217 protein-coding genes and 2 tRNA genes (2 of these 219 only partly in view) are annotated in these 222,805 nt (G+C 62.3%); 114 read left to right on the forward strand and 105 right to left on the reverse strand.

Annotated features, from left to right (window positions below; translation table 11 throughout):
• Nucleotides 1-20 carry the start of a hypothetical protein gene (locus ACN9MU_RS25050; protein WP_426163659.1) on the reverse strand. It extends 355 nt beyond the left edge of the window, so 20 of the gene's 375 nt are visible here — the first part of the coding sequence; its start codon is at nt 18-20; its stop codon lies beyond the left edge, outside the window.
• Between the two features lie 117 nt (nt 21-137).
• On the opposite strand from ACN9MU_RS25050, the gene tal reads away from it, so the two are divergent.
• From tal to ACN9MU_RS25080, 6 genes are all read left to right on the forward strand, one after another.
• On the forward strand, nt 138-1,067 hold the full coding sequence (gene tal / locus ACN9MU_RS25055; RefSeq protein ID WP_426163661.1) for a transaldolase: 930 nt from the start codon (nt 138-140) through the stop codon (nt 1,065-1,067).
• A gap of 130 nt (nt 1,068-1,197) precedes the next feature.
• A complete protein-coding gene (locus ACN9MU_RS25060; RefSeq protein ID WP_426343599.1) occupies nt 1,198-2,391 on the forward strand; it encodes an efflux RND transporter periplasmic adaptor subunit in 1,194 nt (397 codons plus the stop codon).
• Nucleotides 2,392-2,403: 12 nt separating this feature from the next.
• Nucleotides 2,404-5,550 carry an efflux RND transporter permease subunit gene (locus ACN9MU_RS25065; RefSeq protein WP_426163665.1) on the forward strand — a complete coding sequence of 1,049 codons (3,147 nt, stop codon included), beginning with the start codon at nt 2,404-2,406 and terminating at the stop codon, nt 5,548-5,550.
• A complete protein-coding gene (locus ACN9MU_RS25070; protein ID WP_426343600.1) occupies nt 5,547-7,046 on the forward strand; it encodes an efflux transporter outer membrane subunit in 1,500 nt (499 codons plus the stop codon). The genes ACN9MU_RS25065 and ACN9MU_RS25070 overlap by 4 nt, the downstream gene beginning before the upstream one ends.
• Nucleotides 7,046-8,119, forward strand: a complete 1,074-nt coding sequence (locus ACN9MU_RS25075) for a patatin-like phospholipase family protein (RefSeq protein ID WP_426163669.1) — start codon at nt 7,046-7,048, stop codon at nt 8,117-8,119. Before ACN9MU_RS25070 ends, ACN9MU_RS25075 begins: the two co-directional genes overlap by 1 nt.
• Before the next feature lie 89 nt (nt 8,120-8,208).
• The gene (locus ACN9MU_RS25080; RefSeq protein WP_426343601.1) at nt 8,209-9,996 is read left to right on the forward strand and encodes a methyl-accepting chemotaxis protein; all 1,788 of its coding nucleotides are present in this window, start codon (nt 8,209-8,211) and stop codon (nt 9,994-9,996) included.
• 12 nt (nt 9,997-10,008) lie between these two features.
• On the opposite strand, the gene ACN9MU_RS25085 is transcribed toward ACN9MU_RS25080, so the two are convergent.
• The 4 genes from ACN9MU_RS25085 to ACN9MU_RS25100 are packed head-to-tail and all read right to left on the reverse strand — an operon-like array spanning nt 10,009 to nt 13,717.
• On the reverse strand, nt 10,009-10,860 hold the full coding sequence (locus tag ACN9MU_RS25085) for a hypothetical protein (protein ID WP_426343602.1): 852 nt from the start codon (nt 10,858-10,860) through the stop codon (nt 10,009-10,011).
• 1 nt (nt 10,861) lies between these two features.
• On the reverse strand, nt 10,862-12,097 hold the full coding sequence (gene hemW / locus ACN9MU_RS25090; RefSeq protein WP_426343603.1) for a radical SAM family heme chaperone HemW: 1,236 nt from the start codon (nt 12,095-12,097) through the stop codon (nt 10,862-10,864).
• Complete coding sequence (gene rdgB / locus ACN9MU_RS25095) at nt 12,094-12,681, reverse strand: RdgB/HAM1 family non-canonical purine NTP pyrophosphatase (protein WP_426318951.1); 588 nt, start codon at nt 12,679-12,681, stop codon at nt 12,094-12,096. Before rdgB ends, hemW begins: the two co-directional genes overlap by 4 nt.
• Nucleotides 12,682-12,712: 31 nt before the next feature.
• The gene (locus ACN9MU_RS25100; RefSeq protein WP_426343604.1) at nt 12,713-13,717 is read right to left on the reverse strand and encodes an NADP-dependent oxidoreductase; all 1,005 of its coding nucleotides are present in this window, start codon (nt 13,715-13,717) and stop codon (nt 12,713-12,715) included.
• Between the two features lie 99 nt (nt 13,718-13,816).
• On the opposite strand from ACN9MU_RS25100, the gene ACN9MU_RS25105 reads away from it, so the two are divergent.
• Entirely contained in the window at nt 13,817-14,698 is an 882-nt protein-coding gene (locus tag ACN9MU_RS25105) for a LysR family transcriptional regulator (protein WP_426343605.1), read from the forward strand.
• Nucleotides 14,699-14,757: 59 nt separating this feature from the next.
• Here the strand turns inward: ACN9MU_RS25105 and rph are convergent, their stop codons facing one another.
• The 3 genes from rph to ACN9MU_RS25120 are packed head-to-tail and all read right to left on the reverse strand — an operon-like array spanning nt 14,758 to nt 17,425.
• Complete coding sequence (rph, locus tag ACN9MU_RS25110) at nt 14,758-15,486, reverse strand: ribonuclease PH (RefSeq protein ID WP_426163683.1); 729 nt, start codon at nt 15,484-15,486, stop codon at nt 14,758-14,760.
• 7 nt (nt 15,487-15,493) lie between these two features.
• Nucleotides 15,494-16,426: a PP2C family protein-serine/threonine phosphatase gene (locus ACN9MU_RS25115; RefSeq protein ID WP_426163685.1), complete on the reverse strand. Its 933-nt coding sequence runs from the start codon at nt 16,424-16,426 to the stop codon at nt 15,494-15,496.
• A 12-nt stretch (nt 16,427-16,438) separates the two neighbouring features.
• The gene (locus ACN9MU_RS25120) at nt 16,439-17,425 is read right to left on the reverse strand and encodes a serine/threonine protein kinase (protein WP_426172292.1); all 987 of its coding nucleotides are present in this window, start codon (nt 17,423-17,425) and stop codon (nt 16,439-16,441) included.
• Nucleotides 17,426-17,522: 97 nt separating this feature from the next.
• Here ACN9MU_RS25120 and ACN9MU_RS25125 point away from each other — a divergent pair, with 97 nt between their 5' ends.
• On the forward strand, nt 17,523-18,413 hold the full coding sequence (locus ACN9MU_RS25125) for a YicC/YloC family endoribonuclease (RefSeq protein WP_426163688.1): 891 nt from the start codon (nt 17,523-17,525) through the stop codon (nt 18,411-18,413).
• A gap of 84 nt (nt 18,414-18,497) precedes the next feature.
• On the opposite strand, the gene ACN9MU_RS25130 is transcribed toward ACN9MU_RS25125, so the two are convergent.
• Complete coding sequence (locus tag ACN9MU_RS25130; RefSeq protein WP_426343606.1) at nt 18,498-19,799, reverse strand: M20/M25/M40 family metallo-hydrolase; 1,302 nt, start codon at nt 19,797-19,799, stop codon at nt 18,498-18,500.
• A gap of 51 nt (nt 19,800-19,850) precedes the next feature.
• Between ACN9MU_RS25130 and ACN9MU_RS25135 the strand changes: the two genes are divergently transcribed.
• The gene (locus tag ACN9MU_RS25135; protein WP_426343607.1) at nt 19,851-20,600 is read left to right on the forward strand and encodes a DUF72 domain-containing protein; all 750 of its coding nucleotides are present in this window, start codon (nt 19,851-19,853) and stop codon (nt 20,598-20,600) included.
• Here the strand turns inward: ACN9MU_RS25135 and ACN9MU_RS25140 are convergent.
• Nucleotides 20,597-21,481: an alpha/beta fold hydrolase gene (locus tag ACN9MU_RS25140; RefSeq protein WP_426163695.1), complete on the reverse strand. Its 885-nt coding sequence runs from the start codon at nt 21,479-21,481 to the stop codon at nt 20,597-20,599. The two genes, ACN9MU_RS25135 and ACN9MU_RS25140, sit on opposite strands and share 4 nt — an antisense overlap.
• Nucleotides 21,478-22,059, reverse strand: coding sequence for a TetR/AcrR family transcriptional regulator (locus ACN9MU_RS25145; protein ID WP_426163697.1), 582 nt, complete (start codon nt 22,057-22,059; stop codon nt 21,478-21,480). The genes ACN9MU_RS25140 and ACN9MU_RS25145 overlap by 4 nt, the downstream gene beginning before the upstream one ends.
• A gap of 122 nt (nt 22,060-22,181) precedes the next feature.
• Between ACN9MU_RS25145 and gmk the strand changes: the two genes are divergently transcribed.
• The 3 genes from gmk to ACN9MU_RS25160 are packed head-to-tail and all read left to right on the forward strand — an operon-like array spanning nt 22,182 to nt 25,371.
• Nucleotides 22,182-22,823: a guanylate kinase gene (gene gmk, locus ACN9MU_RS25150; RefSeq protein WP_426163700.1), complete on the forward strand. Its 642-nt coding sequence runs from the start codon at nt 22,182-22,184 to the stop codon at nt 22,821-22,823.
• A 40-nt stretch (nt 22,824-22,863) separates the two neighbouring features.
• Nucleotides 22,864-23,067 (forward strand): DNA-directed RNA polymerase subunit omega, encoded by a 204-nt coding sequence (gene rpoZ, locus ACN9MU_RS25155; RefSeq protein WP_005665923.1) that lies wholly within the window; start codon nt 22,864-22,866, stop codon nt 23,065-23,067.
• A gap of 24 nt (nt 23,068-23,091) precedes the next feature.
• Entirely contained in the window at nt 23,092-25,371 is a 2,280-nt protein-coding gene (locus ACN9MU_RS25160) for a RelA/SpoT family protein (protein ID WP_426163704.1), read from the forward strand.
• 6 nt (nt 25,372-25,377) lie between these two features.
• On the opposite strand, the gene ACN9MU_RS25165 is transcribed toward ACN9MU_RS25160, so the two are convergent.
• The 6 genes from ACN9MU_RS25165 to greB form a co-directional block, all read right to left on the reverse strand.
• Nucleotides 25,378-26,013, reverse strand: coding sequence for a transposase (locus ACN9MU_RS25165; RefSeq protein ID WP_426163706.1), 636 nt, complete (start codon nt 26,011-26,013; stop codon nt 25,378-25,380).
• A 110-nt stretch (nt 26,014-26,123) separates the two neighbouring features.
• Nucleotides 26,124-27,347, reverse strand: coding sequence for an ABC transporter permease (locus tag ACN9MU_RS25170; RefSeq protein ID WP_426163708.1), 1,224 nt, complete (start codon nt 27,345-27,347; stop codon nt 26,124-26,126).
• A 3-nt stretch (nt 27,348-27,350) separates the two neighbouring features.
• Nucleotides 27,351-28,034, reverse strand: coding sequence for an ABC transporter ATP-binding protein (locus ACN9MU_RS25175; protein WP_426343608.1), 684 nt, complete (start codon nt 28,032-28,034; stop codon nt 27,351-27,353).
• Complete coding sequence (locus tag ACN9MU_RS25180) at nt 28,031-29,248, reverse strand: efflux RND transporter periplasmic adaptor subunit (RefSeq protein WP_426343609.1); 1,218 nt, start codon at nt 29,246-29,248, stop codon at nt 28,031-28,033. Before ACN9MU_RS25180 ends, ACN9MU_RS25175 begins: the two co-directional genes overlap by 4 nt.
• A 7-nt stretch (nt 29,249-29,255) precedes the next feature.
• The gene (locus ACN9MU_RS25185) at nt 29,256-29,936 is read right to left on the reverse strand and encodes a YIP1 family protein (RefSeq protein WP_426163714.1); all 681 of its coding nucleotides are present in this window, start codon (nt 29,934-29,936) and stop codon (nt 29,256-29,258) included.
• Between the two features lie 120 nt (nt 29,937-30,056).
• Nucleotides 30,057-30,620 (reverse strand): transcription elongation factor GreB, encoded by a 564-nt coding sequence (gene greB, locus ACN9MU_RS25190; protein ID WP_426163716.1) that lies wholly within the window; start codon nt 30,618-30,620, stop codon nt 30,057-30,059.
• A gap of 39 nt (nt 30,621-30,659) precedes the next feature.
• On the opposite strand from greB, the gene ACN9MU_RS25195 reads away from it, so the two are divergent.
• The 4 genes from ACN9MU_RS25195 (at nt 30,660) to ACN9MU_RS25210 (ending at nt 34,678) form a co-directional block, all read left to right on the forward strand.
• Nucleotides 30,660-31,241, forward strand: a complete 582-nt coding sequence (locus ACN9MU_RS25195; protein WP_426318960.1) for a hypothetical protein — start codon at nt 30,660-30,662, stop codon at nt 31,239-31,241.
• A gap of 14 nt (nt 31,242-31,255) precedes the next feature.
• Nucleotides 31,256-32,347, forward strand: coding sequence for a histidine kinase (locus tag ACN9MU_RS25200; RefSeq protein ID WP_426172293.1), 1,092 nt, complete (start codon nt 31,256-31,258; stop codon nt 32,345-32,347).
• Nucleotides 32,340-32,987, forward strand: coding sequence for a response regulator (locus ACN9MU_RS25205; protein ID WP_426163720.1), 648 nt, complete (start codon nt 32,340-32,342; stop codon nt 32,985-32,987). The genes ACN9MU_RS25200 and ACN9MU_RS25205 overlap by 8 nt, the downstream gene beginning before the upstream one ends.
• A 113-nt stretch (nt 32,988-33,100) precedes the next feature.
• Nucleotides 33,101-34,678 (forward strand): GGDEF domain-containing protein, encoded by a 1,578-nt coding sequence (locus tag ACN9MU_RS25210; RefSeq protein ID WP_426318961.1) that lies wholly within the window; start codon nt 33,101-33,103, stop codon nt 34,676-34,678.
• A gap of 51 nt (nt 34,679-34,729) precedes the next feature.
• On the opposite strand, the gene ACN9MU_RS25215 is transcribed toward ACN9MU_RS25210, so the two are convergent.
• Nucleotides 34,730-35,350 (reverse strand): hypothetical protein, encoded by a 621-nt coding sequence (locus ACN9MU_RS25215; RefSeq protein WP_426163724.1) that lies wholly within the window; start codon nt 35,348-35,350, stop codon nt 34,730-34,732.
• 348 nt (nt 35,351-35,698) lie between these two features.
• Here ACN9MU_RS25215 and ACN9MU_RS25220 point away from each other — a divergent pair, with 348 nt between their 5' ends.
• The 8 genes from ACN9MU_RS25220 to ACN9MU_RS25255 all read left to right on the forward strand — a co-directional run bounded on the left by ACN9MU_RS25220 (nt 35,699) and on the right by ACN9MU_RS25255 (nt 43,638).
• Nucleotides 35,699-37,159, forward strand: a complete 1,461-nt coding sequence (locus tag ACN9MU_RS25220) for a flagellin (RefSeq protein ID WP_426163726.1) — start codon at nt 35,699-35,701, stop codon at nt 37,157-37,159.
• Between the two features lie 76 nt (nt 37,160-37,235).
• On the forward strand, nt 37,236-37,607 hold the full coding sequence (locus tag ACN9MU_RS25225) for a flagellar protein FlaG (protein WP_426163728.1): 372 nt from the start codon (nt 37,236-37,238) through the stop codon (nt 37,605-37,607).
• Between the two features lie 182 nt (nt 37,608-37,789).
• Complete coding sequence (fliD, locus tag ACN9MU_RS25230; RefSeq protein ID WP_426318963.1) at nt 37,790-40,444, forward strand: flagellar filament capping protein FliD; 2,655 nt, start codon at nt 37,790-37,792, stop codon at nt 40,442-40,444.
• Nucleotides 40,445-40,465: 21 nt separating this feature from the next.
• Nucleotides 40,466-40,903: a flagellar export chaperone FliS gene (gene fliS / locus ACN9MU_RS25235; RefSeq protein WP_426163733.1), complete on the forward strand. Its 438-nt coding sequence runs from the start codon at nt 40,466-40,468 to the stop codon at nt 40,901-40,903.
• Nucleotides 40,904-40,915: 12 nt separating this feature from the next.
• The gene (locus ACN9MU_RS25240; RefSeq protein ID WP_426318964.1) at nt 40,916-41,242 is read left to right on the forward strand and encodes a flagellar protein FliT; all 327 of its coding nucleotides are present in this window, start codon (nt 40,916-40,918) and stop codon (nt 41,240-41,242) included.
• A gap of 14 nt (nt 41,243-41,256) precedes the next feature.
• The gene (locus ACN9MU_RS25245; RefSeq protein WP_426163738.1) at nt 41,257-42,534 is read left to right on the forward strand and encodes a flagellar hook-length control protein FliK; all 1,278 of its coding nucleotides are present in this window, start codon (nt 41,257-41,259) and stop codon (nt 42,532-42,534) included.
• A complete protein-coding gene (locus ACN9MU_RS25250; protein ID WP_426163740.1) occupies nt 42,521-42,877 on the forward strand; it encodes an EscU/YscU/HrcU family type III secretion system export apparatus switch protein in 357 nt (118 codons plus the stop codon). The genes ACN9MU_RS25245 and ACN9MU_RS25250 overlap by 14 nt, the downstream gene beginning before the upstream one ends.
• A gap of 26 nt (nt 42,878-42,903) precedes the next feature.
• Entirely contained in the window at nt 42,904-43,638 is a 735-nt protein-coding gene (locus ACN9MU_RS25255; RefSeq protein ID WP_426318965.1) for a flagellar brake protein, read from the forward strand.
• A 76-nt stretch (nt 43,639-43,714) separates the two neighbouring features.
• On the opposite strand, the gene fliE is transcribed toward ACN9MU_RS25255, so the two are convergent.
• A complete protein-coding gene (gene fliE / locus ACN9MU_RS25260) occupies nt 43,715-44,056 on the reverse strand; it encodes a flagellar hook-basal body complex protein FliE (protein ID WP_426163745.1) in 342 nt (113 codons plus the stop codon).
• A gap of 169 nt (nt 44,057-44,225) precedes the next feature.
• On the opposite strand from fliE, the gene fliF reads away from it, so the two are divergent.
• From fliF to fliR, 13 genes are all read left to right on the forward strand, one after another.
• On the forward strand, nt 44,226-45,962 hold the full coding sequence (fliF, locus tag ACN9MU_RS25265; RefSeq protein WP_426318966.1) for a flagellar basal-body MS-ring/collar protein FliF: 1,737 nt from the start codon (nt 44,226-44,228) through the stop codon (nt 45,960-45,962).
• Complete coding sequence (gene fliG, locus ACN9MU_RS25270) at nt 45,955-46,953, forward strand: flagellar motor switch protein FliG (protein WP_426163749.1); 999 nt, start codon at nt 45,955-45,957, stop codon at nt 46,951-46,953. The genes fliF and fliG overlap by 8 nt, the downstream gene beginning before the upstream one ends.
• Nucleotides 46,953-47,699 (forward strand): flagellar assembly protein FliH, encoded by a 747-nt coding sequence (locus tag ACN9MU_RS25275; protein ID WP_426336281.1) that lies wholly within the window; start codon nt 46,953-46,955, stop codon nt 47,697-47,699. The genes fliG and ACN9MU_RS25275 overlap by 1 nt, the downstream gene beginning before the upstream one ends.
• 1 nt (nt 47,700) lies before the next feature.
• A complete protein-coding gene (fliI, locus tag ACN9MU_RS25280) occupies nt 47,701-49,104 on the forward strand; it encodes a flagellar protein export ATPase FliI (protein WP_426172295.1) in 1,404 nt (467 codons plus the stop codon).
• Nucleotides 49,105-49,138: 34 nt separating this feature from the next.
• Entirely contained in the window at nt 49,139-49,579 is a 441-nt protein-coding gene (gene fliJ / locus ACN9MU_RS25285) for a flagellar export protein FliJ (RefSeq protein WP_426163753.1), read from the forward strand.
• 12 nt (nt 49,580-49,591) lie between these two features.
• Complete coding sequence (locus tag ACN9MU_RS25290) at nt 49,592-51,055, forward strand: flagellar hook-length control protein FliK (RefSeq protein ID WP_426343610.1); 1,464 nt, start codon at nt 49,592-49,594, stop codon at nt 51,053-51,055.
• Between the two features lie 129 nt (nt 51,056-51,184).
• On the forward strand, nt 51,185-51,703 hold the full coding sequence (gene fliL / locus ACN9MU_RS25295) for a flagellar basal body-associated protein FliL (protein WP_426343611.1): 519 nt from the start codon (nt 51,185-51,187) through the stop codon (nt 51,701-51,703).
• A 14-nt stretch (nt 51,704-51,717) separates the two neighbouring features.
• Entirely contained in the window at nt 51,718-52,698 is a 981-nt protein-coding gene (fliM, locus tag ACN9MU_RS25300; RefSeq protein ID WP_426163759.1) for a flagellar motor switch protein FliM, read from the forward strand.
• Between the two features lie 15 nt (nt 52,699-52,713).
• Nucleotides 52,714-53,133, forward strand: coding sequence for a flagellar motor switch protein FliN (gene fliN / locus ACN9MU_RS25305; protein ID WP_055930721.1), 420 nt, complete (start codon nt 52,714-52,716; stop codon nt 53,131-53,133).
• Nucleotides 53,130-53,768 carry a flagellar biosynthetic protein FliO gene (fliO, locus tag ACN9MU_RS25310; RefSeq protein WP_426343612.1) on the forward strand — a complete coding sequence of 213 codons (639 nt, stop codon included), beginning with the start codon at nt 53,130-53,132 and terminating at the stop codon, nt 53,766-53,768. The genes fliN and fliO overlap by 4 nt, the downstream gene beginning before the upstream one ends.
• Nucleotides 53,758-54,516 carry a flagellar type III secretion system pore protein FliP gene (gene fliP / locus ACN9MU_RS25315; protein WP_426163764.1) on the forward strand — a complete coding sequence of 253 codons (759 nt, stop codon included), beginning with the start codon at nt 53,758-53,760 and terminating at the stop codon, nt 54,514-54,516. Before fliO ends, fliP begins: the two co-directional genes overlap by 11 nt.
• An 11-nt stretch (nt 54,517-54,527) precedes the next feature.
• On the forward strand, nt 54,528-54,797 hold the full coding sequence (fliQ, locus tag ACN9MU_RS25320; protein WP_055930712.1) for a flagellar biosynthesis protein FliQ: 270 nt from the start codon (nt 54,528-54,530) through the stop codon (nt 54,795-54,797).
• Between the two features lie 3 nt (nt 54,798-54,800).
• Nucleotides 54,801-55,643 (forward strand): flagellar biosynthetic protein FliR, encoded by an 843-nt coding sequence (gene fliR, locus ACN9MU_RS25325; protein ID WP_426343613.1) that lies wholly within the window; start codon nt 54,801-54,803, stop codon nt 55,641-55,643.
• Here the strand turns inward: fliR and flgL are convergent.
• The 6 genes from flgL to flgG all read right to left on the reverse strand — a co-directional run bounded on the left by flgL (nt 55,601) and on the right by flgG (nt 62,364).
• A complete protein-coding gene (gene flgL / locus ACN9MU_RS25330; RefSeq protein ID WP_426163770.1) occupies nt 55,601-56,830 on the reverse strand; it encodes a flagellar hook-associated protein FlgL in 1,230 nt (409 codons plus the stop codon). The genes fliR and flgL overlap by 43 nt on opposite strands.
• A 21-nt stretch (nt 56,831-56,851) precedes the next feature.
• Nucleotides 56,852-58,801 carry a flagellar hook-associated protein FlgK gene (gene flgK / locus ACN9MU_RS25335; protein ID WP_426163772.1) on the reverse strand — a complete coding sequence of 650 codons (1,950 nt, stop codon included), beginning with the start codon at nt 58,799-58,801 and terminating at the stop codon, nt 56,852-56,854.
• Nucleotides 58,802-58,863: 62 nt separating this feature from the next.
• Nucleotides 58,864-59,790: a flagellar assembly peptidoglycan hydrolase FlgJ gene (flgJ, locus tag ACN9MU_RS25340; protein WP_426163775.1), complete on the reverse strand. Its 927-nt coding sequence runs from the start codon at nt 59,788-59,790 to the stop codon at nt 58,864-58,866.
• Between the two features lie 10 nt (nt 59,791-59,800).
• Nucleotides 59,801-60,907 (reverse strand): flagellar basal body P-ring protein FlgI, encoded by a 1,107-nt coding sequence (locus ACN9MU_RS25345; RefSeq protein WP_426163777.1) that lies wholly within the window; start codon nt 60,905-60,907, stop codon nt 59,801-59,803.
• A gap of 2 nt (nt 60,908-60,909) precedes the next feature.
• Nucleotides 60,910-61,566 (reverse strand): flagellar basal body L-ring protein FlgH, encoded by a 657-nt coding sequence (locus ACN9MU_RS25350; RefSeq protein ID WP_426318973.1) that lies wholly within the window; start codon nt 61,564-61,566, stop codon nt 60,910-60,912.
• Between the two features lie 15 nt (nt 61,567-61,581).
• The gene (gene flgG / locus ACN9MU_RS25355) at nt 61,582-62,364 is read right to left on the reverse strand and encodes a flagellar basal-body rod protein FlgG (protein ID WP_426163781.1); all 783 of its coding nucleotides are present in this window, start codon (nt 62,362-62,364) and stop codon (nt 61,582-61,584) included.
• Nucleotides 62,365-62,699: 335 nt separating this feature from the next.
• Here flgG and ACN9MU_RS25360 point away from each other — a divergent pair, with 335 nt between their 5' ends.
• Together ACN9MU_RS25360 and ACN9MU_RS25365 are read left to right on the forward strand one after the other, a co-directional pair.
• Nucleotides 62,700-64,004 carry a hypothetical protein gene (locus ACN9MU_RS25360; protein WP_426343614.1) on the forward strand — a complete coding sequence of 435 codons (1,305 nt, stop codon included), beginning with the start codon at nt 62,700-62,702 and terminating at the stop codon, nt 64,002-64,004.
• A gap of 45 nt (nt 64,005-64,049) precedes the next feature.
• Nucleotides 64,050-65,423: a tetratricopeptide repeat protein gene (locus ACN9MU_RS25365; RefSeq protein WP_426163785.1), complete on the forward strand. Its 1,374-nt coding sequence runs from the start codon at nt 64,050-64,052 to the stop codon at nt 65,421-65,423.
• 9 nt (nt 65,424-65,432) lie between these two features.
• On the opposite strand, the gene ACN9MU_RS25370 is transcribed toward ACN9MU_RS25365, so the two are convergent.
• The 6 genes from ACN9MU_RS25370 to flgB form a co-directional block, all read right to left on the reverse strand.
• Complete coding sequence (locus tag ACN9MU_RS25370) at nt 65,433-67,766, reverse strand: EAL domain-containing protein (protein ID WP_426163787.1); 2,334 nt, start codon at nt 67,764-67,766, stop codon at nt 65,433-65,435.
• Nucleotides 67,767-67,872: 106 nt separating this feature from the next.
• Nucleotides 67,873-68,616, reverse strand: coding sequence for a flagellar basal-body rod protein FlgF (gene flgF / locus ACN9MU_RS25375; RefSeq protein ID WP_426163790.1), 744 nt, complete (start codon nt 68,614-68,616; stop codon nt 67,873-67,875).
• 20 nt (nt 68,617-68,636) lie between these two features.
• The gene (locus ACN9MU_RS25380) at nt 68,637-70,178 is read right to left on the reverse strand and encodes a flagellar hook protein FlgE (protein WP_426163792.1); all 1,542 of its coding nucleotides are present in this window, start codon (nt 70,176-70,178) and stop codon (nt 68,637-68,639) included.
• Between the two features lie 24 nt (nt 70,179-70,202).
• Entirely contained in the window at nt 70,203-70,895 is a 693-nt protein-coding gene (locus ACN9MU_RS25385) for a flagellar hook assembly protein FlgD (RefSeq protein ID WP_426163794.1), read from the reverse strand.
• A gap of 2 nt (nt 70,896-70,897) precedes the next feature.
• Nucleotides 70,898-71,302, reverse strand: coding sequence for a flagellar basal body rod protein FlgC (flgC, locus tag ACN9MU_RS25390; protein ID WP_426163796.1), 405 nt, complete (start codon nt 71,300-71,302; stop codon nt 70,898-70,900).
• Nucleotides 71,302-71,721: a flagellar basal body rod protein FlgB gene (gene flgB / locus ACN9MU_RS25395; RefSeq protein WP_426163798.1), complete on the reverse strand. Its 420-nt coding sequence runs from the start codon at nt 71,719-71,721 to the stop codon at nt 71,302-71,304. Before flgB ends, flgC begins: the two co-directional genes overlap by 1 nt.
• A 128-nt stretch (nt 71,722-71,849) precedes the next feature.
• Here flgB and flgA point away from each other — a divergent pair, with 128 nt between their 5' ends.
• The 4 genes from flgA (at nt 71,850) to ACN9MU_RS25415 (ending at nt 75,068) form a co-directional block, all read left to right on the forward strand.
• The gene (flgA, locus tag ACN9MU_RS25400; RefSeq protein WP_426163800.1) at nt 71,850-72,536 is read left to right on the forward strand and encodes a flagellar basal body P-ring formation chaperone FlgA; all 687 of its coding nucleotides are present in this window, start codon (nt 71,850-71,852) and stop codon (nt 72,534-72,536) included.
• Between the two features lie 95 nt (nt 72,537-72,631).
• Complete coding sequence (gene flgM, locus ACN9MU_RS25405; RefSeq protein WP_426163802.1) at nt 72,632-72,955, forward strand: flagellar biosynthesis anti-sigma factor FlgM; 324 nt, start codon at nt 72,632-72,634, stop codon at nt 72,953-72,955.
• 6 nt (nt 72,956-72,961) lie between these two features.
• On the forward strand, nt 72,962-73,426 hold the full coding sequence (locus ACN9MU_RS25410) for a flagella synthesis protein FlgN (protein ID WP_426163804.1): 465 nt from the start codon (nt 72,962-72,964) through the stop codon (nt 73,424-73,426).
• Between the two features lie 76 nt (nt 73,427-73,502).
• Nucleotides 73,503-75,068, forward strand: coding sequence for a hypothetical protein (locus ACN9MU_RS25415; RefSeq protein WP_426343615.1), 1,566 nt, complete (start codon nt 73,503-73,505; stop codon nt 75,066-75,068).
• Nucleotides 75,069-75,174: 106 nt separating this feature from the next.
• Here the strand turns inward: ACN9MU_RS25415 and motD are convergent, their stop codons facing one another.
• The 8 genes from motD to ACN9MU_RS25455 all read right to left on the reverse strand — a co-directional run bounded on the left by motD (nt 75,175) and on the right by ACN9MU_RS25455 (nt 84,212).
• Nucleotides 75,175-75,936 carry a flagellar motor protein MotD gene (gene motD, locus ACN9MU_RS25420; protein WP_426163808.1) on the reverse strand — a complete coding sequence of 254 codons (762 nt, stop codon included), beginning with the start codon at nt 75,934-75,936 and terminating at the stop codon, nt 75,175-75,177.
• 1 nt (nt 75,937) lies between these two features.
• Nucleotides 75,938-76,684, reverse strand: coding sequence for a flagellar motor protein (locus tag ACN9MU_RS25425; protein WP_426163811.1), 747 nt, complete (start codon nt 76,682-76,684; stop codon nt 75,938-75,940).
• A complete protein-coding gene (locus ACN9MU_RS25430) occupies nt 76,666-77,397 on the reverse strand; it encodes an RNA polymerase sigma factor FliA (protein ID WP_057260429.1) in 732 nt (243 codons plus the stop codon). The genes ACN9MU_RS25425 and ACN9MU_RS25430 overlap by 19 nt, the downstream gene beginning before the upstream one ends.
• A 17-nt stretch (nt 77,398-77,414) precedes the next feature.
• Nucleotides 77,415-78,215: a MinD/ParA family ATP-binding protein gene (locus ACN9MU_RS25435; protein ID WP_426163814.1), complete on the reverse strand. Its 801-nt coding sequence runs from the start codon at nt 78,213-78,215 to the stop codon at nt 77,415-77,417.
• On the reverse strand, nt 78,208-79,551 hold the full coding sequence (flhF, locus tag ACN9MU_RS25440) for a flagellar biosynthesis protein FlhF (protein WP_426343616.1): 1,344 nt from the start codon (nt 79,549-79,551) through the stop codon (nt 78,208-78,210). The genes ACN9MU_RS25435 and flhF overlap by 8 nt, the downstream gene beginning before the upstream one ends.
• 269 nt (nt 79,552-79,820) lie before the next feature.
• The gene (flhA, locus tag ACN9MU_RS25445; protein ID WP_426318978.1) at nt 79,821-81,950 is read right to left on the reverse strand and encodes a flagellar biosynthesis protein FlhA; all 2,130 of its coding nucleotides are present in this window, start codon (nt 81,948-81,950) and stop codon (nt 79,821-79,823) included.
• 12 nt (nt 81,951-81,962) lie between these two features.
• On the reverse strand, nt 81,963-83,099 hold the full coding sequence (gene flhB / locus ACN9MU_RS25450) for a flagellar biosynthesis protein FlhB (RefSeq protein WP_426163820.1): 1,137 nt from the start codon (nt 83,097-83,099) through the stop codon (nt 81,963-81,965).
• An 81-nt stretch (nt 83,100-83,180) separates the two neighbouring features.
• Nucleotides 83,181-84,212 carry a fumarylacetoacetate hydrolase family protein gene (locus ACN9MU_RS25455; protein WP_426318979.1) on the reverse strand — a complete coding sequence of 344 codons (1,032 nt, stop codon included), beginning with the start codon at nt 84,210-84,212 and terminating at the stop codon, nt 83,181-83,183.
• Between the two features lie 92 nt (nt 84,213-84,304).
• Between ACN9MU_RS25455 and ACN9MU_RS25460 the strand changes: the two genes are divergently transcribed.
• The gene (locus ACN9MU_RS25460; RefSeq protein WP_426318980.1) at nt 84,305-84,709 is read left to right on the forward strand and encodes a DUF2061 domain-containing protein; all 405 of its coding nucleotides are present in this window, start codon (nt 84,305-84,307) and stop codon (nt 84,707-84,709) included.
• 39 nt (nt 84,710-84,748) lie between these two features.
• On the opposite strand, the gene ACN9MU_RS25465 is transcribed toward ACN9MU_RS25460, so the two are convergent.
• On the reverse strand, nt 84,749-85,771 hold the full coding sequence (locus ACN9MU_RS25465; RefSeq protein ID WP_426318981.1) for an Rpn family recombination-promoting nuclease/putative transposase: 1,023 nt from the start codon (nt 85,769-85,771) through the stop codon (nt 84,749-84,751).
• A 149-nt stretch (nt 85,772-85,920) separates the two neighbouring features.
• Here ACN9MU_RS25465 and ACN9MU_RS25470 point away from each other — a divergent pair, with 149 nt between their 5' ends.
• Both ACN9MU_RS25470 and ACN9MU_RS25475 read left to right on the forward strand, forming a co-directional pair.
• On the forward strand, nt 85,921-86,298 hold the full coding sequence (locus ACN9MU_RS25470; RefSeq protein WP_426163829.1) for a VOC family protein: 378 nt from the start codon (nt 85,921-85,923) through the stop codon (nt 86,296-86,298).
• 9 nt (nt 86,299-86,307) lie between these two features.
• Nucleotides 86,308-86,730, forward strand: a complete 423-nt coding sequence (locus ACN9MU_RS25475) for an EF-hand domain-containing protein (RefSeq protein WP_426318982.1) — start codon at nt 86,308-86,310, stop codon at nt 86,728-86,730.
• Here ACN9MU_RS25475 and ACN9MU_RS25480 read toward each other — a convergent pair whose 3' ends face one another.
• A complete protein-coding gene (locus tag ACN9MU_RS25480) occupies nt 86,731-87,447 on the reverse strand; it encodes a pseudouridine synthase (RefSeq protein ID WP_426336285.1) in 717 nt (238 codons plus the stop codon).
• A gap of 143 nt (nt 87,448-87,590) precedes the next feature.
• Between ACN9MU_RS25480 and ACN9MU_RS25485 the strand changes: the two genes are divergently transcribed.
• On the forward strand, nt 87,591-87,884 hold the full coding sequence (locus ACN9MU_RS25485) for a hypothetical protein (protein ID WP_426318984.1): 294 nt from the start codon (nt 87,591-87,593) through the stop codon (nt 87,882-87,884).
• 117 nt (nt 87,885-88,001) lie between these two features.
• Here the strand turns inward: ACN9MU_RS25485 and ACN9MU_RS25490 are convergent, their stop codons facing one another.
• Genes ACN9MU_RS25490 through ACN9MU_RS25505 form a run of 4 tightly spaced genes read right to left on the reverse strand, consistent with a single transcriptional unit; the run spans nt 88,002 to nt 91,051 of the window.
• Nucleotides 88,002-89,000: a S49 family peptidase gene (locus ACN9MU_RS25490; RefSeq protein WP_426163837.1), complete on the reverse strand. Its 999-nt coding sequence runs from the start codon at nt 88,998-89,000 to the stop codon at nt 88,002-88,004.
• Complete coding sequence (locus ACN9MU_RS25495; protein ID WP_426163839.1) at nt 88,997-89,362, reverse strand: Rieske (2Fe-2S) protein; 366 nt, start codon at nt 89,360-89,362, stop codon at nt 88,997-88,999. Before ACN9MU_RS25495 ends, ACN9MU_RS25490 begins: the two co-directional genes overlap by 4 nt.
• Entirely contained in the window at nt 89,362-90,021 is a 660-nt protein-coding gene (locus tag ACN9MU_RS25500) for an HAD-IIIA family hydrolase (RefSeq protein WP_426163841.1), read from the reverse strand. The genes ACN9MU_RS25495 and ACN9MU_RS25500 overlap by 1 nt, the downstream gene beginning before the upstream one ends.
• Before the next feature lie 10 nt (nt 90,022-90,031).
• Nucleotides 90,032-91,051: an RluA family pseudouridine synthase gene (locus tag ACN9MU_RS25505; protein WP_426163843.1), complete on the reverse strand. Its 1,020-nt coding sequence runs from the start codon at nt 91,049-91,051 to the stop codon at nt 90,032-90,034.
• Nucleotides 91,052-91,614: 563 nt separating this feature from the next.
• Between ACN9MU_RS25505 and ACN9MU_RS25510 the strand changes: the two genes are divergently transcribed.
• The 4 genes from ACN9MU_RS25510 to glp are packed head-to-tail and all read left to right on the forward strand — an operon-like array spanning nt 91,615 to nt 99,141.
• Nucleotides 91,615-94,764, forward strand: a complete 3,150-nt coding sequence (locus ACN9MU_RS25510; protein ID WP_426343617.1) for an Rne/Rng family ribonuclease — start codon at nt 91,615-91,617, stop codon at nt 94,762-94,764.
• The gene (gene chrA / locus ACN9MU_RS25515) at nt 94,757-96,118 is read left to right on the forward strand and encodes a chromate efflux transporter (RefSeq protein ID WP_426318986.1); all 1,362 of its coding nucleotides are present in this window, start codon (nt 94,757-94,759) and stop codon (nt 96,116-96,118) included. The genes ACN9MU_RS25510 and chrA overlap by 8 nt, the downstream gene beginning before the upstream one ends.
• 13 nt (nt 96,119-96,131) lie before the next feature.
• Complete coding sequence (moaA, locus tag ACN9MU_RS25520; protein ID WP_426163849.1) at nt 96,132-97,244, forward strand: GTP 3',8-cyclase MoaA; 1,113 nt, start codon at nt 96,132-96,134, stop codon at nt 97,242-97,244.
• A 7-nt stretch (nt 97,245-97,251) separates the two neighbouring features.
• Complete coding sequence (gene glp / locus ACN9MU_RS25525; protein ID WP_426318987.1) at nt 97,252-99,141, forward strand: gephyrin-like molybdotransferase Glp; 1,890 nt, start codon at nt 97,252-97,254, stop codon at nt 99,139-99,141.
• Nucleotides 99,142-99,177: 36 nt separating this feature from the next.
• On the opposite strand, the gene ACN9MU_RS25530 is transcribed toward glp, so the two are convergent.
• The 3 genes from ACN9MU_RS25530 to ACN9MU_RS25540 are packed head-to-tail and all read right to left on the reverse strand — an operon-like array spanning nt 99,178 to nt 101,159.
• A complete protein-coding gene (locus tag ACN9MU_RS25530; protein ID WP_426163855.1) occupies nt 99,178-99,513 on the reverse strand; it encodes a hypothetical protein in 336 nt (111 codons plus the stop codon).
• 3 nt (nt 99,514-99,516) lie between these two features.
• Nucleotides 99,517-100,767: a DNA recombination protein RmuC gene (locus ACN9MU_RS25535; RefSeq protein ID WP_426163858.1), complete on the reverse strand. Its 1,251-nt coding sequence runs from the start codon at nt 100,765-100,767 to the stop codon at nt 99,517-99,519.
• A complete protein-coding gene (locus ACN9MU_RS25540; RefSeq protein ID WP_426163861.1) occupies nt 100,767-101,159 on the reverse strand; it encodes a group II truncated hemoglobin in 393 nt (130 codons plus the stop codon). The genes ACN9MU_RS25535 and ACN9MU_RS25540 overlap by 1 nt, the downstream gene beginning before the upstream one ends.
• A 91-nt stretch (nt 101,160-101,250) precedes the next feature.
• Here ACN9MU_RS25540 and ACN9MU_RS25545 point away from each other — a divergent pair, with 91 nt between their 5' ends.
• Nucleotides 101,251-102,480, forward strand: a complete 1,230-nt coding sequence (locus ACN9MU_RS25545; protein WP_426163864.1) for a sensor histidine kinase — start codon at nt 101,251-101,253, stop codon at nt 102,478-102,480.
• A 3-nt stretch (nt 102,481-102,483) separates the two neighbouring features.
• Entirely contained in the window at nt 102,484-103,479 is a 996-nt protein-coding gene (locus ACN9MU_RS25550; RefSeq protein ID WP_426163867.1) for a response regulator, read from the forward strand.
• A gap of 57 nt (nt 103,480-103,536) precedes the next feature.
• Here the strand turns inward: ACN9MU_RS25550 and ACN9MU_RS25555 are convergent, their stop codons facing one another.
• Nucleotides 103,537-106,062 carry an ABC transporter permease gene (locus tag ACN9MU_RS25555; RefSeq protein ID WP_426318989.1) on the reverse strand — a complete coding sequence of 842 codons (2,526 nt, stop codon included), beginning with the start codon at nt 106,060-106,062 and terminating at the stop codon, nt 103,537-103,539.
• Nucleotides 106,063-106,068: 6 nt separating this feature from the next.
• Nucleotides 106,069-107,082 (reverse strand): adenosine deaminase, encoded by a 1,014-nt coding sequence (locus ACN9MU_RS25560; RefSeq protein ID WP_426163873.1) that lies wholly within the window; start codon nt 107,080-107,082, stop codon nt 106,069-106,071.
• A gap of 346 nt (nt 107,083-107,428) precedes the next feature.
• On the opposite strand from ACN9MU_RS25560, the gene ACN9MU_RS25565 reads away from it, so the two are divergent.
• The 18 genes from ACN9MU_RS25565 to ACN9MU_RS25650 all read left to right on the forward strand — a co-directional run bounded on the left by ACN9MU_RS25565 (nt 107,429) and on the right by ACN9MU_RS25650 (nt 127,207).
• On the forward strand, nt 107,429-109,351 hold the full coding sequence (locus ACN9MU_RS25565) for a PrkA family serine protein kinase (RefSeq protein WP_057260456.1): 1,923 nt from the start codon (nt 107,429-107,431) through the stop codon (nt 109,349-109,351).
• A 49-nt stretch (nt 109,352-109,400) separates the two neighbouring features.
• A complete protein-coding gene (locus tag ACN9MU_RS25570; protein WP_130310792.1) occupies nt 109,401-110,669 on the forward strand; it encodes a YeaH/YhbH family protein in 1,269 nt (422 codons plus the stop codon).
• A gap of 5 nt (nt 110,670-110,674) precedes the next feature.
• Nucleotides 110,675-112,204 carry a SpoVR family protein gene (locus ACN9MU_RS25575; protein ID WP_426172297.1) on the forward strand — a complete coding sequence of 510 codons (1,530 nt, stop codon included), beginning with the start codon at nt 110,675-110,677 and terminating at the stop codon, nt 112,202-112,204.
• A 364-nt stretch (nt 112,205-112,568) separates the two neighbouring features.
• A complete protein-coding gene (locus ACN9MU_RS25580) occupies nt 112,569-113,231 on the forward strand; it encodes an energy transducer TonB (protein ID WP_426163877.1) in 663 nt (220 codons plus the stop codon).
• 87 nt (nt 113,232-113,318) lie between these two features.
• Entirely contained in the window at nt 113,319-114,242 is a 924-nt protein-coding gene (locus ACN9MU_RS25585; protein ID WP_426163880.1) for a MotA/TolQ/ExbB proton channel family protein, read from the forward strand.
• A gap of 4 nt (nt 114,243-114,246) precedes the next feature.
• The gene (locus ACN9MU_RS25590; protein WP_028101866.1) at nt 114,247-114,675 is read left to right on the forward strand and encodes an ExbD/TolR family protein; all 429 of its coding nucleotides are present in this window, start codon (nt 114,247-114,249) and stop codon (nt 114,673-114,675) included.
• A 55-nt stretch (nt 114,676-114,730) separates the two neighbouring features.
• Complete coding sequence (locus ACN9MU_RS25595) at nt 114,731-115,153, forward strand: ExbD/TolR family protein (protein WP_200953793.1); 423 nt, start codon at nt 114,731-114,733, stop codon at nt 115,151-115,153.
• A gap of 84 nt (nt 115,154-115,237) precedes the next feature.
• Complete coding sequence (locus ACN9MU_RS25600; protein ID WP_426163883.1) at nt 115,238-116,449, forward strand: tetratricopeptide repeat protein; 1,212 nt, start codon at nt 115,238-115,240, stop codon at nt 116,447-116,449.
• Nucleotides 116,450-116,552: 103 nt separating this feature from the next.
• Complete coding sequence (locus ACN9MU_RS25605) at nt 116,553-117,512, forward strand: bifunctional riboflavin kinase/FAD synthetase (RefSeq protein ID WP_426318990.1); 960 nt, start codon at nt 116,553-116,555, stop codon at nt 117,510-117,512.
• Nucleotides 117,513-117,565: 53 nt separating this feature from the next.
• Complete coding sequence (ileS, locus tag ACN9MU_RS25610) at nt 117,566-120,430, forward strand: isoleucine--tRNA ligase (protein ID WP_426318991.1); 2,865 nt, start codon at nt 117,566-117,568, stop codon at nt 120,428-120,430.
• A 91-nt stretch (nt 120,431-120,521) separates the two neighbouring features.
• Nucleotides 120,522-121,034 (forward strand): signal peptidase II, encoded by a 513-nt coding sequence (lspA, locus tag ACN9MU_RS25615; RefSeq protein WP_426163890.1) that lies wholly within the window; start codon nt 120,522-120,524, stop codon nt 121,032-121,034.
• 10 nt (nt 121,035-121,044) lie between these two features.
• Nucleotides 121,045-122,265 carry a bifunctional phosphopantothenoylcysteine decarboxylase/phosphopantothenate--cysteine ligase CoaBC gene (gene coaBC, locus ACN9MU_RS25620; RefSeq protein WP_426318992.1) on the forward strand — a complete coding sequence of 407 codons (1,221 nt, stop codon included), beginning with the start codon at nt 121,045-121,047 and terminating at the stop codon, nt 122,263-122,265.
• Nucleotides 122,262-122,711: a dUTP diphosphatase gene (gene dut / locus ACN9MU_RS25625; protein ID WP_130310784.1), complete on the forward strand. Its 450-nt coding sequence runs from the start codon at nt 122,262-122,264 to the stop codon at nt 122,709-122,711. The genes coaBC and dut overlap by 4 nt, the downstream gene beginning before the upstream one ends.
• Nucleotides 122,712-122,721: 10 nt before the next feature.
• Nucleotides 122,722-123,822, forward strand: coding sequence for a M48 family metalloprotease (locus ACN9MU_RS25630; protein WP_426318993.1), 1,101 nt, complete (start codon nt 122,722-122,724; stop codon nt 123,820-123,822).
• Entirely contained in the window at nt 123,819-124,208 is a 390-nt protein-coding gene (locus tag ACN9MU_RS25635; RefSeq protein ID WP_426318994.1) for a surface-adhesin E family protein, read from the forward strand. Before ACN9MU_RS25630 ends, ACN9MU_RS25635 begins: the two co-directional genes overlap by 4 nt.
• 20 nt (nt 124,209-124,228) lie before the next feature.
• Complete coding sequence (locus ACN9MU_RS25640) at nt 124,229-125,236, forward strand: XdhC family protein (protein ID WP_426318995.1); 1,008 nt, start codon at nt 124,229-124,231, stop codon at nt 125,234-125,236.
• Nucleotides 125,237-125,399: 163 nt separating this feature from the next.
• Entirely contained in the window at nt 125,400-126,299 is a 900-nt protein-coding gene (locus ACN9MU_RS25645; protein WP_426343618.1) for a DMT family transporter, read from the forward strand.
• Nucleotides 126,296-127,207 (forward strand): DNA-3-methyladenine glycosylase 2, encoded by a 912-nt coding sequence (locus ACN9MU_RS25650; RefSeq protein ID WP_426163903.1) that lies wholly within the window; start codon nt 126,296-126,298, stop codon nt 127,205-127,207. Before ACN9MU_RS25645 ends, ACN9MU_RS25650 begins: the two co-directional genes overlap by 4 nt.
• A gap of 2 nt (nt 127,208-127,209) precedes the next feature.
• Here the strand turns inward: ACN9MU_RS25650 and ACN9MU_RS25655 are convergent, their stop codons facing one another.
• Both ACN9MU_RS25655 and ACN9MU_RS25660 read right to left on the reverse strand, forming a co-directional pair.
• Complete coding sequence (locus tag ACN9MU_RS25655) at nt 127,210-129,450, reverse strand: hypothetical protein (protein ID WP_426343619.1); 2,241 nt, start codon at nt 129,448-129,450, stop codon at nt 127,210-127,212.
• A complete protein-coding gene (locus ACN9MU_RS25660) occupies nt 129,447-130,214 on the reverse strand; it encodes a hypothetical protein (protein WP_426163907.1) in 768 nt (255 codons plus the stop codon). The genes ACN9MU_RS25655 and ACN9MU_RS25660 overlap by 4 nt, the downstream gene beginning before the upstream one ends.
• Before the next feature lie 116 nt (nt 130,215-130,330).
• On the opposite strand from ACN9MU_RS25660, the gene ACN9MU_RS25665 reads away from it, so the two are divergent.
• Nucleotides 130,331-131,344 carry a MerR family transcriptional regulator gene (locus tag ACN9MU_RS25665; protein ID WP_426343620.1) on the forward strand — a complete coding sequence of 338 codons (1,014 nt, stop codon included), beginning with the start codon at nt 130,331-130,333 and terminating at the stop codon, nt 131,342-131,344.
• A 55-nt stretch (nt 131,345-131,399) separates the two neighbouring features.
• On the opposite strand, the gene ACN9MU_RS25670 is transcribed toward ACN9MU_RS25665, so the two are convergent.
• A tRNA-Met gene (locus ACN9MU_RS25670) sits at nt 131,400-131,476 on the reverse strand.
• A 124-nt stretch (nt 131,477-131,600) separates the two neighbouring features.
• Between ACN9MU_RS25670 and ACN9MU_RS25675 the strand changes: the two genes are divergently transcribed.
• The 3 genes from ACN9MU_RS25675 to ACN9MU_RS25685 are packed head-to-tail and all read left to right on the forward strand — an operon-like array spanning nt 131,601 to nt 133,662.
• Nucleotides 131,601-132,179, forward strand: a complete 579-nt coding sequence (locus tag ACN9MU_RS25675; RefSeq protein WP_426343621.1) for an NUDIX hydrolase — start codon at nt 131,601-131,603, stop codon at nt 132,177-132,179.
• Nucleotides 132,176-132,883: a leucyl/phenylalanyl-tRNA--protein transferase gene (aat, locus tag ACN9MU_RS25680; protein ID WP_426163913.1), complete on the forward strand. Its 708-nt coding sequence runs from the start codon at nt 132,176-132,178 to the stop codon at nt 132,881-132,883. The genes ACN9MU_RS25675 and aat overlap by 4 nt, the downstream gene beginning before the upstream one ends.
• 26 nt (nt 132,884-132,909) lie before the next feature.
• On the forward strand, nt 132,910-133,662 hold the full coding sequence (locus tag ACN9MU_RS25685; protein ID WP_426163915.1) for an arginyltransferase: 753 nt from the start codon (nt 132,910-132,912) through the stop codon (nt 133,660-133,662).
• Here the strand turns inward: ACN9MU_RS25685 and ACN9MU_RS25690 are convergent.
• A complete protein-coding gene (locus ACN9MU_RS25690) occupies nt 133,628-134,941 on the reverse strand; it encodes an amidohydrolase (protein WP_426163917.1) in 1,314 nt (437 codons plus the stop codon). The two genes, ACN9MU_RS25685 and ACN9MU_RS25690, sit on opposite strands and share 35 nt — an antisense overlap.
• Before the next feature lie 60 nt (nt 134,942-135,001).
• Between ACN9MU_RS25690 and ACN9MU_RS25695 the strand changes: the two genes are divergently transcribed.
• From ACN9MU_RS25695 to ACN9MU_RS25710, 4 genes are all read left to right on the forward strand, one after another.
• Nucleotides 135,002-136,042: a quinone-dependent dihydroorotate dehydrogenase gene (locus tag ACN9MU_RS25695; RefSeq protein WP_426336293.1), complete on the forward strand. Its 1,041-nt coding sequence runs from the start codon at nt 135,002-135,004 to the stop codon at nt 136,040-136,042.
• A 2-nt stretch (nt 136,043-136,044) separates the two neighbouring features.
• Nucleotides 136,045-137,091, forward strand: coding sequence for an aldo/keto reductase (locus ACN9MU_RS25700; protein ID WP_426343622.1), 1,047 nt, complete (start codon nt 136,045-136,047; stop codon nt 137,089-137,091).
• A 163-nt stretch (nt 137,092-137,254) separates the two neighbouring features.
• Nucleotides 137,255-138,736: a Tar ligand binding domain-containing protein gene (locus ACN9MU_RS25705; RefSeq protein ID WP_426319000.1), complete on the forward strand. Its 1,482-nt coding sequence runs from the start codon at nt 137,255-137,257 to the stop codon at nt 138,734-138,736.
• A 140-nt stretch (nt 138,737-138,876) separates the two neighbouring features.
• A complete protein-coding gene (locus ACN9MU_RS25710; protein ID WP_426319001.1) occupies nt 138,877-140,565 on the forward strand; it encodes a methyl-accepting chemotaxis protein in 1,689 nt (562 codons plus the stop codon).
• Here the strand turns inward: ACN9MU_RS25710 and ACN9MU_RS25715 are convergent.
• The 6 genes from ACN9MU_RS25715 to ACN9MU_RS25740 all read right to left on the reverse strand — a co-directional run bounded on the left by ACN9MU_RS25715 (nt 140,562) and on the right by ACN9MU_RS25740 (nt 147,799).
• On the reverse strand, nt 140,562-141,491 hold the full coding sequence (locus tag ACN9MU_RS25715; RefSeq protein WP_426319002.1) for a CysB family HTH-type transcriptional regulator: 930 nt from the start codon (nt 141,489-141,491) through the stop codon (nt 140,562-140,564). The genes ACN9MU_RS25710 and ACN9MU_RS25715 overlap by 4 nt on opposite strands.
• Nucleotides 141,488-142,552, reverse strand: a complete 1,065-nt coding sequence (locus ACN9MU_RS25720) for a sulfate/molybdate ABC transporter ATP-binding protein (protein ID WP_426163930.1) — start codon at nt 142,550-142,552, stop codon at nt 141,488-141,490. Before ACN9MU_RS25720 ends, ACN9MU_RS25715 begins: the two co-directional genes overlap by 4 nt.
• A gap of 1 nt (nt 142,553) precedes the next feature.
• The gene (gene cysW / locus ACN9MU_RS25725) at nt 142,554-143,438 is read right to left on the reverse strand and encodes a sulfate ABC transporter permease subunit CysW (RefSeq protein ID WP_426163933.1); all 885 of its coding nucleotides are present in this window, start codon (nt 143,436-143,438) and stop codon (nt 142,554-142,556) included.
• Nucleotides 143,435-144,313 (reverse strand): sulfate ABC transporter permease subunit CysT, encoded by an 879-nt coding sequence (gene cysT, locus ACN9MU_RS25730; protein ID WP_426336296.1) that lies wholly within the window; start codon nt 144,311-144,313, stop codon nt 143,435-143,437. The genes cysW and cysT overlap by 4 nt, the downstream gene beginning before the upstream one ends.
• 105 nt (nt 144,314-144,418) lie before the next feature.
• Entirely contained in the window at nt 144,419-145,192 is a 774-nt protein-coding gene (locus ACN9MU_RS25735; protein WP_426319004.1) for a sulfite exporter TauE/SafE family protein, read from the reverse strand.
• Between the two features lie 195 nt (nt 145,193-145,387).
• On the reverse strand, nt 145,388-147,799 hold the full coding sequence (locus ACN9MU_RS25740) for a TonB-dependent receptor plug domain-containing protein (RefSeq protein ID WP_426336297.1): 2,412 nt from the start codon (nt 147,797-147,799) through the stop codon (nt 145,388-145,390).
• Nucleotides 147,800-148,001: 202 nt separating this feature from the next.
• Between ACN9MU_RS25740 and ACN9MU_RS25745 the strand changes: the two genes are divergently transcribed.
• On the forward strand, nt 148,002-148,328 hold the full coding sequence (locus tag ACN9MU_RS25745; protein WP_426163942.1) for a hypothetical protein: 327 nt from the start codon (nt 148,002-148,004) through the stop codon (nt 148,326-148,328).
• A gap of 12 nt (nt 148,329-148,340) precedes the next feature.
• Here the strand turns inward: ACN9MU_RS25745 and ACN9MU_RS25750 are convergent, their stop codons facing one another.
• From ACN9MU_RS25750 to ACN9MU_RS25765, 4 genes are all read right to left on the reverse strand, one after another.
• The gene (locus ACN9MU_RS25750; protein ID WP_426336298.1) at nt 148,341-148,979 is read right to left on the reverse strand and encodes a peroxiredoxin; all 639 of its coding nucleotides are present in this window, start codon (nt 148,977-148,979) and stop codon (nt 148,341-148,343) included.
• Nucleotides 148,906-149,541: an RBBP9/YdeN family alpha/beta hydrolase gene (locus ACN9MU_RS25755; RefSeq protein WP_426319006.1), complete on the reverse strand. Its 636-nt coding sequence runs from the start codon at nt 149,539-149,541 to the stop codon at nt 148,906-148,908. Before ACN9MU_RS25755 ends, ACN9MU_RS25750 begins: the two co-directional genes overlap by 74 nt.
• An 18-nt stretch (nt 149,542-149,559) precedes the next feature.
• Nucleotides 149,560-150,573 (reverse strand): sulfate ABC transporter substrate-binding protein, encoded by a 1,014-nt coding sequence (locus ACN9MU_RS25760; protein WP_426319007.1) that lies wholly within the window; start codon nt 150,571-150,573, stop codon nt 149,560-149,562.
• A 94-nt stretch (nt 150,574-150,667) separates the two neighbouring features.
• Nucleotides 150,668-151,051 carry a diacylglycerol kinase gene (locus tag ACN9MU_RS25765; RefSeq protein ID WP_426343623.1) on the reverse strand — a complete coding sequence of 128 codons (384 nt, stop codon included), beginning with the start codon at nt 151,049-151,051 and terminating at the stop codon, nt 150,668-150,670.
• 87 nt (nt 151,052-151,138) lie between these two features.
• Between ACN9MU_RS25765 and ACN9MU_RS25770 the strand changes: the two genes are divergently transcribed.
• Nucleotides 151,139-151,921 (forward strand): IclR family transcriptional regulator, encoded by a 783-nt coding sequence (locus ACN9MU_RS25770; RefSeq protein WP_090441755.1) that lies wholly within the window; start codon nt 151,139-151,141, stop codon nt 151,919-151,921.
• Here ACN9MU_RS25770 and ACN9MU_RS25775 read toward each other — a convergent pair.
• The 3 genes from ACN9MU_RS25775 to ACN9MU_RS25785 form a co-directional block, all read right to left on the reverse strand.
• Nucleotides 151,906-152,952 carry a serine hydrolase gene (locus ACN9MU_RS25775; protein ID WP_426163953.1) on the reverse strand — a complete coding sequence of 349 codons (1,047 nt, stop codon included), beginning with the start codon at nt 152,950-152,952 and terminating at the stop codon, nt 151,906-151,908. The genes ACN9MU_RS25770 and ACN9MU_RS25775 overlap by 16 nt on opposite strands.
• A gap of 153 nt (nt 152,953-153,105) precedes the next feature.
• A complete protein-coding gene (locus ACN9MU_RS25780) occupies nt 153,106-153,801 on the reverse strand; it encodes a nitroreductase (RefSeq protein ID WP_426319010.1) in 696 nt (231 codons plus the stop codon).
• Between the two features lie 9 nt (nt 153,802-153,810).
• On the reverse strand, nt 153,811-154,671 hold the full coding sequence (locus tag ACN9MU_RS25785) for a DMT family transporter (RefSeq protein WP_426336299.1): 861 nt from the start codon (nt 154,669-154,671) through the stop codon (nt 153,811-153,813).
• A gap of 231 nt (nt 154,672-154,902) precedes the next feature.
• Here ACN9MU_RS25785 and phaP point away from each other — a divergent pair, with 231 nt between their 5' ends.
• From phaP to ACN9MU_RS25805, 4 genes are all read left to right on the forward strand, one after another.
• Complete coding sequence (gene phaP, locus ACN9MU_RS25790; RefSeq protein ID WP_426343624.1) at nt 154,903-155,460, forward strand: TIGR01841 family phasin; 558 nt, start codon at nt 154,903-154,905, stop codon at nt 155,458-155,460.
• A gap of 198 nt (nt 155,461-155,658) precedes the next feature.
• Nucleotides 155,659-156,291 carry a helix-turn-helix transcriptional regulator gene (locus ACN9MU_RS25795; RefSeq protein WP_426163961.1) on the forward strand — a complete coding sequence of 211 codons (633 nt, stop codon included), beginning with the start codon at nt 155,659-155,661 and terminating at the stop codon, nt 156,289-156,291.
• Nucleotides 156,281-157,273: an ornithine cyclodeaminase family protein gene (locus ACN9MU_RS25800; protein ID WP_426336301.1), complete on the forward strand. Its 993-nt coding sequence runs from the start codon at nt 156,281-156,283 to the stop codon at nt 157,271-157,273. The genes ACN9MU_RS25795 and ACN9MU_RS25800 overlap by 11 nt, the downstream gene beginning before the upstream one ends.
• Before the next feature lie 12 nt (nt 157,274-157,285).
• A complete protein-coding gene (locus tag ACN9MU_RS25805) occupies nt 157,286-158,239 on the forward strand; it encodes a threo-3-hydroxy-L-aspartate ammonia-lyase (RefSeq protein ID WP_426163965.1) in 954 nt (317 codons plus the stop codon).
• A gap of 62 nt (nt 158,240-158,301) precedes the next feature.
• Here the strand turns inward: ACN9MU_RS25805 and ACN9MU_RS25810 are convergent, their stop codons facing one another.
• The 6 genes from ACN9MU_RS25810 to ACN9MU_RS25835 form a co-directional block, all read right to left on the reverse strand.
• Nucleotides 158,302-159,024, reverse strand: coding sequence for an ABC transporter ATP-binding protein (locus tag ACN9MU_RS25810; RefSeq protein WP_426343625.1), 723 nt, complete (start codon nt 159,022-159,024; stop codon nt 158,302-158,304).
• The gene (locus ACN9MU_RS25815) at nt 159,024-159,794 is read right to left on the reverse strand and encodes an ABC transporter ATP-binding protein (protein WP_426163969.1); all 771 of its coding nucleotides are present in this window, start codon (nt 159,792-159,794) and stop codon (nt 159,024-159,026) included. Before ACN9MU_RS25815 ends, ACN9MU_RS25810 begins: the two co-directional genes overlap by 1 nt.
• An 11-nt stretch (nt 159,795-159,805) precedes the next feature.
• The gene (locus ACN9MU_RS25820) at nt 159,806-161,017 is read right to left on the reverse strand and encodes an ABC transporter permease subunit (RefSeq protein ID WP_426336303.1); all 1,212 of its coding nucleotides are present in this window, start codon (nt 161,015-161,017) and stop codon (nt 159,806-159,808) included.
• Between the two features lie 13 nt (nt 161,018-161,030).
• Nucleotides 161,031-161,960 (reverse strand): branched-chain amino acid ABC transporter permease, encoded by a 930-nt coding sequence (locus tag ACN9MU_RS25825; protein WP_426163973.1) that lies wholly within the window; start codon nt 161,958-161,960, stop codon nt 161,031-161,033.
• 136 nt (nt 161,961-162,096) lie between these two features.
• A complete protein-coding gene (gene ispH, locus ACN9MU_RS25830) occupies nt 162,097-163,035 on the reverse strand; it encodes a 4-hydroxy-3-methylbut-2-enyl diphosphate reductase (RefSeq protein ID WP_426163976.1) in 939 nt (312 codons plus the stop codon).
• Nucleotides 163,036-163,041: 6 nt separating this feature from the next.
• The gene (locus ACN9MU_RS25835) at nt 163,042-163,485 is read right to left on the reverse strand and encodes an FKBP-type peptidyl-prolyl cis-trans isomerase (protein WP_426163978.1); all 444 of its coding nucleotides are present in this window, start codon (nt 163,483-163,485) and stop codon (nt 163,042-163,044) included.
• A gap of 147 nt (nt 163,486-163,632) precedes the next feature.
• On the opposite strand from ACN9MU_RS25835, the gene radC reads away from it, so the two are divergent.
• The 3 genes from radC to rpmG all read left to right on the forward strand — a co-directional run bounded on the left by radC (nt 163,633) and on the right by rpmG (nt 164,843).
• Entirely contained in the window at nt 163,633-164,307 is a 675-nt protein-coding gene (gene radC, locus ACN9MU_RS25840; protein ID WP_426163980.1) for a RadC family protein, read from the forward strand.
• A 117-nt stretch (nt 164,308-164,424) separates the two neighbouring features.
• Nucleotides 164,425-164,661, forward strand: coding sequence for a 50S ribosomal protein L28 (gene rpmB, locus ACN9MU_RS25845; RefSeq protein ID WP_008451488.1), 237 nt, complete (start codon nt 164,425-164,427; stop codon nt 164,659-164,661).
• 11 nt (nt 164,662-164,672) lie between these two features.
• Nucleotides 164,673-164,843, forward strand: coding sequence for a 50S ribosomal protein L33 (gene rpmG, locus ACN9MU_RS25850; protein WP_028101815.1), 171 nt, complete (start codon nt 164,673-164,675; stop codon nt 164,841-164,843).
• A gap of 61 nt (nt 164,844-164,904) precedes the next feature.
• Here the strand turns inward: rpmG and ACN9MU_RS25855 are convergent, their stop codons facing one another.
• From ACN9MU_RS25855 to ACN9MU_RS25890, 8 genes are all read right to left on the reverse strand, one after another.
• A complete protein-coding gene (locus ACN9MU_RS25855; RefSeq protein ID WP_426319015.1) occupies nt 164,905-165,501 on the reverse strand; it encodes a hypothetical protein in 597 nt (198 codons plus the stop codon).
• A 12-nt stretch (nt 165,502-165,513) separates the two neighbouring features.
• Nucleotides 165,514-166,077, reverse strand: a complete 564-nt coding sequence (locus ACN9MU_RS25860; protein WP_426163987.1) for a hypothetical protein — start codon at nt 166,075-166,077, stop codon at nt 165,514-165,516.
• A 65-nt stretch (nt 166,078-166,142) separates the two neighbouring features.
• A complete protein-coding gene (locus ACN9MU_RS25865) occupies nt 166,143-166,628 on the reverse strand; it encodes a hypothetical protein (RefSeq protein WP_426163989.1) in 486 nt (161 codons plus the stop codon).
• A 154-nt stretch (nt 166,629-166,782) separates the two neighbouring features.
• Entirely contained in the window at nt 166,783-167,979 is a 1,197-nt protein-coding gene (locus ACN9MU_RS25870) for a DesA family fatty acid desaturase (RefSeq protein WP_426319016.1), read from the reverse strand.
• Between the two features lie 94 nt (nt 167,980-168,073).
• The gene (locus ACN9MU_RS25875; RefSeq protein ID WP_426163994.1) at nt 168,074-169,369 is read right to left on the reverse strand and encodes a mechanosensitive ion channel family protein; all 1,296 of its coding nucleotides are present in this window, start codon (nt 169,367-169,369) and stop codon (nt 168,074-168,076) included.
• 32 nt (nt 169,370-169,401) lie between these two features.
• A complete protein-coding gene (locus ACN9MU_RS25880) occupies nt 169,402-170,694 on the reverse strand; it encodes an RsmB/NOP family class I SAM-dependent RNA methyltransferase (RefSeq protein ID WP_426319017.1) in 1,293 nt (430 codons plus the stop codon).
• Between the two features lie 16 nt (nt 170,695-170,710).
• Nucleotides 170,711-171,319, reverse strand: coding sequence for a phosphoribosylglycinamide formyltransferase (gene purN / locus ACN9MU_RS25885; RefSeq protein ID WP_426323854.1), 609 nt, complete (start codon nt 171,317-171,319; stop codon nt 170,711-170,713).
• Between the two features lie 80 nt (nt 171,320-171,399).
• Entirely contained in the window at nt 171,400-171,798 is a 399-nt protein-coding gene (locus tag ACN9MU_RS25890) for a barstar family protein (RefSeq protein WP_426163998.1), read from the reverse strand.
• Nucleotides 171,799-172,106: 308 nt separating this feature from the next.
• Between ACN9MU_RS25890 and ACN9MU_RS25895 the strand changes: the two genes are divergently transcribed.
• The 6 genes from ACN9MU_RS25895 (at nt 172,107) to ACN9MU_RS25920 (ending at nt 177,633) form a co-directional block, all read left to right on the forward strand.
• Nucleotides 172,107-172,622 (forward strand): glycine zipper 2TM domain-containing protein, encoded by a 516-nt coding sequence (locus ACN9MU_RS25895; protein WP_426164000.1) that lies wholly within the window; start codon nt 172,107-172,109, stop codon nt 172,620-172,622.
• A gap of 103 nt (nt 172,623-172,725) precedes the next feature.
• A complete protein-coding gene (locus ACN9MU_RS25900; RefSeq protein WP_426319018.1) occupies nt 172,726-173,511 on the forward strand; it encodes a spermidine synthase in 786 nt (261 codons plus the stop codon).
• A gap of 8 nt (nt 173,512-173,519) precedes the next feature.
• Nucleotides 173,520-175,283, forward strand: coding sequence for a GspE/PulE family protein (locus ACN9MU_RS25905; protein WP_426164004.1), 1,764 nt, complete (start codon nt 173,520-173,522; stop codon nt 175,281-175,283).
• Nucleotides 175,284-175,341: 58 nt separating this feature from the next.
• Nucleotides 175,342-175,417 (forward strand) — tRNA-Lys (locus tag ACN9MU_RS25910).
• Between the two features lie 167 nt (nt 175,418-175,584).
• Entirely contained in the window at nt 175,585-176,169 is a 585-nt protein-coding gene (locus ACN9MU_RS25915; protein ID WP_426319019.1) for a LysE family translocator, read from the forward strand.
• A gap of 9 nt (nt 176,170-176,178) precedes the next feature.
• Nucleotides 176,179-177,633 (forward strand): PLP-dependent aminotransferase family protein, encoded by a 1,455-nt coding sequence (locus ACN9MU_RS25920; RefSeq protein WP_426319020.1) that lies wholly within the window; start codon nt 176,179-176,181, stop codon nt 177,631-177,633.
• Here ACN9MU_RS25920 and ACN9MU_RS25925 read toward each other — a convergent pair.
• A complete protein-coding gene (locus ACN9MU_RS25925; protein ID WP_426319021.1) occupies nt 177,630-179,561 on the reverse strand; it encodes a helicase-related protein in 1,932 nt (643 codons plus the stop codon). The two genes, ACN9MU_RS25920 and ACN9MU_RS25925, sit on opposite strands and share 4 nt — an antisense overlap.
• A 33-nt stretch (nt 179,562-179,594) precedes the next feature.
• Complete coding sequence (locus tag ACN9MU_RS25930; RefSeq protein ID WP_426319022.1) at nt 179,595-180,431, reverse strand: helix-turn-helix domain-containing protein; 837 nt, start codon at nt 180,429-180,431, stop codon at nt 179,595-179,597.
• Nucleotides 180,432-180,499: 68 nt separating this feature from the next.
• Here ACN9MU_RS25930 and ACN9MU_RS25935 point away from each other — a divergent pair, with 68 nt between their 5' ends.
• Nucleotides 180,500-181,912: a cytochrome P450 gene (locus tag ACN9MU_RS25935; RefSeq protein ID WP_426319023.1), complete on the forward strand. Its 1,413-nt coding sequence runs from the start codon at nt 180,500-180,502 to the stop codon at nt 181,910-181,912.
• On the opposite strand, the gene ACN9MU_RS25940 is transcribed toward ACN9MU_RS25935, so the two are convergent.
• On the reverse strand, nt 181,863-182,651 hold the full coding sequence (locus ACN9MU_RS25940) for a hypothetical protein (RefSeq protein ID WP_426319024.1): 789 nt from the start codon (nt 182,649-182,651) through the stop codon (nt 181,863-181,865). The two genes, ACN9MU_RS25935 and ACN9MU_RS25940, sit on opposite strands and share 50 nt — an antisense overlap.
• A gap of 112 nt (nt 182,652-182,763) precedes the next feature.
• Here ACN9MU_RS25940 and ACN9MU_RS25945 point away from each other — a divergent pair, with 112 nt between their 5' ends.
• The gene (locus ACN9MU_RS25945; RefSeq protein ID WP_426319025.1) at nt 182,764-184,875 is read left to right on the forward strand and encodes a prolyl oligopeptidase family serine peptidase; all 2,112 of its coding nucleotides are present in this window, start codon (nt 182,764-182,766) and stop codon (nt 184,873-184,875) included.
• Between the two features lie 18 nt (nt 184,876-184,893).
• The gene (locus ACN9MU_RS25950) at nt 184,894-185,277 is read left to right on the forward strand and encodes an MAPEG family protein (RefSeq protein ID WP_426319026.1); all 384 of its coding nucleotides are present in this window, start codon (nt 184,894-184,896) and stop codon (nt 185,275-185,277) included.
• Between the two features lie 3 nt (nt 185,278-185,280).
• On the opposite strand, the gene ACN9MU_RS25955 is transcribed toward ACN9MU_RS25950, so the two are convergent.
• The 6 genes from ACN9MU_RS25955 to ACN9MU_RS25980 form a co-directional block, all read right to left on the reverse strand.
• On the reverse strand, nt 185,281-186,579 hold the full coding sequence (locus ACN9MU_RS25955; protein ID WP_426319027.1) for an MFS transporter: 1,299 nt from the start codon (nt 186,577-186,579) through the stop codon (nt 185,281-185,283).
• Between the two features lie 88 nt (nt 186,580-186,667).
• Nucleotides 186,668-187,399: a BON domain-containing protein gene (locus tag ACN9MU_RS25960; protein ID WP_426164026.1), complete on the reverse strand. Its 732-nt coding sequence runs from the start codon at nt 187,397-187,399 to the stop codon at nt 186,668-186,670.
• Nucleotides 187,400-187,482: 83 nt separating this feature from the next.
• On the reverse strand, nt 187,483-188,169 hold the full coding sequence (locus tag ACN9MU_RS25965; RefSeq protein ID WP_426164028.1) for a hypothetical protein: 687 nt from the start codon (nt 188,167-188,169) through the stop codon (nt 187,483-187,485).
• A 102-nt stretch (nt 188,170-188,271) separates the two neighbouring features.
• Nucleotides 188,272-189,972 carry a dipeptidyl-peptidase 3 family protein gene (locus ACN9MU_RS25970; RefSeq protein WP_426319028.1) on the reverse strand — a complete coding sequence of 567 codons (1,701 nt, stop codon included), beginning with the start codon at nt 189,970-189,972 and terminating at the stop codon, nt 188,272-188,274.
• A gap of 49 nt (nt 189,973-190,021) precedes the next feature.
• A complete protein-coding gene (locus ACN9MU_RS25975; RefSeq protein WP_426319029.1) occupies nt 190,022-190,624 on the reverse strand; it encodes a short chain dehydrogenase in 603 nt (200 codons plus the stop codon).
• Complete coding sequence (locus tag ACN9MU_RS25980; RefSeq protein WP_426319030.1) at nt 190,624-191,226, reverse strand: short chain dehydrogenase; 603 nt, start codon at nt 191,224-191,226, stop codon at nt 190,624-190,626. The genes ACN9MU_RS25975 and ACN9MU_RS25980 overlap by 1 nt, the downstream gene beginning before the upstream one ends.
• 101 nt (nt 191,227-191,327) lie before the next feature.
• Here ACN9MU_RS25980 and ACN9MU_RS25985 point away from each other — a divergent pair, with 101 nt between their 5' ends.
• Nucleotides 191,328-192,215: a LysR family transcriptional regulator gene (locus ACN9MU_RS25985; RefSeq protein ID WP_426164036.1), complete on the forward strand. Its 888-nt coding sequence runs from the start codon at nt 191,328-191,330 to the stop codon at nt 192,213-192,215.
• Between the two features lie 87 nt (nt 192,216-192,302).
• On the opposite strand, the gene ACN9MU_RS25990 is transcribed toward ACN9MU_RS25985, so the two are convergent.
• From ACN9MU_RS25990 to ACN9MU_RS26000, 3 genes are read right to left on the reverse strand one after another with little or no spacing between them, the layout of a single operon-like run.
• The gene (locus ACN9MU_RS25990) at nt 192,303-193,721 is read right to left on the reverse strand and encodes an efflux transporter outer membrane subunit (protein WP_426319031.1); all 1,419 of its coding nucleotides are present in this window, start codon (nt 193,719-193,721) and stop codon (nt 192,303-192,305) included.
• 15 nt (nt 193,722-193,736) lie between these two features.
• Complete coding sequence (locus ACN9MU_RS25995; protein WP_426319032.1) at nt 193,737-195,299, reverse strand: DHA2 family efflux MFS transporter permease subunit; 1,563 nt, start codon at nt 195,297-195,299, stop codon at nt 193,737-193,739.
• Between the two features lie 8 nt (nt 195,300-195,307).
• Nucleotides 195,308-196,417 carry an HlyD family efflux transporter periplasmic adaptor subunit gene (locus ACN9MU_RS26000; RefSeq protein ID WP_426319033.1) on the reverse strand — a complete coding sequence of 370 codons (1,110 nt, stop codon included), beginning with the start codon at nt 196,415-196,417 and terminating at the stop codon, nt 195,308-195,310.
• A gap of 150 nt (nt 196,418-196,567) precedes the next feature.
• Here ACN9MU_RS26000 and ACN9MU_RS26005 point away from each other — a divergent pair, with 150 nt between their 5' ends.
• From ACN9MU_RS26005 to ACN9MU_RS26020, 4 genes are all read left to right on the forward strand, one after another.
• Nucleotides 196,568-197,212 (forward strand): TetR/AcrR family transcriptional regulator, encoded by a 645-nt coding sequence (locus ACN9MU_RS26005; protein WP_426319034.1) that lies wholly within the window; start codon nt 196,568-196,570, stop codon nt 197,210-197,212.
• A gap of 109 nt (nt 197,213-197,321) precedes the next feature.
• On the forward strand, nt 197,322-197,504 hold the full coding sequence (locus ACN9MU_RS26010; RefSeq protein ID WP_130310722.1) for a hypothetical protein: 183 nt from the start codon (nt 197,322-197,324) through the stop codon (nt 197,502-197,504).
• A 94-nt stretch (nt 197,505-197,598) separates the two neighbouring features.
• Complete coding sequence (locus tag ACN9MU_RS26015) at nt 197,599-197,913, forward strand: DUF3144 domain-containing protein (protein WP_426164048.1); 315 nt, start codon at nt 197,599-197,601, stop codon at nt 197,911-197,913.
• 104 nt (nt 197,914-198,017) lie between these two features.
• Nucleotides 198,018-198,572: a hypothetical protein gene (locus ACN9MU_RS26020; protein ID WP_426319035.1), complete on the forward strand. Its 555-nt coding sequence runs from the start codon at nt 198,018-198,020 to the stop codon at nt 198,570-198,572.
• Between the two features lie 4 nt (nt 198,573-198,576).
• On the opposite strand, the gene lpdA is transcribed toward ACN9MU_RS26020, so the two are convergent.
• The 4 genes from lpdA to ACN9MU_RS26040 form a co-directional block, all read right to left on the reverse strand.
• A complete protein-coding gene (lpdA, locus tag ACN9MU_RS26025) occupies nt 198,577-200,370 on the reverse strand; it encodes a dihydrolipoyl dehydrogenase (RefSeq protein ID WP_426343626.1) in 1,794 nt (597 codons plus the stop codon).
• Between the two features lie 10 nt (nt 200,371-200,380).
• A complete protein-coding gene (gene aceF / locus ACN9MU_RS26030) occupies nt 200,381-202,036 on the reverse strand; it encodes a dihydrolipoyllysine-residue acetyltransferase (RefSeq protein ID WP_426319037.1) in 1,656 nt (551 codons plus the stop codon).
• 22 nt (nt 202,037-202,058) lie between these two features.
• Complete coding sequence (aceE, locus tag ACN9MU_RS26035; RefSeq protein ID WP_426164058.1) at nt 202,059-204,755, reverse strand: pyruvate dehydrogenase (acetyl-transferring), homodimeric type; 2,697 nt, start codon at nt 204,753-204,755, stop codon at nt 202,059-202,061.
• A gap of 228 nt (nt 204,756-204,983) precedes the next feature.
• On the reverse strand, nt 204,984-205,883 hold the full coding sequence (locus ACN9MU_RS26040) for a hypothetical protein (protein ID WP_426164060.1): 900 nt from the start codon (nt 205,881-205,883) through the stop codon (nt 204,984-204,986).
• A 19-nt stretch (nt 205,884-205,902) separates the two neighbouring features.
• Here ACN9MU_RS26040 and ACN9MU_RS26045 point away from each other — a divergent pair, with 19 nt between their 5' ends.
• Entirely contained in the window at nt 205,903-206,727 is an 825-nt protein-coding gene (locus ACN9MU_RS26045; RefSeq protein WP_426164062.1) for a DUF2071 domain-containing protein, read from the forward strand.
• On the opposite strand, the gene ACN9MU_RS26050 is transcribed toward ACN9MU_RS26045, so the two are convergent.
• Nucleotides 206,693-207,454 (reverse strand): AAA family ATPase, encoded by a 762-nt coding sequence (locus ACN9MU_RS26050; RefSeq protein WP_426164065.1) that lies wholly within the window; start codon nt 207,452-207,454, stop codon nt 206,693-206,695. The two genes, ACN9MU_RS26045 and ACN9MU_RS26050, sit on opposite strands and share 35 nt — an antisense overlap.
• An 89-nt stretch (nt 207,455-207,543) precedes the next feature.
• Here ACN9MU_RS26050 and folD point away from each other — a divergent pair, with 89 nt between their 5' ends.
• From folD to ACN9MU_RS26085, 7 genes are all read left to right on the forward strand, one after another.
• Entirely contained in the window at nt 207,544-208,389 is an 846-nt protein-coding gene (gene folD, locus ACN9MU_RS26055) for a bifunctional methylenetetrahydrofolate dehydrogenase/methenyltetrahydrofolate cyclohydrolase FolD (RefSeq protein WP_426319038.1), read from the forward strand.
• Between the two features lie 117 nt (nt 208,390-208,506).
• Nucleotides 208,507-210,579, forward strand: coding sequence for a M3 family metallopeptidase (locus ACN9MU_RS26060; RefSeq protein WP_426164069.1), 2,073 nt, complete (start codon nt 208,507-208,509; stop codon nt 210,577-210,579).
• A 16-nt stretch (nt 210,580-210,595) separates the two neighbouring features.
• Complete coding sequence (locus ACN9MU_RS26065; RefSeq protein WP_426319039.1) at nt 210,596-211,228, forward strand: DUF4124 domain-containing protein; 633 nt, start codon at nt 210,596-210,598, stop codon at nt 211,226-211,228.
• Nucleotides 211,229-211,244: 16 nt separating this feature from the next.
• On the forward strand, nt 211,245-211,667 hold the full coding sequence (locus ACN9MU_RS26070; RefSeq protein WP_426164074.1) for a DNA polymerase III subunit chi: 423 nt from the start codon (nt 211,245-211,247) through the stop codon (nt 211,665-211,667).
• A gap of 3 nt (nt 211,668-211,670) precedes the next feature.
• Entirely contained in the window at nt 211,671-212,036 is a 366-nt protein-coding gene (locus ACN9MU_RS26075; RefSeq protein ID WP_426164076.1) for a hypothetical protein, read from the forward strand.
• Nucleotides 212,037-212,107: 71 nt separating this feature from the next.
• Entirely contained in the window at nt 212,108-213,250 is a 1,143-nt protein-coding gene (locus ACN9MU_RS26080) for a branched-chain amino acid ABC transporter substrate-binding protein (protein WP_426164078.1), read from the forward strand.
• A gap of 87 nt (nt 213,251-213,337) precedes the next feature.
• Nucleotides 213,338-214,465: a branched-chain amino acid ABC transporter substrate-binding protein gene (locus ACN9MU_RS26085; protein ID WP_426343627.1), complete on the forward strand. Its 1,128-nt coding sequence runs from the start codon at nt 213,338-213,340 to the stop codon at nt 214,463-214,465.
• A 58-nt stretch (nt 214,466-214,523) separates the two neighbouring features.
• On the opposite strand, the gene ACN9MU_RS26090 is transcribed toward ACN9MU_RS26085, so the two are convergent.
• Nucleotides 214,524-214,835: a c-type cytochrome gene (locus ACN9MU_RS26090; RefSeq protein WP_426164083.1), complete on the reverse strand. Its 312-nt coding sequence runs from the start codon at nt 214,833-214,835 to the stop codon at nt 214,524-214,526.
• Nucleotides 214,836-214,945: 110 nt separating this feature from the next.
• Here ACN9MU_RS26090 and ACN9MU_RS26095 point away from each other — a divergent pair, with 110 nt between their 5' ends.
• Entirely contained in the window at nt 214,946-215,179 is a 234-nt protein-coding gene (locus ACN9MU_RS26095) for a TIGR04438 family Trp-rich protein (RefSeq protein ID WP_426164085.1), read from the forward strand.
• On the opposite strand, the gene ACN9MU_RS26100 is transcribed toward ACN9MU_RS26095, so the two are convergent.
• A complete protein-coding gene (locus ACN9MU_RS26100; protein ID WP_426343628.1) occupies nt 215,142-215,942 on the reverse strand; it encodes an MBL fold metallo-hydrolase in 801 nt (266 codons plus the stop codon). The two genes, ACN9MU_RS26095 and ACN9MU_RS26100, sit on opposite strands and share 38 nt — an antisense overlap.
• Before the next feature lie 70 nt (nt 215,943-216,012).
• Here ACN9MU_RS26100 and ACN9MU_RS26105 point away from each other — a divergent pair, with 70 nt between their 5' ends.
• A complete protein-coding gene (locus ACN9MU_RS26105) occupies nt 216,013-216,993 on the forward strand; it encodes a GlxA family transcriptional regulator (RefSeq protein ID WP_426164090.1) in 981 nt (326 codons plus the stop codon).
• Here the strand turns inward: ACN9MU_RS26105 and ilvD are convergent.
• Nucleotides 216,971-218,836, reverse strand: coding sequence for a dihydroxy-acid dehydratase (gene ilvD / locus ACN9MU_RS26110; protein WP_426164092.1), 1,866 nt, complete (start codon nt 218,834-218,836; stop codon nt 216,971-216,973). The genes ACN9MU_RS26105 and ilvD overlap by 23 nt on opposite strands.
• Before the next feature lie 90 nt (nt 218,837-218,926).
• Between ilvD and ACN9MU_RS26115 the strand changes: the two genes are divergently transcribed.
• Together ACN9MU_RS26115 and lgt are read left to right on the forward strand one after the other, a co-directional pair.
• On the forward strand, nt 218,927-219,823 hold the full coding sequence (locus tag ACN9MU_RS26115; RefSeq protein WP_426343629.1) for a LysR family transcriptional regulator: 897 nt from the start codon (nt 218,927-218,929) through the stop codon (nt 219,821-219,823).
• Entirely contained in the window at nt 219,824-220,645 is an 822-nt protein-coding gene (gene lgt / locus ACN9MU_RS26120) for a prolipoprotein diacylglyceryl transferase (protein ID WP_426336327.1), read from the forward strand. It begins immediately after the preceding gene.
• Here the strand turns inward: lgt and ACN9MU_RS26125 are convergent.
• The 4 genes in view from ACN9MU_RS26125 to ACN9MU_RS26140 are tightly spaced (at most 57 nt apart) and all read right to left on the reverse strand, a layout consistent with a single transcriptional unit that may run on beyond the window.
• The gene (locus ACN9MU_RS26125; protein ID WP_426164100.1) at nt 220,610-221,149 is read right to left on the reverse strand and encodes a chromate transporter; all 540 of its coding nucleotides are present in this window, start codon (nt 221,147-221,149) and stop codon (nt 220,610-220,612) included. The two genes, lgt and ACN9MU_RS26125, sit on opposite strands and share 36 nt — an antisense overlap.
• A complete protein-coding gene (locus ACN9MU_RS26130) occupies nt 221,146-221,712 on the reverse strand; it encodes a chromate transporter (RefSeq protein WP_426164102.1) in 567 nt (188 codons plus the stop codon). Before ACN9MU_RS26130 ends, ACN9MU_RS26125 begins: the two co-directional genes overlap by 4 nt.
• Before the next feature lie 57 nt (nt 221,713-221,769).
• Nucleotides 221,770-222,573, reverse strand: a complete 804-nt coding sequence (locus ACN9MU_RS26135; protein WP_426164104.1) for a sulfite exporter TauE/SafE family protein — start codon at nt 222,571-222,573, stop codon at nt 221,770-221,772.
• Nucleotides 222,573-222,805 carry the 3' portion of an EVE domain-containing protein gene (locus ACN9MU_RS26140; RefSeq protein ID WP_426343630.1) on the reverse strand. The gene runs 232 nt beyond the window's last position, so 233 of the gene's 465 nt are visible here — the last part of the coding sequence; its start codon lies beyond the right edge, outside the window; it ends in the stop codon at nt 222,573-222,575. Before ACN9MU_RS26140 ends, ACN9MU_RS26135 begins: the two co-directional genes overlap by 1 nt.

The raw sequence follows: 222,805 nt of genomic DNA on the forward strand, positions 1-222,805 counted from the left end.
CCAACAATTGCCAAAATCATGGCTAACTCCTCAGACCAAAATATGAGAATACTAATAATCCCCATTGTAAACGCAACATGGCGGGCCGCGCCGATTTAGTACAATAGGTTTTTTCGTCCCCCACATCCAGGACTGCAATGAATCAGCTCGAACAGCTCAAGCAATACACTACCGTTGTTGCCGACACCGGCGATTTCCAGTCGATCAAGGCGTATGCGCCGCAAGACGCAACCACCAATCCATCGCTGATCCTGAAAGCGGTGCAGAAGGATGAATACAAGCCGCTGCTGGAAAAGGCAGTACGCGACAACCCGAATGCGTCTACCGGCGAGATCATCGACAAGCTGCTGATCGCCTTCGGCACCGAAATCCTGAAATTCGTTCCAGGCCGCGTTTCGACCGAAATCGACGCCGCGCTGTCCTTCGACGTGGCCGGCAACCTGGCCAAGGGCCGCGAGCTGATCGCCCTGTACGAGCAAGCCGGCATTCCACGCGAACGCGTGCTGATCAAGATCGCCTCCACCTGGGAAGGCATCCGCGCTTCCGAGCAACTGGAGAAGGAAGGCATCCGCACCAATATGACCCTGCTGTTCTCGCTGTGCCAGGCCATCGCCTGCGCCGAAGCAGGTTCCCAGCTGATTTCCCCGTTCGTCGGCCGCATCTACGACTGGTACAAGAAGTCCACCGGCATCGACTACCAGGGCGCGGAAGATCCGGGCGTGCAGTCCGTCAAGCGCATCTACAACTACTACCGCAAGTTCGGCTACAAGACCGAAGTGATGGGCGCGTCGTTCCGCAACACCAGCCAGATCCTGGAACTGGCAGGCTGCGACCTGCTGACCATTTCGCCGGACCTGCTGCAAAAGCTGGCCGACACCCAGGCCGCGGTCGAGCGCAAGCTGTCCCCGGCCGATACCGGCACCGCCGTCAAGATCTCGATGGACGAAAAGACTTTCCGCTTCATGCTGAACGAAGACGCGATGGCGACCGAAAAGCTGGCCGAAGGCATCCGCGCCTTCGTGGCCGACTCGAACAAGTTGAAGCAGATGATCTCGGCCATGCGCTGAACACGACCCGTTTCACTGCGGAAAAGGACGCTTCGGCGTCCTTTTTTGTTATTTGGGCCTATACAAAACGTTACAATTGACAGTGTTATACAATTTTCGGCGCAGTCCCCCTTCACAGAACGAGACGCCAATGAAACCTGTATTGCGCACCCTGCCGCTGGCAATTGCCCTGTCGCTGCCGCTCACGGCATGCGGCGATAAAAAAGACGCCAGCAAGGCGGCCCCGCCCCCTCCCACCGTTTCCGTCATCACCGCCGCCAGCGGCGAAGTCACCATCACCAACGAGCTGCCGGGCCGCGTCGAAGCTTCGCGCATTGCCCAGGTGCGGGCGCGCACCCCAGGCATCGTGCTGCAGCGGGTGTTCAAGGAGGGCGGCGACGTCAAGGCGGGGGAAGTCCTGTTCCGCATCGATCCCGCGCAATTCCAGGCCAATGTGGAAAGCGCCGATGCCGCCATTGCGCGCGCCGAGGCCAACCTGGCGCAAGCCGACCTGAAAGCCAAGCGCTACAAGCCGCTGCTGGCGGCGCAGGCGGTCAGCCAGCAGGAATACGACGACGCGGTTACCGCGCAAAAGCAGGCCGGCGCAGAACTGCAGTCGGCCCGCGCCGCGCGCAAGAACGCCGGGCTGACCCTGGGCTATGCCACCGTTACCGCGCCCATCTCCGGCCGCGTGGGCCGCGCCCTGGTCACCGAAGGCGCGCTGGTCGGACAGAATGAAGCGACGCCAATGGCGACCGTGCAGCAGCTGGACCCGATCTACGTCACCATTACCCAGTCTTCCGCCGAGCTGCTGCGCCTGAAGCAGGCGCTGGCCGCAGGCACGCTGAAAAGCGCCGGCAAGGACCTGGCGCGCGTTACCCTGCTGACCGAGGACGGTCAGGAATATGCGCGTCCCGGCAAGCTGCTGTTCTCCGATGTCGCAGTCGACGAATCGAGCGGCTCGGTATCGATGCGCGCCGAATTCCCGAACCCCGAACGCAACCTGCTGCCGGGCATGTACGTGCGCGCCCGCCTTGAACAAGGCGTCAACGAATCGGCCATCACGGTGCCGCAGCAGGCCGTGGTGCGCGGCGCGGAAGGCGCCTCGGTGCTGGTGGTCGGCGCCGACAACAAGGTCAGTTCGGTGCCGGTCAAGGCCGATGCCGCAGCCGGCGGCAAATGGGTGGTCAGCTCGGGCCTGAAAGGCGGCGAGCGCATCATCGTGGAAGGCTTCCAGAAGACCAAGCCAGGCGGCACCGTCAATCCGGTGCCGTGGAAAGGCCCGGCATCCGGCCCTGCACCGGCGGGCGCCGCGCCTGCCGCATCCGCCCCGGCGGCCAGGTAAAGGGGCCGCCACATGGCAAAGTTCTTCATCGACCGCCCCGTATTTGCGTGGGTGATCGCCCTCTTCATCCTGCTGGGTGGAGCGCTGGCCATCACCACGTTGCCGGTGGCGCAATATCCCACCATCGCACCGCCATCGATCGTCGTCAGCGCCACCTATCCTGGCGCAACCGCACAGGTACTGGACGACTCCGTCACCTCCGTCATCGAACAGGAGATGAATGGCGCCGACGGCCTGCAATACGTCGAGTCGCAAAGCGATTCGAGCGGTTCGGTCAGCATTACCGTCACGTTCCAGCCGGGCACCAATCCGGACCTGGCAGCGGTGGACGTACAGAACCGCATCAAGCGGGTGGAATCGCGCCTGCCGCAAGCGGTGATCCAGCAAGGCGTGCAGGTCAACAAGGCGCGCTCCAACATCCTGATGTTCGTCGGCGCCTACTCGACCGACGGCAGCATGGACCCGACTGCGATCGGCGACTACCTGGCGCGCAACGTGCTCAACGAGATCAAGCGACTGCCGGGCGTGGGCCAGGCCCAGTTGTTCGGTACCGAGCGCTCGATGCGCATCTGGGTCGATCCCGACAAGCTGACCGGCTACAAGCTCAATATGAGCGACGTCACCACCGCGATCCGCCAGCAGAATGCCAACGTGGCCGGCGGCACGGTGGGCGATCTGCCCAACACCCGTGCCCAGGCCTGGTTCGCGCCGGTGGTGGTAACGGGCCAGCTGACGTCCATCGAGGAATTCGGCAAGATCGTGCTGCGCGCCAACCGCGACGGCTCCCTGGTGCGCCTGCGCGACGTGGCCCGCATGGAGCTGGGCGGCTCCAGCTACAGCATCAGCGCGCGCCTGAACGGCCAGCCTTTCGTTGCCATCGCCGTGCAGCAGTCGCTGACCGGCAATGCACTGGCCACCGCCACCATCGTGCGCGAGAAGATGGACGAGCTGCAGAAGTACTTCCCACCGGGCCTGAAGTACACCGTGCCTTACGACACCTCGCTGTTCGTCAAGATCTCAATCGAGGAAGTGGTCAAGACCCTGCTGGAAGCGGTCGCCCTGGTGTTCCTGGTGATGTACGTGTTCCTGCAGAACTTCCGCTACACCCTGATCCCGACCATCGTGGTGCCGGTGGCGCTGATGGGCACTTTCGCCGCCATGCAGGTGTTCGGCTTCTCGATCAACGTGCTGACCATGTTCGGCATGGTGCTGGCCATCGGCATCCTGGTGGACGATGCGATCGTGGTGGTGGAAAACGTCGAGCGCATCATGAGCGAGGAAGGCCTGTCGCCGCGCGAGGCGACGCGCAAGGCCATGTCGCAAATTACCGGCGCGATCATCGGCATCACGCTGGTGCTGATCGCCGTGTTCATCCCGATGGCCTTCTTCGGCGGCGCCGTGGGGGCGATCTACCGCCAGTTCTCGCTGTCGATGGTGTCGGCCATGGTGTTCTCCGCGCTGATGGCGCTGTCGCTGACGCCGGCCCTGTGCGCGACCATGCTGAAGCCGGTCGAGGCGGGCCACCATCATGCCAAGACCGGCATCTTCGGCTGGTTCAACCGCGGCTTTGCCGTCACCGCGACCCGTTACCAGGGCTGGGTGGCGAAGATCCTGACGCGCACCGGGCGCTTCCTCCTGGTCTTCGTGGCGCTGCTGGGCATCGTGGCCTGGCTGTACGTGCGCCTGCCCTCCTCCTTCCTGCCGAACGAGGACCAGGGCTATATCATCGCCAACGTCCAGTTGCCGCCGGGCGCCTCGCGCAACCGCGCCGAGGCCGTGCTGGCCGAAGTGGATGCCTACTTCCGCGCCCAGCCGGGCGTGGCGCGCACCATTGCAGTGGCGGGCTTCAGCTTCTCCGGCAACGGGCAGAACGCCGGCCTGGTGTTCGTGCCGCTGAAAGACTGGAAAGAACGCGGTCCCGACCAGTCGGCGGAAGCGATTGCCGGCCGCTCCTTCGGCGGCCTGGCGCATATCCAGGATGCGCAGGTGTTCGCACTGAGTCCGCCGCCGATCCGTGAGCTGGGGAACGCCACCGGCATCACGGCCCGCCTGCAAGACCGCGGCGGGCTTGGCCACGAAGCCTTGCTGGCGGCGCGCAACCAGCTGCTGGAGCTGGCGGGCAAGAGCAAGATCCTGACCGGCATGCGCCCGGAAGGACTGGAAGATGCGCCGCAACTGCAGGTCGACATCGATCGCGAGAAGGCCAACGCGCTGGGCGTGTCGTTCGCCGATATCACCGCCACGCTGGGCACCGCGTTCGGCTCGTCGTATGTGAACGACTTTGCCAGCAGCGGGCGCCAGCAGCGCGTGATCGTGCAGGCCGACCAGCAACGGCGCATGCAGCCGGAGGACATCCTGCGCCTCAACGTGCGCAGCAGCACCGGCACGATGGTGCCATTTGCCTCGTTCTCCAGCACCCGCTGGGTGACCGGCCCGATCCAGCTGGTACGCTACAACGGCTATCCTGCCTACCGCCTCAGCGCCGGCGCCGCACCGGGACACTCCACCGGCGAAGCCATGGAGGAGCTGTTGCGCCTGGCCGAGCAACTGCCGCCGGGCTTCGGCATCGAATGGACCGGCCAGTCAGCCGAGGAACGCCTGTCCGGCTCGCAGGCGCCGGCGCTGTTTGCGCTGTCGATGCTGGCCGCCTTCCTGGTGCTGGCTGCGCTGTACGAATCGGAATCGATCCCGGTCGCCGTGCTGCTGGTGGTGCCGCTGGGCGTGCTCGGCGCCCTGCTCGGCGCGCATATCCGCAGCCTGCCGAACGACGTGTACTTCAAGGTGGGCCTGATTGCGATCATCGGCCTGTCCGCCAAGAACGCGATCCTGATCATCGAGTTTGCCAAGGACCTGCAGGCGCAGGGCAAGGGCCTGATCGAGGCGACACTGGAGGCAGTGCACCTGCGCTTCCGCCCGATCATCATGACCTCCCTGGCCTTCATCCTCGGCGTGCTGCCGCTGGTGATTGCCTCCGGCGCCGGTTCGGCTTCACAGCGCGCCATCGGTACCGGCGTGATGGGCGGCATGATCACTGCCACCGTGCTGGCGGTGTTCCTGGTGCCTGTGTTCTTTGTGGTCGTGCGCCGCATCTTCAAGGGCAGCGAACGCCAGCGCCGCCTTGCCGCGCATGAACTGGATCTTCCGGAGTCGAAGCAATGATGAAGCCCATCCCTTCCGCCCAACCGGCCTTCCGCGCGCTTGCCGCTGCCCTGCTACTGGCTGGCGCCGTGTCCGGCTGCTCGATGGCCCCAACCTACCAGCGTCCAGCGGCACCGGTCGCTGACGCTTTCCCCGCCGTGCCGCCTGCCGCGGGCGCTGCCGGCAGCGAAGCATCCACCGGCGCAACGCAATCCGCCGTCGAAACCGGCTGGCGCAGCTTCTTCCCTGATGGCCGCCTTCAGCAATTGATCGCGGCAGCCCTGGAGAACAACCGCGACCTGCGCATCGCCGCCCTGCGCATCGAAGAAGCGCGCGGCGCTTACCGAATCCAGCGCGCCGACCGCCTTCCGACGCTGAACGCCACGCTCAGCGAATCGCGTGGCCGTACGCCCGGCTTCGCCAACGCCAGCGGCCAGCCCCAGATCGGCGAACGCTATGACGCCGGTCTCGGCATCTCCGCCTTCGAACTGGACTTCTTCGGGCGCGTCAAAAGCCTGAGCGATTCCGCTCTCGCCACCTACCTGGCCACCGAAGAAGCCAAACAGGCCGCCCAAATCAGCCTGGTCGCCGAAGTGGCCAAAGCCTACTACACCGAGCGCGCCTTCGCCCAACAGCAAGCGCTGGCCGAAAGCACCTACGACGCCCGCAAGCGCACCTTCGACCTGACGAAGCAGCGTGTGGAAGGCGGCGCTTCGTCGCGTCTCGACCTGCGCTCCAACGAGCAGCAGATGGAAACCGCGCGCGCCTCGGCCCTGGCCCTGGCCCGCCAGCGCGCGCAAGCGGCCAACGCGCTGGCACTGCTGGTCGGTCGGGCACTGCCAGGCGGCAGTGGGCAAGGCAGTGCACAAGGCAGCGCGGCGCCGATGCCGGCCACGCTGGAGGCGATGAGCGACGCAGAGGCCGACGCCATGTCTAGCCTCACTGCGGGCTTGCCTTCCGACCTGCTCGCCAACCGCCCCGACATCCGCGCCGCCGAGCAGCGCCTGAAGGCCGCCAACGCCAACATTGGCGCCGCCCGCGCCGCCTTCTTTCCACGCATCTCGCTGACCACTTCGATCGGCAGCGCCAGCCGCGATTTCAGCGGCCTGTTCGACAGCGGCAGCAATACGTGGAGCTTCGCCCCGCAGCTGGTGCTGCCGATCTTCGACACCGGCCGCAACCTGGCCAACCTCGACGTCAGCCACGCCCGCAAGAATATCGCCGTCGCCGATTACGAGAAGACCATCCAGCAAGCCTTCCGCGAAGTCGCCGACGCCCTGGCCGCCCGCACCTACCTCGGCGAGCAGGTCGCTGCCCAGCGCGCGGTGCAGGACGCCCAGGCCGAACGCCTGCGTCTATTACAATTACGCTTTGAAAACGGGGTCGCCAGCTCGCTCGACGTGCTGGACGCCCAACGCGAATTGTTCACCGCGGAGCAGGCCCTGGTCCAGGCACGCCTGCTGCGCACAAGCAGCGCCATCGACTTGTACCGGGCGCTTGGAGGAGGCTTGAAGTAGTGGATTCACCGATCAGTATCCGTCTTGGCCAGCGCGCCCGCCAGCGCATCGAGCGCGAAGGCTTGCAGGCCGCCGACATCGCCATCATCCCCGCCGCCGCGGGCGGCCCAAAAGGCCTGATCCTGAACGGCATCGACCAGTGGATGTTCGGCGAATGGCTGAAACAGGCGCCGCGCCAGCGCCGCCTGATCGGCGCCTCGATCGGCGCCTGGCGCATGGCAGCCGGCGCCTTCCACGACCCGGTGGCCGCGCACAAGCGACTGGCCCACCACTACACCCACCAGACCTACCCGGACAAGGTAGATGCCGCCTATGTCAGCCGCGTCATCCGCAGCCTGCTCGATAGCGTGCTTGATGGCCGCGGCGGGGAAATGCTCACCAATCCCGACTACCTGCTGTCGGTGATCACGGTACGCGGCATCGGCCCGCTGGCCCGCACGCGCGGGGTCCGCTGGCGCGAAATGGCAGGCTTCCTGCGTGCTGCTGCCGGCAATGCGCTCTCACGCAGCCGCCTGGCCGGCGCGATGGAACGGGTGGTCTTCCACGATACCCGCGACGATGCAACCTGGCTGCGCGCCAGCTTCGACGCTTTCGCCTCGCATTACGTCGGCCTGTCGGAACAGAACCTGCGTTCCGCCCTGCTGGCCTCCGGCTCGATCCCGCTGGTTCTGCAGGCGGTCAGCGACATTCAAGGCGCACCGCCGGGCGACTATTGGGACGGCGGCCTGATCGACTACCACCTGCACCTGCCCTACCAGCGCGACCAGGGCCTGGTGCTGTACCCGCACTTCACCGACCACATCGTGCCGGGCTGGCTCGATAAATCGATGCCCTGGCGCCGCGCCCGCGATAGCGCGCTTGAGAATGTGATCCTGGTCTCGCCGTCGCCATCCTTCGTGGCGCGCCTGCCCAACCGCAAACTGCCCGACCGCACGGACTTCAAGCACTACGGCCAGGACCATGCCGCCCGTATCCGCGACTGGACCTACGCCATCGGCGAAAGCCAGCGCATGGCCGACGCGCTGGCGCAGTGGGCTGAGAAGCCCGACCTGCGTTTAGCCCAGCAGTTCTAATCCTCTGCTTCCTGTTGCAGCCTTGCAACGGGATATCTACCACGCAACTATTAGGTGCATACTAGTGCCCTAACCTACTGGAGGTTTGTATGCAATTCCTGTCCCAGCTCCGCATCGGGCCCCGCCTCGCGGCGGGCTTCGGCATCGTCCTGCTGCTGTCGGCCATCGGCACCAGCTATGCCCTGTACCACTCCAACGATACCGCCAACGCCACGCGTGCCATGATGGAGCGCCCGCTGGCCAAGGAGCGCATCGTATCGGACTGGTATGTGCTGATCTATTCGGCCATCGCGCGCACGCAATTGATCGCGCGCAGCAGCGATGCCGAACTGTCGACCACCTTCGCTACCGTGATTGCCGACAGCGCCAAGCGCGGCGCCGAGCTGCTGAAGTCCGTCGAAGGCCTGCTGGAGACGGACGATGAACGCAAGATCTACCAGGACGCGGTCGCCATCCGCAACAAATACCAGGACGCGAAGAACCAGGTGATGAACGCCAAGAAGGCCGGCGATGCGGCAGAGGGCGAACGCCTGTACCGCGAAGTCTTCGAGCCTGCCGCCAAGGCCTACCAGGAAAAGGTCAATGAACTGCTGGCGCAGCAACGCAAGTCCATCGACGCCACGGCCGCCAGGATCAACGAAGCCAACGCCCGCAGCACTCGCCTGATGCTAACCCTCGGCATCTTGCTGCTGGCCTTTGGCGCCTGGGCCGCCTGGGTCATCTCGCGCAGCATCACCGTGCCGCTGAACTCCGCCCTCGGCATCGCCAACACCGTGGCCGAAGGTGACTTGACCACGCACTTCGAAGAGCAGACTGCACGCGATGAAATCGGCGACCTGATGAAAGCCCTGCGCGGCATGAACGACGCGCTGCGCCGCGTGGTGAGCCAGGTGCAGACCGGCACCACTGCCATCGCCACCGCCTCCAGCGAAATCGCCGAAGGCAACCTTGACCTCTCCTCGCGCACCGAACAGCAAGCCAGCTCGCTGGAAGAAACGGCGTCCTCGATGGAAGAATTGACCTCCACCGTGCGCCAGAATGCCGACAACGCCAACCAGGCCAACCAGCTGGCGCAGGCCGCTTCCGACGTCGCAGCACGCGGCGGCGAGATCGTCGGCCAGGTGGTGGAAACCATGGGCTCCATCGACGCCTCCTCGCGCAAGATTGTCGACATCATCGGCACTATCGACGGCATCGCCTTCCAGACCAATATCCTGGCGCTGAATGCCGCCGTGGAAGCGGCACGCGCCGGGGAGCAAGGCCGCGGCTTCGCGGTCGTCGCGTCCGAAGTCCGCAACCTGGCACAACGCTCAGCCGCTGCAGCCAAAGAAATCAAGGAGCTGATCGACAACTCCGTGGTGCAAGTGAATGCCGGCACCTCGCTGGTGCAGCAGGCCGGTACCACCATGGGCGAAGTGGTGACCAGCGTCCGCCGTGTGACCGACATCATGGGCGAGATCACCTCGGCCAGCCGCGAGCAAAGCGTCGGCATCGATGAAGTGAACCAGGCCATCGGCCAGATGGACCAGGTGACGCAGCAGAACGCCGCCCTGGTGGAAGAAGCCGCCGCCGCTGCCGCCAGCATGCAGGAACAGGCCGCCCAGCTCGCGCAAGTCGCCGCCTCCTTCCGCCTCGGAACGGAAGCAGTGGCGCGCTGGAGCGCCCAGCCCCGCCGTGTCGCAGGCGACAGCAGCGTTGTCGCGGTAGAAGCTGCGCCTGCAAAACGATTGGTGGCGCCGGATGCCCGCACCAAGCCGCGTGCCGCGGCGCGTGCGACGACTGACGACTCGGCGCCCGCGGATCGCAGCAGCGAGCGCCGCACGAAAACCGAACGGCGTGCCCCCGTCGCGAGCAATGACGAATGGGAAGAATTCTGAGCGGCGCCCCGTTCAGCCAGCCCTGCTAAATAGTCGCGAAAACAGACTGTTCTTGCGCGTAATACCGACTTCGCCTGATGCCGGGCTTGCCCTTTGCACCAGGCGGTCATCATAAGGCCAAAGGTCGTCGTGTGGCTTTCCGCACCTGACAAAGCAGCGATGCGTCACGAGTTCAACCCGCTCACCATGGGTCAGGCCGGACTCGTCATCATCATCATCATCATCGCTCGCCAGGTCTTTCTTGCCATCGACATTGAAATAGAAAGTATCGCCTACGACAAAATCACGGCGAAATTCCGTCCGCCATTGCGAGTTGCGCCCCCAACCATGTGATAAGTCCTGGTGGGGCCGATTGCTCCGCAAGTACGTCCAGTACAGTGTCGACGCATCCGCGATTCCCGCGACAAGCAACTGGGCTCCGGCAGAGACGCGGACACCAGCCCTGGAAACCATCATGTTCCCGAGCATGACACACGGCCATTCGAATTCCACGATGGCGACGGGACTGAATGGCGAGGCGGCGCGCTCGACCCGTACCACCTCATGGTAGAAGGGCGAAAATTGCTGCGGCTTGAGCACAGTCATGCCGAGTGCTTCAGCGAATGCAGCATACTCTTCGAGGGAAATCGGAACCTCCTCCCGCAGCAAGAGATCAAGCCCCCTGGCGAGCGCATACAAGGTCCACGATTCCTCAACCTCGATTGGTGGAACGGGATTGCCCTCGCGCTGCCCAAGCAATAGCAGCCACTCCCGCGCGTCGTTATGCTCGCTTAACCACGGTTCCAGTACCTCCGCAAAAACGGCATGCCCCTGGTAATTCGACAAGGCATGAAACAGCCGGTGGAAGGCATTCCAGGCATCCATCTCAAAGGAACATCTGCTGCAGGTCGTTGAGGAAGCGCTGGCCCAATTCGGTCGGCTTGATCAGCATGTGGTCGCGGTACAGCAGGCCTTTGGCTTCGGCCGCATTCAATTGCTTCTCGATGGTGTTCAACGCCACGCCGGTGCGTTCGGCGAACAGGTTCGGCTCGAAGCCGCCTTGCAGGCGCAGGGCGTTCAGCATGAACTCGAAGCCCATTTCGTCGCGCGACAGCTCGCGTTCTTCCTGCACCGGATTGCCGGCGGCTACGGCATCGATATACGACTTGGGCTGCTTGTAGCGCGCCTGGCGCAGCACACGATGCGGGAAGGACAGCTTGGAGTGGGCGCCGGCGCCGATGCCGAGGTAGTCGCCGAACTGCCAGTAATTCAGGTTGTGGCGTGCCTGGTGGCCCGGCTGGGCGTAGGCCGACACTTCGTAGTGGCCATAGCCGTTCGCGGTGGTCAGATCGGCGATCATGTCCTGCATGTCGGCGCTCAGGTCGTCGTCCGGCAGTTGCGGAGGATATTTGGCGAACAGCGTGTTCGGTTCCATCGTCAGGTGGTACAGCGAGAGGTGCGGCGGCTTGAAGCCGATTGCGGTCTCGATATCCTGCCGTGCCTGCTCCAGCGTCTGGTTCGGCAGCGCGTACATCAGGTCCAGGTTGAAGTTGTCGAAGTTCGCCAGTGCGATTTCCACTGCGCGCTTTGCTTCGCCGTCATCGTGGATGCGGCCCAGCGCCTTCAGGTGTTCGCTGTTGAAGCTCTGGATGCCGATCGACAGCCGATTGACGCCGCTGTCGCGGTAGGAGCGGAATTTCTCCGCCTCGAAGGTGCCGGGATTGGCCTCCATCGTGATCTCGCAGGCGCCATCCAGCGGCAACAGGCTGCGCAGGTCCGACATCAGGCGGTCCATGCCGGCTGCGGACATCAGGCTCGGCGTGCCGCCGCCGATGAAGATGGTGTAAATCTTGCGCCCCCAGATCAGGGGCAGCGACATTTCCAGGTCGCGCCGCAGCGCATCCAGGTATTCCTTCTCGGGTACCTCGCCCTTCGCCTCGTGCGAATTGAAGTCGCAATAAGGGCACTTGCGCACGCACCACGGCCAGTGGATGTAGAGCGACAATGGCGGCAAGGCTTGCAGGTTCAGGGCGCCCGGGCGCAAATAGGTTGCAGCGACGCCGGCGGCGCTGTCGATGGTGCGGCTTGGTACGGCATTGCCGACCGGCTTAATCGGAATCATTTCTTCAGCTTCTCTACCAACGCACGCAGGGCCTGGCCGCGGTGGGACAGGCGGTTCTTCTCTTCCGGGGCCAGCTCGGCGACATGCTTGCCCAGCGACGGGATCAGGAAGTAAGGATCGTAGCCAAAGCCGCCTTCGCCGCGCGCTTCGGCCGAAATCACGCCCTCCCAACGGCCATCGGCGATCACGGGCTGCGGGTCGTCGGCATGGCGAACGAACACCAGCACACAGTAATAGTAGGCCGATTTGTCGGCATGTGCAGCCAGGTCGGCGATCAGCTTGTCGCTGTTGCGCGCATCGGACTTCGGTTCGCCGGCGTAGCGCGCCGAATATACGCCGGGCGCACCGCCCAGCGCATTGACGCACACGCCAGAATCGTCGGCCAGGGCCGGTAAGCCGGTCAGGCGAGACGCATGACGTGCCTTGGCCAGTGCATTTTCGACAAAAGTGTGGAAAGGCTCTTCCGCCTCCGGGACGTTGAATTCGCCTTGCGGATGAGCGGAAAGCCCGATGGTCGAGAGCAGCTCGTTGAATTCCTTGAGCTTGCCCTTATTGTTCGATGCGAGAACGATGCGCTGTGTCATGAATGTCGGCTCTTTTAAGGGAGCCGACATTTTAAACCACTTGCAGCACCAGCTTGCCCTGGTTGGCGCCCGTGAACAGCTTGGCAAAAGTCTCGGGGAAGGTGTCCAGGCCCTGCACCACGTGCTCGCGGGTCTTCAGCGTGCCGGCCTGGATCCAGCCGCCCATGGTGGTGATGGCTTCCATGGCACGGGGATAGTAGTCGGCCACCATCACGCCGCGCATGGTGGCGCGCTTGACCAGCAACTGCAGGTAGTTCGACGGGCCGGACACCGCTTCGGTACTGTTGTACTGCGAGATCGCGCCGCAGATCACCACGTGGGCGCCGTGCGCCAAGTTGGCCAGTGCGGCGTCCAGGATGGCGCCGCCGACGTTGTCGAAGAAGACGTCGATGCCCTTCGGCGCATGCTGGCGCAATGCGGCCGCCACATCTTCCGACTTGTAATCGATAGCGGCGTCGAAGCCCAGTTCTTCGACCAGGTAGCGCACCTTGTCCGCGCCGCCGGCAATGCCGACCACGCGCGCACCTTTGATTCTGGCGATCTGGCCTACCAGGGCACCCACTGCACCAGCGGCGCCGGATACTACTACGGTATCGCCTTCCTTCGGCTGGCCCACGTCCAGCAGGCCAAAATAGGCGGTCAGCCCCGGCATGCCCAGCGCGCCGAGGAACAGCGGCAGCGGCGCCAGCGCTGGATTGACCTTGCTCAGGCCAACACCATTGTGAATAGCGTATTCCTGCACGCCCAGCAGGCCGCTCACATGCTCGCCCGCCGCAAAACCGGGATTGCGCGATTCGACCACGCGGCCGACAGCGATGGCCCGCATGACCTCACCCAGGGCCACTGGCGGCATATACGACTCGGTGGAGGCGTTCATCCAGCCGCGCATGGCCGGGTCGAGCGAAATGTGCGACACGTAGATCAGGACTTCTCCCTCTTCCAGCGCCCGCAGCGGCACTGTGACGAAGTCGAAATCGGAACGCTGGACGGCGCCGTTTGGGCGGCGGGCCAGCAGGAATTGACGGTTACTGGTCATGTTGCTTCCAAAAGAGTATTGAATGCTGCCAGTGTACGGAGCCGAGGCTTGCTTGATAAGTCAACGATCAGGCATTACATTGTTGACCATGGAGGAACAATGAACCCGCAACGCCTTGCCATTTTCACCACCATCATCCAGGCCGGCAGCATCAGTGCCGCCGCGCTCAAGCTGGGCTGCGGCAAGTCCGTCGTCTCGCGCCAGCTCGCGCAACTCGAAAATGACCTCGGCGCGCGCCTGATCCAGCGCTCAACGCGCCAGCTCGCGCTGACGGAAGTGGGCCAGCTGGTGCTGGAGGAAGCCCGCCAGATCGAGCGCTCGCTGGACAAGATCGCTCACCTCGCCGACAGCTACCAGCAGCAGGTGCGGGGCCTGCTGCGCGTGTCCTGCTCCCTGGCCGGACGCCGCGTGCTGGTGCCCTTGCTGGCCGAATTTACCGCGCTGTACCCACAGGTGAAGGTGGCGCTGCAACTTGACGATGCGATGGTGGACCTGATTGCGCAGCAGGTCGACGTGGCGATCCGTACCTCGGCGCTGGTCGATTCGACGCTGGTGGCGCGCAAGCTGGCCGAGAGCGCCAACGTGGTGTGCGCCGCCCCGTCCTATCTGGCCAGGTGTGGTACGCCGCGTACGCCGCAGGAACTGCAGCAGCATGCCTGCCTGCTGTACGCGGTGGGCGCCCGTGTGTATGACGAATGGAATTTCGGCGAGGCGGGCATCTTCCGCGTCGACGGGCCGCTGCAGATGAATGACGGCGGCGCGCTGGTCACGGCTGCGGCTGGCGGCGCGGGCATTATCAAAGTGCCTTTGGCCATCGTCGCTGACGAACTGGCCGGCGGGCAGTTGGTGCGCATCCTGGAAGATGTGGTGCTGCCGCCGGGGCCTGCTACCTATGCGGTTTATCCGGCGCGGGAGTTTCTTCCGCTGAAGACTGCGGCGTTTGTGGAATTCTTGCGGGAGCGTATGGGCCAAAACCGGTAAACCTGGGTCAGGCCCAAGGGTCTGCCCCTGTTACGCGGCGGCCGCATGGCGGGTCTGCATTACAGGCCGAGCGCCTGCTTCTGCAGCTTGACCAGGTCGCGGATGCCGCCTTCTGCCAGGTCCAGCAGACGGTTCATCGCCGCACGGTCGAAGGCCGCGCCTTCTGCCGTGCCCTGCACTTCGACGAAGGCGCCGGCATCGGTCATGATCACGTTCATGTCGGTGTCGCAGTCCGAATCTTCCAGATAGTCCAGGTCCAGCACAGGAACGCCCTGGTACACGCCAACCGAAATCGCTGCGACGAAATGCTTGACCGGGATGGTTTCGATCATGCCCCGTGCCTTCAGTTTGGAGAAGGCGTCATAGGCCGCCACCATCGCGCCGGTGATCGAAGCGGTACGGGTGCCGCCGTCAGCCTGGATCACGTCGCAGTCCAGTTGCAAGGTGCGCTCGCCAAACGCTTCCAGGTCAAAGGCAGCGCGCAGCGAACGGCCGATCAGGCGCTGGATCTCCTGGGTGCGGCCGCTTTGCTTGCCTTTTGCCGCCTCGCGGTCCATGCGTGAATGGGTGGAGCGCGGCAGCATGCCGTATTCCGCCGTCATCCAGCCCTGGCCCTTGCCCTTCAGGAAACCGGGCACGCGCTCTTCGATGCTGGCCGTGCAAATCACCTTGGTGTCGCCGCACTCGATCAGTACCGAACCTTCGGCGTGCTTGGTGTAGTCGCGGGTGATGCGGATATTGCGCAGCGCATCGACAGCGCGGCCGCTCGGGCGGTTCACAGTGGTCATGGAATTCCTATTTCAGTAACTGGGTAGATTTCTCGATGGCGCCGCGGATTTCCGCGATCGCCTTTTCAATTTCGTCATCGTCGAACACGTCGACTTCGGTCTTGGCGCCGTGGATGGTGGTGCTGACCACATCGTCCGGCAACTGCTCGGTCGAAATCACGGTCGAACCGCCGTGGGTGGTCGGCGTGCCATCGGCCACCAGCGCTCCCTGCCACATGATCGCCAGCGCCGTCACATTGTCGCTGGTATCGCCGGCACGGCGCAGCGCGGTGGCCAGCATGTCAGGCACCGCCCGCACCACGGTCTGGGTGGTCAGCATCTGCACCAGTTCTTCATCGGTGCACATCGACCACAGGCCATCGGAGCACAGCATCAGCGTATCGCCCGGCAGCAGGTTGGCGCGGCCGGAGATCTCGATGCGTGGCGCGCTGCCCGCGCCAAGGCAGGCATACAGCTTGTTGCGGTCCGGGTGGGTATTGCGTGCCGACGCCGGGATCAGGCCCTTCTCGATCATGTTCTCGACATGCGAGTGGTCGCGCGTGCGGCCGTGCACCTGGCCATTGCGCACCCAGTACAGGCGCGAATCGCCGCAATGCGCCCACACGGCGGTATTGTGCTGCACCAGGCAAGCCACAATGGTCGTGCGCGGCGACTCCGGCATGTTGTGGGTCATCGTGTAGGTGTGGATGTCGTTGTGCGCAGCCGCCAGCGCCTCTTCGAGGAAGCGCTCCGCCCCTTTCACGTAAGGCGTGGCCTGCTGCTGGAACATCTGGGAAATGGTGCGGGTGGCGATGGAGGCGGCGATTTCACCGCGGGCATGGCCTCCCATGCCGTCGGCCAGCACCAGCAACAGCGCGTCGCGCGTGAAGCTGTAGCCCATCCGGTCCTGATTGACCTTGCGCCCCCCGATATGCGTTTCCTGGTAAACGGCGAATTGCATGGCATGGGCTCCTTATTTCGGTGTGCGCGGGGCCGCGTGGCGGCCGAATCCGAGCTTGCCTGCCAGCTTGCCCAGCTTTTCCAATGCCCCCGGCGGAGGCGGCGGTTCTTTCGGTGCCGGCGCCTGCGCCAGCAGTTTTTGCAGTTCGAACAGGCTTTGCGGACGGGCCAGCGGATCGATGTCCAAAGTCCATCGTACCAGCTTCACCAGCTCCGGCGAATAGAGGATTTCCAGCTTCTGGAAATGCGGCTCCATCTTGTCTTCCTTGCGGCGCTGGTCTGCCGGCTGCGGCGGTTGGCCGAGCATGCAGGCAAACATCGAGGCGCCGATCGAATAGACGTCGGTCCACGGGCCCAGCGCCTCAGTCTTCGAATACAGCTCGGGCGGCGCGAAGCCGGGGGTGTACATCGGCATCAGCTTCGGGCTGTCGGTATTGACGGTCTGGCGCGCCGCGCCAAAGTCCAGCAGCATGGGCGTGCCGTCCGTGCGCAGGTAGATATTGGCCGGTTTCAGGTCCAGGTGCAGCAGCTTGTTGGTGTGCACCTCCCGCAAGCCTTTCAGCACCTGCGTGAAGATCTGGCGCACGAACGCCTCGCTGCAATTGCGGCCCTTGCTGCGCTGGCGCTGGATGTGGTCCTGCAGGGAATGGCCCGACTCGTAGGCCATTACCATATAGACAGTTTCGTTGGCACGGAAGAAATTCAACACCCTTACAACATTTGGATGCGAAATCTTTGCAAGTGCACGACCCTCTTCAAAAAAGCACTTCAGCCCGATCCTGAAGACCGGCAAGTTTGCTTTTGTAACCACAGGCACCATCTCGCCCTCTTGACGCAATGCAAGGCTGCTTGGTAAATATTCTTTAATTGCTACTGCATTACCTTCGGCGTCGTAGGCCAGGTACACAATACTGAACCCGCCTGACGCAATTTTCTTTACAATGCGGTATCCAGCAATTTCCAGACCATCCGGTAATGGAGCGTTGTTCTGAGCTGCCATAAGTTTCCTCGCTTCAACTAAACCGGATTGTGTGGGACAAAGCAATATATTGTAAAGACAAAGACAAAATCGGGGATATCCTTTGAGCATTTCCAGCATGACTGGCTACGCAGTGGCCACCAGCGAAAGCGCGGCGGGCACGCTGACAATTGAGATCAAGAGCGTCAATTCCCGCTTCCTTGACCTTCAATTCCGAATCAACGACGATCTCCGCGCGCTCGAACCCGATTTGCGATCTGCCATCATGGGCGCCATCACCCGCGGCAAAGTGGAGCTGCGACTGAGCTTCGGCCGCAAGGCAGTAGCAGCAGGCACCCAGGCCCTGAATGTAGCCCTGCTCAACGAACTGGCGCGCCTGCAAGGCGAAGTCAGCCAGCATTTCAGCGGCGCGACACAGATGAGTGTTGCTGAACTACTTCGCTGGCCAGGGGTTGTCGAAGAAGCACAAATCGGCCAGGAGTCGCTTCAGGCCGATGTTTCCGCCCTGATGACCCGGACCCTGGAAGCCTTTGTCCAGAGCCGCCAGCGCGAAGGCGCGGCGCTGGAAGCGATGCTGGTTTCGCGCATCGAAGCGATGGAAGCCATCGTTAAACGAATTACCCCACTAATTCCTCAGGTAGTTGCACAATTCCAACAAAAAGCCGTGGAGCGCATGCAAGAGGCGCTCGGTTTGGCCTGCCAGGGATCGAACACCGCCATGTCGCGCCAGGACGCGATGGAGCGCATCCGCCAGGAAGTGATCCTGTACGGCATCCGCATCGACGTGGCCGAAGAGCTGGGCCGCCTGTCGGCCCACCTGGGCGAAACCCGCCACATCCTGAAAAAAGGCGGCCAGGTCGGCAAGCGCCTGGATTTCATGATGCAGGAGCTGAACCGCGAAGCGAATACCCTCGGCGCCAAAGCCTCGGTCAAGGAACTGGCCGACGCCTCGATGGAACTCAAGCTGCTGATCGAGCAGATGCGCGAACAGGTCCAGAACCTAGAATAAAGAAAGTCGGGGTCAGGTCTGGCAATCCGCCACATTTTTCGCATGGCGAAAAATGTGGCGGATTGCCAGACCTGACCCCGACTTTTATCTTGTGAGGCGGTACAGCAGTATCGCCGTCCGAATCGCTCCCTGCTCGATCGAGCGCACTTCCAGGTCTTCTCCCGGCGCGTGGGCGCCTTTGCCGGTGGCGCCGAGCCCATCCAGGCTGTCGACGTAGGGTGCGACGAATTGCACGTCGCCTGCGCCACGCAGGCCGGGTGGCAGCGCGGCGATCGGCCCCTGGCCGGCATCGGCGCTGGCTTTGGAATACATCTCCAGCACTTTCAGGTTGCCTTCGGTTGGCGCCATGGGTGGGTAGCCGTCTTCGAAGCGGATCTCGGCGCTGGTGCCGGGCAAACTCTGCGCGACGATTGCGCGCATGCGGGAGCGTGCCTGCTCGCCCTGTTCCGGCGTCAGGAAGCGCAGGTCGCCTTTCACGATCGCGCTATTGGCGATGACATTCGATTTGCCGAAAGCCGTGCCTTTGGCTGCGGCGCCGTCATAAGTGACTTCGGTTCCACCCAGGATCAGGCCGGGGTTGTAAGTCAGGTTCGGTTCCTTCAATTGCTGGCGGAAGGCGTCCAGGATGCGTGCCGTTTCGTACACGGCGCCATACCCGGCATTGGCGTTGAAGATGCCGGAAGAGTGGCCTTGCTTTCCCTTCACTTCCAGCCGCCAGGACGTCGAAGAGCGGCGGCCGATGGTGCCGGTGGCCTTGCCGTTTTCGTCGAGCACCGTCGCCTCAAACGCCAGCGCGACGTCGCTGCGCTTGGCCAGGTTGACCATGTCGCGCCGCGAGATTTCTTTCGGGTCTCCCGCGTTTTCTTCGTCGCCGGTGAACATCACGCTGATGGTGGTATTGTCCAGCGCGCCCGCCGCATGCAGCGCGCGCAGCGCTTCGATGATGATGACATCTCCGCCTTTCATGTCGTTGACACCCTGGCCAGTGGCCCGGTCGCCCTGGCGCTCCCATTTCTGCATCGGTGTATTCGCTTCAAACACCGTGTCAAGGTGGCCGATCATCAGCACTCGCTTGCCTTGCTTGCCTTCGCGCGTGGCGACCAGGTGGCCGGCGCGCTGCATCGCTTGCGGCATGTCGACCCACTGCGTCTTGAATCCCAGCTTGTCCAGTTCAGCCTGGAAGACCTTGCCGACTTCGCGCACGCCTTTGTGATTCATGGTGCCGCTGTTGATGTTGACCGTCTTTTCCAGCAGCGCCAGCGCCTTGTCCGAATTGGCCTTGACCAGGCCGACGATGCGTTCTTCTTCAGGTGACAGCGATTGCGCGGCGGCGCCTCCCATCAATCCGGCGGCGAGCAGCGAAACGAACAGGCGGGATATTCGCATTTCTGGCATCCTCCTTGAAGTGTGTTCGAAACTCTACTACGGAAAATCGAAATGAACATCCGCGTTGGCATCGGCGGCTGGGACTACGCTCCCTGGCGAGAAACCTTCTACCCTCCCGAGGTGCCGCTCAAGCGCGCGCTGGAATATGCAAGCAGCGTGCTGACCAGCATCGAGATCAACGGCACCTTCTACCGCAACGCCAAGCCGGAGCACTTTGCCGGCTGGGCCGAGCGCACGCCGGACGATTTCGTGTTTGCGGTGAAGGCTTCGCGCTACGCCACCAACCGCAAGGTGCTGGGCGAGGCGGGAGAGTCGATCGAGCGCTTCATGGATAGCGGCCTGGCCGAGCTGGGCGACAAACTGGGTCCCATCCTGTGGCAACTGGCCGCCACCAAGCGCTTCGATCCGGACGACCTGGAGGCTTTTTTCAAGCTGCTGCCCAAGAAGCTGGGCAAGCGCAAACTGCAGCATGTGCTGGATGCGCGGCATGACAGCTTCATGTGCCCTGAGTACCTGACGCTGGCGCGCAAGCACAAGGTCGCAACGGTCATTACCGATTCGCCGAAGTACCCCAACTTCGCCGAAGTGACGGGCGACTTCGTCTACGCACGGCTGATGGATGCGCAAAGCGACATCACTACCGGCTACACCAAGCCCGCATTGAAGAAGTGGGCCGCACAGGCGCAGGAATGGGCCGAAGGCGGCAAGCGCGACGCCTTCGTCTACTTCATCAACGGCGCCAAAGAGCGCGCGCCGGCCGCCGCACAGGAATTATTGCGCGTGTTGGGCGCGAAGCGTTAACGTCCAAGGCCATCGAACCACTCCAGCGTGCGCGCCCACAAAGGCTCGGCGTGCTGGCGGAAGTAGCCCATGTGCCCCAGTTTGCCCAGCCCTGCGGCGGCCGGGTCGATATCCACGCCATGCCACGGCGCGTTGCGGTAGCCGGACATCAGCGCATCGCGCGACCGCGGCGGCGCCCACAAGTCGTCGGTAGCATTCAGCGCCAGGATCGGCGTGCGCACCTTGGCGAAACCGTCCGCAATTTCCGGCACTTTGGGGTCATCGAGGAAGTAGCGCGGGAATTTGCACCAGTGCTTCCACTGGCGATACACGCCCATCGGCAAATCCTCGCCCATGCCAAGCTTGCTCCAGGCCAGGCGCCCTTTCCAGCGCGTGACAATCGGGCCAACCACATGCCACATGGCCAGTACGCGCAAACGCTCCAGCCGCGGCATCCACCCATGCCAGCCGGCGCCGACACCGAACAGGTAGACGCCGGCGATCTTCTCATGGTTCGGCACCAGTCCCAGTGCGTGGCCGCCATAGGAATGCCCCACCATGTACAGCGGCGTGCTGTCGGAAGGCGCGAAGTATTCGATCACCGCGTTCAGGTCCAGCCGCGCCCAGTCGAGAAAGCTGGCCTCGAAGCCGCGCAGGGTTTTCGGCGCCGAACCGCCCACGCCGCGGTAGTCGAAAGTCAGCACGGTGTAGCCCTGCCCCGCCGCGAATTCGGCAAAGCGACGGTAGAAGCCTTGCGGCACGCCAGTGGCGCCGGCCACCAGCAGGCGAGCTTTCTCCGGGCCGCGGGCGCGATAGCACATCGCGGACAGCGGATAGCCGTCGACTGCGCGCAGTTCCAGTTTTTCCGCCAGGAGCAAGGCGGCGGCAGGCATATGGCTCATGTTTTTTTCTCCACTTTCAGCATTGGCATCAGAGCGTCCATGGTCTGCACCATCGGCGCGGTGTCGCCCGCCACGCGGGCTTGCAGCAGGCCGCCTTCGTAGGCGGCAAGGATCAGGGCGGCGATGCCCTCGGCACGGTGGCGTTCGTGGCCAGCCTGCACAAGGGCATCGGCCATGCGGCCACGCAGGTTGGCGAAGCCGGTTTTCAGCGCGTCGCGGATTTCGACGTCGTCTGCCGTGGACTCGAGCGCCACGGCGGCCAGCGGGCAGCCCAGTTCGAACTCGCTGTCGTCCAGGCCACGCAGCGCGCGCAGGATCCACGCTTGCAGCGCGGCCAGCACGTCGGGTTCGCGCTCCATGTAAGAGTCGAGCTTGTGGAGCAGGAAGCTGAAGGTGGCTTCGATGGCGGCCACGGCCAGTTGGTCTTTACCGCCGGGGAAATGGTGGTACATCACGCCTTTCGGCGCCTTGGCCGTGGCCAGGATCTCGCTCAGGCCTGCGCCGTGCAGGCCGCGATGCTGCAGCGTCGTGATCATGGCGTTGATCAGGCGCTCGCGGGTGGTCAGTTGGGTGTTCATGCGGTTTACTCTATAGACCGGTCGGTCCAGTGTCAAGAACTGCCTGCGCACCCGGTTTCAACTCTGCTTGCTCCTTGGTAAAATACCTCTTTGGGCGACAGCCCAGCTTTTGAGAATTGCAAATGAGCCAACATTTTTCCGGCAGCCTGTTCATGGTTGCTGCACCATCCGGCGCCGGTAAATCTACGCTGGTCAATGCCCTGCTGGCACAGGAACCGGCCATCAAGCTGTCGATCTCGACCACCACGCGCCAGCCGCGTCCGGGCGAGCAGCATGGCCGCGAGTACTTCTTCACCAGCGCCGAAGACTTCCGCAAGCGCGCTGCCGAAGGCGAGTTCCTGGAGTGGGCCGAAGTGCACGGCAATTACTACGGCACCTCGCGCATCTTCGTGGAAGAGCAAATGAAGGCCGGTACCGACATCCTGCTGGAGATCGATTGGCAGGGCGCGCGCCAGGTCAAGAAGCAGTTCCCGCAAGCGGCCGGCATCTTCATCCTGCCGCCATCGTTCGCGGCGCTGGAAGAACGCCTGCACAAACGCGGCCAGGATGAAGTCCACGTGATCAACCGCCGCCTGCTGGCGGCCGGCGGCGAAATCGCCCACGCGCCCGAGTTTGAGTATGTTATTATCAACGAAGAGTTCCCGGTCGCCTTGTCGGAGCTAAGCGCGATCGTCCGATCGGCCCGTTGCCGGTTTGCGCAACAAGCCGCCCGCAATGCCAGGTTGATGTCCGAACTGGGCATCCACGCCGACCACGCAGAATAATCACCGACGAATCAATACCGAATTTATCCAGGAGTTAAGCATGGCCCGTATCACTATTGAAGATTGCCTGAAGAATGTCCCTAACCGCTTCCAGCTGACCCTGGCAGCCACCTACCGCGCACGCCAGCTGCTGCAAGGCCACACCCCTAAGGTCGAAGCCAAGGACAAGCCAACCGTCGTCGCCCTGCGTGAAATCGCTGCAGGCAAAGTAGGCCTGGAAATGCTGAAAAAGGTCCCTATGTAAGCTGGGAACCTTCTTGTTCCCGATATGAACCTGACTTCCGCAGATCCCAACATCAGCGAACAGCCCGCACGGCGGGCACGGCGCCCGGCTAAGCAACAGCCGGGCGTTGACGTTTCTGCACCAACCGTTTCCACTTCTGCACTGGCGGCGCCTACCGTGGCCACTGGCGTCGCAACTATCACCCACCTGACCGAAAAGCTGTCCGAGTACATGGGCGAGGCCGACCTGAAAAAGGTCAAGGAAGCCTATCGCTTCTCGGACGAGATGCACCTGGGCCAGGTACGCAAGTCGGGCGAACCGTACATCTCGCACCCGATCGCGGTGGCCGAGATCTGCGCCGACTGGAAACTGGACGCGCAAGCCATCATGGCGGCGCTGCTGCACGATGTGATGGAAGACCAGGACGTCAAGAAGGACGAGCTGATCGAACGCTTTGGCGCGCCGGTGGCGCACCTGGTGGACGGCTTGTCCAAGCTGGAAAAAATCGAGTTCCAGAGCCAGATCGAAGCGCAGGCGGAAAACTTCCGCAAGATGCTGCTGGCCATGGCCTCGGACGTGCGCGTGATACTGATCAAGCTGGCCGACCGCCTGCACAATATGCGCACGCTGGAAGTGATGATCCCGGCCAAGAAGCGCCGCATCGCCGCCGAGACGATGGAAGTCTACGTGCCGATCGCGCACCGCCTTGGCCTGAACAACATCTACCGCGAACTGCAGGACCTGTCCTTCTCCCACCTGTACCCGGTGCGCTACCACGTGCTGGCCAAGGCCGTGAAAGCGGCACGCGGCAACCGGCGCGAAGTGGTGTCGAAGATCCTCGACGCGGTGAAGAACACGCTGTCCATGGCCGGCATCGAGGCCGAAGTCTATGGCCGCGAAAAGACCCTTTACGGCATCTACAAGAAGATGCGCTCCAAGCACCTGTCATTCTCGCAGGTGCTGGACGTGTACGGCTTCCGCGTGGTGGTCGACAGCTTCCCCAATTGCTATGTGGCGCTGGGCACCCTGCACTCGCTGTACAAGCCGATGCCGGGCAAGTTCAAGGACTATATCGCGATCCGCAAGCTGAACGGCTACCAGTCGCTGCACACCACCCTGATCGGCCCGTACGGCACGCCGGTGGAATTCCAGATCCGCACCCAGGAAATGCACCGCACCGCCGAATCGGGCGTGGCCGCGCACTGGCTGTACAAGAGCAACGACGCCAACATCTCGGACATGCAGCAGCGCACCCACGCCTGGCTGCAATCGCTGCTCGACATCCAGCAGCAGACCGGCGACTCGGCCGAATTCCTGGAGCACGTCAAGGTCGACCTGTTCCCCGATTCGGTCTATGTGTTCACGCCGAAGTCCAAGATCATCGCCCTGCCCCGCGGCGCTACGCCGATCGATTTCGCCTACTCGATCCACACCGGGATCGGCGACCACACGGTGTCGGTCAACATCAACGGCGAAGCCGCCCAGTTGCGCACCGAACTGCGCAACGGCGACATCGTCGAAATCGTTACCGACCCGAACTCCCGCCCAAGCCCGACCTGGCTGTCCTTCGTCCGCACCGGCAAGGCGCGCTCGGCGATCCGCCACCACCTGCGCACCATCAACCTGCCGGAATCGATCCGCCTCGGCCAGCAACTGCTGGCGCAGGCGCTGGATGCGATCAGCGTGCCGGGCGAGCTGCCGCCGCCGCTGATGGAACGCCTGCTGAACGAATCGTCGGCCAAGTCGATGGAAGAACTGTATGCCGACATCGGCATCGGCAAGCGCATGGCCGCGCTGGTGGCGCGCCACATCTTCGGCCTGCTGGGCGGAGAGTCGGCCAGCGCGCCGATCGAGCACACCAGCCCGAAAGAACTCGACCCGGTCACGATCTACGGCAGCGAAGGCGTGTCGGTGCAGCTTGCGCCATGCTGCCTGCCGATCCCGGGCGACCATATCGTCGGCCAGTTGCGCCGCGACCAGGGCCTGCAGGTGCACACCGGCGACTGCTCGGTGGCCAAGCGCTCGAAGCAGAAAGAGCCGGAGCGCTGGATCGCCGTCAAATGGGGCACCGAGATCAACCGCCGCTTCGACAGCCGCATCCGCCTGATCATCAACAATGAGAAGGGTATTTTGGCCCGGGTGGCCGCCGAAATCGGCGAAAGCGACGGCAACATCACCTTTGTCGGCATGGATGAAGACCGCGACCATGTGCTGCACCAGCTGCGCTTCACAATCCAGGTAAAAGACCGCGTCCACCTGGCAGCATTAATCCGCAACGTAAGAAAAGTGGCAGGCGTCAACCGCGTCACCCGCGAGCGCGCGTAGAAGGTGTCAGACCCTGCGGGTCTGACACCGGTTTACCGGTTTTAAAGCGGCATCCCCCAAAGTTGCAAACCGAATCCGCTCCAGGTCTTTTTCCGAAAATGGGGTATCAAAAAGCGCCCGATAAGCGCGCTGCCGCTCCAATGCATTCATCCCCAAGCCAAGATAAACCGAATGCTGGCACAGCAAATCATCCCTGACACCTTCTGCATTTGCCCGATAGCTCGACCACTTATAACCACCAGCAAACTCCACCATTCCAGCGCGAACTGGATTGAGTTCAATATAGCGCTGACACAAGAGCAAATATGCTTCGCTGTCGATTTGTGACGAGTGATATCGACCATCCCACATTGGACCTGTACCACCATGCCTGACGTGCCGCCAAAGTGCAGTGCGCTGCGCCAGCAACTTCATCATGTTCGCTTGCGCATTGCGTTCTCGCACTGTCACAAGTAAATGGAAATGGTTTGTCATCAACACATAGGCATGAACATCGCAGTGGGCTTTAAGACTATGTTCCTTGAGCAGGGAAAGGAAACCTCGCCGCTCGTCATCGTCATGAAAGCAACACTGGCCGTTGTTGCCACGCTGAACCAGATGGAGGCAGGTGCCTGGTGGGTAATTGCGCAGTGGGCGGGGCATTTTCACTCTCCTTTAAACCGGTAAACCGGTGTCTGACCCGCCGGGTCAGACACCGCCAGTTCAAAGGATAGCGATGTGGCGGGCGTGGGCTTTGTGCGGGCGCAATCAGCCTATTCGTAGCGCAGGGCTTCGATCGGGTCGAGCTTGGCGGCTTTGGCGGCGGGCAGCACGCCGAAGATCACGCCGACGCCGGCGGAGAACATCACCGACAACGCGACCGCCCACCAGGGCACGTATGCGCCGGGGAAGTCGGGAATCACGCTGGCGATCGCGTGGCCCAAGCCATAGCCGAGCAGGACGCCGATCGCGCCGCCCAGCATCGACAAGGTCACCGCTTCGATCAGGAACTGCATCAGGATGTCGCGGCTGCGCGCGCCGATTGCCTTGCAGATCCCGATCTCGCGCGTGCGTTCGCTGACCGACACCAGCATGATGTTCATGATCCCGATTCCGCCCACCAGCAGCGCGATGCCGACCACGCCGCCCATCACCAGCGTGACCGTGGTGGTCACCGTCTCAAAGCTCTTGAGGAACTGGTCGGAAGACTGGATCTCGAAATCGTCCTTCTGGTCCGCGTGCAGGCGATGCGCTTGCCGCATCACCGTGGCAATGCGCGCCTTGAGTTCTTCGGTGCGGCCAATGTCGCTGATCGACACCGTGATCGACATGCTCGGCTTGCGGGTGTTGCCGATGACGCTTTGACCGGTGCGGAACGGTACCAGCACCTGGTCGTCCTGCGACATGCCGAGGATTTCGCCCTTCTTCTCCAGCACCCCGACAATCTTGAACCACTCGCCCGAGAACTGGATGAACTCACCCAGCGGATTGTCGGGAAGGTGCAGCAGCTCGATCATCTTTTCGCCGATCACGCACACCCGCCTTGCGCTCGCATTATCGGACTCGCTGATGAAACGCCCCAGGCGGGGATAGCTGCCATTCACTTCCATGAAGGCCGCCGTCACGGCCAATTGCTGGCGGCTGGACGCAGTCTGGTTGCCGTAGCGGATTTCACTTCCGGGGAACATGAATGCCGGGCTCAATTCGCGGATGCCTTCCACGTGCCCGCGCAACTGTTCGACGTCTTCGAACTGCAGGTAATTGATCTTGCCCCGCATGACGTCCTTGAAGTCGTTCTTGGCATGCACCGTCAGCGCATTGCCGCCCAGGCCTTCGAACTGGCGCGTGATCGACTGCGACAAGCCCTGGATCAGCGAGATCACCGTAATCACCGACGCCACGCCGATGATGATGCCCAGCGAAGTCAGGAAGCTGCGCATGCGGTGCGCGCGGATGGCCGCCATCGCCGAGCGAAGCGCTTCGATAAAAATGTACATCGGCTAGCTTCCTGCCACGCGATGGTCGGACAGCACGCGCCCATCCTGCAGCCTCACGATGCGCTGGCATTGTTCCGCAATGTCAGGTTCGTGCGTCACCATCACGACCGTCTGGCCGTTCCGGTGCACGTCCTTGATCAAGGCCATGATTTCGCGCGTGGTGGCCGAATCCAGGTTGCCGGTCGGTTCATCGGCCAGCAGGATCGATGGCTTGCCCACCAGTGCCCGCGCGATCGCCACCCGCTGCCGCTGGCCGCCGGACAGCTCGTTGGGCCGGTGATGCATGCGCTCACCCAAGCCGACGTGCTCCAGCGCCTCGCGCGCCATGCGCTTGCGCTCCGATGGCGGAATGCCGCGGTAGATCAGCGGCTGCGCCACGTTATCCAGCGCAGTGTGGCGAGGCAGCAGGTGGAAGCTCTGGAAGATGAAGCCGATTTCCTCGTTGCGCACCTGGGCCAGGTCGTCGCTGGCCATGGTCGCCACATCTTTGCCGTTCAGGAAATAGGTGCCCGCGCTCGGCCGGTCCAGGCAGCCGACGATATTCATCATCGTCGATTTGCCGGAGCCCGAAGCGCCGATAAACGCCACCAGTTCGTTGCGCTCGATGTGCAGGTCCACACCCTGCAAGGCATGCACGGTCTGGTCGCCCATCTGGTATTGCTTGGTGATGCCGGTCAGCGTGATCACGGCTTGCTTCCATCGGCGACCTTGAGGGCCTTGGACTCCGCCGCCTTGGCCTTGACGGCAGTTCCTTCACGCAGGTCGCGCAAGGTGCGCGCCGGCCCCACTGCAACGGTCTCGCCGAGCGCCAGGCCCTTGGTGATCTCCTGGTTGCTGTCATCAGACAAGCCCAGTTCCACGGCGCGCTTCTTCGCCACGCCGTCGACAATCGCGTAGACATAATTACTGCGCTTGCCCTTGCCTTCCGAAGCCTCGGTCAGTTGCACGGCCTGCAGCGGAACCACCGGCCGCGGCGCGCCGTCGCCGGTCACGATCTCGGCACGGCAGGTCATGCCGGAGCGCAGCGCAAGCTGGTGCTGCGCCAGCTTGACCTTGACCACGTAGCTGCGGCCCTGGCTCGCAGCCTGGCCCAGGCCTTGGGGCTTCGGCGCCAGCGAGACCGATTCCACGCTGCCGCTCAGCGGACGGTCGGCATAGGCCGAGGGGAAGATGCGCGTCTTCAGTCCTGGCGCGACGTTGGCGATATCGCCTTCGTCCACGTTTACCTCCGCGATCATGGAGCTGACGTCGGCGATCGTCATCAGGCTGGAGCCGGCAATCCCCGTAGCGCTGGCCACGGCCGTTTCACCGGCCTTGATCGAAACGCTGGTGGCGGTACCCGAAATCGGCGCCCGCACCTCGGTCTTGGCCAGGCGCTCCTGCGCCAGCGCCAGCATCGCCATCGCTTGCTGACGGCTTTCACGCGCACTGCGCAGCGACACCACCGCCAGGTCCACCGCCAGCTTCGCATCATCGAGGCGCGACACATCGATGAACTTGGCAGCGGCAAGCTGGCGCGAGCGCTCCAGCTTGCGCTGCTGGTTTTCCAGGTCGATCTGGGCGCGGTCCACGCTGACGGCCGCGTTGCGCACCGCCGCTTCCTGCTGCGCCACATCGGCTTTGTAGGTGCTCGGATCGAGGCGCAGCACGACCTGCCCTTTTTCGATCTTGTCGCCCTCCTTCACCAGCACTTCCGACACCTTGCCGATCACTTCCGGCGACAGTTGCACCTCCTGGCGGAACACCAAGCTGCCGGACGCCAGCACCGCAGGATAAATCGCCTTGTTCTCGACCTTGGCCAGTTCGGCTTCGACCTTCGGCGGCGAGCCGCCGAACTTGACGGCGACAGGAATGCCGATGAAGGCCGCCACCACGGCCAATGCAATCAGTTTGCGTTTCATGCGCGCCTCAATTCTTGAACAGGATCCAGGCGGTCCAGCAGCCGTAGATCACGACATACGGCAGCGCCGCGATGATGGCGCAGGTCGTGGTGCTTTTACCGGTCCAGGTACGCAGGCCGATCGCAGCCAGCAAGACCACCCAGATATCGGTGAGCTTGAGTGCGCTGGCGATGCCCGCCCATGGCGTATGCGGCGCAGCGTGCACCAGCAGGAAGTTCAGCGACAGCATGTCCGCTTGTTCGAGCGCCAATTGGCCCTTGCTGGTGATGATCTGCAGCGCCATCAGCGGCACGCCGATCAGGCCTGGCAGCGAGGCCCATGCCGCCAGCGAGAAGCCGGACTTGAAGCTCAGGTCCATGCTGGCCAGTTTCCCCGCCAGCCAGTAATACAGTCCCAGCAGGCAGTAGATGAACAGGGTGCCCACGATGATGCCCGCCACGCCCATTCCCATCATCACGCCGCGCGTCATGGTTTTGCTGGCCGCCTCGCGCTGGTCGGCGGGCATGTCCGGCGGGAAGGTGTTCATCATCATCCAGTCCCAGTCGACGGTCTGGAAATACCAGACCAGGATGCCGATACTGCTCACGTAAAGCAGCAGCAGCGGCAACCACGCCCGCGGGCGCTCCTTCAGCGCCGCGAACGCCGCGGATGGATCATAGAAGACCTGCGTCAGTTGAGCGAAAGCCATGCGCACACCTTGCCATAAAAGTAATTAAAAATTTATTATAACAACTTGGCAAAGTTGCACTGATAATACTTTGGCGATGAATTGCTGCTGCAGGCCGCTATTGCGGTATCCCCGCCTTGCTCAGGCGTTCGGGGAGGGGTAGCTGACTTCCAGGATTTCCAGTTCTTCGGCGCCATTCGGCGTGTGCAGCAGCACTGTGTCGCCCTCGCGTGCTTTGGTCAGCGTGCGGGCGACCGGGCTGATCCAACTGACCTTGCCCTTCAGCGGATCGAATTCGTCGATGCCGACGATGGTGATGGTGTGCTCCTCGCCGTCGCGCCTGGCGTAGGTGACGGTGGCGCCGAAGAATACCTGGTCGTTGCCATGGTGGATGCTGGGATCGACTACTTCGGCCAGGTCCATGCGCTTGGTGAGGAAGCGAATGCGGCGGTCGATTTCGCGCAGGCGGCGCTTGCCATAAATGTAGTCGCCGTTTTCGGAACGGTCGCCGTTCGATGCGGCCCAGTGCACCACCTTCACCACCTCGGGACGCTCGACATCGATCAGCTGCAGCAGCTCATCCTTGATGCGCTGGTAGCCAGCCGGCGTAATGTAGTTCTTGGAGCCGGGAGGGATCGGCGGCGCACCTGGCGGCAGGTCGTCGTCATCGTCCTGCTCACCCTCTTTGACAAAAGCTTTGTTCATAACCGTTTTCTAATTATTTGGTGCAATAATGGCACTCACATGAAGCGATTGTACACACTCAGGCGGCGCCTGTTCGCCCCCCTCGTCTACTGCGCAGCCCTGTTCCTGATCTTCGAGGAATGGCTGTGGGATCTCGGGGCGCGCCTGATGGCGATACTGGCTCGCTTCCCGCCGTTGCGGGCATTGGAGCGCATCATCTGCAGCCTCGGCCCCGCTGCCGCCATGGCCGTGTTCCTGCTGCCGGCACTGATGCTGTTCCCGGTCAAGCTGCTGGCCCTGTTCGCCATGGCGCGGGGCCATGCCTTCATGGGCATCAGCGTATTCGTGCTGGCCAAGGTAGCTGGCGCCGCCGCCGTGGCGCGGCTGTATGCCCTGACCCGCCCGTCGCTGCTGCGCCTGCGCTGGTTCGCCTGGCTGCACGGCCGCTTCATGGAATTGAAAGAACGCTGGATCGCGCGCCTCAAAGCCACTGCCGCCTGGCGTGAATGCCGCGCCCTGGTCGACCATGTGCGCGAACGGCTGCGCCGCTGGCGCGCCGGCTGGCGCCGCGGCCGTTTCGCCGCCCGACCGATGCGCGTGCTGCGCCGCTTCAGCGCGTTCTGGCGCATGCGCCGCCGCTGACAATCCAACCACATATGCGTCCAGCCTTGCCGACCGCCCTCCACCATATCGCCGCCAACGCTCCCGGACTGGTCTACCAGTTCCGCCGCCATCCTGACGGCAGCGTGTCCTTCCCCTATTTGAGCGATGGCTGCCTGGCCCTGCTGGGCATCAACGCCGCCGAACTGCAGGCCGAACCTGAGCGTTTCCTGTCGCTGGTGCTGCCGGAAGACCGCCCCGCCTACCTGGAGTCGATGCAGTCCTCGGCCAATTCCCTGTGGAGCTGGAACTGGGAAGGCCGCATCTGGGTCGAGGCCTGGAAAGACGTCAAGTGGATCAACCTGCGCAGCACCCCGCATGCCCTGCCCGATGGCGGCGTGCAGTGGGAAGGCATCATGTCCAACATCACGGAGAGCAAGCAGGAGCAGCTCGAAGTGCGCGCCAGCCGCGCCCGGCTGGCCGAGCTGACCGCCCATATCGAACGGGTCAAGGAGCAGGAACGCGAACGCATCGCGCGCGAAATCCACGACGACCTGGGCGGCAACCTGACTGCCATCAAGATGGCCCTGGCCATGCTGGCCGCGCGCCTGCCGGAAGGCGATGACACCCTGCAGCAGAAGGCGGCCTACGTCGACTCCCTGGTCGACCGTACCATCGATGCCGTGCATCGCCTGACGCTCGACCTGCGCCCCTCGGTACTGGACTTCGGCCTGCTGCCGGCGCTGGAATGGCAGGTCAAGGAATTCGAAGCCCAGGCCGGCATCGCCTGCACCCTGCAGGCCAGCATGAAGGAACTCGAACTGGACCCCGAACAGGCGGCAGCCCTGTTCCGCATCGCACAGGAAGCGTTGACCAATATCGCCAAGCACGCGCAAGCGAGCGCGGTCACCGTCAAGCTGACGCGCAGCCGCGGCGTCCTGACCCTGAAGATCATCGACAATGGCCGCGGCATCCGCCCGTCCGACCGCGCCAAGCCCGACTCCTTCGGCCTGCGCGGCATGGCCGAGCGCGCGCGCGCGCTGGGCGGCACGCTCAACCTGGGTCATGCAGCCGGCGGCGGCACCGAAGTGGCGATCAAAATCCGCCTCCCGGCCCACGCGCCAGACGTTACAATGGGTCATGAGTGAAAAAGCCGTCATCAAAGTATTTATTGCCGACGACCATGCCATCGTGCGCGAGGGCCTGAAGCAGATCCTGGCTGAAACCAAGGACATCGTCGTCGCCGGCGAAGCGGAAAATGGCCTCGATGCCATCAAGCTGTTCCGCAAGTCCGGCTGCAATGTCCTGCTGCTCGATATCTCCCTGCCCGACCGCAACGGCATCGAAGTGCTGAAACAGGTCAAGAAAGACAAACCCGAGCTGGCCGTGCTGATGCTGTCCATGCATCGCGAAGACCAGTACGCCATCCGCTCCCTCAAGGCCGGCGCTGCCGGCTACCTCACCAAACAAAGTGCACCGAAAGAGTTAGTAAATGCAATCCGCCAGTGCGCAGCGGGGTTAAAATATGTTAGCCCGGCACTGGCCCAGGAATTGGCCAACCATGTCGGCGAGGACCATCAGGCTGCGCCGCACGAAACGCTGTCCGACCGCGAGTACCAGACCCTGACCATGATCGCCTCCGGCAAGACCGTAGGCACCATTGCCAAGGAGCTATCACTCTCGGTCAAGACCGTCAGCGAATACCGCTCCCGCCTGCTGGCCAAGATGAACCTGAAGAACAGCGCCGAACTCACGCACTACGCCATCAAGAACCAGCTGATCGATTAGAAAATGATGCCAAGAAGTAAGCACATTTTCTCCCGTTTATCATTGAATCATGCGACTGGACAGTGGCTTAAGATGCTGGTAATCGGTAAACCTTAATGAAGGCTGTACGTCAGATGTCTAGCAAACCCACCAATCCAGCCGCGGCGGACATGAATCCGGCTGATATCGCTCGCGAGGCATTCCGCCGCCTCGCTGTGCGCCGGATTGCCCCTACGCCAGACGCGTATCGCGACATCTACAATGAAATCGCCGGCATCGTGCCGGTGCCGCCGGCCCCGGTCGTGCAGGAGAGCCCGGCAGAAGCCATGCTGGTCCAGTTCGCCGCCCGCCTGACCGACCAGCCGGGCGACCTGGCCGACTTCGGCCGTCGTTTCAACCGTGCCGTCAAGGCGCGCGACTGGGATACCTACGCCCGCACCCTGGCTGCCCTGGCCGAACGGCCCCTGGTCAAGGTCGGCGCCGGCGGCCTGGTGCCTGAAGAAAACAACGAACAGGCGCGCCTGCTGCGCGAACTGCTGAGCCGCACCCTGACCTTTGCCGTCGCTTCCTTGCTGTCCGACAGCCCGAACCTGGTGGCCGAAGCCGAGTCGCTGGGTGCCGCCACCAAGGAAGCCCATACCGAGGCTGCACTGGCCGAGATCGGCAGCCGCCTCAAGGAGCTGTGTTACCAGATCGAGATCCGCAGCGGCGACACCGCCGAGCAGCAAGAACTGCTGCTGCGCCTGTTCCGTCTGCTGCTGGAAAACGTCAGCGAATTGCTGGATGACGACTCCTGGCTGCGCGGCCAGATCGACGCCGTGCAAAACCTGATTGCCGGCCCGATCGACCAGCGCGCGCTGGAAGAAGCCACGCGCAGCCTGAAAGACGTCATCTACAAGCAGAGCCAGCTCAAGCACTCGATCACCGACGTCAAGGCCACGGTCAAGAACATGATGATGACCTTCATCGACCGCCTTGGCGCTGTAGCGACCTCGACGGGCGACTTCCACGAAAAGATTGGTGGCTATTCCGACAAGATCCGCGCCGCCCGCGATATCGGCGAGCTGAACCAGATCCTTGACGACGTGCTGAAGGAAACCCGCCAGGTACAGAGCGAAGCCCTGAAGGCGCGCGACAATATGATGGTGGCGCGGCAGGAAGTGCAGGATGCCGAAGCGCGCATCCACGCGCTGGAAGCGAAGCTGCAGCACCTGAGCGAACTGGTGCGTGAAGACCAGTTGACCGGCTCGCTGAACCGGCGCGGCCTGGACGACGTGTTCGAACGCGAAACCGCGCGCGCCGACCGCCGCGGCACGCCCCTCTGCATCGCCGTGCTGGACCTGGACGATTTCAAGAAGCTCAACGACACCATGGGCCACATCGCCGGCGACAACGCACTCAAGCACCTGGTCAAGGTAGTCAAGGAGACCCTGCGCTCGATGGACGTGATCGCCCGCTTCGGCGGCGAGGAATTCCTGATCCTGCTGCCCGAGACGACCATCGAGGCGGCGGAAGCCACCATGACCCGCCTGCAGCGTGAACTGACCCGCCACTTCTTCATGCATGAAAACGAAAAGGTACTGATCACGTTCTCGGCCGGTGTCGCCCTGCGCCGCCCGCACGAGGGTCAGTCCGACCTGGTCAAGCGCGCCGACGAGGCCATGTACAAGGCCAAGAAGTCGGGCAAGAACCGCGTGGTGGTTGCTGAATAGCAGGCTCAGGGCCTGAGCGAAAGAGCCCGCCCATGGCGGGCTCTTTTCTATTTAGCGCACGCGCCGGGCCGCCAGGTTTCGTGCCAGCGCCAGCATCGCCAAGCCCAGCAGCGTGAGCATGCCGGCGCCTGGCGCCGGCACATCGGAGGCCGGATCCGTTGCGGCAGGGTCCGGGATCATCCAGGTGGTGAAGGCCAACGAGCGGTCGGTTCTCCGCATCGGGAAATCCGAAAAGTTGTTCTTTTCGTACAGCGGCCCCAAGCCATGCTGCACCATGAATGCGCTGCCACCACCGCCAACATCAAAGACGATGTCGTCACCTGCATTCACGTGCAGCTTAAAGCCTGTCAAATCGACCAGCGTCCCGTCCAGGCGAGACGTAAACGGTGCAGTCCAGCCATCGGTCTGCCAGCTGTCGCCGCCGCCAATCTTGATCTTGACGCTGGTCGTCTGCCAAGTGTAGCCGGGGGCCGTGAATATGCCCAATCCCGACAGGAGTCCGGTTTGGGTCGCGAAAAAATGCTGTTGGTAATGACTATGGATCGCATCGACCGCGGCGCCCGGCCAACTGACCGGGTTATTGACGTCGACGACGGGCAGGACGCCGGCGCACGCCTGGGTACAAGCCACGGCGCATAAGGCGGCAGCCAAACGTTGAGGGAGAATATGCATTGTGATTAACAAAGAGTTATCGGAATTGCATAGTACTCAATATATTTCCAAATGCAAACGTTAATTACCAAGCATAAACATCCCTATTTCTCCGCCCGCCGAACTTTTTTTGCGCGTGAAAAATATTTTTTTTCGGCCTAAAGTTCATGAAAAGCCCGCCGACTAAGCGGCACTCCGTAGGCAACTTGAGGGGTAAAACAGGGGGATTTGCCGGCTAAATCGCCCTAAAGGTTCCCGTGCGGCAACCGTTACCCAAAACAACAGCGGCTTGATCGTCACAAGAACAGCGTGGCGGGCCAAAGTGAATGAGCAAATTGCCCAATCAGTAGTACCGAATGGAGAAATACCATGGCTTCCGTAATTAACACCAACATCTCGTCCCTGAACTCGCAGCGCAACCTGAACGCATCCCAGAGCAGCCTGTCGACCTCCCTGCAACGTCTGTCCTCCGGCCTGCGTATTAACAGCGCTAAGGACGATGCGGCTGGCCTGGCAATTTCGGACCGTATGAATTCCCAGATTCGCGGCATGAACCAGGCAATGCGCAACGCCAACGACGGCGTTTCGCTGGCTCAAACCGCTGAAGGCGCGCTGGCTTCCTCCGGCGACATCCTGCAGCGTATCCGTGAACTGGCAGTGCAGTCCTCCAACGCAACCAACTCGGCTTCGGACCGTCAGGCGCTGCAGACTGAAGTTGGCGAACTGGCATCCGAACTGAACCGCGTTGCCCAGACCACCAACTTCAACGGCAAAAACCTGCTGGACGGCTCGATGGGCACCGCCACCTTCCAGGTCGGCGCTGACGCCAACCAGACCATCCAGGCTGTTGGCGCCAACTTCCTGACCAGCACCTACGGCGACAACCGTATCGAAGGCGCGCCTGCTGCCGTGACCGCTGCCAACACCTCGGCTGCCACCACCGCGACCATCAACGGTTCCCGCGGTTCGGCAACCATCACCACCTTGGCCGCTACCAGCACCGCCAAGTCGGTCGCTGCCAGCATCAACGCACAGACCGCCAACACCGGCGTCACTGCATCGGCCAAAACCGACGCTGCACTGACCCTGGGCGCTGAGTCCTACACCATGACCGTCGAAGGCGACAACGCTGGCTCCCCAGTGACCGTGTCCTTCACCATCGGTACCGGTGCCAACTCGGCCGACGACTATGCTTCGGCGATCAATGCCTTCAATGCACAATCGTCCAAGACCGGCGTGACTGCCCAGTACGACGAGACCAATAACAAGCTGAAACTGTCGCACTCGACCGGCTCCGACATCAAGCTGACCAACACCAAGACCGGTGGCAACACTGTCTTGAGCGCACAGAACTACAACGCCGCTGGCGCGCTGAACGGTGCAGCCAACGCGATGACTGCAGCAGCTGCTGTGTCGACCGTGATGGGCCGCGTGACCATGGACTCCGAGAGCTCGTTCTCGGTGACGGAAGCCGCTGCAACTGGCTTCAGCCTGGCTGGTGGTTCGACCCTGAAATCGGTGGCAACCCTGGACGTGACGACCTTCGACAACGCCCAGCTGGCAATCAAGATCGCTGACGCCGCCCTGGCTTCGGTGAACAGCCAGCGCGCATCGTTCGGCGCACTGCAGTCCCGCTTCTCCTCGACGATCTCGAACCTGAGCGCGACGACCGAGAACCTGTCTGCATCGCGCAGCCGTATCGTGGACACCGACTTTGCTGCAGAAACCGCAAGCCTGACCCGCGGCCAGATCCTGCAACAAGCTGGTACCGCGATGCTGGCCCAGGCTAACTCGCTGCCTAACGGCGTGCTGAGCCTGCTGCGCGGCTAATCGCCAATAAGCTAGGTAAAAAAGCGGTTCCCCGCTCCGGTTCGCCGGACCGGGGAATTTTCCGTAGGAGGTCTGTATGACTATCGATTCAATAACTGCTACTGTGCCGCGCGCTGACCGCGGCATCGCGGTCCCGGATTTCGTGGCCCTCCCGGTGGCAGGCCGCAGCCCGGCTGCTGCGGTGGAAACCATCGATGCGGTCAAGGCCAAGGAAGCAACGCCTTCCAAGAAGGATGTGGAAGAAGCCGTTGCAAAGCTGAACAAGTCGGTGCAGCAGCGGGCCCAAAGCCTGCTGTTCTCGATCGACGATGACAGCCACCGCACCGTCGTCAAAGTGATTGACCTGCATACCCAGGAAGTGCTGCGCCAGATTCCGACTCCGGAAGCCCTGGAGATCGCCAAGGCGATCGACGCCTTCAGGGGTTTGCTGGTCGATCAGGAAGCCTGACCACTAGCAACAGCGTTCCCGGCCCGGCCTGCCCTTGCGGCAGCCCGGGCTTTTTTGCGCTATGCTGGCCGCAGGGAAGCTTGTCATTTCAGACAAGAATAAACAGGTATTTCCCCCTCTCAAGTCCCCTTTGATTCTGCCGTAAACAAGTTAGACTTATCTTGTTTCCTCAGGAGTTTGCCGTGGCCCTTTCCAGCACCCCAGCACTATCATCTCCCGGTATCGGTTCCGGCTTGCAGGTCAACGACATCGTCGACAAACTCATGGCGGCCGAAGCGGCGCCACTGGCGGGCTACGACCGCAAGACCGCGTCCTACCAGGCCAAGGTGAGCGCCTTCGGCTCACTGACCGCAGCGGTCGGCGTGTTCCAGAGCGCCCTGGGCGGCCTGACCTCGGCCAACTCCTTCAAAGGCTTCTCTACCACGGTAGGCAACAAGGATTTGCTGACTGCCAGCGCTTCGGCCAAGGCAGTGGCGGGCAATTACAAGATCAATGTCAGCCAGCTGGCGCAGGCGCAGACCCTGATGACCACTGGCCTGGCGAGCAAGACGTCGACTATCGGCCTGGGCGGTTCGACGACCCTGTCCTTCCAGTTCGGTACGGCCAGCGGCAGCTTCGGCTTGCAAGGCACGGGCCTGAGCTCATCGATGCTGGCCAACGGCTTGGCCAATGGCTCGCTCAGCATCAACGGCACTGCCATTCCAACCTCAAGCGGCACCAATAGCGCCACGGCACTGGCAAATGCCATCAATGACAAGACCAGCACGACCGGCGTCACTGCCACGGTGGCGAATATTTTCTCCACCTTTGGCGACGTGGCGACCGATGGCACGGGCTCTTACGCGCTGAAAGTCGGCAACGTCACGATCGCCAGCCAGGGAGCAGGCGTCGCGGCGGGCGCCGGCGTCACGGCTGCTTCCCTCGATGCCGACCTGGCCAATGCGGGCGGCGCCACCGCTACCGCACTCGCTGCTGCCGGCATCACGTTTACCGGCAGTGCCGCCGCCGGCACCCTGGAATTCCGCAGTGCCAGCGGCGCCAGCGTGGCCATCACCGAAACCGCCAGCGGCGTCACCGGCGGCGCCAAGACTGCGGCGGGCGCCGCGAATGCCGGGGCCACCTACGCTTCGGCCAGCAGCGTCACCCTGACCTCGGCCAACGGCAGCCCAATCACCATCGCCGGCAACAATCCTGCCGCCGCCGGCCTGACTGCCGGCACCGGCGGCAGCATGTTGGGCGGTGGTTTCAGCCAGGATGCCAGCCAGCCAACGGGTTCCGTCGTCATCGACAGCACCAACAACACCCTGCAAGGCGTGGCTGACGCCATCAACAAAGCCAGCCTGGGCGTGACCGCCACCATCGTGTCCGACGGCAGCGCGTCCCCGTACCGTCTGGTGCTGACGTCGAACAAGACCGGCGAAAACGCGGCCATGAAGATCAGCCTGAGCGGTGATGGCAGCAACCCGCCGGACGCGGCCTTGAGCAGCCTGCTCAGCTATGATCCGGCCGGCACCCAGTCGATGCAGCAGACCAGTGCTGCCCAGGACACCAAGCTGACTGTCAACGGCATTGCCGTCAGCAGCCACTCCAACACTGTCAACGAATCGATCCAGGGCGTGGGCCTGACGGTCAACCAGGTCGGCAGCACGACGCTGAATGTTGCCCGCGACACCAACAGCGTGAAGACCAATCTGACGGCCTTCGTCAAGGCGTACAACGAACTCAACGGCGCGCTGAAAAAACTCACCGCCTATGACCCGGAAACCAAGAAAGCCGGCGCGCTGCAAGGCGACCCGACCGCCCAGTCGATGCAGGCGCAATTGCGCCGCATGATGAGCGGCCAGATCACCGGCCTGTCCGGCAGCCTGACCAATATGGGCCAGGTAGGCATTTCCTTTGCAAAAGACGGCACGCTCAGCCTCGACGACGCCAAGCTGAACAAGGCAATCGAGAAGAATTTCGGCGACATCGCCGGCCTGTTTACCGCGATCGGCAATGCCACCGACCCGAACGTCAGCTTTGTCAGCTCGACTGCAAAAACCAAGCCGGGCAGCTATGCGCTGAACATCACGGCACTGGCCAGCCAGGGTGCATTGACCAGCTCGGCAGCGCTGGGCAGCACCACGATTGCCGCCAACACCACCTGGGCGGTGACCCTGAACGACACCACGCCCAGCAACTCGAAAAATATCGCCAATGTCACCATCCCGGCAGGCACCTATTCGCCCGCCGAACTGGCCAAGATCGTACAGTCATCGATCAACGGCACAGCAGCCTTCTCGGATACCGGTTCCAGCGTCACCGCAGCGATCGACGGCAGCGGCAAATTGGTGCTCTCGTCCAGCAAATACGGCTCGGCCTCGAATATCGCCCTGACCAGTGTCAGCGGCAGCACCGTGGACAGCGTGTTCGGCGGCGCAACGCCGGTGGTCGGCACCGACGTGGCCGGCACCCTGGGTGGCAAGGCAGTGGTCGGAACCGGACAGACCCTCACCGGCGCCGAGGGCACCGATGCGGAAGGCCTGAAAATCGACATTACCGGCGGCGCCCTCGGCGATCGCGGCACCGTCTCCTTCTCGCAAGGCTATGCCTACCAGCTCAACAACCTGGCCACGTCATTCCTGGGCAGCAAAGGCTTGCTGACGACCGTGACCGAAGGCTTAAACAAGAGCATCAAGGACGTGGCCAAACAGCGCGACGCCTTCTCTTCCAAGCTGGACGACATTGAAAAACGCTACCGCACCCAATTTACGCGGCTTGATGCGACCTTGGCGAAAATGCAGAGCACGCAAGCGTATTTGACTCAGCAACTGGCGGCTATTGCCTCCAACAGCTGAGCGCAGGAATAAGGAGAGATTATGTTTGGAACTACTTCACGCGGCGTCAACGCCTACGCGAAAGTCGGTCTGGAAACCGGCGTCAGCTCCGCTTCGCCGCACAAGCTGATCGTCATGCTGTACGACGGCGCCCTGGCTGCGATCATGACTGCGCAGACCCAAATGAATGCAGGTAATGTGCAAGAAAAAGGCAAAGCCATCTCCAAAGCCATCCGCATCATCGACGACGGCTTACGTGCCAGCCTGGACAAGGAAGCCGGCGGCGAGATCGCCCGCAACCTGGATGCCCTGTATGACTACATGAGCCGCCGCTTGCTCGAAGCAAACATAAAGAACAGTCCGGAAATCCTGGACGAAGTGCGCGGCCTGCTGGCCGACCTGCGCGATACCTGGAACCAGATCGGCGGCAACCCTGCCGCGACCACCAATGCCCAGCCTGCTGCTTTGTCCAGCATGTAATCGAGGATGACAATGACGAACGTGGAAATTTTGACCGCCTACACCGCCATGGCAGCACTGACCCACAAGATGGTGGCGGCAGCAACGATGTCCGACTGGGACGGACTGGAAGTGCTGGAAAGCCAGGTAGCGGCCCAGGTGGCCCTGCTGCGCGGCAATGAGGAAGCAGTCGTGCTGGACGCCGCCGAGCGCCAGCAGAAGCTGGGCCTGATCAAGCAGATGCTGGACGACGACCGCCAGATCCGCGACCTGACCATGCCCTGGATGGCCCAGCTGTCCAAACTGATCAACAACACCGGCACTGAACGGCGCCTGGCCGCCGCCTACGGCGCCGTCTGAGCGGGGCGGCTGCCATGCTGCCCCCGCGCCTGGATGTCCGGGGCGTCAGCGCCACCAGCGCGGCTTCGGCCGCGCCAGCGGTTGCCGCACCGCGCCAGGAAGCCTTCCAGCGCGCCCTCTCGCAAATGGTCGGGCAAACCCTGCCCGCCCAGGTCCTCAGCAAATTCTCCGATGGCAGTTTCCTGGTGCGCGTGGCCGATACCAATGCGCGCATGTTGCTGCCAAACGGCATCAATGCCGGCGATGAACTGCCTCTGACCGTCGTCAGCGGCCAACCGCGCGCCACGCTGCAGGTGGGCGCCGGCAGTCCGCAAGCGGGCCAGATGGCGACCTTCGTGTCGGGCGACCAGATGCCCGACATGCCGGCCCAAGGGCGCCTGCCTTCGCAGGAAGCGGCCATCCTGAACCTGAGCGGCAAGCAACCGCAGGCAGCCGGCGGCGCAGAAGCCGGCCAAACTGGCGCCGCGCAAGCCCAGGGCCGCGCGCTGAGTGCAGGCGCTGCCCTGCTCAGCAAAGCCCCGCTGGTGCCGTCCGACCAGTTGCCCTCGCTCGGCAAGGACACGCCGCAGGCCGCGCTCAGTCCCGCCGCACGCGCCATCGCCAGCGCACTGGCCTCCGCCTACACGACGCCGGGCATGCCGGTCACCATTAACGGCAAGGCGCCGCTCAGTGCCGGCGGCCCGCCCGATACGGGAAAACTCAGCCAGGGCTTGCAGCGCGCCCTAGGCGACAGCGGCCTGTTTTACGAATCCCATGTGGCCGAATGGGCCTCAGGCAAGCGTTCGCTGCAAGACTTGCAGCGCGAGCCGCAAATGCAGCGCCAGGCTGCCGCGCAAGGTGCGGGACAAAGCCAGGCTGATGCCGTGGCGAAAGCGTTGGCAGGCCCCGATCTGTCCGCCGCGCAAATGATCAACCAGCAGTTGCACACCCACGAACAAGGCAAGGTCATGTGGCAAGGCGAAGCCTGGCCCGGCCAGCAAATGCAATGGCTGGTCGAGCGCGACCAGCAAGGCGAAGCCGGCGGCAAAGGCAGCCGCCGCGAGGGGCGCGACGGTGAAGCCGATCCCGTCTGGCGCAGCGGCGTGCGCTTCCGTTTCCCCATGCTGGGCAAGGTCGCGGCCAACGTCACCCTGGTCGGCGACCAGGTGCATATTGCTGTCCAGTCCGGTTCGGAAGACACGGCTGCCACCCTGCGCGCCTGGGCCAGCGCCTTGCAGCAAGCCATGGATGCCGCAGGCGCACCGCTGACCTCCCTCGCCATCAACGCGGAGGGCAACGATGGCGCCGAGTGAGCAGAACGAGCAGCCGCGCAAGCCGCTGCAAAGTGCCGTCGCCCTCGCCTACAAGAGCGGCGAAGCGGCACCAAAAGTCGTCGCCAAAGGACGCGGGCTGGTGGCCGAGCAAATCATTGCCGTCGCCGCCGAACATGGCGTGCACATCCACGAGTCGAAAGAACTGGTATCGCTGCTGATGGAAGTGGACCTGGACCAGCAGATCCCGCCACTGCTCTACCGTGTAATTGCGGAACTGTTAGCGTGGCTTTATCATATTGAAGCAGCGCAAAAGACTGGCCAGCCCCCGCCCCCGGCGCCCGATCTCAGCGTACCGAATGAATCCCCAGAAAACGGACTTTGATGCACAGCTATATTTCGGAATCGGACATGGAAAACTGGCATGATTTCGAGGTCGCATCGCGCCGTGAGATCACTGCGCTGCTGCGCAGTATCGGCGAGAAAAACCAGTTGATCCGCATGCTCATCAAGGGCGAGTCCGATGTCTGCGTCACGTCGATCCTGGAAGTCGATGCCGAGGGCGGCAACGTCATCCTCGACTGCTCCATCAGCCCCGACCAGAACCGCCGCATCCTTGGCGCAAAAAGGCTTTCCTTCGAAACCACGCTGGACAAGATCCGCATCATGTTCAGCGGTGAGCACATCGAATCGACCACGTTCGAAGGCAGCCCGGCCTTCAAGATGCCGCTGCCGGCCAGCCTGGTGCGCCTGCAGCGCCGCGAGTTCTACCGCATCGCCACGCCGGTCACCAACCCCGTGCGCGTCCTGATCCCGCAGCCGGCTGAGCTGGGCGGCGGCAGCAAGCCGTTCCCGCTGTCCGACATCAGCTGCGGCGGCATTGCGATCCTCGACAACAGCCTGGAATTGGGCGACACGATTGGCAAGGTCTACAACGACTGCCGCATTGAACTGCCCGAAGTGGCCACGATCACCACCGGCCTGCAGATCCGCAACTCGCTGGACCTGACGCTTTTAAACAACAAAACCAACCGCCGCCTCGGCTGCCAATTCGTCGACATGCCGCGCTCCTCGCTGACCGCCGTACAGCGCTACATCACCAAGCTCGAGCGGGAACGCAACGCCCGCATCGCCGGCCTGGAATGATGAAAGTCGGGGTCAGGTCTGGCAATCGGACAAATCGCGTCGCGATTTGTCCGATTGCCAGACCTGACCCCGACTTTCAAACCTGCATGTTCATGATGTCGTGGTAGGCCTGCACCAGCTTGTTGCGCACCTGGACGGTGGCCTGGAAGTTGATGCTGGCTTTCTGCATCGAGATCATCACGTCCGACAGGTTGACCGAATCGTCCCCCATCTGGAAACGCTTGGTCAGTCCTTCGGCCTTGTCTTGGCTGGCCTGCACCGCGTCCAGCGCGCCTTTCAGGGCGTTGGTGAAGTCGGGCTTCTCGGCCACTTTCTCGGTCTGGATCACCGGGGGCGTGGCTGACGGCCGCGTGGCCGCCGCATGCAGCTGGGCGATCATGGCCTGGATTTGGCTAGAATCAATTCCGCCTGTTCTCATTAGTTGACTCCAAGATACAATATTCCTGTTTTCAGGCTTCCAGAATACCCGTGTGAAAGCAAGGGGATAGCCTTGAGCAGCAAGGCAAACGGCCTCCTGTTCACGCATTTAAAGGACGCAACATCGCCTGATAATGTGCAACAGGCCCATTAACCCACAGTGATTACCCATGGCTGCAGCCGCCGAACAAATCGATATCGACGATCCAGAAGCCCAACAGGCGCCCAGGGGCCGCTTCGCCTTCTTCCAGACCCCTATGGGCAAGATGGTGATTCGCGGCGCTGCCGTGGCAGGCGTCCTGGCGCTCATCCTGATCCTGTGGATGTGGAATAAGGAACCGGATTACAAGGTCCTGTTCGCCAATTACACCGACAAGGATGGCGGCGCCATCACCGCTGCACTGGACCAGATGCAGGTCAAGTACAAGCTGGCCGAAGGCGGCCAGGCCATCCTCGTGCCCGCCGAGCAAGTGCACAATGTGCGCTTGCGCCTGGCCCAGCAGGGCTTGCCGAAAGGCGGCAATGTCGGCTTTGAGGTCATGGAAAACCAGAAGCTGGGCGTATCCCAGTTCCTGGAACAGGTCAATTACCAGCGCGCCCTGGAAGGCGAACTGGCGCGCTCCATCCAGTCCATCGGCGCGGTGGAGTCGGCGCGCGTGCACCTGGCCCTGCCGAAGCCTTCGGTCTTCGTCCGCGACCAACAGAAGCCCACCGCTTCGGTGATCTTGCAACTGCACGCCAACCGCATGATCGATCCGGCCCAGGTCAGCGCCATCGTGCACCTGGTCGCTTCTTCCGTGCCGGAGCTGTCGCCGGCCAATGTGACCGTGGTCGACCAGGCCGGCAACCTGGTGTCCGACATCAACAAGAACGGCAACGCGGCCAACAACGCCAAGAACCTCGACGCATCCCAGCTCAAGTACGTGCAGGAGATGCAGAAGCAAGTCATCAAGCAGGTCGAGTCGATCATCACCCCGATCGTGGGCGAAGGCAATGTGCGCGCCGAGGCTGTGGCCGACGTCGACTTCTCCGCCATCGAACAAGCCGCCGAGACCTACAAGCCGAACTCGCCGCCCGCCGCTTCGGCCATCCGCAGCCAGCAAAGCAGCGAGACCAGCGGCAATGCCAACGCCAACCCCGGCGGCATTCCTGGCGCCCTGTCGAACCAGCCGCCGGGCGTTGCCACGGCCCCGCTGACGACCACGCCGCCAGGCGCTGCCGGTGCGCCGGGGCAGCCAGGCACAGGCGCCGCGACTGCCGCGGCCGGGCCAAGCCATAAGGAATCGACAACCAATTATGAAGTCGACAAGACGGTGCGCTATGAACAGAAGGCAATGGCCGGACTGAAGCGCATGACCGTCGGCGTCGTAGTAAACTATCGTCGGACCATCGATAAAAACGGCAAGGTCGTCGTCAAGCCGCTCAGCGCTGACGAAATGGCCAAGATCAACAGCCTGGTCAAGGAAGCCATGGGCTACAACCAGGACCGCGGCGATTCCGTCAGCGTGGCCAACGCGCCATTCGACGGCGTCGACAGGGAACCGGAGGCACCGCTCGAATGGTGGCGCGACCCGGCCAACCTGCCGCTGGCCAAGGAACTGGCGAAGTTCCTGATTACGGCCCTGATCCTGCTGTACATCCTGCTGCGTATCGTGCGTCCGATGATGCGTCCGGTATTCAAGAAGATCGACCAGATCAATGAACCGGAACCGGAACCAGAACCGGAGCCTATCGTGGAACCAGTCGGCCCGACACCGGAAGAATTGCTGGCGGAGGAGATCGCCAAGATGGAAGAAAACACTGCCCGCACCTACCGCGACAACCTGGCGCTGGCGAAGAAACTGGCTGCGGAAGATCCGCGCATCGTCGCCAACGTCATCAAGGAATGGATAGGCAACAATGACTGAGAATACCGGACTGCAAAAGGCCGCCATCCTGATGCTGGCCATGGGCGAAGCCGAGGCGGCCGAGGTGATGAAGTTCCTCGGCCCGCGCGAGGTGCTGAAGCTGGGCGCATCGATGGCCACCATGAAGAACATCCCGCATGAAATGGTGGTTGACGTGCTGGACGATTTCCGCGACCAGTACGCGGCCGCTTCCACCGTGGGCCTCGATTCGGACGAATACATCCGCCAGGTGCTGACCAAGGCGCTGGGCGACGACAAGGCGTCGGTCCTGCTGTCGCGCATTTTGGGCGGCAAGGATGCTTCCGGCATCGAATCGCTGAAGTGGATGGATTCGCAATCGGTCGCCGAATTGATCCGCAACGAACATCCGCAGATCATCGCCACCATCCTGGTCCACCTGGAGCGCGACCAGGCCTGCGAAATCCTGGGCCACTTCACCGACCGCCTGCGCAACGACGCGGTGCTGCGGATCGCCACGCTGGATGGGGTGCAGCCGGCCGCCTTGCGCGAGCTGAACGACGTGCTGACCAAGCTTCTGTCCGGCAATGAAAATATCAAGAAATCGACCCTGGGCGGCGTGCGCGCCGCGGCCGAGATCCTGAACTTCATGTCCGGCGAACAGGAACAGAACGTGATGGACAATATCAAGAACTACGACAACGACATGGCGCAGAAGATCATGGACGAAATGTTCGTGTTCGACAACCTGATCGACGTCGATGACCGCGGCATCCAGCTGCTGCTGCGCGAAGTGCAGTCCGAAATGCTGATCATTGCGCTGAAAGGCGCTTCGCAGGACTTGCGCGACAAGATCTTCAAGAACATGTCGGCGCGCGCCTCCGAAATGATGCGCGAAGATTTGGAAAACAAAGGCCCGGTACGCCTGTCCGAAGTGGAGACGCAGCAGAAGCAGATCCTGCAGATTGTGCGCCGCCTGGCGGATGAAGGCCAGATCGTGCTGGGCGGCAAGGGTGAGGATTCCTTCGTCTGATGACAAGCATCCCGAAAGAAAAACAGACGGCCTACCAGCGCTGGGAGTTGCAATCCTTCGGCGACGCGCGCCCGAGCGTGGTGGCCCAGCGCGAACGCGAGGAGGCGGAAGTGCGCGCCGCCCTGGCCGCCGAAGCCGCCGCACAGGCGGAAGTCGAGCAAGCCGAATACGCGGCGGAACCGGCTCCTGCCCCGGAATATCCAAGCGAAGAAGAACTGGCCGCGATCCGCGAGGAAGCACGCCAGCAGGGCTATGACGCCGGCTTCAAGGCCGGCCACGACGAAGGCGTGGCGCAGGCCCTGGACGAAGCGCGCGCCGCCACCGAGCAAGCGATTGCACCGGTGCGCGAGATCGCCGACAACTTCAGCAGCGCGCTGCGCGAAGCCGACCAGGCCATCAGCAATGAGGTGCTGGAACTGGCGCTGCACCTGGCCAAGGGCATGATCAAGACTGCCCTGCGCGTGAAGCCGGAACTGATCCTGCCGATCGTGCGCGAGGCCATCGAATACCTGCCGGTGCTGCAGCAGCCGGCACTGCTGATCCTGAATCCGGAAGACGCCGCCGTGGTGCGCGAGAGCATTGCGGAAGAACTCGACAAAGGCGGCTGGCGCGTGATCGACGACCCGACCGTCGAACGTGGCGGGTGCAAGGTCGATACAGCCTCCAACCAGATCGATGCCACCGTGGCGTCGCGCTGGCAGCGCCTGAGCCTGGCGCTTGGCAAAGACATTGACTGGATCGATTGAGATGGGCGCCCCCGACCCACAGGTGCACGCGGGCCGCTGGCGTTCTTACCTGAACGATTGCGCAACGCTGGTCGATTTCGTCGAACCGATGCAAGTGTCGGGCCGCGTCACCCGCGTGGCGGGCCTGGTGATGGAAGCAGTCGGCTTGCGCCTGGCGGTCGGCGCGGCCTGTACCGTGCCCCTGCCCTCCGGCGGCAAGGTCGAAGCCGAAGTGGTCGGCTTCGAGGGTGACAAGCTGTTCCTGATGCCGCAAAGCGACGTCGAAGGCATCATCCCCGGCACCCGCGTGTTCCCGGTAGAACAGAGCGTGCCGAAGCCCGGCAGCGTCAACCACCCGCGCCGCCGCCCCAGCGACCGCGCGCGCCATTTGCCCGTTGGCCCCGAGCTGCTTGGCCGCGTGGTCGATGGCGCCGGCCGCCCTCTCGACGGCCTGGGCCCGATCCAGACCAGCGATTCGGCGCCGATCAATGTGCGTCCCGCCAACCCGCTGGGCCGCGCACCGATCGTGGAAACGCTGGACGTCGGCGTGCGCTGCATCAATGCCATGCTGACCGTGGGACGCGGCCAGCGCATGGGGCTGTTTGCCGGCTCCGGCGTCGGCAAGTCCGTGCTGCTCGGCATGATGGCGCGCTACACCGAAGCCGACATCATCGTGGTCGGCCTGATCGGCGAGCGTGGACGCGAGGTGAAGGAGTTCATCGAGCAGATCCTGGGCGAGGAAGGCTTGCGCCGTTCCGTCGTCGTGGCAGCACCGGCCGACACGCCGCCGCTGATGCGCATGCAGGGGGCGGCGTATTCCACCGCGATCGCCGAGCACTTCCGCGACAAGGGCCAGAACGTCCTGCTGATCATGGATTCGCTGACCCGCTACGCGATGGCGCAGCGCGAAATCGCCCTGGCCATTGGCGAGCCGCCAGCCACCAAAGGTTACCCGCCTTCCGTGTTTGCAAAATTGCCAGTGCTGGTCGAGCGCGCCGGCAATGGCGAACTGGGCGGCGGCTCGATCACGGCTTTCTACACCGTATTGACCGAGGGCGACGACCAGCAGGATCCGATCGCCGACTCGGCGCGCGCGATCCTGGACGGCCACATCGTGCTGAACCGTCGCCTGGCCGAAGCCGGCCACTACCCGGCAATTGATATCGAACAGTCAATCAGCCGTGCCATGCACTCGATCACATCGCACACCCACCAGAACCAGGCGCGCCGGCTGAAACAGTTGTTTTCGCGCTACGAACGCAGCCGCGACCTGATCGCTGTCGGGGCGTACACGCCGGGCACCGATCCGGTGCTTGACCAGGCCATCAACCTGCACGATAAGATTGAACAATTCCTGCAACAGCAAATTACGGAGCAGGTGAACATGCCCGAGAGCTTGGGGCAGTTAACCTCTCTATTCGACTGATTGGTGCGTTTGGCCTTGCATATAATTGACTATCATGGCCTCTACCCAGCAACTTGAAACCCTGATCGACCTGGCGCAGCGGGAAACCGACGACGCTGCCAAGCGCCTTGGCGCGGCCTTGAAAGCCGTGGCGGACGCGGAAGAGAAGCTGAACATGCTGGTTGGTTACCGCGACGAATACGGCCGCCGTTTCGACGCTTCGCAGCAGCAAGGCATCACGCCGATGGCGTATCGCAATTTCCAGGCTTTCATGGAGAAACTGGATACTGCGATCCAGGGCCAGCAGGAAGTGGTCCGTCACAGCAAGGCACGCGGCGACAAGGAGAAGCAGTTGTGGCAGGACGCCGAACGCAAGCGCATGTCCTATTCCACCCTGCGCGACCGGGCCGAAGCCCAGGAGCTCAAGAAGGAAGCCAAGCGCGACCAGAAGGCCATGGATGAACACGCCTCCCGCCAGGCATTTTTCAAACGCTAGACCGATTCGATCATGCAAACCCAGACTGTCCAGAACTCCCCTCTTCTTTCCGGCAATTCGGCTGGTAGCCGTTCGTCCAATGGCGCGCAGGAAGACAAGCAGTTCGCACAGGCCCTGAACAGCCAGATCGAACGCCAGGCCAGGGCCTTGCCGCCATCGCTGCAGCCGCAAGCGAATGCCGCGCCGCGCCGCGCCGAGGCGCCGAAACCTGCCGCGCAGCAGCCAAGCCAGCAAGCGAAACCGGCATCCAGCGCGCCAGCGCCAGCCAACAAACCGGCCACGCAAGCGCAGGCGCCTGCCAAGGCCCAGCAAAGCGAGCAGCCAAACCAGGCCAATCATGCCGCTGCGCCTGCGGACGTGCAGCCGGCGCCGGCCGACGCGGCATCTGCCAGCTCTGCCACTGCCGCCAACGCCTCCAGCAGTGCCGGCGCGGCCAGCGACGAAACCGATAGCCAGCAAGCGGCCAACGATGCCGTCGCCGACATGCTGGCCATGATCCAGGGCCTGGCCCAGCCAACCGCGGCCGACGCGGCCAGCGCAGCAAGCGCGGCAGCCGCTGCGGCAGCAGCCTCCACCAAAGACGGCCGGGCCACCGAGACCGAACTGGCCAGCGACGCCGTACTGTCCGGCAAAGGCGGCAGGAGCAGCATTGCCGAGCGCCTGCCAGCGGAAGGCATGCCCGTCGACCAGGAAGCATTGCTGGCAGCGAAAGCTGCGGCAGAAGGCGCCGGCAAAGCACAAGATCCATCCCTGGCAGACGCGCTGGCGAAGGCACGCCACGGCGCAGCCGCCGAAACCGGCGACGCCAGTGCATCGTCCGCGGCTGCCGGCGGCAGCGACAAAGCCGCCGCCCAACCGCGCAGCGATTTCCAGGCCGCCCTGCAACAGGCCAGCACCGACGCCGGCAAGGCCGCCGATGCCGCCGCGCTGGACACCAAACACGCCATCCAGCCGCAGGCCAGCGCCCTGCAGGCAGCCGCTACCGCCCTGGCGCCAGCCGGCGCAGCGAATGCACAAGCCGCCCAGGCCCTGGCCAGCAACCAGCTGCACGCCCGCGTCGGCAGCCAGGGCTGGGATCACCAGCTGGGCCAGAAAGTTGTCTGGATGGTCAATGGCGGCGAGCAGAGCGCCACCCTGACCCTGAACCCGCCCGACCTCGGCCCGCTGCAAGTGGTGCTGAGCGTCTCCAATGACCAGGCCAGCGTGGCCTTCACCGCTGCCCAGCCGGAAGTGCGCGAAGCGCTTGAGCAAGCACTGCCGAAGCTGCGCGAAACCATGGGTGAAGCCGGCATCACGCTCGGCGACACCAGCGTTTCCTCCGGCAGCCAGGACCAGCAGCAAGCGTTCGCTGATATGGCAGCCGCCGGCCGTGGCCGCGGCGTCGCCGATGGACAGAATGACAATGGGGAGCAGGCCCCGCAAGCAGCCCCTCAAGTGCGCCGCAGCGTGCTCAGCGCTGTCGATACATTCGCCTAAGGCAGAGATAGCCCTGCTTCCTGCCTCTTTTCGGCGCATCGCTCCCCGAAAGCTTTCGCGATAATGACATAATGGCGTCATGATCCAACTCTTGCATCCAAGGCAGCAGAATTGAAAGCGAATCCAAAAATGAAGGCTGATGCTAAGGCAGAAGCAGCACCGCCGGCAGGTGGCGGTAAGAAAAAGCTGATCATCATCCTGACAGCCGTGCTGGTGCTCGCACTGGCCGGGGGCGCCGGGGCCTGGTTCATGCTGCATGGCGATAGCGGCGACGAACATTCTGAAGAAGCCAAGCCCAACAAGAAAGCCAAGAAACCGGCCAAGAAAGCCGGCCCGCCGGTCTATATCCCTGTGGACCAGTTCACGGTCAACCTGCAGCCGGAAAATGGCGACCAGTACCTGCAACTGGCGATCACGCTGCAGGCCAGCAGCCTGGAAGAGTCGGAGGTCATCAAGACCAATATGCCGAAGGTGCGCAGCCGCATCCTGCTGCTGCTGTCGAGCAAGCACGCATCCGAGATCAACACTCCGGAAGGCAAGCAGCAATTGAGCAAGGACATCATGGAAGCGGTCAACCTGCCGTTTGAAAACGGCGGCGAGCCGCAGGAAGTCTCCGAAGTGTTGTTTACCGCATTCATCATCCAGTAAGGCCCGGGTGAAGCATGGCTGATAATTTTCTCTCCCAGGAAGAAGTCGATGCCCTCCTGAAGGGCGTCAACGGCGACCAGGACGACGTCGCTGCGCCGGAGGAGACCTCGGGTGTCCGGACCTACAACCTGGCGACGCAGGAACGCATCGTCCGGGGCCGTATGCCGACCCTGGAAATTATCAACGAGCGCTTTGCGCGCCTGCTGCGCGTGGGCCTGTTCAACTTCCTGCGCCGCAGCGCGGAAGTGTCGGTGGGCTCGGTGCGGGTCTCCAAGTATTCCGAGTTCATCCGCAACCTGGTGGTGCCGACCAACCTCAACCTGGTGCACATGAAGCCGCTGCGCGGCACCGCCCTGATGGTGTTCGACCCGGGCCTGGTGTTCCTGCTGGTCGACAACCTGTTCGGCGGCGACGGCCGCTTCCACACGCGCGTGGAAGGCCGCGACTTTACCCAGACCGAGCAGCGCATCATCCTGCGCATCCTCGACATCGTGTTCGAGGCCTATACCAAGTCGTGGGAACCCGTGTACCCGGTGGAATTCGAGTACATCCGTTCCGAAATGAATACGCAGTTTGCCAACATCGCCACGCCGAACGAGGTGGTGGTGGCGTCGACCTTCACGATTGAACTGGGGTCCGTATCGGGCCAGATCCACTTCTGCATGCCGTACTCGATGATCGAGCCGATCCGCGACGCGCTGACCTCCTCGCTGCAGGGCGAGGCGCTGGAAGTGGACAAGCGCTGGATTCGCCTGATGACGCAGCAGATCCAGATCGCCGAAGTGGAACTGGTGGCCAAGCTCGGCACTGCCAAGGTCAATTTCGACGAAATCCTGAACATGAAGGTCGGCGACGTGATCCCACTCAACATCCCGGACACCATCGAGGCGACCGTGGATGGCGTGCCTGTGCTCGATTGCACCTACGGGGTGTTGAACGGGCAATACGCATTGAAGGTGGAGAAACTGCTGGCAAACGCGGATAATATGAAATAAAGCTAGGAGAGAAACATGGCGGATAATCAAGACGACGATACAAGCATGGATGACGATTGGGGCGCCGCGATTGCCGAGCAGGCCGCTGCCGAGGCTGCCGCGATGCAGAACCAGGCTGCCACTGCTGCCGTGTTCAAGGACTTTTCCAAGCAGCCGAACAAGACCGAAACCCATAACGATATCGACTTCATCCTCGATATCCCGGTCCAGCTGACTGTGGAGCTGGGCCGTACCAAGATCGCCATCAAGAACCTGCTGCAACTGGCGCAGGGCTCGGTGGTGGAACTGGATGGCCTGGCCGGCGAACCGATGGACGTGCTGGTCAACGGCTGCCTGATCGCCCAGGGCGAGGTGGTGGTGGTGAACGACAAGTTCGGTATCCGCCTGACCGATATCATCACGCCTTCCGAACGCATCCGAAAATTGAATAAATGAAGCAGAGCATTCCTGCCCTTCACCTGCTGCGGCCGCTGACCATGGCGGCCGTCTTCTGTCTCGCCGGCGCGCCTGCGCTGGCGCAGCAAGCGTCCGCCCCAGACACCATTTCCACCAGTTCGCAAGCTGCCCCGGCCAATGCCGCCAGCCCAGTTGCGCCTGGCGCCGCGCAAACTACTGCACCGGCCGCCGCGCCAGCGGCGACACCCGAACAGCAGGCCGCCATGGCCGGCGCCCGTGCCGCCAACGCCCAGGCGCCGAGCAATGTGCTGGCGGCACAAGCACCGTCCGCTGCCGGTTCGCTGTTCCAGACCATCCTGTCGCTGGGCTTTGTCATCGCCCTGCTGGTCGGCCTGGCCTGGCTGCTGAAGCGTTTCGGCCCGAAACACATCACGGGCGGCAGCAAGCTCAAGCTGATCGGGGCGCTGAGTGTCGGCGCCCGCGAACGCATCCTGCTGGTGGAAGTCGGCGAGCAATGGATCGTGGTCGGCGCCTCGCCTGGCCGCATGAATGCCCTGGCGACCATGCCGCGCCAGGAAAGCGACGAAACCGAACTGGCCGGCGCCCAGCCGGTGCCTGGCGCGAATTTCGCCGAATGGTTCAAACAGACGATTGAAAAGCGCAATGGCAAATAAACGCGCGTGGCGCATGGCCGGCTGCGCGGCTGCCGGCGCGGCGCTATTGCTGCCCTTGCTGGCGGCGGCCGAACCGACCATCCCTGCCTTCACCAGCACGCCCGCCGCGGGCGGCGGCACCAACTACGGCCTGACGCTGCAAACGCTGATCCTGATGACGGCGCTGACCTTCATCCCGGCAGCGCTGCTGATGATGACCGGCTTTACCCGCATCGTGATCGTGCTCTCGTTGCTGCGCCAGGCGCTCGGCACGCAGTCGGCGCCGCCCAACCAGGTCATCATCGGCCTGTCGCTGTTCCTGACCTTCTTCGTCATGAGCCCGGTGTTCGACAAGATCTACACCGACGCCTGGGTGCCGCTGCAGGACAACAAGATCACCATGCAGCAGGCGATGGAGCGCTCGGCCGCGCCGCTGAAGACTTTCATGCTGAAGCAGACGCGCCAGTCCGACCTGGCCCTGTTTGTCAAGATATCGCGCAGCCAGGAACTGCAAGGGCCGGAAGACGTGCCGCTCAAGATCCTGGTGCCGGCCTTCATCACCTCCGAACTGAAGACCGCCTTCCAGATCGGCTTTGCCATCTTCATCCCCTTCCTCATCATCGACATGGTGGTGGCGTCGGTGCTGATGTCGATGGGTATGATGATGATGTCGCCCGCCGTGATTTCACTGCCGTTCAAGCTGATGCTGTTCGTGCTGGTCGATGGCTGGCAATTGCTGCTGGGCTCGTTGTCCCAGAGCTTCTATTAGGGAGGCTGGCAATGACGCCTGAAACAGTCATGACCATGGGCCGCCAGGCCATGGAAGTCACGCTGATGGTGGCCGCGCCGCTGCTGCTGGTGGCGTTGCTGATCGGCCTGGTGGTCTCGATCTTCCAGGCCGCCACCCAGATCAACGAGGCGACCCTGTCCTTCATCCCGAAGCTGGTCGGCGTGTTCGTCACCCTGGTGGTGGCGGGACCGTGGATGATTTCGGTGATGGTCGACTACATGCGGCAAGTGCTGACTGGCATTCCTTCGCTGGTCTCGTGACCGATGCTGGTCGTCACCGCCGCTGAACTGAACACCTGGATCGCCGCCCTGTTATGGCCGGCAGCTCGCATCCTGTCGCTGATTGCGGCCTCCCCCATTTTCGGCAATGCCCGCATCCCGCAGAACGTCAAGCTCGCGCTGGGCGTGCTGATCGCCATGGTGGTCGCACCAGCCGTGCCGGCCATGCCGGCGCTCGATCCTGCCGGCTGGGCCGGACTGTCGGTGCTGGCGCGTGAAATCGTGATCGGCGCCGGCATGGGATTCGCGATGCGCCTGGTGTTTGCAGCAGTGGAAATGGCGGGCGAGATTTCCAGCCTGACCATGGGCCTCGGTTTCGCCAGCTTCTTCGACCCGATGTCGCAAGGCCGCTCCTCGGCGGTGTCGCAATTCCTGGTGTGGGTGGTGACGCTGGCAGTGCTGGCGGTGAATGCCCACCTGGTGCTGATCGAGGCGCTGGCGGAAAGCTTCTACACGCTGCCGGTAACCGCCATCGCCTTCCATAACGATGGCTTCTGGGACCTTGCGTTGTGGGGCTCGAAGATCTTCACGGCAGGCCTGCAGCTGTCGCTGCCGATTGTCGCGGCCCTGCTGATTACCAACGTCGCGCTGGGCATCCTGACGCGCGCCGCGCCGCAACTGAACCTGTTCGGCATCGGCTTCCCGATCACCCTGGGCGTGGGCTTCCTGACGCTGACCATGACCCTGCCCTACATGAGCATGCCGATCCAGTCGCTGGTCAACGAGGGCATAGAAAAAGCGCGGCAATTGCCGCGCGAGTGGGATAGCAGGAAAGAACGCAAGCCTCAGATCAAGTTAAACAACGACAAACCGGTCAGCGCCTTGTAGGATTTCTGCGCTGCTTCCAGCGTGGTTTGCTGCTGCGTGAAGCGGGAAATGGCTTCCACCGGGTCCAGGTCGACCAGGTCGGACAACTGGCTCGCATATTGCAGGTTCAGGTCGTCGCCAGCGCTGTCGAGGTGATCCAGCTCGCTCAGGCGGGCGCCGACGGATGCGCGTACCGACAGCACGTTGTCCAGCGAGTTGGTGATGTTCTGGTTGGCCAGGTTCAGCGCGTTCGTCAATGCCGTACCTGCCTGCGGCGTACCGCTCGGGCCGCGCAACGCGGCGATCAGGGTTGTCATGGTTTCGAACACCGACTGGTTCTTGCTCGGGTCAACGTTGAACACGTCGCCGTTGGCCGGCGCCCCGGTGATATCCATCTGGATGCCATCGAAAGCAATCGGCTGGCCGGACACATAGGGGACGTTCGACGCGACGGCAGTGCCAGCAGTGACGTCGTTGACGGTATAGGTAGTCACCGCCGGCGTGCCGGTCACGGTGAAATTCAGAGTGTAGTTGTGGCCAGTCACTGCCGAAGGGGTCTTCACCACGCCCGGGGAAATGATGCCGGTGCCGCCACGGGTATAGTTGTTCGGGTCGACGCTGGTCTGGAAGGTGCCGTTGCCGGTGATATTGCTTTCGAAGATGGCCGAGCCAGTCTCGCTGGTCGCCAGCTTGCGCGACGAGGCCACCTGCAGTTCGCGCTGGCCCTGGTCGCCGTTATAAGTGGCGCCGGTAGCGGAACGGGTAAATGGCTGGATGTCGCTCTTGTAGCCGGAGAACAGGTAGGCGCCGCTGCCGTCGGTAGCGTTGGCCTGGCCCAGCAAGTCTTCCAGGCGCCCCTCCAGTTCCTTCGCCAGCGCTTCGCGGTCGGCGAGCGTGAACCCTGGGTTGCCTGCGGCGACGATCTTGCTCTTGACTTCCTGCAGCAGGTCGTCGGTGTTCGCCAGCGTATTGTCCACCAGCGACAGCGAGGCATTGGCGTTCGTGCGATTGGTGACGTACTGGGTGTTGATTGATTTCGACTGCGACACTTCCAGCGCGCGTGCCGACGCGACCGGGTCGTCCGACGGTGTCACGACGCGCCGCATGGTCGATAACTGCAGCTGCGTCTTCTGCAGTTGCGCCTGCAGCGTGTTCAGCTGGCTGACGCCGTTCTCGTAAATCGTCCGGGTGGCAATACGCATGACCATGATGCTATTCCTTCAAAAATCTTACCTGCCCAGCGAAAGCAGGGTATCAAACAGTTCGCTTGCCACCTGGATCACCTTGCCGGATGCCTGGTAGGCCTGCTGGTAGCGCAGCAAGTTGGATGCTTCTTCGTCCAGGTTCACGCCGGAGACCGAATCGCGCGCGGCCTGGGCCTGCTCCACGGTGGTATCGGCCGCAGCACCGGCGATCTGCACTTCACGTGTCTTGTTGCCGACAAAGTTGACCATCTGCGCGTAGCTGGCCTGGAAGGTGGCATGGCCATCGTCCAGGATGTTCTTCGTCTGCAGGCCCGCCAGCAGCACGCCATTGCGCGCGTCGCCAACCCCGCTGCCAGGCGAGATGGTGAACTTGTCGTTGTTGGCAGGGTTGCCGGTAATCTCGATCTCGATGCCCTGGAACGTCATCTTGGCGCCAGCGGTGTACGGCACCGGGGTGCCGGCCGGATAGTTCGTGGTGGTGCCATTGACCGTGACGTCGACAGCCGTCGGGAAGCCGCTAAGCTGGTTGGTCGCGCTGTTGTAGGTCAGCGTGACCGGCGCCGCCAACTGGTTGCCCGGCAACAGGTAGTTCGAGTTCACCGCACCGGCGCTGATCTTGCCGGTGCCGGTATTGGCGGTCGGCACCGAAGTGCTGATCGGCGCTCCCAGCGCAATCTTGTTGCGGTCTTTCAGTTCGACGCCGAAATCCTGCGCCGCGTTATAGGTCGGGCGCACCAGGAAGTGGTCGGGGCCGCCGGCCGCACCGGTGATGGAGAAGGCGACGCCATCGATCACTTGCGGCTGGGTCTGCGGATACGGCGAAATGGTCGTGGTCACGCCATCGCTGGCGCGCGTCACGATGAAGTCGGTGCCGTTGTAATTGATGTCATAGTCCGACGCGGTCAGCTTGGCCGCGTCAACCACTACCGCATCGATTTTCACCGTGCTCGATGGCGAGTTGCGCGTGTCGTAGCCGACATAGGCGTGGATATCCTTGAAGAAGTTGCCGCCCAGGTTGCCATCCAGGTCGATGCCCAGCTTGTGCTGGTCATTGAAAGCATCGGCCAGGCCGGCGGCGATCTTGCCGAGGTTGGCATTTGCCACGTCCAGGCCGCTATTGCGGAAATCGATTAGGCCGCCCAACTGGCCGCCGGTCAGCACGCTGTCGGGCAGCTGCGAGAAAGTGCCGCCCTGGGTGCGGTAGCCGACCACGATGCGCTCCGGGTCAAAGGTCGAAGGCGCCGTGGCCAGTTCCTGGCTGCGATTACCGATCACCAGCGGCTGGCCGGTGCCGAACGAAACGTTCAGCATATTGTTCTCGGCCGGCCTGACAGTCACCTGGACCTGCTTGTTCATCTCCGCGATCAATGCGTCGCGCTGGTCCATCAGGTCGCTCGGCAAGGCCGATGGGTCGACCGACAGGCCGGCAATCGTATTGTTCAGCTCGGCGATACGGCGCGCGAAGGAATTGATTTCGTTGACGCTGGCGGCGACGCCGGTGTTGACGCCCTCGTTCAATTCCTTCATGCGGCTGGACAGACCGTTAAAGCGCGATGCCAGCGATTCTGCCGCGGACAGCATGGCCTGGCGCGCCGCGGTCGACTGCGGGTTCGAGTTGGCATTCTGCACGCCGCTGAAGAAGCTCTGCAGTGCCGGTCCCAGGCCGACCGTGGTATCGGCCAGCAGGTTGTCGATCTGGCTGACCTGGTTGAAATAGGTGTCGAGCTGGGCCTGGTTGGTCTGGGCGCCCAGCAATTGGCGGTTCAGGAAGTCGTCATAGACGCGCTTGATCTGCGCCACTTCGGTGCCGGTGCCGAGAAAACCTTCGCCGGTCTGGATCGGCTGCGTGGTGCTCTGCACCACCACCTGCCGGTTATAGCCGAGCACGTTGGCGTTGGTAATGTTGTGCCCAGTGGTGGCCAGGCCCGTCTGGGCAGCCAACAAACCACTTTTACCGATGCTGAGTAAGGACATTTTATTAATTACCTTCGCTAGATATTCAGTTTACGGCACATCCCGACAAAACTTGATGTTCGTCAGGCAAGAGTGCGCTTGATAATGCCGGCCAGCTTGCTGGCATAGTTGGGATCGGTGGCGTAGCCGGCGCGCTGCAAGCCCTTGGCAAACCCGGCGGCATCGGTGCCGTTGGCTGCCGCCAGCGCTTTTTCATAGCGCGGATTGCTGCTCAGCAGGCGGGCGTAGTCCTTGAAGCTGTCGGCATAGCTGTCGTAGGCGCGGAACTTCTCGACGCGGGTCTGCGGCTTGCCGTTGATATACTCAGTTGTAGCCGTTTCGACAACACGGCCCTTCCAGTCCGGGCCGGCCTTGATGCCAAACAGGTTGTGGCTGTTGCTGCCGTCGCGGCCCTTGATTTCGCGGCGGCCCCAGCCGGTTTCCAGCGCGGCTTGGCCGAGCATGAACTTGGCCGGGATGCCGGAAGCGCGGCTGGCTTCTTCCGCGTGGCTGGCCAGTTTGTCCTGGAAGCTGCGCACGTGGGCCGGCTTGTCGCTGGCCGCTGCCGTGCTGGTCGCCGCCTTGGACATCGCCGCCGCCCCGCCGCTGGCTTCGATCGAGCGCTGCAACCTGGCCTGCTCCATCAGGGCGCGCGTCATGGCCGGATCAGTCGGCACACCATCCACCGGCGGCAAGGTTTTCGACAGCTGGCGCACCAGCACGTCGGCCAGGCCCAGGCCTTTCTTGGCGATGTCCTGGCTGGTCTGCTGGTCGAGCATGGTGGTGAACATCTTCGTTTGCTGGTTGTCCATCAAACCGTCTTGCGGCGTAGCATCGCGCATGCTCTTCATCATCATGTTGACGAACATCGCTTCGAACTGGGTGGCCGCGGTTTTCAGCGCCTCGGGCGAACCGGCACGCGCCGACTGGCGCAGCTCGGACATGCCCTTGGTGTCGATGGCAAGATTGGCGCTCAGGTCGGTGGCAGCGGAGGCTGTGCGGGGGATCATGGCGGCATCCTCAAATGATTTCCAGCTCGGCGCGCAGCGATCCCGCTGCCTTCATCGCCTGCAAGATGGCCAGCAAGTCTTGCGGGGAGGCGCCGATGGCGTTGAGGGCTTTCACCACGTCGGCCAGCGACGCACCGCCCTTCAGCATGATGACCTTGCCGGAGTCCTTCTTGATGTCGACGCTACCCTGCTGGGATACCACGGTCTGGCCACCGCTGAGTGGATTCGGCTGGCTGACCTGGGTGTCGGCACTGACCGATACTGACAGGTTGCCGTGCGAAATGGCGCACGTCTCAAGCGTGACTTCCTGGTTCATCACCACCGAGCCGGTGCGGGCGTTCATGATGACCTTGGCGGCCTGGCGCGCCGGGCGCACGTCCATGCTTTCCAGTTCGCCGATAAAGGCCACCCGCGCATCGCTCGACGAAGGCGCGGTGACGCGAATGGTACGGCCGTCCTGCGCATAGGCCACGCCGGCGCCGTATTTGTCGTTGATGGCGTTGACCACGCGGCTAGCCGTGGCAAAGTCGGTATTGTTCAGTTCGAGGCGAATCTGGTTGCTGTCGCCCAGCGTGGTGGGCACCGCGCGTTCCACCGTGGCGCCGCCGGAAATGCGGCCGACCGACAGGTGGTTGACGACGACAGCAGCGCCGCCGCCCGGCGCCTGCGCACCCACGCCACCGACCAGCACATTGCCTTGCGCCATGCCGTACACCTGGCCATCAGCGCCTTTCAATGGCGTCATCAGCAGCGTGCCGCCGCGCAGCGACTTGGCGTTACCCATCGACGACACGGTGACATCGATCTGCTGGCCCGGTTGCGCGAACGCCGGCAGGTTGGTGGTGACCATGACTGCCGCCACGTTCTTCAATTGCAGCGTGGTGCCGGGCGGCAGCGCCACCCCCATCGACTGCAGCATGGAAGCCACCGATTGCACGGTGAACGGGGTTTGCGTGGTCTGGTCGCCGGAACCGTCGAGGCCGACCACCAGGCCATAACCCATCAACTGGTTCTGCCGCACGCCGGCCACGCTGGCCAGGTCTTTCAGGCGTTCAGCCTGCACGGCCGGCGCCAGCAGCAAGGCGGCGCAAAGAGTGAGGAGCTGAAAAGTCTTCATGATCAGAAAGGCAGCAGGCTGAGGAAGAAGCGCGACAGCATCGACTGCACTTCGGCGCCATCGATATTGCTCTTGGTGCGGTATTCGACGCGGGCGTCGGCGATCGAGGTCGACGCCACCGAATTGCCGTTGATCGAATCCGGATTCACCATGCCGGAAATGCGGATGTATTCGGTCGCCTTGTTCATGCCGACCTGCTTTTCGCCGGCAATGATCAGGTTACCGTTGGACAGCACTTCCACCACGGTGGCGCCAATGGTGCCGCGGAAGCTGTTGCTCAGCGACTGGCTGTCGGCATCGGCAAACTTGTTGTCGGCACTGGTGGCGACGTTGGTGCCGAAGCGGTTTTGCAGCACGCCCGGAATGCCGAAGTTGACGCTGCCGGACTTGCTGCCCGCGCTGGCGCCGTTCTTGACGGCAGACGTGCTCTCCGTAATGACGACATTGATCACGTCGCCCACGTGGCGTGCGCGGCGGTCCTCAAAGGCCGGGCGGAAAGTGCTGGCCTGGTAGATCGCACCATTGTTCTGCGCCGCCGGCGGATACGGCGGCGGCAGCGGACGGGCGCTGGTCGGGCCGTTGACGATCGAGGTTGGCGCACCGGCGCAGGCGGACAGCAGCGCGGCGGCGATGATGGTGGCGGCAAGACGGAATCGCATGGCGGGCTCGTTCGATTACAGCTGCGACAGGCGCTGCAGCATCTGGTCGGAGGTGGTAATCGCCTTCGAATTGATTTCGTAAGCGCGCTGGGTCTGGATCATGTTCACCATTTCCTCGACCACGTTGACGTTCGAGGTTTCCACATAGCCCTGCAGGATCACGCCCGTGCCGTTGGTACCGGGCTGGTTCTGGGTCGCCGCACCGGACGAACCGGTTTCCACGTACAGGTTCTCGCCCTTCGATTCCAGGCCGGTCGGGTTGATGAAGGTCGCCAGCTGGATGGCGCCGATCTGCTGCGGGGCAGCCTGGCCCGGCAGGGTGACCGAGACGATGCCGTCGCGGCCGACCGTTATGCTGGTGGCATTGATCGGGATCGTAATCGCCGGCTGCAGCACGAAGCCGCTGGAAGTCACCATCTGGCCGTTGTTATCGCGCTGGAAGGAACCGTCGCGGGTATAGGCGGTGGTACCGTCCGGCAGCAGCACCGGGAAGAAGCCGTTGCCGTTGACCATCAGGTCCTTGTCGTTGCCGGTCGACTGCGGGTTGCCCTGGGTATGGATGCGCTCAATGGATACCGGGCGCACGCCGGTGCCGAGCTGCATCCCCGACGGAAGCTGGGTCTGCTGCGAGGACGCGGCGCCCGGCTGGCGGATGTTCTGGTACAGCAGGTCTTCGAAGACCGCGCGCGACTTCTTGAAGCCGTTAGTGCTCACATTCGCCAGGTTGTTGGACACCACGTCCATCTGGGTCTGCTGCGCTTCCATGCCGGTCTTGGCAATCCACAGTGATCGAATCATTTGCTGCCCCTTAAACGGTAAAACCAAGCGGTTTTTCTATACAGGCATTATCCCGTGGCAAGGATCAACTCAAAGCTTCGATCTGGCTGGTTTTCCCCCGCCTATTCACGCGTGTGGCGCGAATTGTTCAGCTCTGCTATTGTTTGCGATTTGATAATTATTGCTGTATGCCGCACGACCAAGAAGTCCCATCTGCCGGAAAACGCCTTGTCGCGTTCGTGTTCGCCCTCCTTGCCGCGTGTGGAAACTGCGCTGCCGCATGTTTCCAGGCCAACCCAATGGTTCCGCCATCACATGACATCGGCGTCTACACGGGCGAAACGCCGGAGGGCCTCATGGCATTCGGCGAATCCCCTTACGGGCGGACTCGCGCACCGTATCCGCCGCCACCGCCTGCGGGCATAACGAAACAGGATCAACAGCGTTTACCAGGCGAGGCCGGCACGGTAAAGCTGTGGTACTTCGAGGCCAGTCCCAAAGACCGCTCGCTGCGTGTCTGCAGGGTTGATGTATGGTTGCCGCGCCAGCATCTGGGACAGGGGCAAGGGATGTTTGAGCAGATAGCACGGCATTCCAAAGGGAATGCCCTATCCCGCAGCCTGCTGGACCAGGACTTGACGCTTGCGTACAGCACCACCTATTCCTACGACAGCAAAGGCCGGATCGAACAGATTATCCAGGCCGATTTGTCAAAAGACCTTCCGGTCGACACAACTGCACAACATTGCAACCGCTACGATGACAGCGACCGCGTGATCCTGTGGGTGAATCCGGAACATACGAAGAAGTGTCCGACAGGCGAGCCGTCCCTGCGCGATGAATGGCGCGAGTTCAGGTACGCAACAGTCGATGGGAAGGAAGTCCAGTTACGTTCGCGCTGGCATCTCCCCAAGTCCACTGCGCGCTGGCGGGAAGAATGGTCGCCATTTCAAATCGATCCGACTCCCGATTCGGTGTGGGGAAATGCATTTGTCGACTCGCGGCGCGGCGTGTATGAGATATTCGGCTCAACTTACGGAAAGCTGGACAATAACGCGGCCAATATGGTCGTCGACGTATTCGGTCGGTGGAACGGGTCCAACTATACTTTCCTGAAGCCGCCGGTTCGCATTTCCCTGCTCGAGAATCCGGACGAGCTTTACAAATACGAACGGCGCCGCATGACACGCCTGGATGGGCACATCCGTTTATACGAGCTGTTCAAGGCGAACGAGCACATTTCCCGGCACCGCTTTTACATTCTGGAGGGATACGTCCTGCGGCATGAGCAACTCGATGCGAAGGGCAAGATCAAACGCATCATCACGGTCAACGACTGGCGCCAGCCGCGCCCTGGGCCCAATCCGGATTTCGACGACAGGCTGTTGAAGACGAATGCTCCGCTCCTGATTGCCCACCAGGTGTACCACCGTGTCTACGAGATAGATGCGAATGGCCGGCCAACCCTGGTTGCCTTGAGCTGGAATCGATCCGTGCGCAACCCTTTAAAGAGGACTCCGCTGACGATGGCTGACCTGGTGTTCGGAACGCCAGACGGCCAGGAAAAATGGAAGACTCGCGAAGAGTTCGACAAGGCTTTTGATACAAGCGAATACGCCCTTCAAATCTTCCCCGAACGACCGATGGACGACGACGAATAGGCAAGCAACTCAACCCCAAAAGCCGACCAACTTTCGATTCTTGAAATGACAAAGACTCCTGCGATCTTCTTTACCACGGCGCTGCTTTACTCGCTGCCACTGGCTTCCTTGGCACAAGCAGGCTTCGCGCTCACCGATCAGGAGAATCGCTATATCAGCGCCCTGCTTGAGTACCAACAGGCAGCTGACTTGCCCGCGCCAGCCAGGCAGTTCATGGCGGCGCGGGCACACGAGTATGGCGGCGACCTCGAACGGGATGACGAGCGCGCGCAGAAGCTCTATATCCTTGCAGCCGATGGTGGCCACATCGGTGCGCAGAAGCAGCTGGTAGCGGCCCACAAGCAAAACAGTTCCGGTTCGACGCCAAGCGCAAAGCAGGTGGCAGCATGGGAGGCAAACATCAAACGGAATGAAGGAGCCGCCCGCGCTTTGCCTTCCATATCGGCTCCCTCGCAGCAGCAGGCACTTGCCCTTCTTGAAAAATCTGCGGAATCCGGGCACATACAGGCCCAGCTTCAACTGGCAAACACATACCGGCGCGGCCTGGAAGGCGTCAAACGCAACGCCGCCAGCAGCAAGCAATGGTATTTGAAGGCTGCCGAGCAGCTCTGGCCAATGGCCGACAGAGGAAATCCCATCGCTGCCAGTATCCTGGCCGAATTGAGCCTGCAGAACAAGGGCTTGCCCTATGACCCGGAACTGGCGGGCCTCCTGCTGAAAGTCTCGCAGCAGCGCTTGGCCGGAAATGAACGCGACGCGGAGGCATTGGACAAGCTGGAACGGGAGCTTGCGCCCGAACGACTCGCTCGCCTGAATGCCACGGCAGCACAATGGCGGCCGGGGGCGGAGCTGCCGCGTGACCTGCGGCAGGCAATTTGTACCTCGTCCGACTTTGTCCAGCCGAATTTCGACCGGCCGAAAGCCCTGGCGGAGTTTGCCGACTTCCAGGCACGCCTGCGGAAGGCTATTGATGACGTGAGTGCAGTCGAGCCTTCGCTTATTGGCCAAACTGCCGCACTCAACACCTTGCGTACTGCATTTGCGGGAACCATCGCGGCTGGGGCAAAAGGCGAGGCGTTGCTGGCCGACTTCATCCAGCCATCGCCCAGGGGCGTGGTGTCGCCGCTGGGATCCATGTTTGAGAAGATCAAGGGGAAATCGTGCCCGGTGGGATACGGCGGCAGCTTCACTGAAGACGGAAATACGGTGGAGCTTTGGTATGTGGATCTCGATCCGGCCGACCGCGGCGCACTCCAGGCGTTCTCGCAAGCGGCGTTGCCCGCACACGGAAGCCTGGTGCGCAGAAAATTCCCTGCGCTTGTTTTTACGAGAAACGAGAGCGGGAAACTGCAGCTTTACGCGATGTCGCAGGAGATGGCGAAGGTCATGCAATATTGGTGGGGCATACAGCTGATGTAAGCGCCAGGGTCAGAGCGCAGCTTCCTTGTCCGCCTGCCGGGCTGCCTGCAGGGGCTCGGGCCGCCCTACACCATATCCCTGGGCAAAATCGACACCCATCGCGCGCAGGCAGGCCAGCACTGCGTCGTCCTCGACGAATTCGGCAATGGTCTGCTTGCCCATCACGTGCGCGATCTGGTTGATCGATTCGACCATGGCACGCTCGGTTGGGCTGTGCAGGATGCCTTTAATGAAGCTGCCATCGATCTTTACGTAATCGACAGGCAGGTGTTTCAGGTAGGCGAAGGAGGACATGCCGGCGCCAAAGTCGTCGAGCGCGAAGCGGGCGCCCTGTGCCTGCAGGTCCTGGATCAGCGTTGCCGCCTGCGCCAGGTTGGCCACCGCCACCGTTTCCGTGATTTCAAAGCACACGTCCTCCAGCGCCACGCCGGTCCTGCGCTGCTGCTCCAGCACGAATTCCAGCAAACCCTCGTCGCACACCGAGGCGCCGGACAGGTTGATGGCCCAGCTCGTACCGGCAGCTTGCTGCGCCAGCGCTTCGAAGGCGTGGCGGATGACCCAGCGATCAAGCAGCGGCATCAGGTCGTAACGTTCCGCGGCCGGGATGAAGGCCATTGGCGGCACCAGGCCGCCCTGCTCGTCCAGCATGCGCACCAGTACTTCGGCATGGGCGCGGCCGCCGCGCAGCGGGGCGATCGTCTGCAGGTGCAGGCAGAAGCGGTCGTTTTCCAGCGCGGCGCGGATGCGCGACACGGCTTCCATCTCAGTCTGGCGCACGGACAGTTCGGCATCGTCGTCGCTGTACAGGTGGATGCGGTTGCGGCCTTTTTCTTTCGCCATGTAGCAGGCGGCATCGGCTGCTTTCATCACTTCCTTCAGGCTGCTGCTGCGGCTATCGAGCAGCACCAGGCCGATGCTGACGCCAATGCGGTAGCTGCGCACGCCCCAGGCGAAATGCAGGTCGACCACGGCCTTGCGCACTTTTTCCGCGACGCGCAAGGCGTCCTCGTGGCTGCACTGGGTCAGCATGATGCCGAATTCGTCGCCGCCCAGGCGGCCGACGATATCGCGTTCGCGCAGCGTGGCTTGCAGGAGCTGGCTGACTTGCTTGATCAATTCGTCGCCGGCTGCGTGGCCGCTGGTGTCGTTGATGATCTTGAAGCGGTCCAGGTCGAGGTACAGTACGGCATGCTCGCCGCCGCTGCCCTGCCGTAAAGCCGCCAGCAGTTCGCGCAGGCGCCGTTCGAATTCGCGCCGGTTAAGGATGTCGGTCAGCTCGTCGTGCGTGGCCTGGTAGCTCAATTGCGCGGCGTGCCGGCGCGCTTCGCTGGCGTCGTGCAGCACGATGACCTGGCCGATGGCAGCGCCGTCCGGCGCGTGGATCGGCGCCACCGAGCGGTCGACTGGCAGCAGCGTGCCGTCGGCCGCCAGCAGGTGCAGCGCTCCGCCCTCGCCTTCCAGCCGGCACACTTGATCCAGCGGGCGGCCGAGCATGTCGGCGCCTGGCATGCCCAGCATCTGTTCGGCATTGCGGTTGCTGTAGCTGACGCGTTGCTCGCGGTCGGTCGTGATGACGGCGTCGGCAATCGAACCCAGGGTCACCTGCACCAGCTCTTTCTCGGCGAAGGCTTCCGCCTCGCTTTGGCGCAGTTGCTGCAGCAGGCGTTCGCGGCGGGCAAAGGAACGGCGCAGGTAGCTGTTGCCGCTCCAGGCCAGCACGGCCGCTGCCAGCAACAGCACGGCCAGCAAGGCCGTCGAGACCTGGCGCGCGGCATCGTTGATGGCGGCGGCAAAGCCGATGGCAAGCGGAGTCAGACGGCGGTCGATTTCCTGGATTTCCAGCAGCACCACCGGTGCTCGGCGTGCAGCCGGCGGCATCCCGTGCACGCGCTCGCCCAGTTCACGCAGGCGCAACAGGTGCTCGTCGCTATGTTCCCAGTAGGTGATGGCGCGCGCCATCAGGTAGATATCCTTGAAATTACGGTACAGCCAGACCATGCCGCGCACGTCTTCTTCGGCATTACGGCCGCCCAGGAAGCCTTCGCGCACCACTTCCCAGTCCATCTGTTCCTGGTCCATCTCGCGCCGCGCGCGCATGTCCGATAGCGGCACGGCCAGTTCGGACTGGAATTGGGCGTAATCCTGTTCGTCAGCGGTAACGAGATAGCGCTGCAGCGAGGCGATGGCGGCCTTCTGCCCTTTGGACCAATGACTTTCGCCGCCGACGTAGGCGCGCAGCGTGGCGGCAATCGACAGGCTGAACACGGCCACCAGGGTGAGCGCTGCCACGGCCAGCACAAACGGCAGGACCACAGTGGCGTAACGTTCCTCGGGACGAGCCATAACCTTGTACTGCTGAGATGAAAGGTCCCATGATGGGGAATCCCGGCGCAGTGCGCAATGGCGCAGGCGTGATTCGTTGCCTCAAAGCAACAACATTAATGCAATATTAATTCAACGCCAAGATTTGCGTGGCCTTGGCAGCATTGTTTTCCGCGTTTTTCAGCAAACTCATTTGCGTTTCGAAAGAACGTGCCAGGGTGATCATATTGACCATGGCGTCGATCGGGTTGACGTTGCTGCCCTCCAGCGTGCCGTCGGCCAGGCGCACGTTCTGGTCGGGATCGGCCGGCAGGCCGCTTTGCTGGCGGAACAGGCCGTCGTCGCCGCGCACCAGGCCTTTGACGTCCGGATTGACCAGCTTGATGCGGCCCAGCACATTCGATGGGCCGGGCTGGGTCTGGGTGGTGTCGATGGCCGACACGGTGCCGTCGGCGGCAATGGCCACCTGGGCGTCGGGCGGAATGGCGATCGGGCCGTTTTCGCCCACCAGCGTGAGCCCGGCCGCCGTTTGCAGCATGCCGTTTTCACTGACCTTCAGGCTGCCGTTGCGGGTATAGGCTTCGGAGCCGTCGGTCGATTGCACGGCAATGAAGCCGTCGCCGCGCAGGGCCACGTCCAGCGCCCGCCCCGTGGTCTGCATCGCGCCGGCGCGGAAATCCGAGCCGACCGTGTTGTCGACCACGAAGGTACGGGTCGGCAAACCTTCCGCCACCACCGGCACGGCACGGAAGGAATCGAGCTGGGCGCGGAAGCCGGTCGTGGTGGCGTTGGCCAGGTTGTTCGACGTGGTGGCCTGCTGCTCCAGGATATGGCGCGCGCCGGTGGCGGCGGTGTAGACAAGGCGGTCCATCGCTTGCTCGCTTTATCCGATTAACGCAGGTTGACCAGGGTTTGCAGCACCGAGTCCTGGGTCTTGATGGTCTGCGCATTGGCCTGGTAGACGCGCTGCGCGGTGATCATGTCGACCAGTTCCTTGGTCAGGTCCACGTTGGACGATTCGACCGAGGAGGAGCGCAACTGGCCCAGGTTGCCCTCGCCCGGCGTGCCGACCTGCGGTGCACCGGAGGCCGAGCTTTCCGCCCACACGTTGTTACCGAGCGGGATCAGGCCGTCCGGGCTGGCGAAGTTGGCCAGCACGAATTGCGCCAGCGGCCGCGACTTGCCGTTGCTGTACTGGCCGATGATGGTGCCGCTGGCATCGGTCGAGAAGCGCTGCAGGCTGCCCGAGGAGTAGCCGTTCTGCGTCGATTCCTTCTCGCTGGTCGGCGAGCCGTACTGCGTGGTGCCGACGAAGTTGGTGGTAATCGTCATCGTCAGGTCGGCGCCGTTGTCCGGGAAAATCGGCAGGTCGATCGAGAACGGCAAGGTCTGAGGCGGCGTCAGCAGCGCCATGCGCGCTGCGCTCAACTGGCCGTTGGTGTCGAAAGCCAGGGTGCCGGCCTTGACCGCTGGGACCGTAATTGCCGCCGCCAGTTTCTGGTCAATGATGTCGGGCGTATTGCCCGGGACGGCGCCAACGTCGGTCGGCGGCGTGTACACCGCCGCCAGCCTCGCCAGTTGGGCCGGCGTAGCGCCCGCTGCCGTCGCGGCAGCGGTCATGGCCGCACCGGCAGCAGCGGAATACGCTTGCTGGGCCGCCAGCATGCCGGCGGCATTGCCCGCCGCCGCCGCGGTGTTGTAGGCGGCGCGCGCCGCCAGCGAAGCCGGGTCGGTCAGCACGGCTTGCGCGATCGCCTTGGAGTCGACCTGCACGCCATCGCTACCGGCGTACACATCCCATACGCCGCTGCCCTTGTTCACGTAGAACACCGACATGGTGTGGGCATTGCCCAGGCTGTCGAACACATCCATCACGGTCTGCTTGGTGTAGGTCAGCGGATCGGTGGCGTCGAACGGCACCTTGGTCGGTACCGGCGAGGTGGACGACAGGTTGATCTTGAAGTTCGCTTCGGTGGTCTCGACCGGGGTCAGGTCGGCCGTATCGATCTTGATCGGCACCGGCGCGCCTGCCAGGATCACACCTTGCTGGTTGGCCAGGTAGCCGGTGATGGCGTTGCCCTGGGCGTTGGTGATGATGCCGTTCTTATCGAGCAGGAACTGGCCGTTGCGCGAATACTGCACTTCGCCGCTGGGCGCCACGGTGCGGAAGAAGCCGCCGCCGTTGATGGAAACGTCCAGCGGGTTGTTGGTGGTCTCGATATTGCCCTGCGTGAATTGTTGCGCGATGCGCGAAATGCTCACGCCGATACCCGGGTTGTTGCCCGCCACGCCGTTCAGCGAGTTGGCATACAGGTCGGCAAACTGCGCCTGCGAACTTTTGAAGCCCACCGTGCTCGCGTTGGCGATATTGTTGCCGATCACGTCGAGCGACTTGCCTGCGGCGTTCAGGCCGCTGAGACCTTGTTGAAACATGGTATTTCCCCTATCAGGTTGGGCTTACAAAACTTGCTTGATATCGTCCATGGTCAGTTGACCGATGGCTGGAACATTGAGCTTGGTGCCGCCGGCGCCGGTGGACACGCTGGCCACGGTGCCGAAGGTCAGCGCCTGCACGCCTTCGGCCGCCTTGCCGCCCAGGGTGCCGCTGACGCTGACGGTGTACATGCCGTCCGCGGCGGTGGTGCCGTCTTCCAGCTTGCCGTCCCAGCCTAGTGGCAGCACGCCGGCATCGACCGCCTGCAGGGTCTGCGTGTGCACCACCTTGCCGGCGGCATTCTTGATGTCGATCTGCAGCGAGTCGACGGCGTTCTTCAGCTCGACACCGAACAGGCCCTTGCCCGACACCAGTTGCAGGTTCTTGCCGGCCGCGAGCACGCCGTGGTTGATCAGGTTGGTCGCCTGCAGCGAAGCCGAATTGGCGTAATCTTTCTTCAATGATTCGATCGTCTCGTTCAGCTTGTTGATGCCGGTGACGGTCTGCAGTTGCGCCAGCTGGCTGGTCACTTGGGCGTTGTCCAGTGGATTCAGCGGATCCTGGTTCTTCAGCTGCGTGATCAGCAGCGTCATGAATTTGTCCTGGTCGGCCGAGACGCTTTTGTCCGAGCCGGTAGTGCCGCGCGTGTTGACTGCGTTGAGCAGGGCTTGCGACGGCGCGCCGCCGCCAGTGACGGGGGTGTTGGTGATGGCCATGGTTACTGTCCGATCGTCAGGGTTTTCAGCAGCATGGTCTTGGCTGCATTCATGGTTTCCACATTGGTCTGGTAGGAGCGCGAGGCCGACAGCATATTGACCATCTCGTCGACCACGTTCACGTTTGGCATCGTCACATAGCCCTTCTCGTCCGCCAGCGGATGCTTGGGGTCGTAGACTTGCTTGAGCGGCGACGGGTCTTCCACCACCTGGCTGACCTTCACGCTGGTGGCGGCGCCATTGGCGGTCGGGGTGGCTTCGAACACGACCTGCTTGGCGCGGTAGGCTTCGCCGCTGGCCGAGGTGGCGCTGTCGGCGTTGGCCAGGTTGGAGGCCACCACGTTCAGGCGCTGCGCCTGGGCGCTCATGGCAGAACCGGAAACATTGAAGATGCTGAACAAGGACATTACTGGCCTCCCTGGATCGCGGCCAGCAGGCCTTTGATCTGCGAATTAATAAAGGTCACGCCGGCTTCGTAGCGCAAGGCATTGTCGGCAAAGTTGTTACGTTCGACATCCATGTCGACGGTATTGCCGTCCACCGCGCCCTGCGCCGGGTGGCGATACAGCAGCGGCGTGCCGTCCGGCAGGGTGCTGCCGTCTTGCGGCGGGCGCGGGAAATGCTTGTTGGCAGTCGTATTCAGCGGCTGCGGCGTGGCCGCCCGCTGCATGGCTTCCTGCAGGTTGGCGGAAAAGTCGATGTCGCGCGCCTTGTAGTTTGGCGTGTCGGCATTGGCGATGTTCGACGCCAGCACGGCCTGGCGCTTCTCGCGCAGGCTGAGGGCGGTTTCGTTGAACAGCAGGTAGTTGTCGAGTTTGCCTAACATGGCACTTCTCCGCTTGATGACAGGTTCGATGATACGGAGCAATGTGCTTGCTTGATCGGAAGAGAAAGGCGGGGTTTTTGCCCCTATTCGCGGCTTGCGGCTGTCGCGCGAGGGCTAAGATGGGCAGCATGAAACAAATCCTCATCATTGCAAGCTTGTTGGCCGCCAGCGTGGTCCAGGCCGCCCCGGCCCGCATGGAGCCGACGGCCCTGCGCCAGGTCGCCGAGCAATTCCTGCAAGTACAGACCGCCGGCCTGCCCGGCAAGGTCACCGTCAACATCGGTGCGGTGGACCCGCGCCTGAACCTGGCGCCCTGCCCTGCGCCGGAAGCCTTCCTGATGCCAGGCGCGCGCGCTTGGGGCAAGACCACCGTGGGCGTGCGTTGTGCGGCGCCTTCGCCGTGGACGGTATATATTCAGTCTCAGGTATCCGTGTTGGGCAGTTACGTGGCCGCAGCCGTGCCGCTGGTGCAGGGCCAGTCCATCGAGGATGGACAGTTGGCGATGATGCAAGGCGAATTGACCGCCCTGCCGCCCGGCATTGCCACCGACAAGGCGCAACTGGTCGGCAAGTCCAGCAGCATGTCGATTTCGGCCGGCACCCCGGTCCGGGTGGACATGGTGAAGGCGAAGCCGGTGATCCTGCAGGGCCAGCTGGTCAAGCTGGTCACCCGCGGCAACGGCTTCTCGGTTTCGGCCGAAGGCAAGGCGGCCGGTTCGGCGGCCGAGGGGCAGGTAGTGGCAGTTCGCACCGGCAATGGCCAGCAAATCAGCGGGATTGCCCGCCTGGGCGGACTGGTCGAAGTAGCTTTTTGAACAAGTTTCACGATGCCAGCTAAAGTTTGGCCGCAGGTTGCCGTAATAGACTCGTATGCCGGGGTAAAGTACTCCAACCAGACGAGGATAATGCTGTGAAGATCAACGATACATTGAAGAACACGCCGGGCTTGCCGAGTTCGCCCGCGACGTCCGGCAACGCGCGCAGCGCGGACAGGACTGCCGCAGCGACTTCCACCGCACCACAGGCAAGTACCGACAATGTGCGCCTGTCCCCGCAAGGACAGGCAATGGCGGCCAGTGGCGCAGCAGCCAGCAATGCCGTGTTCGACACCAAGAAAGTCGAACGCATCAAGATGGCAATTGCTGACGGCCAGTTCCAGGTCAATTCGGAAAAAGTGGCAGACGGTTTGCTGGACACGGTCCGCGACCTGCTGCACGCGCGTAAGCAACGCTAAGGAAGCATGATGGCCGCAGTCTCCCCCAAACACAGCCTGCAGGCTGAGTTAAGCAAGATCACGGAATTGCTGGAAGTCCTGAAACAGGAACAGCAAGACCTGGTAGCGGCCGACATCGACCACCTGACCTCGCTGACCCCGCACAAGTCGGCCCTGGTCAATGAAATGGCCACCCTGGCCACCGCGCGCCACCGCGCCCTGGCCGACGCCGGTTATCCAGCGATGGAACTGGGCATGGAGTCCTGGCTGGAAGCCCAGCATGACGATGCCGCCAATATCCTGTGGCAGCAGTTGCTGGACCAGACTCGGGCGGCAAAGGAACTGAACCGCCTGAACGGCGTACTGATCAACAAGCACCTGGGCCACACCCAGGGCGCGCTGCAGGCCTTGCGCCCGCAGCAGACCACGGTCTACGGCCCGAGCGGCATGACGACCACCGGCACGACGCGCCGCGGCTTCATCGCCGGCTAGGCCTTTGCGCAACCGGCACGGCGCCGGAACTTTCGAAATGTGTGACTTTTTATGCAACCTTCTGCATAATGGGCGCATGCGTACATTTCTCTCAGGAATTATTCTGGCGGCCACGACCGCCCAAGCTGATGCTGCCTCCGTTCACTCCGCCCTTGGCGGGGAACAGTTCGGCTTGCAGCCTGCCGACAATTATCAACTGGCCAATGGCCGCTGCAAGGACTGCGGCCAGAAACAGGCCTTGTGGTATTTCCAGGACGAGCTGATCGCCCTGCCGCCCGCCAGTGCCAAGGATGCGCCGGGCCTGGTCTGGCTCGGTTCGCCGCAACTGGTGCCGCAGGCGCGCTTTGACGGCAAAGCGCTGCATACGGCCGATGGGACCACGCTCAACTTCCGCCTCGCGCCAAAGATCGCCACCAACCGCTCCTATTTCAACGCGAGCTCGGAAGCCTTCTTCCGTCAGCGCGAGGTGCGCGTGCGCGGCCAATGGGATGAGGCCGGGCAGCAGTTCGTGGCGCGCACGATCTGGCCGCGCGACTATGTGATCGATGCCGGCAAGCTGCCGGTGCAGCCGCTGTCCGGCGCCGACGACCTGCAGGGCTTCGTACGGCATGCCGAGGGCGGCGCGCGCGGCGAGTACACGGTGCGCAAGGTGTGGCAGCGCCCCGGCGCCACGCCGGCCGACCTGTCCGGCAAGCCGGTGCTGGCCATGATGCTGAGCGGCGCCCAGGGCGACGACGACGAAGCTTACGGCGGCCATTTCGCCATCGCCACCGGCCGGCTGGGGCCGCAAGGCGAGTGGTCCGACTGGCTGGTGAATAACTTCTACGGCCTGGATTCGTACAGCGAAAAAGGCATCGTGGCGTCGGCACTGCCGATGGATAACTACCTGATGGACCTGAACAGCGGCCAGCAGTACTACCGGCCGTCGTACATGCTGGTGGCCGTGCTGAAGGATCCGCGCACGGCGCAGGCTTACCAGGCCAACGTGAACCAGGTGTTCCGCGATTTCTATGCCCATCATTTCAGCTACCAGCATGCGGCTGCCAACTGCACGGGGATCAATGTCGACGTGCTGCGCAAGCTGGGCTGGCAATGGCCGCTGCAAGGGCCGACCAATCGCCTGAAAGCCGTTGGCGCCTTTGCGTATATGGCGGCGAAGGAGATGAGCATTGCCAGCGGCAAGAAGGCCTACAGCTATTTCACCGAGGAGCAGACCCGCTTGCACCCGGCGGTGGCATTCGATGCGCTGGGCAAGGATTTGCTGAACGTGCTGGGCGGGCAGGCTGGACGCCAGTTGAGCGGCTTCGAACAGCAGTTGCAGTCGGATGTGGAGGCTGTGATGCTGGTGCGGATTCCGCAGGTGCCTTCCAGCCGGGCGTTTGGTTCGGCGCCGGCGTATTCGATCGATGAATTCATGGCGCGTGCGCCGGAGGATCGCAGCAAATGGCAGGTGGTGCCGACGGAGCCAAGGCCGTTTCCTGAGGAGTTGATGGACGAGCAAGCCAGGAAGAATTTGCAGACGTCGGCCTGGCCGATGGCGGCGCTGGTGTTGCTGGTGGCGGCGATCGGGACTGCGTGGCACTGGCGGCGCAGGCAAAAGCTGCGGCAGCAGGTGCCGCATCCGGAGCGGCTGCGCGCGTAAAACCGGCAAACCGGGGTACGACCCGCAGGGTCGTACCCCAGCCAGCGACCGCCGCGTACTGGGGTCTGACCCTATGGGTCTGACCCCGGTTTACCGGTTTAAGGGTTTAAGGGCTTGGAATTTCAGTAGCAGGATCCGGAATCCCGGACAGGATCGTCACCGCCACCCGCCGATTGCGCGCCCGCGATTCCGGGTTGTCATTCGACGCCACCGGCTGGTTGTCCGCATGCCCCACCGCCGTCATGCGTGAAGCAGCAATCCCCGACTCGATAAACAGCCTGACCACGCTGCCCGCCCGCACCGCAGACAACTCCCAGTTCGACGGAAAGATCGCATTCCTGATCGGGACATTATCGGTATGCCCCTCTACCTGCACATTATGCGGGTCGTCCTTGAGCAGCGTCGCCACAGCCGTCAGCGCCTCGCGCGATTCCTCGGTCAGGCTCGCATCGCCAGCCCTGAACAGCACCGAAGCATTGATTTCCACGCTCACCCCGCGGCTATTCTGGGTCACCCGCACCTTGCCCTCCTTGACGAGGGGCGCCAGGGTGCTGGCCAGGTCCTTGGCCAGGCGCGTCATCTGCTCCTTCTCCTTCTTGATCGCCTCATTGCGCTTGCGCGAAGCCGGATTCGGAATCGGCAGACTCTGGACTTCGGTATTGGTCGGCGGCGCAGCGCCGGCGCCGCCAAACGCATCGCCCAGCGCATCGGAAAACACCTTGTACTTGCCGGTATTGATCGAGGAGACCGCGTACATCACGACAAAGAAGGCAAACAGCAGCGTGATGAAGTCGGCGTAGGAAATCAGCCAGCGCTCATGGTTCTCAGGATCGTCGTCGAACTTGCGGCGTGCGCGGCGGTATTGCATGTCACGGCTCCCGCATCAGGGTCGCGATCCGTTCATCGATGACGCGCGTGAAATCGCCGGTGGCGATATCGTAGAACACCGACGCCGTCAGCTCCTGCAGGTAGACCTGGCGCGTGACGATGGTCTTCAGCTTGTTGGCAATCGGGTAAAAGAACAGGTTGGCCAGGCCGACGCCGTAAATGGTCGACACGAAGGCCACGGCAATGCCGGAACCGAGCCTGCTCGGGTCGGTCAGGTTTTCCATCACATGGATCAGGCCCAGCACAGCGCCCAGGATGCCGATGGTCGGCGAGTAGCCGGCCGCCGATTCCCAGATGCGCACCGCCTGGCGTTCGGCCGTTTCGAAAGCGGTGATTTCCATGTCCAGCAACTGGCGCATCTTGTCGGGGTTGATGCCGTCGACGATCATGCGCAAGCCCTTGGCGACAAACTTGTCCTTGGCGCCGAGCATGGGGCGCTCCAGCGCCAGCAGCCCGTCGCGGCGGGCCAGCATGCTCCAGTTGTTGATGTCGCGCGCCAACTGGGCGCGATTGTCTGGTGGAGGCTTGAACACCCAGCGCAGCATGGTCAGCCCGCGGCGCAGGGTTGGCCGGGTGGTTTGCAGCATGACGGCGCCGAACGTGCCAATCACAACAATCGCGAAGGCAGCCGGCTGCAGCAAGGAAGTCACCTTGCCGCCTTCCAGCCCCTGGCCGACGATGATGCCGGCCAGCGCCAGCAAGACGCCGGCTACGCTGGACCAGTCCATGCCTGCTCCCTGAGCGAGGCACGCAGGCGCGCCACGGCTTGTGTGTGCAATTGCGATACCCGGGACTCGGACACGCCCATCACCGCGCCGATCTCCTTCAGGTTCAGCTCTTCCTCGTAGTAAAGGCCCATCAGCATTTTCTCACGTGGGGGTAGCGCTTCAATCGCATCGATCACAGCCTGGCGGAAGTCGGTGTCGAGCAGCGCGCGCAGCGGATCGGCATCTTCATCATGGGCATAGCGGTCGAGGAAGCTGTCGTTGCCGTCTTCCTCGTGAAAATCTTCGTAGTACACCAGTTGGTGGCCGCCGCCTTCGGACAGCATTTCCTGGTAATCGGCCAGCGACAATTTGAGCGATTTCGCCACTTCCGACTCGGTCGGCGGGCGGCCCAGGCGCTGCTGCAGCGTGGCCATGGCGTTTTCAATCTTCCGCATGTCCTGCCGCATCGAGCGCGGCATCCAGTCGGAAGAGCGCAATTCATCGAGCATGGCGCCACGGATACGCATCACCGCGTAGGTCTCGAACTGGGCGCCGTGGGTTTCTTCATATCGATTAATAGCGTCAAGCAAGCCGATCATGCCGGCCTGTACCAGGTCATCCACTTCCACACTGGGCGGCAATTTTGCCTTCATATGGTGGGCCAGGCGCTTGACCAACGGCATGTGCGTCGTCAGCAAGGAATCCTTGTCCACCTTCCCTTTGACCGTGTACATAAAGGTTCTAATTCTTTTCAGGCTCTAAAATGGTTGCAGCTCCCCATCGCAAAACGCCCTGCCAGCTGGCGGAAGGCCACTGAAGCCCCGGCCAATGGGAAGGCGTCCACCACCGCACGACCCAGGCGGGCTGCACGCTGCAGGTATTCGTCAGCCGGCACAGAACCCATGGAAACAAGGTTGACTGCCAGGTAACGGCTTGCCGCATGTGCCATATTATCGTAAACCACCCTTGCTTCGGCCTCCGAAGCGCCGGTGACCAGGATGCCGAACGGCCGGCGGCCCAGTTCATGGTTGAGCCGCTTGATCATCATATAAGCATTCTTGATCGAAGTGGCGCTATTCGACACCTGTACCACGATCTCGGAACTGGCCATCAAGGGTACCGGGAAGGCTTCGCCGTCGAACTCGCCGTCCACCAGCACGATGCCGGCCTGGCTGGCCAGCACGCCGAAGGCCTTGGCCAGGCGGCGCCCTTCGTCCGGGCCGCGGCGCGCTTCGCCGCGCGTCATCGACACCACATTGAAGCCTTGCGGTGCAGCATGCAACACCTGGTTCAAGCCGCAGCGCTGGCGCGCCACGTCGAGCAGGCTGGCACCGTGGTCCAGCCCAAGGCGGGACACCACGCCGTGGGCGCTGGCGCAGGCATCGACCAGCAGCACGTCGTTGCCGGCCTGCGACAGCGAGGCGCCCAGGTTCACCAGCATGGCGCCCTTGTCGTCCTGCGGCGTGGCCGACAGGAAGGTGATGATGCGTGGCCGGGGACCGGCCAGCATCCGGCGCAGGCCTTCGGCCTGGTCGAAGTCGAAATTAGCCAAAGCGTACCTCGCGCAGCATTGGGTCATGGACGGCGCCGGCTACCAGCAGCGGCAGTTCGGCATCGCCGTATTTCGGGGCGGACTGGCCACCGAAAGCGCGCCCTACCAGCGCTGCCGGGTCGGCCAGGTGCAGGTCTTCCGGCACGCGCTGGCCGTTGGACATGTAGAACAGGCGCAGCTTGTGGCGAATCACCACGTCCAGGGCGGAGCCGATCGAGGCGGCTTCGTCCAGCTTGGTGATGATGGCACCGGCCAGGCCGCTGCCCTGGTAGGCGCGGACTACTTCGGACAAGGTTTCCTGGGTCGAAGTAGCGTTCATGCACAGGATGCGCTGCACGTCGGTGCCGACGCCCTGCAGCATGGCGACCTGTTCGGCCACCATCTGGTCACGCTGGCTGACACCAACAGTATCAATCAGCACCGTGTGCTTGTTGCGCAGCTCGTTCAGGGCGATGCGCAGGTCCGCTTCGTCCTTCACCGAGTGCACCATCACGCCCAGGATCTTGCCGTAGATGCGCAGTTGTTCGTGGGCGCCGATACGATAGGCGTCGGTGGTGATCAGGGCCAGCTTTTCCGGGCCGTGGCGCATCACGCAGCGCGCGGCCAGCTTGGCGGTGGTGGTGGTCTTGCCGACGCCGGTCGGGCCGACCAGGGCGAACACGCCGCCCTTTTCCAGCAGCGCGTCTTCGTTGTTCATGGCGTTGATGTTGCGCGCCAGGACGGTGCGCATCCACTGCAGGGCCTCGGCGCCGTCGCGGGTGGCGGGCAGCTTGTCGGTCAGGTAGCGCGCCAGGCTGGCGGAGAAGCCGGCTGCCAGCAGTTCGCGCAACACCACGGTTTTGTGCGGCTCGCGCTGCTGGGTGTTGGCGAAGGCCAGTTCGTTGAGCTGGGTTTCCATCATGCCGCGCATGGCGCGCAGCTCGCTCATCATGCTGGTCATCTCGGCGGCGGCGCTGGCTTTGGCGCTGGCGACGGCTTCGGCGACCAGGGAGGAAATGCGGTCCATGTCCACGGCTGGCGCAGCCGCTACCGGTGCGATCGGGCGGGCCGCTGCACGCGGGGCGGCTGGCGCCGGGCGTGCGGTGGCGCGCACCACTGGCGCTGCCGGCTGGGAAACCAGGGCCGGCGCCAGGTCCAGTTGCGGCGCCGGTGCGGCCATGGGGGAATCCGGGGAGTGCGGGGCCAGCGCGGCGGCATCGTCGCCGCCCAGGGCCAGGATTTCCACCGCGCCGTCGACGGCGCGGTTGGACAGGATCACCGCATCCGGGCCGAGCGCTTCGCGCACCTTGCGCAGCGCTTCACGAGATGTTGGGGCGGTAAATTTTTTAACGTTCATTTCCTGCTACTCCGACAGATTCGCACATGGTCAGATTATTGACGATGCGTGGAGGTAACAATCGGTGGAATAGCTTGGGAAATGCGGCTTAATTCAAAACCCGGTAAACCTGGGTCTGACCCGCAGGGTCAGACCCTGTCTGTTCGACGGCCGACAGGTGTGGGTTCGAAGCTTTTGACTTTTGACGAAGATCAACGGCGCACAACCAACCCCGTTGGCCGCGCCGCAGACAGGGTCTGACCCTGCGGGTCAGACCCTGGTTTACCGGTTTACTGCGCACCCACCAGCGAAGTCACCCGAATCGTCTTCGTCTCCGGAATCTCCGAATGCGACAGCACTTTCAGCTGCGGCAGTGCGCGGCGCAGGAACTTGGACAGCAGCGGACGCAGTGCGCCCGGCACCAGCAGCACCGGCGTCACGCCCAGCGCCTCCTGCTGCTGCGTTGCCGCCGCAGCCTGCTGGGCAATCGTATCGGCCAGCCCCGGCTCAATGCCCGCCGCATCGCCGGCACCACTCGTCATGGCCTGCATCAGCAAGCGCTCGAGGCGATTGTCAAGCGTCATGACCGACAGCTCCCCGCCGGCCGGGAACAACTGCTGCACGATCGCCCGGCCCAGGGCCACACGCACCTGCGCAGTCAGCTCATTCGGATCCTGGGTATGCGGCGTGAACTCGGCCAGCGTCTCGATAATGGTGCGCATGTCGCGGATATGCACGCCCTCTGCCAACAGGTTCTGCAGCACCTTCTGCAGCGCCGACAGCGACAGCATCTTCGGCACCAGGTCCTCCACCAGCTTCGGCGAATCCTTGCCCAGGTGATCCAGCAAGGACTGCACTTCTGCGCGACCAAGCAATTCGGAAGCATGCGATGTGATCAGGTGATTCAGGTGGGTGGCCACGACGGTGCCCGCATCGACCACGGTATAACCCATGCCGGTAGCCTGGTCGCGCAGCGAGGCGTCGATCCAGATGGCCGGCAGGCCGAAAGCCGGATCGGTAGTGACCATGCCCGGCAGCGTGCCGCTTGCCATGCCCGGATTGATCGCCAGGTACTGGCCGTTGAATGCCTCGCCGGTACCGACCTCTACGCCCTTCAGCGTGATACGGTAGGCAGAAGGCTTCAACTCCAGGTTGTCGCGGATGTGCACCGGCGGCGCAAGGAAGCCAACTTCCTGCGCAAATTTCTTGCGAATGCCCTTGATACGCTTCAGCAGTTCGCCCCCCTGGGTCTTGTCGACCAGCGGGATCAGCCGATAGCCCACTTCCAGGCCGAGGGTATCGACCGCCATCACGTCCTGCCAGGTCGCCTCTTCCTGCTCTGGGGCCGCCTGCCCACCGCCCGCGGCGCCGGCAGCGCCACCACCGCCAGGGCCGCCGGCCTCCTGCGCGGCAACCGTTTCCGCCTTTTCCTTCGCGCGCTTCTGCAGCATGTAGCCGGAGCCGATCAGGACCGACGCCAGCAGGATGAACACCAGGTTAGGCATGCCGGGAATCAGGCCGAGACCGCCGATGATGCCGCCAGTGATGAACAGCACTTGCGGCTTGGCGAACAACTGGCTGATCACCTGCGTGCCGATGTCGGTCTCGGAGGCGACCCGCGACACCACGATACCGGCTGCAATCGAAATCACCAGCGAAGGAATCTGCGCCACCAGGCCGTCACCGATCGCCAGCAGCACATAATTTTTCAGCGCGTCGGCAAATCCCATATCGTGCTGGATCATGCCCACCAGCAGGCCGCCCACCACGTTGATCACGGTCACCAGGATGCCTGCCACCGCGTCGCCGCGCACGTATTTCGAGGCACCGTCCATGGCGCCGTAGAACTCGGCCTCCTGCGACACTTCATTGCGGCGGCGCTTGGCTTCCGGTTCGCCGATCAGGCCGGCATTCAGGTCGGCGTCAATCGCCATCTGCTTGCCGGGCATTGCGTCCAGGGCGAAACGGGCGCCCACTTCAGCGATACGGCCAGCACCTTTGGTCACCACCACGAAGTTGATGATGGTCAGGATTACGAACACCACGATACCGACGGTGTAGTTACCGCCGATCAGGAAGTGGCCGAAAGCCTCGATCACCTTGCCGGCAGCATCCGGCCCGGTGTGGCCTTCGGTCAGCACGACGCGGGTCGAGGCCACGTTCAACGACAGGCGCAGCATGGTCGAGACCAGCAGCACGGTCGGAAAAGCCATGAAGTCCAGCGGCTTGACCGTGTACAGGCTGGTCAGCAGCACGATGATCGACAGTGCGATATTGAAGCTGAAGAACAGGTCGAGCACGAACGCCGGCAAGGGCAGGATCATCATCGCCAGTAGCATGATGATCAGGATCGGCGCAGCCAGGGCTTGCCCGTTACCGGCAATGCCTCTCATCCATGGCGGCATGTTCAGGGCGTTCATTCTCTACTCCGTTTATTTCTTGTTCAGTGGGTCCATATCGTCCGGCACATCGAGCCTGGTCGGTCGATCCGGGTAGCGCAGGCCTGGACGATAGGCCTTGATCTGGTACACATACGCCAGCACTTCAGCCACGGCGGCGTACAGGCGCGGCGGGATTTCATCGCCGATTTCGGTATGCTTGTGCAGGGCACGCGCCAGCGGCGGCGCTTCCAGGATGGCAACCCGGTGCTCTTTGGCCAGCTCGCGGATCTTGGCCGCCACTTCGTCGGTGCCCTTGGCCACCACGCGCGGCGCACCCTGCCCGCCTTCGGCGTATTTCAGCGCCACCGCATAGTGGGTCGGGTTGGTCACCACGACGTCGGCGGTCGGCACTTCCTGCATCATGCGTTTCTTCGCCATTTCGCGCTGGAGCTGGCGGATCTTGCCCTTGATTTGCGGGTTGCCGTCCGACTCCTTGGATTCCTGGATCAGCTCCTGGCGCGTCATCTTCAGCTTGTTCGCGTAATGCCACATCTGGTACGGTGCATCGATCAGGGCGATGAAGCCCAGCGCGCCGACGATCACGATGAAGCTGAAGCCCAGCATATTCATGACATGCGTGCTGCCGGTATGCAGCGGCTCGAGCATCAGGCCGATTGCCTCCTGCTGCTGGCGCGAAATGACCATATAGGCCACCACGCCGACGATGATGGACTTGATGATGGCCTTGACCAGCTCCACCAGCGAGTTGGTGGAGAACATGTTGCCGATGCCCGTGATGGGATTCAGCTTCATGAAATTGGGGGTGAAGGCCTTGGCCGAAAACAGCCAGCCGCCGACCAGCAGCGGCGAGGCCAGGGCCACCACCATCACGGCGACGGCGATCGGCAGGCAGGCCAGCATCACGTGCACCACATCGACCAGGATGCGGGTCACCAGTACATCTGGGTTGTAGACTTGCTCACGCGTCAGCGACAGCCCCGAAGTGAGGCTGCGGCTCAATTCGCGCACCAGGCCGGAGCCGGTCATCCACAGGCCGGCACCCGCTGCCATGAGAACGGTAAAGGTCGCGACTTCGCGCGACCTGGGTACGTCCCCTTCTTCACGCGCCTGCTCGAGGCGCCTCTGTGACGCGGGTTCTGTTTTCTCGGCTTCGCTGTCTTCAGCCATTGACCGCTCCTGTTATCGACCGTGCCATTATCGCTGCGGCCGAGCAAGAGCTATCGATGGAAAAAGCGGGGAAAACCTGCCTTACTCGGCCCCGTCGGCGGCTGGCGCCGCCTCTGGCACGGCTTTCGCACGGCCCAATTGCCAGACCTGCTGGTCGATGGCGCCGAAGATGGACTTGCCGTCGGCATCCAGCATTTCGATCTTGATGGTGTCGCCGAAGGACATGAAGGAAGTTGTCGGTTTGCCATCGGCGATCATTTCCAGGCAGCGCTTTTCGGCGATGCAGGAATAGCCCCTTTTAGCATCCTTGTTGGACACGGTGCCCGAACCGACGATGGTGCCGGCGCGCGCATTGCGGGTTTTCACCAGGTGCGAAATCAACTGGGCGAAGTTGAACACCATGTCCACGCCCGCATTCGGCTGGCCTACCAGCTTGCCGTTCCAGGTCGAGCGCAGCGGCAGGTGGACCTTGGCGTCGCTCCAGGCTTCGCCCAGTTCGTCCGGGGTCACGGCCACTGGCGAGAAGCTGCTGGCCGGCTTGGACTGGAAGAAGCCGAAGCCTTTGGCCAGCTCCTCGGGGATCAGGTTGCGCAGCGAGACGTCGTTGACCAGCACCAGCAGGCGAATCTGCTGGAAAGCCAGGTCGGGCGTGGCGCCCATCGGCACATCGTCGGTAATCACGGCGATTTCCGACTCGAAGTCGATGCCCCATTCTTCATGCTTCAACTCGATGTCGTCGCAAGGACCGATGAAATCGTCACTGGCACCCTGGTACATCAGCGGATCTTCCCAGAACGAGGCCGGCATCTCGGCATTGCGTGCCTTGCGCACCAGCTCGACATGATTGACGTAGGCCGAACCGTCGGCCCACTGGAAGGCGCGCGGCAGCGGTGCCATGCAGTTCTTCGGCTCGAAGTCGAAGCTGCGGCGGGCCTTGCCCTCGTTGAGCTGGCGGTACAGGTCGTCAAGCTGGGGCGAGATGAACGTCCAGTCATCCAGGGCGCGTTGCAGGCTGCGGGCGATTCCATCGGCGACCACGGCAGTTTTCAGGTCGCGGGAGACGACGAGCAATTGGCCGTCGCGGGTACCGTCTTTAAGGGTGGCAAGTTTCATTTCAGGAATGCTATCGATTCGGTAGAGATAATCAATTTTACCTCCTGGATGCGAATCATTACCATTTGGCTCAACTAGAAAGGAATTCGATCATGGCAATCGCAGCGAAGAAAATGAGCCAAGTCACCGCCCACATGGGCATCGCCTTCGGCCTGATGTACGTATTGACAGGGTCGGTGGCATTCGGCGGCCTGGCTGCCGTGCTGGAACCGGTGATCAACGTCGTGCTGCTGCCATTCCATGAGCGCGCCTGGCACGCGCTGCGCCAGCGCTTCGCTCACCGCCGGCTGGCATTGATCGCAGCCGAGAAAATCTCGCAAACCGCAATGCATGCGCTCATTGCCTTCGGCACCTTATACGCTGCCACTGGATCAATCGCGTTCGGTGGCCTGGCGGCAGTGTTGGAACCGATCATCAATGTGATCGCCCTGCCCTTCCACGACCGCCTGTTTGACCGCCATCTAATGCGAAGCGCCGCATCGCCGATGGCTGCCTGACAATAATCGCCTGGCTTGCCATCGGATGCATCCTGGCCGCTACCGCGATAACAACTCCGGCGGCACGCTCGCGCTGTCAATGAGGACGTGAATCCAGTCCAGCAGTTGCTCGGGCGCCGCTTGCTCCAGAACCTGGGCACCGGCCTGGGATAGTGGCTTTCCAGCATGCTCGAGCAGTAATCTCACAGTATTGCGCCGCTCAGCCAACAGGGCGTTTTTCGCCCCTTCCTGCTGTCCCTCATGCCAACCTTCCTGCAAGCCTTCTTGCCGGCCTTCCTGCCGGCCTTCCTCCCACCCCTCGCGTCGACCGCGGAGCAAGGTTCGGTACTCGAGTACCTCTGTGTAGTTGCGAAAATCATGTTCGAACATCATGGCGATTTTCTCCATAGTTAGCGCCTGGGCCATGTCCGCATCGGGGAACTGGGCAGAAAGACGCATTTGCACCCAAGCAGTGAGCGTCCTCGACAACAAATCATTGTGCTGGCGCTCCAGCCACACCGACAACGTTCGAGTCAGCGCTGGAATATCGCTGGCCTCGTCATCGGCCCGATCAAGTTCAAGCAAGGCTCTGATGACACCCTGTCCGATGCTTCGATCGACCAGCACATAATTTAGTTCCGGCTGCAGCGATTCCAGGCCAGGTGGCGCCTGCGGCCGGAATGCCCCCAGGGACCGGCTATACGGCCATGCCTCGCGGCCACTATAGAGAACGATGGGGAGCAGCAGCGGTTCCTTTCCGTGGGTCGCCCTGCGCGCCTTGATGAGGTCATCGGAAAGTAGCGCTGCATAACCCTGCATGCGTGTCGCCATCCATTTGTCCGGGATCGATTGGAATTCGATAAGCATATGGATGCTCGGACGACGAGATCGATGCACACACCACACGACGTCATCATGACGATGCGTGCCATTCGGCGATACATAGCTGGCATTCAGGCGTACAAAGTCGTCTGGGCGGACCGCTCTCGTCCATTCCTGCGGCACAGCCACGCACAACAGCTCGCGCGCCAACTCCGGGAACGAAAACAGCTGTTTGTAGCCGGTATCACTGGGGGAAGCCATGCAGGAAGTCTATGCGGCCCCTGTTTAAGCACTTTGGGCAAGCGCAAGCTGTTGCGACAAACCGGCCAGCCCCGGTGTGCGACAGCGAACGGACGCTTAGCGCCCAGGGGCCTAATCTCCACGCATCGAGTTCAAGCCGGGAGGCGAATATGCTGGCAGACAAAGATGCTATTGCGATGATCGCAGTAAAGAATCTGGATGCGGCGGCGAAATTTTACGGTGAAGTTCTCGGCCTTGAGAAGCTCGACAGCCCCGAACAGGAAGTGCTGGTCTTCCGCAGTGGGACCAGCACGATCAACGTCTATCGGTCGCAGTTTGCCGGTACAAACAAGGCAACCAATGTCATGTGGAACGTGGGCAGCGAACTGGAAGAAATTGCAGAACGCTTGAGAACGCAAGGTGTCATATTCGAGCACTACGATATGCCCGGCCTGAAACGCGAGGGCAACGTACACGTTGGCGGCAGTATGAAAGTGGCATGGTTCAGGGATCTCGATGGCAATATCCTCAGCATTGTTAGTGGCTAGGAGGCCAATATGAAAGCACTTAGCTTCATCGCAGGCGCACTAATCTCGGCACAGGCAATCGCCGGACCTGAGGTCGATAAGGAATTCAATTCCATGGATGCCGACCAGAATGGCAAGGTATCGGCGGCTGAACATGCGGCCGGTGCGAAGAGGATGTTCGAGCATATGGATGCCAACCATGATGGCAAAGTGGGTGCTGCAGAAATGACTGCTGCACACAAGGCCATTACGGGACAGGCAACGAAAAAGTCGGACATGTCAGCAGCCGACAAGATCAAGGCCGTCGATTCTGACGGCGATGGCGTGCTTACTGCCGAAGAGCACGCCAAAGCGTCGGCATCCATGTTTGCGAAAATGGATACCGACAAGGACGGATTCCTGAGCAAGCAGGAAATGGCCGCGGGACATGCGGCCATGATGAAGAAACAGTGATCAGGCCGGCGCCAATAACGCGAGCTGTTCGGGGGTGAGATAGCACCATTCCCCTTCCTGCAAGCCCAGAGAATCGAGTTGCAATTGGCCGATGGCGGAGCGGTGCAGCGCAGAGCAATGATTGCCGGCAGCAGCGAGCATGCGCTTGACCTGGTGGTATTTGCCTTGTTCGAGCACGATCTCGAGCTGGTGCTCGCCGCGCTTGATGCAGGTGACGGCAGCCAGGGGAGCGGGCTCATCATGCAACTGGACGCCGGCCAGCATCTGGGCCACCAGCTCGTCGGTCACCGGTTCGGCCGTGGTGGCCAGGTAGACCTTGGGCACGTGGCGCTTGGGCGAAGACTGCGCATGGATGAACGGGCCGTCATCGGACATCAGCAGCATGCCGGTGGTGTCATGGTCGAGGCGGCCGACCGGCTGGACTTCGCGCCAGGTGAATTGCTCAGGCAACAAGGTCAGCACGCCCGGGTGGTGGCTGGGCTTGCGGGAGCATTCGTAGTCGGAAGGCTTGTACAGGGCAATATAGAGGTGCTCGCGATACACCCACTCTTCGCCGAACACTTCCAGCACCAGGCCGTCGGTTTCGATAGTCGCTTTATAGTTGTCCTGCACTTCGCCGCCGATGGAAACGTCACCGTCTTCGATCAGGGCGCGGCAGTATTTACGGGTGCCGAAGCCTTGCGACTGCAGGATTCGGTCCAGGGATAATTTACTCATGGGGCGGGATTTTACCGGATTTACGCTACCGCAAGCCTCCCTATTGATGCAGATCAAAGGGCGTGACAGTCGAGTTGGTACACTTAAATAGCATTAGGAATCTGCTGACTGGGCTATAGGAATTTCTTTGGGAGATCTCAGCAATGAAGCTCTACATCAACCGTAAGTCGTTGGCACAGGCCCATGCCGCTTCGCTGGAAACCAAATTGGCTGTCGCGCGCTGGAGCGGCCAGGCAGGGTCAATGCCGCAAGCGTTGTGGCGGCGTCAACAGGGAGCGGAGTTGCTCGAGTGGCTGCTGCAAGGCGGCTTTTCAACCGAAGACCAGGGCGCAGAAACGAAAACAGCGGCCAGGGGCCGCCGTTCTCTTGCCTCCCAAAGAGACAGTGACGAGGAATGTGAATTCACTCAAGTCCGCATCCGTAATGCGGCTGCGTAGTCTGCCTCAAGAATTGATTGCTAATCGCCCTCCCCTTGAATCGAACTACACCGTCAATATAGTCCACGTCGGGGAAATGGCAAGCAAAAATGCCAATGTTGACTGCTGAGCCAAGTTTCAGCGCAAGCTCGGCTTGGCAGCATCGGCGGCGGCCTTGATGGCGCCATAACCAACTGCTGCGCCAAACTTCTTCAGCACGCGCTCTGGCAGGTTTTCATGCTGGGTATAGTCGACGATGTCTTCCGCTTTCACGATGTCGCGCGCCACGCTGTCGACGCTGCCCAGGTCATCGGCCAGTCCCATGTCGATGGCACGCGCGCCAGTCCAGTACAGGCCGGAGAACATGTCGGGGGTTTCCTTCAGGCGCTTGCCGCGGCCGGTACGCACCACGTCGATGAATTGGGCATGGATTTCCTTGAGCATGGTCTGCGCATGCTGCTTCTGCTTGTCCGACTGGGGGCTAAACGGATCCATGAAACCCTTGTTTTCGCCAGCGGTGAGCAAGCGGCGTTCCACGCCCAGCTTTTCCATGGTGCCAGTGAAGCCGAAGCCATCCATCAGCACGCCAATCGAGCCAATGATGCTGGCCTTGTTGACGTAGATGCGATCGGCGGCCGAGGCGATGTAATAGCCGCCCGAGGCGCAGATTTCATCGACCACCACGTATAGCGGCTTTTGCGGGTAGCCGTGGCGCAGGCGGCGGATCTCGTCCACGATCATGCCGGCCTGGACCGCGCTGCCGCCCGGGCTGTTGATGTGCAGGACGATGGCCACCGAGCCGGTATCCGAGAAGGCTTTGTTCAGCGCGGGAATCACCACATCCGCCGCACCGCTGCCTTCCGACTCGATACTGCCTTCGATTTCGATCAGGGCGGTATGGCGGCCCAGGGCCTCGGCATCGCCGCCCATCAGGTTGACGCCGAAGTAGCTGGCCAGGGCGAAGAAAATGATCGCCAGTGTCGACACCTTGAAGAAAATGCTCCAGCGGCGATTGGCGCGCTGCTCCTTCAGCGTAGCGAACACCAGCTTTTCCAGCACTTCACGCTCCCACTTGATGGGAGGATTCTCGGCCGAGGGCGCTGGCTGGGTGTTATTGTTGTCGTTGATATCACTCATGGTCGTGGGCGCACGTAATCGTCAGGCTGCCAGTAAATGTTTTCGTCTCGCTCAATCACGGCAATCGGACGCAGTCGACCGCCGCGGCATGGGCCGCCGGCACATTGGCCATTCTCAGGCATATAAATGGCGCCGTGTGTGGAACACATGATATAGAGGCCGCTCGATTCAAAGAACTCGCCCTCAGCCCAGTCCAGCTCGATCGGCACGTGGGCGCAGCGGTTCAGGTAACCATAGACCTTGCCGCCGTAGCGCACCACGAAGCCGGTGCTGTCTTCGCCACCGGCGCGCAAGGGAAAACGGATTCCCTTGCCGCCTTCCAGCAAAGCCTCGGCAGCGCAAACCAGGATGTCAGCATCCATCAAGCGTTCTCATTCAGCCATTGGTGCAATTGCGGCACAGTCCGCGCCGAATACACCGGGTTGCAGGCAGCCAGTTGTTCCAACGGATGGGCGCCATATTCGACGGCGATGCCAGAAGATCCCGCATTTTGCGCCATCATCAGGTCATGTGTGGTGTCGCCAATCATCACGGTCCTGCGCAAATCCTGGCCCAGTTCGCGGGTCAGTTCCTGCAGCATGGCCGGATGCGGCTTGGAGAAAGTCTCGTCGGCGCAGCGCGTCGCATCGAAAGTCGACAACAGTCCGGCGGCGTTCAGGGAACGATTCAGGCCGACCCGGCTCTTGCCGGTCGCGACAGCAAGAAAATAGCCTTGCTGCGACAAGTCCTGCAACATTTCGTGCACGCCATCGAACAGTGTCAGCTCGTGGTCTTTCGCCAGGTAGTGATAGCGGTAGCGCTCCATCACGCGCGGATAAATCTTCGGGTCGAGGTTCGGCATGGCGACCTGCATGGCTTCTCCCATGCCCAGCCCGATCACGTGGGCGGACTGTTCCCTGCTCGGGATAGGCAGGCCCAGGTCCTTGGCGGCAGCCTGGATGCACTTCACGATGGTGGCGGTGCTATCCATGAGCGTGCCATCCCAATCGAAGACGATCAGGTCAAATTGCTTGCGCGGCATTATTTTTTTCTCAATTCAATGGTTTCCCCAAGCTTACCAAGAATCGCTGGCATTCGGCGGCCAAAGGCGCATTCAAGGTCATCGGCTTGCCCGTTTCAGGATGGGTAAACGTAATCTGGTGGGCGTGCAGGAACATGCGTTTCAGCGCGCCACGCGTTTCCGTGGCTTTCTGCAGCGCCTTGTTCAGTGCAAAATCGCCGTATTTATCGTCACCTGCAATCGGAAAGCCCGAAGATTGCAGATGAACGCGAATCTGGTGGGTTCGGCCGGTCTTCAGCTCGGCCTCCAGCAGCGCAAAACCATCAAATTTCTGCAGCAGGCTGAACACGGTATGCGAAGCCTGGCCGTCGGCTTGCACGCGCACGCGGCGCTCGCCGTCCGGAAGCGTGTATTTATGCAATGCAAGCTTTACGTGCTGGCGCTTGTTCTTCCAGTCGCCCACCGCCAGGGCCAGGTAGCGCTTGTCGGTCAGTCCGTCGCGCATCTGGTCATGCAGGTTGGTCAGGGCAGTACGCTTCTTGGCGATCAGCAGCAGGCCGGACGTTTCCCGGTCCAGGCGGTGCACCAGTTCCAGGAACTTGGCGTCCGGGCGGGCTGCGCGCAACTGCTCGATGACGCCAAATGAAACGCCGGAACCGCCATGGACGGCAACGCCGCAGGGTTTGTTGATCACCAACAGGTTGGCGTCTTCAAAAATGACGTCGAATTCGGCGGCCGGAACGGTTGCCTCTTGCTTTTCAGCAATGCGAATCGGTGGAATGCGCACCAGGTCGCCGGCATTCAAGCGGTACAACTGGTCGATGCGGCCCTTGTTCACCCGCACTTCACCCGAGCGCAGGATACGATAGACGTGGCTCTTCGGCACACCTTTGCAAACACGCAACAGGTAGTTATCGATCCGCTGTCCGGCCTCTTCTTCAGTGATTGTGACGAATTGTGCTTGCGGCAGGACCTGTTGGGGGGAAGCGGAATCGGCTTTTTGCGACTTGTTTTGGCCCGGCTTCCCAGAATTTCTCTCTAAGTCCTTCATTTTGAATATATAATCGTTATGCCGCGGTTTAATCTGCTGCAAGTGTAAAGAATTAAACGTACATTTTACACAGGGGCGTATCTGCTGGCCTCGCCAAACGCAAATTCGGTGGAAAAAATTGTATACGCACATTCGTGCGCCGATCAGGGTCGCAACCGCTGTTGCCATCGGCTCGAGCGCTCGTGTGCTGAATTAGACTGGCTGGATTGTTAGGATAAGTCCGGCGAGCAAGCACTACAGTCGTTGCTCGCTGGTTGATGAAGTGGATAACGCTTGCCGTTTCGCCAAGGCACCATACAAGATGCCCTGGCCCGACGATGTGCGCACGCCTGCATTCTCCCGCCACCCGGCAACGCTCGGGCCGTTGGATGATGTTGCACGCAGTGCGCAAACTCGGCATGACGATTTGCTTCATGCGCCCAATGCGGCGGCAGCGCTTCGCGCCCGCCGCATGACGAGGCATTTCCCCCTACAGCCTCCTTAATTCACGCGTATATCCTTGTACTTCGCCGTCTCCACGGGGGCGGCTTTGACATGGCCCAAGGGTCGCGGAGTTAATAAAAATGAAACGCATGTTGTTTAATGCTACGCAGCAAGAGGAGTTGCGCGTAGCAATTGTCGACGGTCAAAAATTGATCGACATCGACATCGAGACCGCCGGACGAGAGCAGCGCAAGTCCAATATCTACAAAGGCGTCATCACTCGAATCGAACCCTCCCTCGAAGCTTGCTTCGTCAGCTACGGCGAAGACCGCCACGGCTTCCTCCCCTTTAAAGAAGTTGCCCGTTCCTATTTCCGCGAAGGCGTCGACGTGCGCAATGCATCCGTCAAGGAAGCGCTGCGCGAAGGCCAGGAAATCATGGTGCAGGTGGAGAAGGAAGAGCGCGGCAATAAGGGCGCGGCACTGACCTCCTTTATTTCGCTGGCTGGCCGTTACCTGGTCCTGATGCCGAACAACCCGCGCGGTGGCGGTGTTTCCCGCCGTGTCGAGGGCGAAGAGCGCCAGGAGCTGCGCGAAACCATGGACAAGCTGGACCTGCCGCAAGGCATGTCGGTGATTGCCCGTACCGCCGGCATCGGCCGTACCGTGGAAGAGCTGCAGTGGGACTTGAACTACCTGATGCAACTGTGGCGCGCCATCGAAGGCGCCTCCAAGGCAGCCTCCGGCGCTTTCCTGATCTACCAGGAATCGTCCCTGGTGATCCGCGCCATTCGCGACTACTTCCAGCCTGATATCGGCGAGATCCTGATCGATACCGACGAGATCTACGAACAGGCGCACCAGTTCATGTCGCACGTGATGCCGGACATGGTGCACCGCGTGAAGCGCTACAGCGACGACGTGCCGCTGTTCTCGCGCTTCCAGATCGAACACCAGATCGAAACCGCGTACTCGCGCACGGTTCCGCTGCCATCGGGTGGCGCCATCGTGATCGACCACACTGAAGCCCTGGTCTCCATCGACGTCAACTCGGCCCGCGCCACCCGCGGCTCGGACATCGAAACCACCGCCTTCCACACCAACTGCGAAGCCGCCGACGAAGTGGCCCGCCAGCTGCGCCTGCGCGACCTGGGCGGCCTGATCGTGATCGACTTCATCGACATGGAAGTGTCGAAGAACCAGCGTGAAGTCGAACAGCGCCTGAAAGACGCCCTGCACCACGACCGTGCACGTGTCCAGATGGGCAAGATTTCCCGCTTCGGCCTGATGGAACTGTCGCGCCAGCGCCTGCGCCCTTCACTGTCGGAAGGCTCGCACGTGACCTGCCCGCGCTGCTCGGGCACCGGTCACATCCGCGATACCGAATCGTCCGCCCTGCAGGTGCTGCGCATCATCCAGGAAGAGGCGATGAAGGAAAATTCGGCCGCCATCCACGTCCAGGTGCCAGTCGACGTGGCTGCCTTCCTACTGAACGAGAAGCGCGGCGAAGTGCTGAAGATCGAGACCCGTCACCGCATCACCGTGATCCTGATCCCGAACAAGCACCTGGAAACCCCGCACTACAAGCTGGAACGCATCAAGCACGACGATCCACGCCTGGAAGACCACGCTGCCTCCTACACCATGGCTGAAGCTGCCGAGACCGACATGTCGTTCTCCAAGCGCCACAAGGAAGAAGCCAAGCCGCGCCAGGAAGCCGTCGTCAAGACCATTACCCCAGAGCAACCAGCTCCAATGGTGGAACATAAGCCGGAAGCTGCCAAGCCAGCCGCCGCCGCTCCACGCGCGGCTGCTCCAGCAGCCCCGGCTGAAAAGGGCTTCTTCGCCAAGCTGATCTCCTTCTTCACCGGTGGTGAGAAGGAAGAGCCAGTGCAGCCGAAAGCGCCAGTCATCGTCACCAAGGCGCCAGCCAACGCAGAACGCGGCGACCGCAAGGATCGCGGCCAGCGTGGCCGTAACCGTGGCGGCAAAGGCGGCCGCGGCGAGCGCGAAGACCGCGAACCAGGCACCCGTCCAGGCGCCGAGGAAGCGAAACCGGCAGCAGAAGCCCGCAAGCCGCGCGAACAGCGCGAGCCACGTGAACCGCGTGAGCCACGCCAGCCGCGTGAACCACGCGAGCAGCGCGAAGGCGCCGAGGCGGCCCAGGCCCAAGGCCAGCGTGCCGAGCGCGAACCACGCGAGCAGCGTGAGCCACGTGAACCGCGCCAGCCTCGCCAGCCACGCGAGCCGCGCGCCGAGAAAGCAGTTCCAGCGGAAGCCAAGGCCGAGGAATTGGCACTGGCAGCAGCAGGCGTCGGTCCAGTTGGCACCGGCACCGGCGCGCCTGAGACGCCAGTACTGGTGAAAGCAGCCAGCAACACCGGACCAGAGGGTGAAGAGCATGAAGGCGCGGAAGGCGGCGACGAGCCACGCCGCCGCCGCCGTCGCGGTGGCCGCAACCGTAACCGTCGTGAGCGTGAAGGCGCTGAGGGCGTGGAAGGTGCGGAAGGCGCGACCGAGGCAACGTTCACCGTTGCGCCGGCTGAAGGCGAAGCAGTTCCAGTGGCCGCCGCTACCGAAGCTGTGTCGGCCCCAGTTGCTGCCCCGGCTGCTGTCACCGCCGAGCAGGCATCCACTGAAGCTGCGAGCGCTGCCGCTGCCGAAGGCGCCGCTGCGCACGCCGCTGCAGCCACGGCTGTCGAGGCGCCAGCGCTTGCTGAACCGGTTGCCGTAGCCCCTGTAGTAGCTGCGCCAGTCGAGCCCGCACCGGTAGCTGTCGCGCCAGTCGAGCCAGCCGCCGTGGACTTGCCAGTCGCTGCTCCAGCAGCCGCTGAGCCAGTCGCAGCGGAGCCTGTGGTCAGCGCGCCAGCATCGCCACAAGGCGTGCTGCCTTTCGCTGAAGCCGCGCCGGCCGCAACCGAACCGGCAACTGCCGAAGAAGTTGCTGCCGACGTCGTCGAGCCAGCGGCTGCCGCAACTCCAGCTCCAGCCGAGGCAGCGCCAGTCGCCGCCGCGCCGGCACCGGCCCCAGTTGCGCCAGCGCCAGCGCCAGCACCAGCTCCTGCCCCGGCAGCACCTGTGCCGGCCGCTGCCAAGGCAGACGTCGATGCCATGCTGGCTGCCGCCGGACTGTCGATGGCAGTGACCGACCCGGCCAAGGTACGCGCGGCGCAGGAAGCTGCCGCCGCTGCCGCGACCGCCCAACCGATCCGCGTGCCACGCGAGCGCAAGCCGCTGCCACCGGTTGCCAGCGAGCCGCTGGTGCAGGTTGAAACCAAGGCGAATGGCTAACCGGCCTTTCGCAGACGAAAAAGGGAAGCCAGGTGCTTCCCTTTTTCATGTCCCATTGTGGGAAGCATTCCTGTATTGGCTCAAGCTGGGCTTCATCAGCTTCGGCGGCCCGGCCGGACAGATCGCCCTGATGCACACCGAGCTGGTTGAGCGCCGGCGCTGGATTTCCGAACACCGCTTCCTGCACGCACTGAATTACTGCATGCTGCTGCCCGGCCCGGAAGCCACGCAGCTCGCCATCTACATCGGCTGGCTGATGCACCGCACATTGGGCGGCATCATTGCCGGCGTGCTGTTTGTACTTCCCTCGCTGTTGCTGCTAATTGGCCTGTCCTGGGCCTACATGGCTTACGGCAGCCTGCCCGCCGTCGCCGGCATCCTGTACGGCATGAAGCCCGCCGTAGTCGCCATTGTGCTGGCTGCCGCATGGCGCATCGGCAAACGCACGCTGCGCAACCGCCCATTGATGGCCATCGCACTGTCTGCCTTCGTCGCCATCAGCTTTATCAAGCTGCCATTCCCGGCGATTGTCGGCGCGGCCGCCCTGCTGGGCTGGGCCGGCGGCCGGCTTCGTCCCGAACTGTTTGCCCTGGGCGGCGCCGGGCACGGCCCTGCCGCCACGCAAGCCGCCCACCCTCCCGCCCTGATCGACGATGACACGCCAACGCCGCAGCACGCGCGCTTCAGCTGGACCGGACTGGCGCGCGTCGCCGCTGCCGGCATCGTATTGATGGCTGGCGGCTGGCTGCTGCTCGCCTGGCTGTTCGGCATCGACAAACCGCTGGCGCAGATGGCCTGGTTCTTCAGCAAAGCCGCCATGATGACTTTTGGCGGGGCCTATGCTGTCCTGCCCTATGTCTACCAGGGCGGTGTCGAGCACTTCCACTGGCTGACGCCTGCCCAGATGGTCGATGGCCTGGCCTTGGGAGAAACCACGCCTGGCCCTCTGATCATGGTGGTGGCGTTCGTCGGCTTCGTCGGCGCCTGGACGCAGCAAGCCGTGGCCGGCCACCCTGCCCTGGCAGGCATGCTGGGCGCCGCTGTCGCCGCCTGGTTTACCTTCGTGCCGTCCTTCGTCTTCATCCTGGCCGGCGGCCCGCTGGTCGAATCAACGCGCGGCAATATCCGCATGACCGCCCCGCTGACCGCAATCTCTGCCGCCGTGGTGGGAGTAATTGCCAGCCTGGCACTATTTTTTGGCATCCACGTGTTCTATCCAGCCGGCCGCTGGGAGTGGCCGGCCGTCGCAATCGCCGCTACCGCAGCCATAGCCTTAATGCAGTACAAGCAAGGAACAATCCGCGTATTGCTGGCCTGTGCAATTGCTGGCATCGTGCTATCGTACCGGGTGTAACCACGCACCCAGCATGACCGAAAAAATCATCCTCCTGAACGATGGCCGCAGCCAGGCGCCGGCCATCCCCGCAACGTTAGAGGCGCCAACCGGCCGCCTTCAGGACAGGTTCGCCCGTCCGCTGCACGACTTGCGCATTTCCATCACCGACCGCTGCAATTTCCGCTGCGTCTACTGCATGCCGAAGGAAGTGTTCGACAAGGACTACCAGTACCTGCCGCACAATGCCCTGCTCACGTTTGAGGAGATCACGCGCATTGCGCGCCTGTTCGTCGAACACGGGGTTGAAAAGATCCGCCTGACCGGCGGCGAGCCGCTCTTGCGCAAGGACCTGGAACGACTGGTCGCCATGCTGGCCGAACTGCGCACCGTGAGCGGCAGGCCGCTCGACCTGACCCTGACCACCAACGGCTCCCTGTTGGCGCGCAAAGCGCAATCGCTGAAGGACGCCGGCCTGCAACGCGTCACCGTCTCGCTCGACGCGCTGGATGACGCCACCTTCAAGCGCATGAACGATGTCGACTTCGCAGTAGAGGATGTGCTGCACGGAATCGACGTGGCGCACAGCGTCGGCCTTGGTCCTGTCAAAGTGAACATGGTGGTCAAGCGCGGCATGAACGAACAGGAAATCCTGCCGATGGCGCGCCACTTCAAAGGCTCGCCTTCCATCCTGCGCTTCATTGAATTCATGGACGTCGGCACGTCCAACGGCTGGAATATGCACGACGTGGTGCCATCCGCCGAAGTGGTGCGCATGATCAGCGCCGAAATGCCTTTGGTACCGGTCGATCCGAACTATACCGGCGAGACGGCCGAACGCTGGCGCTACGTCGATGGCGGTGGCGAAGTCGGCGTGATCTCCAGCGTGACGCAGGCCTTCTGCAAGGATTGTTCGCGTGCCCGCCTGTCGACCGAGGGCAAGCTGTACACCTGCTTGTTCGCATCGCGCGGCCACGACTTGCGCGCACTGCTGCGCGAAGGCCGCAATGACGCAGAAATCTCATCCGCCATCACTGCGCTGTGGCGCGTTCGTGCCGACCGCTATTCGGAACTGCGTACCATCAATACCGAAGGCCTGGCGCTGGGCGCCGACCGCAAAGTCGAAATGTCATATATCGGGGGCTAAGCTGGCGATGGAACAAAACATCAGTGGATTGATCCTGGCAGGTGGCCGCGGCACCCGCATGGGCCGTGTGGACAAAGGCTTGCAGCCCTTCCGGGGCGGCACGCTTGCCTCACATGTGCTGCAGCGGCTTGCGCCGCAAGTGGCCAGCGTCGCCATCAACGCCAACCGCAATCTGGGCGCCTACGGCGCGCTCGGCGTGGAGGTGCTGCCGGACGAACTGGAAGGCTACGAGGGCCCGCTGGCCGGTCTGCAGACGGGCCTGCGCCATTGCACGACGGACCTGCTGCTGACAGCGCCCTGCGACTCCCCTTTCCTGCCGCCCGACCTGGCGCAGCGGCTTTACGAGGCGCTGAACGCGCAGGGCGCCGACCTCGCCGTGGCATCTACGCTGGAAACCGACGACGATGGCAAGACGCGCACGCAACTGCATCCTGTTTTTTGCCTGGTGCGCAAAAGCGCCCTGCCGGCGCTGGACGATTACCTGCAGACCGGCTCGCGCAAGATGGATGGCTGGTACAAATCGATCAAGGTGGCCGAGGTGCTGTTCAACGAGGCCGCTGCCTTCCGCAATATCAACACGTTGACCGAGCTGCAGAACGAGGAAGAAGCTGCCGCCAACCCTTCACTGAAAGATGTGGCGACCTGCCTGTCTGGCTACGATCCCGACGCCCTGCCTGTGCGGAATGCACAGCGCATCATCCGTGAATTCATCCGGCCCGTGCGCTGCATCGAAAAGGTCGCGCTGCGCAGCGCCCTGGACCGCGTGCTCGCTGCCGATGTGATCTCGCCGATCAACGTCCCCGCGCACGACAACTCCGCGATGGACGGATTCGCGTTTGCCGGCGGGCAGCTCAAAGCCGACGGCAACACCACGCTGAAGGTGATCGGAACAGCCTACGCGGGCCGCCCTTCGGCGCTGAAGCCCGGCCCCGGCGAGTGCGTGCGCATCATGACCGGCGGCGTCATGCCGGATGGCTGCGACACCGTGCTGCCGCAGGAGTTGGCGGCGGACCTGAGCGACGTCGCCGTCACAATCTCGCCGAACACCGTGCGCACTGGCGACAACCGCCGATTCAAAGGCGAAGACCTTGCAGCCGGCACTCCCGCACTTCGCAAAGGCAAAGTATTGCGCCCGGCCGACCTGGGCCTGCTTGCCTCGCTGGGCCTGGCCGAAGTGCCGGTGCAGCGCCGCCTGCGCGTGGCCTTCTTCTCCACGGGCGACGAGCTGCGCTCGATCGGCGAACCGCTGGCGGAAGGCTGCGTCTACGACAGCAACCGCTACACCCTGTTCGGCATGCTGCAACGCCTTGGCTGCGACATCGTCGACATGGGCATCGTGAAGGATGACGCGGCATCGCTCGAAGAAGCCTTGCGCACTGCCTGTGAATGTGCCGACGCCGTGATCACATCCGGCGGCGTATCGGTAGGCGCAGCGGATTACACCAAGCAGGTCATGGCCACGCTGGGCGATGTGCATTTCTGGAAGATCGGCATGCGCCCTGGCCGCCCGATGGCGTTCGGCCGCATCCGCTCGAACGGCCACAGTGCCTACCTGTTTGGCCTGCCTGGCAATCCAGTGGCCGTCATGGTCACCTTCTACTTCTTCGCGCGCCACGCCCTGCTGCGCATGATGGGCGCCGATGCACCAGGCGACCAGTTGCTGCGTGTCCGCTCGGCCCAGGCGATCCGCAAGAAACCCGGCCGCACCGAATATCAACGGGGCATCCTCTCCACGGCGCTGGACGGCACGCGCGAAGTGCGCATCACCGGCTCGCAAGGCTCCGGCATCCTGCGTTCGATGTCCGAGGCAAACTGCATGGTGGTGCTGCACGACGAGCAAGGCAATGTGGCGGAGGGTGACCTGATTGACGTGATAGTTTTTGAGGGGCTGGTCTGACTCGCCTGACCTGCATCAGCCCGGCCCCAGAAAGACTCAATAGCGGTAGCAGTGCGCTTGCTGCGGCTCGCTGCGCATAAGAGCCGTGGTCCAGGCGGGGTTGGTGGCTTGCTGGCACTTTATCAGGACTTCCGACCATGCTTTCAAATTCGCTTCGGAAGCATCCTTCTTCCATGCCTCGTTCATTGCGCGCGCCAAGGGCGTTTGGCTGCCTGGGACACCCAAAGGCCGGCCGAAGCTGTCGCGGGCGGGTTCTAAATCAAGCTGTGTTCGCACGACAGGCTTCGCGGCAGGGAGTTCCAGTTCGCCGGCCCATACGCCAGTTGATGCTGGCAGCAGCAATGCTAGCGCGAAGTGGGCAGCGAGCTTCATCGCTCAGTTGGGGCTGTCGGTGTCCGCGTCAGCGCCGTCGGATGCGCCCAGCATCAACAGGGCCGCTTCGGCAGGTAGCGCTTCCACTGATTTCAGCTTGCGCGCCATCTGGCGGCTGCGTACTTCCGCGTTTTCGATGTTGCGGGCGGCTTTTTCCAGTGTCATCTTGGTCGTTGCAAGGACGTCGCCGAATTTGGCGAATTCGGTCTTTACAGCGCCCAGCACTTGCCACACTTCCGACGAGCGCTTTTCCAGCGCCAGGGTACGGAAGCCCATTTGCAGGCTATTCAGCAGCGCGGTCAGCGTGGATGGGCCGGCGATGCTGACCCGATTCACACGCTGCAGTTCATCCGCCAGGCCGGGGCGGCGCATCACTTCTGCATACAGGCCTTCGGTCGGCAGGAACAGGATGGCGAAGTCGGTGGTCAGCGGGGGCGAGACGTATTTTTCAGCGATCGTCTTCGCCTCGCCGCGCACGGCGCGTTCCAGCTCACGGCCGGCAGCGGCAACTGCATCGGCATCGGCGCGGTCGGCCGCTTCCAGCAGGCGCTCGTACTGCTCTTTCGGGAACTTGGCGTCGATCGGCATCCATACTGGCGCGCCGCCCTCTTTCTGGCCCGGCAGCTTGAGCGCGAATTCGACGCGGGCGTTGGATCCCGGGATAGTTTCGACGTTCTTGGCGTATTGATCCGGCGTGAGGATCTGCTCGAGCAGCATCTCGAGCTGCACTTCGCCCCAGGTGCCGCGCGTTTTCACATTGGTCAGCACGCGTTTCAGGTCGCCAACGCCCAGCGCCAACTGCTGCATTTCGCCCAGGCCCTGGTGCACGCGCTCCAGGCGTTCGGACACCTGGCGGAATGATTCAGTCAGGCGTGTTTCCAGCGTTTCGTGCAGCTTTTCATCGACAGTCTTGCGCATCTCTTCCAGCCGCGCACCGTTGTCGGCCTGCAGCTCGCGCATCCTGGTTTCCAGCGCCACGCGTACTTCCAGCAGGCGGCGCGTGTTGGATTCGGTCAGCACCTCGATCTGGCGGCGCATTGTTTCAAGCTGCTGGACTGTCGCTGCGTGCGACTGCGCAAGGATATTGCCCATTTCCTGGCGCTGCGCCTGTGCCGTGGCCTGAAGCTGCAGGCGCACTTCGCGTTCGACTCGGTCCAGTTGGTCGGCGACGTCGCTGCCGCGGCTGCGCAGCAGCGCGACAATTTGCAGGACGATGATGACGGCGGCCAGCGCCAGCAGGATGGTCAATTCCATCAATCGGCCTTGTTCCGCATCCAGTCGGCGGTCTGATAGAACGACTCCATCAGCCGCAGCCTCAAATCTTCGGCGATGCCGACGTCCTGCATCGCCCACGCCATGCAGCGCAGCCACTGGTCGCGTTCACTCGAACCGACAGCGAACGGCAGGTGGCGCGCGCGCAGGCGCGGGTGGCCGAAACGCTCGATGAACAGGTCCGGGCCGCCCATCCAGCCGCTGAGGAACCAGAACAGCTTGTCGCGCGAGCCGTCGGTGCTGGGCGGGTGCATGGCGCGGATGCCGGCGAACTCCGGCTCCAGCTCCATCAGGTCGTAAAAACGGTCAACCATCTCGCGCAGCTTGGTTTCTCCGCCGATGACTTCGTAAAGGGTGCGTGCTTCATCATTCATAAAGCAATGATAGCGCATGGACGTATTGATGTGGATCAAGCATAGTGCTGATTTCACGCAAAAAGCGCCAACAAACCGCCATGATTGCCAGATGATCCGACGCCTTATCCGAACCCGACTGCACGCCCGCAGTGCCGGGGAAATCGCCGACCTGCGCCTCGCCGCCCTGAGCTGGCTCGGAATCACCTGCTTTCCGCTGTATTACGCGATTTTCGGCTGGCTGGTGCCGCAGCCGTACGAAAACCTGATGGCGCGCGCCGTCGGTACCGCGCTTGGACTTGGCGGCCTGTTGGCGCGGCGCCTGCCGGCGCGACTGCGCGACCGCTACACCCTGGTGCTGGTGACTTACGAGCTGCCCTTCTTCTGCACCTTCATGTTCCTGATGAATCACGCCAACGTCACCTGGTCCCAGGTGATGCTGGTGATGCTGGTTGCGCTGTTCCATTTCGAAGTTCGTCTCGCTTTGCGCGCCGGCGCAATCGGCATTTGCGCCGCCGTGCTGCTGGCGATTGCGCTGGGGGCCGGTGAGGTCATCGCCTCGGCGGCGGTGCTGCAATTGCTGCCGGTGCAGTTGTTCCTGGTCGGCTGGATGTGGGTGTTTTCGCAAAGCCGCAAGGCGCTGGAAGAAGAAAAGCTGGAAGGGCTGGGCGAAGGACTGGGCGCTGTGGCGCACGAGATGCGTACCCCGCTGGCCAGCCTGGACGCCAATGTGCGCGGCCTGTCGCGCATGCAGCAGCGCGCGGGACAGGATAATCCGGCAATGCGCCAGGCACTGGGCCGCATGCAGTACGAAGTGCGCCATATGAATCATATGATCGACCTGTTCCTGCTTAGCGCGCAGGCGGTGCGGCAGAAGCTGGATCCGCACGAAACCGTGTCCATGCTTGATACCGTTGAATCGGCGCTGCGCCGCTATCCCTTTACCGGCGAGGCCCAGCGCCAGCTGGTCGCGCTGCAGGTCCGCAGCGATTTCCGCTTCGGTGGACAGAACGAGCTGGCCATCATGCTGCTGCTGAACCTCCTGCGCAATGCCATGCAGGCGGTGCAGCGCGCCGGCAAGGGGCGGGTCAGGATCGTGATCGATGGTTGCCGGCCGGTGCCACGCGTCCTGGTGATCGATACGGGCTGCGGTATTGCACCGCACCATCTGCCGATGATTTTCCAGCGTTTCTTCACTTATCCGGAGCACAATGGCGCCGGCATCGGCCTGGCACTGTGCCGCCAGGTGATGCAAGCGTGGGAAGCGAAACTACATTGTGTCTCCCGCGAGCACGCATATGCTATCTTTGTGCTTGAATTTCCCTTACAAGCAAGCCGTTGAACCATGAAACTGCCCGTTTACGCCCACCCAACCATGACCGTCCTGGTGGACGACAGCGATACCTTCCTTCACAGCCTGGTATTCCAGCTCGATCCGATGCAGGCCAGCGTGTGCTTCCACGACCCGTTGCAGGCGCTGGAATGGTTCAAGGCCAATGCCCGCAGCAGCGAACTGCCGCTGCAGGTGGATTTCGATAATCCGAACCAGTCGGCGGAGCAGCGCAACGTGGCGGTGGACCTGGAGCAGATCTACCGGATTTCCGCCCAACGCCAGCGTTTTTCCATTCCATCGGTGCTGGTGGTCGATTATTCAATGCCACAGATGAACGGCGTGGCGTTTTGCCAGGCGATCCAGCACCTGCCCTGCAAGAAGATCCTGTTCACCGGCCAGGCCGATGAAAAGATCGCGGTCGACGCCTTCAACCGCGGCCTGATCGACCGCTATATCAAGAAAAGCGCAGACGATGCGCTGGACCGGCTGGAGGAGGAAGTGGCTGCGCTGCAGAAGGCGTTTTTCCAGGAGCAGTCGGAGACCCTGCTGGACATGCTGGTGCTGCACGAATTCAGCTTCCTGCGCTGCGGTGCGCTGGCCAAGGTCGTGCAGCAGCTGTACCAGGAGCACGGCTTCGTCGAGCACTACCCTTTCCCGAGCCCGAGCGGCATCCTGTTCTTCAAGGCCGACGGTTCGGCGCAGCTGATGGTGGTGGAAACCGAACGGGGCTACGAATCGCAGGTGGAAATGGCTCGTGACAGCGGCGCCCCGCAATCGCTGGTGGAAGCGCTGGAAGAAAAGCGCATGCTGCCCTTCTTTCCGCCCGACGGCATGTATTCCGACGAAGTGGGCCAGCATTGGCACCGCTACTGCAAGGCGCCGCAGGTGTGCAAGGGCCTGGAAACCTACTACTGGGCCCTGTTCGAGGTCGAACCGACGCTGCTCGATATCCAGCCCACCCCTTACGCGGAATTCCTGCGCCAGCATACCCCGCCGCTCGCAGCGTGACGGTCCAGCCCGTGTCACACTTGGGGTGTGACCCCAGGGTGTGACACGGGCCCAGCCTTATGCCTCGCGCAGCGTTTGCAGCGGGGGGTGGTTCAGGACGTTGCGCAGGCCGAGCCAGCCGCCGATCACGGCGCAGATCGCGCCTGCCAGCAGGCCTGCCAGCCAGACCCAGGGACTGAAGGTCCAGGCGAACTTGAACTGGTAGGTTGCCAGGCCCCATCCCATCAGGCCGGCGCCGGTGGCGGCCAGCAGGCCTCCCAGGCCGCCGACCAGCATGAACTCGATCAGTTGCGCTTGCGAGAGCTGGCGGCGGGTGGCGCCGAGGGCGCGCAGCAGGCCGGCTTCGCGCCGGCGTTCGTCCTGGGAGCCCATCAGCGCGGCATAAAGCACCAGCACGCCGGACAGCAGGGTGAAGGCAAACAGGAATTCCACCGCCTGGATCACCTGGTCCAGCACCGATTGCACCTGGCGCAGGATGCCGCCAACGTCGATGATGGTCAGGTTGGGGAATTCGCGCGACAGCGCGTTGCCGGCAGCCAGGGCATGCTTCGGCAAGTGGTACGAGGTAATCCAGGTTTGCGGCGTGTCGGCCATCACTGCCGGGTTGATGATGACGAAGAAGTTCACCCGCATCGATCCCCATTCGAGCTTGCGCAGGCTGGTGATCTTCGCTTCCACCGGCGAGCCGGCGATATCGAAGCGCATCGTGTCGCCCAGTTTCAGGCCCAGCGTCTTGGCGATGCCCTCCTCGACCGAGGCTTCGCCCGCCGTGCCCCCCATCGCCCATTTGCCGGAGGTGACCTGGTTCTGCGCCGGCAGTTCCGTCATCGTCGACAGGTTGAATTCGCGTTCGGCCAGTCCTTTCGCCCGTTCGTCGGTGTAGGTCTCGCTGGTGATGGCCTTGTCGTTCACCGCCACCAGGCGGCCGCGGATCATGGGGAACATCGGCACGTCCTTCACGCCGACTGCCTTCAGGCGCGCAGCGATGACGTCCTTCTGGTCTGGCTGGATGTTGATGATGAAGCGGTTCGGGGCATCAGGCGGCATGGTATTGCGCCAGGCCGACATCAAGTCGCCGCGCACCACGGTCAATAGCAGCAATGCCATGAGGCCAAGCGACAGCGATACCACCTGCACCACGGTGGCGCCGGGCCGGCGGCGCAGGGAGGTCACCGCGAAGCGCCATGCCTGGTGCGGGAATGCATTGCGCAGCGGACGCAGGGCTTGCAAGCCGAGCCAGCCCACCAGGGCAAACAATGCGAAACCAAGCAGGAAGCCGCCGCCGGTCACGCCGGCGAGCTTGACGTCATTCGATTGCCATAACAGCAGCGCGCCGAAAGCGGCGATGCCGAGCCCGTAGGTGGCCAGGGCGGCAGGCTTCGGCGCGGCGGCCTCGCGCCGAATCACGCGGTTGTGCGGCACGTTACGCAGCTGCAGGATCGGCGGCAGCGCGAAGCCGGCCAACAGGATCATGCCGGTGGCGAGGCCCTGCAGCGCCGGCAGGATGGTCGGCGCCGGGATGTCGGTAGCGACAAGGCTGCCAAGCAGTTGCAGCAGAACATAGTGGGCGCCAAAGCCGACCAGGACCCCGAGCAGGCTGCCCGCCAGCCCGACCAGCAGGAATTCGACGAGGTAGATCAAGGTCACCTGGTTCTGCGTCAGCCCCAGGCAGCGCAGCATGGCGCAGGAATCGAGATGCCGCTGCATGAAGCGGCGCGCAGCCATCGCCACCGCTACCGCAGCCAGCATGGCCGACAGCAGGCCGACCAGCGACAGGAAGCGGTCGGCGCGGTCGAGGGTGGCGCTCATTTCCGGGCGCCCCTCTTCCAGCGATTCGAGGCGCACCCCGCGTACATTGTCCTTCCTGATCAAGGTTTTCAGCCATTCGCCATATTCCTGCGTCGCCCTGGAGCTGGCGCCGGGGCCGGCCACCAACAGCCGATAGCCGACGCGCGACCCCTCCTGCACCAGATTGGTCGCCGGCATATCGGACAAGGCAAGGAAAACGCGCGGGGCAAAGTTGATGAAACCGCCGCCGCGATCCGGTTCCGCGGCAATCAGCTGCGTTACGCGGAACTGCTTGTCCCCCAGTTGCACCGTGCCGCCGACTGCGACGTCGAGCGACGTCGCCAGCGCCGGGTCGATCCAGACCGTGCCCGGTTCAGGCGTGGCCGGTGCCGGAGTGCCGATGCTTTCGTTCGCTTGCGCGACGTCGGTATTGACCTTGACGCGGCCGCGCAGCGGATAGCCCGGGCCGACGGCTTTCAGCGTCACCAGCACGGAGCGGGCGGCATCGCCCTGCCCTGCCTGCGCCATGCTGGGGAAGGCCAGCGTATCGGTCACCAGCAGGCCGCGCCGCAGCGCTTCTTCGCGCCAGGCGCCGGGCACCGGGTTGTCGGCGACGATCACCAGGTCGGCGCCCAGCAACTGGTGCGCATCGCGATTCAGTCCGCTGCGCAGGCGATCGATGAAGAATCCGGCGGCCGACAGCGCCGCCACTGCCACAACCAGCGCTACCAGCAGGAAGCGCAACTGCCCGGCGCGCCAGTCGCGCGCCGTCATCCTCAGGGCTTGTTGAAACATTGATTGTCAGACCACGTTAAAGGCAGAGAAATAGGTATCGACTTCGTCCAGGAACTTCTGCTTTTCCTCGGCGGGCAGGAAGGCTGCTTCGAAGCTGTTGCGCGCCAGCTGGTGCGCATGGGCCAGGCCAAGCGGCAGCGCGTCGAACACGGCGACGAAGTTATCGTTCATATAGCCGCCAAAGTACGCCGGGTCGTCCGAATTCACCATCGCCACCAGGCCCGCGTCGAGCAGCGCCAGCAGGTTATGGTCCTTCATCTGGTCGAACACGCGCAGCTTGGTGTTGGACAGCGGGCAAACGGTCAGGGGCATGCGCAGCGCGGCCAGGCGCCGTGTCAATGCAGGATCTTCCAGGCAGCGTACGCCGTGGTCGATGCGCTCCACCTTGAGCAGGTCGACCGCCGTTTCGATATAGGCTGGCGGCCCCTCTTCGCCGGCATGCGCCACCAGGTGCAGTCCGAGGTCGCGGGCGCGTGCGAACACGCGGGCAAATTTCTCCGGCGGGTGGCCGACTTCGGAAGAATCGAGGCCGACGCCGATGAATTTGTCGCGGTACGGCAGCGCCGCTTCCAGCGTGGCGAGCGCGTCTTCTTCGCTCAGGTGGCGCAGGAAGCACAGGATCAGCTTCGCGCTGATTGGCCCTTCGGTGCAAGCGCGATGGATACCATTAATCACATCGCCAATCGGCACGCCGCGCGCGGTATGGGTCTGGGGGTCGAAGAAAATTTCGGCATGGCGTACATGATCGGCCCTGGCGCGCTGCAGGTAAGCCATGGTCATGTCATAAAAGTCCTGCTCTTTCAGCAGCACGCTGGCGCCGGCGTAGTAGATGTCGAGGAAGGATTGCAGGTTGGTGAAGGCATATGCCGCGCGCAGTGCTTCCACCGACGGGTAGGCCAGCTTGACGCCATTGCGTTCGGCCAGCGCGAAAATCACTTCCGGCTCCAGCGAGCCTTCAATGTGAATGTGCAGTTCTGCCTTCGGCATATTCTGCACGATGGAGCGCATTTGGGTAGTCATTTTTTGTTCTCTTTCACCGCTGATAAGTAGTTGGCATCTTACTCCAAGATAGTGTGCTGCAGAGTCGGGCCAGCCGTGCTACTGTGGTGCCATAGGCGAGGGGATCGAGCATTGGCGGTACTACTGGCTTTACTTCTAGATCCAATAGAGCAATAATAAATTTCATCAACGTAAGATGCGTTTCGAGCCCGGCAACCATCCCCCCGCCGGCTAATAATGATCCAGCTCCGAGCCTCGGGCAATCCCTGGCAACTCAGGCAAGCTGGCAAAGCATTGAGCAGGCCTGCAGCCCACGCTACGACTGCCGACCATGTGACTAGTAGATTTTTCATTAAAGGACATTCACATGACCATTTTTGACAACTACGCAGCACGGTATGAGCGCACCAAGGAAGAGGAAATGTCCCTCTCCGAGTATCTCGCGCTTTGCAAAAAGGACCGCCTGACTTACGCTTCGGCGGCGGAACGGATGCTGGCTGCGATCGGCGAACCGACCCTGGTTGATACGCGCAACGATACGCGCCTGTCCCGCATCTTCGCCAACAAGGTCATCAAGATTTATCCCGCCTTCCGTGAGTTCTACGGCATGGAGGACGTCATCGAGCAGGTCGTTGCCTACTTCCGCCATGCCGCCCAGGGCCTGGAAGAGCGCAAGCAGATCCTCTACCTGCTGGGCCCTGTCGGCGGCGGCAAATCGTCGATTGCGGAAAAGCTCAAGCAACTGATGGAAGAAGTGCCGTTCTACTGCCTGAAAGGCTCGCCGGTGAACGAATCGCCGCTCGGCCTGTTCAGCGAGGCGGAAGACGGCACCATCCTGGAAGAGGATTACGGCATCCCGCGCCGCTACCTGCGCAATATCCCTTCGCCATGGGCAGTCAAGCGCCTGCACGAATTCAATGGCGATATCAACCAGTTCCGCGTGGTCAAGCGCTACCCTTCCGTACTGAAGCAGACTGCCATCTCGAAGACCGAGCCGGGCGACGAGAACAACCAGGACATTTCTTCGCTGGTGGGCAAGGTCGATATCCGCAAGCTCGAAGACTACGCCCAGGACGACCCGGACGCCTACAGCTATTCCGGCGGCCTGTGCCTGGCCAACCAGGGCCTGATGGAATTCGTCGAGATGTTCAAGGCGCCGATCAAGGTGCTGCACCCCTTGCTGACCGCCACCCAGGAAGGCAACTACAAGGGCACGGAAGGCTTCGGCGCCATCCCCTTCGAGGGCATCATCCTGGCCCACTCGAACGAGTCGGAGTGGAAGAGCTTCAAGAACAACCGCAATAACGAGGCATTCCTCGACCGTATCTATATAGTGAAGGTGCCGTACTGCCTGCGCGTCACCGACGAGATCAAGATTTACGAGAAGCTGCTGCACAATTCCTCGCTCGACAAGGCGCCTTGCGCTCCCGGCACGCTGCGCATGATGTCGCAGTTCGCCATTCTGTCGCGCCTGAAAGAGCCGGAAAACTCCAGCATTTTCAGCAAGATGCTGGTGTACGATGGTGAAAACCTCAAGGATACCGACCCGAAAGCCAAGTCCATCCACGAATACGTGGACTATGCCGGGGTCGACGAGGGCATGAGCGGCCTGTCGACGCGCTTCGCCTTCAAGATCCTGTCCAAGGTCTTCAACTTCGACTCGACCGAGGTGGCGGCCAACCCGGTGCACCTGCTCTACGTGCTCGAACAGCAGGTCGAGCGCGAGCAGTTCCCGCCGGAGACCGAGCAAAAGTACTTCTCCTATATAAAAGAGCACCTGGCCCAGCGCTATGTCGAGTTCATCGGCAAGGAAATCCAGACCGCCTACCTGGAGAGCTACTCCGAATACGGCCAGAACATCTTCGACCGCTACGTGACCTTTGCCGACTTCTGGATCCAGGACCAGGAATACCGCGACCCGGATACCGGCGAAAGCTTCGACCGCGAATCGCTGAACAACGAGCTGGAGAAGATCGAGAAGCCGGCCGGGATTTCGAACCCGAAAGACTTCCGTAATGAGATCGTCAACTTCGGCCTGCGGGCGCGCGCCAATAACGGTGGCAAGAACCCGGCCTGGACCAGTTACGAGAAGTTCCGCACGGTGATCGAGAAGAAAATGTTCTCCAATACGGAGGAACTGCTGCCGGTGATCTCCTTCAATGCCAAGGCCAGCGCCGAGGACGCCAACAAGCACGCCGACTTCGTGGCGCGCATGGTGGAAAAGGGATACACGGCCAAGCAGGTCCGGCTGCTGTGCGAATGGTATCTGCGCGTGAGGAAGTCGTCCTGATAGAGAAGTGGGATAATCAGGACGCGCCAATCAAGCAGGCAGGAGGCACATGACTTACCTCATCGACCGTCGTTTGCAGGGCAAGAACAAGTCCGCGGTCAACCGCGAACGATTTTTGCGGCGTTACAAGGGCCAGATCAAGGATGCGGTCGGGCGCGCCATCAAGGGGCGCTCGATCACCGACATCGAGAATGGCGAAAAAGTATCGATTCCCGTCAAGGACGTGAACGAGCCCTCGTTCGGCCACGCCCATGGCGGAATCTGGGAAGTGGTTAATCCCGGCAACGAGGAATACCAGAAAGGTGATTTGATCAACCGCCCCAAGGGCGGCGGGGGCAGCGGCCGCGGCCGCGCAGGCAACAGCGACCAGACCACCGAGGATGATTTCATCTTCGAACTGTCGCGCGAAGAATTCATGAACTACTTCTTCGAAGACCTGGAACTGCCGCACATGATCAAGACCCAGCTCACGGCGACCACGGAATTCAAGCCGCAGCGCGCAGGTTATACGGTATCGGGCACGCCTTCGAACATCCACGTGCTGCGCTCCCTGCGCGGCGCCCTCGGCCGCCGCATTGCGGTGGGCGGCAGTTCACGCAAGCGCCTGATCGAGGCGGAACGCGAACTGGAGGAACTGCTGGTGGCCGGCGCGCCCCTCGACGACCCGCAGGTCATCGAGCTGAAGAAGCTGATCCACCACTTGCATACGCGCTTGCTGGCCATTCCCTACATCGATCCCTTCGACCTGCGCTATTCGAACCGCATCAAGGTGCCGAAGCCGATGACCCAGGCCGTGATGTTCTGCATCATGGACGTGTCGGGCTCGATGGACGAGCAGCGCAAGGATACCGCCAAGCGCTTCTTCATCCTGCTCTACCTGTTCCTCAAGCGCGTGTACGACAAGATCGAGGTGGTGTTCATCCGCCACCATACGGCAGCGTCGGAAGTGGACGAAAATGAATTCTTCCATTCGCGCGAATCGGGCGGTACCGTGGTGTCCTCGGCCTTGCACCTGCTGAACAAGATCATTGACGAGCGCTTCGGCGGCGGCAGCTGGAATGCCTACGTGGCGCAAGCATCCGACGGCGACAACTGGGACAACGACTCCGTGCTGTGCCGGCAGCTGCTGGTCAACACCATCATGCCCAAGGTGCAGTACTACACCTATGTCGAGATCACCGACGGCCCGCCGCAGAACCTGTGGGAGCAATACGCCCAGATCCCCGAATACCACCAGCACTTCGCCATGCAGAAGATAGTCACGCCGGCCGATATCTACCCGGTGTTCCGCGAACTGTTCAAGAAGCAGCCAAAATGAACCAGATGACCAAGCGCCCCCCGCATCCACGCGCCCTGCCGGAGCAATCCGAATGGACGTTTGAACTGATCGAGCAGGCGCACGAAGAAATCCGCCGCGTAGCGCAGAACTTCGGGCTGGATACCTATCCGAACCAGCTGGAGATCATTACTGCCGAGCAAATGATGGACGCCTACACTTCAGTGGGCATGCCGGTGTCGTATGCCCACTGGTCGTTTGGCAAGCACTTCCTGGCGACAGAAAAAGGCTATAAGCGCGGGCAGATGGGGCTGGCTTACGAGATCGTCATCAATTCCAACCCCTGCATTGCCTATCTCATGGAGGAAAACAGCCTGACCATGCAGGCGCTGGTCATTGCCCACGCCGCCTATGGCCACAACTCCTTCTTCAAGGGCAATTACCTGTTCAAGACCTGGACCGATGCCGATGCCATCATTGATTACATGGTGTTTGCCAAGAATTACATCACCGAGTGCGAACAACGGCATGGTATCGATGCCATTGAATTGCTGCTCGACTCCTGCCACGCGATCCAGAACTATGGCGTGGACCGCTACAAGCGTCCGGCCAAGCTGTCGCTGGCGCAGGAACAGATGAAGCAGAAGGAGCGCGAAGCCTACTTGCAATCGCAGATCAACGAACTGTGGCGCACCGTGCCGCGGCGCGAAGAAGAGGCCGTCGACAAGCCGGCGCCGCGCTTCCCGCCTGAGCCGGAAGAAAACCTGCTGTACTTTATCGAGAAGTACGCGCCGCTGCTGGAACCCTGGCAGCGCGAGATCGTGCGCATCGTGCGCAAGATCAGCCAGTATTTCTACCCGCAGCGCCAGACCCAGGTCATGAACGAGGGCTGGGCCACGTTCTGGCATTACACCATCCTCAACCAGTTGTACGATGAGGGCGTGGTCAGCGATGGCTTCATGATGGAATTCCTGAAGAGCCATACCAATGTGGTGTACCAGCCGCCGGTGCACAGCCCCTACTACAACGGCATCAATCCGTATGCACTGGGCTTTGCCATGATGTCTGACATCCGGCGCATTTGCGAGAATCCGACGCCGGAAGACCGCGAATGGTTCCCCGATATTGCCGGCAGCGACTGGAAGAAGACGCTTGACTTCGCCATGCGCAATTTCAAGGATGAAAGCTTCATTGCGCAATATCTGTCGCCGCGCCTGATCCGCGAGTTCCACTTCTTTGCTGTATTAGATGACGACAAGAACGACAAGCTGGCCGTCTCGGCCATCCACGATGAGCTGGGCTACCGCTATGTGCGGCAAATGCTGGCCGACCAGTACAACCTGGGCAACCGCGAGCCAAATATACAGGTATGGTCCGTCAATACCCGCGACGACCGCGCCCTGACACTGCGTCACACGCAGTACAACCGCCGTCCCCTCAACCAGCAGGCCAATGAAGTGCTGAAGCACGTGGCCCGTCTCTGGGGATTTGACGTTCACCTGGATACGGTTTCGCCGGATGGCCAGGTGATCAGCACCATCGAGTGCAAGCGCGAGAAGCGCAACCGGGTGATCTGACCGCCGCTTTTGACAGAGTTACGTCGAAGCAACACACTTCGCCAAATTTCCTTAGCCTCGCCAGGGTCGCTGGCGAGCAATATTTCGTCTTGAAGAAAAAGTGATGAAGATCAATCGCAGGGGCGAAAAAATGGTCAATTTTCTCTTGCTTTTTCTGCCAGACCACTTTGGCACAGCCTGGTAACAGCCTGCCAATATGGGGCTAAGGGCATGAAATTTAAACGGTTTTCGGGACAAAATTCTATGCAAAAATCCAAAATTCGTATGTATAATTCGCCGACGTCCCGGATGCGGCTGTAGCTTTGTGTCGCCATTTTGGGGGTTTAAAGTAGCAACACAAGAGTTGGTATTGGAGAAAGCAGGCATGAATTTCAGTGATAACGAGAAAATTGCCGGGAAGAAGAACTATACGGGCATCGTGTTCGTCGTAGTCCTGCACATAATTGCTGGTTACGGTATTGTTTCCGGCTTGGGCAAGAAAATGATTAGCAAGATGATCGAACCGGTGGAGACCAAGATCATCGAGGAGGTTGCCCCGCCTCCGCCAAAAGAACTGCCACCACCGCCACCGCCACCAGAGATGAAGGCACCCCCACCGCCATTCATTCCTCCGGTCGAAGTGAACGTGCAGCAACCGCCGCCAGCGCAGAACGTGATCGCCAACGCGACCAACGTGAAGCCAGCAACCACCGATATTCGCCCAGCCCCTCCGGCACAACCTGCACCTCCAGCCCCTGCGGCAACCGGTGTACGTACCCCGGCTGTGGTCGACTTCAGCACCTGCGCCAAGCCAGAATGGCCGAAGTCGTCGCTGCGTAACGAAGAGACTGGCACTGTGACCATGTCCTTCCTGATCGGTGTGGACGGCCACGTAGCTGAGGCAAAAGTAGTGAAATCTAGTGGTTTCCGTGACCTGGACAAGGCCGCACAAGTTGGTATTTCCAAGTGCAAATTCAAGCCTGCAACGGTCGACGGCAAGCCGCAAGAAGGCTGGCAACAGATGCAATACGTCTGGACGCTGGAATAAACCTGAGACAGAGCACCGTCTCGCAACTAAGTAAGTCCGTTGTCGTTTAAGCCAGCGAACTGATTATTTTTCAAATTTGGAGGAAGCATGTTTAAGAATACCCGTTTGTCCGCTGTACTGGCCGCTGTGCTGTTCTCGGTGACCGCAGCTACCGCCCTGGTAAGCGCCCCAGCCATGGCTGACGCGCCTGCCTCGGCAGCCGCTTCGGCTCCAGCCGCTGACGCACCTGCAGCTCCAGCAGCTGACGCGGCAGCCGCTCCAGCAGCAGAAGCAGCCGCTCCAGCTGCTGCCCCAGCTGCTCCAGCCGCTAAAGAAGAAGTCGAAAACCCATTCGGTATCTCCGCTGTGTGGGAAGCCGGCTTCGTGGCTCGTGCTACCCTGATCATCCTGTCGATCATGTCGATCGGTTCCTGGTACATCATCGTGACCAAGATCATCGACCAGCAGAAGATCTTCAAACAGCAGAAAGAAACCTCTGCCAAGTTCTGGAAAGCATCGTCGATCGCTGCCGGCACCGCGACCCTGACCGAAGGTTCCCCATTCCGCTTCATCGCTGAATCCGGCACCAAGGCCACCGCTCACCACGACGGCGCCCTGCTGGAACAGATCGACCTGTCGACCTGGGTGACCATGTCCATCCAGCGCGCTGTTGACAAAGTGCAGTCCCGCCTGTCCGATGGCCTGTCCTTCCTGGCAACCGTTGGTTCGACCGCTCCGTTCATCGGCCTGTTCGGTACCGTTTGGGGTATTTACGGCGCGCTGACCAACATCGGTATGACCGGTAACGCATCGATCGACAAGGTTGCAGGTCCAGTGGGTGAAGCGCTGATCATGACCGCTTTCGGTCTGCTGGTCGCAGTTCCTGCCGTTCTGGGTTACAACTGGCTGCTGCGTCGTAACAAGACCGCAATGGAAGATGTACGCTCCTTCTCCGCAGACGTGCACTCCGTGCTGATCTCCGGCGCAATGTCCACCTCGAACGCTGCTGCTTCGTCGAAAAAAGTAGGTTAATACCATGTCGATGTCTGTAGGCTCCGATACCGGGGGAGAAGAGCAGCTTAACAGTGAGATCAACACGACTCCGCTCGTGGACATCATGCTGGTTCTGCTGATCATCTTCCTGATCACGAGCCCGGTCGTTCTCAAACTGCAGAAGATCAACCTGCCGGAAGAGATCAACCAGGCAATCCAGACCAAACCAGAGAACGTCAACATCGTTGTTAACAAAGATGGCGACATCTACTGGAACCAGAAGAAAATGCGCGACGCGAATGAGCTGTTCGATTTTCTGAAAGAGGAAGCTGTGAAGGTGCCTCAGCCTGAAGTTCATGTCCGCGGCGACAAAGACGCGAAATATGAATCGATCGGCCGTGTGATCTACACCACCCAGCGCGCTGGCATCCAGAAGGTCGGTTTCATCACCGAACCGCCTGATAAGATGTAAGAACAAGCCGCCCCTGGCTGTAGCGGGGGCGGCCTTCTGAAAAGGAACACATTTCATGAGTATGAGCGTAGGCAGTTCCGGCGGTGAGTCGGAACCGATGATGGAAATGAACATGACGCCGATGATCGACGTCATGCTGGTTCTGATCATTCTGCTGATCATCACCATTCCAAAAGCGAACCACTCGGTCAACCTGAACATGCCGGTCGGCACCCCGCCACCGCCAACCAAGGAACCAGTGGTCGTGACCATCGACGTTGACTTCGACGGCACCATCCTGTGGGACAATGTGGTCGTTCCAGACCGCCCTGCCCTGGAGAACAAGCTGATCGCCGTAGCGGCACAGGCTGACCAGCCTGAAGTGCACCTGCGTCCGAACAAGCTGGTTAACTACAGCGTGGTTGCAGGCGTCATGGCTTCGGCACAGCGTCTGGGCGTCACCAAGATTGGCCTGGTCGGCAACGAGCAGTTCCAGTAAATAATTGGGCCAAAACACCCTTTATTTTCCTAAATAGGCAGGTTATCCTGCCTATTTCGCATTTTGAAGAAAGAAAATCACCCCATGATTAAGTTTCGTCTCGCACACCTCGGCCTGGTAATGGCCGCTATCGGTTTCAACGCTGCTGTCCCGATGGTGGGCCTGTCCTCGATCGCGTATGCCGAGGCCGTGCGCGCAGAAGTTGGCAAGCCACTGCAAGAAGCCCAGAAACTGGCCTCCTCCGGCCGTTACAAGGAAGCCCTGGCGAAACTGAAGGAAGCAGACGCTGTCGGCGGCAAGTCCGAACTGGAAAAATTCCAGATCGAATACACCCGCGGTTCCGCTGCTGCCGCTGCCGGCGAGAATGAGACCGCCGCCCGCGCCTTCGAGCAAGTGCTGGCATCCGGCAAGCTGTCGCCAGCCCAGGCACCAAAGATCACCGAAGCCCTGGCCAGCATCTACCTGCGCGCCAAGGATTATCCAAAAGCCATTACCTACATCCAGAAGGTCCTGAAGGATAATCCGAACAACTCCCAGATGCGCGAGCAGCTGATCCAGACCTATTACCAGAGCGGCAAGCTCAACGAAGCCGCCAAGGAACTGCAAGGTGCCAAGTCCGAAGGCAGCCTGCAAATGCTGGCCAACATCCAGCTGAAGCAGAACGACAAGGCTGGCTACGTGCAGACTCTGGAAAAGCTGGCTGCATCCTATCCAAAGGCATCCTACTGGGCCGACCTGCTGAACCGCGTGATCGGCAAGCCAGGCTTCTCCTCGTCCCTGAACCTGGACGTGATGCGCCTCAAGCTGGCCCTGAAGCAGATCACCAAGCCGTCCGAATTCATGGAAATGGGCCAGTTGGCCCTGCAAGCCGGCAACCCTGCTGAAGCCCTGAAGATCGTCGACGAAGGCTACAAGAAAGGTGCCCTGGGCACCGGCGCCGACGCCGGCCGCCACCAGCGCCTGAAAGACCTGGCAACCAAGACCCTGGCCGACCAGCAGAAGAACGCTGCCACCCAGGAAGGCAACTTCCGCAAGGAAAAGGATGCTGACGGCCTGGCCAACCTGGGCTATGCCATGGTTTCCGACGGCAAGGCCGATGGCCTGAAGCTGATGGAAGAAGCGATCAAGCTGGGCACCGGCCGCAAGCCTGAAGAAATGAAGCTGCACTATGGCGTGGCACAGTACATCGCCGGCAAGAAGGCTGCTGCCATCAGCACCCTGAAGTCGGTGAAAGGCACCGCTGGCGAGCCAGAACTGGCCCGCTACTGGACCATGTACATTAACAACCCGGTCTGAACAAAGCCGGGCTGAGCCAAGAAAAGCGCTGCCTGCACCCGCAGGCAGCGCTTTTTTACATTGAGAACGTATAATCAAGCATTTGAGCCTGATAGCAAGATAAATGAAGGTATTTCGCGGACTTCCCAATGCAGCGGCGCGCGCGCCCTGCGCCCTGACGATCGGCAACTTCGACGGTGTCCACCGCGGCCACCAGGCCCTGCTGGCGCGCGTGCGCGCGGCCGCCGATCGCCTCGGGCTGGAATCGGCCGTGATGACCTTCGAGCCCCATCCGCGCGAATTCTTCGCCCACAAGATGGGCGATATGTCGAAAGCCCCGCCGCGCATCGCCAACCTGCGCGACAAGCTGCAGGCCCTGGAAAACAATGGCGTGGACCGGGTGATCGTCGAGCATTTCTGCGATGCCTTTGCCGGCCAGTCGCCGCAAAGCTTCGTCGAAAAGGTGCTGGTCGAAGGCCTGCACGTGAAGTGGCTGATGGTGGGGGACGATTTTTGTTACGGCGCCAAGCGCGCCGGCAATGTCGCCATGTTGGCCGAAGCTGGCAGGCAGTATGGCTTCGAAGTCGAAGTACTGCCGACCGTGCGCAATGGCGAAACCCGTATTTCCTCCTCCGCCGTGCGCAGCGCGCTTTCCGAAGGCGATTTCCCGCATGCGCAGGCCTTGCTGGGCCATCCCTACTCGATTTCCGGCCACGTGATCCACGGCGCCAAACTGGGGCGCGATATCGGCTTCCCGACGCTGAACCTGCGCGTGCCGCACCGTCCTGCCCTCTCCGGCATCTTTATCGTGCAGGTGCACGGCCTGGGCGACAGGCCATTGCCGGCCGTTGCCAGCCTGGGCGTGCGTCCCACGGTGGAAGACGCCGGCCGCGTGCTGCTGGAAGTCCATGTCTTCGACTTCGCCCGGAACTGCTACGGCAAGGTGGTGCGCGTCGAATTCCTGCAAAAGATACGTGACGAAGAAAAGTTCATTGACCTGCCTACCCTGGTCAAGGCCATCGAGCGCGACGCCGACCAAGCGCGCGCCTTCTTCGCCGCCAACTCCGTCACCGACCGAATTTAGGCCTTGCCCAACTTCGCAAGCGCCAACCGAAACACAAACTTAAAGCATTCATCATGTCTGACAACAAACCAAAGAAGCAAGAGAGCAAGTACCCGGTCAATATGACCGAAACCCCATTCCCGATGCGCGGCGACCTGGCCAAGCGCGAACCGGGCTGGGTCAAGCAATGGCAGGACAAGAAGATCTACGAACGCGTGCGCAAGGCCGCCAAGGGCCGCCCGAAGTTCGTGCTGCATGATGGTCCTCCCTACGCCAACGGCGACATCCACATCGGCCACGCCGTCAACAAGATCCTGAAGGACATCGTAGTGAAGTCGCGCACCCTGGCCGGCTTCGACGCGCCTTACGTGCCGGGCTGGGATTGCCACGGCATGCCGATCGAGATCCAGATCGAAAAGCTGTTCGGCAAGAACCTGCCGACCGCCGACGTGCTGACCAAGGCGCGCGCCTACGCGCACGAGCAGGTGGAGCGCCAGAAGAAGGACTTCATCCGCCTGGGCGTTCTGGGCGAATGGGACAATCCTTACCTGACCATGAACTATGGTAACGAAGCCGACGAGCTGCGCGCCCTGGGCAAGCTGCTGGAGAAAGGCTACGTCTATCGCGGCCTGAAACCGGTGAACTGGTGCTTCGATTGCGGCTCCGCCCTGGCGGAAGCGGAGGTGGAATACCAGAACAAGCGCGACCCGGCGATCGACGTCGGCTTCGCCTTCCATGAACACGACAAGCTGGCAGCCGCCTTCGGCCTGCCTGCCCTGCCGGCCGGCGACGGCTTCGTCGTGATCTGGACCACCACCCCCTGGACCATCCCGTCCAACCAGGCCCTGAACATGCACCACGAGGTGACCTACGCGCTGGTGCAGACCGAGCGCGAAGGCAAGCCGCTGCTGCTGATCCTGGCCAAGGACCTGGTGGCCTCCTGCCTGGAGCGCTACAAGCTGGAAGGCAGCGTCATCGCCACCGCCACCGGCGACAAGCTGGCCGGCATCGCCTTCAAGCACCCGCTGCACGCCAGAGACGCGTTCTACGACCGCCTGTCGCCGGTCTACATCGCCGACTACGTAACCACCGAAAGCGGTACCGGTGTGGTGCACTCGGCCCCGGCTTACGGCCAGGACGACTTCATCTCCTGCAAATCGCACGGCATGAAGGACGATGACATCCTGAAGCCGGTGATGGGCGACGGCAAGTACATCCCGTCCCTGCCGCTGTTCGGCGGCATGAGTATCTGGGAAGCCTCGAAGCCGATCTGCGAGGCGCTGCGCGAAGCGGGCGCCCTGTTCGAACTGAAGATGTTCGACCACAGCTACATGCACTGCTGGCGCCACAAGACCCCGATCGTCTACCGCGCCACCTCGCAGTGGTTCGCCGGCATGGACATCCAGCCGCTGGACGGTGGTTCCACCCTGCGCGAGACAGCGCTGGAAGGCATCGAAGCCACTGAATTCTTCCCGGACTGGGGCAAGGCGCGCCTGCATGGCATGATCGCCAACCGTCCGGACTGGACCCTGTCGCGCCAGCGCCAGTGGGGCGTGCCGATGGCCGTGTTCGTCCACAAGGAGACCGGTGAGCTGCACCCGCGCACCGCGGAACTGCTGGAGCAAGTGGCCAAGCTGATCGAGCAAGGCGGCATCGACGCCTGGCAGGCGCTGGACCCGGCTACCCTGCTGGGCGCGGAAGCCGAACACTATGTGAAGAACAAGGACACGCTGGACGTGTGGTTCGACTCCGGCTGCACCCACCAGACCGTGCTGCGCGGCTCGCATCCTGAGCAATCGCACTTCCCGGCCGACCTGTACCTGGAAGGCTCGGACCAGCACCGCGGCTGGTTCCACTCCTCGCTGCTGACCTCTTCGATGCTGAACGGCCGTCCGCCGTACAAGGCGCTGCTGACCCACGGCTTCGTGGTCGACGGCGAGGGCAAGAAGATGTCGAAGTCGATCGGCAACACCGTCGCGCCGCAGAAGGTGTCCGACACCCTGGGCGCCGATATCCTGCGCCTGTGGGTGGCCGCCACCGACTACACCTCCGAGCTGTCGATCTCCGACGAGATCCTGAAGCGCGTGACCGAGTCCTACCGCCGCATCCGCAACACCCTGCGCTTCCTGCTGGCCAATACCTCGGACTTCGATCCGAAGGCGAACGCCGTGCCGGTTGCCGATCTGCTGGAAATCGATCGCTACGCGCTGGCCAATATGGCTGCGCTGCAGGCCGACCTGTCGCGCCACTACGAGCGCTACGAATTCCACCCGGTGGTGTCCAAGCTGCAGAACTTCTGCTCCGAGGACCTGGGCGGCTTCTACCTGGACATCCTGAAGGACCGCCTGTACACCAGCGCCGTGGATTCCAAGGCGCGCCGTTCCGCGCAAACCGCGCTGTGGCACATCACCCAGTCCCTGCTGCGCCTGATGGCGCCGGTGCTGTGCTTCACCGCCGAAGAGGCGTGGGCTTCATTTGCCGGCGAGGAATCGTTCAAAGCCAGCGACGAAACCATCTACACCCAGACCTGGTGGCAACTGCCGGAACTGGCGGACGCCGAAGCCCTGATGGCCAAGTACGCGACCATCATCGCCGTGCGGGCCGACGTGACCAAGCAACTGGAAGAACTTCGCGGCTCCGGTGCGATCGGCTCCTCGTTGCAGGCGGAACTGGAGATCAAGGCCGCCGGCGACAAGTTCAAGGCGCTGGCATCGCTGGACGACGACCTGAAGTTCATCTTCATCACTTCGCTGGCCAAGGCTGTCGAAGTGGCATCCGAAGCAGATGAAGCCGTGAACGTGGCAGCATCGACCGCGCAGAAGTGCGAGCGCTGCTGGCACTACCGCGCAGACGTGGGCTCGCACGCCGACCACCCAGGCCTGTGCGGCCGTTGCCACGCCAACCTGTTCGGCGCCGGCGAATCCCGCAAGTACGCCTAACCCAAGTCTGCGGCCGCCGCAGATGAGTGTCTGACCCTGCGGGTCAGACACTGGTTCCCCGGTTCTGGCAAGCACAAAGAAAAAGCTATTTATGGCCACCAAAAAGACCACCACCTTCAGCAGCAAACCCGCCTCCGGCAGCATGGCCCCGTGGCTGGGCATCGCCTTCATCATCATCCTGCTGGACCAGCTAAGCAAGATCACGATCAACAAGCTGTTCGTATACGGCGAAGAGAAAGTCATCACCAGCTTCTTCAACCTGGTCCTGGCCTACAACAAAGGCGCCGCATTCAGCTTCCTCGCCAACGAAGGCGGCTGGCAACGCCACCTGTTCACCGCCATCGGCGTGATCGCCGCGCTGTACATCGTCTACCTGCTGATGCGCCACAGCGGCCAGCGCATGTTCTGCTGGGCCCTGTCCCTGATCCTGGGCGGCGCAGTGGGCAACGTGATCGACCGCATCTGGCACGGCCACGTGATCGACTTCCTCGATTTCCACTGGAGCGGCTTCGGCCACTTCCCGGCCTTTAACATCGCCGACACCGCCATCTGCATTGGCGCCGCACTGTTCGTACTGGACGAACTGCGCCGCGTGAACAAGTAGGAGCAGCAAAATGGAACTGACTGGCAAGAAAATCGTCCTCGGCCTGTCCGGCGGCGTAGCCTGCTACAAGGCCGCTGAACTGTGCCGCGCGCTGACCAAGGAAGGCGCCTCGGTGCAGGTCGTGATGACCGACGCCGCGACCCACTTCATCACCCCGGTGACGATGCAGGCGCTGTCCGGCAAGCCGGTCTTCAACAGCCAGTGGGATCCGCGCGTGAACAACAATATGGCCCACATCGACGTCACGCGCGACGCCGACGCCATCCTGATCGCGCCCTGCTCCGCCGACTTCATTGTCAAGCTGGCGCACGGCGTGTGCGACGACCTGCTGTCGACCATGTGCCTGGCCCGCCCAAGCCGTGTGCCGCTGCTGATCGCGCCCGCCATGAACGTGGAAATGTGGTCCAATCCCGCCACCCAGCGCAACGTGGAGCAGGTACGCGAAGACGGCATCACCGTGTTCGGTCCCGCCGCGGGCGACCAGGCTTGCGGTGAAGTGGGACTGGGCCGCATGCTGGAACCGGAACAACTGCTGGCGGAAATGATCGCCGCCTTCCAGCCGAAAGTCCTGGCCGGCAAGCGCATCCTGGTCACTGCGGGCCCGACTTTCGAAGCCATCGACCCGGTGCGCGGCATCACCAACCTTTCCTCCGGCAAGATGGGTTACGCCGTAGCGCGCGCCGCGCGTGAAGCGGGCGCCGAAGTGACCCTGGTGTCCGGCCCTGTCGCGCTGGAGACGCCGTACGGCGTGGAGCGCCACAACGTCAAAAGCGCACAGCAGATGTTCGACGCCGTAATGGATCACATCGGCGGCCAGCACGTGTTCATTTCCGTAGCCGCGGTGGCGGACTGGAAGGTCGTGAACCCGAGCGCGCAGAAGGTCAAGAAAACCGGCGACAACAGCGTGCCGGAACTGAAGTTCGAACAGAACCCGGACATCCTGGCCAGCGTGGCCACCCGCACCAGCCTGGCCGGCTGGCCTTATTGCGTAGGCTTCGCCGCCGAATCGGAAAACCTGATCGAATACGGCGCCAGCAAGCGCGAACGCAAAGGCATCCCGCTCCTGGTCGGCAATATCGGCCACAACACCTTCGGCCAGGACGACAACACCATCATCCTGTTTGACGAGAACGGACATACCATCCTGCCGCGCGCCGACAAGCTCACGCTGGCGCGCCAGCTGATTTCCGAAATCGCCAAACGCATCGACAAGAACTCGCTATTCCAATGAAAACTGTAGACGTCAAAATCCTCGATCCGCGCATGAAAGACCAGATGCCGGCCTACGCAACGCCTGGCAGCGCCGGCCTCGACCTGCGCGCCTGCATCGATGCGCCGCTGGTCATCGAACCCGGCCAGACCGTGCTGGTGCCGACCGGCCTGGCGATTCATATCGCCGATCCGGGCTATGCCGCCATGATCCTGCCCCGCTCCGGCATGGGCCACAAGAACGGCATTGTTTTGGGGAATCTGGTAGGCTTGATTGACTCCGATTACCAGGGACAATTGATGGTGTCTACCTGGAACCGGGGCTTCAACACGTTTACGCTGAATCCAATGGAGCGCCTGGCGCAATTGATCATCGTGCCCGTGCTGCAGGTTGGCTTCAATGTTGTCGAAGACTTCGAGGCCAGCGACCGCGGCGCCGGAGGTTTCGGCAGCACAGGCAAGCACTGAGGAAATATTTATGGCAGTAGAGCAACGCTACAATTCGAATTCGCCGCTTACCTGGCCCGCGATTGCGGCCTCGCTCCTGCTCTCAGCCTGTTCAACTTTTCAATCCGGCAGCGAGCCGGCCGCCCCGGCTCAGCCAACGCCGCCGTCGGCGCCAGTTGCCCCGGTGGTGACGCCGCAGATGCAGGCCGCACGCGACAACCTGAAGGTGATCGCCAGCCTGCAGGAACGCCTGTACCGCATCGCCGCCCCGCTGTTGATCAATAACGCTGACCTGTGCAAGGCGCAGGCGCGCAACCTGCTTGGGTTCACCGCCAAGAACAAATACTCCTATCCCGGCGAATACGGCGACGCATCGGCCGCCGTGCTGGGCTACGACGATGTACTGCAAGTGTCCGGCGTACTGGCTGGCAGCGGCGCCGCCAAGGCCGGCCTGCGCAAGGGCGACGACCTGATCGCCGCTGGCGGCAAGCCGCTGCCGAAAGGCCATGATGCCGAAAGCAAGGCTGCAGCCGTCTTCGGTCCTTTGACCGCCAACAGCGCCACCTTGAGCATGACCATTGCACGCAATGGCAACAGCCAGACGCTGAACGTGCCCGTCACCCGTGCCTGCGCCTTCCGCGTCGACCTGGGCAACTCGGACAATGTGAACGCCTACAACGACGGCAGCCGCGTCATGCTGACGCGCGGCATGATCAACTTCGCGCAGAACGATGAAGCCGTGGCCTACGTCATGGCGAAAGAACTGGCGCACAACATTCTCGGCCACGCCGGCACCATGCGCAGCACCGCCACCATGGCCAGCATCATCGACAACCTGGCATCGGTGCGGCCTGACCTGACCATGCTGGTCGGGACAGCCGGCGTACGGCCAATGCCTGCCGATTACGACGTGGCAGCCGACAACCTGGCGCTGTACATGCTGGCGCGCGCCGGCTACAACATCGGCAATGCACGCAACTTCTGGCAACGCCTGTCCGGCCAGTATCCAGCGACGGCGCTGAATGGCTACACCGCGATCCACCCGAACGTCACCGTCCGCCTGGCCGCGATAGACCGCAGCGTTTCCGAAATCAAGGCCAAGCAGGCCGCCAAGCGCCCGCTGCTGCCATGAAAACAGCGGTCCTGATGCTCGCCCTGGCGCCCGGCGTGGCGCTGGCGGGGCCCTGGACCACCGTCTCCAGGGACAAGGACAGCACCCTCCTGCTCGACAGCAAATCCGTGCGCAGCGCTGCCGAAGGCCGCAAGGCCTGGACCATGGAAACCTTCCGCAAGCCGCAAACCGCGCCCGACGGCAAGATGTATCTCTCGGTGCGCTCGCTGCACCTGTATGCCTGCGAGGCCGGCACCCGCACCCTGCTCAGCCAGACCTTCCACGCCGACGTCCTGGGCAACGGCGAGCCGGTAGGCACCTTCAAATACGAAGCCTACGATCCCGAAACGATCGCCCCCGACAGCCTGCCGGAAAAGGCCTTCAGGGCCGTCTGCAAAAAGCGCTGACCCTTGCTATAGTTCGATGCATGGACAGCATCGACCTCGAAGTACTCAAGACTTGCTCCGCCTGGCTGGCCGCGGGACACCGCTGCGAACTGGTCACGGTCATCCGCACCTGGGGCTCCAGCCCGCGCCCGATCGGCGCCAACCTGGCCATCTGCGACGATGGGCGCGTAGTCGGCTCGGTCTCCGGCGGCTGCATCGAAGACGACCTGATCGAGCGCGTGCGCAAGGAAGGCATCGTGCGCCAGTTGCCGGAGGTCGTCAGCTACGGCATCACGGCCGACGAAGCCCACCGTTTCGGCCTGCCCTGCGGCGGCACCATCGAACTGGCGCTGGAACCCCTCGGCCCGCACAGCCGCATTGACGAGCTGCTGGAACGACTGGCGGAGCACCAGCTGGTGGCGCGCACGCTAGACATGGGCAACGGCGCCGTCACCCTCGAACGTGCCCGTCCCGGCGCGGTGCTGGAACGCAGCGGCGATTTGCTGGTCACCCAGCATGGCCCGCGCTGGCGGCTGCTGATCATTGGCGCCGGCCAGTTATCGCGCATGCTGGCACAGATCGCCACGGCCATGGACTACCACGTCACCGTCTGCGACCCGCGCGAAGAATACCGCGCCGGCTGGGCCCTGCCCGAAGTGCCGCTGGTGCACGCCATGCCCGACGACCTGGTGCTGGAGATGCAGCTCGACTCGCGCAGCGCCGTGGTCGCGCTGACGCACGACCCCAAGCTGGACGACATGGCATTGATGGAAGCGCTCAAGTCCGACGCCTTCTACATCGGCGCCATTGGCTCGCGCGCCAACAACAACAAGCGGCGCGAACGGCTGTTGCAGTTCGACCTGACCGAGAAACAGATCGCCCGCCTGCACGGCCCGATCGGCCTGTACATCGGCAGCAAGACACCGCCCGAAATCGCGATCTCCATCCTGGCCGAAATGACGGCGGTAAAAAACGGCGTTCCCGAAGTCCTGCAGATCAACCACGCCGCCGCCCTGGCCACAGCCCCCGGCCCCGCCTGCCCGACATGAATTCAATAGCAAGAATCAGCTTGCCACAGCCCAGCCCGTGTCACACCATGGGGTCATCACGGGGACGCCGAGTCCCCAAGTGTGACACGGGCTCAACCATGTTACAGACGAGCTCGTGTCACACTCGGGGTGTGACCCCACGGTGTGACACGAACTGAACAATATGAATACTGCGAACCTTCTTAAACTGATTTTGCTGGCTGCCATCTGGGGTGGCTCCTTTCTGTTCATGCGCATTGCGGCGCCGGTGCTGGGGCCGGGTGTGCTCATCGAGTACCGGGTGACGTTCGCGGCGGTCTTCCTGGCCGCGGTGGCGCTGGTGCTGCGCAAGCGGCTTGACCTGGGCCAGCATTGGAAGCATTACCTGGTGCTGGGCTTCTTCAACTCTGCCCTGCCCTTCCTGCTGTTCGCCTTTGCGGCGAAGACGCTGACCGCTTCCGTGCTGTCGGTCTTGAATGCGACCGCGCCGATCTGGGGCGCTATCGTCGGCGCCGTGTGGCATCGCCATATGGTTTCGGGGCGAGTAATGCTTGGGCTGGCTTTGGGCACGGCAGGCGTGGCGATACTGGTCGGCTTCGACCATGTGAGCAGCAAGGATGGCACCGGATTGGCTATCGCCGCAGCTACCCTGGCTGCCTTCAGTTATAGCATCGCCACTACCTATACCAAGGTGGCCAGGTCGGCGCAGGGCGTTGAGCCTTTCGCCAACGCTCACGGCAGCATGTGGGCTGCGGCCTTGCTGACCATACCGTCCCTGGCGATCTTCCCGCAACCGGGCGAGCCGACCATCGGCATCATGGGCGCTGCCCTGGCGCTGGGCGTGCTGTGCAGCGGCATCGCTTACCTGCTCTACTTTGGACTGGTGCGCGATGTGGGGCCGACTTCGGCGCTGACCGTTACCTTCCTGAATCCCTTGTTCGGCATCCTGTGGGGCACGCTGTTCCTGCACGAAGTGGTGGGCTGGTACACGGTTGCCGGCGCGGCCATCGTCATTGCCGGCACCATGCTGGTCACCGGTTACAAGGTCAAACTGCCCTGGATGCGGAATACCGAGGCTGCATGAAGCATACATTTTCACTGGCCCTGCCCGCCGCGTACCGGGTGCAGGACGTACTGGCCTTCCATAGCCGCGATGCCGAAAGCGTCGCGGAACAAGTGAGTCCGGATGCGATCCGCAAAGGGATGTTGCTGGATGGCGTGCCGGTGCTGCTGGCCATCGCGTTGCCCAAGGGCCGCGCACGTTCCGCCGTGTGCGATGCCGACATTGACCTGCCGCGTGCCCGTAAGGTTCCTGCGGCGCTGGCGGCGCGCATCGAAGCCGCTGCCCGCAACATCCTCGGCCTTCACATTGATCCCGCACCGTTCGTTGCGTTTGCTCGCGGGGACGAGCTGCTCGGCCCGCTGGTCGCCCGCCAGCCTGGCCTGCGGATCGTGCAGTCGGCAACCGTGTTCGAGGCGCTGACCTGGGCCATCATCGGCCAGCAGATCAACCTGTCCTTCGCCATCGCCTTGCGCCGCACCTTCATCTTGCAGGCGGGGCGCCAGCACAAGGCCGGCCTGTGGTGCTATCCCGAGGCGGCGGATGTGGCCAGGCTCGCCGTGGAAGACCTGACTACCCGCAAATTCTCGCGCGCCAAGGCTGAAACCCTGCTCCGCTTCGCCCAGCTGGTCGCGGCCGGGGAGCTCGATATCGAGGAGCGCGAGGACAATCCGATCCCGGCGATCTGTCAAAACCTGCTGGCGGTGAAAGGCATCGGGCCGTGGACGGTCAACTACGCTCTGCTGCGCGGCTACGGCTTCGCCGATTGTTCGCTGCATGGCGACGTGGCCATCCGCGCAGCGCTGCAACGGTTGCTGGGCGAAGAGAGCAAGCCTGACATGGCGCGTACTGAGGCCCTGCTGCAGCGCTACTCCCCGCACCGCACGATGGCGGCGGCCCACCTGTGGGCCAGCCTGGCGTTCGAGGGCTAGCCTCAGTAGTAGTATTTGGTTTTCCTGGCCCAGTCGCTGTTCGGGTACAGCTTGTGCAACATGGCGAAAGCTTGCCTGGAGTACTTGTTGCGCAACTCCGTTTGAGCAGGCAAGCGCTCCTCGGCAGCATAGACCCAGGGGCTTTCGTTGCGCATCGATGCCACCAGCAGATGCAAGGCCTTCGGCGCCTCCGCGTCATTCGGCTTGGCCGAAGCCCATGCCATCAGGGTCGGGGCCAGGAAAATCGAACGCAATGAGAGTTGGCGCAAGCTTTGCTGCTCGCGTTCTGCTTCGGCGCGCTGCTCCTCGCTCAGGAAGCGCGGCGCCGGTGCCGGCCGCTCGCCGATACTGACCGGTTTGCCGTAGACATCGTTGCCGACAGCTGCATTGCTGATCACATGCGGCCGCAGTTCCGGCGTGTTCACCAGGATCAGCGCCGCGGCCAGCTTGCGTTCCGCTCCGCTGGCAGCCTTGCGATAACGCGCGTACAAATGTGCGGTAGTCTTGCGCCCTTCGGCGACGCCATCCAGCAGGGAGAGCGCGGTCGCTTCGTCATTGGCAATCAGGGCGCGCGTGAAGATGGCCTCGCGCAGCTCCACTTTCGAGGCCGGCAGCAGGCCGGGGTGGGCGTACAGCGCCTTCAGGCTGGCCATCGGCAGGTAGCGGTAGACCGCCACGTAAAAATCGCCGTCGGTTCCTTCCGGATCTTTTGCCGCATCATCGATCGGTGCGCCGCGTTCCACGGGGTCCTGGACTCTTCGCCCGGCCCTGACAAAACCGTCCAGCGTACTTGCCGTCAGCATCTTCAGCGCCAGGAAGCGGTTGGTGGTTGCCACCGACATGGCCTTGCCCTGGCTTGCCAGCAGGCGGTCGACGTCCTTGTCCGCTTGCGCCAGGCGGTTTTCAGAAACAGCCAGGCGCACAAGGTTGTATTGCATTGTCTGGTAGAGCGGATGGCCGGCGGGCACTGCCGCGGCGGCCTTCTTTTCTGCCTCGCCAAGCTCACCGGGCCGGGCGAATGTCAGCAGGGGTGCCAGCCACAGGGCGTCTCCATGCTTCTGCCATTGCTGGCGCGTCACCTCCAGTGCCAGCTTGCGGCGCTCCTTCACTTCCGGATTGTCGCTGCTGTCATACCAACCGAACGAGTCGCCTTGCATGGTGCCGATCCATGCCGTCAGCGGCTCCCTGGCTTCGATCATTTCATTGCGCGGCAGCTTGTCGAGCAGCAGCAGGTAGTCGCTCAACATGCGCGGCGTATCGGCGCTGAAAGGTTCCTTCTCCAGGCGGCGCGCCAGCACCTTCACCTGCGCTGCGGGATCGAGGCGCGCGTCGATCAGGAGCATCATTTGCCTTGCTGGCGCGTAGGAAGGCGCCAGCGCTTCAAGCTCTTCGCGCGCCTGCCTGAACCTGGCGATACGATTGTCGCCTGCCTCCTCCCTTTGCAGCGTGGCCATGCGGATCAGGCATCGTGCTGCCAGGTAGGCGCCCAGCGGCTGCCAGGGCGAGTTCGCATCCTGCGCCACTGCCTGGAACTGGCGGCGCGCGGCGTCCAGGTTGCCCGAATAGAAATTGGCTGCCGCTTCCTGATACGCGCGGTCTGCCTTCAGCCATGCGGGCGCGCTCTCCGGTATCGCGGGCGGCAGCACCGGACTCGATGGTCCGCCTGTAAAGCCGCAATTGGCAAATACCGCGTCCTGCCCTTCCAGCCATGCTTTGAACCACTGGTCAGGCTTGCCGCCAGGGCCCAGTTGCGCGCGCGCCTTTGCGGTCGCGGCGGCGCGGCGGAAGGCATCGGGGTGGCAATTCACATAGCTGCCCCAGTCTTCGCTGCCAGTGATCTTGACTTCGGCCTCGGCCGGCAAGCCTGCCTGCACCGCGAGCGGCGTACGCGCCTTGAACCATTCCCCGCTGCCATTCTTCTCCGCGTTGCCGACGTAGTCCCAGGCCCTGTGGCCTTCCCCTACATGCCAATCCCACACATGGAGCGAAGCGACTTGCGCCGGAGTGAGGCCGTGCCCTTTGGTTGCCTGGTAAGCAAGGTAGAGATAGACGCGCCAGTAGCTGCTCGACAGCACGCCAAGGTTGCCGGCCGCGTATTGGGGCAGCGCGCGCGGTGCGACCATCAGTTCATTGGCGTAGAGGTTGTAGGTGAAGCCATCGAAGCCGCTGGAGAAAGCATATTGCGGCAGGACGACTAGCGCGGTCATGGCTGCGAACTTGCGCAAACTGGAGAAACGTTTCATGGAGAGCGGACCTTGGTTGGTGCATGGAGGGCTTGCCATTGCGCAGCCGTCCAGGAACGAGGGGAAAAATAATAGCTGCGCGGAGCCAGCCGGCGCAGCCGCGGTTCATCGGTCGCGTAGCCGGCGGCCTGGCGGCAATAGGGCTGGGTGAATCCTTGCCAGCGCAGGCGCTGGCGAAGCTCGTGCTGCTGTTGTCCCATGCGGAAGGCCATCGGCACAACCTCGTCAGCCATGCCTTCGGCCAGCCAGGCATCGTCGAGGCACCAGGACGCCAGCGCCGTCACCGATAGCGCCATGTCGGGCGCCAAGCTGCGGCGGATGGCGGCGACAGTGCGGGCCAGGAAGGGACGCTGCGAGCGCCGCACTTCAAAATCGAGCTGCACTACTTGGCGGTTGGCTCCCGGCGCAATGCGCAGCAGTTCCTTGACGATGGCCTGTAGCTGCGCTTCGTTCAATGCCGGCGGCTCGTGTCCCGACATGTCGACGTGCAGCACCGGCACGCGCGCCGTGGCAGGCTCCATCAACAGGCGCGCGGTGCGTGGACGCACCAGCGCTTCATCGCCTTGCAGCATGATGCTGGAGGCGACGAACGCCACCCCGGCATCGCCCGGCAGCCAGCGCAGGTCTTCCGGCCGCTCCCAGGCCCAGGCCATCTGCAGGGGCAGCATGGCCAGCGCGGGATGGGCATTCGGCACGTGGCCGCTGTCGGCGCGCCACAGGACGGCAAGCAGCAGGGTCGCGATGAGTAAAAACAAACGTTGCATGTCCAACATCATAAGGGATGGATCGCTTACCATCATCTTTTTGCACGCAGCGCTTGACCCTCACCTAGCGTGAGGCTCCAGCATGGCAGTAACGTAACGAAGAAAGGAGCGGGAAGATGATGTTGAAAGTAGGTGAACTGGCGCGCCGTTGCGGCCTGACCGTGCGCACCCTGCACCATTACGACAGCATCGGCCTGCTCAAGCCTTCGGGACGTTCCGACGCCGGCTACCGCCTCTACAACCGCGACGACGTGGCGCGCCTGCACCAGGTGCAGGCGCTGCGCCGTTTCGGCATGGCGCTGGCCGACATCGGTCACTTCCTGGCCAAGCCCGGCTCTTCCCTGCCCGACCTGATTTCCCGCCAGATCGATTCGCTCGACCGGCAAATCGCCGAAGCCGCCAAACTGCGCGAGCAGTTGACGGCCCTGCGCGGGCAATTGCTGGCGGGCGAGGAGCCGGAACTGGCCACCTGGCTAACCACACTGGAGCAAATGACCGTGTACGACAAATACTTTACCAAGGAAGAACTGGCTCAACTGCCAATCTACAACGACCCAGCCGCGCCCGAAGAGTGGTCGGAATTGATCGAAGCCGTAGGGCAGAAAATGGCGGCGGGCATCCCGCCGTCCGATCCTGCGGTTCAAGCGCTGGCCGAAAAATGGATGGCGACCTTCAGCCGCCAGGCCGGCCACAGTGTCGACATCATGCATCGGCTCGACAATATGTGGTCGCGCGAAGAGGAATACCGCAAGCAAAGCGGCGTGACGCTCGAGATGCGCAACTATATTGCGGCGGCCAGCGGCCAAGGCAAACTGGCGCTGTATGCCAAATATATGCGGCCGGAGGAAATCGAGACCATGCACAAGCATTTCCGCACCCGCGCCCACGAATGGCCGGCACTGATCGGCGAAATCCGCGCGCAAATGGCCGCCAATCCCTCGCCATCGGCGCCTGAAGCATGTGCGCTGGCCCAGCGCTGGTTTGAACTGTTCACCGATATGGTCGGCAATGCGCCGGGCGTGCGTGAACGCTTCCGCGAGGCGCTCGAAAGCGAGCCGGCGCTCCGTGCCGGCCGCATGATGAGCGACGAAGTGCTGGATTTCCTGCGCCAGGCCCACGCAGCGGCGTAAAAAGACGAAAAAAAACCGTCATCGCTAGCTGCTGATGACGGTTTCTTCTGAATTCTGGTTGCGGGGACAGGATTTGAACCTGTGACCTTCGGGTTATGAGCCCGACGAGCTGCCAGACTGCTCCACCCCGCGTCTGATGCGAGTATTATAGGGCGTCTCGCCAATTTAGGCAATATTTATCCCACTTCTTCTTACGATAGCTCGAATATATTTCGCTGAATTCCGGCAACGAGCCGTTCGGTGTACAGTAGACCCTATGAAATTTTGCTCAGAATGCGCCCACCCTGTTGAGTTGATGGTGCCGGCCGGCGACAACCGGCCGCGTTATGTTTGCGTCAACTGTTCGGCAATCCATTATCAAAATCCCAAAATGGTGATCGGTACGGTCCCGGTCTGGGAGCGTGATGGCGAGTTGCAAGTTTTGCTGTGCAAGCGCGCGATCGAGCCGCGCCGCGGATTCTGGACACTGCCGGCCGGCTTCATGGAAAACAATGAAACCACCGCTGAGGCAGCCCAGCGCGAAACCGAAGAGGAAGCCGGCGCCAATATCGACCTCGGCAGCCTGTACACCCTGCTCAATGTGCCGCGCGTGCACCAGGTGCACATGTTCTACCTCGCCACCCTGCGCGACCTCGATTTTGCGCCGGGCGAAGAAAGCCTGGATGTCAAGATGTTCACGGAAGCGGAAATCCCATGGGATGAGCTGGCCTTCCCCACCATCCGCACCACGCTGGAATTCTTCTTTGCCGACCGCGCCAGAATGCGCGAAGGCGGCAGCTACGGCTTCCATACCCAGGACATTACCCAGCCGATGCGCCAGTCATCCGACACATGATTCCCTGGCTCGACGTCAACACGCCCTTTCCCGACGTCTCCGAAGCCTTGACCACGGACGCGCCGGGCCTGCTGGCCGCCGGCGCTGATCTGTCGCCGAAGCGGCTGCTGGCCGCTTACCAGCGCGGCATCTTCCCCTGGTTTTCCGAGGGCCAGCCCATCCTGTGGTGGAGCACCGATCCGCGCATGGTGCTGCGCACCGCCGACTTCAAGATTTCCGACAGCCTGCGCAAGACGCTGAGGAAGATTGCGCGCGACGGCCAGCGCTGGGAAGTGCGTTTCGACAGCGCCTTCGAGCAGGTGATGCGCGCCTGCGCCGCACCACGCCGCGACGGCCCCGGCACCTGGATTTCGGAAGACATCATCGCCGGCTACACCGGCCTGCACCAGCAGGGCTTCGCCCATTCCTCCGAGTTGTGGCTGGACGGCGAACTGGTGGGCGGCGCCTACGGCGTTTCCATCGGCACCATGTTCTACGGCGAATCGATGTTTGCGCGCGTCACCGACGGTTCCAAGGTGGCCCTGGCCTACCTCGTGCATTTTTTGCGACAGCACGGCGTGGAGCTGATCGATTGCCAGCAGGAGACCGGCCACCTGGCATCGCTCGGCGCTCGGCCGATCCCGCGCAAGGACTTCATCGCGCACTTGCAGAAAAGTATTGTGATGCCACAGATACGCGATTGGTGCCCTGTCGCACCGTTTTAAGCCGCGGACGCGTTATGATATGACTCATGACGCAGCTTAACGACCTTCCCTTCGCAACGTTGCAGTTTTATACAACGGCGCCTTATCCGTGCAGCTACCTTGATGCGCGCCAGGCCCGTTCGCAAGTGGCAACGCCCTCGCACCTGATCAACGCCGACGTCTACTCGGAGCTGGTGAAGAACGGTTTCCGCCGCAGCGGCATCTTTACTTATCGTCCATATTGCGACGGCTGCCAAGCTTGCATTCCGGTGCGCGTCGTGGCCGCCGGCTTCAAGCCGACACGCGGCCAGCGCCGCGCCTGGGCGCGCCACGGCAACCTGGAGGCGGGTGTTGCCAGCCTGTCCTTCTCGGACGAGCACTACGAGCTCTATCTGCGCTACCAGAGCACCCGCCACGCGGGCGGCGGCATGGACCAGGATTCGCGCGACCAGTATGCCCAGTTCCTGCTGCAAAGCCGGGTCAATACGCGCCTGGTGGAATTCCGCGAGCCCGATGGCACGCTGCGCATGGTGTCGATCATCGACGTGCTGTCGGATGGCCTGTCGTCGGTCTACACCTTCTTCGACCCTGACGTGCCGGGTGCGTCGTTCGGTACCTACAACGTGATGTGGCAAATCGCGCAGGCGCACGAGCTGGGGCTCGATTTCGTCTACCTGGGCTACTGGATCGAAGACAGCCCGAAGATGAACTACAAGATCAAGTTCCAGCCCCTGGAGGCCCGCATCAAGGGCGTGTGGGGACCGCTCACATCTTCATCAAATCCAGCAGCGCAACCGTAGTTGCCAGCACGCCGGTCTGAATCGACTTTTCCGCATCGGCGCGGAACAGCGGGCTATGGTTGTAGGCAATCGTGGCTTTGCCGGCGCGTGCCGCTTCCACCTGCGCGGCCGGCGTGCCGCCCACCATGAAATACACGCTCGGGATGCCCTGGCCGTAAATGAAGTGGGCGTAGTCCTCGCCCACCATGCTGCCGCGCTGGTAGCCCTTGTCGAAAATTCCCTCACCCAGTTTGCTGGACCATACGGTACGCAGGCGCTGCAGCATCGCTTTGTCGTTCAGGGTTGGCGGCACGGGCCGGTCGGTGTGGCGGATTTCCGGCAGCTTGTCTTCCGGTACGCCTGCAGCCCGCGCGGTGTTCTCGGCCACGCGCTTGATTCCCTCCAGCAGCCTGGCGCGCGTCTCGTCGCTTTCCGAGCGCACGGTCAGTTCCAGGCGCGCCGTATCGCTGATCACATTGCCCTTGGTGCCGGCGTGGAAAGAGCCGACGGTGATCAGGGCCGCTTCACGCGGGGCGATGTCGCGTGTGACCACGGTTTGCAGCGCCAGCACGATCTGCGATGCGATCACGACCGGGTCCTTGCCTGTATGCGGGCTGGCGCCGTGCGTGCCGATGCCGTGCACCACGATCTCCATCAGGTCGGCGCCGGAAAACGGCGCCTCGCTGGCCTCGATCTTGCCGGCTTCGATGTCGGCGCCCACGTGCAGCGACAGCGCGTAATCCGGTTTGCCAAAGCGTTTGTAGATGCCGTCGGCCATCATGTCCAGCGCGCCGCCGGTGCGTTCTTCGGCCGGCTGGCCGACCAGCATCAAGGTGCCTTTCCACTCGCCCTTGTGCGCCGCCATCTGGTGGGCCGTGCCGACCAGGCTGGTCATGTGCACGTCGTGGCCGCAGGCGTGCATTACCGGTACCAGGTTGCCGCTCGAATCCTTGACCTTCACCTTGGAGGCGTTCGGCGCATCCGATTTCTCTTCCACGGGCAGCGCATCCATGTCCGCGCGCACCATCACGGTCGGGCCTTTGCCGTTGCGCAGTATGGCCACCAGGCCGGTCTTGCCCACGCCTTCTGTCACCTCGAAGCCTGTTGCACGCAATTCCCTGGCCATGCGCGCGGCCGTCTGCACTTCCATATAGGACAGCTCTGGATTGGCGTGCAAGTGGTTGAACAGGGGCTCCAGGCTGGCTTTGTAGTCGCGCGCAATGGCGGCGGAGAGCGGGTTTTCGGCGGCAACGACGGGCAGGGAAAGGCAGGCCAGCAAGGCAAGTCCAGGCTTGATCACGGAAGGTCCTCCAGGGAGCGCAGTGTAAAATGCTACAAAAATACACCAAAGCTGCCCACAATGTCCGACAAATTCCTGTACTCCCTCGCCCGCCCCATCCTGTTCTCGATGGACGCGGAATCCGCCCACCATTTCACCCTGCCGGCACTCAAGCGCCTGTCCGCACTGGGCCTGACCCGCGCCATGGTGCGCCGTCCGAAAGACGATCCGCGCACCGTCATGGGCCTGACCTTCCGCAACCCGGTCGGCCTGGCCGCTGGCCTGGACAAGGATGGCGCCTTCATCGACGCGCTGGCCGACCTCGGCTTCGGTTCCATTGAAGTGGGCACCGTGACTCCGCGCGCCCAGCCGGGCAACCCGAAGCCGCGCATGTTCCGCATTCCTGCGGCGCAAGGCATCATCAATCGCATGGGCTTCAATAATGGGGGAGTCGATGCTTTCGTGGCCAATGTGCAGTCGTCGCGCTTCTACCAGAACCGCGAGGGCGTGCTGGGCCTGAACATCGGCAAGAATGCCGATACGCCGATCGAGCGCGCGGTCGACGACTACCTGCATTGCCTGGACAAAGTCTATCCCTACGCCAGCTACGTCACCGTCAACATCTCCTCGCCGAATACCAAGAACCTGCGCCAGCTCCAGGGCGCGTCGGAAGTCGACGGCCTGCTGTCGCAGCTGAAGCAAGCGCAACTGCGCCTGGCCGACCAGCACAAGCGCTACGTGCCGATGACCCTGAAGATCGCGCCCGACATGGATGGCGACCAGGTTAAGAATATCGCCGACGCGCTGCTGCGCCACAAGATCGACGGCGTGATCGCCACCAATACCACCCTGAGCCGCACTGCGGTGGAAGGCATGCAGCACGGCGCTGAAGCCGGCGGCCTGTCCGGTGCACCGGTATTCGAACTGTCCAACAACGTGATCCGCCTGCTGAAAGCGGAACTGGGCGATGCGCTGCCGATCATCGGCGTGGGCGGCATCATGCAGGGCAAGGACGCCAGGGCCAAGATCGAAGCCGGCGCGCAACTGGTACAGCTCTACTCCGGCCTGATCTACGCCGGCCCGGCGCTGGTACGCGATTGCGCGGACGCCTTGCGAGCCTGAACATGGAAAAAATCGCCCTTGGACGCAGCGACCTGAAAGTCAGCAAGATCTGCCTGGGCACGATGACTTTCGGCCAGCAGAACACGGAAGCGGACGCGCACGCCCAGCTAGATTATGCGCTGGAGCGCGGCATCAATTTCATCGATACGGCGGAACTGTATCCGGTCATGCCGTCCGCCGCGACCCAGGGCGATACCGAACGTTTCATCGGCAGCTGGCTGAAAAAGTCCGGCCGCCGCGCCGGCGTGGTGCTGGCGACCAAGATTGCAGGCCCCAACCCTTACATGCACTGGATCCGCAAGGGCAAGAGCAACCACAACGCGTCCAATATCCGCGCTGCCGTGGAGACCAGCCTGCAGCGCCTGCAGACGGACTGCATCGACCTGTACCAGCTGCACTGGCCAAGCCGGAATGTGCCGATCTTCGGCGCCAGCCAGTTCGATCCTGAAAAAGAGCGCCACAGCATCGCCGTCGAAGAAACGCTGGCCGTGCTGGGCGACTTGATCAAGGAAGGCAAGATCCGCCATATCGGCGTGTCGAACGAAAGCAGTTGGGGCGTATCCGAATTCGTCAAGCAAGCCGAGATGAAGGGCTTGCCGCGCATTGCCACTATCCAGAACCTGTACAACCTGACGGCGCGCCATGTCGAAACCAGCTTCCTCACCGAGACTTGCTTCCGCGAGCAAGTAAGCCTGATGGCATATAGCCCGCTGGCATTCGGCCAGCTCACGGCAAAATACCACGACGACCCGAAGGCGCACGGCCGCCTAACGATCTTCCCGCCGACCTGGAGCCCGCGCTACCTGCGTCCAGGCGTGCTGGAGGCGGTTGCGCAGTACGCAAAACTGGCGCGCGACAACGACATGACGCCAGCCCGGCTTGCGTTGGCATGGTGCTACTCGCGCTGGTTCGTCGCCTCGACCATTATCGGCGCCACCACGCTGGCGCAGCTCAAGGAAAACATCGATGCCTTCGACGTGCGGCTGTCGCCGGAGGTCGTGGCGGCAGTCGACGCAATCCACGCCAGGCTGCCCAACCCGGGCCAGTAACCGCAAGGTCAGGCCTTTTCCTGACGATGAATTCATTTGCTGCGCGGGAATGTTGTTGATACTATTCCCCATTCAGGTTGCCTGCGCCCGCAGGCCATGCCGTCCCTGATTCTTTGCCGCCCCCTCCCTGCGGCCTTGTCAAACTCCCCAATAAGAAATCGACATGTTCAAGAACCTGACCATCAGGGCGCGGCTTGTTGCCGTCCTTTCCATGTTGTCCATCCTGCTGCTTGCCGTTGGGGGCGCCGGCTTGGCCGGCCTTGGCAGAAACCACGACGCGTTGCGCACCGTGTATGAAGAACGGTTGATGTCACTTGGCCATCTCGACAACATGATGCGCATCATGCTGCGCAACCAGCTCGCGCTTCACCGCGCTGCGAATTCGGCCCCCGCTGCCTTGCCGGCGGCGATCGAGCAGATCGAACAGGATCGCGATGCCACCAGCCGCCTGTGGCAGCAGTACAGCGCATCCTTCGCCTCCGAAGAAGAAAAGGAAATCGCCGAACGATTCGACGCGGCGCGCAAGCATTTCATGCTCGATGCCCTGGCCCCTGCCCTGGTGGCCGGAAAAGCCGGCGATATCGAGACCATGCGTGCATTGGTGAACGGGCCTATAGAACATATGTTTCCAAAGATCCGGATCGAGATGGACAAGCTGATCGCCTACCAGCTGGAGCATGGCAGGGTCCAATATGCAATGTCCGCGGCAAACTACGCCAGGCAGCGCACGCTGGTGACTGCCCTTTTGGCAGCAGGCTTCGTGTTGGTCGCAGTCGTAGGCCGGTGGCTGGTGCGCAGCATTACCGTTCCCTTGAACCGCGCGGTGGCGGTCGCGCAAGCCGTTGCCCGGGGCGACCTGACGCAACAGATCGAGGTTCGCACGCATGACGAAACTGGCAAGCTCCTCGCCGCGCTAAAGGAAATGAACGCGAACCTCGCTGCCATGGCCGGCCACGTGCGCCAGTCTGCGCAGGACATCGCTGCTGCCTCAGGCCAGGTTGCCTGCGGCAGCCTGCATCTCTCGCAACGGACCGCGTCCCAGGCGAAATCACTGGAGGAAACCGCGGCGTCGATGGAGGAGCTGGCCAGCATCGTGCGCCAGCATGCCGACAATGCCCGGCAGGCGAATCATCTGGCACAGCGCGCGTCGCATGCCACGACGCGCGGCGGGGCGGCAGTGTTCCTGGTGTTTGGCAAAATGGAGGCGATCAGGCAGGCGTCGCGCAGCCTGGAAGAGGTCAGCGGCGCCGCGGAGTGCGCTCCACTGCAGGCCGGCCTGCTTGAACTGGATGCCGCCGTGGCAGCGGCGCATGCCATCATGGGCGAGGTCGTGCAGGCCGTGCACCAGGTTGGCGACACCATTAACGAGATCACCGCGGCCAGCCATGAGCAAAGCGTTGGCATCGACCAGCTCAATGGGGCGCTCATCCAGATTGATGCGGACACGCAGCGCAATGCTGCGCTGGTCGAGCAGGCAGCCGGCGTTGCAGCTGCCATGCAGCGGCAGTCCGCCGTGCTGTCGGAAGCTGCCTGTGCTTTCCGTCTTGTCGGAGAAGCGTCATTGGCAAGCCGACATTCGAACGGCGCGGTGCGCGCTCCGGCGGCGGCGAATACGCCACATTCTCACCAAATCTCACTTGCCTAGCGGGAACCTTGTTGTTAGCATCGGGTTCCGGGGTGCCGCATGGCCGGCCCAAATACCCCCGAAGCCCGCCGCCTCGCCCACGCGGCATGTTGAACTCCCCCCCTACAATGCCGGCGCACCTGCGCGGGCCGGAGCCGTACATGCTGAACAACCTTACAATCAAAGCCCGCCTGGTAGCGGTCCTGGCCATCCTGTCGGTCATGATGACGGTGATCGGCATTGCCGGCATCGCCAGCCTCGCCAACACGAATGCATCGCTGCAGACCGTCTATGAAGACCGGCTCGTCGCGCTGGGCCAGTTACAGGAAGTCATCCGCACGATTAACCGCAACCAGCTGGCCATGTCCGACGCCCTCACCGTCGGTCCGGCAGCGTTGCCGGAAATGGTCAAGACTGTCGAAGAAGGCCTGGCCAAAACCGACAGTACCTGGAAAGCCTACGCCGCCACCAAGATGACGGATGAAGAAAAATCGCTGGCGGAACGCTTTGCCGCGGCCCATGCAAGCTTCCTCCAGGAGGGGATGAATCCGGCCCTGGAAGCCGGGCGTGCCGGCGATATGGAAAAGATGAAGGCGCAGATGCACGGCCGCATGAAAGAGAGCTTCCTGCCGGTGCGCGACCTGATCAACCATCTCGTGCAATTGCAGATGGATGTCGGCAAACAGGTCTACGAGTCCTCGCAGGCCAGCTACGCAAGCTTCCGCCTGGTGGTCATTGGCATGCTCGCCGGCGGCCTGGCGCTGGCGACCGGCATTGGCTGGTGGCTGGTGCGCAGCATTACCGCCCCGCTGGGCCGTGCGGTGCGCATCGCCGAAAGCGTGGCGGCCGGCGACCTGACGCAGCAAATCGACGTCACTTCGCAGGACGAAACCGGCAAGCTGCTGGCGGCCTTGCGTGAAATGAACAATAGCCTGGTTGGCATCGTCGGCAACGTGCGCAGCGCCACCGATTCCATCTCCACCGCCTCGTCGGAAATCGCCACCGGCAATATGGACCTGTCGGCGCGCACCGAGCAGCAAGCCGGCTCGCTGGAGGAAACCGCCTCGTCGATGGAAGAACTGACTTCCACCGTGCGCCAGAACGCCGACAATGCAAGGCAGGCCAACCAGCTTGCGGGGAACGCCTCGGAAGTGGCCCGGCGCGGCGGCGCGGTGGTAGCACAGGTGGTCGACAAGATGAGCGCCATCAACGAGTCGGCCTACAAGATCGTGGAAATCATTTCGGTCATCGACGGCATCGCTTTCCAGACCAATATCCTGGCGCTGAATGCGGCAGTGGAAGCGGCGCGTGCCGGCGAACAGGGGCGCGGCTTTGCCGTCGTTGCGTCGGAAGTGCGCAACCTGGCGCAGCGCGCCGGCAATGCGGCCAAGGAGATCAAGCACCTGATCGACAACTCGGTGGCCCAGGTCGAGGAAGGCAGCCGGCTGGTCGACCAGGCCGGCGCCACTATGGGCGAAGTGGTCAACAGCGTGCAGCAGGTGACCGACATCATCGGCGAAATCTCGGCTGCCAGCGGCGAACAGAGTTCGGGCCTGCAGCAGATCAATGCGGCCGTGGTGCAGATGGACAGCGCCACCCAGCAAAATGCCGCATTGGTGGAGCAAGCTGCCGCTGCAGCAGGCGCCTTGCAGGAGCAGGCTGCGTCATTGTCGCAGGCCGTCAGCGTGTTCCGCCTCGCCGCATCGGTGCAGGAAGCAATGCCGGCACGCCGCAGTGCCGTGGTCACCCAGCTCAAGCCGCGTGCAGCCGCCCGCCCTGCCTCTCCGGCAAAGCCGAAGCGTGGCGCCGTCGCGGCCAATGGGACGGCCGACGGCTGGGAGGAATTCTAGGCCTCGCCGCCCAGCATGGCCTGTTCGATCTCGGCGCGCGTCAAATCAGGGGCAAACTGCGAAATGAATTCATAAGCGTAGGTACGCAGGTAAGCCCCTTTGCGCACCGCCAGCCGGGTTGTATTCGCTGCGAACAGGTGCGATGCTTCAATGGCGCGCAGGCCCTTGTCGCGGCCATGGTCAAACGCCATGGAGGCCACCAGGCCAACGCCCAGGCCAAGCGCCACATATTGCTTGATGACGTCTGAATCCATTGCGGTCAGCACGATGTCGGGACGCACGCCGGCCTTGTCGAAAGCGGCATCGATGTGGCCACGGCCGGTGAAGCCGACGTCGTAGGTGATCAGCGGGTATTCGGCCAGGTCTTCCAGGCGGATCGGCGAACGTGTCAGCAGCGGGTGGCCATCGGGCACCACCACCAGGTGGCTCCAGCGGTAGCACGGGAAGGACACCAGGTCGGGGAATTGCGACAGGCCTTCGGTGGCAATGCCGATATCGGCCTTGCCCGACAGGACCCATTCGGCGATATGGTCCGGCGCGCTTTGCTGCAAGGCGATGCGCACGTCCGGGAACGCATTGCGGAAATGCGACACCGCCTTCGGCAGCGCATAGCGCGCCTGAGTGTGCGTCGCTGCGATGGTCAGCGTGCCGCTTTTCTGGCCGGTGAATTCCAGGCTGGCCTGCTGCAGGTTTTCCGCTTCCACCAGCAGGCGGTCGACGATCTTCAGGATGCCTTTGCCAGGCTCGGTCAGGCCGGTCAGGCGCTTGCCGTTGCGTTCGAAGATGATGACGCCCAGTTCATCTTCCAGTTCGCGGATCTGGCGGCTCACGCCCGGCTGGGACGTGAACAGCGCATTGGCCACTTCGGTCAGGTTGTAGTTGCGGCGTGCCGCTTCACGGACGGAGCGTAACTGCTGGAAGTTCATGCATGTGCCCCTTCATCGACAAAGACGCGCAGGCGCTTGGGCCGCACCACCAGGGTTTCGCCGTCTTTCAGGTTAAGCTGGATATAGCGTTCATTGGAGATCGTGGCTTCGATGATCTGGGCATTGTCGGCGCGCTCCAGGTCGAGCTGGGCCAATGGGCCGATGGCGTGTGCGCGGCGCAGCTTGACCACGATGCCCTCCGCCCCCGGCACATAGCGTTCGACCTCCAGGTCGTGCGGGCGAATGTACGCCGTGCCCTTGCCGCTGCCGTGGCCTTCCACGTCGAATTCGACGCCGTCGCTGGCCAGCACGCCTTCATGCACGCGGCCGTGGAAGACGTTGACGTTGCCGAGGAAGCCGTACACGAACGGCGACGCAGGATGGTTGTACACCTCGTCCGGCGAACCCAGTTGCTCGACGTGGCCTTTGTTCATCAGCACCACGCGGTCGGCCACTTCCAGCGCTTCTTCCTGGTCGTGGGTCACGAAGATCGACGTCACGTGCAGTTCATCATGCAGGCGGCGCAGCCAGCGGCGCAGTTCCTTGCGCACCTTGGCATCCAGCGCGCCAAACGGTTCGTCGAGCAGCAGCACGCGCGGTTCAACGGCCAGCGCGCGGGCCAGGGCGATACGCTGGCGTTGGCCGCCGGAGAGCTGCGGCGGGTAACGGTCGGCCAGCCAATCCAGCTGCACCAGCTCCAGCAGCTCTTTCACCTTGCGGCGGATCTGCTCTTCCGATGGACGTTCCTTGCGCGGCTTGACGCGCAGGCCGAAGGCCACGTTTTCGAAGACGGTCATGTGCTTGAACAGCGCGTAGTGCTGGAACACGAAACCGACCTGGCGTTCGCGCACGTGGCGGTCGGACGCATCCGAGCCGTCAAGCAGCACCTGGCCCGAGTCCGGGTGTTCCAGGCCGGCGATGCAGCGCAGCAGCGTGGTCTTGCCGCAGCCCGATGGGCCGAGCAGCGCGGTCAGCTCGCCTTGCGGGAAGTCGAGCGATACATTGTCCAGTGCGACGAAGTCGCCGAAACGCTTGTTGATGTTCTTGACTGCGATCGTCATATCAATGCTCCTTGGCGTCGTCGCCGTAATTTTCGTGCAGGCGCCATTCGATAAAGGTTTTCACTGCCAGGGTGACCAGCGCCAGCAATGCCAGCAGCGAGGCCACGGCAAAGGCGGCGGCAAAGTTGTATTCGTTGTAGAGGATCTCGACCTGCAGCGGCATGGTGTTGGTTTCGCCGCGGATATGGCCCGACACCACCGACACCGCGCCGAATTCGCCCATGGCGCGGGCGTTACACAGGATCACGCCATACAGCAGGCCCCACTTGATGTTCGGCAGGGTCACGCGGAAGAAGGTCTGCCAGCCGTTTGCGCCCAGCACCACGGCCGCTTCTTCCTCCTCGCTGCCCTGGGCCTGCATCAGCGGAATCAGTTCGCGCGCCACGAATGGGAAGGTGATGAACACGGTCGCCAGCACGATGCCCGGCACGGCGAACAGGATCTTGATGTCGTGCTCCGCCAGCCATGGTCCGAACCAGCCCTGGGCACCGAACAGCAGCACGTAGATCAGGCCCGAAATCACCGGCGACACCGAGAACGGCAAGTCGATCAGCGTCAGCAACAGGCTCTTGCCGCGGAATTCGAACTTGGTGATGGCCCAGGAAGCTGCCACGCCGAACACCAGGTTGAACGGCACCGCAATTGCGGCCGTCAACAGCGTGAGCTTGATGGCGGCAATCGAGTCGTCTTCCAGGATGGCGCTGGCATACACGTCCCAGCCCTTTTTCAGCGCTTCGGTGAATACTGCCACCAGCGGCACGAACAGGAACAGGGTCAGGAACGTCAGCGCCACGGTGATCAGCGCGTAGCGCACCCAGCGCGGTTCCAGCACGTCATGGCGTTGCGGCAGTTCGCCGCGGCGGATTGGCGTTACCGATGCGCTCATTTGGCATTCCTCCCGCGAGACCATGCCTGCAGCAGGTTAATCGTCAACAGCATGAGGAAAGAAGCCACCAGCATGACCACGGCGATGGCCGTGGCGCCGGCGTAGTCGTACTGTTCCAGCTTGGTGATGATGAACAGCGGTGTAATCTCTGACACCAGCGGCATATTGCCAGCGATGAAAATGACAGAGCCGAATTCCCCGGTGGCGCGGGCAAAGGCCAGTGCAAAGCCGGTCAGCAGCGATGGCAGGATGGTCGGGAATACCACGCGGCGGAAGGTCTGGAAGGCCGAGGCACCAAGGCTGGCGGCCGCTTCTTCCAGTTCGCGTTCAGCGTCTTCCAGCACCGGCTGCACGGTGCGCACCACGAAAGGCAGGCCGATAAAGGTCAGCGCAACAACCACGCCCAGCGGGGTGAAGGCGACCTTGATGCCCAGGACGCCTTCGATATATTGGCCGAACCAGCCGTTGGAGGAATACAAGGCGGTCAGGGTGATGCCGGCAACGGCTGTCGGCAGCGCGAAAGGCAGGTCGACCAGTGCATCGACAATGCGCTTGCCCGGGAATTGATAGCGCACCAGCACCCATGCCACGATGCCGCCAAAGAAGACGTTCAGCAAGGCGCCGATGAAGGATGCGCCGAAAGTCAGCTTGTATGAGGCGACCACGCGTTCCGAGGTGACGGCCGTCCAGAAGCCATCCCAGGTCATGGTGAAAGTCTTGAGGAAGATCGCCGATAGCGGGATCAGGACGATCAGGGTCAGGTACAGAATGGTGAAACCAAGCGACAAGTTGAAGCCGGGCATCACGCGGTATGGCGCTTTGCGGGCTTTGACCTCGCCTGCCGGCGTTCTTGTCGGCAACGCAACTGCTGACATGCTTGCTCCCTTATTACATTTTCGACTAACAGGAGCGCATGTTCGCATTCATGCGTTATAAACCAAACTACCCTTTTTTTATTTGCTTAGATGCCAAATCGGCAGTCATGCAACGAGTTTGGCGGCAACAGTCACCAGGACTGTCGCCAGCATGCCGCGCAAGATGCGTTCTGGCACGGACTTGGCGAACCAGGAGCCGATGGTAATACCAGGCACGGAGCCGACCAGCAAAGTCAGCAGCAAAGTCCAGTCGATGGAACCGAGCCACCAATGCCCTGCTGCGGCGATGGCAGTCAGCGGCACGGCGTAGGCGATGTCGGTGCCGGCCACTTCGGCCGGGGTGAGGCGGGGGTACATCAGTACCAGCAGGGTGGCGCCAACGGCACCTGCGCCGATGGAGGAAATCGTGACCAGGGTGCCCAGCACGGCGCCTGCAATGATAGTGGCGCTGCTCAGCGCCCTGCCCTGCAACTGTCGATCCGGGTGGGCCAGCATCCATGCCAGCATTTTCCCGCGGAACAGGATCGCCAGCACGGTCAGCATGACGGAACCGGCGATGCACAAGCGGATCAAATGGCCGATTTGCCTGTCGAGCGCGCCGAAATGCTTGAGGCCATAGGTGGCCACCAGGGCGGCTGGCAGGGCGCCATAGCATAGCAGGCGCACGATATCCCAGCGCACGGTGCCGCGCAGGCGATGGGTGGCCGTTCCCGCAGTCTTGGTAATGGAGGCAAAGGCCAGGTCAGTGCCAACCGCCACCGAGGGCGAAACCCCGAACATCAAGGTCAGGATCGGCGTCATGAGCGAACCGCCGCCAACGCCGGTCAATCCGACGAGCAGGCCTACGACAAAACCAGAAACGATGAACGACAGATCCATGCGAAATCCTTCCAAGATCCGCTAGGGTATGCGCAATCGCATGATATCTCAACAACGAAGTCCTTATTTGCTTATGACAAAAAAGGTAAAAGTCTGACTACCATACTTTAACGATTGGCGGATTGCCAGACCTGACCCCGACTTTCAAAAAAAAAGCGCCCCGGGGGGCGCTTGCAACGGGAAGTACCAACTTGCTTAGAAAGCGGTATCGAACTTCAGGTACATCGACCGGCCATTCACGCCGAATGGGCAGGTTTCCCAGCAGTACTTGAAGCCCAGTTTCGGGAAGTCGCCGCCATTGGTCCATTCGGATGGGTAAGTGTCGAACAGGTTGTTGACGCCGAAGGCCAGGGTGGTCTTCTTGCTAAAGCTGTAACGAATGCTCGAGTCGACGATCCATTTCGCGTCCCAGGTTTGCAGCGGGCTGAAACCTTCGCCCTGCACTTCGCCGTAGTAGTTGGCGCGGGCATTCACATTCCATTGGCCGATGGTGTAGTCGGCTGCAACAACGTGGTGCTTGCGGGGCTGGCCACGTTCGATCAAAGTCACCTGCGCCTGGTTGAACAACTGATCGCCGGTCAGCAAGCTGGATGGCGAGTGGCGTTTGGTCACTTCGGTCTTGTTGAAGCCTAACTGGCCGGACAGCACGAGCGTCGACGAGGTGAACTTGGTGGTGTGGTCGGCAACAATGTCCAGGCCGCGAGTCTTGGTGTCGACTGCGTTGGTAAAGAACTGCGCCTGGCCGACGCCCAGCGGGTTCAGCACGTTGGCGATCGGGCCGCCGCCGGCTTCTGGCGAGATCTCGCTGGAAAACACGATGCGGTCCTTGATCTTGATCTGGTACAGGTCAGCGGTCAGCGACATGTTCGACGCTGGACGCAGCACCATGCCCACCGAGGCGTTGCGCGAGGTTTCTTCCTTCAGCGGCTTGATGCCCAGCGCTGTCGTCACAGCGCTGCCCTCGCGCGCGGTCAGGGTTTCGGTCAGTTGGCCAGCCTGGTTCAGGTTGGTCGATACCGAGCTGTAGAACTTCTGCTGCACGCCTGGCGCGCGGAAGCCGGACGATACGCTGCCGCGCAGGCCGAATTGCTTGGTCGGGTCCCAGCGCGCGCTGAACTTGCCGGTGACGGTGTTGCCGAAGTCGGAGTACTTCTCGTAGCGCACGGCGGCGCCCAGCAGCAGGTCCTTGACCGGATGGTATTCGGTGTCAAGGAACAGGGCGATGTTGTGGCGGCCCTCGTCCACTGCGGTGGCCGGGGTATAGCCAGGGAAGCCCTGGGTGCCGGAAGCCGCTACGCCGCCATTCTGGTTCAGGATGGTGATTGCAGGGTTGTTGGTGCGGCCGTATTGGTAGGACACCGGATCGCCTGCGACAATCTCGTAGTTGTCACGGCGGTATTCGAAGCCGGTCGCCACGAACACTTCTTCGCTGCCGAATTTGACCGGCCCCTTCACGTCGGCGTTGAAGGTGGTCTGGTTGAATTTCAGCTTGCCGGTGTCGGCTTCGAACGGGGACTCGGCGTAGATGCCGCCGCCCGGTTTCGGCTCGTACCAGTAGGAGACGTTGATGGTCTGCTTCTCGTGGAAATCGAGCTCGCTCATGCCGTGGTTGATGCTGATGTCGGCCTTCCAGTCGTTAGGCAGGTCGCGGCGATAGCCGAAGGCGAACGATGCATCCTTCACGGTGGTGCGAATGTTCGGCAGGAAGCCTTCCGGATAAACAGCAGGCACGTTGCGGCCATCGCCTTTGGAGCGGAAGAAGCCGGACGAATCGCCCTTGCGCTTGGACACGCCGCCGAAGCTGTAAAACTCACTGGCCTTGTCGACCGGCAGCGCCGCGTTCCACCACAGGTAGGCATCCCTGGCGTCGCTGTCGCCGATGCGTTGGGTCACGCGCGGTGGATCGACGCGCAGCGAGTCTGGGCCGGCGCGGTTGGTTTCGTCGCGCTTGCGGCCTTCCAGGGACAGGTTGATGTAGCCGCCGTCTTCGCCCAGCGCCCAGCCGCGGTTCACGCTGCCGGAGACCATGTCGCCGTCGCCTTCCTTGGTGGTGCCGACCTGGCCGCTGAGGGCAGTTTCGTTCACGTTCGACTTCAGCACGATGTTGATCACGCCGGCAATCGCGTCCGAGCCGTACTGGGCGGCCGCGCCGTCGCGCAGCACTTCGATGTGGTGGATGGCCGACAGCGGAATCGCGTTGATGTCGGTACCGGCCGAACCGCGACCGATGGTCTGCTGCACGTTGACCAGCGCCTGCTGGTGGCGGCGCTTGCCGTTCACCAGCACCAGCAATTGGTCAGGGCCGAGCGAGCGCAGGGTCGCAGGGCGAATGATGTCGGTACCGTCGCTGATGAAGGTGGTGGAGAAGTTGAACGACGGGTCCAGGGTCTGCAGCAGCTTGCCCAGTTCCAGCGGGCCGGCAGTCTGCAAATCCTTGGCGTTGATCAGGCCAACCGGCGCGGCGGTATCCAGCGCGGTCTTGGCGGTTGCGCGCGAGCCCAGCACGACCACGGTCTGCTGTTCTTCGGCGGCTGGTTGAGCGGCGGTTTGTGCGTAAGCTTGCGATGTTGCCAGTAAAACAGCACTGGCGATGAGGGTGCGTTTCATAGGAATTCCGATCTCTCTAACGATTTTTATTTGGTGCCGCGAAAAAATACTAACCTCGCACAATTGAACTCACAAAGAAATAATTCATTTATGACAAGTGAATCAGCTGCCAACGTTGCATGAATGGAACAGCTGCAAGGCTATTGGCTTGTATTCAACCAAGTGCTACATTGTTCCCAAGCGATCCAAGGGAGGAAGTGTGATGACTGATGCTCTGTTGCTGACCGACCGTTTGTGCGACCTGACCGAAATGGCCTTGCAGGCCTATACCAAGTTCGAAAAGGCCACTGTCTACTGCACCGCCAAGCACCTGATGGCCGACTTCGAAGATGCGGGCCTACCGCTGGCAGCCTTCGACAAACTGTCCGCCATCCAGGCCAGCATCCTGGCGGCTGTCGAATTCGCCCCGCCAGGCGGCAAGAACAATCCCCAGTGCATCGTCAGCGCGCGCAACGAGATCGCGGCGCTGCGCGAAATGCTGAAGGAAAAAAAGCGCCCCGAAGGGCGCCTTCCAGAGCATTTGCACTAGTCTTTCGCGAACTTACTTGTTTGGTTGCGGCGTAATGCGCAAATAAGGACGCGGGGCCTTGTAGCCTGCCGGGTACTTCTGCTTGATCACTTCCGGATCCTGCACGGTGAGCGGGATGATCACGTCGTCGCCATCTTTCCAGTTGCCCGGGGTGGCGACGGTGTACCCGTCCGTCAGTTGCAGGGCATCGATCACGCGAAGCACTTCATCGAAGTTGCGGCCAGTGCTGAGCGGATAGGTGATCTGCAGCCGTACCTTTTTGGCCGGGTCGATCACGAATAGCGAGCGCACGGTGGCAGTGGCCGACTGGTTGGGGTGGATCATGTCGTACAACTCGGCCACCTTGCGGTCGGCGTCAGCGATGATCGGGAAACCGACAACGGTTTGCTGCGTCTCCTCGATATCCTTGATCCATTCCTTGTGCTTGTCGGCCGGGTCGACCGACAGTGCGACGGCCTTGACGTTGCGCTTGTCGAATTCCGGCTTCAGCCTGGCGGTCAGGCCCAGTTCAGTGGTGCAGACCGGCGTGAAGTCGGCCGGATGCGAGAACAGGACGACCCAGGAATCGCCTGCCCATTCATGAAACCTGATGCTGCCAATGCTGGAATCCTGTTCGAAGTCCGGTGCGGTATCGCCAAGGCGTAAACTCATTCTTCTTCTCCGTTGTTAAATTCGATGCGCGCTGCGCCAGGACTTGCAGCAGGCGCTGGCCAAACCGCCAGTCGCCCAAGCCCGATTCAGCGTTGATATGCCCCAGCGCTCCGGCGTTGACGAAGTCGCTGCCCCAGCGCTCCGCCCAGGTCTCGGCTTTCTCCACCGTCATCCACGGGTCGTTGGTGCTGGCCACCATGATCGATGGGCAAGGCAGTTCGCCGTGCGGCAGCAAGGAGCTGACCTGGAACTTGTCGGGATCGGCAGGCCCCACCAGCAAGACGCCCGCCACGTGGGGGGAGGTTGAACGCGACAGGCTCAATGCGGTGGTGAGGCAGCCGAAACTGTGTGCAACGATCAGGGTCGGGCGGCGGTCCTCGTCCAGTACTTCATCCAGGCGATCGGCCCAGCGCAGCAGGACCGGATCGCTCCAGCGCTTCTGCTCTACCCGCTGGAAGCGCGGGTACAGGCGCTGCCAGCGGGATTGCCAGTGATCGGGCCCGCTGTTATGCAGGCCTGGCGCGACCAGGACGCGGAATTGGTTCAGTTGTTGGATCGCCATGCGGCCCTCCGTTGCGTGTTATTGGCCGGCGACCTTGGCGCCTGGCTGGTAGATCTGGTCGAACACGCCGCCGTCGGCAAAGTGCGTTTTCTGCGCGGTGGTCCAGTCGCCGGCGACGTCGGTGATCTTGAACAGCTTCACGTTCGGAAATTGGGCGGCGTACTTCTTCGCCTCTTTCTCGATGCCCGGGCGGTAGTAGTTCTTGGCGATGATGGCCTGGGCCTGGTCGGTGTACAGGAAGTTCAGGTAGGCCTCGGCCACTTTGCGCGTGCCGCGCTTGTCGACCACTTTATCGACCACAGCGACCGGCGGTTCGGCCAGGATCGACACCGAAGGCGCCACGATTTCCACCTTGTCCGGACCAAGTTCCTTGATCGCCAGCAGGGCTTCGTTTTCCCAGGCGATCAGCACGTCGCCGATGCCGCGCTCCACAAAGGTGGTGGTGGCGCCACGCGCGCCGGAATCGAGCACGGGTACGTTCTTGTACAGTTTTTTCAGGAATTCGCGGGCCGTGGCATCGCTGCCGCCAGGCTGGCGCAAGGCGTAGCCGTAAGCGGCCAGGTGGTTCCAGCGGGCGCCGCCGGAAGTCTTGGGATTCGGGGTGATCACTGCGACACCAGGCTTGACCAGGTCGTTCCAGTCCTTGATGCCTTTCGGGTTGCCCTTGCGGACCAGGAAAACGATGGTGGAGCTGTAGGGGGTGGCGTTATGGGCCAGGCGCTTCTGCCAGTCCTTGTTCACCAGGCCCCTTTCGGCGATCGCATCGATGTCGTAGGCCAGGCCCAGGGTGACCACATCGGCTTCCAGGCCGTCGATCACGGCGCGTGCCTGCTTGCCCGAGCCGCCGTGCGACTGCTTGATCTTCACGTTGTCGCCGGTCTTGGCTTTCCATTCCTTCGCGAAGGCGGTGTTGACGTCCTGGTACAGTTCGCGGGTTGGGTCGTAGGAGACGTTGAGCAAGCTCACGTCGGCTGCCTGCGCCACTGCGGCAGTGGCGAACAAGGCGGCGGCAATCAGTTTCCTGGACAGCATCTGGTTTCCCCTTTTGTGTTTGGAGATGCCAGATTAACTGCCCCTTATATAAATGCGAACGAATGTTTTCTTCGTTCGTTATACCGGAAAGTAATTAATAGAAGCGATTGACCAGCACCACCAGCCAGGTTGCGCCCGACAGCAGGCAAGCCAGCAGCACGGCGGCGCTGCCAAAGTCCTTGGCATTCTTGGACAAGGGGTGGCGTTCCAGCGAAACGCGGTCCACCACGGCTTCAATCGCAGAATTGATGAGCTCGACGATCAGCACGATGACCATGCTGCCAATCAACACCAGTTTTTGGAAGGTAGAAACAGGCAACAACAGGGCAGCAATGGTGCCGACCACGAAAACGAAGAGTTCCTGGCGGAAGGCGTGTTCAGAGCGGATGGCGGTCTGCAGGCCTTCGAGGGAGTAAAAAAAGGCCGAAAAAATGCGTTTCAGGCCGCTCTTGCTTTTAAATTCACTAGTAGGTTCCATGGACACGGATTATAGCGACAGAATTCCCATTTTTTTCACATCATGGTATAAATAAGTCTGCTTATACCGCACTGCACCAACCACATCATGAAAAGCGAAACCCTGCCCCCGCAGGAGCCGAAAACGACCATCCAGGTGATCGACCGCATGACGGCCCTGCTTGACGCCCTGGCGAAATACCCCGATCCGGTCAGCCTGAAGGAGCTTTCCAAGGTCTCCGGCCTGCACCCTTCCACCGCCCACCGTATCCTGAACGACCTGGTGGTGACCCGCTTTGTCGACCGTGTCGAGCCCGGCACCTACCGCCTCGGCATGCGCCTGCTGGAACTCGGAAATGTGGTGAAGAGCCGCCTGTCGGTGCGCGAAGCTGCGCTCGATTCGATGCGTGCCCTGCACAAGAAAACACAGCAGACCATCAACTTGTCTGTACGCCAGGGTGACGAGATCGTCTACATCGACCGTGCCTACTCCGAACGCTCGGGCATGCAGGTGGTACGCGCCATCGGCGCTCGCGGCCCGCTGCACCTGACGTCGACCGGCAAGCTGTTCCTGTCGGTGGACGAGCCAAAGGCGATCCGTGCCTATGCCACCCGCACCGGGCTGGCCGGCCACAACAAGAATTCGATTACCGACCTGGCCCGCCTCGAGCGCGAACTGAGCCTGGTGCGTGCACGCGGCTATGCACGTGACAATGAGGAACTGGAACTGGGCGTGCGCTGCATGGCGGCCGGCATCCGCGACGATTCCGGCAAACTGGTAGCAGGCTTGTCGATTTCTGCGCCGGCGGACCGGCTGCAGGATGATTGGCTGGAAGACCTGGTCAATACCGCCAACCAGATCTCCGCAACCCTGGGTTACATACCCGAGTAAGACTGGGCGCTGGTGCTGGCGCCGCTGACGTTTTCACCGAAGGTTGGCTTGAGCGCGGCCAACCACTTCTTCATGCGGGTGGCGTCGGCCACACGTGCTGCGGTGCCCTTGGCATCCAGCAGCACCATGATGACGGCGCGGCCTTCAATCATGGCCTGCATGATCATGCAACGGCCGGCTTCGTTGATGAAGCCGGTTTTCTGCAAGCCGATTTCCCAGCCCGAGTTCGGCGCTACCAAGCGGTTGGTGGTGCCAAAGGTTACCGGACGGCCGCTGTTTTCCACCACGGCTTTCGGGTCGGTCGAGAATTCGCGCAGGATCGGGTGTTCGTATGCAGCCTGCACCAGCTTGGCCAGGTCGCGTGCGCTGGCCACATTCATCTTGGACAGGCCGCTGGAATCGACATAATGGGTGTCGTTCATGCCCAGCGACTGCGCCTTTTCATTCATCGCCTGCACGAAAGCAGGCAAGCCGCCCGGATAGTTGCGCCCCAGGGCGGAGGCAGCGCGGTTTTCCGAACTCATCAGCGCGATGTGCAGCATATTGCGGCGGGTCAGGCGGTCGCCCACTTTCAGGCGGGACGAGCTGAATTTCTCGCGGTCGACGTCTTCGTCGGTCACGGTCAGCTCTTCATCCAGGTCCTGGTTGGCTTCCACCACCACCAGGCCGGTCATCATCTTGGTGATCGAGGCGATCGGCAAAGCCACGCCGGCGTTCTTTTCAAACAGGACTTCAGAGTTGGCCTGGTCCAGGACCAGGGCCACGTTCGATTTCAGGTCCAGCGGATCACGCGTCAGGTTCAGGCCCGCCAGGTCGCCCATGGTCGGACGGCTGACGTCGGGCACTTTGGTCACGCGCTGGTAAACGATCTTGTTACGGCCACGCACAATGACGCTGCGCTTGACCATTTGGGATTTCGTCGCCGGGGCAGCGTAACGGGTACCAGCTTTCTTGACGGCCGCTTGTGCAGATCCCATTGAAGCCGATGCGCAAAGCAAGGACACAAGCACGCTGATAGCAAGTTTGTTCATTCGTCATTCCCCGGTGTGAAACAGCAGAATCGCTAGTTGCAGTGTAGCAAAATCAGTTTACTGCGCAAGCAAAATCGGACTTTTCTTCACCAATGTTTTCAGCCCCACAATACACATTTCCCATAGTGATGCGGGGCTACAACGAAAGCTTGTTCACTCCATAAATTTAACAAATTTGGCAATCGGCTCGCGCTCGGTAACCAACGTGTTTTCAATTTTGCCACTATCTGCAAAACCAAGCGACATCCCGCATACAACAGTTTCGCTGGCCGGCAGGCCCAGCACCTCGCTGATGATGCGGTGGTACTGGGTGAAAGCCGCTTGCGGGCAGGTATCGAGTCCGCGGCCGCGCGCGGCCACCATGATATTTTGCAAAAACATTCCATAATCGAGCCAGGACCCTTGTTCCATGATGCGGTCGATGGTAAAGATCATGCCAACCGGCGCATCGAAGAACTCGAAATTGCGGCCATGCTGGGCGGCCATGCCGGTCTTGTTCTCCCGCGTCAGGCCAAGCAGCGCGTAAAGGTCCCAGCCTACCTTGCGGCGGCGGTCGATGTAGGGCGAGACCCATTCGCGCGGGTAGTACGCATATTCCTCGCTGTGCAGCTTGTTCTGCTCGGGGTCGGCATAGGCGGCCAGGATCTTGGCGGACAGGGCTTCCTTCATGGCGCCAGTCAACACATAGACTTGCCAGGGCTGGGTATTGGTGCCGGACGGTGCGCGTGCAGCCACTTCCAGGATGGCTTCGATATCTTCGCGCGGCACCGGGGTTGGCAGGAATGCGCGGATCGAACGGCGCGAGGTGATGGCCGCGTCGACGGCCTGCTGTGCTGGGGAGCTGATCATGATTGTCGCCTATCTGGGTTGCTTAACCACAAATATTACTCCAATCACTGCGAGCGCCATACCGGCAACGCCCATCCAGTTCAGGACTTCGCCGAACATGGCCCAGGCCATGATGGCCGTGGTGGGCGGTGTCAAATAGAGCAGGCTTGTGACCTGGGTCGCGTCGCTGCGGCGGATCAGCGCAAACAGGAGGAAGATCGCACCGATGGACAGGGCGAGCACGGACCAGGCCCAGGCGCCAAGGAATTGCGGCGTCCACCGAATCGAATCCATGTCTTCCAGCAGCCAGGCAAAAGGCAGGACCGCGGCAAACGAAGTGGCGAACTGGATCACGGTGCCAGTGCGCAGGTCGAACTTGGGACAAAAGTGCTTTTGATAGAGCGTACCGGCCGTAATCGACAACAAGGCGAAGACAGCCAATGCAATCGCCTGCCAACTGAGTCCAACCAGCGTGATCTTCGCGTAAACGACCAGGGCCACCCCGCCCAGTCCGAATGCCAGTCCAAGCCATTGGCGCGGACGCACCCGCTCACCAATCAACGGTGCAGCAAAAGCCGTCAGGATAGGTTGCATGCCCACGATGAGGGCTGACAGCCCGGCCGGCATGCCGAGTTTGATGGCGCACCAGACTCCACTCAGGTAGCCGGCCTGCAGCAACAGGCCGGCGGCCGCCACATGGCCAACCTTCCCTTTCGGCCACGGCGCGCGCAGCACCAACACGGCCGGCGCCAGGATCGCCAACACACCCAGGAAGCGCAGCAGCAGGAAGGTCAGAGGAGGCGCATAAGGCAGGCCATAGCGGGCCACAATAAACCCGGTACTCCAGAGGAAAACGAAGAATAAGGGGATAGGAGAAAAGAGGGAGCGCATCCGGCGATTCTAGCACCGAGGCCAAATGCCCTGCTGGGCAGCAATAATTATGACTTTTCTGGCCAGAAACCCTTTACCAACAGGAAGTTGGTTACTTTGTGCAATGCACAAAAACTGCTTGACTTTGATTCCCGAACCCGGATAATCGCCTTTGTTGCGTTGCACAATGCGTTGTTTTCCGTTGCAGAAACATCAAGTTCCAACGACTAATTCACTTATTTGGAGAGTCAAATGTTTGCGATTCCTGAGCAGTTTTCTAATGCCACCAAGGCAAACTTCGAAAGCCAATTCGCACTCTTTTCTTCGCTGACCAACAAAGCCTTCGAAGGCGTTGAGAAGTTCGTCGATCTGAACATCACCGCTGCCAAGGCATCGCTGGAAGAATCGTCGGTCGCTACCAAGCAGCTGCTGGCTGCCAAGGACCCGCAAGAGTTCTTCACGCTGACCGCTGCCCAGGCCCAGCCAGTTGCAGAGAAAGCCATCGCTTACGGCCGTCACCTGGCATCGATCGCAACCGGCACCGGCGCTGAATTCAGCAAGGCCGCCGAAAGCCAGATCGCCGAGACCAACCGCAAGGTGATCTCCCTGGTTGACGAAGTGAGCAAGAACGCCCCAGCCGGCAGCGAAAGCGCCGTGGCCCTGTTCAAGTCCGCCCTGAACAACGCCAACGCCGGCTACGAGCAGTTCACCAAGAGCGCCAAGGCTGCTGCTGAAACCTTCGAAGCCAACGTGAACGCTGCCGTGAACCAGTTCACCGCTGTTGCGGCCAACGGCGCCAAGAAGCAGTAATTGATCTACCCGCCGGCCCCAGCGGCCGGCGGCATCGCTGTACGCAGGTCTCCTCGGCATCCGTGGTTTCCTCTCAGCGGGTGTCCTTCCCGAGCCCCGGCAAAGTCCGGGGCTTTTTTTTGTTTACGCCGCTGGATCAGTTGCCCAACCAAGCGCGGCCTCGTTTACATTTAATCTAAAACGAGATAATCTGTCTTAATGACAAAACGCACTCCCGAACAGCAGCATCTGCTGGACCAGATCAAGCATGTGGCCGATGGACTTGGCCGGACGCTGGCGCCATTCACTGAAGTGGTGCTGCACGACTTGCTCGATCCGGGTCATGCCGTGCTGGCCATCCATAACAACCTGTCCGGCCGCACGGTTGGCGAACCGGCGACGGAGCTGGGCCTGGCGCGGATTGCCGATCCGGCGTTCCCGCAAGTGCTGGCCAACTACCCCAACACCTTCCCCGACGGCCGCCCCGCAAAGAGCACTTCCGTCGGCATCAAGGACAGCGATGGCCAGTACATTGCAGCGCTTTGCATGAACGTGGACCTGAACCTGTTCCGCAGCCTGCAGGCGATGCTGGGCCAGTTCAGTAACGTCGACCCGGCCGCAGCAGTGATCGAGTCGCTCGCCCCGGCGGCGGGTGCAGATGCGATCCGCGCGCATATCGAACAATTCGCCGCACGCCTTTCCACCACGCCGCGCGCACTGAAGGCCGACGACCGCCGCGCCCTGCTGCGTGAACTGGGCGACGCAGGCCTATTGGAAATGCGGCGCTCGATGGAAACCATCGCAGCCCACTTGGGCGTCTCCCGCGCCACGGTCTACAACTATGCGAAATAACGATGCCCGCCTGTTGATACTGGACCGCGACGTCGTCGCCGCGCTGCTGCAACCGGACGACGTGTACGCTGCCGTGCGCGAAGCCTTTGCCTTGCACGCAGCGCGTGCCGCGCGCGTCTTCCCATTGGTGCGTGAAGAGCTGCCAGGGAGCGCGGTGTTCGGCATCAAGTCTGGCGATGCGCCATCGCAAGAGCTGCTGGGATTTAAAGCCGCTGGTTTCTGGCCTGCCAATCGCGAGGCTGGCGGCGACGCGCACCAGGCGACCATCATGCTGATCGACCCGCGCACCGGCCGCCCGCTATGCATCGCCGACGGTAACGCTGTGACGACCGCACGCACCGCTGCTGCAGGCGCGCTTGGGCTTCAGCTGTTGGCGCGAGCCGATAGCGAACAGTTGTGCGTGTTCGGCACCGGTGTGCAAGCGCGTGGACATGTGGAGTATGCGCTGCACGCCCTGCCCTCCCTCAAGCGCGTGCGATATGTGAGTTCCGATGGCCGGCAAGCCCCTGCATTCGAAGCGCTGTTCGCCGGGCGCTGCGAGGTCGCATTGGCTGGCGGCGCTCGCACTGCGGCTGCAGATGCAGCAGTTGCGGCATCGGACGTAATCATCACGACAACACCTGGCCACGGCATGCTGTTCAGTGCAGATGCAGTGCGCGCGGGAACACACATCAACGCTGTCGGCGCCGACACGCAAGGCAAGCGCGAGCTGCCCGCGGGGCTGCTGGAGCGCTCCCGCGTATGGGCCGACGACCTGCCGCAGGCGCGGCACATCGGCGAACTGCAATGGGCCAGCGAGCTGCCGGCAGCAGAACTTGGCGAACTGATCGCGGCACGTGCGGGCGCAGCGCCACGCGCGCCGGGCGACATCACGATTTTTGACATGACGGGCATCGCCCTGCAGGACCTCACCACGGTGCGCATGCTATATGAGCGCGCCCTCGCCAACAACATGGGCCAGAACATCCCCTGGCCCTGGTAAGGAAGGAGAACCATGAGCATCACATACGAAGACGTCGTCGCGGCAGCCGGCCGCATTGAAGGCCACGCTCACCGCACGCCAGTGCTGACCTCCCGCACCGCCAACGAAGAATTGGGCGCGGAGATTTTCTTCAAGGCCGAGAACATGCAGCGCATGGGCGCCTTCAAGTTCCGCGGCGGCTTCAACGCCCTCTCGCGCTTCAACGAGGCGCAGCGCAAGGCTGGCGTGGTAGCCTTCTCGTCCGGCAACCACGCGCAGGCGATTGCGTTGTCGGCGAAGCTGCTGGGCATTCCGGCCACGATCATCATGCCCGAAGACGCCCCGGCATCGAAGATCGCCGCCACGCGCGGCTACGGCGGCAACGTGGTGACGTATGACCGCTACAAGGAAGACCGCGAAGCCATCGGCCGCAAGCTGGCTGAAGAAAAGGGCATGACGCTGATTCCGCCTTACGACCATGCCGACGTGATTGCCGGCCAGGGCACTGCGGCCAAGGAACTGTTCGAGGAAGTGGGCGAGCTTGATTACTTCTTCGTCTGCCTGGGCGGCGGCGGCCTGCTCTCGGGTTCCGCGCTGGCGACGCGCGCACTGTCGCCGAAGTGCAAGCTGTACGGCGTGGAGCCGGAAGCCGGCAACGACGGGCAGCAATCGTTCCGCAGCGGCTCGATCGTGCATATCGATACGCCGAAGACGATCGCCGATGGCGCGCAAACGCAGCACCTCGGCTCGCTGACCTTCCCCATCATCCAGCGCGACGTGGACGACATCCTGACCGTCAGCGATGCGGAACTGGTGGACGCGATGCGCTTCTTCGCCTCGCGCATGAAGATCGTCGTCGAGCCGACCGGCTGCCTGGGCTTCGCGGCAGCACGAAAGATGAGGGAAGAACTGCGCGGCAAGCGCGTGGGTGTGCTGATCAGCGGCGGCAACGTCGACATCGAACGCTTCGCCGCCCTGCTCGCGTAAACTGAAGAGCCCGTGTCACACCGTGGGGTCAGCCCCCAAGGTGTGACACGGGCTCTTCAGTATTATTCGCCGAGGTAGGCGGCCTTGACGCGCGGGTCGTGCAGCATGTCTTCCGCGTTGCCGGTCATGGTGACCGAGCCGGATTCCATGACATAGCCGCGGTTGGCCGCTTGCAGCGCCAGCTTGGCGTTCTGTTCCACCAGCAGGATGGTGATGCCCTGCTTGTGCACGTCGCGGATCACTTCGAAGATCTTCTCGACCATGATCGGCGACAGGCCCATGGAAGGCTCGTCCAGCAGCAGCAGGTGCGGATGGCACATCAGCGCGCGCGCCATGGCCAGCATCTGCTGCTCGCCGCCGGACAGGGTGCCGGCCAGCTGCGAAGCACGTTCTTTCAGGCGCGGGAACACGCCGAACCATTTCTCGATATCAGCTGCAATCGCGGCCTTGTCGTTCATGGTGTAGGCGCCCATCATCAGGTTTTCGGTGATGGTCATGCGGGTGAACACGCCACGGCCTTCCGGCACCATCGCCAGCTTTTTCTCCACCAGGTGGAAGGACTGCGAGCCTTTCAGCGACTGGCCGATATAGGCCACGGTGCCCTCCACTTTGCACGGCGGCAGGGTGCCTGTGATCGCCTTCAGCGTGGTGGTCTTGCCGGCGCCATTGGCGCCGATCAGGGTGACCAGTTCGCCTTCGTTGACTTCCAGGTCGATTCCCTTGACTGCCTTGATGCCGCCGTAGGCGACCTTCAGGCCCGAAACTTTCAGTACATTGGCGCCCATCAGTGCGCTCCTCCCAGATAGGCTTCAATCACTGCTTTATTGCTCTGGATTTCGGCGGGCAAGCCTTCGGCAATCAGCTTGCCGTATTCCAGCACGCTGATGCGGTCGCACAGGCCCATCATCAGCTTCACGTCGTGCTCAATCAGGAGCACGGTCTTGCCTTCGTTCTTGATCTTGACCAGCAGTTCGCGCAGCGCCAGTTTCTCGGTCGCGTTCATGCCGGCCGCCGGTTCGTCCAGCGCCAGCAACTGCGGATCGGTCGCCAGTGCACGGGCGATCTCCAGGCGGCGCTGGTCGCCGTATGACAGGTACTTCGAGGTACGGCTGGCAAACTGGCCGATGCCGACGAAGTCCAGCAGCTCCTGGGCGCGTTTGCGGATTGCCGCCTCTTCTTCACGCGCAGCCTTGTGGCGGAAGATGGCGCCGAACACGCCCTGGTGCGAGCGCACGTGGCGCCCCACCATCACGTTTTCCAGCGCGGTCATTTCACCGAACAGGCGGATGTTCTGGAAGGTGCGGGCAATGCCTGCCTTGGCTACCGCGTGCGGAGCGGATGGCGAGTATGGCTTGCCGGCCAGCTCGAAGGTGCCCGTATCCGGCTGGTACAGGCCGGTGATCACGTTGAAGAACGTGGTCTTGCCGGCGCCGTTGGGACCGATCAGGCCGTAGATCTGGCCCTTGTTGATCTTGATGCGCACGTCGGTCAGCGCCTGCAGGCCGCCGAAGCGCTTGTTGACGCCTTCGATATTCAGGATTACTTGTTCGTTCATCTCTACTAACCTCATGCTGCCATGACGCCGGTCGACTGGCCTTTGGAGTCCGAGTCCGCATCCGGACGCTCTTCATGCTTGGGCGAAGGCCACAGGCCCGCAGGACGGGTCAGCATGATCACCACCATGGCCAGGCCGTACAGCAACTGGCGCAGCACTTCGGATTCGATCAGCACCTTGCCGAACAGTTTCATTTGCAGCGGTTCCACCACATGGCGCAGGATTTCCGGCAGCGCCGCCAGCAGCGCACCGCCCAGCACCACGCCCGGAATATGTCCGATGCCGCCCAGCACCACCATCGCCAGCACCGCGATCGACTCGGTCAGCGAGAACGATTCCGGCGAAACGAAGCCCTGGAAGGAAGCGAACATGGCTCCAGCCACGCCGCCGAAGGTTGCGCCCATCGAAAACGCCAGCAGCTTCACGTTACGCGTATTGATGCCCATTGCCTTTGCCGCGATTTCGTCTTCGCGGATCGCCACCCAGGCACGGCCCAGGCGCGAGTGCTGCAGACGCGAAGTGACAAACACAGTCGCGATAGTCAGCACCAGGAACAGGAAGTAGTAGGCGTTCACCGAAGGCATCGAGAAGCTGCCGATGAACACCGTGGCGCGCGAGCCCTGCTCGCCGGCCAGGTTCACGCCGAACACGCGGATCGGGTCGATCAGGTTGATGCCCTGCGGGCCGTTGGTGATATTGACCGGATCATTCAGGTTGTTCATGAAGATACGGATGATTTCACCGAAGCCCAGCGTCACGATGGCCAGGTAGTCGCCGCGCAGCTTCAGCGTCGGCGCGCCGAGCAGCGCACCGAACAGGCCCGCCAGGGCAGCAGCCATCGGCACGATCACCCATACCGACAGGTGAATGCCGTTGGTGCGGATGTCTTCACCCAACACTGCCGCCAGCGCCTCGCCAACGGCGGGATTCATGTTGATCAACGATTCCAGCACGGTCGCGAACTGCGGCGATGCCAGGAGGCCGGTCATGTAAGCGCCCACCGCGTAGAACGCGATGTAGCCCAGGTCCAGCAGGCCGGCAAAGCCCACCACGATATTCAGGCCCACGGCCAGCATGATGTACAGCAGCGCCAGGTCGGCAATACGCACCCACGAATTACCGAAAGGCGCGGCCGCGAACGGGAAGATGATCAACGCGGCCAACAGCAGCGCCAAACTGATGTAGGCCTGCTTTGGATTTTTTTGAATGTTAAAGTTCAACATAGTCACATCCCCATCAGGCGCGGTCGGCCACGCGTTCGCCCATGATGCCGGACGGACGCACCGTCAACACCAGGATCAGTACGATGAAGGCGAAGATATCCTGGTAGTGCGAACCCAGGAACCCGCCGGTGAGTTCACCGATATAGCCGGCGCCGAGAGCCTCGATAATGCCCAGCACGATGCCGCCGATCATGGCGCCGTAGATATTGCCGATACCGCCCAGCACCGCAGCGCAGAAAGCCTTCAGTCCAGGCATGAAGCCCATCGCAAACTGGATGGAGGCATAGTTGGCGCCCCACATCACGCCTGCCACGGCAGCCAGTGCCGCGCCGATCGCGAAGGTTGCGACGATGATCTTGTTCGAGTCCACGCCCATCAGGCCGGCCACGCGCGGATTCTCGGCTACGGCGCGCATTGCACGCCCCATCCGGGTGCGCTCCACCAGCATCACCAGGCCGAACATCGAAATGGCAGCCAGCACCAGCAGCAGCACCTGGGTCACCGTGATCACGGCGCCGCCCACCATGATTGGTTCGGTCGGCAGCAGTTGCGGGAATGGCAGCGGGTTGCGGCCCCAGATCATCATGGCGAAAGTCTGGAGCAGGTAGGACACGCCAATGGCGGTGATCAGCGGAGCGAGGCGCGGCGCGTTGCGCAAGCGGCGGTAGGCGATGCGCTCGATCAGGATATTCACGAGCATACATGCCGGAATCGCGCCGATAATGGCGATGCCCAGTTGGACATAGCCTGGCAGGCCAGGCGCATACACGCCCAACAAATTCAGGATGGAGAGGCCGATCATCGCGCCGATCATCAGCACGTCGCCGTGGGCGAAGTTAATCAGGTTCAGCACGCCGTACACCATCGTATAACCGAGGGCGACCAGCGCATACATACTGCCCAGCACCAGGCCGTTAAGAATTTGTTGGATAAAGGTATCCATCGAGTATGCCCTTTAGAACTATAAAAAACGGCACCCAAGGTTTCCCTCGTGGTGCCGCCGTTTGGAAGCGTTCGCCATGATAGCGAGGTTTCCGAAAAACTAATCGTGGAAAATCCGCAATATTCTAAATTAAATTTTATGCGCTGCGTCCTTCAAGCCCTTTTGGTAGCGGGAAAGTCACAGCTTCCTCGACGCCCTCCAGGGTACGCACGCTTTTCGCGCCCAGTTCCTTCAGGCGGTTGATGACCGCATCAACCAGCACTTCCGGCGCCGAAGCACCTGCGGTAACGCCGACGCGCAGCTTGCCTTCCAGCCAGGCCGGATCGATCTGGGCCGCGTTGTCCACCATATAGGCCGGGGTGCCCTTCTTCTCCGCTACTTCGCGCAGGCGGTTCGAATTGGAGCTGTTTGGCGAGCCCACGACAATCACCACTTCCACCTGCGGCGCCATGAATTTCACGGCTTCCTGGCGGTTGGTGGTGGCGTAGCAGATGTCGCCTTTTTTCGGCTCAATAATATTCGGGTATTTTGCCTTGAGGGCTTCGATGATTTGTGCCGTATCATCCACGGAAAGTGTCGTTTGCGACACATAGGCCACCTGGTCCGGATTCTTGACCTGCAGGCCGGCCACATCTTCCACGGTTTCGACCAGGTACATGCCCTCGTCGGTCTGGCCCATGGTGCCTTCGACTTCAGGATGGCCGTCGTGGCCGATCATGATGATCTCGCAGCCCTGCTTGCGCATCTTGGCCACTTCCACGTGCACCTTGGTCACCAGCGGACAGGTGGCATCGAAGATCGACAGGCCGCGCGATTCCGCTTCGGCACGCACGGCTTTCGACACGCCGTGCGCCGAGAACACCAGGGTATTGCCGGCCGGGACATCGTCCAGTTCTTCGATGAAGATGGCGCCCTTGGCGCGCAGGTCTTCCACCACATAGGCGTTGTGCACGATTTCGTGGCGCACGTAGATCGGCGCGCCAAACTGCTGCAGCGCGCGCTCGACGATCTCGATGGCGCGGTCAACGCCGGCGCAGAAGCCGCGCGGCTGGGCGAGGAGGATTTCTTTGTCCATGTTCTTTTACAGCACAGAGATAAGGTTCACTTCAAACTTCACCGGCTGGCCAGCCAGCGGGTGGTTGAAGTCGAAGATGGCAACGTCGTCGCGCAGTTCGCGCAGCACGCCGGCAAAGCGGCCGCCTTTGGGCGCGTTGAAGTCGACCAGGTCGCCAATCTTGTATTCATTGTCCGGATCGGAATTTTCTTCCAGCGTAGCACGGGACACGGCCTGCACCAGGTCCGGGTTGCGCGGGCCGAAGCCTTCGCCCGGCGCCAGTTCGAACACCTTGTGCGTGCCTTCAGGCAGGCCGATCAGCAGCGCTTCCAGGTTAGGCGCCAACTGGCCCTGGCCCAGCATCAACGTGGCAGGGTTGCCTTCGAAGGTGGAAACGATATTGGCGCCATCCAGGGAGGCAAGGCGGTAATGCAGGGTGAGGTAAGCCGAAGCAGTGACAACGTTAGACATGGAAACAACTCTGGTGACGGGCAAACCTCTATTGTAAGCCATCGGGCGGCGCACGGCGCTGCGGCCCGCCCCTAGACCTGCGCAAAACCTGACCCAGCGCAAATTGCCCCCTCCTCCCGCGCCAGATAATGGGCGACGGAGGTGACCATGGCAATTTCCGACTGGCCCGAACAACTGCGCCCGCGCGAGCGATTGTTAAAAGCCGGGCCGCAGGCCCTGTCCGACGCCGAGCTCCTGGCGATCTTCCTGCGGGTGGGCATTCCCGGCAAGGATGCGGTGGCGCTGGCGACCGACCTGCTGGGGCGCTTCGGCTCCCTGCGCGCCCTGATCCACGCCAGCCGCGCCGACTTCACGGCCATGCCGGGCCTGGGCGCCGCCAAGTACGCCCAACTGCAGGCTGTTGTCGAACTGGCACGCCGCGCGATCTCCGAGGAAATGAGTGCCGGCGAAGAGCTTTCCTCGCCGCATGCCGTGAAAGACTTCCTGCGCCTCTCGCTGGCAGGCCAGCCTTATGAATCCTTCCACGTCCTGTTCCTGGACGTCAAAAACCGCCTGATCGAAGCCTGCGAATTGTTTCGCGGCACGCTCACGCATACCAGCGTCTATCCACGCGAGGTGGTGCGGGAAGCGCTGGCCCGCAATGCCGCAGCCGTCATGCTGGCCCATAACCACCCTTCAGGGTCGCCCGCCCCGAGCGAGTCGGACGTGCTGCTGACACGGGCGCTGGTGCAGGCTTTGGCATTGGTGGATATACGGATTCTTGACCACTTTGTCGTTGCCGGGCACCAAGTGCATTCCTTCGCAGAACATGGTCAAATCTAATTGTTAAATTTTGCGTTTTAATGTGACACAATTGTTTTTCGCAAGTGCTTGAAAATCTTGAGAAATTTCCATATACTCTTGTTTTTCCAATTTCGGAAGTAATTCAAGGAGTGTGCCATGGCACGTGTTTGCCAAGTTACTGGGAAGAAGCCGATGGTCGGCAACAATGTTTCCCACGCAAACAACAAAACCAAGCGTCGTTTCCTGCCAAACCTGCAGAACCGTCGTATTTTTGTTGAATCTGAAAACCGCTGGGTCTCCCTGCGTCTGTCTAACGCCGGTCTGCGCGTAATCGACAAGGTCGGCATCGACGCCGTCCTGGCCGACATGCGTGCACGTGGCGAGAAAGTTTAATAGGGAGCTGAATCATGGCAAAAACTGGCCGCGACAAGATCAAGCTGGAATCGACCGCTGGTACTGGTCACTTCTACACCACGACCAAGAACAAGCGCACCATGCCTTCCAAAATGGAAATCATGAAGTTCGATCCTAAAGCACGCAAGCACGTGATGTACAAGGAAACCAAGATCAAGTAATCGATCTTCGGTTCGAACAAAAAACCGCCCCTCGGGGCGGTTTTTTTATGGCTGCAGCAGCTCAGTTAAGCGCTGGCAATTGCGCATTGAGCAATTCGTTCTGCATCTTCAGCATGGCAGCTTCGGCCGCGCGCTTTCCGGACAGTCCGACATCTGCCTTGAATTCGCTGAATGTGGCCTGGCCATTGCCGGTCGCCTTCCTGGTATCGACCAGCTTGCCGTTCTTGTCCTTGATTTCGCATTGCAGGTTGACGGTATAGTCGGTCGGCGGCCAGGTGAAGGCGCTGGACGAATCGGAGCTGACCGTAATGGTCGGCGTGATCAGGTAGCTGATCCCTTTGGCTGCCATGGCCTCGCGATCATCGGCGCTTTTCACCTTGATGGCGCCATCGAACACATTGCTCAGCATCTTGTAGAAGCTGGTCTCCAGGTCGCGGTATGGATAAGAGGTGACCTTGTCGCCGCCGCCGCCCGGAGTCACGACCTCCTGCGCCAGCAAGTCGGCCGGGATAAAGTAGGCCACCTTGGCCTGGCTCTTCGGCTTGGCATCGGCTGGCAAGGCGATCTGATCGAGCTTGGGAGAAATCATTACCGGGTGCGCGCAACCGGTCAGGATCGCGGCCGCCGCCAGCAGGAATGCGAACTTAAGACTTTTCATGGTCCGCTCTCTTTACTTGATGGCTTTGACGAACTCAGGGTCCGCATACAGCGAAGCCAACAGCTTTTGCACGGTATTGTGGTAACCGGTGACTGCGGCTGGGATGGCCGTGGCGCCGATGAAGGACGACTCCCAGGAGTTATCGACCGTCTTCACGCTTTCATAGACGGAGACGCCACCCTTGCTGACAACAAAGCGGGCCGAAATACTTGCGGTACCGGTGCTGAAGCCGGAGGCATCCAGCGCATTCTTTTCGAGTTTGCCGGTCACCAGGGTGTCGGAGCCAACCACCAGCTTGTTGGCCAGGGACAGTTCCTGGCGCAGCGCTTCGGCTACGTAAGCGCCATAATTGCCGCCAACCGGCGAGGACATAGAACTGCCGCGGATCGACAGGGTGACCGGGGTATCCGTGCCGGCTGGCGCACTGAATTCACCGACCTTGGCCTTCACATCGCCCATATTGTTCAGGGTAGCGACGTTGTCCATGGAGGGAGTGTAATTGGGTGCCGTCATGGCGCAACCCGACAATGCAGCAACAGCAACAACCATCAAACCCAGCGAAGCGAAAGATTTCATATTTCCTCAGAGAAGTTGTGAAAATACTTATTATCTCTTTGGTAAATACTCTTTCGCAACATTATTTACTTGTCACAACCACCTTCTGTCTGAAGTTGGAGACGTTTTCCAGCGTGGATCGCTTTCACTTTCCCATCCAGCGTGATGTAGCGGACAGCCAGCTCACGGTCGCCTGTTTCCACCATCAGCCAGTCGGCATGCTGGGGATGCGGCCTGACCGCGTCGCCATAGACCCGCTGCAGCTTGGAAACCGGATCGCCGATCCGCACGCCACGATCGGCGCCAAAACCCCCTGATACGTCGACCCGAACGAGCACTTTCTTCACAAAAGTCACTTCCACTTTCGGGTAACGCTTGGAGCGCGCCACGCGGCATACCTTGTCTTCCGTGATCATCGAGTCCGCTTCCAGGCCGCCAAAGGTCTTGCCCAGGTTTTCATAACGTGCGCCGACCTTGTAGGGACCCAGGCCCTCCGGCTTGATTTGCCAGTTCGCTGCCGCATGCGCACTTCCGGCCAGCATTAACGCCAGCGGCAAAATTAAGCGTTTCAAAACTGCCTCCATAGAATTAATTTCCGAAAGGCAACAGCATACCTGCAAGGCAGGGATCACGCCAACACGAATTGCGCTTCCGTCCGGGGTCTTTGGTTTTCCTCAAAAACAAAACGGCCCCGCAGGGCCGTCTTGTCGCAAGGGTCGATCAGGCTTACGCGTAGCTGCGCAGGCGCATCGAGAATTCCTGCAGGGACTTGATGCCCGACGCCTCCGCACGCTCGCACCAGTCTTGCAGCTTCTGCACCAGCTCATCGCGGGTGAAGTGCGAACGCTCCCACAGCATGCCCAGTTCCACGCGCATATTGTGCATGGTTTCCAGCGCCTTCGAGTGCTGGAACAGTTCCACCAGTTGCTGCTTCTGCGGGGCTTCCAGCTTGCCTGGCTCGCGCTGCAGCAGCTTGCGCGATGACTTCAGGAAGCGCGATTCCAGCTGCGATTTGTCCTTCAGCTGCGCCAGTTCTTCCTTCCAGGCGTGCTTGACGGACTTGGCGTACTTGGCCATCACGTCGTAGCGGTTGGCGATCACGGACTGCAGGGTTTCGAAGTCGGCCTTCACCTTGGCGGTGTCGAACTTGGGCTTCGGCGGCATCTTCTTCACTTTGGCCATGCCGATCATTTCCATGGCGCGGATATAGCCCCAGCCGATGTCGAACTCATACCACTTGGACGACAGCTTGGCCGAAGTCGCATAGGTGTGGTGGTTGTTGTGAAGTTCTTCGCCGCCGATGATGATGCCCCAAGGGATGATGTTGGTCGCGGCATCGGAGCAGTCGTAATTGCGGTAGCCCCACCAGTGGCCGATGCCGTTGATGATGCCGGCTGCAGTCACAGGAATCCACAGCATCTGCACGGCCCACACGGTAATGCCCTTGGCGCCGAACAGGATGAAGTCGATGATCAGCATCAGCGCCACGCCCTGCCAGCTGAAGCGCGAGTACAGGTTCTTCTCGATCCAGTCGTCAGGGGTGCCGTGGCCATACTTCTCCATGGTTTCCTTGTTCTTGGATTCAGCGCGGTACAGCTCGGCGCCTTCCCAGAACACTTTCTTGATGCCCTTGGTGACCGGGCTGTGCGGATCTTCTTCGGTATCGCACTTGGCGTGGTGCTTGCGGTGGATGGCAGCCCATTCCTTGGTCACCTGGCCGGTGGTCAGCCACAGCCAGAAGCGGAAGAAGTGCGAAGGGATCGCGTGCAGTTCCAATGCGCGGTGCGCCTGGTGGCGATGCAGGAAGATCGTCACGCTGGCGATGGTGATGTGGGTCAGGATCAGCGTCACGCCAACCGTCGCCCAGGCACTGAGGCCAGTTACGCCATTGCTGATGAAATCGAGAACTGCGTTTAAATCCATTACAACTCCAAATGAAGGGACTCCGAATAGGCGTCATTGTACGCGCATTCGAGGGTGATTTGAGGAAGGATTTCCCTTGGGCACTGATTATTTTTTAGGCAGACTGCTGCGGCAGAGGGCCCAGCAGGCGAATCTCACGTTGCGGGAACGGTACAGAAATCCCGTTTTCTTTCAAGGACTTCCAGATTGCCCGATTGACATCGGAGGTCACGCCGCCACGCCCGTTTTCCGGATCAGCAATCCAGAAAGCCAGCGCCAGCTCCAGGCCATCCGCCCCGAATGCTTGCAGCATGCCGGACGGCGGCTTGTCCTTCATGACACGCTCGATGCTGAGGGCCGCGTCTTCCATCAGCTTGAGCACGAAGTCCACATCGCTGTCATAGCCAACCGTCACGCGCGTGATGATCACCACGGCCGGATTGGACAGGGAAGAATTCTGCACCGCCCCCGACACCAGCATTTCGTTCGGCACGATGGATTCAACGCCATCGGTCCCCTGCAGCACGGTGTAGCGGGTATTGATCTGGGTGACCTGGCCGGTGTACTTGTCCACCGTGATCACGTTGCCGATGGTCAGGCTGCGGTCCAGCAGGATGATGAAGCCCGACACATAGTTGCTGGCGATCTTCTGCAAACCAAGACCGAGGCCGACACCCAGCGCACCGCCAAACACCGACAGCACGGTCAGGTCGATGCCCACCAGCGACAGGCTGACCAGCACCGCCACCAGGATCAGCACCGCGCGGCCCATGCGCGCGAACACCACGCGCAGGTTGGAATGCATGGTGTGCAGGTTCATCAGCTTCTCTTCGAGCGCCGCGCCAGCCCACATGGCCAACAGCAGCAGCACCACGACCGATACCGCCGCCTGCAGTATGGTGGCGATCGACACCTTGTGCTTGCCGAGCGGGATCAGCGTATCGTCGAGGAAGTCGAAGATGTCCTGGTAAAAGCCGGTGATATACAACACGAAGGCCAGCCACACCAGCAGCTGGAAAGCCTTCTCGAAATTCTGCATCCCCTCGCCTACCACGCCGCCGCGCGAAAACACGCGGCGCAGCAGGTAAAAGCCGAAGCGGATCACCGCGAGCGAGCTGAAAATCGGCAGCGCCAGATTGACCAGATTGGTGTGGAAATGCATCCGGCCCAGCACTTTCTGCGAGGCCCACAGCAGCACCACGATGAGCAAGGGCCCGACGACGCGGCCGAAGCTCTCCAGGCCAAAGCGCGCCACACCGTTGTCCGCAGTACGCGCCTTCATGCCGCGCCACAGGAAGCGCGACAAGGTCCAGCCCAGCAAGACAGACAGCGCGATCGCGCCCACCTGCCACATCAGGCTCGGATCGCGCAGATCCCCCAGCAAATCATCCAGCAATTTCGCTAACGGCATCGTTCGGAATTCTCCTTATGGTCGCTGGGCTGTTACTCTTCGTCGGCCTTGGCAGGCTTGGCCATAGGCTTGCGTTCGAAGACGGCGGCGAAGAAGCCGTCGGTCTGGTGCTTGTGCGGCAGCAGCTTCAGGTAGTCGCCCATCTCGAGGTTGGCGATCTTTTGTTCCGCCAGTACTTTGGACATCGGGACCAGCTCGAAATCCGGATGGGTTTCGATGAACTGCTTGGCGACGGCGTCGTTCTCTTCCTCCAGCAGCGAGCAGGTGGCGTACACCAGGCGGCCACCACCTTTGACCAGGCGCGCGGCGCCGTCCAGGATCGAAACCTGCTTCTCGTGCATCTCGGCGATCGCACCTTCCGGCTGGCGCCACTTCACGTCGGGATTGCGGCGCAGCGTGCCCATGCCGGAGCATGGCGCGTCCACCAGCACGCGGTCGATCTTACCTGCAAGGCGCTTGACCTTCGCGTCCTTTTCGTGCGCGATGGCGACCGGGTGCACATTCGACAGGCCGGAACGCGCCAGGCGCGGTTTGAGCTTGCTCAAACGCTTTTCGGAGACGTCGAAGGCATACAGGCGGCCGGTATTGCGCATCTGCGCGCCCAGGGCCAACGTCTTGCCGCCGGCGCCGGCGCAGAAGTCCACCACCATCTCGCCGCGCTTGGCACCGAGGATCTGGGCCAGCAGCTGGCTGCCTTCGTCCTGCACTTCGATCGCGCCGGACTTGAACAGCGGCAGGTTTTGCAGCGCCGGCTTTTTCTTCAGGCGCAGGCCCAGCGGGGCGAATGGCGTCGGCTCGGCCACGATGGGCGCAGTCGCCAGTTCGGCTACCACGGCATCGCGGTCGGTCTTCATGGCGTTGACGCGCAGGTCCAGCGGCGCCGGGGTGTTCAGCGCGTCGGCCAGAGCCAGGGTTTCGTCTTCGCCGTATTGGGCGACCAGCTTGTCGAACAGCCACTTCGGCATGTTCGCGCGCATCGATTTGTGCAGCAGCGAGCGGTCGATTTCCAGCTGGCGCTTCAGCCATTCGGATTCTTCTTCGCTCAGGCCCGGCAGCGCATCGATGCCGACGGCATCGGCCATGCCCAGCAGCACCAGGCGGCGCATGGTGGCGCCGCCGGCACCGGCTTCGGCGCGGTCGGTGAAGAAGGCTTTGTTACGCAGCACGGCGTACACGGATTCGGCAATGGCGCCGCGCTCGCGGCCGCCCAGCTTCGGGTGCGATTTGAAGAAATGCGACAGGGTGGTGTCGGCCGGCGCGGTGAAGCGCATGATTTCACGCAGCACGTTTTCGGCGCTGGTGAGGACGTATGGTGGCAAACGCATGGTATTCTTTCTCTATTCAGTTGCGGTCAATATCGACCTTGCCATCTTCGACCCTCAATCGGCCTTCAACGAACCAGCGGATAGCACGCGGGTACATGATCCATTCCTGTTCCAGCACGCGCGCCGCCAGCATGTCGGCGGTGTCGCCCGGCAGGACAGGCACGGATACCTGGTCCACCAGCGGACCGTGGTCCAATTCGGCAGTCACGAAGTGCACGGTGGCGCCGTGCGTGGCCGCGCCGGATGCCAGCGCCTGCTCATGCGTGCGCAATCCTGGGAACAGCGGCAGCAGCGATGGGTGGATATTCAGCATGCGGTTTTCGTAGTGGCTGACGAAACCCGGCGTGAGGATGCGCATGAAGCCGGCCAGCACCACCAGGTCGGGGCTGAAGCCGTCGATGACTTCCTGCAGCGCAGCATCGAATGCTTCGCGGCTAGGGTAATCCTTGTTGCTGACTACTGCGGTCGGAATGCCGTGCGAGGCCGCGAATTCGAGGCCCTTGGCGTCCGCCTTATTGCTGATGACGGCGGCAATGCGGGCGGGCCATTGTTCGGCCTTGGCTGCACGGACCACCGCTTCCATATTGCTTCCGCGTCCGGAAATGAGGATGACGATGTTTTTCATGGCCGCCATTGTACCTGCTCGGGCGAGCCAACGCGACATTATGCTGCTGCGCAGCAAACTATGCAAGCGGGGAATTGAACTTACTCGAAAGAGTAGAAGACGCGGAACGGTACTTTCTTTTCTGCCCAGAAATCAGCGGCATCGCGGAATACATCCAGCAGGCACTCGCGTGCTTCGCGGTCGAACTTTTGCGTGTTTGGCAACTGCTCCAGCACGATCAGGAAGCCCGGCTGCGGGCCGGCCTTGTCCATCGTTTCGGTCAGAGTCAGGCGCAGGGCGTCGAAATTCTTGGAATGCGGTTTAGGGATGTGGAAAGACTCGGCAATAATGCCCAGGACTTGCTGTTTGGTCAGGCCGGCATTGCAATGCGCATACAAGAAGTGCTGCCCCAGGCGCGCTGCCTCGTCCTGCAGCTCTGCCACGCGGAAGGCGCGAATAGACTGGACTAGATTAGGCGGCACAGTTATCAACAAACTCATCTTTCCCTCAAATCGACCTATCAAGTACAAGCCGTAGGCGGGTCAATGCGCCGGGGCCGGAGCTTTCGTTTCTCCCTGTCAATCTGATTCCACGCCATAAGGGTAACGTGTTGTACTCTATGAATCAACCCGAAAGTGAGTCCTAACGCAAGTTTTGTTAAAAACTTACCATATTAACCCAAAAGCATGGGGTTACATTTTGTTGCCTTACTTCCCCCAAGGATACAAGCCTTGGCGTTAATATTTAGGCGTGCAATTCCAATTAAACCCAAGCGAACTGCCAAAAAGACAGAAACGAGGTAAACAAAATGAAAGCCAAAACTAAATTGTTTTTCGCAGCCCTGAGCCTCGGCGCCGTTCCGCTGGCGCAGGCCCAAGCAATCGATTTTGAGGATTACGGCCGGGTGACCCGCGTCACGCCTGTGACCGAGCAGATCAACCGTCCGCGCCAGGAATGCCGCACCGAGTACGTCCAGGTGCAGCAGCCGCAGGAACGCGGCGTCGGCGGCAGTATCCTTGGTGGTATCCTGGGCGCGGCAGTCGGTAGCCAGGTCGGCTCCGGCCACGGCAAGACCGCCGCCACCGCTGCCGGCGCGATTGCCGGCGCCGTGATCGGCGACCGCACCCAGAATTCGAACGCCCAGCCGGGCGCCGTGCAGGAGCAGGCCGTCAAGCAGTGCCGCATGGTTGATTCTTTCGAAACCCGCACCACCGGCTATAACGTGGAGTACGATTACCGCGGCCGTAACTACACCAGTTTCATGAGCCACGACCCGGGCCAGCGTATCCGCCTGCGTGTAAATGTTGAACCGATGAATAATTAAGTTCCGGGGCCACCTCTCCTTCCCCGGACTGCCGGCCAGCGATGGCCGGCAGTTTTCATTTGGACGCTTGCTTGTAAGCAAGATAACGCGGGATAATGCCGCCATGCTGATCAAACGTAAATCCATCGAAAAAGAAGAGTCTTCGCGTCCCGCCACGCGAAAACCCAAGTTTGCCCCGGTCACGCTGTCCGAATTGGACGGTGTGCGCTACCTGCATTTCGGCACCGAGTGGGTGCAAGGCGCCATGCGCATCCGCAAGCCGGATTGGCCGGAACTGGAGTACGCTCAACAGATGATGGCCTGGATGCTTTGGAACGATGCGCCGACCCACGTCGCCCAACTGGGCCTGGGCACCGGCGCGCTGACCAAGTTCTGCTACAAGCATTTCCCTGAAGCGCAAGTCACCACGGTGGAACTGAATCCGTCGGTGATCAACATCTGCTATTCCATGTTCAAGCTGCCCGACAATGACGGCCGCCTCAACGTGGTCGAGATGGATGCGATGGATTACGTCACCAACCCGGACAACCACGGCACGCTGGACGCGCTGCAGGTCGACCTTTACGACGCCACTGCGCGCGGCCCGGTGCTCGACACGCCTGAGTTCTACCAGGCTTGCGCCGCCTGCCTGAATGACGATGGCATCATGACCATCAACCTGTTCGGCGACCATCCAAGCTACGCCAAGAACCTGAAGGCGATGAAGTTCGCCTTCCCGCAAGTGGTGTCGCTGCCGGAAGTCCATGACGGGAACGTGGTGGCAATCGCCTTCAAGACTCGCCGCAACATCGACGTGACTGCGCTGGCCGACCGCGCCGCGCAAATCGTCGCCGAAACAAAATTGCCCGCAAAGTCCTGGCTCAAAGGACTCAAAGCCGCACTCGCATAAGGTCACACATGGCAAAAGCGCTCGATCTTCAAGTTATCTTCACCTGGCTGCTGGCTGATGGAATGGTCGAGAAAGCCGAAGTCAAAGGGCTGTACGCGCAGGCCCAAGGCATCCTGCGCAACACGCCGGGCGCCATGCATCCGCTCAGCGCCGTGGCGCACTGCAAGCTGGTATCGGCCAAGAGCGGCAAGCTGCTGACGCTGGACGTGCTGACCGAATGGCTGGCCCAGCGCGCCAAGCTGCCCTTCTACCGCATCGACCCGCTGAAGATCGACTTCACCAAGGTGGCGGACGTGATGTCGGCCAGCTATGCGGCGCGCTTCAACATCCTGCCGGTGGAAATCACGCCGGACACGCTGACCGTGGCCACCGCCGATCCGTTCGCGCTGGAGTGGGAAGGGGAAATCGCCAAGGTCGCGCGCCGCGTCATCAAGCGCGTGATCTCGAACCCGCTCGATATTTCCCAGTACACCTCGCAGTTCTTCTCGCTGGCCAAGTCGATCAAGCACGCCAACAAGAATACTGGCCAGGACATCGCCCTGCGCAACAACTTCGAGCAGCTGGTCGAGCTGGGCAAGATGAACAAGACGGTCGATGCCAACGACCAGCACGTGATCAATATCGTCGACTGGCTGTGGCAGTACGCCTTCGAACAGCGCGCGTCGGACATCCACCTCGAGCCCAAGCGCGAACTCGGCACCATCCGTTTCCGGATCGACGGCGTGCTGCACCAGGTCTACCAGGTGCCGGCGGTGGTGATGATCGCGATGACCGCCCGCATCAAGCTGCTGGGCCGCATGGACGTGATCGAGAAACGCCGCCCACAGGATGGCCGTATCAAGACCCGCACCGCCGGCGGCCAGGAAATCGAATTGCGTTTGTCGACCCTGCCGACCGCCTTCGGCGAAAAGCTGGTCATGCGTATCTTCGACCCGGAAGTGGTGGTGAAGACCTTGCCGGAGCTGGGCTTCCCACCGGAAGACGCCAAGCGCTGGGATTCGCTGACCAACCGTCCGCACGGCATCATCCTCGTCACCGGCCCGACCGGCTCGGGCAAGACCACCACCCTGTACACCACGCTGAAAACGCTGGCGACGCCAGAGGTCAACGTCTGTACCGTGGAAGACCCGATCGAGATGGTCGAAGCCTCGTTCAACCAGATGCAGGTGCAGCCCGGCATCGACCTGACTTTCGCCGACGGCGTGCGCGCCCTGATGCGGCAAGACCCCGACATCATCATGGTCGGCGAGATCCGCGACCTGGAGACTGCGGAGATGGCGATCCAGGCCGCGCTGACCGGCCACCTGGTGCTGTCCACGCTGCACACCAATGATGCGCCATCGGCCGTGATGCGCTTGCTGGAGCTGGGCGTGCCTTACTACATGCTGGAAGCAACGCTGATCGGCATCATGGCGCAGCGCCTGGTGCGCACGCTGTGCGTGGACTGCAAGGAGGAAGGCGGCGAGCTGGCCGACGATCTCTGGCAGGGCCTGAGCGGCGGCTGGGATATCGGCAAGCCGGAAAAGGTATATCGCCCCGTCGGCTGCCCCGAGTGCCGCCAGACCGGCTTCCGCGGCCGCACCGGCATCTACGAGCTGCTCACCACCAGCGAATCGTTCAACACCATGCTGGAAGAAGAAACCGACATCACCGCCCTGCGCAAGCAGGCGGTCGCCGAAGGCATGGTCCCGTTGCGCATTGCCGGCGCTTTCAAGGTGCGCGAAGGCGTGACCACGGCGGAGGAAGTGCTCAAGGTTACCGCCATGGGGTGACGCAAAAAAAAGGGACTTTGCAAACGCCAAAATCCTCGTATATAATACGGCCTCTTTCGGGTCGTTAGCTCAGTTGGTAGAGCAGCGGACTTTTAATCCGTTGGTCGCAGGTTCGAGCCCCGCACGGCCTACCAGAATGAACAGGAAAGCCTCGTCTTCGGACGAGGCTTTTTTGTTTCTGCTGCCAACTGTAGCAGTCGTTCGACTGATACAGCATGACTCCCATCCCCCCGCCTTGTGTCTTGTTCGCCCTGTGCCGCGATCCTAGACTGTGCCATTCCTTCGTTGCGGATTGCACACCATGATCGACCTCCTGCCCCTGGCGAGCTATTGCCTCGTCATGTCGGCCACGCCTGGGCCAAACAACGTCATGCTCGCCATCACGGGCGCCAATTTCGGCGGTCGCGGCGCATTGCCGGTCATCCTCGGCATCCAGGCCGGCGTTTTCGTGCAAACCATGCTGATGTGCGTGGGGCTGGGAAGCCTCTTCGTCACCTACCCATTGGCGCAACAGGTGCTGCGCGTCGCGGGCTCACTGTATCTCATCTACCTTGCCTGGAAACTCAGCGGAGCTTCGGCGGATGGTGTGCGCGCTTCCAAGGCCGTGTCCTTCACCCAGGCTACCGTCTTCCAGGCGCTTAATCCCAAAAGCTGGCTGAAAGCCATTACCGTGGCATCGGTGTTCATGCCCGCGCAGGACAATGCCTTCGCCAATGCACTGCAGGCGTCGGTCATTGGCATGCTTGTAGGGGCTCCCTGCAATTTCATGTGGGCCCTGTTTGGCATGTCGATCCGGCGCTTGCTCGACGACCCGCGCAAGCAACGCGCATTCAACCTGGCCATGGGTGCGGCCTTGCTGGTCCTGGCCCTGATGTTTTTACGCTAGACTCTCGTCATGTTCGCCATCGACCGCAGCTCTCCCATCCCATTGTCCAAGCAGATTGAGACACAGTTACGGCACATGGTCGAGAGCCGCGCGCTGCCTGGCGGCTCCAAGCTGATGTCGATACGCCAGCTCGCCAGCCAGCTGGCAGTGAGCACGAACACCGTCGTTGTAGCCTATGACCGGCTGGTCGCGGCAGGCGTCATCGATTCGCAAGGCACGGCCGGCTTCTATGTCTGCACCAGGAATGACGAGGGCAAATCGATTCCTGACGAAGCCGCACTGGAAGCGGGCGAGGAGCAAGAGCCGGTCTGGCTGGCGCAGCAGGCAAACGATCAACGCGAAGGTGTATTGCTGGCCAGCAGCGGCGCACTGCCGCCAACCTGGCTGCAAGACGCAGTTCCGGCGGCCGCGATACAAAGGGCATTGGCCCGAAGCAGTGCCGGCATGGCCTCGCGCTGCCCGCCCCAGGGGCTGCCCGAATTGCGCGAACACATAGCGCTGCTGCTACGCGGCATAGGTGTGGACGTTGATGCCGGCCATGTACTCACCACCTTTGGCGGCACCCACGCGATCGACCTGATTTGCCGCAGCTTTCTACAGCCCGGCGACACCGTACTGGTCGAAGATCCCGGCTTCTTCCTGATGTTTGGCAGGCTGCGCCAAGAAGGGATACGCCTGGTCCCGATCAAGCGCCGTCCCGATGGCCTCGACCTGGACGAGCTGGAAGCGGCGTGCCGCGAACATCGACCGCGCATCCTGTTCGTGCAGACCGCCTTGCATAACCCCACCGGCTGGAGCAGCAGCGCCGCCAACCTGCATAAGGTATTGATGCTGGCGCAACAGCATGGCTTCCTGATTGCCGAAGACGACGTGCATGGCTATTTCCAGCAATCTCCAGGCACTCGGCTGGCTGCCCTGTCCGGGCTCGATGGGGTGATCTACTATTCGAGCTTCTGCAAGGCGCTGAGCCCTGCCTTGCGCATGGGCTACCTTGCTGCAACGCCCGCCCTGCTCAAGGTACTGATGCGCACCAAGATTCACTCCATCCTGACGACGCCTGCCTTGAACGAATATGTGCTGCTGGAAGTGCTTAGGGCGGGTAACCTGCGCAAGCACCTGGAGCGCTTGCAGCGCAAAATCATGGCGGCACGTAACGCCAGCTCGCGCCAGCTCAGCGCAGCCGGCGTGCAGTTCGAGCAGCCGGGCGACGCCGGCATTTTCCTGTGGGGCACCATGCCAGAAGGCCTGGACGTGGACCTGCTGGCGCAGGACGCATACCGCAACAAGATCCTGCTCATGCGCGGCGCCGCCTTCTCGCCCAGTGACACACCGGACCGGCACATTCGCTTCAACGTGGCCTTCAGCCAGCATCCGCGCCTTAGCCAGTACCTGCAAGAGCGGCTGGAGGCGGTCGCCGGTGCACGTTCAAGCCTCGACCGGATGCACGCGAAGAAGCCGGCCTAGCGGAAGCGCTTCGGCTGGCGGCGGCGGTTGGCGGCGTTCTGGTCCTGCAGGATGCCGTCAACCCTTTCGGAGGCGGAACGCGAGAGCTCCAGCGCCTGCGCCACGTCGGGGAAGAATTCAGGCAGGCGGTAGCCCAGCCAGGCGTAGGCCGAATAGAGGCGGCAGGCATCTTCCGCCTCCTGCAGGTTCATCCACTGCAGCGGGTTCTGCTCCGGATGCAGGTGGGTCACGCGCTGGCGCGACAACGATACGCACCAGTGTTCCCAAGCTTTCTGCAGCGTGACCACGTTGGAGGAAATCGGTACCAGCGACAGGGTGAACTTGTCCGCCACCGACAGCGGTAAGGTATCCAGCCATTCGGCGCGTTCGAACTGCTCCTCGGTGATGCGCGGGAAGAAGAAACCATCCGGCACGTCGATATTGTGAACGAAGCGCTTGAGCAAGCGCGCCAGCGAATCCTCGCCGGTGACGGCAGCGATACGGTGCAGGTGCTCCAGCGTCGGCGCCACGGCGAAACCTGTGGCTTTCAGCGGCGGCAATTTTTCCTTCAACAGCGAGCGCATCACGCCGTGCGTCTCGTCGTCGTAGCCCGCCACGTGGCCTTCCTCGTGCACGCCGTAGCGCCCTGCCCTGCCCGCGATCTGGCGCGCCAGGGCCGCGGGAATTTCCTCTTCCTCGTAGCCGTTGTACTTGACGGTGGTAGTCATCACCACGCGCTGGATCGGCAGGTTCAGGCCCATGGCAATCGCGTCCGTGCCCACTACCACGTCGGCATGGCCATCCCGGAAGCGCTGCGCCTGCGCGCGCCGCACTTCGGGCGACAGGTTGCCGTACACTGTGGCGACTGACAGGCCGGCTTCGGTCACCATGTCTCGCCACATCAGCACTTCGCGGCGCGAGAAGGCGATCACGGCGTCACCCTTGCGCAGCCCTTTGAGCTTGCGCACGGCGGAGGGCTCCATCGACAGCGGCGCCTTGCGCTTCAGGATATGGACTTCGATCGGGCATTCCAGCCGCTCAGCCAGCGCTTCCACTGCGCGCCGCGCTTCGGCCGCGCCCACCAGGTAGACCGTGCGCGCCGGCGCGCCGCACACCGCGGCAGTCCAGGCCGCGCCGCGGTCGCGGTCGGACAGCATCTGGATCTCATCAATCACGGCCACCTCGACTTGCGTGCGCGTGTCCAGCATTTCCACCGTGCTGGCGACATGGGTTGCGCCTTCTTCGATACGGCGCTCTTCGCCGGTCACCAGGCTGACCTTCAGGTCCGGGTCGGAAGCTTGCAAGCGCTCGTAGTTCTCCAGCGCCAGCAGGCGCAGTGGCGCCAGATAAACGCCGCTGCGCGCTTTCGCCAACGCTTCCATCGCCTTGTGGGTCTTGCCGGAATTGGTCGGCCCCAGCAGCGCGATGAATTTGCGCGGCAGGCGGCGTGCGACTTCGAAGGTATCGGGGTATTCGGCCAGGTTGATGCTCTGGCGCGTGCGTTCAGCGTGGCGTTCTTCGCGATGGCGCTCCACCGCATGCTCCAGGCGCTGGCGGATGCGATCGAAGACGATGCCGGCCGGCTCGGAGGTCTGCATGTCTTCCAGCGCATGCAGGAAATCCATCGGCCGCATGCCGTAATCGTCGCATTCCTCGCGCAGCTCGGCGGCGAAGGCGACCACGTCGGCATGCAGGGCGGCTTGCGCAGCCTCGCTGCCGCGTTCCAGCAACAGGGCCGCGCGCCCCTCGCGCTCGAGCTTGCGCCATTTGGATGGCTTGGCCAGCACGCCTTGCTGCGGCACCAGGTCGTAGGGAATGTGCAGGCCGTCCAGCTCCACAGAACCTGTGAAACGCAGGAATACGCGGCCTTCCTGCTTTGCCAGTTCGATGCCGCGGGCTGCAAGGCCCAGCTCAGTCACCAACTGTTCGTCGTCGTCAAAATCTGTCATGGCGAGACGATTATAGCGAATGGCGCCGCGCGGCTAGTTCCAGATACGGTAGACCCAGTAGGTTTCGTCTTCCAGCCCGCGCCGCAGGATCTCGGACGGGCTAAGCCCGCTGATCTCGCGCGCTTCACGGCTCATGTGGGACTGGTCGGAATAACCGCCCAGTTGCGCCATGTCGCCCAGCGAGACCCTGCCTTTCAGTGCGGCGTCGCGCGCTGCGATGAAGGTCTGCTCGGCGCGATACGCGCGGCGCAGGCGGCGCAATGGTTGGCCCGCCCATTCGCGGATACGGCGCTCGGCCATGCGCACGCTGCGGCCAATGCCGGCAGCGGCAGCCTGCCCTTCCAGGCGGCGCACCCAATCGCCCACTGCGCCATCGAAGTTACTGCCATGGCGCGCGGCGCGCCAGCGCGGCTCAAGGAAATCCTCCAGCAAGGCGACGCGCGTTTCGTCGTCGCGCGCGGCAAGCATTTGCGCCGCCAGCTGCTGCCATTCGGCGTCGAGCATCACATCGAGCGGCTGGAACTGGTCGACGATGGTGCTCATGTCGATCCCCGTCAGGCGGTGCAGCGCTTCGGGGAAAAAAAGCACGGTCATGAAATGCGTGGGGCCCGGGTTGGCGGACACCGTGGGACCGGTCCACGCACCCGACAGCAGCACGCCGCCCTCCTGACACTTCTCCGCCATCGGCGGCTCCACCATCTGGGACTCGCCCACCAGTTGCAGGAACAGCACCGGAAAACCTGTCGCCGGATAACGGTTGAGGCGCTGCTCGTCGGGCAACTCGCAGCCGACCGTATTGCGCACGACGATCGCACGCAGGCAGGAGGCGAGCGAACGGCGCGGCACGATGAATTTACTAATTGGCAACATGCACAGCATTGTAGCGCGATGTCGCAAATGTTCAAGACCGGACCGCACGGTCGACGCATACTGGCAGCATGAATACGACAACCGCCCCCACTCGCGGCGCTTTGCGCCAACTCTCCGACCTGCCCGGCCCAAGGGGCCTGCCCTTCCTCGGCAATATCTTGCAACTGCGGCCGCGCAAGGTGCATGCCGATGTCGAAGTCCTGGCGCAGCAATATGGTTCGCTGTTCCGCATGAGCATTGGCCGCTCGCAGGCGCTGGTCGTTGCCGATGCTGCGCTGGTCAATGGCATATTGCGCGACCGGCCCGACGGCTTCCGGCGGCCCGACGTCACCGCCCAGGTGTCGGATGAGATGGGCGGCGAGCGCGGTGTCTTCCTTGCCGAAGGTGCGGCCTGGCGCAACCAGCGCAAGATGGTGATGCAGGCGTTCGCACCGCATGCGATCAAGGCCTATTTCCCCCTGCTGGCGCGCGTCGGCGCACGGCTGCAGGCACGCTGGGCGCAGGCAGCGCAGGAAGGTCGCCCTATCGCCCTGAATGCGGACCTGAAGCGCTACACGGTGGACGTGATCGCCGGCCTGGCGTTCGGCGAAGAGGTCAACACCATCGAGCATGGCGATGACGTCGTGCAGCAGCAACTGGAGCTGATCATGGAAGGTACCGCGCGCCGTTCCCTGCTGCCGGTCCCGTACTGGCGCTACGTGAAGCTGCCCTACGACCGAAAGCTGGAGGCGGCAGTCCTTGCCATGCGCGAAGCGACCAATGGCTTCATCGCCAAGGCACGCCAGCGCATGCAGGACGATCCTTCCCGCGCCGAGAAGCCGCAGAACATGCTGGAAGCGATGCTGGCCGCAGCGGACCAGGAAGGCAGCGGCATCGACCACGCCGCAGTAGTCGGGAATGTCAGCACCATGTTGCTGGCGGGCGAAGACACGACATCCAGCGCCCTGTCCTGGCTGATCTGGCTCCTGTCTCGCCACCCGGCGGCGCTACAACGCGCGCAGGAAGAAGTGCGGCGCGTTGCACCCGATCCGGCAGGCTTCAGCATCGAGCAGATGGACCAGCTGGAATACATCGACGCCTGCGCGCACGAGGCCATGCGCCTCAAGCCGCCGGCGCCCTTCATTCCATTGCAGGCCAACCGCGACTTCGTGGTGGGCGATGTGCAGGTGCCGAAGGACAGCGTGGTGTGGTGCGTGCTGCGGCACGACAGCGTGGCGGAAGCGAAGCTGTGCAATGCAGCCGCTTTCGATCCGCAGCGCTGGCTGGATGGCAGCAATGCGCGCCAGCTTGCAATGCCCTTCGGTTCAGGCCCTCGCCTCTGTCCGGGACGCTACCTGTCGCTGTTGGAAATCAAGGTGGCCATGGCTTGCCTGCTGGGGCGCTTCGAGCTGCTTTCCGTCGAAGGAGACAGCGAGGAATACCACGGCTTTGTCATGTCGCCAGGCGCTTTGACGATGCGGCTTTCACCAATAGCTGGATAGTCAGCGCGAAAACAAAGGCGCAGAAGAAGGATGCCGCCACCGGCTGCGCGCGCAGCAGCAGCGAGATCGCGACGCAAAATGCGGCGAAGGCAAAGTAGCCAAGCATGGTGCCGCGCAGCAGTTGCACCGCGCTGTTGCGGCCTGCCTGTACGTGGGTGAAGCCCGTCAGCACCGTGCCCATGACCGGGAACATGGCCAGGAAGCCGCTCAGGCGTGGCCCCAGCCCTGCGGCCGCCGCGCTGACCGACATCACCAGCACTGCACCCGCCAGCATCCGCCACGGCAAGTCGCCGCCACGCCGCGCCGGCACCGCACTCGCGGCAGCGGATGGCGTAGCCGGCGTCGCGGGGAACAAGCGAGGCGCGACAAGCAGCGCGACCACAACAGCCGCAGCTGCAAACGGCAACGCCAGGTGCAGCGACTGCAGTCCCGCCACCGCCAGCGCCCATGTACTCAACGCAACCGGCATGGCGCCGGCAACGCCCATCCGGCCGGAGGCCCACGCGTACGCGAGGCTGAAGGCAATCATTGCCAGCACGGCCATCAGGGTCCCTTCCGCCGCTGTCGCGGCAAACCCGGCGCCTTGCTCCAGCGAGATCGCCAGCAGTATCGGCCCCGCGACGATCGGAAAAGCCGAAAGCCAGCCGGCAACGCCGGGTCCCCAGCGCCGGCCGGCCAGCGTGACTGCATAGATCAATGAGGGGACGAGGAAGAGTTTCAGGGCGAGGATGGAATTCATGGGGCGCGAGTCTAGCACGCTCGCCCTTTGTAACGACTAAGTAACAGCACGTTGACACAGGAGCCTCGATTCCGCACTATCCTCGCTCCCTTGTTCCAACGAAGCCATTGCAATGACTGCAACTAACATCCTCCCCAAACTCACCTCCCTGCTGCTCCTCGCTGCATGCGCCGGCCTGTCCCAGGCGGCAGCAGTCGAACCAGCCAAACACGCCATCACCCACGAGGACGTGTGGCTGATGAAGCGCGTCGGCGCCCCGCAGCCCAGCCCGGACGGCAAATGGGCCGTGTTCTCGGTCACCGATCCGGCCTACGACAGCAAGGAGCAATGGTCCGACATCTGGATCAAGTCCCTGGTGGACGATAGCGCACCGCGCCGCCTGACCTTCAGCAAAGGCGGCGAATCCGCCCACGCCTGGTCGCCGGACAGCCGCTTCCTGCTGTTCGTCGCCAAGCGCGAAGGCGACGAAGCGCCGCAGATCTACCGCCTCGACGTCGCCAGCGGCGGCGAAGCGCAGCGCATGACTACCCTGACGCTGGGCGCGCGCATGCCGAAGTGGAGCCCGGACGGCAAGCAGATCCTGTTCGTCAGCGAGATCTTCCCAGGAACGACCGATGAAGAAGCAGTCAAGAAGGTGGCCAAGGAGCGCAAGGACCGCAAATATAGCGCCCGCGCCTACGAGTCCTTCCCGCCGCGCTTCTTCGACAAATGGCTGGACGACAAGAAGGTGCGCCTGTTCGTGATGGATGCGCAGGCCGACGCCAAGCCGCGCGATATCCTGGCCGGCAGCAAGCTGGCCGACCTGCCGGGATTCGGCGGCAGCCAGGGCGACGACGGACAGTCCCTGAACGCGGTCTGGACGCCCGACGGCAAAGGCGTGGTGTTCGCTGTTTCCACCAACCGTGACGAAGCCGCACGCGCCGCCACCTTCACCCAGATCTACAGCGTTCCACTGGGCGGCGGCGAGCCGACCCAGTTGACGAAAGATGGCCGCAGCTACCACGACCTGCGCTTCTCACCTGACGGCAAGACCCTGTTCGCGCTGACCGAAGAAGAAGTACCGAACAAGGTGTACGACCTGACCCGCGTAGCCAGCTTCGCCTGGCCGTTCACCAGCGCGCAGCCGAAGATACTGACCCAGGACCTGGACCGCTCGATCTCCCGCATCGCCCTGCCAGGCGACGGCAAGCGCATTTACTACTCCTTCGAGCACGCCGGCCTGGAAAAGGTCAGTTCGATGAACTACGCCGGCGGCGACAAGCGCGAGGAACCATCGCTGCCGAACGGCTCGATCAATTCGCTGAACGCAGGCGGCAAGGCGCTGGTAGGCGTCTGGGAATCGGCCATCAATCCGCCGGAAATCTACTCCTTCAACGGCACGCCGAAGCGCCTGACCTCCTTCAACGTGGAGAAAGCCGCGGCCATCGACTGGCAGGCGCCCGAGCATTTCTGGTACAAGACACCGGATGGCCGCCAGATCCACAACATGATCGTCAAGCCAGCTGGCTTTGACCCGAACAAGAAATACCCGCTGTTTGCGGTGATCCACGGCGGCGCCGCAAACATGTGGCGCGACCAGTTCGTGCTGCGCTGGAACTACCACTTGCTGGCCAAGCCGGGCTATGTAGTGCTGCTGACCGACTACAAGGGCTCCACCGGCTACGGCGAAGAATTCGCGCGCTCGATCCAGCATGACCCGCTGAAAGGCCCGGGCGACGAAATCAACTGGGCAGTTGACGAAGCGATCAAGAAATATTCATTCATCGACAGCACCAGGCTGGCGGCAGGCGGCGCAAGCTACGGCGGCCACCTGGCCAACTGGCTGCAGGCCACCACCACCCGCTACAAGGCCATCGTGTCGCACGCTGGCGAGATGGATCTGGTGATGCAGTGGGGTACCAGCGACAGCATCTATGGCCGTGAAGTCAACGGCGGCGGCCCGGTATGGAGCGACCTGCCCGTATGGCGCGAGCAAAGCCCGATCATGCAAGGTGCGAACCACGAGAAAGGCACCGGCTTCAAGACGCCGATCCTGATCACCGTCGGCGAACTGGATTACCGTGTACCGGTCAACAACGCGCTGATGAACTTCGCGGCGCAACAACGCTTGAATACCCCTAGCAAACTGGTAGTATTCCCGGACGAAAACCACTGGATCCTGAAAGGCGAAAACAGCCGCTACTTCTACAACGAAGTTCACGGCTGGCTCGCCAAATACCTTTAATAAGAGGAGAAGTAAAAAATGACGGTTGCAAACTGGTGTATCGCCGCGGCCTGCCTGCTGCCCATGGTCGTCGCGATGACATCCAAAGTCGCCTCGGTCACGAGCAATGACCGCTACGACAATAGCGATCCGCGCGACTGGGCCGGCCGCCAGGCTGGCTGGATGAAGCGCGCCATCGCTGCACAGCACAACGGCTTTGAGGCACTGCCGCTGTTCATTGCAGCCGTCATCCTCGCGCAGCAGGCCCACGCCAACCAGGACCGCATCGATATCCTGGCGATGTCCTTTGTCCTGATCCGCGTGACCTACAGCATCATCTACATCAGCAACCTCGCTACCATGCGCACGGTGGTGTGGTTCGCCGGCATCCTCGTCAGCCTGGCGATCCTGGCCCACTCCTGACCGTCATGCGGCGCTGGCTGCGACCGGCGCCGCTGCTGCGGCCGGCCGCAGCCTGATCGCCAGCACCATCAGGCCAGCCACCAGGCAGGCAGCGCCTGCAGTGAACAGCGCGGGATTGTAGGTAAGCAGCAGCGTACGCACCTGCCCTGCCCCGAACGCAGCGACTGCAGCACCCAACTGGTGGGCTGCGAAAATCCAGCCGAACACCATGCCCGCTTTCTCCTTGCCGAAGGTCGTTGCGACCAGGCGCACGGTTGGCGGCACGGTGGCGATCCAGTCCAGGCCATAGAACATGGCGAATATCGACAGCCCGTAAAGCGTGAACTCCGAATACGGAAGCCACAGAAGCGACAGGCCGCGCAGGCTGTAATACCAGAACAGCAGCTTGCGGTTGTCGTAGCGGTCGGACAGCCAGCCGGACAGGATCGTGCCAATCAGGTCGAAGGCGCCCATCATCGCCAGTACCGAAGCAGCAGGCACCGGACCCAGGCCGGCATCGCCGCACAGGGAAATGAAGTGGGTCTGGATCAGGCCATTGGTACTCAGACCGCAGATGAAGAAGCTGCCGGCCAGCAGCCAGAACACCAGGCTGCCCGACGCTTCTCGCAGGATGCGGAACGGCGTCGCGAAACCAATCGTCATTGACGCCGTAACTGTCGCTGCAGGCTGCGTTGCACCAAACGGCGCCAGGCCAACATCGGCAGGACGATTACGCATCAGGAAGAACACGGCAATCGCAACGACGCCGCACGCCACCAGCACCGGCACGACAGCCATGCGCCAGCCGAAATGCTCCACCAGCCATGCCCCTACCGGCAGGAAGATCAACTGCCCGGTTGCCGAACTGGCCGTCAGCAAGCCGACCACCAGGCCGCGCCGGGTCTCGAACCAGCGATTGGAGACTACGGCGCTCAGGACCAGCGCTGTCATGCCCGAGCCCACGCCCAGCATCACGCCCCACAACAGCACCAGGTGCCAGAACTGCGTCATCCCCAGCGCCAGCAAGGAGCCCGCCGTGATCAGGGCAAGCGCCGTCACCACCACTTTACGCAAGCCGAAGCGCTCCATCAGGATCGCCGAGAAGGGCCCCATCAGGCCAAACAGGGCGAAGCGCACGGCCAGGGCCGACGATATCTGGTCGACACCCCAGCCGAACTCCTTGCTCAGGGGCTGCAGCAGCGCGCCCGGCAAGCCGAGTGCGGCCGATGAGGTCAGCCCGGTCAGGAAGGTCAAGGCAACGATGACCCACGCATAGTGGATGCCGCGGCGCTGCAACCACTGGGAGAAAGTTTGAGCAATCATGCGCCGCATCTTAGATGATAATCATCATGAATGCAAGAAAAAGAAAAGCCGGCGCTGGGCCGGCCCCTCTTTGGCGCAAGGCGCCCGTTTATTTCTTGATCTGCAGGGAAGACTTCACTTCCTGCACGCCCTCGACTTTGCGGGCCAGTTCGACAGCTTTGTCAGCTTCAGCCTTCGATGGCACGAAGCCGCTCAGCATGACGATCCCCTTCTGGGTTTCGACGTGCACGTCCATGGCTTTCACCAGCGGGTCGGCGGCATATTCTGCCTTCACCTTGGTGGTGATCATGGTATCGGACATCGCGGTGCGGGTGCCGGCGGTTGCGTCACGTGCAGCCGCGCGTGTATCGGCAGTTGCCTCGCGCGTAGTATTGGCCAGGTTGGTTCCAGCTTCGCGGGTCTCCTGGGCAATGGTCTCAGTGGTGCTTGGCGTGCCAGCATTGGCCAGCGCGGTCTTATGGGCGGACTTGGCGTCCGACTTGCAGGCCGACTTGGCCGAACCGCTCATGTCGTCGCAACGCTCCTTGGCCAGGTCATACTCTGCATCGGCCAGTTTTTTCTGGGCCTTTTCTACGTCCCTGGGCGTGTTCTGGTGCTGCCTGGTCGCGTCCAGGATAGCGCGCGCTTCGGCTACTTTGGCTTCGTCCTTGCAGATGTCTTCAGCATTACCCTTCAGGCTCTTGCAATTGTCCTTAGCAACCTTGTAGTCGGATTCAGCCTTGTCCTTCGCAGCCTTGTAGGCGTCGTTATCGGCAGCCTGCGCGACGGCGAATGAAGTACTGAACAGGGCAGCCAGCGAAATACACAGGATTTTCTTCATGGTTAGTCCCCTTTAGGATGGTTTGCATGGGAATTACACGCCTCCCGGGGACTAAATTCTGTGCGCGACCGAACACAGTTGCGTTATTGCTCGTCTTTAAGTAAGCCTTTGCCCCACAGCACGCGCGCCTGCTCGAAGGGGTTATGTTCGCTAGAGAACACAGCGCCATCGGCCGCAAGCTGCAGCCAGGCGCGCGTGTTGTGCGAGCCGTGCTCGACAGGCTGGCGCACCTGCATCAGCCAGGCATGCACCTGCTTGTATTGCGCGGCATTCGCGCGTTGCGTCCATGCCAACGCCACCAGGTCGGAGAAGGCTTCCTCGCGGCGGGTATCGCGCATTTCCTTCGACAGTGCCTGCAGTTCAGGGTTGTCGAGCTGTTCATGCGGACCCTCGACAAAGCCGGCCGGCAAAGCATGCCAGCTGCCGTGCGCCTGGCGCCAGCAATGGCCGACTTCGTGCGCCGTCATGGCTTCGATCAGGATTTTCTGTTGCTCGGCAGGTACGCCGGACAGCACTTCTTCCGCTTGGGGATTGCCGCGCATGGAGAACACCAGCTTGCAGCGGCCATCGGCAAAACCCATGGCCAGCGGCACGTCGTTCGGACCGGCTTGCGGCTGGACCACGATATCAATCGGAAGTTTGAGTTCCTGCTTGGCATACGCCAGCACGGGAGAACCGGCTTGCAGCCAGCGGGTTTCAGTTTCAGTCAGCTGTGCAGCGCCAGCAGAAGCAGCGAAGAAGGACAGCAGGATTGGCAGGCTCAGCTTCATAACAGAACTCCGGTAACTGGCTACAACTATACATGCCTTACGGCAAGCTGTTACCGGAGTTTCTGTGCTGTTACAAAATATTGGCTGAGCTCGTCGACAAGTTTATTTGGCGAGCAAGGAGTTGGCAGTCGGGAAAGACGGACGAATGTCGTTCGGGACCTTCTTCATTTTATCCAAAGCCTTCTGCACGTCCGGGCGGATGACGACGTACTTTGCCATCATCTCCTTGGCGCGTGCGTAATCGCCGGTGGCTTCGATGGTAAGGAACTCGCGGTCAAGATCGATCACCGCCTGTTTGATCTTCTTGAAGTCGACCGAGAAGTTGCCGTCGCCGTGCGACACGAAGCCGCCCTTGTCCAGCAGGTAGTTGACCTGGATCGCCATGCCGCGCGCGTGCGAGTCGGTCAGGCCGAAGTGCAGCGTGCGGAAAGCCGATGCCAGGAAGGTGGTGTGCAGCTTGCGCTCCGCCGCCTCGCCCTGGCCCAGCGTGTCGTTCAACTGCCCCTTCTCCATCATGTACATCAACGCAAACAGGCCGGTGATGTCGGCTTTCGCTTCCTCGATGGTGGAATAGGCTTCCTTCAAGTCCTGGCGCGGGGTCGATTCGGTGGCGCCGGCCTTGGTGATGTGCGGGCCCAGGCCGTGGGTGATTTCGTGCGCCAGGATGTGCGTGAAGAAGGAGTTGAAGTCCAGGTCCTTCTGGTCCGCTGGACGCAACACCAGCTTGGCGATCGGCGTCAGCGTGGCCTTGAATTTTTCTTCCTGCACGTTCTTCAGCATCACGCGCTTGGAACCGCGCTGGCTGATGATGCGCTCGTCGTTCGGCAGGTTGTAGGCGGCAGTCTGCACGCCCATATTGCCGTCGCCAGCGCCGTAGACCTGGTTCACCACCACCATCGGTGCAACGGCGCCCACTTTCGGATTGCGGTATTTCGGATCGAGAGGCAGGTTGTCTTCCAGCTCCTGCATATGCTTGGCGAAGAAGTCCAGCTTGCGGGTTTCCTTTTCGTCGCGGATGTTCACATACGCTTCGAAGGCAGCCTTGTAGCCGAACAATTCGTCGTTATAGGTTTCGTATGGGCCGATGGTGACGTCGACCGGCGAATCCAGGTCCATCCAGGCAAAGTCGGAAGGAAGGTAATCGTTGGACAGGAAGGCGTCCGCGCGCAGGTCGAGGAATTTTTTCAGCGAGGCGTTGCTGGTGGCGGCGGCGGCTTCCTTCAGCAGCTTGGACAGCTTTTCCAGTTCCGGCTTGTACTCGTCCGAATACTTCACGATCTTGAAGTTGCCGTCATCGCCTTTGCGGATGGTGGTGAAGAACCACTGCGCTTCCTGCTTCTGTGCAGCAGGCAGGCCATTGATCCAGGCTTCCACTTTTTCCTTGCTGGCGCCTTCCGGATAGAAATTGGCGGCGGCAGGCTTATGGTCCGGCACCTTGATGCCCGCTACTTCCGCCGGCAGGAAGGATTTGTGGTCGTCGAGGATGGACCACGGGCCCTTGTTCAGCCAGAAGTACTCGGCGCGCGCCTTGCCCAGCGCGGACTTGTCCTTTTGCAGCGCGGCGTACAGGGCCTCGTTGCCCGACCAGCGCTGGCGCAGTTGCAGGGTATCGACGATCTTCGCCGCTTCGATCAGCTTCTTGATCGCCTGGCGGTCGCCGGCCGTCAGCTGCGAGGTGTCGGCCTTCAGTTGTACCGGCGCGTAGCGCCTGGTCATCTTCTGCAGCTCGGCGACGTCGGCGGGAGCAGCGGCAGCGGTGGCGCTGGCAATCGCCAGCACCAGCGGGGACAGGAGGTTTTTCATGTGGCCTTTTCTCTACAGTTAAAAGGAAGGCCACATTGTATGCCTGCGTCTACCAGGCGCGGTAAGTTTTTCCGCTTTCCGCGCCTTCCACGCAACGGCTGTAGGCGCGTGCTACACGGCTCGAAGGAACGGGCTCGAAGCCATGAAACAGCGACTCGAACTTTTCCACCGATTCCTCCAGCAGCGAAGGATTGACCACGTTGATGCGCAGGCCGCGCTGCAGCTCCACCGCCGCGCCGCGGGCAAAGCCCTCGATGCCGTTGTTGACGGTCACCGTATTGGCGCAGCCGCGCAGGGGATTGTGCGCATCGACGCCGCTGGTCAGGGTGATCGAACCGCCATCGCTCAGCGCATGCTGCGCGACCAGCGCCACGTTCACCTGCCCCATCAGCTTTGAATCGAGACCGATGCGGAACTGCCCGTGCGTCATCGCTTCCAGCGGGCCGACGTGAAGCGCACCCGCAGCGACCACCACATCGTCCACCCTGCCGGTTGCCGCGAACAGGGCCTGCACCGAAGCGATGTCTTCGATTGCCACACGATGATCTCCGCTATGCCGGCCAGCGGTGATCACGCGATGGCGCTTGCCCAGCTCCCGCACCACGGCGCCGCCGATGGTGCCGGTGCCGCCAATAACCAGGACCGTACGCATTACCACACGCGGTAAGTCTTGCCGTTGTCCGCGCCTTCCACGCTGCGGCTGTAAGCCAGGGCCACGCGCTTCACTGGCACGGTTTCAACGCCGTAGAAATAAGGGCCATAAGTTTCGACCGACTCGTTGACCAGGGTCGGGCTGACGGAGTTGATGCGCAGCCCGCGCGGCAGCTCAATGGCTGCGCCAAGCACGAAGCCATCCACGGCAGCGTTGACGGTGGTGGCATTGACGCCGTAGCGGACCGGATTGTCCGACAGGCTGCCGCTGGTCAAGGTGATCGAACCGCCGTCATTCAGGTACTTCTGCGCCGCCAGCGACACGTTCACCTGGCCCAGCAGCTTGGAGTTCAGGCCGATCTGGAACTGCTCCGCGGTCATCTCCTGCAACGCGCCGAAATGGGCGTCACCGGCAGCCACCACCACGCCATCCACCTTGCCGACTTTTTCGAACAGCGCCTGCACCGAAGCCGGGTCCTCGATCCTGACCTGGTACTGGCCGCTGTTGCGGCCCACACTGATCACTTCATGGCGCAAGCCCAGTTGTTCCACGATCCCTTTGCCGATGGTGCCCGAGGCGCCGATAACGATGATCTTTTTCATGTTGAATCTCCTGTTGGGTTTCGAAGTGAAGCCAGTATGCGCTCCGTCACCACAGGAATAAATGAGCTATCATTTAGTTAATTACAAACTCATGGTTCGCAATGGACAAGCTCCGCAGCATGGAAGTATTTGTCGCCGCCGTCGACACAGGCAGCTTCACCGCCGCAGCCGAGCGCTTCGGCATTTCCGCCGTCATGGTGGGCAAGCACGTGCGGGAACTGGAACAGAAGCTAGGCACCGCCCTGCTCACGCGCACCACGCGGCGCCAGTCGCTGACCGAGATCGGCCGCCAATATGCCGAGCAATGCCGAACCATCCTGGCGCAGATCAGCGCGGCGGAAAGCCTGGCCGAAACCATGCGTTTGGCCCCGCGCGGTGTGCTGAAGGTGTCGGCAGCAGTCTCGTTCGGAATGGAATGGCTCAGCCCCATGATCCCCGAGTTCCTGGAAATGTACCCGGAAGTCAGCCTGGACCTGAACCTGAACGACCGCATGATCGACATGGTGGAAGAAGGCTTCGACGTGGCCGTGCGCATCGGCAAGCTGGAAGATTCATCGCTGGTCGCGCGGCCGCTGCGGCCATATGGCCTGGCGATTTGCGGCTCCCCCGACTACCTCGCACGACGCGGCGTGCCCCAGGTACCGGCCGACCTCGCGCAACACGAATGCCTGGAATTCAGCGGCTGGGTGCCGCAGGCACGCTGGCGGCTGAAGGGAGAAAAGGATGCGCGCAACGTACCGCTCAGCCGCCTGCGTGCCAACAACAGCTACGCCCTGAAACAAGCCGCGCTGAAAGGCTTCGGCCTGATCATGCAGGCTGAAACAGCGCTGGCACAAGACATCGCCGCCGGCCGCCTGGTACGCGTGCTGGACGACTACCTGCCCACCCCACGCCCCATGCACCTGCTCTACCCACGCAACCGCCAGCCCACACCCAAGCTGACCAGCTTCATCGACTTCGTGCTCACCCGCCTCGGGCCTACCAATTAAAAAGTCGGGGTCAGGTCTGGCAATCCGCCATTAAACGCACGAATGTGCGTTTAATGGCGGATTGCCAGACCTGACCCCGACTTTTATTTAAGGAGCTTGCCAGCCGCCGCCGAGGGCGCGGGCGAAGCTGACCGTGGCGAGCATGCGCTGGGTGTTGATCTGCACGGCGGCGCGGTCGGCGGCCAGGGCGCTGCGCTGGGCGTCGGTGACGTCGAGGTAGGTGCTGATGCCGCGTTCGTAACGGGCACGGGCAACGTCGTAGGCGCGGGTGGCGGCTTCGCGGGACGTGGCCTGGACCTTGCCCTGCTGCGTGCGCTGCTGCACATCGGACAGGGCGTCTTCCACTTCACGCAAGGCAGTCAGCAGCTTGCCTTCGTGGTTGGCTACCGCTTCTTCATAGCGGGCCTTGGCAACCGTCAGGTTGGACTGGTTGCGGCCGCCGTCGAAGATCGGCAGCGACAGCGCCAGCGGACCGAGGCTGAAGACGCGCGAACCGCCTTTGCTGATATCGCTCAAGCTCTCCGAGGCGTAGCCGAAGTTGCCGGTCAGGCTGACCGAGGGGTAGAACGCGCCTTCCGCGACGCCCACGTTGGCATTGGTCGCGCGCAGGGTGGCGACGCTGGCGGCCAGGTCGGGACGGTTGGCCAGCAGGTTGGCGGGCAGCCCGGCCGGGATGACCGGTGGCGCCGGCAGTTCGGTCGCAGTTGCCTGTTCCAGCTGCATCGTCGATGGCGAGGCGCCGACCAGTACCGCCAGCGCGTGTTCCAGCGTGTTGCGCTGGCGCTGGACTTCTTCCAGGTCGGCTTCGGCATTGGCGCGTTCGATGCGGGCACGCGAGGTGTCCAGTTCGTTCGACAGGCCGGCATTGAACCGGGCGTTCACCAGGTCTTCACTCTCCTTGCGGGTGGCCAGCGCGCCGCGCAGGATGGCCATTTCGGCATCCAGTCCGCGCAACTGCCAGTAGGTGGTGGCGATCTGCGAGGACAGCAGCAACAACACGCCGTCGCGGTCATGGCTGGCCGCCAGCGCTTGCGCGTCGGCCGATTCCACGGCGCGGCGCACGCGGCCGAACAGGTCCAGCTCATACGAGAAGCCGGCTGCCACGGAGTAGTTGTTGCCGTGGATCGAGCGGTGGCCCAGGGCGATACCTTGCGAGGTATTGGCCGAGCTGCGCGAATTCGATACGCCGGTACTGAGCGTCACGGATGGCAGCTGGCTGGCTTTCACCAGTCCCAGTTGCGCTTCGGCCTGGAACAGGCGCTGCGCCGCCGCCTTGACGGTCGGGCTGTCGCGCAGGGCCTGGTGCTCAAGCCGGTTCAGCGTGTCGTCGCTGAACACGGTCCACCACTGCGATGGCAGTTGGGCTTCGCTCGCTGCGCCATGCGGCGCGTGGCGGAAGGCCTGTTCCTTCATGCCTGCAGGCGCCTTGAAGTCGCTGCCCACGGTACCGCAGCCGGCCAATACCGCTGCCGCGCCAACTGCCATTGCAATCATTTTGATGTTCATAGTTCTTACTCTCATTTAGTGCGCACCAGCGCCGCCGCCCGAAGGTGATTTCACCTTGTCGGACAGCCACAGGATCAGGATGCAGGACAGCAGGATGCCGCCCACGATCAGGAAGCCGTCGTTGTACGCCATCACGAAGGACTCGCGCCGCACGATGCCATCGACCGCCTTCAGCGCCTTGTCCGATGCGGTAACCGGGTCGAAGCCTTTGCCGATAAACGACTGCGTCAACTGGTCCAGGCGCAGCTGGGTGGCGGCCGAGAAGCTGTTCACTGCCTCGCCCAGGCGAGCCGAGTGGAAGTGTTCGCGCTGCGTCAGCTGGGTTGCCAGCAGGGCGATGCCGATCGAGCCGCCCAGGTTGCGGATCATGTTGAACAGGCTCGATGCCGATGCGGTGTCTTTCGGCGCAATGCCGTTCATCGCGAAGTTCGACAGCGTCAGCATCACGAAGGGCTGGCCCAGCGCGCGCACCACCTGCGACAGCAGCAGCTGGTCGTAGCCGGTGGTCGCGTCCATATAGGCATTCATGATGCAGGAGACGCCGAACAGCCCGAGCCCGATCGAGCACAGGATGCGGTTGTCGACCTTCATCGACAGCTTGGCCGCGAAAGGCATGATGAACAGCTGCGGCAAGCCGGCCCACATGATCACTTCACCGATCTGCATCGGCGAATAGCCGGCGATCTGGCCCAGGTACAGCGGCAGCAGGAACGAGGAGCCGTACAGGCCCATGCCCATCACCGCAGCCAGCGCCGATGCCACCAGGAAGTTCCGCTGCGTGAACAGGCCCAGGTTGACGAAGGGATGCGGCCGCATGGCGCTGGTCAGCACCCAGCCCAGCAAGCCCACGATAGCCAGGCCGGCAAAGGCGATGATGAAGCCGGACTCGAACCAGTCCTTGCTGTTGCCCTCTTCCAGGAAGATGGTCAGGCAGCCCAGGCCCATCGCCATGAAGGCGATGCCCAGCCAGTCGGCATTGAACAATTCACCAAGCTTGCGCTGCTCGTGGTCGAGGCCATAGGCCACGCCGGCGATCAGCAGGATGCCGGGCACCCAGTTGATGTAGAAGATCGAAGGCCAGCCATACAGCTCGCTCAGATAGCCGCCCAGGGTCGGGCCCATGGAAGGCGCCAGCGTTGCGGTCAGGCCGAAGATCGCCATGCCCACTGCGCGTTTCGATGGCGGCAGCTTGGCCATCACCAGCGTCATCGCCATAGGGATCAGCGCGCCGCCGGTAAAGCCCTGCATCATGCGGAACATGATCATGCTTTGCAGGTTCCAGGCCGCGCCGCACAGGGTCGAGAACACCAGGAACAGTGCAGTGGTGCCCATCATGTAGCCGCGCATGCCGAAGGTGCGCGTGAGCAGCGCCGTCAGCGGGATCACGATGATCTCGGCCACCAGGTAGGCGGTCGAAATCCAGGAGCCCTCTTCCTGCGTCGCGTTCAGCGCGCCGAGGATGTCGCGCAGCGAGGAGTTGGTGATCTGGATGTCCAGCACCGCCATGAAGGCACCCAGCATGCCCGCGGCGACTGCGATCCAGGTGCGGCCGGATACCCGGCCTTCAGGCACCATCATTGGGGCACTCATTTTGCGTTCGACTTGATGCTGACTTCAGCGATGGCCGACATGCCCGGCACCAGGCGGCCTTCATAGGCTTTCAGGTCTTCCGGCTTGAAGGTGATCTTCACCGGCACGCGCTGCACGATCTTGGTGAAATTGCCGGTGGCGTTATCGGCCGGCAGCAGCGCGAACTGCGCGCCGGAGGCTGGCGAGAACGAGTCGACGCGGCCAACCAGTTCCTTGCCGGGCAGTGCGTCGATGGTCAGGCTCACTTCCTGGCCCACGCGCATGTCGGCGAGCTGGGTCTCCTTGAAGTTGGCGGTGACCCACACATTGTCCTGCACCAGGGCCACCAGTTGCTGGCCTGACTGCACGCGCTGGCCTACTTCCAGGGCGCGCTTGCCGACGCGGCCATCGACCGGTGCGACGATACGGTTGTAGGCCAGTTGCTGCTGCGCGTCTTTCAGCTGCACTTGCAGCACTTTGACTTGCGCCTTCAGCACTTCGCGGGCGGAGGTGGCGGAGCCGATTTGCGCTTTCGCGGCAACGGCGCTGTCCTTGCGCGCCGCCACGTCGGCGGTGGCGCTGGCGCGGGCGGCGTTGGCCGCATCCAGTTCGGCTTTCGATACCGCTTTCATCTGGCTGGTATACAGCTGGCCATAACGCTCGGCGTCCTGCGATGCACGCAACTGGTTGGCTTGCGCCTGCGCCACTTGCGCAGCAGCGGCGCTGGCTTGCGCATTCACTTGCGCGATCTGGGCGTCCGCCTGCAGCACTTGCTGCTGGACGCTGGCGATCTGGGCCTGGATCTGTTCTACCTTCACCTGCTGGTCGAAGGGATCGAGTTCGGCGATTACGTCGCCCGCCTTCACGAGCTGGTTGTCGTCCACCAGCACCTTGGTCACCACGCCGGAAATGCGCGAGGACACCGGGTGCACGTGGCCTGCCACGTAGGCGTTTTCCGTTTCCACATAGTGATGGCTGCGGTACCACATGCGGCCGCCAGCGGCCAGGGCTGCCAGGGCGATCAGGCCGGCGATCACGAGTACGCGACGGTTAGGTGGATTAGCGGTAGGCGCGGCTTCGGGCACGGCGCTGAGCACTTTTTGTTCGGCTGGGTTGTGCTGGGACATGGTGGGAAACTCCCTGAAAATGAAATGAGTCGTGTGCATTATTGGTCAATCAATGACCAAAGTCAAGAAATGAAACGATTGCATTTCATTTTTATTTGGCATAAAGTGAGGTCTCTGCTAGCCTTCGGGCATTACGTACGGTTTTCAATCATGTCTATTGAACAAGTTATCGAGCCAGTCAAAGCCGGGCGCCCCAAGGCCGCCGAGGCCGAAGCGCGCCTGAACGACCTGCTGGATACGGCCGCCCGGCTCATCCTGGAAAAGGGCTATGCCAAGGTCAGCCTTGAAGCCATTGCCAAAGAAGCACGGGTTGCCGTGCGCACCATCTATGTGAAGTTCGGCGGCAAGGCCGGCCTGCTCAAGGCGATCTTGCTGCGTCATCGTGCCGGCGCCTTCGATCCCGTCGGCATGGAAACCCTGCACCGCCCTGTGCGCGAAACGTTGCTGGAGTTCGGCCTGCGCTTCCACCGCCTGGTCAGCACGCCGGCGGCTACCGCGCTCTATCAAATCGTGGTGGCGGAAGCCCACGCCAATCCCGACCTGGCCGAAGCATTCTGGGACGCCGGCCCGCGCCAGACGCGCGAGCTGGTGGCGCGCTACTTCGCCCGTGCGGACGTCCGAGCCCAACTCGATACCAAGGCGCCGCCGGAGCGGCTGGCGATCCACCTGATGAACTGCCTGATGGGCGACCAGTTGCGCCGCTTCCTGTTCGATTCTCGCTGCGGCGTGGCCACCACGCCGGAGGAGATCGAGCAAGGCGTCGACCTGTTCCTGAACGGGGTGTTGAAGCGTTAAGTAGCCCTTAAGCGTGCGCGGCAGCGTATGTGCGCTAGCGCACGGTGGCCCATCGGCTGGCTGCCGGATACTGACCTTCTCGAGAACCAAAATTAAAGTGGGAGGTTGTATGAGCAAGGTCGATCGGCTCGAATGGAGCAGGAAAATTGCCACGATCAACGAGCGCATCAAAGGTTTCCAGGAAAACCCGAACAAAGAACACCTGGACGCCGCGATCAATGAACTCAAGGCCTATGCGGAGGCTGCCAATAGCGGCGGTATCGAAATCCCAGAGCGCTTCATTGCGAGCTGACAACAAACCGGGCAAAAGCCCGGTTTTTTATTGCGGCGACGCGCTTCCTGTGTCACGATGCCCACCCCTAGTATCAACTTATTGGTAGTAAATCATGAGCGAACAAGCAACCCAACAGCAGCAGAACGACGACCAGAAATTCTTCGAAAACATCGACGCCTACATTGCACTGGCCAACGCCCACGAAAACAGCAACAAGGGCGCCCCGCAACTGGTAGGCGCCAGCCTGCTGTTCGCCGCCGCCCGCTACAACACCTACCTGGTAGCACGTGCCCAGCCTGACCTGGAAGCCTTCAAACTGAAGAAAGAAGAAGCCAAGGCCTACTTCATGGACCAGTTCAACAAGATGTTTGACGATAACTGGGAAGACTACGGCAAGCATTTCGAGCAGTACCGCAACCAGAAGTAAGCAACTCCCGGGCCCGCGTGGCCCCAGGAAAATTGCGCGTGATGGCCCTGTCCGGGCAAGCGAGCCGAGACTAAGATCGTGCTTTCGACGCCCGGATCATCACCATGAAAACTGCCTTCATTGCGCTCCTGGTCTTCTTCATCCACATCGGCTCCCCCGCAGCGGCTCCTCCAGCGAGCGATGGCCAACAGGACTTCAATTGGGAATTGGGGACCTGGCAAACAACACTGCGGCGACTCAGCAAACCTCTTACCGGCAGCCAGGAATGGCTTGAATATGCCGGCACGACGACCGTCTCTCCACTGATGGGAAAACGGGCAAATATCGTTGAATTTGATGTGCAGGGCCCTGCCGGCAGGATTGCCGGAGTTTCCCTTCGCCTGTACCAGCCTGCGAGCGGGCAATGGAGCCTGCATTTCGCGAATCTCGCCAACGGCGCGATGACGGAGCCAATGCACGGCAGCTTCAAGCAGGGGCGCGGCACCTTCTTCGGCCAGGACACGCTGGATGGCCGCAAGATCCTGGTCCGCTTCCTGATTGTCCCGCTGGGCGCGGACCAGTGGCGCTTCGAGCAGGCCTACTCCGCCGACAATGGAAAGACCTGGGAGGACAACTGGATCGCGGTCGATACGCGCCAGGCTGTCCTCCCATCGCGCTAACGGCTTAGCGCTTGCGCGGCGGCGGCAGGTCGGTGCAGACGCCTTCGTAGGCTTCTGCTGCCATGCCGATCGATTCACCCAGGGTCGGGTGCGGGTGGATGGTCTTGCCGATGTCGATGCCGTCGGCGCCCATCTCGATCGCCAGGGCGATTTCACCGATCATGTCGCCGGCGTGGGTGCCGACGATGGTGCCGCCGATGATGCGGTGCGTCTCTGCATCGAACAGCAGCTTGGTGAAGCCTTCGTCACGGCCGTTGGCAACGGCGCGGCCGCTGGCAGCCCATGGGAAGTGGCCCTTCTCGACCTTGATGCCCTTGGCTTTCGCTTCGTCTTCGGTGATGCCGGCCCATGCCACTTCCGGATCGGTGTAAGCCACCGATGGAATGATCTTCGCGTCGAAGTGAGCCTTCTCGCCGTGGGCTGCTTCGGCAGCGACGTGGGCTTCGTGCACGGCTTTGTGCGCGAGCATCGGCTGGCCGACGATATCGCCGATGGCGAAGATGTGCGGCACATTGGTGCGCATCTGGCTGTCGACGTTGATGAAGCCGCGGTCGGTGACGATCACGCCGGCCTTGTCGGCGGCGAGCTTCTTGCCGTTCGGGCTGCGGCCGACTGCCACCAGGACCATGTCGTACAGCTGCGGTTCCGGCGCGGTGACGCCGGCTTCGGCGGCTTCGAAGGTGACCTTGATCCCTTCCGGCAGCGCTTCCACTCCGACGGTCTTGGTCTTGGTCATGATGCGGTCGAAGCGCTTCTCGTTGTACTTCTGCCAGACCTTCACGGCTTCGCGGTCGGCGCCTTGCATCAGGCCGTCCATCATTTCGACCACGTCGATGCGCGCGCCGAAGGTGCTGTACACGGTGGCCATTTCCAGGCCGATGATGCCGCCGCCGATGACCAGCATCTTCTTCGGCATGAAGCGCAGCTCGAGCGCTCCGGTGCTGTCGACGATGCGGTTGTCTTCAGGGACGAACGGCAGTTTCACCACGCTGGAACCTGCGGCGATGATGGCTTGCTTGAACTGCACGACCTTCTTGCTGCCGTCGGCTGCGGTGACCTCGATGTGGTTCGGGCTGAGGAACTGGCCTACGCCCTGCACCACGTTCACCTTGCGCATCTTGGCCATGCCGGCCAGGCCGGTGGTCATCTTCTTGATGACGCCGTCCTTGTAGCTGCGCACCTGGTCGATGTCGATCGTCGGCTTGGCGAAGGTGACGCCGTTCTTGGCCATGTGGCTGGTCTCGTCGACCACGGCTGCCAGGTGCAGCAGTGCTTTCGACGGGATGCAGCCCACGTTCAGGCAGACGCCGCCCAGGGTCGCGTATTTCTCGACCAGCACGGTGTTCATGCCCAGGTCCGCGGAGCGGAAGGCGGCGGAGTAGCCGCCAGGACCGCCACCCAGGACCATCATGTCGCAGGTGATGTCGACCTGGCCGGCGTAGCCGCCAGCCTGCGGCGCGGCCACAGGTGCGGCCGGTGCGGCTGGGGCAGCGGCCGGTGCCGGTGCTGCAGCGGCAGGCGCTGCAGCAAGCGCAGGTGCGGCTGCCGGGGCAGCGGCTGCGCCGGCGGCGACTTCCACTACCATCAGCGCGGAGCCTTCGCTCACCTTGTCGCCGACCTTGATCTTCAGTTCCTTGATCACGCCTGCGTGGGTCGATGGAATCTCCATCGATGCCTTGTCGGATTCCACGGTAGCCAGCGACTGGTCGACCTTGACGGTGTCGCCAACCTTGACCAGCAATTCGATCACTTCGACGTCCTTGAAGTCGCCGATGTTCGGTACTTTAACTTCGATCATCGCGGCCTCCTTACAGCAGGATCTTGCGCATATCGGCCAGCACTTCGGCCAGGTATGCAGCGAAGCGTGCGCCGGACGCGCCGTCGACCACGCGGTGGTCGTAGGACAGCGACAGCGGCAGCATCAGGCGCGGCACGAACTGCTTGCCGTCCCAGACTGGCTTCATGGAGGACTTGGACAGGCCAAGGATCGCCACTTCCGGTGCGTTCACGATCGGGGTGAATGCGGTACCGCCAATGCCGCCCAGCGACGAAATGGTGAAGCAGGCGCCCTGCATGTCGGTCGGCTTCAGCTTGCCTTCGCGCGCTGCCAGCGACAGTTCGCCCATTTCCTTGGCGATCTGGGTCACTGACTTCTGGTCGGCGTTCTTCACGACCGGCACCACCAGGCCTTGCGGCGTGTCGGCTGCGAAGCCGATGTTGTAGTACTTCTTCAGGATCAGGTTCTCGCCCTTCTCGTCCAGTGACGAATTGAAGGTCGGGAATTTCTTCAGCGCGGTCACGGAGGCCTTGATCACGAACGCCAGCATGGTGAGCTTGACGGCGTCCTTGTTCTTGGCGTTGGCGTTGTTGCTGTCGACGCGGAACTGTTCCAGGTCGGTGATGTCGGCGTCTTCGAACTGCGTCACGTGCGGGATCATCACCCAGTTGCGATGCAGGTTCGGGCCGGAGATCTTCTTGATGCGCGGCAGCGGGGACAGTTCTGTTTCGCCGAACTTGCTGAAGTCCAGCGATGGCCATGGCAGCAGGTTCAGGCCTGCACCGCCGCCAGCGGCTGCCGGTGCGGCATTCGGTGCTGCGACTGCGCCGGAGACGATGCCCTTGACGTAATTTTGCACGTCCAGCTGGGTCACGCGGCCTTTCGGGCCGGTGCCGCCAACGCGGGTCACGTCCACGCCCAGTTCGCGGGCAAACTTGCGAACGGATGGAGAGGCATGGGCCAGCTTGCCGTTGACGGCAGGCGCGGACGGCGCTGCAGCGGCAGCAGGAGTCGCGGCTGCAGCCGGAGCTGCGGCGGCCGGAGCGGCAGCGGGAGCCGCGGCTGGCGCAGGCGCTGCCGCTGGGGCGGCGGCACCGCCGGCAGCGTCAACGATCAGCACCAGGGAGCCTTCAGCAACCTTGTCGCCTACCTTGACCTTGATCTCTTTCACCACGCCAGCGTGCGACGATGGAATTTCCATGGAGGCTTTGTCGGATTCGACGGTCACCAGGGACTGGTCCTTGGCGATGGTGTCGCCGACCTTGACCATCACTTCGATGACTTCCACTTCCTTGAAGTCGCCGATGTCGGGCACTTTCACTTCGACCGGGCCGGCCGAAGCAGCTGGCGCAGGCGCGGCGGCAGCGGCAGGCGCTGGGGCCGCAGCAGCAGGCGCGGCTGCCGGAGCTGCGGCTGCTGCCGGTGCGGCGGCAGGAACTCCGGCGGCGCCGGATGCTTCAACGATCAGCAACAGCGAACCTTCCGCCACCTTGTCGCCGACCTTCACCTTGATTTCCTTGACGACACCGGCTTGCGACGAAGGAATCTCCATCGATGCCTTGTCCGATTCAACAGTCACCAGCGACTGGTCAACCTTGATCGTGTCGCCCACCTTGACCATCAGTTCGATGACTTCAACTTCCTTGAAGTCGCCGATATCCGGGACTTTCACTTCAACCATGCTCATAGTGTTTGCTCCGTCTTCTTATTTATTGGGTCACCGGATTTGGCTTGTTCGGGTTGATGCCGTACTTCTTGATGGCGTCTTCCACCACCGACATCGCGATCTTGCCTTCGTCCGCCAGGGCACGCAGGGATGCGACGGTGATGTAGTAACGGTTCACCTCGAAGAACTCGCGCAGCTTGGCGCGGCTGTCCGAACGGCCAAAGCCATCGGTGCCCAGCACCTTGTAGGTGCGGCCTTCCGGCATGTAAGGACGGATCTGCTCAGCGAATGCACGCATGTAGTCGGTGGTTGCAACGATCGGGCCGGTGCTGTCCTTCAGCAGGCCGGTCACGTAAGGGACGCGCTGTTCCTTGGTCGGGTTGACCATGTTCCAGCGTTCGCAGTCCTGGCCATCGCGGGCCACCAGGGTCAGCGAAGGAGCGGACCACACGTCGGCAGCGATGTTCCAGTCGTTCTTCAGCAGTTCAGCGGCGAAGATGGATTCGCGCAGGATGGTGCCCGAGCCGACCAGCTGCACGCGCTGCTTGGCGGACTTATCGCCCTCTTGCAGCAGGTACATGCCCTTCAGGATGCCCTCTTCCTGGCCTGGCTTCAGGCCTGGGTGGGCATAGTTCTCGTTCATGATGGTGATGTAGTAGAACACGTCTTCCTGTTCGCCCACCATGCGGCGCAGGCCGTCCTGGATGATGACTGCCAATTCATGGCCGAAGGTCGGGTCGTACGGAACGCAGTTCGGGATGGTCGCCGCAACGATATGGCTGTGGCCATCTTCGTGCTGCAGGCCTTCGCCGTTTAGCGTGGTGCGGCCGGCGGTACCCGCCATCAGGAAGCCGCGTGCGCGCATGTCGCCCGCCGCCCAAGCCAGGTCGCCAACGCGCTGCAGGCCGAACATCGAGTAGTAGGTGAAGAACGGGATCATCACGCGGTTGTTGCTCGAGTACGAGGTCGCAGCGGCGATCCACGAGCTCATGCCGCCCGCTTCGTTGATACCCTCTTGCAGGATCTGGCCGGCCTTGTCTTCGCGGTAGTACATCACCTGGTCCTTGTCGACCGGCTCGTACAACTGGCCTTGCTGGTTGAAGATGCCGATCTGGCGGAACAGGCCTTCCATACCGAAGGTACGGGACTCGTCAACCAGGATTGGCACCACGCGCTGGCCCAGCGACTGGTCACGCAGCAGCGCGGTGATGATACGCACGTAGGCCTGGGTAGTGGAGATCTCGCGGCCTTCCGGAGTCGGGTCGGTCACCGCCTTGAAGGCGTCGAGGCCCGGCACCACCAGCTTCTCGTCGGCCTTGGTGCGGCGCGATGGCAGGTAGCCGCCCAGTGCCTTGCGGCGCTCGTGCAGGTACTTCATTTCAGGCGCGTCGTCGGACGGCTTGAAGAACGGGATGTCTTTCAGCTTGTCGTCCGGGATCGGGATGTTGAAGCGGTCGCGCATTTCGCGGATTGCCTCGTCGTCCAGCTTCTTGGTCTGGTGCGCGGTATTGCGCGCTTCGCCGGATTTGCCCATGCCGAAGCCCTTGACGGTCTTCACCAGCAGCACGGTTGGCTTGCCGACGGACTCGTTGGCCATCTTGAATGCAGCGTAGATCTTGTGCGGGTCGTGGCCGCCGCGGGTCAGGCGCCAGATGTCGTCGTCCGACATGTTGGCAACCATTTCCAGCAGCTTCGGATGCTTGCCGAAGAAGTGCTTGCGCACGTATGCGCCGTCCTTGGCCTTGTAGTTCTGGTATTCGCCGTCGACGGTTTCCATCATCACTTTTTGCAGGATGCCGTCCTTGTCCTGCGCCAGCAGGTTGTCCCAGCCCGGGCCCCAGATGACCTTGATGACGTTCCAGCCGGCGCCGCGGAAGTCCGCTTCCAGCTCCTGGATGATCTTGCCGTTGCCGCGCACCGGACCGTCCAGGCGCTGCAGGTTGCAGTTGACCACGATGTTCAGGTTGTCCAGCTGTTCGCGGGCAGCCATGCCGATCGCGCCCATCGATTCCGGTTCGTCCATCTCGCCGTCGCCGCAGAAGGCCCAGACCTTGCGGCCTTCGGTATTGGCGATGCCGCGCGCGTGCAGGTACTTCAGGAAGCGCGCCTGGTAGATCGCCATCAGCGGGCCCAGGCCCATCGACACGGTCGGGAATTGCCAGAATTCCGGCATCAGTTTCGGGTGCGGGTAGGAGGACAGGCCTTTGCCGTCCACTTCCTTGCGGAAGTTCAGCAGTTGTTCTTCGCTCAGGCGGCCTTCCAGGAAGGCGCGCGCGTAGACGCCGGGCGACGAGTGGCCCTGGATGTACAGCAGGTCGCCGCCGTGCTCGGCGCTCTCGGCTTTCCAGAAGTGGTTGAAGCCGATGCCCAGCATGTTCGCCAGCGAGGCGAACGAGGACAGGTGGCCGCCCAGGTCGCCGTCGGCGCGGTTGGCCTTGACGACCATTGCCATCGCGTTCCAGCGCATCCACGAGCGCAGGCGCTCTTCGTATTCCAGGTTGCCTGGGCAGTGGGCTTCCTTATGGGCGGGGATGGTGTTGACGTAGGCGGTATTGGCGGAGAACGGAATGTCGGCGCCGCGGCGGCGGGCCAGGTCGACCAGTCGCTCCATCAGGTAATGGGCACGTTCAGGGCCTTCGTTTTCCAGGACGGCTTCCAACGCCTCCAGCCATTCTTTGGTTTCCTGTGCATCAGGATCGTTGGCCGTTTGTGCCGTGACCTGGTCAAGTTGAGCTGACATGTAACTAGTCTCCTATCAATTGAAGGCGCCCCACCCTGTGTGCTCCGGACGGTGCAGGTGATTATTTATTAAGACTTTGGCTAAGTGTGAAGGATTCTATCAGCGAATTCGGCATTTTTCAAATTGCGGAAGTTGATTTTGCAATGTGAAATGAAGCACCAGCCGTGCGGGCGGCTTCAATCATCGCGATTCGGTCAGGCGGGCGGCGCACGATGCACCCGCGCCCCATCACTTGCGGCAGAGCCCCAGGCGCGGATCAAAGGGATCGAGCCACAGCTCCCTGCGGGAAAGCATGGCGGGATCGATGTCCTTGTTCGGCAGGTCGACGCGGCGCCGTTTGCACAGTTGGGCGCGCTGCAGGTAGCTGCGGTGATGTTCGAGCACGAGGCGCTCCAGTGTGCCGTCCTTCAGCAGCGATTCCATGCCGGCGCGGATGCGTTTATATAGCCGGGGGGTCTTGGGCGAGACGAAGAACATCGAGGGAATATTGTCGTGCAGGACGATGCTGTCTTCGATTGCCAGTTGCGGGAAGGCTTGCTTGCGCAGGTCGTACTCCTGGAAGATCTCGTTCACGCCGCGCGGAAGGTAGTCGAAGCGGCCGGCGACCAGCATGTCGAACAAGCCGATGTAGTTACTGCCGGTGACATAGCGGAAGCCGTTATCCTGCAGCGACGCGCGTGTGACCCACACCGATCCGACACCGGCAGTCATTTCCTTGAGCCCGCCCGGCAGCACCAGTTTGCGAATGCGTTCCTGGTTCTTGCTGTCGATCAGGGCAATACGCCAGCTTTGCAAGCCCATATCTGTGGGCACTGGCACTGCGCGCAGGGTCTTGAGCCATTTCGCATCGGCTGGGTAGGCGGTCACGTTAATCAGCTTTCCGTCCTTGAGCGCTTCAAGCAGGCGCGGACGCTCCATGTGGGCGTCCGCATATTCGATGGTGTACGGCCCGAATTCGGGCACCGTGCGCTCCATCACCTGTTGCAGCAAGACCTTTGAATATTCGCGCCGAAGGTCGGCGGACGAGGCAGCACGGTCGAAGATCACGGCATCCACCGCTCGGGCGTCGAACGCCGCGCATGCCAGTAACAGCGCGGCCAGGCGAGCGATTGTCTCCTTTATCTTCATTCGCCTATGATATCGTGATATGACCAACAATTACATTCATCCAACGCCGGGACTTCCCGGCCGCCTGCTCGCCCGCCTCGCAAATTCCCGACGCATCGCCAGCGCCCGCCGCGCGGTGTTTTCGCGCCTGCCGTTCCTGACCCTTGAAAGCGATGTGCGCGACGTCGTTTACCTGACCTGGATGATGGATGCCGCGACTGCGCAGGCCATGGTGCCGGCAGGCGTGCGCTTGTGGCAGCGCAATGGCCTCACGCCGTTCAGCGTCCTTACCTATCGCCATGGCCATTTCGGTCCGGCGCTGGCGGGAGCAACACGCCGCCTGATGCCATCGCCCCTGCAAAGCAACTGGCGCTTCTATCTGGAGGAACCGGGCAAGGTGTATTTCGTGCGGAATATCATGGATAGCACGCTTCATGCTCTCGGCACGCGCATATTCAGCGATATTCTGCCGACGCATTTGCCTGCACGGTTTGTCCATGCGCGCGATGGCGATGAATACTCCACCAGCATCGAGCCCGGAGCCGGCAGCGCGCCGCTGCTGAAGGCCCGGACCCGAGTAAGAGCGCAGCGCGCCCTGCCGCCGGGCCTGGCCGGCGCTTTCGCAAACTGGGACGAGGCAGTCGGCTTCCTCGCATGCCAGCACATGGCAATGATCGAGGTTCCGGGCACTGGCCGCATGGCGGAATCGGAAATCAGCCTGCCAATTCCGCTCGATGAAGTGCTGCCGCTGGAGGCGGAATCGGTGAACTGCCCGATGGCTGGCGCCGACGCGGGCAGCCCATTCTGCTTCGCCGTGCCGCGCGTGAAGTTCAGGGTTCTTTCGGAGTCTCTAGCAGCGTCTTGAGCGCACCGCGCGGGTTGGCCATGAAGTCGTGCATCACTTCGTAGTGTTCGGTGTCTTCATAAGCACGCTGGCGTATTCCATCCGGCGTGCAGACGAAGATGCTGGCTTCCGGATAGGCCATCAGGATCGGCGAATGGGTCGCGATCACGAATTGTGAGCCGCCCTGCACCAGTTGGTGGATGCGCTTCAATGCCCGCAACTGGCGTTGCGGCGACAGCGCGGCTTCCGGTTCGTCCAGGATGTACAGGCCTTTGCCGCCGAAACGCTTCTCCAGCAGCGCCAGGAACGATTCCCCATGCGACTGCTCATGCAGGGAAACACCGCCATAGGAATCGATGACTGGCGGCGCAGGAGCCGGGATCCGGTCCATATTCTCAATTTCGGTCGCGACATTGAAGAAGCTCTCCGCACGGAGGAAATAGCCATCCCGTGGCTTGCGCACGCCACGTGCAACGCGCAGGTACTCATGCAGGCACGAATGTGAGACACGGGTGCCGAAGTTGAAATTCTTGCTGCCGCCTTCTGCGTTGAAGCCCAGTGCCACGGCCAGCCCCTCCAGCAAAGTCGATTTTCCCGAGCCGTTTTCGCCGACGATAAACGTCACTGCCGGGTCGAATTCGAGGCGGCCGAGGTGGCGCACGGCGGGCAGGCAGAAGGGGTAAGCCGAGAAATCGGGCGTCTTGTCCGGGCGCAGCTGGGCATCAATCAGGAACTGGTAAGAGATCATTTATTGGCAAGCTTACAATCATGTGCAGTGCAGGACAAGGCCGCCACCATTTATAATGGCGACTTTCCATTCCACCAATCCAAGCAATCATGTCTGCACAACTGATCGACGGAGTAGCACTCTCCCAAAAACTGCGCGCTGAAATCGCTTCCCGCGCCGCCGCACTGACCGCCAAGGGCAAACAGCCCGGCCTGGCCGTGATCCTGGTCGGCGACGACCAGGCCAGCCATGTCTACGTGCGCAACAAGGTCAAGGCATGCGAAGACGCCGGCATCCGCTCCGTGAAAGAGCAATACGCTGCAGACATGACCGAGCAAGCCCTGCTCGAACGCATCGCCACCCTGAATGCCGACCCAAGCATCCACGGCATCCTGGTGCAGATGCCGCTGCCCAAGCATATCGACCCGCACAAGGTGATCGAGGCCATCGCTACGACCAAGGACGTGGACGGCTATTCCGTGCTGAGCGCCGGCGAACTGATGACCGGCCTGGAAGGCTTCCTGCCATGCACGCCTTACGGCTGCATGAAGCTGATCGAATCGACCGGCGTTACGCTGAAGGGCAAGCATGCTGTCGTGATTGGCCGTTCCAACACCGTTGGCAAGCCAATGGGCCTGCTGCTCTTGCAAGCTAACGCCACCGTCACCATCTGCCATAGCGGAACGGCGGACCTGGGCTATCACACCCGCCAGGCCGATATCGTGGTGGCTGCAACTGGCCGCCGCAACACCCTGACTGCTGATATGGTGAAGCCGGGCGCCATCGTTATCGACGTCGGCATCAACCGCGATGAGAACGGCAAACTGTGCGGCGACGTGGACTTTGCGGGCATCAAGGAAGTGGCTTCGCATATCACGCCGGTGCCGGGTGGCGTGGGGCCGATGACCATTACCATGCTGCTGATGAATACGATTGAGTCGGCGGAGCGCGTTTAAACCGGTAAACCGGTGCCAGACCCACGGGGTCTGGCACCTTCGGCACGCGGCCGCCGCGTTACCAGTGCCTGACCCTGCGGGTCTGGCACTGCTTTTACGGTTATTGAGGAGTTAAGAATGACTGACAATCCCCTGCTGGACTTTAGCGGCTTGCCGCGTTTCGATGCGATCAAGCCCGAACACGTCACTCCCGCAATCGAGCACCTGCTTGAAAAGAACCGCGCCGCCGTGGCGCAACTGGAAGCGCCCAGCGACCAGGTAACCTGGGATAATTTCGTCACCCCGCTGGAGAATTCCACCGAGCTGCTGGGCCGCGCCTGGGGCATCGTCAGTCACCTGAACAACGTGGTGGATACGCCCGAGCTGCGCGCCACCTACAACGAAAACCTGCCGAAAGTGACCGAGTTCTGGACCGCCCTGGCCCAGAACGAGGCGCTGTTCGCCAAATACAAGGCCTTGCGCGCCAGCGCGGAATTCGCCACCCTGTCACCGGCACGCCAGCGCATCGTCGACAACGCGATCCGCGACTTCCGCATGGGCGGCGCCGAACTGCCGGCCGACAAGAAGGAACGCTTCGCTGCGATCCAGGAAGAACACGCCGCCACCAGCACCCGCTTCAGCGAGAACGTGCTGGACGCCACCAATGACTGGAAACTGCTGGTGGAGGACGAAGCCGAACTGCGCGGCCTGCCCGACGATTCCAAGGCTGCCGCCAAGGCGCTGGCCGAAAAGGACGGCAAACAAGGCTGGCTGTTCACCCTGCACTTCCCTTCCTATTACCCGATCCTGCAGTTCTGCGACAACCGCGCGCTGCGCGAAAAGGTCTACCGTGCCAACGCCACCAAGGCTTCCGAGCTGGGCGACGCGTTCAGCAAGCGCGAAGACTGGGACAACACCGCCAATATCGCCACGCTGCTGAAACTGCGTGCCGAAGAGGCCGGTCTGCTCGGCTACAAGAACTTCGCCGAAGTCTCGCTGGTGCCGAAAATGGCCAAGTCGCCGGAACAGGTCATCGAATTTCTGGAAGACCTGGCCAAACGCGCTCGCCCCTTCGCCGAGAAAGACCTGGCCGAACTGCAGGCCTACGCCAGCAAGGAGCTGGGCATCGACAACCTGCAGTCGTGGGACCTGCCCTACGCTTCCGAAAAGCTGCAGCAGCACCTGTACTCCTTCTCGGCGCAGGAAGTGAAGCAGTACTTCCCCGAACACAAAGTGGTCGACGGCCTGTTCAAGCTGGTGCAAACCCTGTTCGGCGTCAGCATCCGCCCGGACAGCGCGCCGGTCTGGCACAAGGACGTGCGCTTCTACAGCATCGAACGCGATGGCGTGCTGGTAGGCCAGTTCTACCTGGACCTGTACGCCCGCGAAGGCAAGAGCGGCGGCGCCTGGATGGACGACGCGCGCGGCCGCCGCATCAAGAACGGCGAGCTGCAAACGCCGGTCGCCTACCTGACCTGCAATTTCACCGAACCGCTGGTGGTGGACGGCGTGCCGCAGCCATCGCTGTTCACCCACGATGAAGTGATCACGCTGTTCCACGAATTCGGCCATGGCCTGCACCACATGCTGACCCAGGTTGAAGAGCTGGCGGTGTCCGGCATTTCCGGCGTCGAATGGGATGCTGTCGAGCTGCCGTCGCAGTTCATGGAAAACTTCTGCTGGGAATGGGATGTGCTGAGCCATATGAGCGCCCACGTGAAGAGCGGCCTGCCGCTGCCGCGCGCCCTGTACGACCGCATGCTGGCGGCCAAGAACTTCCAGTCCGGCCTGCAGACCCTGCGCCAGGTGGAATTCGCCCTGCTCGACATGCTGCTGCACTACGATTTCCAGCCATCCGGCGCCAAATCGGTGCAGGACGTGATCGACGAAGTGCGCCGCAAGTTTGCCGTTATCATCCCGCCAAGTTTCAACCGATTCCAACATTCCTTCGGCCATATCTTTGCCGGAGGCTATGCGGCGGGATACTATAGCTATAAGTGGGCGGAAGTATTGTCTGCCGACGCCTACGCAGCCTTCGAGGAAGCGGCGGCGCTGGACGGCGGCAAACTGTCCACAGAAACTGGTAAACGCTTCCAGCAGGAGATCCTGGCCGTCGGCGGTTCGCGCCCGGCGCTGGAGTCGTTTACCGCATTCCGCGGCCGTGAGCCGAGCATCGACGCCCTGCTGCGCCACAGCGGCATGGCGGCTTAATGGAGATAGAAAGTCAATGAAACGCGCTGCCCTGCTTTTGCTGCTGCTGACTGCCAGCGCGGCGCACGCCCAGATGTACAAGTGGAAGGACGAGAAAGGCGTCACCCACTTTACGGAGACGCCGCCGCCAGCCACCGCCAAGAAGGCGGAAGTAAAGAACTACAACACCGCCGGCGCCGGCGGCGCCGAGTTGCCCGCCGAACTGGCGGAGGCCGTGCGTGCCCGTCCGGTAGTGCTGTACACCACCCCCAACTGCGGCGCCGGCTGCAATATGGCCCGCACCCTGCTGGCCAACCGCGGCATTCCGTACCGCGAAAAGACGGTCTCCACCAACGACGACTTCGATGCCATGAAAAAGGCCGGCAGCGAAGGCCAGGTGCCGTTCCTGCTGGTCGGGCGCACGCGCCAGATCGGCTTCGAGCAAGGTGCCTGGGATAGCGCGCTGACCCAGGCCGGCTACCCGACCGAGAAGATGCTGCCGCCGGGTTATTCGAACCCGCCGCCTGCGCCCGCCGCGCCGCCGCGCGCTCCGAGCGCCGAGGAAGTCGCCGCCAGCAAGGCGGAGGCCGACCGCGCAGCAGCCGCCGCGGAGAAGGCTCGCCGCGAACGCGAAACGCCTAAAAACGCGCCGCCGAACTTCCGCTTCTGAGACGCATCAAGAACCAATGACGCAGATCGATTTCCACAGCGGCGTGCCGGACAAGGTTGCCTATGCCTGCCGCCTGCTGCGCAAAGCCTACGCCAGCACGCCGCGCATCGTCGTGATGACCGAAGACGCAGCGCAACTGGCGCAGCTGGACAAGGCCCTGTGGACCTTCTCCGCCATCGACTTCCTGCCGCACGCCCACGCCAACGATCCGCTGGCGCCCGATTCCGCCATTGTGCTGGCCGACAGCGACACGACAGAACTGCCGGAAGCCGGCCTGCTGGTCAACCTGGCGCGCCGCGCTCCGGCGCAGTTCGAGGCGTTTCCGCGTTTGATCGAAGTCATCTCCTCCGACGAGGAAGATGCAGCGGCGGGCCGCCTGCGCTATGCTGCCTACAAACGCCAGGATTTCCCGCTCAAACACCTCACTGTAGGCAAGTAGTTAATGAACCAGCCTTTTGACGCCAGCATCCCGGTCCTGACCGAAATCATGAACGACGAGCCGCCGCCGGCGTCCGCCGTTGCTGCGGCGCCGGCCGACGATTCGCAACCCGAGTTGGACGATGCCGTGGACTGGGAAGCGCTGCAGCGCCGCGTCTCCGAGCAGGTGCTGCAGCAGTTGTCGAACCGCGTCGATTTCGTGCTGGAGCAACGCATCAAGGACAGCATGGCCGAAGTCCTGGAACATGCCTTGCATGCCCTGACGGCGGAAATCCGCGACGGCCTGCACGACACCATCGGCAAGATCGTCACCCGCGCCGTGCAGCAGGAAATCACGCACCTGCAGGCTAGTTCCACCCGCCAGAAATAATTCCCTCTTTGCCATTCGGGGATTTTGTTGTATTTTCTCTGGCAAATCCGACTTTTTGACTGGAGCCCCCGATGCAGTTCAAGAACAAGTTCATCCCTGTCGCCCTTGCCCTGGCGTTTGCCGGCAGCGCCTACGCACAGGACACTATCAAGATTGGCCACGTCGCCCCGGTATCGGGCCCTAACTCGCACCTGGGCAAGGACATGGAAAACGGCGCCCGCATGGCCGTTGAAGACTTGACCGCCAAGGGCGTCAAGATCGGCGGCAAGCCAGTCAAGTTCGTGGTGCAGTTCGAAGACGATGCGGGCGACCCGAAACAGGGCACCACCGCCGCGCAAAAGCTGGTGGACGCCAAGGTCCAGGGCGTGATCGGCCACCTGAACTCCGGCACCACCATCCCGGCCTCCAAGATCTACTACGACGCCGGCATCCCGCAGATTTCGCCGGCCGCCACCTCGCCGGTGTACACCAAGCAGAAGTTCAACACCGCCTTCCGCGTAGTTGCCAACGACAACAAGCTGGGCGGCACCCTCGGTGCCTATGCAGTGAAGAACCTGGGCGCCAAGAAGATCGCCGTGATCGACGACCGCACCGCTTACGGCCAGGGCGTGGCCGACGAATTCGTCAAAGGCGCCAAGAAAGCCCTGCCGGGCGTGCAAGTGGTCGGCAAGGAATTCACCAACGCCAATGCCACCGACTTCAACGCCATCCTGACCAACATCAAGTCCAAGAATCCGGACCTGGTGTTCTTCGGCGGCATGGACTCGGTCGGCGGCCCGCTGCTGCGCCAGATGAAGGCGCTGGGCATCAACGCCAAATTCATGGGCGGCGACGGCGTCTGCACCGATGCGCTGTACCGCCTGTCCGCCGGCGCTGCCGCCGACGGCGTCGTCACCTGCGCCGAAGCCGGCGGCGTGACTGCCGACATGCAGAAGAACATGGACGACTTCCGTGCCCGCTACAAGAAGAAGTACGGCCAGGAAGTGCAACTGTACGCGCCGTATGTCTACGACGCCATCATGACCATGGCCGACGCCATGGAAAAAGCCAATTCGTCCGAGCCGGCCAAATACCTGCCGGCGCTGGCCAAGATCAAGCACCAGGGCGTGACCGGCCTGATCGAGTTCGACCCGTTCGGCGACATCAAGGATGGTGCGTTGACCCTGTTCACTTACAAGGGCGGCATCAAGACCAAGATGGAAGTGGTCAAGTAACCAACGCAGTACGCGAGAATTATCGGGGGGGAGCCCGTGGGCCGCCAGCCAGCATGGCGGCCCGTTTTCGTTTCAGGAGAAAGTGCAATGCAAACCAAAACCATCATCGCAGCCATCGCCTTGGCCTTTGCTGGCGCCGCGAGCGCCCAGGAAGTGGTCAAGATCGGCTACGTCGGGCCGCTGTCCGGCCAGTCCGCCCACCTGGGCAAGGACAACCAGAGCGGCGTGCGCATGGCGGTGGAAGACTTGAACGCCAAGGGATTCAAGGTCAACGGCAAGGCGGTCAAGTTCGAGATGGTGTCGGAAGACGATGCCGGCGACCCCAAACAGGGGACTTCGGCAGCGCAGAAGCTGGTCGACGCCAAAGTACAGGGCGTGATCGGGCACCAGAATTCAGGCACCACCATTCCGGCATCCAAGATCTACTACGACGCCGGCATCCCGCAGATTTCGGCTTCGTCCACCAGCCCGGTGTACACCAACCAGGGCTTCAACACCACCTTCCGCGTGGTGGCGAACGACTTCAAGCTGGGCAGCTCGCTGGGCAAGTACGCCACGCAGAAACTGGGCGCCAAGCGCATCGCCGTGATCGACGATCGCACCGCCTACGGCCAGGGCGTGGCAGCCGAATTCCTGAAGGAAGCCAAGAAAGGCGCCGGCGTGCAGATCGTGGACAAGCAGTTCACCACCGACAAGTCGACCGATTTCAACGCCATCCTGACCTCGATCCGGTCCAGGAACCCGGACCTGGTGTTCTTCGGCGGCATGGACTCGGTGGGCGGCCCGCTGCTGCGCCAAATGAAGGCGCTCGGCATCAAGGCCAAGCTGATGGGCGGCGACGGCATCTGCACCGAAGCGCTGCCGAAACTGTCGGGCGGCGCCGACGACGTGGTGGTGTGCGCGGAAGCCGGCGGCGTGACGCCGGAGCAGGAGAAAAAGCTGGACGAATTTGCCAGCCGCTTCAAGAAACGCTACGGCTACGACGTACAGATCTACGCCCCGTACGCCTACGATGCAACGATGGCAATTGCCCACGCCATGGCCGATGCCAAGTCGACCGACCCGGCCAAGTACCTGCCCTTCCTGAAGAAGGTCAAGCATGACGGCATCAGCGGCACCATCGCCTTCGACGCCAAGGGGGATATCAAGGATGGCGCGCTGACGCTGTTCGGCTACAAGGCCGACAAGAAAACGCGCATCGAAGTAATCAAATAAAAAAAGGGGACGTACCCCTTTTTCTTTGAAAAATGGGGTACGTCCCCATTTTTTTACGTCATTTCTGGGACAGGACCCATTTCACCAGGGTCTTGGCTTCCGCCTCGCTTACCTGCGGGTTGGCTGGCATCGGGACTGCGCCCCAGACGCCGGAACCGCCCTTCATGACTTTCGCAACCAGCTTGGCTTCAGCATCTTTCTGGCCGGCGTACTTGGCTGCGACATCCTTGTAAGCCGGGCCAACCAGCTTGGTGGCCACTGCGTGGCAAGCCATGCAGTTCTTGGCCTTGGCCAGGTCAGCGTTTGCAAAAGCAGCCTGCGACGAGAAAGCCGCGGTAACCAGGAAACCAACCAACAGTGAACGTTTCATTTTCATCTCCAGGAAAAAAACTGACACAATTCTACTCCACAACGCGCACTGCGTATTATGGGTTGACCGTTAGCCGGATATTGCTATGATGGAATACTAAGGAGTTTTCCATGCCCATTATCTTATTGATTATCGCCCTCGTGGCACTGAAGTACTTTGAAGTCTGGAAGTTCGCCGACCTGTCGTGGTGGTGGATCGGCGGCATCATGGCCATTGCCTTTGTCTTTTTCGAAGTGATCGAGCCGATGCTGGGCCTCGACAAGCGCAAGGCCCACAACGTCGACGAGCAGCGCCGCAAGGATCGCGTCAAGAAGGCGTTCGACGACCTGAAGAAGCGTAAGTAAGGGTTTCGCCATCCGCGGGCACGACGACGCGGCTGGCCAGGCCTGCACGCAGCGCCTGTTCCTGTAGCGCTGCCCGCTGAACCGGGCAGTGGCTCAAGGCTTCAAGATGGTTCGCCACCACGATGCCCTTCGTGACACGGGCGAACTGCAGCACCTCTTCGATTCCCATGATGATTTCGTGGCCCAGGTCGAACCTGGCGCCGCCTGCCGGTACGACGCTGACGTCGGGCTGGTGCAGCGCCAGGAAATCCAGCACTTCCTGCGTCAGGATGGTGTCGCCCGACAGGTACAGGCTCGGCTCACCGGGCATCTCGATGAAGTAGCCCACGCCGTGTTCCATCATCAGGCTGACCAGGCCTTTGCCGTGGCGGCAGTTCACGGTCCTGATACGCCCTTCAAGGAAGGGCTGGGGTTCGTGATGGCCCGGCGCCAGCGGCTGCACGTTCAGGCCGCGCTGGAGCAGGTGTCCCTCATCATGCGGCGTGCAGATGACGGGGATCTGCTTGCCGCGTAGCCAGGCTTTGGCGGCGCGGTCCAGGTGGTCGAAGTGGCCTTTCTGGCAGTGCGTGATCAGGCAGTGCGTGACCGTTTCCAGCATGCCTTCCGTCAGCGGCGGCAGCTCGACGACCGGATTGCGCAGCCTTTCCCCCAGCAGCTTGAGCGGCGGCAGCGCGCCCTTTGGCGCCAGCATGGGGTCCACGAGTATTTTGTATGGGCCAAACTCGATAATGGCCGTCGCGTTGCGAAGTTGAGTGATCTTCATGCCGAAATTGTGCGCCCGGGCGGCTCGCCCTACAATGGCAGGATCCGACACAATCCATCCATTTCCCGCCATGCGCATCGGCCTCCTGCTCTACCCGAATTGCCTGCCTGCCGGCTTGTTTGCCGCGATGGACTTGCTGCACGCCGCCAACCTGCGGGCCGGCAAGCCGCTGTTTGAACCGGTCTTTGTCGCCGCCCGCGCCGGCAAGGTCGAATGCGCACACGCCCAGCACCTGCACGCCGCGATAGCGCTGGAAGAAGCGGCAGTCGATGCTTTGCTGGTGCCAGGCTTCTGGGGCCAGTCCCTGGGCCAGGCCGCGCGCACCCTGGACGCCAGCGCAGGCCTCGTCGCCGCGCTTGCCGCGCTGCCGCGTCGCGTGCAGCTCTGGGCCTACTGCACCGGCGTATGCCTCGCCGCCGCAACGGGCCGGCTGGACAGGCAAACGGCAACCCTCACCTGGTGGCTCGCCGATTACGCCACAACAAGCTTCCCCAAGGTGCGCTGGCAATTCGAGCGCACGCTGGCAGTTAACGAGCGTACCGCCACCGCATCGGGCGTCAACGGCCATCTGCCCATCATTCAGTCACTGATTGAGGCCAAGCTAGGCAAGGAAGCCTATCGTGAACTGGCAAGGTTGATGGTGTTGCCGCGGCCGGAGGAAAGGACCCACCACACCTTTCACATGCTCGACCTGATCGAACAGCAGGACGCCATGCTGCGCACGCTGCACCTGGCCGTCGAGCGACTGCCGGCCAGCGAAGCCACCGTGGCGCGTGTAGCGGCCGAGATGCATACGACGGAAAGAACGCTCGCCCGCAAAGTGCTGGCAGCGAGCGACATGCCGGCTGCTGCCTACATCCGCCGCATCAAGTTGCGGCAAGTAAGCGAGCGCCTGATTTACACCAAGGCATCCGCCAGCACGATCAGCATCGAGCTAGGCTTCAGCAGCGACTCAGGCATGCGGCGCATGTTCAAAGACCTCACCGCCCTCACCCCGACCCAGTACCGAACTAGCTTCAGCAGACTTTTTATTTGCGAGCGAGCTGGCTGAGATCGCGCACGGCGCCGCGGTCGGCGGAGGTGGTCAGCGCGGCGTAGGCTTGCAGGGCTTGCGAGACGTAGCGCTCGCGATCCACCGGTTTCCAGGCGTCGGCGCCGCGGGCTTCCATTGCGGCGCGGCGCTGTGCCAGCGTCTCCGGCGTCACGCGCAGGTTGATGGTGCGCGCCGGGATGTCGATGTCGATCATGTCGCCCTCTTCCACCAGGCCGATCGCGCCGCCTTCGGCCGCTTCCGGCGAGGCATGGCCGATCACCAGACCGGACGAGCCGCCGGAGAAGCGGCCGTCGGTGAACAGCGCGCATGCCTTGCCCAGGCCTTTCGACTTGATGTACGAGGTCGGGTACAGCATTTCCTGCATGCCCGGGCCGCCTTTGGGGCCTTCGTAGCGGATGATGACCACGTCGCCTTCATGCACGGTGTCGCCCAGGATGCCTTCCACCGCAGCGTCCTGGCTTTCGAACACGCGTGCCTTGCCGCTGAATTTCAGGATCGATTCATCCACGCCGGCGGTCTTCACGATGCAGCCCTTTTCGGCGATGTTTCCGTACAGGACCGCCAGGCCGCCGTCCTTCGAGTAAGCGTGCTCCAGGTCGCGGATGCAGCCGCTGCTGCGGTCCAGGTCCGAGGAGGCATAGCGTTCGGATTGCGAGAACGCCACCTGGGTCGGGACCCCGCCCGGTGCGGCGCGGAACAGCTGGTGCACGGCCGCGTCGTCGCTGCGCTTGATGTCATATTTTTCGATGGCGTCGCCCATGGTCGGGCTGTGCACGGTGTGCTGGGTGGTGTCCAGCAGGCCGGCGCGCGCAAGTTCGCCGAGGATGGAGATGATGCCGCCGGCGCGATGCACGTCTTCGATGTGGAACTTGTCGGTCATCGGCGCAACCTTGCACAGGCATGGCACCTTGCGCGAGATGCGGTCGATGTCGGCCATGGTGAACGGCACGCCCGCTTCGTGCGCGGCTGCCAGCAGGTGCAGCACGGTGTTGGTGGAACCGCCCATGGAGACGTCCAGCGCCATCGCGTTCTCGAACGCCTCCTTGGTGGCGATGGAGCGCGGCAGCACGCTGTAGTCATCCTGTTCGTAGTGGCGCTTGGTGATTTCCACGATCAGGCGGCCGGCGCGCAGGAACAGTTCCCTGCGGTCGCTGTGGGTAGCGACGATGGTGCCGTTGCCGGGCAGGGACAGGCCCAGCGCCTCGGTCAGGCAGTTCATCGAGTTGGCGGTGAACATGCCGGAGCAGGAACCGCAGGTCGGGCAGGCCGAGCGCTCGATTTCCGCTACGTCGGCATCGGACACGCTGCGGTCGCCGGCCTTGATCATGGCGTCGACCAGGTCCAGCTTGATGATCTTTTCGCCGCCGTTGACGGCCTTGATCACCTTGCCCGCCTCCATCGGGCCGCCGGAGACGAAGACTGCAGGGATGTTCAGGCGCATGGCGGCCATCAGCATGCCCGGGGTGATCTTGTCGCAGTTCGAGATGCACACCATGGCGTCGGCGCAGTGGGCGTTGACCATGTATTCGACGGAGTCGGCGATCAGGTCGCGCGAGGGCAGCGAGTACAGCATGCCGCCGTGGCCCATGGCGATGCCGTCGTCAACGGCGATGGTGTTGAATTCCTTGGCCACGCCGCCCGCTGCTTCGATCTCGCGTGCAACCAGCTGGCCCAGGTCCTTCAGGTGGACGTGGCCAGGCACGAATTGGGTGAAGGAATTGACCACGGCGATGATCGGTTTGTTGAAATCGCCATCTTTCATGCCGGTGGCACGCCACAGGGCGCGCGCGCCTGCCATATTGCGGCCTTGGGTGGTGGTATAGGAACGGTATTGCGGCATGATGGGGTCTCCTCAGTAAGAGTCTAAGGTTGCCTTGCCCCTGGCAAGTTGTCAAATATATGATAGTAGCTGCTGTGATATGCTTTGCGAATGAACATCGAACTTCGCCAGCTGCGCTATTTCGCCACGGTCGCCGAGGAGCTGCATTTCGGCCGTGCCGCGCGCCGGCTCCACATGACGCAACCGCCGCTGTCGCAGACCATCATGGCGCTGGAGGAGATGCTGGGCGCACCGCTGTTCGAGCGCAACCGGCGCGGCGTGGCGCTGACCGCGGCCGGCGAAGCCCTGCTGCCTGAGGCGCGCCGCCTGCTCGAACAATCTGCCGCCCTGCCGGCGCTGGTGCAGCGCGCGGCCAGCGGCGCCAGCGGGCGCCTGTCGCTGGCTTTCGTGTCGTCCGCCGACTACAGCGTGCTGCCGCCGACATTGCAGGCCTACCGCGCCGAATTCCCGCAGGTAGAGATCACCCTGAAGGAAGCCACCTCCGACCTGCAACTGGACGACCTGCTGGAAGGCCGTGTGGACGCCGGCCTGCTGATCCCGCCCCTGCCCGACCGCGCGCGCCAGGAACTCGACTACCTGCCCGTCCTGAGCGAACCGCTGGTGCTGGCCGCACCTGCGGGACTGCCCGCACTGGCGCGGGCGCGTAGCGCCGACTTGCGCAAGCTGGCAGGCCTGCCCCTGATCATTTTCCCGCGCCATATCTCGCCCGGCCTGTACGATGCCATCCTGTCCGTGTTCCGCGACGCAGGCATCACCGCCGAGGTGGGGCAGGAAGCGATCCAGATGCAGACCATCGTCAGCCTCGTATCGGCTGGCATGGGTATCGCACTTGTGCCACAATCCGTGTCGAATTTGCGCCGGCCGGGCGTGGAATACCTGCCCCTGGTCCAGAGCACGCCGCTGGTGGAAACCGGCCTGGCCTGGCGGCGCGACAATGCCTCGCCCGTGCTGCGCGGCTTTTTGGAATTGATGAGAAAGAGAATCTGAATGCCCTTAATGCATCCAATGCCCGATCCGGTCGCCGTCCACCTGGGTCCTGTGGCGATCCACTGGTATGGCCTGATGTACGTGCTGGCCTTTGCCATGTTTATCGCCTTGGGCCGCGTGCGCATCAAGCAGCCGCACATTGCCGCGCAAGGCTGGACCAAGGAAGACCTGGACGACATGCTGTTCTACGGAATGCTGGGCGTCATTGTTGGCGGCCGCCTGGGCGAAGTGTTCTTCTACCAGCCGGAAATGCTGCTGACGCCGCTGCGCATCTTCAAAGTGTGGGAAGGCGGCATGAGCTTCCACGGCGGCTTCCTCGGCGTATTGATCGGCATGGCGCTGTGGGGGCGCAAACGCAAGCGCAACCTGCTGGACGTGTATGACTTCATCGCGCCGCTGGTGCCGCTCGGTTATGCCGCCGGCCGCATGGGCAATTTCATCAACGCCGAGCTGCCGGGGCGCATTGTCAGCGATCCGAACCTGCCATGGGCGATGATCTACCCGAACGTAGGCCCGATGCCGCGCCACCCCTCGGCCATCTACCAGATGCTGGTCGACGGCATCCTGGTGTTCTGCATCCTGTGGCCGTTCGCGCGCAAGGCCCGCCCTCGCCTGGCAGTCGGTGCGCTGTACGTGCTGCTGTATGGCTGCGCGCGTTTCTTCACCGAGTGGTTCCGCACGCCGGACTGGGAAATCACCGTGGCCGGCCTGCCGATCACTTCCGGCCAGATGCTGTCGCTGCCGATGATCATCGGCGCCATCATCATGCTGGTATGGGCCTACCGCTCAAACCAGCCCGATCGCGCCGGCCAGCGCGCCTAAGGCAATCAGCCACAAGGGATTCAGCTTGGTCGCATAGGCCGCCGCCGCGGCGGCCAGCGCCAGCACGATGCCGCGCCATCCGGCGCCGGCCACGCTCAGGAAAGTCCAGGCGGCGCCGGCCAGCATGCCGGCCGCCAGCGGCGCCAGCGCATCGCGCAGCGCGCCGGCCCAGCGCCCCTCCCCGCCGCCGTGGCGGTTGATCACCGTCCCCAGCGCCAGCACCAGGCAAGACGATGGCACGATTGCCGCCAGGGTAACCACGACGGCGCCCAGCCAGCCCTTGATCATCCAGCCGATCAACGTGACGAACAGCAGGTTCGGGCCGGGCGCTGCTTGCGCCAGGGCGTACATTGCGGCGAACTGTTCATCGGTCAGCCAATGGTTCTGCACGGAGACGTAATGGTGCACGTCCGGCGCGACCAGCACCACGCCGCCGCCGATTGCCGTCAGCGACAGCACGGCAAGGTGCCATGCCAGCCCGCCCAGTTTGACGTCATCGCTCATGGTTTCCTCCAGACGAAGGCAAACAGCAGGAAGCCGATCGGCACCAGCGTGGCAACCACCGTGATGAGTCCGACCTTGGCTACCCCCAGGCCGATGAAAGCCGCCACCAGCAGCGCGACCTGTACCGCACGGCGGGCCGGCAGCGCAGAGCCGCGCAACATGCCGACCGCCAGCTTGAGCGCAGTCGCGAGGATCAGCCCGGACGCCGCTGCCGCCATGCCGCGCATGGCGTTGATGAACAGCGGATGGTGCGCCAGCTCCTGGTAGGCCGCGCCTAGCGCGATCACGATGAAGAATGGGCCAAGCAGGAGACCGGCCAGCGCGGAAAAGCCGCCTGCCACGCCGGCGTAGCGCTGGCCGACCATGACGGACAGGTTGCAGATCGTGGGCCCGGGCAGCAGCTGCGCGATGCTGAGGAGCTGGCCAAATTCAGCGGCGGTCAGCCACTGCGTGCGTTCAACCAGGTGGCGGTAGGCAAAGGGCAGCACGCCGCCAAAGCCCTGCATCGCCATGTGTGAGAAGACCTTGAACAGCGCCCAGCATCCGATCCGTGCATCCTGCATCGCAACCTCCAATCAGCCGGCACGTCCGGCTGCCGCCGGGGCGCCGCCACGCATGCGCTACGCGAACGCGTGATAGGACATATATCCCGCCAGTGCAAACAGCACCACGGCAAACACCCGCTTGAGCGCCGCCACATCCATCTTGTGCGCCATGCGCGCGCCGAGCGGCGCCATGGTCACGCTGGCAGCCACGATCACGGCCAGCGCCGGCAAATAGACAAAGCCCAGCGAATACTGCGGCAGGCCCGGCTCGGACCAGCCAAAGTAAATATTCGACAAGGTGCCCGACAGCGCGATCGGGAAGCCCAGCGCCGCGCTGGTCGCCACCGCCTGGTGAATACGCACGTTACACCAGGCCATGAACGGCACCGAGATGAAACCTCCGCCCGCACCGACCAGCCCCGCTAGCGTGCCGATCACTCCACCGGCAGCGAACATGCCCGCTGTGCCAGGCAAATCGCGCCCGGCGGAAGGCTTCCGGTTGCGCAGCATCTGCAGCGCTGAAAACGCGACGAATAGCGCAAACAGCAGCGACAACGCCGAAGTATTCATTTGCTTGCCGATCCAGGGCCCGATCCACGAACCGAGCACGATGCCCGGCGCCAGCAACGCCACGATGCGCCACTGCACGGCGCCATGCCGGTGGTGCGCGCGCACCGATGACAAGGAAGTAAACATGATCGTCGCCAGCGAAGTCGCAATCGCCATATGCACCACCAGCCCGGGCGCAAAGCCCTTGGCCGTGAAGATCATGGTGATGAAGGGCACCAGCACCATGCCGCCGCCAATCCCCAGCAAGCCCGCCGCGTATCCGCCGCCCGCCCCCATCAGGAGCAGGACGCCGACCAGACTCCAATCCATCAATCGCCCTTCAGCAGCGCCATCACATGCTTCCACTGGGCCGGCGTGACCGGCGTGATCGACAGGCGGCTGCCCTTTTTCAGCACCACCATGTCTTCGAGCTGCGGCAGCGTACGCATTTCCGCCAGGGACAGCAGGCGCGTCTTGCGCACGCCCTTCACGTCGACGGAAATCCAGCGCGGCTGCTCCTGCGTCGCCTTCGCATCGTAATAATGGCTCTCGGGATCGAACT

This window comes from Pseudoduganella sp. R-32 (genome assembly GCF_049913245.1).
GTDB lineage: Bacteria > Pseudomonadota > Gammaproteobacteria > Burkholderiales > Burkholderiaceae_D > Rugamonas.

Coding starts and splice junctions, on each gene's coding strand:
- tal (WP_426163661.1), top strand. CDS start 138: ATGAATCAGCTCGAACAGCTCAAGCAATACACTACCGTTGTTGCCGAC.
- ACN9MU_RS25060 (WP_426343599.1), top strand. CDS start 1,198: ATGAAACCTGTATTGCGCACCCTGCCGCTGGCAATTGCCCTGTCGCTG.
- ACN9MU_RS25065 (WP_426163665.1), top strand. CDS start 2,404: ATGGCAAAGTTCTTCATCGACCGCCCCGTATTTGCGTGGGTGATCGCC.
- ACN9MU_RS25070 (WP_426343600.1), top strand. CDS start 5,547: ATGATGAAGCCCATCCCTTCCGCCCAACCGGCCTTCCGCGCGCTTGCC.
- ACN9MU_RS25080 (WP_426343601.1), top strand. CDS start 8,209: ATGCAATTCCTGTCCCAGCTCCGCATCGGGCCCCGCCTCGCGGCGGGC.
- ACN9MU_RS25085 (WP_426343602.1), bottom strand. CDS start 10,860: ATGGATGCCTGGAATGCCTTCCACCGGCTGTTTCATGCCTTGTCGAAT.
- hemW (WP_426343603.1), bottom strand. CDS start 12,097: ATGATTCCGATTAAGCCGGTCGGCAATGCCGTACCAAGCCGCACCATC.
- rdgB (WP_426318951.1), bottom strand. CDS start 12,681: ATGACACAGCGCATCGTTCTCGCATCGAACAATAAGGGCAAGCTCAAG.
- ACN9MU_RS25100 (WP_426343604.1), bottom strand. CDS start 13,717: ATGACCAGTAACCGTCAATTCCTGCTGGCCCGCCGCCCAAACGGCGCC.
- ACN9MU_RS25105 (WP_426343605.1), top strand. CDS start 13,817: ATGAACCCGCAACGCCTTGCCATTTTCACCACCATCATCCAGGCCGGC.
- rph (WP_426163683.1), bottom strand. CDS start 15,486: ATGACCACTGTGAACCGCCCGAGCGGCCGCGCTGTCGATGCGCTGCGC.
- ACN9MU_RS25115 (WP_426163685.1), bottom strand. CDS start 16,426: ATGCAATTCGCCGTTTACCAGGAAACGCATATCGGGGGGCGCAAGGTC.
- ACN9MU_RS25120 (WP_426172292.1), bottom strand. CDS start 17,425: ATGGCAGCTCAGAACAACGCTCCATTACCGGATGGTCTGGAAATTGCT.
- ACN9MU_RS25125 (WP_426163688.1), top strand. CDS start 17,523: ATGACTGGCTACGCAGTGGCCACCAGCGAAAGCGCGGCGGGCACGCTG.
- ACN9MU_RS25130 (WP_426343606.1), bottom strand. CDS start 19,799: ATGCGAATATCCCGCCTGTTCGTTTCGCTGCTCGCCGCCGGATTGATG.
- ACN9MU_RS25135 (WP_426343607.1), top strand. CDS start 19,851: ATGAACATCCGCGTTGGCATCGGCGGCTGGGACTACGCTCCCTGGCGA.
- ACN9MU_RS25140 (WP_426163695.1), bottom strand. CDS start 21,481: ATGAGCCATATGCCTGCCGCCGCCTTGCTCCTGGCGGAAAAACTGGAA.
- ACN9MU_RS25145 (WP_426163697.1), bottom strand. CDS start 22,059: ATGAACACCCAACTGACCACCCGCGAGCGCCTGATCAACGCCATGATC.
- gmk (WP_426163700.1), top strand. CDS start 22,182: ATGAGCCAACATTTTTCCGGCAGCCTGTTCATGGTTGCTGCACCATCC.
- rpoZ (WP_005665923.1), top strand. CDS start 22,864: ATGGCCCGTATCACTATTGAAGATTGCCTGAAGAATGTCCCTAACCGC.
- ACN9MU_RS25160 (WP_426163704.1), top strand. CDS start 23,092: ATGAACCTGACTTCCGCAGATCCCAACATCAGCGAACAGCCCGCACGG.
- ACN9MU_RS25165 (WP_426163706.1), bottom strand. CDS start 26,013: ATGCCCCGCCCACTGCGCAATTACCCACCAGGCACCTGCCTCCATCTG.
- ACN9MU_RS25170 (WP_426163708.1), bottom strand. CDS start 27,347: ATGTACATTTTTATCGAAGCGCTTCGCTCGGCGATGGCGGCCATCCGC.
- ACN9MU_RS25180 (WP_426343609.1), bottom strand. CDS start 29,248: ATGAAACGCAAACTGATTGCATTGGCCGTGGTGGCGGCCTTCATCGGC.
- ACN9MU_RS25185 (WP_426163714.1), bottom strand. CDS start 29,936: ATGGCTTTCGCTCAACTGACGCAGGTCTTCTATGATCCATCCGCGGCG.
- greB (WP_426163716.1), bottom strand. CDS start 30,620: ATGAACAAAGCTTTTGTCAAAGAGGGTGAGCAGGACGATGACGACGAC.
- ACN9MU_RS25195 (WP_426318960.1), top strand. CDS start 30,660: ATGAAGCGATTGTACACACTCAGGCGGCGCCTGTTCGCCCCCCTCGTC.
- ACN9MU_RS25200 (WP_426172293.1), top strand. CDS start 31,256: ATGCGTCCAGCCTTGCCGACCGCCCTCCACCATATCGCCGCCAACGCT.
- ACN9MU_RS25205 (WP_426163720.1), top strand. CDS start 32,340: ATGAGTGAAAAAGCCGTCATCAAAGTATTTATTGCCGACGACCATGCC.
- ACN9MU_RS25210 (WP_426318961.1), top strand. CDS start 33,101: ATGTCTAGCAAACCCACCAATCCAGCCGCGGCGGACATGAATCCGGCT.
- ACN9MU_RS25215 (WP_426163724.1), bottom strand. CDS start 35,350: ATGCATATTCTCCCTCAACGTTTGGCTGCCGCCTTATGCGCCGTGGCT.
- ACN9MU_RS25220 (WP_426163726.1), top strand. CDS start 35,699: ATGGCTTCCGTAATTAACACCAACATCTCGTCCCTGAACTCGCAGCGC.
- ACN9MU_RS25225 (WP_426163728.1), top strand. CDS start 37,236: ATGACTATCGATTCAATAACTGCTACTGTGCCGCGCGCTGACCGCGGC.
- fliS (WP_426163733.1), top strand. CDS start 40,466: ATGTTTGGAACTACTTCACGCGGCGTCAACGCCTACGCGAAAGTCGGT.
- ACN9MU_RS25240 (WP_426318964.1), top strand. CDS start 40,916: ATGACGAACGTGGAAATTTTGACCGCCTACACCGCCATGGCAGCACTG.
- ACN9MU_RS25245 (WP_426163738.1), top strand. CDS start 41,257: ATGCTGCCCCCGCGCCTGGATGTCCGGGGCGTCAGCGCCACCAGCGCG.
- ACN9MU_RS25250 (WP_426163740.1), top strand. CDS start 42,521: ATGGCGCCGAGTGAGCAGAACGAGCAGCCGCGCAAGCCGCTGCAAAGT.
- ACN9MU_RS25255 (WP_426318965.1), top strand. CDS start 42,904: ATGGAAAACTGGCATGATTTCGAGGTCGCATCGCGCCGTGAGATCACT.
- fliE (WP_426163745.1), bottom strand. CDS start 44,056: ATGAGAACAGGCGGAATTGATTCTAGCCAAATCCAGGCCATGATCGCC.
- fliF (WP_426318966.1), top strand. CDS start 44,226: ATGGCTGCAGCCGCCGAACAAATCGATATCGACGATCCAGAAGCCCAA.
- fliG (WP_426163749.1), top strand. CDS start 45,955: ATGACTGAGAATACCGGACTGCAAAAGGCCGCCATCCTGATGCTGGCC.
- ACN9MU_RS25275 (WP_426336281.1), top strand. CDS start 46,953: ATGACAAGCATCCCGAAAGAAAAACAGACGGCCTACCAGCGCTGGGAG.
- fliI (WP_426172295.1), top strand. CDS start 47,701: ATGGGCGCCCCCGACCCACAGGTGCACGCGGGCCGCTGGCGTTCTTAC.
- fliJ (WP_426163753.1), top strand. CDS start 49,139: ATGGCCTCTACCCAGCAACTTGAAACCCTGATCGACCTGGCGCAGCGG.
- ACN9MU_RS25290 (WP_426343610.1), top strand. CDS start 49,592: ATGCAAACCCAGACTGTCCAGAACTCCCCTCTTCTTTCCGGCAATTCG.
- fliL (WP_426343611.1), top strand. CDS start 51,185: ATGAAGGCTGATGCTAAGGCAGAAGCAGCACCGCCGGCAGGTGGCGGT.
- fliM (WP_426163759.1), top strand. CDS start 51,718: ATGGCTGATAATTTTCTCTCCCAGGAAGAAGTCGATGCCCTCCTGAAG.
- fliN (WP_055930721.1), top strand. CDS start 52,714: ATGGCGGATAATCAAGACGACGATACAAGCATGGATGACGATTGGGGC.
- fliO (WP_426343612.1), top strand. CDS start 53,130: ATGAAGCAGAGCATTCCTGCCCTTCACCTGCTGCGGCCGCTGACCATG.
- fliP (WP_426163764.1), top strand. CDS start 53,758: ATGGCAAATAAACGCGCGTGGCGCATGGCCGGCTGCGCGGCTGCCGGC.
- fliQ (WP_055930712.1), top strand. CDS start 54,528: ATGACGCCTGAAACAGTCATGACCATGGGCCGCCAGGCCATGGAAGTC.
- fliR (WP_426343613.1), top strand. CDS start 54,801: ATGCTGGTCGTCACCGCCGCTGAACTGAACACCTGGATCGCCGCCCTG.
- flgL (WP_426163770.1), bottom strand. CDS start 56,830: ATGGTCATGCGTATTGCCACCCGGACGATTTACGAGAACGGCGTCAGC.
- flgK (WP_426163772.1), bottom strand. CDS start 58,801: ATGTCCTTACTCAGCATCGGTAAAAGTGGTTTGTTGGCTGCCCAGACG.
- flgJ (WP_426163775.1), bottom strand. CDS start 59,790: ATGATCCCCCGCACAGCCTCCGCTGCCACCGACCTGAGCGCCAATCTT.
- ACN9MU_RS25345 (WP_426163777.1), bottom strand. CDS start 60,907: ATGAAGACTTTTCAGCTCCTCACTCTTTGCGCCGCCTTGCTGCTGGCG.
- ACN9MU_RS25350 (WP_426318973.1), bottom strand. CDS start 61,566: ATGCGATTCCGTCTTGCCGCCACCATCATCGCCGCCGCGCTGCTGTCC.
- flgG (WP_426163781.1), bottom strand. CDS start 62,364: ATGATTCGATCACTGTGGATTGCCAAGACCGGCATGGAAGCGCAGCAG.
- ACN9MU_RS25360 (WP_426343614.1), top strand. CDS start 62,700: ATGGCATTCGGCGAATCCCCTTACGGGCGGACTCGCGCACCGTATCCG.
- ACN9MU_RS25365 (WP_426163785.1), top strand. CDS start 64,050: ATGACAAAGACTCCTGCGATCTTCTTTACCACGGCGCTGCTTTACTCG.
- ACN9MU_RS25370 (WP_426163787.1), bottom strand. CDS start 67,766: ATGGCTCGTCCCGAGGAACGTTACGCCACTGTGGTCCTGCCGTTTGTG.
- flgF (WP_426163790.1), bottom strand. CDS start 68,616: ATGGACCGCCTTGTCTACACCGCCGCCACCGGCGCGCGCCATATCCTG.
- ACN9MU_RS25380 (WP_426163792.1), bottom strand. CDS start 70,178: ATGTTTCAACAAGGTCTCAGCGGCCTGAACGCCGCAGGCAAGTCGCTC.
- ACN9MU_RS25385 (WP_426163794.1), bottom strand. CDS start 70,895: ATGGCCATCACCAACACCCCCGTCACTGGCGGCGGCGCGCCGTCGCAA.
- flgC (WP_426163796.1), bottom strand. CDS start 71,302: ATGTCCTTGTTCAGCATCTTCAATGTTTCCGGTTCTGCCATGAGCGCC.
- flgB (WP_426163798.1), bottom strand. CDS start 71,721: ATGTTAGGCAAACTCGACAACTACCTGCTGTTCAACGAAACCGCCCTC.
- flgA (WP_426163800.1), top strand. CDS start 71,850: ATGAAACAAATCCTCATCATTGCAAGCTTGTTGGCCGCCAGCGTGGTC.
- ACN9MU_RS25410 (WP_426163804.1), top strand. CDS start 72,962: ATGATGGCCGCAGTCTCCCCCAAACACAGCCTGCAGGCTGAGTTAAGC.
- ACN9MU_RS25415 (WP_426343615.1), top strand. CDS start 73,503: ATGCGTACATTTCTCTCAGGAATTATTCTGGCGGCCACGACCGCCCAA.
- motD (WP_426163808.1), bottom strand. CDS start 75,936: ATGCAATACCGCCGCGCACGCCGCAAGTTCGACGACGATCCTGAGAAC.
- ACN9MU_RS25425 (WP_426163811.1), bottom strand. CDS start 76,684: ATGGACTGGTCCAGCGTAGCCGGCGTCTTGCTGGCGCTGGCCGGCATC.
- ACN9MU_RS25430 (WP_057260429.1), bottom strand. CDS start 77,397: ATGTACACGGTCAAAGGGAAGGTGGACAAGGATTCCTTGCTGACGACG.
- flhF (WP_426343616.1), bottom strand. CDS start 79,551: ATGAACGTTAAAAAATTTACCGCCCCAACATCTCGTGAAGCGCTGCGC.
- flhA (WP_426318978.1), bottom strand. CDS start 81,950: ATGAACGCCCTGAACATGCCGCCATGGATGAGAGGCATTGCCGGTAAC.
- flhB (WP_426163820.1), bottom strand. CDS start 83,099: ATGGCTGAAGACAGCGAAGCCGAGAAAACAGAACCCGCGTCACAGAGG.
- ACN9MU_RS25455 (WP_426318979.1), bottom strand. CDS start 84,212: ATGAAACTTGCCACCCTTAAAGACGGTACCCGCGACGGCCAATTGCTC.
- ACN9MU_RS25460 (WP_426318980.1), top strand. CDS start 84,305: ATGGCAATCGCAGCGAAGAAAATGAGCCAAGTCACCGCCCACATGGGC.
- ACN9MU_RS25465 (WP_426318981.1), bottom strand. CDS start 85,771: ATGGCTTCCCCCAGTGATACCGGCTACAAACAGCTGTTTTCGTTCCCG.
- ACN9MU_RS25470 (WP_426163829.1), top strand. CDS start 85,921: ATGCTGGCAGACAAAGATGCTATTGCGATGATCGCAGTAAAGAATCTG.
- ACN9MU_RS25475 (WP_426318982.1), top strand. CDS start 86,308: ATGAAAGCACTTAGCTTCATCGCAGGCGCACTAATCTCGGCACAGGCA.
- ACN9MU_RS25480 (WP_426336285.1), bottom strand. CDS start 87,447: ATGAGTAAATTATCCCTGGACCGAATCCTGCAGTCGCAAGGCTTCGGC.
- ACN9MU_RS25485 (WP_426318984.1), top strand. CDS start 87,591: ATGAAGCTCTACATCAACCGTAAGTCGTTGGCACAGGCCCATGCCGCT.
- ACN9MU_RS25490 (WP_426163837.1), bottom strand. CDS start 89,000: ATGAGTGATATCAACGACAACAATAACACCCAGCCAGCGCCCTCGGCC.
- ACN9MU_RS25495 (WP_426163839.1), bottom strand. CDS start 89,362: ATGGATGCTGACATCCTGGTTTGCGCTGCCGAGGCTTTGCTGGAAGGC.
- ACN9MU_RS25500 (WP_426163841.1), bottom strand. CDS start 90,021: ATGCCGCGCAAGCAATTTGACCTGATCGTCTTCGATTGGGATGGCACG.
- ACN9MU_RS25505 (WP_426163843.1), bottom strand. CDS start 91,051: ATGAAGGACTTAGAGAGAAATTCTGGGAAGCCGGGCCAAAACAAGTCG.
- ACN9MU_RS25510 (WP_426343617.1), top strand. CDS start 91,615: ATGAAACGCATGTTGTTTAATGCTACGCAGCAAGAGGAGTTGCGCGTA.
- chrA (WP_426318986.1), top strand. CDS start 94,757: ATGGCTAACCGGCCTTTCGCAGACGAAAAAGGGAAGCCAGGTGCTTCC.
- moaA (WP_426163849.1), top strand. CDS start 96,132: ATGACCGAAAAAATCATCCTCCTGAACGATGGCCGCAGCCAGGCGCCG.
- glp (WP_426318987.1), top strand. CDS start 97,252: ATGGAACAAAACATCAGTGGATTGATCCTGGCAGGTGGCCGCGGCACC.
- ACN9MU_RS25530 (WP_426163855.1), bottom strand. CDS start 99,513: ATGAAGCTCGCTGCCCACTTCGCGCTAGCATTGCTGCTGCCAGCATCA.
- ACN9MU_RS25535 (WP_426163858.1), bottom strand. CDS start 100,767: ATGGAATTGACCATCCTGCTGGCGCTGGCCGCCGTCATCATCGTCCTG.
- ACN9MU_RS25540 (WP_426163861.1), bottom strand. CDS start 101,159: ATGAATGATGAAGCACGCACCCTTTACGAAGTCATCGGCGGAGAAACC.
- ACN9MU_RS25545 (WP_426163864.1), top strand. CDS start 101,251: ATGATCCGACGCCTTATCCGAACCCGACTGCACGCCCGCAGTGCCGGG.
- ACN9MU_RS25550 (WP_426163867.1), top strand. CDS start 102,484: ATGAAACTGCCCGTTTACGCCCACCCAACCATGACCGTCCTGGTGGAC.
- ACN9MU_RS25555 (WP_426318989.1), bottom strand. CDS start 106,062: ATGTTTCAACAAGCCCTGAGGATGACGGCGCGCGACTGGCGCGCCGGG.
- ACN9MU_RS25560 (WP_426163873.1), bottom strand. CDS start 107,082: ATGACTACCCAAATGCGCTCCATCGTGCAGAATATGCCGAAGGCAGAA.
- ACN9MU_RS25565 (WP_057260456.1), top strand. CDS start 107,429: ATGACCATTTTTGACAACTACGCAGCACGGTATGAGCGCACCAAGGAA.
- ACN9MU_RS25570 (WP_130310792.1), top strand. CDS start 109,401: ATGACTTACCTCATCGACCGTCGTTTGCAGGGCAAGAACAAGTCCGCG.
- ACN9MU_RS25575 (WP_426172297.1), top strand. CDS start 110,675: ATGACCAAGCGCCCCCCGCATCCACGCGCCCTGCCGGAGCAATCCGAA.
- ACN9MU_RS25580 (WP_426163877.1), top strand. CDS start 112,569: ATGAATTTCAGTGATAACGAGAAAATTGCCGGGAAGAAGAACTATACG.
- ACN9MU_RS25585 (WP_426163880.1), top strand. CDS start 113,319: ATGTTTAAGAATACCCGTTTGTCCGCTGTACTGGCCGCTGTGCTGTTC.
- ACN9MU_RS25590 (WP_028101866.1), top strand. CDS start 114,247: ATGTCGATGTCTGTAGGCTCCGATACCGGGGGAGAAGAGCAGCTTAAC.
- ACN9MU_RS25595 (WP_200953793.1), top strand. CDS start 114,731: ATGAGTATGAGCGTAGGCAGTTCCGGCGGTGAGTCGGAACCGATGATG.
- ACN9MU_RS25600 (WP_426163883.1), top strand. CDS start 115,238: ATGATTAAGTTTCGTCTCGCACACCTCGGCCTGGTAATGGCCGCTATC.
- ACN9MU_RS25605 (WP_426318990.1), top strand. CDS start 116,553: ATGAAGGTATTTCGCGGACTTCCCAATGCAGCGGCGCGCGCGCCCTGC.
- ileS (WP_426318991.1), top strand. CDS start 117,566: ATGTCTGACAACAAACCAAAGAAGCAAGAGAGCAAGTACCCGGTCAAT.
- lspA (WP_426163890.1), top strand. CDS start 120,522: ATGGCCACCAAAAAGACCACCACCTTCAGCAGCAAACCCGCCTCCGGC.
- coaBC (WP_426318992.1), top strand. CDS start 121,045: ATGGAACTGACTGGCAAGAAAATCGTCCTCGGCCTGTCCGGCGGCGTA.
- dut (WP_130310784.1), top strand. CDS start 122,262: ATGAAAACTGTAGACGTCAAAATCCTCGATCCGCGCATGAAAGACCAG.
- ACN9MU_RS25630 (WP_426318993.1), top strand. CDS start 122,722: ATGGCAGTAGAGCAACGCTACAATTCGAATTCGCCGCTTACCTGGCCC.
- ACN9MU_RS25635 (WP_426318994.1), top strand. CDS start 123,819: ATGAAAACAGCGGTCCTGATGCTCGCCCTGGCGCCCGGCGTGGCGCTG.
- ACN9MU_RS25640 (WP_426318995.1), top strand. CDS start 124,229: ATGGACAGCATCGACCTCGAAGTACTCAAGACTTGCTCCGCCTGGCTG.
- ACN9MU_RS25645 (WP_426343618.1), top strand. CDS start 125,400: ATGAATACTGCGAACCTTCTTAAACTGATTTTGCTGGCTGCCATCTGG.
- ACN9MU_RS25650 (WP_426163903.1), top strand. CDS start 126,296: ATGAAGCATACATTTTCACTGGCCCTGCCCGCCGCGTACCGGGTGCAG.
- ACN9MU_RS25655 (WP_426343619.1), bottom strand. CDS start 129,450: ATGAAACGTTTCTCCAGTTTGCGCAAGTTCGCAGCCATGACCGCGCTA.
- ACN9MU_RS25660 (WP_426163907.1), bottom strand. CDS start 130,214: ATGCAACGTTTGTTTTTACTCATCGCGACCCTGCTGCTTGCCGTCCTG.
- ACN9MU_RS25665 (WP_426343620.1), top strand. CDS start 130,331: ATGATGTTGAAAGTAGGTGAACTGGCGCGCCGTTGCGGCCTGACCGTG.
- ACN9MU_RS25675 (WP_426343621.1), top strand. CDS start 131,601: ATGAAATTTTGCTCAGAATGCGCCCACCCTGTTGAGTTGATGGTGCCG.
- aat (WP_426163913.1), top strand. CDS start 132,176: ATGATTCCCTGGCTCGACGTCAACACGCCCTTTCCCGACGTCTCCGAA.
- ACN9MU_RS25685 (WP_426163915.1), top strand. CDS start 132,910: ATGACGCAGCTTAACGACCTTCCCTTCGCAACGTTGCAGTTTTATACA.
- ACN9MU_RS25695 (WP_426336293.1), top strand. CDS start 135,002: ATGTCCGACAAATTCCTGTACTCCCTCGCCCGCCCCATCCTGTTCTCG.
- ACN9MU_RS25700 (WP_426343622.1), top strand. CDS start 136,045: ATGGAAAAAATCGCCCTTGGACGCAGCGACCTGAAAGTCAGCAAGATC.
- ACN9MU_RS25705 (WP_426319000.1), top strand. CDS start 137,255: ATGTTCAAGAACCTGACCATCAGGGCGCGGCTTGTTGCCGTCCTTTCC.
- ACN9MU_RS25710 (WP_426319001.1), top strand. CDS start 138,877: ATGCTGAACAACCTTACAATCAAAGCCCGCCTGGTAGCGGTCCTGGCC.
- ACN9MU_RS25715 (WP_426319002.1), bottom strand. CDS start 141,491: ATGAACTTCCAGCAGTTACGCTCCGTCCGTGAAGCGGCACGCCGCAAC.
- ACN9MU_RS25720 (WP_426163930.1), bottom strand. CDS start 142,552: ATGACGATCGCAGTCAAGAACATCAACAAGCGTTTCGGCGACTTCGTC.
- cysW (WP_426163933.1), bottom strand. CDS start 143,438: ATGAGCGCATCGGTAACGCCAATCCGCCGCGGCGAACTGCCGCAACGC.
- cysT (WP_426336296.1), bottom strand. CDS start 144,313: ATGTCAGCAGTTGCGTTGCCGACAAGAACGCCGGCAGGCGAGGTCAAA.
- ACN9MU_RS25735 (WP_426319004.1), bottom strand. CDS start 145,192: ATGGATCTGTCGTTCATCGTTTCTGGTTTTGTCGTAGGCCTGCTCGTC.
- ACN9MU_RS25740 (WP_426336297.1), bottom strand. CDS start 147,799: ATGAAACGCACCCTCATCGCCAGTGCTGTTTTACTGGCAACATCGCAA.
- ACN9MU_RS25745 (WP_426163942.1), top strand. CDS start 148,002: ATGACTGATGCTCTGTTGCTGACCGACCGTTTGTGCGACCTGACCGAA.
- ACN9MU_RS25750 (WP_426336298.1), bottom strand. CDS start 148,979: ATGAGTTTACGCCTTGGCGATACCGCACCGGACTTCGAACAGGATTCC.
- ACN9MU_RS25755 (WP_426319006.1), bottom strand. CDS start 149,541: ATGGCGATCCAACAACTGAACCAATTCCGCGTCCTGGTCGCGCCAGGC.
- ACN9MU_RS25760 (WP_426319007.1), bottom strand. CDS start 150,573: ATGCTGTCCAGGAAACTGATTGCCGCCGCCTTGTTCGCCACTGCCGCA.
- ACN9MU_RS25765 (WP_426343623.1), bottom strand. CDS start 151,051: ATGGAACCTACTAGTGAATTTAAAAGCAAGAGCGGCCTGAAACGCATT.
- ACN9MU_RS25770 (WP_090441755.1), top strand. CDS start 151,139: ATGAAAAGCGAAACCCTGCCCCCGCAGGAGCCGAAAACGACCATCCAG.
- ACN9MU_RS25775 (WP_426163953.1), bottom strand. CDS start 152,952: ATGAACAAACTTGCTATCAGCGTGCTTGTGTCCTTGCTTTGCGCATCG.
- ACN9MU_RS25780 (WP_426319010.1), bottom strand. CDS start 153,801: ATGATCAGCTCCCCAGCACAGCAGGCCGTCGACGCGGCCATCACCTCG.
- ACN9MU_RS25785 (WP_426336299.1), bottom strand. CDS start 154,671: ATGCGCTCCCTCTTTTCTCCTATCCCCTTATTCTTCGTTTTCCTCTGG.
- phaP (WP_426343624.1), top strand. CDS start 154,903: ATGTTTGCGATTCCTGAGCAGTTTTCTAATGCCACCAAGGCAAACTTC.
- ACN9MU_RS25795 (WP_426163961.1), top strand. CDS start 155,659: ATGACAAAACGCACTCCCGAACAGCAGCATCTGCTGGACCAGATCAAG.
- ACN9MU_RS25800 (WP_426336301.1), top strand. CDS start 156,281: ATGCGAAATAACGATGCCCGCCTGTTGATACTGGACCGCGACGTCGTC.
- ACN9MU_RS25805 (WP_426163965.1), top strand. CDS start 157,286: ATGAGCATCACATACGAAGACGTCGTCGCGGCAGCCGGCCGCATTGAA.
- ACN9MU_RS25810 (WP_426343625.1), bottom strand. CDS start 159,024: ATGGGCGCCAATGTACTGAAAGTTTCGGGCCTGAAGGTCGCCTACGGC.
- ACN9MU_RS25815 (WP_426163969.1), bottom strand. CDS start 159,794: ATGAACGAACAAGTAATCCTGAATATCGAAGGCGTCAACAAGCGCTTC.
- ACN9MU_RS25820 (WP_426336303.1), bottom strand. CDS start 161,017: ATGTTGAACTTTAACATTCAAAAAAATCCAAAGCAGGCCTACATCAGT.
- ACN9MU_RS25825 (WP_426163973.1), bottom strand. CDS start 161,960: ATGGATACCTTTATCCAACAAATTCTTAACGGCCTGGTGCTGGGCAGT.
- ispH (WP_426163976.1), bottom strand. CDS start 163,035: ATGGACAAAGAAATCCTCCTCGCCCAGCCGCGCGGCTTCTGCGCCGGC.
- ACN9MU_RS25835 (WP_426163978.1), bottom strand. CDS start 163,485: ATGTCTAACGTTGTCACTGCTTCGGCTTACCTCACCCTGCATTACCGC.
- radC (WP_426163980.1), top strand. CDS start 163,633: ATGGCAATTTCCGACTGGCCCGAACAACTGCGCCCGCGCGAGCGATTG.
- rpmB (WP_008451488.1), top strand. CDS start 164,425: ATGGCACGTGTTTGCCAAGTTACTGGGAAGAAGCCGATGGTCGGCAAC.
- ACN9MU_RS25855 (WP_426319015.1), bottom strand. CDS start 165,501: ATGAAAAGTCTTAAGTTCGCATTCCTGCTGGCGGCGGCCGCGATCCTG.
- ACN9MU_RS25860 (WP_426163987.1), bottom strand. CDS start 166,077: ATGAAATCTTTCGCTTCGCTGGGTTTGATGGTTGTTGCTGTTGCTGCA.
- ACN9MU_RS25870 (WP_426319016.1), bottom strand. CDS start 167,979: ATGGATTTAAACGCAGTTCTCGATTTCATCAGCAATGGCGTAACTGGC.
- ACN9MU_RS25875 (WP_426163994.1), bottom strand. CDS start 169,369: ATGCCGTTAGCGAAATTGCTGGATGATTTGCTGGGGGATCTGCGCGAT.
- ACN9MU_RS25880 (WP_426319017.1), bottom strand. CDS start 170,694: ATGCGTTTGCCACCATACGTCCTCACCAGCGCCGAAAACGTGCTGCGT.
- purN (WP_426323854.1), bottom strand. CDS start 171,319: ATGAAAAACATCGTCATCCTCATTTCCGGACGCGGAAGCAATATGGAA.
- ACN9MU_RS25890 (WP_426163998.1), bottom strand. CDS start 171,798: ATGAGTTTGTTGATAACTGTGCCGCCTAATCTAGTCCAGTCTATTCGC.
- ACN9MU_RS25895 (WP_426164000.1), top strand. CDS start 172,107: ATGAAAGCCAAAACTAAATTGTTTTTCGCAGCCCTGAGCCTCGGCGCC.
- ACN9MU_RS25900 (WP_426319018.1), top strand. CDS start 172,726: ATGCTGATCAAACGTAAATCCATCGAAAAAGAAGAGTCTTCGCGTCCC.
- ACN9MU_RS25905 (WP_426164004.1), top strand. CDS start 173,520: ATGGCAAAAGCGCTCGATCTTCAAGTTATCTTCACCTGGCTGCTGGCT.
- ACN9MU_RS25915 (WP_426319019.1), top strand. CDS start 175,585: ATGATCGACCTCCTGCCCCTGGCGAGCTATTGCCTCGTCATGTCGGCC.
- ACN9MU_RS25920 (WP_426319020.1), top strand. CDS start 176,179: ATGTTCGCCATCGACCGCAGCTCTCCCATCCCATTGTCCAAGCAGATT.
- ACN9MU_RS25925 (WP_426319021.1), bottom strand. CDS start 179,561: ATGACAGATTTTGACGACGACGAACAGTTGGTGACTGAGCTGGGCCTT.
- ACN9MU_RS25930 (WP_426319022.1), bottom strand. CDS start 180,431: ATGTTGCCAATTAGTAAATTCATCGTGCCGCGCCGTTCGCTCGCCTCC.
- ACN9MU_RS25935 (WP_426319023.1), top strand. CDS start 180,500: ATGAATACGACAACCGCCCCCACTCGCGGCGCTTTGCGCCAACTCTCC.
- ACN9MU_RS25940 (WP_426319024.1), bottom strand. CDS start 182,651: ATGAATTCCATCCTCGCCCTGAAACTCTTCCTCGTCCCCTCATTGATC.
- ACN9MU_RS25945 (WP_426319025.1), top strand. CDS start 182,764: ATGACTGCAACTAACATCCTCCCCAAACTCACCTCCCTGCTGCTCCTC.
- ACN9MU_RS25950 (WP_426319026.1), top strand. CDS start 184,894: ATGACGGTTGCAAACTGGTGTATCGCCGCGGCCTGCCTGCTGCCCATG.
- ACN9MU_RS25955 (WP_426319027.1), bottom strand. CDS start 186,579: ATGATTGCTCAAACTTTCTCCCAGTGGTTGCAGCGCCGCGGCATCCAC.
- ACN9MU_RS25960 (WP_426164026.1), bottom strand. CDS start 187,399: ATGAAGAAAATCCTGTGTATTTCGCTGGCTGCCCTGTTCAGTACTTCA.
- ACN9MU_RS25965 (WP_426164028.1), bottom strand. CDS start 188,169: ATGAAGCTGAGCCTGCCAATCCTGCTGTCCTTCTTCGCTGCTTCTGCT.
- ACN9MU_RS25970 (WP_426319028.1), bottom strand. CDS start 189,972: ATGAAAAACCTCCTGTCCCCGCTGGTGCTGGCGATTGCCAGCGCCACC.
- ACN9MU_RS25975 (WP_426319029.1), bottom strand. CDS start 190,624: ATGCGTACGGTCCTGGTTATTGGCGGCACCGGCACCATCGGCGGCGCC.
- ACN9MU_RS25980 (WP_426319030.1), bottom strand. CDS start 191,226: ATGAAAAAGATCATCGTTATCGGCGCCTCGGGCACCATCGGCAAAGGG.
- ACN9MU_RS25985 (WP_426164036.1), top strand. CDS start 191,328: ATGGACAAGCTCCGCAGCATGGAAGTATTTGTCGCCGCCGTCGACACA.
- ACN9MU_RS25990 (WP_426319031.1), bottom strand. CDS start 193,721: ATGAACATCAAAATGATTGCAATGGCAGTTGGCGCGGCAGCGGTATTG.
- ACN9MU_RS25995 (WP_426319032.1), bottom strand. CDS start 195,299: ATGATGGTGCCTGAAGGCCGGGTATCCGGCCGCACCTGGATCGCAGTC.
- ACN9MU_RS26000 (WP_426319033.1), bottom strand. CDS start 196,417: ATGTCCCAGCACAACCCAGCCGAACAAAAAGTGCTCAGCGCCGTGCCC.
- ACN9MU_RS26005 (WP_426319034.1), top strand. CDS start 196,568: ATGTCTATTGAACAAGTTATCGAGCCAGTCAAAGCCGGGCGCCCCAAG.
- ACN9MU_RS26010 (WP_130310722.1), top strand. CDS start 197,322: ATGAGCAAGGTCGATCGGCTCGAATGGAGCAGGAAAATTGCCACGATC.
- ACN9MU_RS26015 (WP_426164048.1), top strand. CDS start 197,599: ATGAGCGAACAAGCAACCCAACAGCAGCAGAACGACGACCAGAAATTC.
- ACN9MU_RS26020 (WP_426319035.1), top strand. CDS start 198,018: ATGAAAACTGCCTTCATTGCGCTCCTGGTCTTCTTCATCCACATCGGC.
- lpdA (WP_426343626.1), bottom strand. CDS start 200,370: ATGATCGAAGTTAAAGTACCGAACATCGGCGACTTCAAGGACGTCGAA.
- aceF (WP_426319037.1), bottom strand. CDS start 202,036: ATGAGCATGGTTGAAGTGAAAGTCCCGGATATCGGCGACTTCAAGGAA.
- aceE (WP_426164058.1), bottom strand. CDS start 204,755: ATGTCAGCTCAACTTGACCAGGTCACGGCACAAACGGCCAACGATCCT.
- ACN9MU_RS26040 (WP_426164060.1), bottom strand. CDS start 205,883: ATGAAGATAAAGGAGACAATCGCTCGCCTGGCCGCGCTGTTACTGGCA.
- ACN9MU_RS26045 (WP_426164062.1), top strand. CDS start 205,903: ATGACCAACAATTACATTCATCCAACGCCGGGACTTCCCGGCCGCCTG.
- ACN9MU_RS26050 (WP_426164065.1), bottom strand. CDS start 207,454: ATGATCTCTTACCAGTTCCTGATTGATGCCCAGCTGCGCCCGGACAAG.
- folD (WP_426319038.1), top strand. CDS start 207,544: ATGTCTGCACAACTGATCGACGGAGTAGCACTCTCCCAAAAACTGCGC.
- ACN9MU_RS26060 (WP_426164069.1), top strand. CDS start 208,507: ATGACTGACAATCCCCTGCTGGACTTTAGCGGCTTGCCGCGTTTCGAT.
- ACN9MU_RS26065 (WP_426319039.1), top strand. CDS start 210,596: ATGAAACGCGCTGCCCTGCTTTTGCTGCTGCTGACTGCCAGCGCGGCG.
- ACN9MU_RS26070 (WP_426164074.1), top strand. CDS start 211,245: ATGACGCAGATCGATTTCCACAGCGGCGTGCCGGACAAGGTTGCCTAT.
- ACN9MU_RS26075 (WP_426164076.1), top strand. CDS start 211,671: ATGAACCAGCCTTTTGACGCCAGCATCCCGGTCCTGACCGAAATCATG.
- ACN9MU_RS26080 (WP_426164078.1), top strand. CDS start 212,108: ATGCAGTTCAAGAACAAGTTCATCCCTGTCGCCCTTGCCCTGGCGTTT.
- ACN9MU_RS26085 (WP_426343627.1), top strand. CDS start 213,338: ATGCAAACCAAAACCATCATCGCAGCCATCGCCTTGGCCTTTGCTGGC.
- ACN9MU_RS26090 (WP_426164083.1), bottom strand. CDS start 214,835: ATGAAACGTTCACTGTTGGTTGGTTTCCTGGTTACCGCGGCTTTCTCG.
- ACN9MU_RS26095 (WP_426164085.1), top strand. CDS start 214,946: ATGCCCATTATCTTATTGATTATCGCCCTCGTGGCACTGAAGTACTTT.
- ACN9MU_RS26100 (WP_426343628.1), bottom strand. CDS start 215,942: ATGAAGATCACTCAACTTCGCAACGCGACGGCCATTATCGAGTTTGGC.
- ACN9MU_RS26105 (WP_426164090.1), top strand. CDS start 216,013: ATGCGCATCGGCCTCCTGCTCTACCCGAATTGCCTGCCTGCCGGCTTG.
- ilvD (WP_426164092.1), bottom strand. CDS start 218,836: ATGCCGCAATACCGTTCCTATACCACCACCCAAGGCCGCAATATGGCA.
- ACN9MU_RS26115 (WP_426343629.1), top strand. CDS start 218,927: ATGAACATCGAACTTCGCCAGCTGCGCTATTTCGCCACGGTCGCCGAG.
- lgt (WP_426336327.1), top strand. CDS start 219,824: ATGCCCTTAATGCATCCAATGCCCGATCCGGTCGCCGTCCACCTGGGT.
- ACN9MU_RS26125 (WP_426164100.1), bottom strand. CDS start 221,149: ATGAGCGATGACGTCAAACTGGGCGGGCTGGCATGGCACCTTGCCGTG.
- ACN9MU_RS26130 (WP_426164102.1), bottom strand. CDS start 221,712: ATGCAGGATGCACGGATCGGATGCTGGGCGCTGTTCAAGGTCTTCTCA.
- ACN9MU_RS26135 (WP_426164104.1), bottom strand. CDS start 222,573: ATGGATTGGAGTCTGGTCGGCGTCCTGCTCCTGATGGGGGCGGGCGGC.